General features: G+C 61.1%; 224 protein-coding genes and 5 pseudogenes (2 of these 229 only partly in view). 89 read left to right on the top strand and 140 right to left on the bottom strand.

What is annotated here, in order from left to right:
• Window positions 1-192: the 3' end of a pyridoxal phosphate-dependent aminotransferase gene (locus BLW69_RS10305; RefSeq protein ID WP_092661794.1), read on the top strand. 918 nt of this gene lie to the left of the window's left edge; only the last 192 of its 1,110 coding nucleotides appear in the window; its start codon lies beyond the left edge, outside the window; it ends in the stop codon at window positions 190-192.
• Between the two features lie 191 nt (window positions 193-383).
• Here BLW69_RS10305 and BLW69_RS10300 read toward each other — a convergent pair whose 3' ends face one another.
• Window positions 384-650: an SEL1-like repeat protein gene (locus BLW69_RS10300; RefSeq protein WP_062453404.1), complete on the bottom strand. Its 267-nt coding sequence runs from the start codon at window positions 648-650 to the stop codon at window positions 384-386.
• 521 nt (window positions 651-1,171) lie between these two features.
• Here BLW69_RS10300 and BLW69_RS10290 point away from each other — a divergent pair.
• The 4 genes from BLW69_RS10290 (at window position 1,172) to BLW69_RS10275 (ending at window position 3,951) form a co-directional block, all read left to right on the top strand.
• A complete protein-coding gene (locus BLW69_RS10290; RefSeq protein ID WP_062453406.1) occupies window positions 1,172-1,522 on the top strand; it encodes a DUF2147 domain-containing protein in 351 nt (116 codons plus the stop codon).
• A gap of 176 nt (window positions 1,523-1,698) precedes the next feature.
• Entirely contained in the window at window positions 1,699-3,201 is a 1,503-nt protein-coding gene (amn, locus tag BLW69_RS10285; RefSeq protein ID WP_062579764.1) for an AMP nucleosidase, read from the top strand.
• Window positions 3,202-3,247: 46 nt separating this feature from the next.
• Window positions 3,248-3,526, top strand: coding sequence for a hypothetical protein (locus tag BLW69_RS10280; protein WP_092661792.1), 279 nt, complete (start codon window positions 3,248-3,250; stop codon window positions 3,524-3,526).
• The gene (locus BLW69_RS10275) at window positions 3,523-3,951 is read left to right on the top strand and encodes a type II toxin-antitoxin system VapC family toxin (RefSeq protein WP_092661790.1); all 429 of its coding nucleotides are present in this window, start codon (window positions 3,523-3,525) and stop codon (window positions 3,949-3,951) included. The genes BLW69_RS10280 and BLW69_RS10275 overlap by 4 nt, the downstream gene beginning before the upstream one ends.
• Here BLW69_RS10275 and BLW69_RS10270 read toward each other — a convergent pair whose 3' ends face one another.
• A complete protein-coding gene (locus tag BLW69_RS10270) occupies window positions 3,952-4,926 on the bottom strand; it encodes a lysylphosphatidylglycerol synthase transmembrane domain-containing protein (RefSeq protein WP_092661788.1) in 975 nt (324 codons plus the stop codon). It abuts the gene before it with no gap.
• A gap of 155 nt (window positions 4,927-5,081) precedes the next feature.
• On the opposite strand from BLW69_RS10270, the gene BLW69_RS10265 reads away from it, so the two are divergent.
• The gene (locus tag BLW69_RS10265; RefSeq protein WP_092662507.1) at window positions 5,082-6,107 is read left to right on the top strand and encodes a glycosyltransferase family 2 protein; all 1,026 of its coding nucleotides are present in this window, start codon (window positions 5,082-5,084) and stop codon (window positions 6,105-6,107) included.
• A gap of 150 nt (window positions 6,108-6,257) precedes the next feature.
• A complete protein-coding gene (locus tag BLW69_RS10260; RefSeq protein ID WP_162759519.1) occupies window positions 6,258-7,811 on the top strand; it encodes an ArnT family glycosyltransferase in 1,554 nt (517 codons plus the stop codon).
• A gap of 2 nt (window positions 7,812-7,813) precedes the next feature.
• Here the strand turns inward: BLW69_RS10260 and BLW69_RS10255 are convergent, their stop codons facing one another.
• Complete coding sequence (locus BLW69_RS10255) at window positions 7,814-9,181, bottom strand: aspartate aminotransferase family protein (protein WP_092661784.1); 1,368 nt, start codon at window positions 9,179-9,181, stop codon at window positions 7,814-7,816.
• A gap of 93 nt (window positions 9,182-9,274) precedes the next feature.
• Between BLW69_RS10255 and BLW69_RS10250 the strand changes: the two genes are divergently transcribed.
• Together BLW69_RS10250 and BLW69_RS10245 are read left to right on the top strand one after the other, a co-directional pair.
• Window positions 9,275-10,609 carry a glutamine synthetase family protein gene (locus tag BLW69_RS10250; RefSeq protein ID WP_092661782.1) on the top strand — a complete coding sequence of 445 codons (1,335 nt, stop codon included), beginning with the start codon at window positions 9,275-9,277 and terminating at the stop codon, window positions 10,607-10,609.
• Between the two features lie 150 nt (window positions 10,610-10,759).
• A complete protein-coding gene (locus tag BLW69_RS10245) occupies window positions 10,760-13,000 on the top strand; it encodes a mechanosensitive ion channel family protein (protein ID WP_162759518.1) in 2,241 nt (746 codons plus the stop codon).
• A gap of 29 nt (window positions 13,001-13,029) precedes the next feature.
• Here BLW69_RS10245 and BLW69_RS10240 read toward each other — a convergent pair whose 3' ends face one another.
• Entirely contained in the window at window positions 13,030-13,989 is a 960-nt protein-coding gene (locus BLW69_RS10240) for a diacylglycerol/lipid kinase family protein (RefSeq protein ID WP_092661778.1), read from the bottom strand.
• Window positions 13,990-14,240: 251 nt separating this feature from the next.
• On the opposite strand from BLW69_RS10240, the gene BLW69_RS10235 reads away from it, so the two are divergent.
• From BLW69_RS10235 to BLW69_RS10225, 3 genes are all read left to right on the top strand, one after another.
• Window positions 14,241-15,488 carry an MFS transporter gene (locus BLW69_RS10235; RefSeq protein WP_092661776.1) on the top strand — a complete coding sequence of 416 codons (1,248 nt, stop codon included), beginning with the start codon at window positions 14,241-14,243 and terminating at the stop codon, window positions 15,486-15,488.
• Window positions 15,489-15,604: 116 nt separating this feature from the next.
• Window positions 15,605-16,621, top strand: coding sequence for a zinc-binding alcohol dehydrogenase family protein (locus BLW69_RS10230; protein ID WP_092661774.1), 1,017 nt, complete (start codon window positions 15,605-15,607; stop codon window positions 16,619-16,621).
• Window positions 16,622-16,726: 105 nt separating this feature from the next.
• Window positions 16,727-17,143: a DoxX family protein gene (locus BLW69_RS10225; RefSeq protein WP_062453419.1), complete on the top strand. Its 417-nt coding sequence runs from the start codon at window positions 16,727-16,729 to the stop codon at window positions 17,141-17,143.
• 93 nt (window positions 17,144-17,236) lie between these two features.
• On the opposite strand, the gene BLW69_RS10220 is transcribed toward BLW69_RS10225, so the two are convergent.
• Window positions 17,237-17,854, bottom strand: coding sequence for a L,D-transpeptidase (locus tag BLW69_RS10220; protein ID WP_062579746.1), 618 nt, complete (start codon window positions 17,852-17,854; stop codon window positions 17,237-17,239).
• 194 nt (window positions 17,855-18,048) lie between these two features.
• Between BLW69_RS10220 and BLW69_RS10215 the strand changes: the two genes are divergently transcribed.
• Window positions 18,049-18,246, top strand: a complete 198-nt coding sequence (locus tag BLW69_RS10215; RefSeq protein WP_092661772.1) for a type II toxin-antitoxin system VapB family antitoxin — start codon at window positions 18,049-18,051, stop codon at window positions 18,244-18,246.
• On the top strand, window positions 18,243-18,380 hold the full coding sequence (locus BLW69_RS23190; RefSeq protein ID WP_249407523.1) for a PIN domain-containing protein: 138 nt from the start codon (window positions 18,243-18,245) through the stop codon (window positions 18,378-18,380). Before BLW69_RS10215 ends, BLW69_RS23190 begins: the two co-directional genes overlap by 4 nt.
• 354 nt (window positions 18,381-18,734) lie before the next feature.
• Here BLW69_RS23190 and BLW69_RS10205 read toward each other — a convergent pair whose 3' ends face one another.
• Window positions 18,735-20,411, bottom strand: a complete 1,677-nt coding sequence (locus BLW69_RS10205; protein WP_092662505.1) for an electron transfer flavoprotein-ubiquinone oxidoreductase — start codon at window positions 20,409-20,411, stop codon at window positions 18,735-18,737.
• Window positions 20,412-20,717: 306 nt separating this feature from the next.
• Between BLW69_RS10205 and BLW69_RS10200 the strand changes: the two genes are divergently transcribed.
• Window positions 20,718-21,506, top strand: coding sequence for an SDR family oxidoreductase (locus BLW69_RS10200; protein WP_092661770.1), 789 nt, complete (start codon window positions 20,718-20,720; stop codon window positions 21,504-21,506).
• Between the two features lie 182 nt (window positions 21,507-21,688).
• Window positions 21,689-22,402: a DNA helicase gene (locus tag BLW69_RS10195; RefSeq protein ID WP_092661768.1), complete on the top strand. Its 714-nt coding sequence runs from the start codon at window positions 21,689-21,691 to the stop codon at window positions 22,400-22,402.
• Window positions 22,403-22,409: 7 nt separating this feature from the next.
• On the opposite strand, the gene blaOXA is transcribed toward BLW69_RS10195, so the two are convergent.
• Complete coding sequence (gene blaOXA, locus BLW69_RS10190) at window positions 22,410-23,213, bottom strand: class D beta-lactamase (protein ID WP_092661766.1); 804 nt, start codon at window positions 23,211-23,213, stop codon at window positions 22,410-22,412.
• A 153-nt stretch (window positions 23,214-23,366) separates the two neighbouring features.
• Between blaOXA and BLW69_RS10185 the strand changes: the two genes are divergently transcribed.
• The 5 genes from BLW69_RS10185 (at window position 23,367) to BLW69_RS23140 (ending at window position 27,177) form a co-directional block, all read left to right on the top strand.
• Entirely contained in the window at window positions 23,367-24,236 is an 870-nt protein-coding gene (locus tag BLW69_RS10185; RefSeq protein ID WP_139283840.1) for a hypothetical protein, read from the top strand.
• A 164-nt stretch (window positions 24,237-24,400) separates the two neighbouring features.
• Entirely contained in the window at window positions 24,401-25,693 is a 1,293-nt protein-coding gene (locus BLW69_RS10180; RefSeq protein ID WP_092661762.1) for an Hsp70 family protein, read from the top strand.
• A 76-nt stretch (window positions 25,694-25,769) separates the two neighbouring features.
• The gene (locus tag BLW69_RS10175) at window positions 25,770-26,666 is read left to right on the top strand and encodes a uracil-DNA glycosylase (RefSeq protein WP_092661760.1); all 897 of its coding nucleotides are present in this window, start codon (window positions 25,770-25,772) and stop codon (window positions 26,664-26,666) included.
• Window positions 26,667-26,837: 171 nt separating this feature from the next.
• A complete protein-coding gene (locus BLW69_RS10170) occupies window positions 26,838-27,029 on the top strand; it encodes a hypothetical protein (protein ID WP_062453430.1) in 192 nt (63 codons plus the stop codon).
• Window positions 27,030-27,042: 13 nt separating this feature from the next.
• Entirely contained in the window at window positions 27,043-27,177 is a 135-nt protein-coding gene (locus tag BLW69_RS23140) for a hypothetical protein (RefSeq protein WP_256413693.1), read from the top strand.
• Window positions 27,178-27,260: 83 nt separating this feature from the next.
• Here the strand turns inward: BLW69_RS23140 and BLW69_RS10165 are convergent, their stop codons facing one another.
• A complete protein-coding gene (locus BLW69_RS10165) occupies window positions 27,261-28,199 on the bottom strand; it encodes a DMT family transporter (protein WP_092662503.1) in 939 nt (312 codons plus the stop codon).
• Window positions 28,200-28,525: 326 nt separating this feature from the next.
• On the opposite strand from BLW69_RS10165, the gene pepN reads away from it, so the two are divergent.
• The 3 genes from pepN (at window position 28,526) to BLW69_RS10150 (ending at window position 34,164) form a co-directional block, all read left to right on the top strand.
• Window positions 28,526-31,174: an aminopeptidase N gene (pepN, locus tag BLW69_RS10160; protein ID WP_092661758.1), complete on the top strand. Its 2,649-nt coding sequence runs from the start codon at window positions 28,526-28,528 to the stop codon at window positions 31,172-31,174.
• A 283-nt stretch (window positions 31,175-31,457) separates the two neighbouring features.
• Window positions 31,458-33,812 (top strand): PAS domain-containing sensor histidine kinase, encoded by a 2,355-nt coding sequence (locus BLW69_RS10155; protein WP_244508801.1) that lies wholly within the window; start codon window positions 31,458-31,460, stop codon window positions 33,810-33,812.
• Between the two features lie 85 nt (window positions 33,813-33,897).
• Complete coding sequence (locus tag BLW69_RS10150) at window positions 33,898-34,164, top strand: hypothetical protein (RefSeq protein ID WP_139283838.1); 267 nt, start codon at window positions 33,898-33,900, stop codon at window positions 34,162-34,164.
• 29 nt (window positions 34,165-34,193) lie between these two features.
• On the opposite strand, the gene BLW69_RS10145 is transcribed toward BLW69_RS10150, so the two are convergent.
• The 18 genes and pseudogenes from BLW69_RS10145 to BLW69_RS10055 all read right to left on the bottom strand — a co-directional run bounded on the left by BLW69_RS10145 (window position 34,194) and on the right by BLW69_RS10055 (window position 55,824).
• Complete coding sequence (locus BLW69_RS10145; RefSeq protein WP_092661754.1) at window positions 34,194-37,154, bottom strand: bifunctional [glutamine synthetase] adenylyltransferase/[glutamine synthetase]-adenylyl-L-tyrosine phosphorylase; 2,961 nt, start codon at window positions 37,152-37,154, stop codon at window positions 34,194-34,196.
• Window positions 37,155-37,179: 25 nt separating this feature from the next.
• Window positions 37,180-38,571, bottom strand: coding sequence for a sensor histidine kinase (locus BLW69_RS10140; RefSeq protein ID WP_092662499.1), 1,392 nt, complete (start codon window positions 38,569-38,571; stop codon window positions 37,180-37,182).
• A 39-nt stretch (window positions 38,572-38,610) separates the two neighbouring features.
• Complete coding sequence (locus tag BLW69_RS10135; protein WP_348271845.1) at window positions 38,611-39,369, bottom strand: response regulator transcription factor; 759 nt, start codon at window positions 39,367-39,369, stop codon at window positions 38,611-38,613.
• Window positions 39,370-39,469: 100 nt separating this feature from the next.
• Window positions 39,470-41,065: a Do family serine endopeptidase gene (locus tag BLW69_RS10130; protein WP_092662498.1), complete on the bottom strand. Its 1,596-nt coding sequence runs from the start codon at window positions 41,063-41,065 to the stop codon at window positions 39,470-39,472.
• A 158-nt stretch (window positions 41,066-41,223) separates the two neighbouring features.
• Complete coding sequence (locus BLW69_RS10125; RefSeq protein WP_162759525.1) at window positions 41,224-41,676, bottom strand: cytochrome c-type biogenesis protein; 453 nt, start codon at window positions 41,674-41,676, stop codon at window positions 41,224-41,226.
• Between the two features lie 170 nt (window positions 41,677-41,846).
• On the bottom strand, window positions 41,847-43,844 hold the full coding sequence (locus BLW69_RS10120) for a heme lyase CcmF/NrfE family subunit (protein ID WP_092661750.1): 1,998 nt from the start codon (window positions 43,842-43,844) through the stop codon (window positions 41,847-41,849).
• The gene (ccmE, locus tag BLW69_RS10115; RefSeq protein WP_092661748.1) at window positions 43,841-44,392 is read right to left on the bottom strand and encodes a cytochrome c maturation protein CcmE; all 552 of its coding nucleotides are present in this window, start codon (window positions 44,390-44,392) and stop codon (window positions 43,841-43,843) included. The genes BLW69_RS10120 and ccmE overlap by 4 nt, the downstream gene beginning before the upstream one ends.
• Complete coding sequence (gene ccmI, locus BLW69_RS10110) at window positions 44,389-45,585, bottom strand: c-type cytochrome biogenesis protein CcmI (protein ID WP_062580220.1); 1,197 nt, start codon at window positions 45,583-45,585, stop codon at window positions 44,389-44,391. Before ccmI ends, ccmE begins: the two co-directional genes overlap by 4 nt.
• A gap of 179 nt (window positions 45,586-45,764) precedes the next feature.
• Window positions 45,765-46,196 (bottom strand): hypothetical protein, encoded by a 432-nt coding sequence (locus tag BLW69_RS10105; RefSeq protein ID WP_062454768.1) that lies wholly within the window; start codon window positions 46,194-46,196, stop codon window positions 45,765-45,767.
• Window positions 46,197-46,478: 282 nt separating this feature from the next.
• Complete coding sequence (locus tag BLW69_RS10100) at window positions 46,479-47,903, bottom strand: sensor histidine kinase (RefSeq protein WP_062453437.1); 1,425 nt, start codon at window positions 47,901-47,903, stop codon at window positions 46,479-46,481.
• Complete coding sequence (locus BLW69_RS10095) at window positions 47,893-48,564, bottom strand: response regulator transcription factor (RefSeq protein ID WP_062453438.1); 672 nt, start codon at window positions 48,562-48,564, stop codon at window positions 47,893-47,895. The genes BLW69_RS10100 and BLW69_RS10095 overlap by 11 nt, the downstream gene beginning before the upstream one ends.
• A 72-nt stretch (window positions 48,565-48,636) precedes the next feature.
• The gene (locus tag BLW69_RS10090; RefSeq protein ID WP_062579714.1) at window positions 48,637-48,900 is read right to left on the bottom strand and encodes a hypothetical protein; all 264 of its coding nucleotides are present in this window, start codon (window positions 48,898-48,900) and stop codon (window positions 48,637-48,639) included.
• Window positions 48,901-49,060: 160 nt separating this feature from the next.
• Window positions 49,061-49,282, bottom strand: a complete 222-nt coding sequence (locus BLW69_RS10085; protein ID WP_062453440.1) for a hypothetical protein — start codon at window positions 49,280-49,282, stop codon at window positions 49,061-49,063.
• A 64-nt stretch (window positions 49,283-49,346) separates the two neighbouring features.
• Window positions 49,347-53,144 (bottom strand): baseplate multidomain protein megatron, encoded by a 3,798-nt coding sequence (locus BLW69_RS10080; protein ID WP_092661746.1) that lies wholly within the window; start codon window positions 53,142-53,144, stop codon window positions 49,347-49,349.
• A gap of 480 nt (window positions 53,145-53,624) precedes the next feature.
• Window positions 53,625-54,068, bottom strand: a complete 444-nt coding sequence (locus BLW69_RS10075; RefSeq protein ID WP_092661745.1) for an NlpC/P60 family protein — start codon at window positions 54,066-54,068, stop codon at window positions 53,625-53,627.
• Entirely contained in the window at window positions 54,065-54,940 is an 876-nt protein-coding gene (locus BLW69_RS10070) for a DUF2163 domain-containing protein (protein WP_092662496.1), read from the bottom strand. The genes BLW69_RS10075 and BLW69_RS10070 overlap by 4 nt, the downstream gene beginning before the upstream one ends.
• Window positions 54,937-55,185, bottom strand: a pseudogene (locus BLW69_RS10065) (DUF2460 domain-containing protein); the annotation flags it as partial. The gene BLW69_RS10070 and the pseudogene BLW69_RS10065, both read right to left, overlap by 4 nt.
• Before the next feature lie 231 nt (window positions 55,186-55,416).
• Window positions 55,417-55,824 (bottom strand): phage major tail protein, TP901-1 family, encoded by a 408-nt coding sequence (locus BLW69_RS10055; protein WP_092661743.1) that lies wholly within the window; start codon window positions 55,822-55,824, stop codon window positions 55,417-55,419.
• Window positions 55,825-55,934: 110 nt separating this feature from the next.
• Here BLW69_RS10055 and BLW69_RS10050 point away from each other — a divergent pair, with 110 nt between their 5' ends.
• On the top strand, window positions 55,935-57,161 hold the full coding sequence (locus BLW69_RS10050) for an MFS transporter (protein ID WP_092662493.1): 1,227 nt from the start codon (window positions 55,935-55,937) through the stop codon (window positions 57,159-57,161).
• On the opposite strand, the gene BLW69_RS10045 is transcribed toward BLW69_RS10050, so the two are convergent.
• From BLW69_RS10045 to BLW69_RS10005, 9 genes and pseudogenes are all read right to left on the bottom strand, one after another.
• Window positions 57,140-57,541, bottom strand: a complete 402-nt coding sequence (locus BLW69_RS10045) for a DUF3168 domain-containing protein (RefSeq protein ID WP_092661741.1) — start codon at window positions 57,539-57,541, stop codon at window positions 57,140-57,142. The genes BLW69_RS10050 and BLW69_RS10045 overlap by 22 nt on opposite strands.
• Window positions 57,538-57,873, bottom strand: a complete 336-nt coding sequence (locus tag BLW69_RS10040) for a phage head closure protein (RefSeq protein ID WP_092661739.1) — start codon at window positions 57,871-57,873, stop codon at window positions 57,538-57,540. The genes BLW69_RS10045 and BLW69_RS10040 overlap by 4 nt, the downstream gene beginning before the upstream one ends.
• Window positions 57,870-58,439, bottom strand: a complete 570-nt coding sequence (locus BLW69_RS10035) for a head-tail connector protein (protein ID WP_092661738.1) — start codon at window positions 58,437-58,439, stop codon at window positions 57,870-57,872. The genes BLW69_RS10040 and BLW69_RS10035 overlap by 4 nt, the downstream gene beginning before the upstream one ends.
• Before the next feature lie 119 nt (window positions 58,440-58,558).
• Window positions 58,559-59,845: a phage major capsid protein gene (locus BLW69_RS10030; RefSeq protein WP_092662491.1), complete on the bottom strand. Its 1,287-nt coding sequence runs from the start codon at window positions 59,843-59,845 to the stop codon at window positions 58,559-58,561.
• Window positions 59,846-59,864: 19 nt separating this feature from the next.
• Complete coding sequence (locus BLW69_RS10025) at window positions 59,865-60,458, bottom strand: HK97 family phage prohead protease (protein ID WP_092662489.1); 594 nt, start codon at window positions 60,456-60,458, stop codon at window positions 59,865-59,867.
• A gap of 94 nt (window positions 60,459-60,552) precedes the next feature.
• Window positions 60,553-60,879 carry a DUF6107 family protein gene (locus BLW69_RS10020; RefSeq protein ID WP_062453454.1) on the bottom strand — a complete coding sequence of 109 codons (327 nt, stop codon included), beginning with the start codon at window positions 60,877-60,879 and terminating at the stop codon, window positions 60,553-60,555.
• A gap of 179 nt (window positions 60,880-61,058) precedes the next feature.
• Window positions 61,059-61,367, bottom strand: a complete 309-nt coding sequence (locus tag BLW69_RS10015) for a type II toxin-antitoxin system RelE/ParE family toxin (protein ID WP_162759517.1) — start codon at window positions 61,365-61,367, stop codon at window positions 61,059-61,061.
• Entirely contained in the window at window positions 61,328-61,654 is a 327-nt protein-coding gene (locus BLW69_RS10010) for a CopG family ribbon-helix-helix protein (RefSeq protein WP_092662487.1), read from the bottom strand. Before BLW69_RS10010 ends, BLW69_RS10015 begins: the two co-directional genes overlap by 40 nt.
• A gap of 60 nt (window positions 61,655-61,714) precedes the next feature.
• A pseudogene (locus BLW69_RS10005) lies at window positions 61,715-62,107 on the bottom strand (phage portal protein); the annotation flags it as partial.
• Window positions 62,108-62,431: 324 nt separating this feature from the next.
• On the opposite strand from BLW69_RS10005, the gene BLW69_RS22550 reads away from it, so the two are divergent.
• Window positions 62,432-62,818: a hypothetical protein gene (locus tag BLW69_RS22550; RefSeq protein WP_139283836.1), complete on the top strand. Its 387-nt coding sequence runs from the start codon at window positions 62,432-62,434 to the stop codon at window positions 62,816-62,818.
• Here BLW69_RS22550 and BLW69_RS22920 read toward each other — a convergent pair.
• Window positions 62,787-63,116, bottom strand: coding sequence for a hypothetical protein (locus BLW69_RS22920; protein ID WP_092661734.1), 330 nt, complete (start codon window positions 63,114-63,116; stop codon window positions 62,787-62,789). The genes BLW69_RS22550 and BLW69_RS22920 overlap by 32 nt on opposite strands.
• A 159-nt stretch (window positions 63,117-63,275) precedes the next feature.
• Between BLW69_RS22920 and BLW69_RS09995 the strand changes: the two genes are divergently transcribed.
• Window positions 63,276-63,875: a restriction endonuclease gene (locus BLW69_RS09995; protein WP_175487264.1), complete on the top strand. Its 600-nt coding sequence runs from the start codon at window positions 63,276-63,278 to the stop codon at window positions 63,873-63,875.
• A 632-nt stretch (window positions 63,876-64,507) separates the two neighbouring features.
• On the opposite strand, the gene BLW69_RS22750 is transcribed toward BLW69_RS09995, so the two are convergent.
• From BLW69_RS22750 to BLW69_RS09980, 4 genes are all read right to left on the bottom strand, one after another.
• Window positions 64,508-64,666: a hypothetical protein gene (locus tag BLW69_RS22750; protein WP_175487263.1), complete on the bottom strand. Its 159-nt coding sequence runs from the start codon at window positions 64,664-64,666 to the stop codon at window positions 64,508-64,510.
• A gap of 156 nt (window positions 64,667-64,822) precedes the next feature.
• A complete protein-coding gene (locus BLW69_RS09990; protein ID WP_244508800.1) occupies window positions 64,823-65,611 on the bottom strand; it encodes a thermonuclease family protein in 789 nt (262 codons plus the stop codon).
• A gap of 397 nt (window positions 65,612-66,008) precedes the next feature.
• Window positions 66,009-68,342 (bottom strand): hypothetical protein, encoded by a 2,334-nt coding sequence (locus BLW69_RS09985; protein ID WP_244508799.1) that lies wholly within the window; start codon window positions 68,340-68,342, stop codon window positions 66,009-66,011.
• Between the two features lie 147 nt (window positions 68,343-68,489).
• Window positions 68,490-69,284 carry an NYN domain-containing protein gene (locus BLW69_RS09980; RefSeq protein WP_092661728.1) on the bottom strand — a complete coding sequence of 265 codons (795 nt, stop codon included), beginning with the start codon at window positions 69,282-69,284 and terminating at the stop codon, window positions 68,490-68,492.
• A gap of 127 nt (window positions 69,285-69,411) precedes the next feature.
• On the opposite strand from BLW69_RS09980, the gene BLW69_RS09975 reads away from it, so the two are divergent.
• The 3 genes from BLW69_RS09975 to BLW69_RS09965 all read left to right on the top strand — a co-directional run bounded on the left by BLW69_RS09975 (window position 69,412) and on the right by BLW69_RS09965 (window position 72,241).
• Complete coding sequence (locus BLW69_RS09975; RefSeq protein WP_092661726.1) at window positions 69,412-70,317, top strand: COG3904 family protein; 906 nt, start codon at window positions 69,412-69,414, stop codon at window positions 70,315-70,317.
• 20 nt (window positions 70,318-70,337) lie between these two features.
• Window positions 70,338-71,147: a GIY-YIG nuclease family protein gene (locus tag BLW69_RS09970; protein WP_092661724.1), complete on the top strand. Its 810-nt coding sequence runs from the start codon at window positions 70,338-70,340 to the stop codon at window positions 71,145-71,147.
• A gap of 467 nt (window positions 71,148-71,614) precedes the next feature.
• Window positions 71,615-72,241 (top strand): sce7726 family protein, encoded by a 627-nt coding sequence (locus BLW69_RS09965; RefSeq protein ID WP_092661722.1) that lies wholly within the window; start codon window positions 71,615-71,617, stop codon window positions 72,239-72,241.
• On the opposite strand, the gene BLW69_RS09960 is transcribed toward BLW69_RS09965, so the two are convergent.
• The 3 genes from BLW69_RS09960 to BLW69_RS09950 form a co-directional block, all read right to left on the bottom strand.
• On the bottom strand, window positions 72,213-73,379 hold the full coding sequence (locus tag BLW69_RS09960) for a beta family protein (RefSeq protein ID WP_092661720.1): 1,167 nt from the start codon (window positions 73,377-73,379) through the stop codon (window positions 72,213-72,215). The genes BLW69_RS09965 and BLW69_RS09960 overlap by 29 nt on opposite strands.
• A 421-nt stretch (window positions 73,380-73,800) precedes the next feature.
• Entirely contained in the window at window positions 73,801-75,711 is a 1,911-nt protein-coding gene (locus BLW69_RS09955; RefSeq protein WP_139283834.1) for an AAA family ATPase, read from the bottom strand.
• 39 nt (window positions 75,712-75,750) lie between these two features.
• The gene (locus BLW69_RS09950; protein WP_244508798.1) at window positions 75,751-76,173 is read right to left on the bottom strand and encodes a hypothetical protein; all 423 of its coding nucleotides are present in this window, start codon (window positions 76,171-76,173) and stop codon (window positions 75,751-75,753) included.
• 513 nt (window positions 76,174-76,686) lie between these two features.
• Between BLW69_RS09950 and BLW69_RS09945 the strand changes: the two genes are divergently transcribed.
• Window positions 76,687-78,141, top strand: coding sequence for an AlbA family DNA-binding domain-containing protein (locus BLW69_RS09945; RefSeq protein ID WP_175487262.1), 1,455 nt, complete (start codon window positions 76,687-76,689; stop codon window positions 78,139-78,141).
• A 91-nt stretch (window positions 78,142-78,232) separates the two neighbouring features.
• Here BLW69_RS09945 and BLW69_RS09940 read toward each other — a convergent pair whose 3' ends face one another.
• The 3 genes from BLW69_RS09940 to BLW69_RS09930 all read right to left on the bottom strand — a co-directional run bounded on the left by BLW69_RS09940 (window position 78,233) and on the right by BLW69_RS09930 (window position 79,073).
• Window positions 78,233-78,568, bottom strand: coding sequence for a VOC family protein (locus BLW69_RS09940; RefSeq protein ID WP_092661716.1), 336 nt, complete (start codon window positions 78,566-78,568; stop codon window positions 78,233-78,235).
• Window positions 78,569-78,657: 89 nt separating this feature from the next.
• Window positions 78,658-78,903 (bottom strand): hypothetical protein, encoded by a 246-nt coding sequence (locus tag BLW69_RS09935; protein WP_092661714.1) that lies wholly within the window; start codon window positions 78,901-78,903, stop codon window positions 78,658-78,660.
• Window positions 78,900-79,073 (bottom strand): DUF3606 domain-containing protein, encoded by a 174-nt coding sequence (locus tag BLW69_RS09930; protein WP_092661712.1) that lies wholly within the window; start codon window positions 79,071-79,073, stop codon window positions 78,900-78,902. The genes BLW69_RS09935 and BLW69_RS09930 overlap by 4 nt, the downstream gene beginning before the upstream one ends.
• A 112-nt stretch (window positions 79,074-79,185) precedes the next feature.
• Here BLW69_RS09930 and BLW69_RS09925 point away from each other — a divergent pair, with 112 nt between their 5' ends.
• Window positions 79,186-79,827, top strand: a complete 642-nt coding sequence (locus tag BLW69_RS09925; protein ID WP_092661710.1) for an ATP dependent DNA ligase — start codon at window positions 79,186-79,188, stop codon at window positions 79,825-79,827.
• A gap of 201 nt (window positions 79,828-80,028) precedes the next feature.
• On the opposite strand, the gene BLW69_RS09920 is transcribed toward BLW69_RS09925, so the two are convergent.
• Both BLW69_RS09920 and BLW69_RS23185 read right to left on the bottom strand, forming a co-directional pair.
• Window positions 80,029-80,586: a GNAT family N-acetyltransferase gene (locus tag BLW69_RS09920; protein ID WP_244508797.1), complete on the bottom strand. Its 558-nt coding sequence runs from the start codon at window positions 80,584-80,586 to the stop codon at window positions 80,029-80,031.
• A 134-nt stretch (window positions 80,587-80,720) separates the two neighbouring features.
• On the bottom strand, window positions 80,721-81,221 hold the full coding sequence (locus BLW69_RS23185) for a DUF1330 domain-containing protein (RefSeq protein ID WP_348271844.1): 501 nt from the start codon (window positions 81,219-81,221) through the stop codon (window positions 80,721-80,723).
• Window positions 81,222-81,238: 17 nt separating this feature from the next.
• Here BLW69_RS23185 and BLW69_RS09910 point away from each other — a divergent pair, with 17 nt between their 5' ends.
• Complete coding sequence (locus BLW69_RS09910; protein ID WP_092661706.1) at window positions 81,239-82,033, top strand: helix-turn-helix domain-containing protein; 795 nt, start codon at window positions 81,239-81,241, stop codon at window positions 82,031-82,033.
• Window positions 82,034-82,115: 82 nt separating this feature from the next.
• On the opposite strand, the gene BLW69_RS09905 is transcribed toward BLW69_RS09910, so the two are convergent.
• Window positions 82,116-82,577, bottom strand: a complete 462-nt coding sequence (locus tag BLW69_RS09905) for a GNAT family N-acetyltransferase (RefSeq protein WP_092661704.1) — start codon at window positions 82,575-82,577, stop codon at window positions 82,116-82,118.
• Window positions 82,578-82,865: 288 nt separating this feature from the next.
• Between BLW69_RS09905 and BLW69_RS09900 the strand changes: the two genes are divergently transcribed.
• The 6 genes from BLW69_RS09900 (at window position 82,866) to BLW69_RS09875 (ending at window position 88,178) form a co-directional block, all read left to right on the top strand.
• The gene (locus BLW69_RS09900; protein WP_062455366.1) at window positions 82,866-83,750 is read left to right on the top strand and encodes a LysR family transcriptional regulator; all 885 of its coding nucleotides are present in this window, start codon (window positions 82,866-82,868) and stop codon (window positions 83,748-83,750) included.
• Window positions 83,750-84,376 (top strand): uracil-DNA glycosylase, encoded by a 627-nt coding sequence (locus tag BLW69_RS09895; protein ID WP_062455364.1) that lies wholly within the window; start codon window positions 83,750-83,752, stop codon window positions 84,374-84,376. Before BLW69_RS09900 ends, BLW69_RS09895 begins: the two co-directional genes overlap by 1 nt.
• 63 nt (window positions 84,377-84,439) lie before the next feature.
• Entirely contained in the window at window positions 84,440-85,582 is a 1,143-nt protein-coding gene (locus BLW69_RS09890; RefSeq protein ID WP_062455362.1) for a TDT family transporter, read from the top strand.
• Between the two features lie 63 nt (window positions 85,583-85,645).
• Window positions 85,646-86,263, top strand: a complete 618-nt coding sequence (locus tag BLW69_RS09885) for a DsbA family protein (RefSeq protein ID WP_062455360.1) — start codon at window positions 85,646-85,648, stop codon at window positions 86,261-86,263.
• A gap of 125 nt (window positions 86,264-86,388) precedes the next feature.
• Window positions 86,389-86,805 (top strand): DUF305 domain-containing protein, encoded by a 417-nt coding sequence (locus BLW69_RS09880; RefSeq protein ID WP_082476265.1) that lies wholly within the window; start codon window positions 86,389-86,391, stop codon window positions 86,803-86,805.
• The gene (locus BLW69_RS09875) at window positions 86,802-88,178 is read left to right on the top strand and encodes a YncE family protein (protein WP_062455357.1); all 1,377 of its coding nucleotides are present in this window, start codon (window positions 86,802-86,804) and stop codon (window positions 88,176-88,178) included. Before BLW69_RS09880 ends, BLW69_RS09875 begins: the two co-directional genes overlap by 4 nt.
• Window positions 88,179-88,341: 163 nt before the next feature.
• Here BLW69_RS09875 and BLW69_RS09870 read toward each other — a convergent pair whose 3' ends face one another.
• Window positions 88,342-89,208: a transglutaminase-like domain-containing protein gene (locus BLW69_RS09870; RefSeq protein ID WP_092661702.1), complete on the bottom strand. Its 867-nt coding sequence runs from the start codon at window positions 89,206-89,208 to the stop codon at window positions 88,342-88,344.
• On the opposite strand from BLW69_RS09870, the gene BLW69_RS09865 reads away from it, so the two are divergent.
• Complete coding sequence (locus tag BLW69_RS09865) at window positions 89,201-89,905, top strand: tyrosine-type recombinase/integrase (RefSeq protein WP_348271843.1); 705 nt, start codon at window positions 89,201-89,203, stop codon at window positions 89,903-89,905. The two genes, BLW69_RS09870 and BLW69_RS09865, sit on opposite strands and share 8 nt — an antisense overlap.
• Window positions 89,906-90,023: 118 nt before the next feature.
• On the opposite strand, the gene BLW69_RS09860 is transcribed toward BLW69_RS09865, so the two are convergent.
• Window positions 90,024-90,392 (bottom strand): winged helix-turn-helix transcriptional regulator, encoded by a 369-nt coding sequence (locus tag BLW69_RS09860; protein WP_174061172.1) that lies wholly within the window; start codon window positions 90,390-90,392, stop codon window positions 90,024-90,026.
• A gap of 140 nt (window positions 90,393-90,532) precedes the next feature.
• Between BLW69_RS09860 and BLW69_RS09855 the strand changes: the two genes are divergently transcribed.
• From BLW69_RS09855 to BLW69_RS09845, 3 genes are all read left to right on the top strand, one after another.
• A complete protein-coding gene (locus BLW69_RS09855; protein ID WP_092661700.1) occupies window positions 90,533-91,522 on the top strand; it encodes a zinc-dependent alcohol dehydrogenase family protein in 990 nt (329 codons plus the stop codon).
• A gap of 65 nt (window positions 91,523-91,587) precedes the next feature.
• The gene (locus BLW69_RS09850; protein WP_244508796.1) at window positions 91,588-92,388 is read left to right on the top strand and encodes an NADPH-dependent F420 reductase; all 801 of its coding nucleotides are present in this window, start codon (window positions 91,588-91,590) and stop codon (window positions 92,386-92,388) included.
• Between the two features lie 213 nt (window positions 92,389-92,601).
• Window positions 92,602-93,027, top strand: coding sequence for a VOC family protein (locus BLW69_RS09845; RefSeq protein ID WP_092662475.1), 426 nt, complete (start codon window positions 92,602-92,604; stop codon window positions 93,025-93,027).
• A 282-nt stretch (window positions 93,028-93,309) separates the two neighbouring features.
• Here the strand turns inward: BLW69_RS09845 and BLW69_RS09840 are convergent, their stop codons facing one another.
• The 3 genes from BLW69_RS09840 to BLW69_RS09830 form a co-directional block, all read right to left on the bottom strand.
• Window positions 93,310-93,705, bottom strand: coding sequence for a response regulator (locus BLW69_RS09840; RefSeq protein WP_092661698.1), 396 nt, complete (start codon window positions 93,703-93,705; stop codon window positions 93,310-93,312).
• A 166-nt stretch (window positions 93,706-93,871) separates the two neighbouring features.
• Window positions 93,872-94,978, bottom strand: a complete 1,107-nt coding sequence (locus tag BLW69_RS09835; RefSeq protein ID WP_092661696.1) for a PAS domain-containing sensor histidine kinase — start codon at window positions 94,976-94,978, stop codon at window positions 93,872-93,874.
• 9 nt (window positions 94,979-94,987) lie between these two features.
• Complete coding sequence (locus tag BLW69_RS09830) at window positions 94,988-95,776, bottom strand: alpha/beta fold hydrolase (protein ID WP_092661694.1); 789 nt, start codon at window positions 95,774-95,776, stop codon at window positions 94,988-94,990.
• Between the two features lie 254 nt (window positions 95,777-96,030).
• Between BLW69_RS09830 and BLW69_RS23135 the strand changes: the two genes are divergently transcribed.
• Window positions 96,031-96,156 carry a response regulator gene (locus BLW69_RS23135; protein ID WP_280141285.1) on the top strand — a complete coding sequence of 42 codons (126 nt, stop codon included), beginning with the start codon at window positions 96,031-96,033 and terminating at the stop codon, window positions 96,154-96,156.
• Window positions 96,157-96,215: 59 nt separating this feature from the next.
• Here BLW69_RS23135 and BLW69_RS09820 read toward each other — a convergent pair whose 3' ends face one another.
• Window positions 96,216-96,959, bottom strand: coding sequence for an alpha/beta hydrolase (locus BLW69_RS09820; RefSeq protein WP_244508794.1), 744 nt, complete (start codon window positions 96,957-96,959; stop codon window positions 96,216-96,218).
• A gap of 128 nt (window positions 96,960-97,087) precedes the next feature.
• On the opposite strand from BLW69_RS09820, the gene BLW69_RS09815 reads away from it, so the two are divergent.
• The gene (locus BLW69_RS09815) at window positions 97,088-97,642 is read left to right on the top strand and encodes a periplasmic substrate-binding domain-containing protein (RefSeq protein ID WP_092661690.1); all 555 of its coding nucleotides are present in this window, start codon (window positions 97,088-97,090) and stop codon (window positions 97,640-97,642) included.
• 112 nt (window positions 97,643-97,754) lie between these two features.
• On the top strand, window positions 97,755-98,333 hold the full coding sequence (locus BLW69_RS09810; protein ID WP_092661688.1) for a carboxymuconolactone decarboxylase family protein: 579 nt from the start codon (window positions 97,755-97,757) through the stop codon (window positions 98,331-98,333).
• A gap of 79 nt (window positions 98,334-98,412) precedes the next feature.
• Here BLW69_RS09810 and BLW69_RS09805 read toward each other — a convergent pair whose 3' ends face one another.
• The 10 genes and pseudogenes from BLW69_RS09805 to BLW69_RS09760 all read right to left on the bottom strand — a co-directional run bounded on the left by BLW69_RS09805 (window position 98,413) and on the right by BLW69_RS09760 (window position 112,949).
• Entirely contained in the window at window positions 98,413-100,206 is a 1,794-nt protein-coding gene (locus BLW69_RS09805) for a UvrD-helicase domain-containing protein (protein ID WP_092661686.1), read from the bottom strand.
• Window positions 100,193-102,004, bottom strand: a complete 1,812-nt coding sequence (locus BLW69_RS09800; RefSeq protein WP_092661685.1) for an ATP-dependent nuclease — start codon at window positions 102,002-102,004, stop codon at window positions 100,193-100,195. Before BLW69_RS09800 ends, BLW69_RS09805 begins: the two co-directional genes overlap by 14 nt.
• A 325-nt stretch (window positions 102,005-102,329) precedes the next feature.
• On the bottom strand, window positions 102,330-103,181 hold the full coding sequence (locus BLW69_RS09790) for an AbiU2 domain-containing protein (RefSeq protein WP_139283832.1): 852 nt from the start codon (window positions 103,179-103,181) through the stop codon (window positions 102,330-102,332).
• Window positions 103,178-105,361 (bottom strand): TniQ family protein, encoded by a 2,184-nt coding sequence (locus BLW69_RS09785; protein WP_092661680.1) that lies wholly within the window; start codon window positions 105,359-105,361, stop codon window positions 103,178-103,180. The genes BLW69_RS09790 and BLW69_RS09785 overlap by 4 nt, the downstream gene beginning before the upstream one ends.
• Window positions 105,361-106,314, bottom strand: coding sequence for an ATP-binding protein (locus BLW69_RS09780; protein WP_092661678.1), 954 nt, complete (start codon window positions 106,312-106,314; stop codon window positions 105,361-105,363). The genes BLW69_RS09785 and BLW69_RS09780 overlap by 1 nt, the downstream gene beginning before the upstream one ends.
• A complete protein-coding gene (locus BLW69_RS09775; protein ID WP_092661676.1) occupies window positions 106,311-108,707 on the bottom strand; it encodes a Mu transposase C-terminal domain-containing protein in 2,397 nt (798 codons plus the stop codon). The genes BLW69_RS09780 and BLW69_RS09775 overlap by 4 nt, the downstream gene beginning before the upstream one ends.
• Window positions 108,707-109,486: a hypothetical protein gene (locus BLW69_RS09770; RefSeq protein WP_092661674.1), complete on the bottom strand. Its 780-nt coding sequence runs from the start codon at window positions 109,484-109,486 to the stop codon at window positions 108,707-108,709. Before BLW69_RS09770 ends, BLW69_RS09775 begins: the two co-directional genes overlap by 1 nt.
• A gap of 82 nt (window positions 109,487-109,568) precedes the next feature.
• Window positions 109,569-109,697 (bottom strand): hypothetical protein, encoded by a 129-nt coding sequence (locus BLW69_RS23130; RefSeq protein WP_280141284.1) that lies wholly within the window; start codon window positions 109,695-109,697, stop codon window positions 109,569-109,571.
• 1,771 nt (window positions 109,698-111,468) lie between these two features.
• Window positions 111,469-112,254 (bottom strand): annotated as a pseudogene (locus BLW69_RS09765) (phage portal protein); the annotation flags it as partial.
• 59 nt (window positions 112,255-112,313) lie between these two features.
• A complete protein-coding gene (locus BLW69_RS09760; RefSeq protein ID WP_092661673.1) occupies window positions 112,314-112,949 on the bottom strand; it encodes a hypothetical protein in 636 nt (211 codons plus the stop codon).
• 91 nt (window positions 112,950-113,040) lie between these two features.
• On the opposite strand from BLW69_RS09760, the gene BLW69_RS09755 reads away from it, so the two are divergent.
• Complete coding sequence (locus BLW69_RS09755; RefSeq protein WP_062453459.1) at window positions 113,041-113,241, top strand: hypothetical protein; 201 nt, start codon at window positions 113,041-113,043, stop codon at window positions 113,239-113,241.
• A 109-nt stretch (window positions 113,242-113,350) separates the two neighbouring features.
• Here the strand turns inward: BLW69_RS09755 and BLW69_RS09750 are convergent, their stop codons facing one another.
• The 4 genes from BLW69_RS09750 to BLW69_RS09735 all read right to left on the bottom strand — a co-directional run bounded on the left by BLW69_RS09750 (window position 113,351) and on the right by BLW69_RS09735 (window position 118,629).
• The gene (locus BLW69_RS09750; RefSeq protein ID WP_175487261.1) at window positions 113,351-114,688 is read right to left on the bottom strand and encodes a DNA-packaging protein; all 1,338 of its coding nucleotides are present in this window, start codon (window positions 114,686-114,688) and stop codon (window positions 113,351-113,353) included.
• Between the two features lie 88 nt (window positions 114,689-114,776).
• The gene (locus tag BLW69_RS09745; RefSeq protein WP_175487260.1) at window positions 114,777-115,415 is read right to left on the bottom strand and encodes a hypothetical protein; all 639 of its coding nucleotides are present in this window, start codon (window positions 115,413-115,415) and stop codon (window positions 114,777-114,779) included.
• Between the two features lie 248 nt (window positions 115,416-115,663).
• On the bottom strand, window positions 115,664-117,124 hold the full coding sequence (locus BLW69_RS09740; RefSeq protein WP_062579679.1) for a protein adenylyltransferase SelO: 1,461 nt from the start codon (window positions 117,122-117,124) through the stop codon (window positions 115,664-115,666).
• A gap of 107 nt (window positions 117,125-117,231) precedes the next feature.
• The gene (locus tag BLW69_RS09735) at window positions 117,232-118,629 is read right to left on the bottom strand and encodes an MFS transporter (RefSeq protein ID WP_139283830.1); all 1,398 of its coding nucleotides are present in this window, start codon (window positions 118,627-118,629) and stop codon (window positions 117,232-117,234) included.
• Between the two features lie 181 nt (window positions 118,630-118,810).
• Here BLW69_RS09735 and BLW69_RS09730 point away from each other — a divergent pair, with 181 nt between their 5' ends.
• Together BLW69_RS09730 and BLW69_RS09725 are read left to right on the top strand one after the other, a co-directional pair.
• Window positions 118,811-119,440, top strand: a complete 630-nt coding sequence (locus BLW69_RS09730) for an outer membrane protein (RefSeq protein ID WP_062453463.1) — start codon at window positions 118,811-118,813, stop codon at window positions 119,438-119,440.
• 268 nt (window positions 119,441-119,708) lie between these two features.
• Window positions 119,709-121,628, top strand: coding sequence for a diguanylate cyclase (locus BLW69_RS09725; protein ID WP_092661669.1), 1,920 nt, complete (start codon window positions 119,709-119,711; stop codon window positions 121,626-121,628).
• 24 nt (window positions 121,629-121,652) lie between these two features.
• Here the strand turns inward: BLW69_RS09725 and BLW69_RS09720 are convergent, their stop codons facing one another.
• The 10 genes from BLW69_RS09720 to BLW69_RS09675 form a co-directional block, all read right to left on the bottom strand.
• Complete coding sequence (locus BLW69_RS09720) at window positions 121,653-122,879, bottom strand: nickel/cobalt efflux transporter (RefSeq protein WP_092661667.1); 1,227 nt, start codon at window positions 122,877-122,879, stop codon at window positions 121,653-121,655.
• Window positions 122,880-122,905: 26 nt separating this feature from the next.
• Complete coding sequence (locus BLW69_RS09715; protein ID WP_062453466.1) at window positions 122,906-123,187, bottom strand: metal-sensing transcriptional repressor; 282 nt, start codon at window positions 123,185-123,187, stop codon at window positions 122,906-122,908.
• 113 nt (window positions 123,188-123,300) lie between these two features.
• Window positions 123,301-123,501 carry a hypothetical protein gene (locus tag BLW69_RS09710; protein WP_062453467.1) on the bottom strand — a complete coding sequence of 67 codons (201 nt, stop codon included), beginning with the start codon at window positions 123,499-123,501 and terminating at the stop codon, window positions 123,301-123,303.
• Window positions 123,502-123,903: 402 nt separating this feature from the next.
• Window positions 123,904-124,239 (bottom strand): hypothetical protein, encoded by a 336-nt coding sequence (locus BLW69_RS09705; RefSeq protein ID WP_062453468.1) that lies wholly within the window; start codon window positions 124,237-124,239, stop codon window positions 123,904-123,906.
• 88 nt (window positions 124,240-124,327) lie between these two features.
• A complete protein-coding gene (locus BLW69_RS09700) occupies window positions 124,328-124,525 on the bottom strand; it encodes a hypothetical protein (RefSeq protein ID WP_062453469.1) in 198 nt (65 codons plus the stop codon).
• A gap of 84 nt (window positions 124,526-124,609) precedes the next feature.
• A complete protein-coding gene (locus tag BLW69_RS09695) occupies window positions 124,610-125,575 on the bottom strand; it encodes a magnesium and cobalt transport protein CorA (protein ID WP_062453470.1) in 966 nt (321 codons plus the stop codon).
• A gap of 44 nt (window positions 125,576-125,619) precedes the next feature.
• Window positions 125,620-125,820: a heavy-metal-associated domain-containing protein gene (locus tag BLW69_RS09690; RefSeq protein WP_062453471.1), complete on the bottom strand. Its 201-nt coding sequence runs from the start codon at window positions 125,818-125,820 to the stop codon at window positions 125,620-125,622.
• 15 nt (window positions 125,821-125,835) lie between these two features.
• Window positions 125,836-126,246: a Cu(I)-responsive transcriptional regulator gene (gene cueR, locus BLW69_RS09685; protein ID WP_062453472.1), complete on the bottom strand. Its 411-nt coding sequence runs from the start codon at window positions 126,244-126,246 to the stop codon at window positions 125,836-125,838.
• On the bottom strand, window positions 126,243-128,717 hold the full coding sequence (locus tag BLW69_RS09680; RefSeq protein WP_092661665.1) for a heavy metal translocating P-type ATPase: 2,475 nt from the start codon (window positions 128,715-128,717) through the stop codon (window positions 126,243-126,245). Before BLW69_RS09680 ends, cueR begins: the two co-directional genes overlap by 4 nt.
• A 100-nt stretch (window positions 128,718-128,817) precedes the next feature.
• The gene (locus tag BLW69_RS09675; protein WP_092662467.1) at window positions 128,818-129,285 is read right to left on the bottom strand and encodes a YcgN family cysteine cluster protein; all 468 of its coding nucleotides are present in this window, start codon (window positions 129,283-129,285) and stop codon (window positions 128,818-128,820) included.
• A 171-nt stretch (window positions 129,286-129,456) separates the two neighbouring features.
• Between BLW69_RS09675 and BLW69_RS09670 the strand changes: the two are divergent.
• Window positions 129,457-131,628, top strand: a pseudogene (locus BLW69_RS09670) (transglycosylase domain-containing protein); the annotation flags it as partial.
• A 224-nt stretch (window positions 131,629-131,852) separates the two neighbouring features.
• On the opposite strand, the gene BLW69_RS09665 reads toward BLW69_RS09670, so the two are convergent.
• Complete coding sequence (locus BLW69_RS09665; protein WP_092661661.1) at window positions 131,853-132,173, bottom strand: HigA family addiction module antitoxin; 321 nt, start codon at window positions 132,171-132,173, stop codon at window positions 131,853-131,855.
• 196 nt (window positions 132,174-132,369) lie between these two features.
• On the opposite strand from BLW69_RS09665, the gene BLW69_RS09660 reads away from it, so the two are divergent.
• Both BLW69_RS09660 and BLW69_RS09655 read left to right on the top strand, forming a co-directional pair.
• Window positions 132,370-132,954 carry a DUF1214 domain-containing protein gene (locus BLW69_RS09660; RefSeq protein WP_062453476.1) on the top strand — a complete coding sequence of 195 codons (585 nt, stop codon included), beginning with the start codon at window positions 132,370-132,372 and terminating at the stop codon, window positions 132,952-132,954.
• Complete coding sequence (locus BLW69_RS09655; RefSeq protein WP_092662465.1) at window positions 132,951-133,532, top strand: DUF1254 domain-containing protein; 582 nt, start codon at window positions 132,951-132,953, stop codon at window positions 133,530-133,532. Before BLW69_RS09660 ends, BLW69_RS09655 begins: the two co-directional genes overlap by 4 nt.
• A 17-nt stretch (window positions 133,533-133,549) precedes the next feature.
• Here BLW69_RS09655 and BLW69_RS22745 read toward each other — a convergent pair whose 3' ends face one another.
• A complete protein-coding gene (locus tag BLW69_RS22745) occupies window positions 133,550-133,723 on the bottom strand; it encodes a hypothetical protein (RefSeq protein WP_156461810.1) in 174 nt (57 codons plus the stop codon).
• 655 nt (window positions 133,724-134,378) lie between these two features.
• Between BLW69_RS22745 and BLW69_RS09650 the strand changes: the two genes are divergently transcribed.
• On the top strand, window positions 134,379-135,470 hold the full coding sequence (locus tag BLW69_RS09650) for a DUF2336 domain-containing protein (RefSeq protein WP_174195849.1): 1,092 nt from the start codon (window positions 134,379-134,381) through the stop codon (window positions 135,468-135,470).
• Window positions 135,471-135,473: 3 nt separating this feature from the next.
• Here BLW69_RS09650 and BLW69_RS09645 read toward each other — a convergent pair whose 3' ends face one another.
• Window positions 135,474-135,824, bottom strand: a complete 351-nt coding sequence (locus BLW69_RS09645; RefSeq protein ID WP_092661659.1) for a DUF1491 family protein — start codon at window positions 135,822-135,824, stop codon at window positions 135,474-135,476.
• 146 nt (window positions 135,825-135,970) lie between these two features.
• On the opposite strand from BLW69_RS09645, the gene BLW69_RS09640 reads away from it, so the two are divergent.
• Window positions 135,971-136,132, top strand: a complete 162-nt coding sequence (locus BLW69_RS09640) for a Thivi_2564 family membrane protein (protein WP_092662461.1) — start codon at window positions 135,971-135,973, stop codon at window positions 136,130-136,132.
• A gap of 31 nt (window positions 136,133-136,163) precedes the next feature.
• Here BLW69_RS09640 and BLW69_RS09635 read toward each other — a convergent pair whose 3' ends face one another.
• Together BLW69_RS09635 and BLW69_RS09630 are read right to left on the bottom strand one after the other, a co-directional pair.
• Window positions 136,164-137,345, bottom strand: coding sequence for a peptidoglycan-binding domain-containing protein (locus tag BLW69_RS09635; protein WP_092661657.1), 1,182 nt, complete (start codon window positions 137,343-137,345; stop codon window positions 136,164-136,166).
• A complete protein-coding gene (locus tag BLW69_RS09630; protein ID WP_244508792.1) occupies window positions 137,317-138,903 on the bottom strand; it encodes a sensor histidine kinase in 1,587 nt (528 codons plus the stop codon). Before BLW69_RS09630 ends, BLW69_RS09635 begins: the two co-directional genes overlap by 29 nt.
• Window positions 138,904-139,380: 477 nt before the next feature.
• Between BLW69_RS09630 and BLW69_RS09625 the strand changes: the two genes are divergently transcribed.
• The 3 genes from BLW69_RS09625 to BLW69_RS09615 all read left to right on the top strand — a co-directional run bounded on the left by BLW69_RS09625 (window position 139,381) and on the right by BLW69_RS09615 (window position 141,574).
• Window positions 139,381-139,818, top strand: a complete 438-nt coding sequence (locus tag BLW69_RS09625) for a DUF5330 domain-containing protein (RefSeq protein ID WP_092661655.1) — start codon at window positions 139,381-139,383, stop codon at window positions 139,816-139,818.
• A 182-nt stretch (window positions 139,819-140,000) separates the two neighbouring features.
• Entirely contained in the window at window positions 140,001-140,423 is a 423-nt protein-coding gene (locus BLW69_RS09620; protein WP_092662457.1) for a SufE family protein, read from the top strand.
• A gap of 134 nt (window positions 140,424-140,557) precedes the next feature.
• On the top strand, window positions 140,558-141,574 hold the full coding sequence (locus BLW69_RS09615) for an acyltransferase family protein (protein WP_092661653.1): 1,017 nt from the start codon (window positions 140,558-140,560) through the stop codon (window positions 141,572-141,574).
• Window positions 141,575-141,579: 5 nt separating this feature from the next.
• Here BLW69_RS09615 and BLW69_RS09610 read toward each other — a convergent pair whose 3' ends face one another.
• The 10 genes and pseudogenes from BLW69_RS09610 to BLW69_RS09560 form a co-directional block, all read right to left on the bottom strand.
• Window positions 141,580-142,347, bottom strand: a complete 768-nt coding sequence (locus tag BLW69_RS09610; RefSeq protein ID WP_092661651.1) for a DUF6456 domain-containing protein — start codon at window positions 142,345-142,347, stop codon at window positions 141,580-141,582.
• A 22-nt stretch (window positions 142,348-142,369) separates the two neighbouring features.
• Window positions 142,370-142,810: a helix-turn-helix domain-containing protein gene (locus tag BLW69_RS22975; protein ID WP_082471862.1), complete on the bottom strand. Its 441-nt coding sequence runs from the start codon at window positions 142,808-142,810 to the stop codon at window positions 142,370-142,372.
• A 210-nt stretch (window positions 142,811-143,020) separates the two neighbouring features.
• On the bottom strand, window positions 143,021-143,452 hold the full coding sequence (locus BLW69_RS09600; protein WP_062453483.1) for a Ros/MucR family transcriptional regulator: 432 nt from the start codon (window positions 143,450-143,452) through the stop codon (window positions 143,021-143,023).
• 414 nt (window positions 143,453-143,866) lie between these two features.
• On the bottom strand, window positions 143,867-144,211 hold the full coding sequence (gene mnhG, locus BLW69_RS09595; protein WP_175487268.1) for a monovalent cation/H(+) antiporter subunit G: 345 nt from the start codon (window positions 144,209-144,211) through the stop codon (window positions 143,867-143,869).
• A complete protein-coding gene (locus BLW69_RS09590; protein ID WP_062579644.1) occupies window positions 144,208-144,561 on the bottom strand; it encodes a cation:proton antiporter in 354 nt (117 codons plus the stop codon). The genes mnhG and BLW69_RS09590 overlap by 4 nt, the downstream gene beginning before the upstream one ends.
• Complete coding sequence (locus BLW69_RS09585; RefSeq protein WP_062453485.1) at window positions 144,558-145,031, bottom strand: Na+/H+ antiporter subunit E; 474 nt, start codon at window positions 145,029-145,031, stop codon at window positions 144,558-144,560. Before BLW69_RS09585 ends, BLW69_RS09590 begins: the two co-directional genes overlap by 4 nt.
• Window positions 145,028-146,650, bottom strand: a complete 1,623-nt coding sequence (locus BLW69_RS09580; RefSeq protein ID WP_092661649.1) for a Na+/H+ antiporter subunit D — start codon at window positions 146,648-146,650, stop codon at window positions 145,028-145,030. Before BLW69_RS09580 ends, BLW69_RS09585 begins: the two co-directional genes overlap by 4 nt.
• Before the next feature lie 9 nt (window positions 146,651-146,659).
• The gene (locus BLW69_RS09575) at window positions 146,660-147,037 is read right to left on the bottom strand and encodes a Na+/H+ antiporter subunit C (RefSeq protein WP_062453487.1); all 378 of its coding nucleotides are present in this window, start codon (window positions 147,035-147,037) and stop codon (window positions 146,660-146,662) included.
• 134 nt (window positions 147,038-147,171) lie between these two features.
• A pseudogene (locus tag BLW69_RS09570) lies at window positions 147,172-147,579 on the bottom strand (Na+/H+ antiporter subunit B); the annotation flags it as partial.
• Window positions 147,580-147,874: 295 nt separating this feature from the next.
• Window positions 147,875-150,322, bottom strand: a complete 2,448-nt coding sequence (locus BLW69_RS09560) for a putative monovalent cation/H+ antiporter subunit A (RefSeq protein WP_092661646.1) — start codon at window positions 150,320-150,322, stop codon at window positions 147,875-147,877.
• A 173-nt stretch (window positions 150,323-150,495) separates the two neighbouring features.
• On the opposite strand from BLW69_RS09560, the gene msrB reads away from it, so the two are divergent.
• Window positions 150,496-150,906 carry a peptide-methionine (R)-S-oxide reductase MsrB gene (gene msrB / locus BLW69_RS09555; RefSeq protein ID WP_092662455.1) on the top strand — a complete coding sequence of 137 codons (411 nt, stop codon included), beginning with the start codon at window positions 150,496-150,498 and terminating at the stop codon, window positions 150,904-150,906.
• Window positions 150,907-150,982: 76 nt separating this feature from the next.
• Here msrB and BLW69_RS09550 read toward each other — a convergent pair whose 3' ends face one another.
• The 4 genes from BLW69_RS09550 to BLW69_RS09535 all read right to left on the bottom strand — a co-directional run bounded on the left by BLW69_RS09550 (window position 150,983) and on the right by BLW69_RS09535 (window position 153,699).
• Window positions 150,983-151,867 (bottom strand): aldose 1-epimerase family protein, encoded by an 885-nt coding sequence (locus BLW69_RS09550; protein WP_092661644.1) that lies wholly within the window; start codon window positions 151,865-151,867, stop codon window positions 150,983-150,985.
• A gap of 69 nt (window positions 151,868-151,936) precedes the next feature.
• Window positions 151,937-152,347: a (R)-mandelonitrile lyase gene (locus BLW69_RS09545; protein ID WP_092661642.1), complete on the bottom strand. Its 411-nt coding sequence runs from the start codon at window positions 152,345-152,347 to the stop codon at window positions 151,937-151,939.
• A 96-nt stretch (window positions 152,348-152,443) separates the two neighbouring features.
• The gene (locus tag BLW69_RS09540; protein ID WP_062579636.1) at window positions 152,444-152,944 is read right to left on the bottom strand and encodes a GNAT family N-acetyltransferase; all 501 of its coding nucleotides are present in this window, start codon (window positions 152,942-152,944) and stop codon (window positions 152,444-152,446) included.
• An 89-nt stretch (window positions 152,945-153,033) separates the two neighbouring features.
• Complete coding sequence (locus BLW69_RS09535; RefSeq protein WP_092661641.1) at window positions 153,034-153,699, bottom strand: PAQR family membrane homeostasis protein TrhA; 666 nt, start codon at window positions 153,697-153,699, stop codon at window positions 153,034-153,036.
• 321 nt (window positions 153,700-154,020) lie between these two features.
• Here BLW69_RS09535 and BLW69_RS09530 point away from each other — a divergent pair, with 321 nt between their 5' ends.
• Complete coding sequence (locus tag BLW69_RS09530; RefSeq protein WP_062579634.1) at window positions 154,021-154,884, top strand: VOC family protein; 864 nt, start codon at window positions 154,021-154,023, stop codon at window positions 154,882-154,884.
• Between the two features lie 104 nt (window positions 154,885-154,988).
• Window positions 154,989-156,161 carry an AI-2E family transporter gene (locus tag BLW69_RS09525; RefSeq protein ID WP_062453493.1) on the top strand — a complete coding sequence of 391 codons (1,173 nt, stop codon included), beginning with the start codon at window positions 154,989-154,991 and terminating at the stop codon, window positions 156,159-156,161.
• A gap of 23 nt (window positions 156,162-156,184) precedes the next feature.
• On the opposite strand, the gene BLW69_RS09520 is transcribed toward BLW69_RS09525, so the two are convergent.
• The gene (locus BLW69_RS09520) at window positions 156,185-156,562 is read right to left on the bottom strand and encodes a DUF930 domain-containing protein (protein WP_062454786.1); all 378 of its coding nucleotides are present in this window, start codon (window positions 156,560-156,562) and stop codon (window positions 156,185-156,187) included.
• 175 nt (window positions 156,563-156,737) lie between these two features.
• On the opposite strand from BLW69_RS09520, the gene BLW69_RS23125 reads away from it, so the two are divergent.
• The 4 genes from BLW69_RS23125 to BLW69_RS09505 all read left to right on the top strand — a co-directional run bounded on the left by BLW69_RS23125 (window position 156,738) and on the right by BLW69_RS09505 (window position 160,205).
• Entirely contained in the window at window positions 156,738-156,869 is a 132-nt protein-coding gene (locus BLW69_RS23125; protein WP_139283828.1) for a dual specificity protein phosphatase family protein, read from the top strand.
• 98 nt (window positions 156,870-156,967) lie between these two features.
• The gene (locus BLW69_RS09515) at window positions 156,968-159,058 is read left to right on the top strand and encodes a S9 family peptidase (protein ID WP_092661639.1); all 2,091 of its coding nucleotides are present in this window, start codon (window positions 156,968-156,970) and stop codon (window positions 159,056-159,058) included.
• A gap of 298 nt (window positions 159,059-159,356) precedes the next feature.
• The gene (locus tag BLW69_RS09510) at window positions 159,357-159,632 is read left to right on the top strand and encodes a hypothetical protein (RefSeq protein ID WP_092661637.1); all 276 of its coding nucleotides are present in this window, start codon (window positions 159,357-159,359) and stop codon (window positions 159,630-159,632) included.
• Window positions 159,633-159,788: 156 nt separating this feature from the next.
• On the top strand, window positions 159,789-160,205 hold the full coding sequence (locus BLW69_RS09505) for a MerR family transcriptional regulator (RefSeq protein ID WP_062453496.1): 417 nt from the start codon (window positions 159,789-159,791) through the stop codon (window positions 160,203-160,205).
• A gap of 22 nt (window positions 160,206-160,227) precedes the next feature.
• Here BLW69_RS09505 and BLW69_RS09500 read toward each other — a convergent pair whose 3' ends face one another.
• Both BLW69_RS09500 and BLW69_RS09495 read right to left on the bottom strand, forming a co-directional pair.
• Window positions 160,228-160,587, bottom strand: a complete 360-nt coding sequence (locus BLW69_RS09500) for an HVO_A0114 family putative DNA-binding protein (protein ID WP_092661635.1) — start codon at window positions 160,585-160,587, stop codon at window positions 160,228-160,230.
• Window positions 160,574-160,867, bottom strand: a complete 294-nt coding sequence (locus BLW69_RS09495) for a toxin-antitoxin system TumE family protein (RefSeq protein WP_092661633.1) — start codon at window positions 160,865-160,867, stop codon at window positions 160,574-160,576. Before BLW69_RS09495 ends, BLW69_RS09500 begins: the two co-directional genes overlap by 14 nt.
• 178 nt (window positions 160,868-161,045) lie before the next feature.
• Between BLW69_RS09495 and BLW69_RS09490 the strand changes: the two genes are divergently transcribed.
• Window positions 161,046-161,627 (top strand): GNAT family N-acetyltransferase, encoded by a 582-nt coding sequence (locus tag BLW69_RS09490; RefSeq protein WP_082476155.1) that lies wholly within the window; start codon window positions 161,046-161,048, stop codon window positions 161,625-161,627.
• Window positions 161,628-161,694: 67 nt separating this feature from the next.
• Here BLW69_RS09490 and BLW69_RS09485 read toward each other — a convergent pair whose 3' ends face one another.
• The 5 genes from BLW69_RS09485 to BLW69_RS09465 form a co-directional block, all read right to left on the bottom strand.
• Window positions 161,695-162,063, bottom strand: coding sequence for a type II toxin-antitoxin system toxin MazF (locus BLW69_RS09485; protein WP_092661631.1), 369 nt, complete (start codon window positions 162,061-162,063; stop codon window positions 161,695-161,697).
• The gene (locus BLW69_RS09480; RefSeq protein ID WP_092661629.1) at window positions 162,060-162,326 is read right to left on the bottom strand and encodes a type II toxin-antitoxin system antitoxin MazE; all 267 of its coding nucleotides are present in this window, start codon (window positions 162,324-162,326) and stop codon (window positions 162,060-162,062) included. Before BLW69_RS09480 ends, BLW69_RS09485 begins: the two co-directional genes overlap by 4 nt.
• Before the next feature lie 61 nt (window positions 162,327-162,387).
• On the bottom strand, window positions 162,388-163,302 hold the full coding sequence (locus BLW69_RS09475) for a c-type cytochrome (protein ID WP_092662453.1): 915 nt from the start codon (window positions 163,300-163,302) through the stop codon (window positions 162,388-162,390).
• A 77-nt stretch (window positions 163,303-163,379) separates the two neighbouring features.
• Entirely contained in the window at window positions 163,380-163,817 is a 438-nt protein-coding gene (locus BLW69_RS09470; protein WP_062579617.1) for a c-type cytochrome, read from the bottom strand.
• A 302-nt stretch (window positions 163,818-164,119) separates the two neighbouring features.
• Window positions 164,120-164,722 carry a superoxide dismutase gene (locus BLW69_RS09465; protein WP_092661627.1) on the bottom strand — a complete coding sequence of 201 codons (603 nt, stop codon included), beginning with the start codon at window positions 164,720-164,722 and terminating at the stop codon, window positions 164,120-164,122.
• A 190-nt stretch (window positions 164,723-164,912) separates the two neighbouring features.
• On the opposite strand from BLW69_RS09465, the gene BLW69_RS09460 reads away from it, so the two are divergent.
• The 3 genes from BLW69_RS09460 to BLW69_RS09450 all read left to right on the top strand — a co-directional run bounded on the left by BLW69_RS09460 (window position 164,913) and on the right by BLW69_RS09450 (window position 166,882).
• Complete coding sequence (locus BLW69_RS09460) at window positions 164,913-165,236, top strand: hypothetical protein (protein ID WP_092661625.1); 324 nt, start codon at window positions 164,913-164,915, stop codon at window positions 165,234-165,236.
• A 115-nt stretch (window positions 165,237-165,351) separates the two neighbouring features.
• Entirely contained in the window at window positions 165,352-166,083 is a 732-nt protein-coding gene (locus tag BLW69_RS09455; RefSeq protein ID WP_092662451.1) for a sulfite exporter TauE/SafE family protein, read from the top strand.
• A 169-nt stretch (window positions 166,084-166,252) separates the two neighbouring features.
• Window positions 166,253-166,882, top strand: a complete 630-nt coding sequence (locus BLW69_RS09450; RefSeq protein ID WP_348271842.1) for an alpha/beta hydrolase — start codon at window positions 166,253-166,255, stop codon at window positions 166,880-166,882.
• 55 nt (window positions 166,883-166,937) lie between these two features.
• Here the strand turns inward: BLW69_RS09450 and BLW69_RS09445 are convergent, their stop codons facing one another.
• Window positions 166,938-167,825 carry a branched-chain amino acid aminotransferase gene (locus BLW69_RS09445; protein ID WP_062579607.1) on the bottom strand — a complete coding sequence of 296 codons (888 nt, stop codon included), beginning with the start codon at window positions 167,823-167,825 and terminating at the stop codon, window positions 166,938-166,940.
• Window positions 167,826-167,971: 146 nt separating this feature from the next.
• The gene (locus tag BLW69_RS09440; RefSeq protein ID WP_062453508.1) at window positions 167,972-168,154 is read right to left on the bottom strand and encodes a hypothetical protein; all 183 of its coding nucleotides are present in this window, start codon (window positions 168,152-168,154) and stop codon (window positions 167,972-167,974) included.
• Between the two features lie 211 nt (window positions 168,155-168,365).
• Between BLW69_RS09440 and BLW69_RS09435 the strand changes: the two genes are divergently transcribed.
• Window positions 168,366-169,094 carry a gamma-glutamylcyclotransferase gene (locus BLW69_RS09435; protein WP_244508791.1) on the top strand — a complete coding sequence of 243 codons (729 nt, stop codon included), beginning with the start codon at window positions 168,366-168,368 and terminating at the stop codon, window positions 169,092-169,094.
• A 92-nt stretch (window positions 169,095-169,186) separates the two neighbouring features.
• Here the strand turns inward: BLW69_RS09435 and BLW69_RS22740 are convergent, their stop codons facing one another.
• Entirely contained in the window at window positions 169,187-169,351 is a 165-nt protein-coding gene (locus tag BLW69_RS22740) for a hypothetical protein (RefSeq protein ID WP_162759515.1), read from the bottom strand.
• A 194-nt stretch (window positions 169,352-169,545) separates the two neighbouring features.
• Here BLW69_RS22740 and BLW69_RS09430 point away from each other — a divergent pair, with 194 nt between their 5' ends.
• From BLW69_RS09430 to BLW69_RS09420, 3 genes are all read left to right on the top strand, one after another.
• Window positions 169,546-171,060, top strand: coding sequence for a phospholipase D-like domain-containing protein (locus tag BLW69_RS09430; protein ID WP_092661619.1), 1,515 nt, complete (start codon window positions 169,546-169,548; stop codon window positions 171,058-171,060).
• A 168-nt stretch (window positions 171,061-171,228) separates the two neighbouring features.
• Window positions 171,229-172,053 (top strand): aldo/keto reductase, encoded by an 825-nt coding sequence (locus BLW69_RS09425; RefSeq protein WP_092661617.1) that lies wholly within the window; start codon window positions 171,229-171,231, stop codon window positions 172,051-172,053.
• A 193-nt stretch (window positions 172,054-172,246) separates the two neighbouring features.
• A complete protein-coding gene (locus tag BLW69_RS09420) occupies window positions 172,247-173,560 on the top strand; it encodes an alpha/beta hydrolase family protein (RefSeq protein WP_092661615.1) in 1,314 nt (437 codons plus the stop codon).
• Between the two features lie 68 nt (window positions 173,561-173,628).
• On the opposite strand, the gene BLW69_RS09415 is transcribed toward BLW69_RS09420, so the two are convergent.
• Window positions 173,629-174,645: a magnesium transporter CorA family protein gene (locus tag BLW69_RS09415; RefSeq protein WP_092661613.1), complete on the bottom strand. Its 1,017-nt coding sequence runs from the start codon at window positions 174,643-174,645 to the stop codon at window positions 173,629-173,631.
• A gap of 272 nt (window positions 174,646-174,917) precedes the next feature.
• On the opposite strand from BLW69_RS09415, the gene BLW69_RS09410 reads away from it, so the two are divergent.
• Complete coding sequence (locus BLW69_RS09410; RefSeq protein ID WP_092661611.1) at window positions 174,918-175,601, top strand: spermidine synthase; 684 nt, start codon at window positions 174,918-174,920, stop codon at window positions 175,599-175,601.
• Window positions 175,602-175,623: 22 nt separating this feature from the next.
• Here the strand turns inward: BLW69_RS09410 and BLW69_RS09405 are convergent, their stop codons facing one another.
• The 3 genes from BLW69_RS09405 to BLW69_RS09395 all read right to left on the bottom strand — a co-directional run bounded on the left by BLW69_RS09405 (window position 175,624) and on the right by BLW69_RS09395 (window position 177,398).
• Entirely contained in the window at window positions 175,624-175,803 is a 180-nt protein-coding gene (locus BLW69_RS09405) for a hypothetical protein (protein WP_062453514.1), read from the bottom strand.
• Window positions 175,804-175,881: 78 nt separating this feature from the next.
• Window positions 175,882-176,274, bottom strand: a complete 393-nt coding sequence (locus BLW69_RS09400; RefSeq protein ID WP_062454796.1) for a hypothetical protein — start codon at window positions 176,272-176,274, stop codon at window positions 175,882-175,884.
• Between the two features lie 116 nt (window positions 176,275-176,390).
• Window positions 176,391-177,398 (bottom strand): YihY/virulence factor BrkB family protein, encoded by a 1,008-nt coding sequence (locus BLW69_RS09395; RefSeq protein ID WP_092661609.1) that lies wholly within the window; start codon window positions 177,396-177,398, stop codon window positions 176,391-176,393.
• A 132-nt stretch (window positions 177,399-177,530) separates the two neighbouring features.
• On the opposite strand from BLW69_RS09395, the gene BLW69_RS09390 reads away from it, so the two are divergent.
• Window positions 177,531-179,117 (top strand): helicase HerA-like C-terminal domain-containing protein, encoded by a 1,587-nt coding sequence (locus BLW69_RS09390; protein ID WP_092661607.1) that lies wholly within the window; start codon window positions 177,531-177,533, stop codon window positions 179,115-179,117.
• Between the two features lie 8 nt (window positions 179,118-179,125).
• Window positions 179,126-179,515, top strand: coding sequence for a c-type cytochrome (locus tag BLW69_RS09385; protein ID WP_092661605.1), 390 nt, complete (start codon window positions 179,126-179,128; stop codon window positions 179,513-179,515).
• 16 nt (window positions 179,516-179,531) lie between these two features.
• On the opposite strand, the gene BLW69_RS09380 is transcribed toward BLW69_RS09385, so the two are convergent.
• From BLW69_RS09380 to BLW69_RS09370, 3 genes are all read right to left on the bottom strand, one after another.
• A complete protein-coding gene (locus BLW69_RS09380) occupies window positions 179,532-180,332 on the bottom strand; it encodes a hypothetical protein (protein ID WP_092661604.1) in 801 nt (266 codons plus the stop codon).
• 71 nt (window positions 180,333-180,403) lie between these two features.
• On the bottom strand, window positions 180,404-181,228 hold the full coding sequence (locus BLW69_RS09375; protein WP_092662449.1) for a VOC family protein: 825 nt from the start codon (window positions 181,226-181,228) through the stop codon (window positions 180,404-180,406).
• Window positions 181,229-181,273: 45 nt separating this feature from the next.
• Complete coding sequence (locus tag BLW69_RS09370; RefSeq protein ID WP_092661602.1) at window positions 181,274-182,026, bottom strand: DUF899 domain-containing protein; 753 nt, start codon at window positions 182,024-182,026, stop codon at window positions 181,274-181,276.
• A gap of 54 nt (window positions 182,027-182,080) precedes the next feature.
• Here BLW69_RS09370 and BLW69_RS09365 point away from each other — a divergent pair, with 54 nt between their 5' ends.
• Window positions 182,081-182,527, top strand: coding sequence for a MarR family winged helix-turn-helix transcriptional regulator (locus BLW69_RS09365; RefSeq protein ID WP_092662447.1), 447 nt, complete (start codon window positions 182,081-182,083; stop codon window positions 182,525-182,527).
• An 83-nt stretch (window positions 182,528-182,610) separates the two neighbouring features.
• On the opposite strand, the gene BLW69_RS09360 is transcribed toward BLW69_RS09365, so the two are convergent.
• From BLW69_RS09360 to BLW69_RS09330, 7 genes are all read right to left on the bottom strand, one after another.
• On the bottom strand, window positions 182,611-183,033 hold the full coding sequence (locus BLW69_RS09360; protein WP_062453520.1) for an organic hydroperoxide resistance protein: 423 nt from the start codon (window positions 183,031-183,033) through the stop codon (window positions 182,611-182,613).
• 267 nt (window positions 183,034-183,300) lie between these two features.
• The gene (locus BLW69_RS09355; protein WP_092661600.1) at window positions 183,301-184,026 is read right to left on the bottom strand and encodes a L,D-transpeptidase; all 726 of its coding nucleotides are present in this window, start codon (window positions 184,024-184,026) and stop codon (window positions 183,301-183,303) included.
• Window positions 184,027-184,311: 285 nt separating this feature from the next.
• Window positions 184,312-185,136 carry a L,D-transpeptidase gene (locus BLW69_RS09350; protein ID WP_092661599.1) on the bottom strand — a complete coding sequence of 275 codons (825 nt, stop codon included), beginning with the start codon at window positions 185,134-185,136 and terminating at the stop codon, window positions 184,312-184,314.
• 91 nt (window positions 185,137-185,227) lie between these two features.
• Window positions 185,228-186,136: an alpha/beta hydrolase family protein gene (locus BLW69_RS09345; protein WP_092661597.1), complete on the bottom strand. Its 909-nt coding sequence runs from the start codon at window positions 186,134-186,136 to the stop codon at window positions 185,228-185,230.
• 87 nt (window positions 186,137-186,223) lie between these two features.
• A complete protein-coding gene (locus tag BLW69_RS09340; RefSeq protein ID WP_092661596.1) occupies window positions 186,224-187,861 on the bottom strand; it encodes a cisplatin damage response ATP-dependent DNA ligase in 1,638 nt (545 codons plus the stop codon).
• 500 nt (window positions 187,862-188,361) lie between these two features.
• Window positions 188,362-189,372 (bottom strand): ligase-associated DNA damage response exonuclease, encoded by a 1,011-nt coding sequence (locus tag BLW69_RS09335; protein WP_062579571.1) that lies wholly within the window; start codon window positions 189,370-189,372, stop codon window positions 188,362-188,364.
• A gap of 40 nt (window positions 189,373-189,412) precedes the next feature.
• Window positions 189,413-190,951 (bottom strand): MDR family MFS transporter, encoded by a 1,539-nt coding sequence (locus BLW69_RS09330; RefSeq protein WP_092661595.1) that lies wholly within the window; start codon window positions 190,949-190,951, stop codon window positions 189,413-189,415.
• Between the two features lie 123 nt (window positions 190,952-191,074).
• Between BLW69_RS09330 and BLW69_RS09325 the strand changes: the two genes are divergently transcribed.
• On the top strand, window positions 191,075-191,605 hold the full coding sequence (locus tag BLW69_RS09325; protein WP_092661593.1) for a MarR family winged helix-turn-helix transcriptional regulator: 531 nt from the start codon (window positions 191,075-191,077) through the stop codon (window positions 191,603-191,605).
• An 82-nt stretch (window positions 191,606-191,687) separates the two neighbouring features.
• Entirely contained in the window at window positions 191,688-193,067 is a 1,380-nt protein-coding gene (locus tag BLW69_RS09320; RefSeq protein ID WP_092661591.1) for a TIGR03808 family TAT-translocated repetitive protein, read from the top strand.
• Here BLW69_RS09320 and BLW69_RS09315 read toward each other — a convergent pair.
• The gene (locus tag BLW69_RS09315; RefSeq protein WP_092661589.1) at window positions 193,064-193,387 is read right to left on the bottom strand and encodes a type II toxin-antitoxin system RelE/ParE family toxin; all 324 of its coding nucleotides are present in this window, start codon (window positions 193,385-193,387) and stop codon (window positions 193,064-193,066) included. The two genes, BLW69_RS09320 and BLW69_RS09315, sit on opposite strands and share 4 nt — an antisense overlap.
• A complete protein-coding gene (locus tag BLW69_RS09310; RefSeq protein WP_092661587.1) occupies window positions 193,384-193,671 on the bottom strand; it encodes a ribbon-helix-helix domain-containing protein in 288 nt (95 codons plus the stop codon). Before BLW69_RS09310 ends, BLW69_RS09315 begins: the two co-directional genes overlap by 4 nt.
• A 146-nt stretch (window positions 193,672-193,817) precedes the next feature.
• On the opposite strand from BLW69_RS09310, the gene BLW69_RS09305 reads away from it, so the two are divergent.
• Window positions 193,818-194,465 carry a glutathione S-transferase family protein gene (locus BLW69_RS09305; protein ID WP_092661585.1) on the top strand — a complete coding sequence of 216 codons (648 nt, stop codon included), beginning with the start codon at window positions 193,818-193,820 and terminating at the stop codon, window positions 194,463-194,465.
• A 283-nt stretch (window positions 194,466-194,748) separates the two neighbouring features.
• On the opposite strand, the gene BLW69_RS09300 is transcribed toward BLW69_RS09305, so the two are convergent.
• On the bottom strand, window positions 194,749-195,384 hold the full coding sequence (locus BLW69_RS09300) for a glutathione S-transferase family protein (RefSeq protein WP_092662445.1): 636 nt from the start codon (window positions 195,382-195,384) through the stop codon (window positions 194,749-194,751).
• Between the two features lie 24 nt (window positions 195,385-195,408).
• The gene (locus tag BLW69_RS09295) at window positions 195,409-196,416 is read right to left on the bottom strand and encodes an asparaginase (RefSeq protein WP_092661583.1); all 1,008 of its coding nucleotides are present in this window, start codon (window positions 196,414-196,416) and stop codon (window positions 195,409-195,411) included.
• Window positions 196,417-196,517: 101 nt separating this feature from the next.
• Here BLW69_RS09295 and BLW69_RS09290 point away from each other — a divergent pair, with 101 nt between their 5' ends.
• Window positions 196,518-197,255 (top strand): DUF3750 domain-containing protein, encoded by a 738-nt coding sequence (locus tag BLW69_RS09290; RefSeq protein WP_092661581.1) that lies wholly within the window; start codon window positions 196,518-196,520, stop codon window positions 197,253-197,255.
• A gap of 92 nt (window positions 197,256-197,347) precedes the next feature.
• On the opposite strand, the gene BLW69_RS09285 is transcribed toward BLW69_RS09290, so the two are convergent.
• The 3 genes from BLW69_RS09285 to BLW69_RS09270 all read right to left on the bottom strand — a co-directional run bounded on the left by BLW69_RS09285 (window position 197,348) and on the right by BLW69_RS09270 (window position 200,987).
• Window positions 197,348-197,494 carry a DUF1127 domain-containing protein gene (locus BLW69_RS09285; RefSeq protein WP_092661579.1) on the bottom strand — a complete coding sequence of 49 codons (147 nt, stop codon included), beginning with the start codon at window positions 197,492-197,494 and terminating at the stop codon, window positions 197,348-197,350.
• A gap of 582 nt (window positions 197,495-198,076) precedes the next feature.
• The gene (locus BLW69_RS09275) at window positions 198,077-199,078 is read right to left on the bottom strand and encodes an NAD(P)H-quinone oxidoreductase (RefSeq protein WP_092661575.1); all 1,002 of its coding nucleotides are present in this window, start codon (window positions 199,076-199,078) and stop codon (window positions 198,077-198,079) included.
• Between the two features lie 100 nt (window positions 199,079-199,178).
• Window positions 199,179-200,987 carry a GGDEF domain-containing protein gene (locus BLW69_RS09270; RefSeq protein ID WP_092661573.1) on the bottom strand — a complete coding sequence of 603 codons (1,809 nt, stop codon included), beginning with the start codon at window positions 200,985-200,987 and terminating at the stop codon, window positions 199,179-199,181.
• 359 nt (window positions 200,988-201,346) lie between these two features.
• Between BLW69_RS09270 and betC the strand changes: the two genes are divergently transcribed.
• The 3 genes from betC to betA all read left to right on the top strand — a co-directional run bounded on the left by betC (window position 201,347) and on the right by betA (window position 206,166).
• Entirely contained in the window at window positions 201,347-202,864 is a 1,518-nt protein-coding gene (gene betC / locus BLW69_RS09265; RefSeq protein ID WP_092661571.1) for a choline-sulfatase, read from the top strand.
• A gap of 23 nt (window positions 202,865-202,887) precedes the next feature.
• Entirely contained in the window at window positions 202,888-204,351 is a 1,464-nt protein-coding gene (betB, locus tag BLW69_RS09260) for a betaine-aldehyde dehydrogenase (RefSeq protein WP_092661569.1), read from the top strand.
• 162 nt (window positions 204,352-204,513) lie between these two features.
• Window positions 204,514-206,166: a choline dehydrogenase gene (gene betA / locus BLW69_RS09255; protein WP_092661567.1), complete on the top strand. Its 1,653-nt coding sequence runs from the start codon at window positions 204,514-204,516 to the stop codon at window positions 206,164-206,166.
• A 12-nt stretch (window positions 206,167-206,178) separates the two neighbouring features.
• On the opposite strand, the gene BLW69_RS09250 is transcribed toward betA, so the two are convergent.
• The 8 genes from BLW69_RS09250 to BLW69_RS09215 form a co-directional block, all read right to left on the bottom strand.
• Window positions 206,179-206,478 carry a type II toxin-antitoxin system RelE/ParE family toxin gene (locus BLW69_RS09250; RefSeq protein WP_092661565.1) on the bottom strand — a complete coding sequence of 100 codons (300 nt, stop codon included), beginning with the start codon at window positions 206,476-206,478 and terminating at the stop codon, window positions 206,179-206,181.
• Window positions 206,475-206,750: a YlcI/YnfO family protein gene (locus tag BLW69_RS09245; protein ID WP_092661564.1), complete on the bottom strand. Its 276-nt coding sequence runs from the start codon at window positions 206,748-206,750 to the stop codon at window positions 206,475-206,477. Before BLW69_RS09245 ends, BLW69_RS09250 begins: the two co-directional genes overlap by 4 nt.
• Window positions 206,751-206,822: 72 nt before the next feature.
• On the bottom strand, window positions 206,823-208,193 hold the full coding sequence (locus BLW69_RS09240) for a virulence factor family protein (RefSeq protein ID WP_092661562.1): 1,371 nt from the start codon (window positions 208,191-208,193) through the stop codon (window positions 206,823-206,825).
• Window positions 208,190-209,509 (bottom strand): phosphatidylglycerol lysyltransferase domain-containing protein, encoded by a 1,320-nt coding sequence (locus BLW69_RS09235; protein ID WP_092661560.1) that lies wholly within the window; start codon window positions 209,507-209,509, stop codon window positions 208,190-208,192. Before BLW69_RS09235 ends, BLW69_RS09240 begins: the two co-directional genes overlap by 4 nt.
• Before the next feature lie 193 nt (window positions 209,510-209,702).
• Window positions 209,703-210,752: a sulfate/molybdate ABC transporter ATP-binding protein gene (locus tag BLW69_RS09230; RefSeq protein ID WP_092661558.1), complete on the bottom strand. Its 1,050-nt coding sequence runs from the start codon at window positions 210,750-210,752 to the stop codon at window positions 209,703-209,705.
• Between the two features lie 13 nt (window positions 210,753-210,765).
• Window positions 210,766-211,623 carry a sulfate ABC transporter permease subunit CysW gene (gene cysW, locus BLW69_RS09225; RefSeq protein ID WP_092661556.1) on the bottom strand — a complete coding sequence of 286 codons (858 nt, stop codon included), beginning with the start codon at window positions 211,621-211,623 and terminating at the stop codon, window positions 210,766-210,768.
• A 221-nt stretch (window positions 211,624-211,844) separates the two neighbouring features.
• Complete coding sequence (gene cysT, locus BLW69_RS09220) at window positions 211,845-212,702, bottom strand: sulfate ABC transporter permease subunit CysT (RefSeq protein ID WP_092661554.1); 858 nt, start codon at window positions 212,700-212,702, stop codon at window positions 211,845-211,847.
• 12 nt (window positions 212,703-212,714) lie between these two features.
• Window positions 212,715-213,749: a sulfate ABC transporter substrate-binding protein gene (locus tag BLW69_RS09215; RefSeq protein WP_092661552.1), complete on the bottom strand. Its 1,035-nt coding sequence runs from the start codon at window positions 213,747-213,749 to the stop codon at window positions 212,715-212,717.
• Window positions 213,750-214,066: 317 nt separating this feature from the next.
• Between BLW69_RS09215 and BLW69_RS09210 the strand changes: the two genes are divergently transcribed.
• Window positions 214,067-214,276 (top strand): hypothetical protein, encoded by a 210-nt coding sequence (locus tag BLW69_RS09210; protein ID WP_092661550.1) that lies wholly within the window; start codon window positions 214,067-214,069, stop codon window positions 214,274-214,276.
• A 2-nt stretch (window positions 214,277-214,278) separates the two neighbouring features.
• On the opposite strand, the gene BLW69_RS09205 is transcribed toward BLW69_RS09210, so the two are convergent.
• The gene (locus BLW69_RS09205; RefSeq protein ID WP_062579533.1) at window positions 214,279-214,764 is read right to left on the bottom strand and encodes an RrF2 family transcriptional regulator; all 486 of its coding nucleotides are present in this window, start codon (window positions 214,762-214,764) and stop codon (window positions 214,279-214,281) included.
• Window positions 214,765-215,123: 359 nt separating this feature from the next.
• Here BLW69_RS09205 and BLW69_RS09200 point away from each other — a divergent pair, with 359 nt between their 5' ends.
• The 5 genes from BLW69_RS09200 to BLW69_RS09180 all read left to right on the top strand — a co-directional run bounded on the left by BLW69_RS09200 (window position 215,124) and on the right by BLW69_RS09180 (window position 221,908).
• Window positions 215,124-215,930, top strand: a complete 807-nt coding sequence (locus BLW69_RS09200; RefSeq protein WP_092661548.1) for a phosphoadenylyl-sulfate reductase — start codon at window positions 215,124-215,126, stop codon at window positions 215,928-215,930.
• Window positions 215,931-215,999: 69 nt separating this feature from the next.
• Window positions 216,000-216,953 carry a sulfate adenylyltransferase subunit CysD gene (gene cysD / locus BLW69_RS09195; protein ID WP_062453550.1) on the top strand — a complete coding sequence of 318 codons (954 nt, stop codon included), beginning with the start codon at window positions 216,000-216,002 and terminating at the stop codon, window positions 216,951-216,953.
• Between the two features lies 1 nt (window position 216,954).
• Window positions 216,955-218,463, top strand: coding sequence for a sulfate adenylyltransferase subunit CysN (gene cysN / locus BLW69_RS09190; RefSeq protein ID WP_092661546.1), 1,509 nt, complete (start codon window positions 216,955-216,957; stop codon window positions 218,461-218,463).
• A gap of 223 nt (window positions 218,464-218,686) precedes the next feature.
• Complete coding sequence (locus tag BLW69_RS09185; protein WP_092661544.1) at window positions 218,687-221,416, top strand: ABC transporter transmembrane domain-containing protein; 2,730 nt, start codon at window positions 218,687-218,689, stop codon at window positions 221,414-221,416.
• 39 nt (window positions 221,417-221,455) lie between these two features.
• Window positions 221,456-221,908 carry a cyclic nucleotide-binding domain-containing protein gene (locus BLW69_RS09180; RefSeq protein WP_062454806.1) on the top strand — a complete coding sequence of 151 codons (453 nt, stop codon included), beginning with the start codon at window positions 221,456-221,458 and terminating at the stop codon, window positions 221,906-221,908.
• Window positions 221,909-222,106: 198 nt separating this feature from the next.
• Here the strand turns inward: BLW69_RS09180 and BLW69_RS09175 are convergent, their stop codons facing one another.
• Window positions 222,107-222,419, bottom strand: partial view of a class I SAM-dependent methyltransferase gene (locus BLW69_RS09175; protein ID WP_092661542.1) — the 3' portion only. It continues 170 nt past the right edge of the window; 313 of the gene's 483 nt are visible here — the last part of the coding sequence; the start codon falls outside the window, past its right edge — the gene reads right to left on this strand; the stop codon is at window positions 222,107-222,109.

Below are 222,419 nucleotides of genomic sequence, written 5' to 3'. Positions count from 1 at the left end.
TTCGTGGCGATCGACTGCGGCCGCGATGGTACCCATGCGCGGGCGATCGTCGACGGTCTGATGGAGCACGGCGTCTTCATTCGTATGCCGGGCGTGGCACCTCTCAACCGCTGCATCCGCATCAGCGCAGGACCGGAGCAGGATCTGGCATTGCTGGAAGAGGCACTGCCGAAAGTTCTGAAGGGTCTCTAGAACAGAAAAAGACCGCGCCGGCCTTGTTTCTGCCGGTCGCGGTCTTTGATCTTCAGCGGCTGCGATTTTTTGCCGGGAACAGCTCCGGTTCGCGCCGCGTCTTCATCCCGTTTTCTCTCTGGTAGGCCCGTGTTCTTGATCGCCGGCCTTCTTGTGGGCCGGTCGCATGATTGCGTGGGCGCTTCACGTCGTTAGTGGATGGTCATCCATTCGCGGGCTGCGCGCAGGGCTTCTGCCAGCTGCATCTTGCTCATCGTTGCGGCGAGATCAGCGCGCAATTCGGCGGCGCGGTCGCAGCCCTTGATCGCGGCAATGTTCAGCCACTTGTGGGCAGAGACCAGATCGACCGGGCAACCCCGACCGGTCGCATACATCAGACCCATGTCGCAGAGAACGTCTGCGCGAGCCTCGCCACCCATGGTGGCCATTTCGGAAGCATTCATTTCAAAGCGTGCCATCGGTTCGTATCCCTGTTTCGAGAACGTTGTTCTTGTCGTCTGCCCTGTTTTCCGTCGGGACCGTCGCTGTCTTGTGCAGCTTGTTATCGGCCCTTCCGGGTGGCGGTTTTTGCCGCTCTTTGATGATTTGAGTATCGGCCAAAGCTTGCAAAAAGCGCCTAAAAAGCATGATTAATTTGCTGAAAACAAAGTGCAAACGCTTGGTAAACTTGGTTTTTTGTTAAACATCGCGGCCCTTGGCTATTAAGGGTTTTGCGGACATTTTTACGAAAAATTCAGATCTGGATTTCAACCCTTTCTTCACCACGAATTCGGGTCGCGTTTTCATCGCGTCGAAATAAACGCGCGTCGCTCGGCAAAAACGGCGGCAGATATCGGCTGATATTCCGCCCCATGCGCAGGCTCAGGATATTTACCTTTACGTGTGCGTAAGCTAGATTTTCCGCTGTTCGCGCGAGGAGGTGCGAACGCTCAGACATATGACCGGTGCGGAAGCGCCGGCTCCGGGAGGGAAAACCATCATGAAACGCATATCGATACTTGCAGCCGCCGTTTCGCTTGCCGTATTCGGCATTGCTGGCACCAGCCATGCGGCAGAAGCGATCGAGGGGAACTGGAAGACCGCGAGCGGCGAGACGGCCGAGATCGGCAAATGCGGCGGCGCCTTCTGCGTGACGCTGAAGACCGGCAAGCATGCGGGACGGCAGATCGGCAAGCTTTCGCCCAAGGGCAGCGACTATACCGGCGAGATCACCGATCCCGAGGCGGACAAGACCTATAGCGGCTCCGGCTCGGTCAGCGGCAATTCGCTCAAGATGAAGGGCTGCGTGATGAAGATCCTGTGCAAGTCGCAGACCTGGACTCGTCTCTGACGCTATCGTCGCGAAAGCAGCAGCAGCGTCTGCCCCAGCGATCCCGTCATTCACCTCGATATCGGTGGGCCGGGATCGCAGTCTTAACTTCGCAGTCGCATCGCGCCGGCGCGTTTCAGGCTGTTATCCTCGGCAGGTGTCGTTTGATTGTCGAAAACTTCCCATTATAATAGCGCATGAACACACGAATCTCTTCACTCCCCGCCCTTGCTTTCATCAGCCCGAGCCCTGTCGCGGCGCAGGCTTTCGACAATGCGGAAGCAGCCGTCGACGCGCTGACAGCGCTTTACGAGCGCAACACGTCCTTCCTGATCGATGCCTTCGGCGCACTTGCGAAGGGTGCGGCCGTGACTGGTCGATACCGCGCCTGCTATCCGCAGGTGATGATCGAGACCACGTCGTTCGGCCATGCGGATTCGCGTCTCTCCTATGGCCACGTGACGTCCCCCGGCGTCTACACGACAACGGTGACCCGGCCGAAACTGTTTCGCCATTACCTGATCGAGCAGCTGGATCTGCTCATTCGCAACCACGGCGTTCCCGTGATCGTGTCGGAATCGACGACACCGATCCCGCTGCATTTTGCATTCGGCGAAGGCGCGCATATCGAGTCGTCCGTCAGCAACGCGATGGCCGACATCCCGATGCGCGACCTGTTCGACACGCCGGATCTCAACAATACCGACGACCTCATCGCCAATGGCGAATACGAGGCCCCGTTCGGCGAGCCTGCGCCGCTTGCGCCGTTTACTGCGCAGCGCATCGATTATTCGCTGGCAAGGCTCAGCCATTATACCGCGACCGGGGCGGAGCATTTCCAGAATTACGTGCTGTTCACGAACTACCAGTTCTACATCGACGAGTTCGCCGCTTGGGCGCGTAAGCTGATGGCGGAAGGTGGCGACGGGTATACGGAGTTCGTGGAGCCGGGCAACATCCTCACCACCGCCGGCAAAGACCGGCCGGAGAACCCGGGCACGATCCGGATGCCGCAAATGCCGGCCTATCACCTGAAGAAGGGCGATCATTCCGGCATTACCCTTGTCAATATCGGCGTCGGGCCTTCCAATGCGAAGACGATTACAGACCATGTCGCCGTGCTGCGTCCGCATGCTTGGCTGATGGTGGGCCACTGCGCGGGCCTGCGCAACAGCCAGCGGCTGGGTGATTACGTGCTTGCCCACGCCTATGTCCGCGAAGATCACGTGCTCGATGACGACCTGCCCGTCTGGATCCCGATCCCGGCGCTTGCCGAAGTGCAGCAAGCGCTCGAAAGCGCCGTCGAGGAAGTGACCGGTTACGAGGGTTTCGAGCTGAAGCGGATCATGCGCACCGGCACAGTGGCGACGATCGACAACCGCAACTGGGAACTGCGCGACCAGCGCGGGCCGGTAAAGCGGCTTTCGCAGTCGAGAGCGATCGCGCTCGACATGGAATCGGCAACGATTGCCGCAAACGGCTTCCGGTTCCGTGTGCCCTATGGAACGCTGCTCTGCGTCTCCGACCGGCCGCTGCATGGCGAACTGAAGCTGCCCGGCATGGCGACGGCGTTCTACCGGACCCAGGTCAGCCAGCATCTGCAGATCGGCATCCGCGCAGTGCAGAAACTGGCGGCGATGCCCACTGAGACGCTGCATTCGCGCAAGCTGCGAAGCTTCTACGAGACGGCTTTCCAGTGACAGCGGGTTAAATCGCGTATACACTCCTGCGTGCATGGAGGTTGCAATGCGCGCGACATCGACAGTCAATGACGACCTACTGATTGAGGCGAAGGAGATCAGCGGTCTGCCGGAAACGGCAACCGTCGAGGACGTTCTTCGCCACTTCGTGGAAGGCGAGCGCCGGCTGCGTTCCCTGAACGATGTGGAGGGAACGGGATGGGACGGACCCCGCCACAGCCGTCCAACCTTCGAGACGCTGGCGGAAGAATTTCGCAGGCTGACGGCAGACCGTGACCACACGCCATCGGAAATGCTGCAGCGCGAGGGACGCAACGAGCGATGACCCTTTACGTGGTCGATGCGAGCGTCGCCGTCAAATGGGTCGTCGAAGAACCCGGCACCCAGCAGGCTATGGCCCTTTTGAACCGACACGAGTTGGCGGCGCCTGATCTCATTCTCGCGGAGTGCGCCAACATATTCTGGAAAAAGGTGCGGCGCCGGGAGTTGTCACTGCCGGAGGCACGGTTTGCCGCTCTGATGATCGAGGGATCGGATCTGCAACTTCGGGAAATGCTGCCGATCTGGCTGTCGGCGATCGAGCTTGCCGCGCAGATAGACCATCCCGCCTACGATTGCCTGTATCTGGCCCTTGCCCAACGTGAAGGGCTGCAATTCGTGACGGCCGATGAAAGCCTTGTGCGCAAGCTGGGTCAGAGTACCGATCGGGCGGTAAGGAAGCTGGCTGTTCCTCTTTCGTCTTTCGCCTGATCAATCCCCCCTCTTCGGCCGTGCCGCCAGCAGCGACAGTGCGGTGCCGACCAGTGACGAGACGATGACGAGGATGTGGGTGTTGACGGCGGCTTGGCCGAGTTCCTCCAATGCCATCCCACCCGCATCGGCTCCGAATGCAAGTGCGCCGGCAGTGATGCCGGCCGGATAGGTGCCGACGCCGGCCGGAGCGTGGACGGGCAGCACCGATGACAGCTCGCCGCCCAGCGCGCCGCCGAAGCCTGCGCCTAACGAGAGCCCGCCAAGCAGGCCGAGAACCCAGGCGAGAACCGCAATCTTGGTGAACCAGTTGACCAGCGTTGCGCCCCAGGCCCGCGCAAAAGCGTTTGCATCGAGCGGCAGTCCGGCCTTGATCTCGTCGAGCAGCGTCTTCCCCTTCGCCGGCAGCAGCTTTTCCGCGAGCTTGAAGGCATGGCCGCGTAAGGCAAAGGCTAGCGCCGGCAGGATGAGAAACGCGGCCCACAACGCCCACGCCCAGATTGCACCCGTCGTACCACCCGTCTGCAGCACGAGCCCGACGCCGGCAGCGGCCAACAGGGCGTGCAGATCGAACAGCCGCATGACGAGAAGCGCTGCCGTTGCGCGGGTGAGAGAAACGCCGAACTCGCGCCGCATCAGAAGCGGGAAGCTTGCTTCGCCCGAGCGGAATGGCAGCATGATGTTGAGAAGGTTGTGGACCTGCACGAGCCGCAGCAACGTGCCGAAGCGGCCGCCGGTTTCGTGCGGGAAATAATCATAGATCCGCCAGGTGCGCAGCACATAGGTCGCAAGCAATAACACGAGCGCTAAAGCAGCCGTTCCCCACCCGGCGGCGCTCCATAATGAAACGACCCTGCCCCAGCCCCAGACATAGTGGATGAAGGCGGCGTAGAGGGCCACGATCGCAACTGTGCCAAGCGTCATGGCGTGGCGAATTATCCACGGTCTGCGGCTGGAAACCGGAGAATTCTTCATATATCAGGGGGCCCAATACGAGGTTTCGGGTCAAGCATTAAGACCAAGGCGCAGAGACTGCGGCCGCCATGCCGGCGGACCGTCACGCCCGAGGTTTCCCGAGTTTCTAGGAGAAACACAAGGTGCGTACAACAGCAAGTTCGGCGGCCGGTACGATCGATGGCACGCTTGATGGTACGATCGGCACCGTTTCACCGGTCGAACTCTCCCTCGTCGTGCCGCTCTTCAACGAAGAGGAAAGCGTCGGTCCGCTGATCGAGCGGATCTGCGCCGCCATGGCCACCTATCCCTCGGCATGGGAACTGATCCTGGTCGACGACGGAAGCACCGACGCGACGATCGCCAATGCGAAGCTTTCGCTGTCGCGTTCGGGTCTCATCCTGCGGATCATCGAGCTGCAGCGCAATTTCGGCCAGACGGCCGCCATGCAGGCCGGCATTACGGAAGCACGCGGCCGGCTGATCGCGACGCTCGACGGCGACCTGCAGAACGACCCCAAAGACATTCCTTCGATGGTCGCCGAACTCGAGCGACGCGAACTCGACCTGCTGGTCGGCTGGCGCAAGAACCGCCAGGACGGGCTGTTCCTGCGCAAGGTGCCTTCCTTTATCGCCAACCGGCTGATCGGGCGCATTACCGGCGTCCGCCTGCATGACTACGGCTGCTCGCTGAAGATCTATCGCTCGGCTGTCATCAAGCAGGTCCAGTTGATGGGCGAGATGCACCGCTTTATCCCGGCCTGGGTTGCGGGCGTCGTGCCGAGCTCGCGGATCGGCGAAATGCCCGTCACCCACCACGCCCGCCAGCACGGCGTTTCGAAATACGGGATATCGCGCACCTTCCGCGTCATCCTCGATCTTCTGTCGGTGATGTTCTTCATGCGCTTCAAGGCGCGGCCGGGGCATTTCTTTGGATCGCTCGGCCTTGGCCTCGGTGCGCTTTCGGCGCTGATCCTGTTTTACCTGTTCATCGACAAATTCATTCTGGGCAACGATATCGGGACACGTCCGCTCTTCATGATCGGGGTGATGCTGTTCCTGTCCTCGGTGCAGATGATCACCACCGGCATCCTCGCCGAAATGATCGCCCGCATCTACTACCGTGACGGCGCGTCGCTTTCCTATATCGTCAGGGCTGTCCATGAGGGTGTCGATTCGAGTGACGCTACGCCGCAGCCGTGACACACCAAGCGATATTCTGAAAAATCGTGTCAAAAGGGCCGCCGGCACGCTGGCTTGCCGCTTGATCTGCAGGCACGGCATGATACGCCAGACAGACAATCGCGCCTGAATTATTCAGTCTTCGTCACCGGCGGACCTGGAGAAAACCTTTTGCATAGCCTTGAGGGTTCACATTTCTCCACTGTCAGGGTCTCCGCGGACCGGCTTTCCCGCGCCCGCACGTTTTTCACGGTCCTGGCGGTCTATTTTCTGGTGAATATCGGGGTCCGTCTAATTCTGCCGCATGCGCTGGAACTAGACGAAGGCGAACAGGCCTATCTGTCGCAATGGCTGCTGGCCGGATACGGCACCCAGCCGCCGATCTACAACTGGCTGCAATACCTCGCGGTTCATCTCTTTGGCATGTCGATGCCGACCTTGTCGGGACTGAAGAACCTGCTTCTGTTCGGTGCTTACGGCTTCTATTTCCTCGCTGCCCGACAGGTCTTGAAGGACAAGCGCCTCGCGGTGGTGGCGGTGCTCGGTCTTTTGACCATCCCGCAGGTCTCGTTCGAGGCGCAACGGGACCTCAGCCACACCGTGGCGGCGATCTTCGGCAGTTCGCTCTTCCTGTTTGCGCTGTTCAGGCTTTTATCCGTTCCGACGCTTGCCTCGTTCCTTCTGTTCGGGCTCGCCACGGGAATCGGGGGAATGACCAAGTACAACTTTGTCCTTCTTCCGCTCTGCGCGATGCTTGCGGTGCTGATGGAAAGCAGGTTTCGAGACCGGGTGCTGGACTGGCGCATCCTTCTGAGCGGCCTGGTGGCGCTGCTTGTCGTTGCCCCGCACGCCGTCTGGCTGCTCGACAATTTCGAGGCGGCCAGCAGCCGGTCGGTGGACAAACTCATCAGCGCTGACGCCGGTACGCTCGCAGCGATCTCCCGCGGACTGCGATCTCTGCTCCTGTCATCGACCGGGTTCATGGCCCTCACCGCAGCGGTGTTCGCCATCTCGCTGCGTGAAAAGCTTTCGACGGTCATGAGGGCCGACGACGACTGGAGCCGGCTTGCCGGTCGCATCCTGGCATTCGTGATGGCCGTCCTTTTGGGCATGGTCCTGTTCGGCGGCGTGGATGACGTGCGCGACCGCTGGCTCACGCCGTTGCTATTGATTCTGCCGCTTTACCTGACGCTGAAGATCGACGCAGCCGGGATCGACATATCGATGCCGCTCAAGCGCCTCTGGGTGACTGCTGCGGCGATCATGGTGATTGTTCCCCTGATCCTGTTTGGAAGAGTGGCGATCGACCCCTTCACGCGCAACTACGGTTACGTCAACATTCCCTTCGACAAGTTGGCGAAGCAGATCGAGCCGGAACTCGCAAGCGACGGTTCCGAGCCGCGCCCGGTGCTGATCATTGCCGCCGATGGGCATCTGGCCGGAAATATGCGTTTCAACCTGCCAGATACGACCGTTGTCGTCTCGCACCAGCCGGCCGGCATGGTGACCACGGCAGTCTCCGCCTACCGCAAGGCAGTCTTTGTCTGGCGCCGCTCGGATGGCACAATGCCGGACGGGTTTCAAACCGTCTTTGGCCGCTATTTGAAGACGCAGGGGCTCGAAGGGCTTTCGGCTAACCCGGTCATCCTGCGCTTTCCCTACTCCTGGGGACACGAAGGCGACCAGTACCCATTCGCCATGGCAGTTGTCGATCTGCCGGACTGACCCTATTCCGTCACGGTTTCTGCGAGGTGATCCAGAGCCTTTGACAGCGTTCCGACCATTTCGTCGACTTCCCCGCGGGTGATGGTGAAGGCCGGCGATGCCAGCATGCGGTCTGCCGTAGCGCGCATGATCAGCCCGTTTTCGAGGCAGTGGTTGCGCACAAGCGACCCGATATCGTCGGGTTTGGCATAGCGCCGCCGGGTCGCCTTGTCGGCTGCAAGCTGAAGGCCGCCGATCAACCCGACGCTATCGGCCTGTCCGACGACCGGATGCGCCTCAAGGCTTTTCCAGCCTTTCGCAAAATAGGGTCCGATATCGTCGCGGATCCGTTCGACCAGACCTTCGTCTTCGATGATCCGCAGGTTTTCGAGCGCGGCTGCTGCGGCCACCGGGTGGCCCGAATAGGTGTAGCCGTGGAAGAAGTCGCCGACCTCGTTGACCATCACATCCGCGACCCGGTCGGAGACCAGCACGCCGCCGATCGGCAGATAGCCGGAGGACAGGCCTTTCGCGATCGGCGCGAGATCGGGCTCAAAGCCGTAATGCTGGTAGCCGAACCAGGAGCCGAGCCGGCCGAAGCCGCAGATGACTTCATCGGACACGAGCAGAATGTTGCGCGCCTTGCAGATGCGCGAGATCTCCGGCCAGTAGGTATCCGGCGGAATGATCACGCCGCCGGCGCCCTGGATCGGCTCAGCGACGAAGGCGGCAACCTTGTCTTCGCCCAGTTCATCAATCTTGGCTTCAAGCTCGCGCGCTGCTTGCAGGCCGAATTCCTCCGGCGAAAGATCGCCACCCTCGGCATACCAGTAGGGCTGGCCGATATGGTGGATGCCGTCGATCGGCAGGTTGCCCTGTTCATGCATCAGCTTCATGCCACCCAGCGAGGCGCCGGCGACCGTCGAGCCGTGGTAGCCGTTTCGCCGCGCGATCACGAGCGTCTTTTCCGGCATGCCGAGCGCTTTCCAGTAGACGCGAGCCATGCGGAACCAGGTGTCGGTGGCCTCTGATCCGGAATTGGTGAAGAACACGCGGTTCATGTGCGGCCCCGCATGCGACGCGATCTTCTGGGCAAGCAGAATGGCGGGCGGCGTCGTGGTGCCGAAGAAGCTGTTGTAATAGGGCAATTCCTGCATCTGCCTGTAGGCAGCGTCCGCGATGGACTTTCGGCCATAGCCGACATTGACGCACCAGAGGCCCGCAAAACCGTCGAGATATTTCTTGCCCGTCGAATCCCAGATATGGCGCCCCTCGGCCCGTTCGATGATTCGCGTGCCCTTGGCGTTCAGCTCTTTCATGTCCGAAAACGGATGAATGTGGTGGGCGGCATCGATCGCGGCGAGATTGGAGATCGTCGGCTTCTCGTTCATGCGGTTTCCCTCAGGGCTTAGACGCGGCTCAGATTGTGCGACCAATTCTTATCGGCTACCAACGAGGCAGCGCAACCATCGAGATGATGCTTCATGACCGAGACCGCAGCCGAGCCCCATATCGAAATCATGCTGGTCGGCATGAACGGCGACCTGCGCGGTAAACGCATTCCGATGACGGCCGAAAAGAAGATCTGGGACGGAACGGTACGGCTGCCCTCCTCCACCCAGTCGCTCGATATCTGGGGCTGCGACAATGACGAGCTGACCGGGCTTTCGATCTCGATCGGCGATCCCGATGGGCTCTGCATTCCCGACCGCCGCACCCTTGCGCCGATGCCCTGGGGGCCGCCGGGCTCGAAGCAGGTGCTTGCGACCATGCACGAGATGGATGGGCAGCCGAGCTTCATGGATCCGCGTGCGACTCTGGCCAACCTGCTGCAGCGCTTTGCCAAGCTCGGCCTGACACCGGTCGTGGCGACGGAGCTCGAATTCTATGTGGTCGAAGATGACTGGCGCGAGACCGGACGTCCGCGGCCGCCGGCAAAACTTGCCTATCGCGGCGAGCCGAACGGGTTCCAGCTCTACGACATGGGCGCAGTCGATGCTCTCGACGGTTACCTGCAGACAGTGCGCACATGGGCGCATGCTCAGGACCTGCCGGCGGATGCGACGACGGCCGAATTCGGGCCCGGCCAGTTCGAGATCAATCTCCTGCACCGGGCGGACGCATTGGCGGCGGCCGACGACTGCATCTGCCTCAAACGCATTGTCGAGCAGGCGGCCAGAAAGCACGGGTTGAAATCCACCTGCATGGCGAAACCCTATTCGGATCATGCCGGGTCCGGCCTGCATGTGCATGCCAGCATCATCGATGCCGACGGCAACAACATTCTCGACGCCAAGGGCGGCGATCCTGCAAAACTGCGATCCGTCACCGCCGGCCTGCTCAACACAATGCGTGATGCGCAGCTCGTGTTTGCGCCCTTTGCGAACTCCTACAGGCGTTTTCAGCCCGATTCGTTTGCGCCCGTCGATATCGACTGGGGCTTCGGCCATCGCGGAACGGCAGTCCGCATTCCGGACGCGAACGGTCCCGCCGCGCGCATCGAGCACCGCGTTGCCGGTGCCGATGCCAATCCATACCTGCTGCTGACCGCCATTCTTGGCGGCATGTTCCTAGGGCTCGAAGCGGATCTCGATCCCGGTCCGGCAACGGAGCCCGGCCAAAAACCCCCAGCTGACGCGAAACGCCTCACCCATGATTTCCTAACCGCGGTCGAGGATTTTGCTGCCTCGCCTTTCATCCGGGACGTGTTCGGAAAGCGATACCAGACGCTCTTCGGCGACACGAAGCGCAAGGAGGCGATCACCTTCCTGCGGACCGTCAGCGACTTCGACTACCAGACCTATCTGCCTCGGATCTAGGATCAAGCATCCATCGGCGGGCGACTGGCGGAACGACGATCTTCGCCATATGATGGGAACCTGCCTGCGAGCCTGCAGGGGTTGCAAAAGGACGTCAGGCGCCACGCGCGGCGCGGACGGGCAAGGGCCGCTTGGCCGATGGAGACGCTGATGCCGTTCTGCCGAGCTGCCGCAGCAGCCTTTCTCGGCCTTCTCCTGACCGCATCTCCGATGTGGTCGCAGGACGCGCCGCTGACCGTCGTCCTGAAGCCCGGTCAGACCGCTGCCGACGTGCAGCAGGTGCTGGATCTTGCGGCCCGCACGGGCCGACCGCTGACGGTGCAGGTGGAGACCGCGACCACCGGCGCCGCTGCACACCCCGCGACCTCCGCATCGGACACGACCTCTGGCACTGCCACCGCAACCAGCGCCGACACGATGCAGATGACGCCGGAAATGGAAGCGGCCAACATGGGCATGGCCAGCTGGGAACGGTTCTCGGATGCCTCGTCCCACGGTTTCACGACGGCGATTGCGGGGCTGCAGGCCCTGTCCACCATGGTGGGCATGACGACCACGCATCTGGATGCCGAGGGCATTGCGAACGGCCGGATCGCGATGGTGGCGCTGCTTTCGCTTTTGGCGGGCGGCGCCGCGGCGCTCAGCGTGCGGCTCCTGTTTGCGCAGTTGCTGCGACACAGCCATTTGCGGGCCCGTCACATCGCCGGCAAGTTCCGCCGCTTCTTCAAGCGCCTGGTCGGCGATCTGCTGTCGATCGCGATTTTTCTCGGTGTCGCCCGGTGGGTCCTGCTGACGATGCTCGCGGATACCACGGCTGCCTTCCAGGTCTGCCAGGCCGCCATTGCCTTCACCCTGATCCTGCTTGTCTACATGGCGGTGGGACGGTTCCTGTTTCGGCCCGATGAGAGCGGCGAAACACTGTTCGCGATCAGCAATTCGCAATGGCATTTCCATATGCTCACCGCCTATGGGGTGATCACCGCCCTGTTTGGTGAGACCATGCGGCTGTGGAACTGGCTAGGCCTGGACCGGGCCTCGCTCGACGGGTGGTTCCTGATCGGCGGCACCCTGCTGACGCTGCTCAAGCTAACCTGGTTCTGGGGCGGCCGCGCCGGCATCCGCGCTGCGTTCAAGGGCTCAAGCCCGGGCCCCGTCCGGCGCGTCATCGGCAACCTGCTTCCGGATTTCTATGTCGTTTCGGCCATCTTCATCTGGTTCTTCGGGTCGGTCATCATCGGCTCGCCGGACAGTGCGCGCTGGAGCTTCGCAGCCGGCTCGACTCAGGTCATCCTGCTGCTCCTGCCGGTGTTCGCACTCGGTGCCCACCACGTGGTGGACGAGTTCGCGCGGCACTGGGAAACCACCCACGGGGCGGGCCTGTGGTCTTCTGTACTCGCCAGCCTTCGTGTGGTTTGCTCGGGCGCTGTGTGGATCGGCGGCCTGCACCTGATCACCGCGCTCTGGTGGCCGCTGATGACCAGCGGCGGCGACATTGCGACCGGCTGGATCCTCTGGCTGGAGCGGCTGAGCTTTGCCGTGGTCGCAAGCTGGGCCGTCTACACGCTGGTGTGGAAATACGCCGAGACGATCGCCCCACCGCAGACCGTGATGCTGCCCGGCCAGGAAGACGAGCAAGCGGACAAGAAGCAGACAAGCCGCCTGACGACGGCGTTGCCGGTGATCCGCAACCTCGTTCTCGGTGCGGTTCTCGCGGTCGGCTCGCTGATCGTCCTCAGTTCGCTTGGCATCAACGTGGCGCCGCTGCTGGCCGGGTTCGGAGTGCTCGGGCTTGCGCTTTCGTTCGGGTCTCAGGCGTTGGTGAAGGACGTCGTTTCCGGCATCTTCTTTATTGTCGACGATGCCTTCCGGATTGGCGAGTACATCGATACGGGCAAGCTGCAGGGGACCGTGGAGCAGATCACCGTGCGCTCCGTGCGGCTGCGCCATCACAACGGACCCATCCACACCATTCCCTTCGGGCAGATCAGCTCCGTCACCAATTTCAGCCGCGACTGGGGAACGATCAAGTTCCAGCTCCGCTTCGAGCGCGACAGCGATGCCGAGATCATCCGCCGTGCCGCCAAGAAGGTGGGGCTGGGCATGCTGGAGGATCCGGAATTCGGGCCGCAGTTCCTCATTCCGCTGAAGATGCAGGGTATCCAGGACATCACCGAGACGGCGATGATCGTGCGCTTCAAGTTTACCTGCCTACCCGGCAATCCGGGCATCCTGAAGCGCGAAGCGATGACGCGGCTGCTGGCCGCCTGCAAGGCCGCCGGCGTGCAGCTCGCATCCAATGCGGTGACGGTGCGCTCGAACGGAGCCAATTCCGTCGATATCGAAGCCGCCGCCGCCGGCACGCCGCCACCGCTGACGTCGATCGCTGTCTGAGCGTTCGACATTGCCGCGTTCAGCGCCGATCAGACCGTAGACGGTTCCGGCGACATATTCGCAGCGGCATTTTCGCGTCCTGCGGCCGTATTCTGTCCGGGAACCAGAACCTTCAGTTCGCCGGCATGGATCTTCAGTGTCACGTCCCGCTTCATCGGCAGGAGTTCGCCATCGATGACACAGCTGACGTCGCGGCGGTGGCGAGGAAAGTGCAGTTCGAGTTCTGTTGCCGTCATCGCCGTGACCGCGGCGTTTTCCTTGAGCTTGCCGCGCAGGATGTCGAAGGTGAGTTTTGCGACCCCGGACGGTTTCATCGGTTCGGCGAGGTAGAACCCCAGATGGCCGCTGGTCAGGTCATCGGCAAACATCAGAGGATCGGTGCCGAACTCGTTGTTTGAGACCGAGATGGCCGACACCTTGCGCGAAGTGCGCTTACCATCGACGACATATTCCATCTCGAATTCCGGCGGGTTGAACATGACGCCGATCGCAGCCCTTGCGCTTGCCCGCATCTTGCCGAGCCTCGAGGCAAAATTCATCGAGTTGCGGTAGCGCACCATCCGGGCATGCAGGCCTGCGGAAAACTGGTGCACGAAGCTTTTTCCGTTGGCGCTGGCGATATCGATCGCTTCGGGCGTCCCCTCTGCCAACGTGTCGAGGACTTCCCAGATGTCAAGCGGCAGTTTCAGCGAACGGGCAAACAGGTTCATCGTGCCGGCCGGCACCACGCCGAGAACGATACCGCTTTTCCAGGCAATGCCCGCCGCCGCGGAAATCGTGCCGTCGCCACCGCCGGCGATCAGTCCTTCGACGCCGGGCATCGAGGCTGCCTTTTCCATCGTCTCGACGACCTTGTCGCCGGCAACAACTTCGCACTCGATCTCGTGGCCGGCAGCCCGGAAGGTCTTCAGGGCGTGGTCGCAGTAAGCGTCCATATCCGTGGTTCGGAAAGTCCCGCCATCGCGGTTGAAAACGGCATGTAGTTTCATCGACAAGGGACCAGGTGCTCGAGGGCGGCGGATAACGACAGGGTGGAAAATGGTGAGGCCGCGGCAGATATCAACGGCACCGCATGGCGATTGCACGATTGTGGTACAGTTGGTTTTTGTCAAAAGCCTACCGCGCTGCACAATCACGTGCTAATCTGCTGTCAATTCAACTGCCTCAAAGCCCCATCATTTGCTCCCGGACGCGCTCGCTTCGAGCCGTACCCGTCCGCTTTTTCAACAGATGCGATACCATGACAGACACCGCAGTCCGACACGTGCCCGATGCCAAGGCCAACACCAGACCTGACGACAGCATCCCGAAAACCAGCCTTTCCCCCCTCGCCGTCCTTCTGATCGAATTCGCGCTTGCCGTCGGCGGCTTCGGGATCGGTACCGGCGAGTTCGTCATCATGGGCCTGCTGCCGAATGTGGCGGAGACGTATCAGGTCAGCATCCCAACGGCGGGCTATGTGATCAGCGCCTATGCGCTGGGTGTGGTGATCGGCGCGCCGATCATCGCAATTCTATCGGCCCGGCTGCCGCGCCGCACGCTGCTTCTGGCTCTGATGGGTGTCTTTGCGGTCGGCAACATCCTGTCGGCGATGGCGCCAAGTTTCTGGAGCTTTACCGCGCTGCGCTTCGTCACCGGCCTGCCGCACGGGGCCTATTTCGGGGTAGCCTCGCTGGTGGCCGCCTCCATGGTGCCGCCCAACAAGCGCGCCCGCGCCGTCGGCCGCGTCATGCTGGGTCTGACGATCGCGACGCTGCTCGGCACGCCGCTTGCCACCTTCATGGGCCAGATGCTGTCCTGGCGCTCCGCCTTCTACCTTGTCGGCTTCATCGGTCTCCTGACCGTGGCACTCGTCTGGTTTTTCCAGCCGAGGGACAAGGTGCAGGAAGGCGCCAGCATTCGCCGCGAACTCAGCGCATTCGGCAAGACCCAGGTCTGGCTGACGCTCGGCATTGCCTCGGTCGGTTTCGGCGGCATGTTTTCGGTGTTCAGCTACATCGCCTCCACCACGACGCAAACGGCCGGGCTTCCGGTCACCATGGTGTCGATCGTCATCGCCCTGTTCGGCATCGGCATGAATGTCGGCAATATTGTCGGCTCGAGGCTTGCCGACATTTCGCTGAAGGGCACGATCGGCGGAACGATGGTGTTCTACGTGGCCGTGATGCTGGCCTTTGCGACCTTCGCGCACATCCCTGTCATGCTCTATATCACCGTCTTCCTGGTCGGCTGCGGATTTGCCTGCGGCCCGGCGCTGCAGACGCGGCTGATGGATGTGGCGGCCGACGCCCAGACGCTGGCGGCCGCTTCCAACCATTCGGCCTTCAACATCGCCAACGCACTCGGTGCCTGGCTCGGCGGGCTCGTCATCGCCTGGGGCTGGGGTTTTCAGGCAACCGGTTATGTCGGTGCGGTACTTTCGCTGATCGGGCTCTGCGTCTTCAGCGTGTCGGTCGCTCTGGAACGTAAGGCAAAGCCCTCGGCCTGAGCCAGGAAAGTGCTGGCTCGGTAAAGCGTACCGGCGCTCGTCTGCGCCGACTTGCCGTTGCCGTCGTTACGCGCGATGTATCGTCCTCGATGCCCTGAGCTTGACGAGGAGATTCCATGCGCGCTGTCGGTTTTAGCGAAAACTTGCCGATCACATCCGAAAACGCCCTTCTCGACATCGAGCGGCCGGAGCCCGAGGCCAAGGGGCGCGACCTGCTGGTCGAGATCAAGGCCGTGTCGGTCAATCCTGTCGATACCAAGCAGCGCCGGTTGCAGCCTGTCGAAGCTGGCCAGTACCGGATCCTCGGCTTCGATGCGGCGGGCGTGGTCAGAGCGGTCGGGCCGGATGTGAAACTCTTCAAGCCGGGTGACGAGGTGTTTTACGCGGGCGCGGTCAACCGTCCCGGCACCAATGCGGAACTGCATCTGGTCGACGAGCGGATCGTCGGCAAGAAGCCGGCAAGCCTGTCCTTCGAGGAGGCGGCCGCGCTGCCCCTGACGGCAATCACCGCCTACGAGACGCTGTTTCACCGGATGAAGGTGCAGGACAAGGTGGCGAGCGCCTGGAATGCGGTTCTGGTCATTGGCGGCGCCGGTGGCGTCGGCTCCATCGCCATCCAGTTGCTGCGAGAACTGACCGACGCGACGGTGATCGGCACCGGCTCGCGGCCGGAAACACAGGACTGGATCCGCACGCTCGGCGCTCACCATGTTCTCGACCATTCCAAGCCGCTGGCAAAACAGATCGCCGGGATGGCGATCGGCAACCCCGCCTTCGTGTTCTCGACGACGGAAACCTCCGATCACATCAACGACATCCTCGAGATGATCGCGCCGCAGGGACGACTAGGGCTGATCGACGACCCGAAGGAGCCGATCGATATCCGCCAGTTCAAGCGCAAGGCTTTGTCGATCCATTGGGAGACGATGTTCGTTCGGCCGGTGTTCCAGACCGCCGACATGATTGAACAGTACAAGCTGCTCAATCATGTGTCCGAACTGGTTGATGCCGGCAAGATCCGCACGACGCTGTCCGACGTGATCGGCCCGATCAATGCGGCAAACCTCAAGAAGGCCCACGCTAGGATCGAAAGCGGCACGACGCGAGGCAAGCTGGTTCTGTCCGGCTTCTGACCACGCAGCAACACACCCCATAAGGTGTATCGATAAAAACTTACACCTTATCACGTTTGCCGTTTGGAGCTATGTTCCAGACGGGTACGCGCAAAGGGGGTTCTTATGGCGACATCGCAATCCAATACATTCGGAAATCCGCTGGATATCGTGACCGGGTCCACATGGTTCGGGTATCTGGCCCGAGCCGTCCTGACGTTCATGTTCTGGGGAAGCGGGCTTTCCAAGCTCATCGATTTTCCGGCCGGCGTCGCGGAGATGACGCAGTTCGGGCTGGAACCGGCATTCGCCTTCAACGTGGCCGTCATCATCACCCAGCTGGTGGGTTCGGCGCTTATCATCCTCAACCGCTGGACCTGGCTCGGTGCCGGCGCGCTCGGCGTGTTCACGGCGCTGACGATTCCGATCGTACACCATTTCTGGACGATGGAAGAGCCGTTCAAGACGCTCGAGTTCTACGTGGTGATGGAGCATATCACCGTGATCGGCGGCCTGATGGTCGTCGCCTGGAAATCACGCTGAAGGGTGTTCAAGTCCACCCATAACATCCACATGCGAAAAGGCCCGCCGCCACGACAGTGACGGCAGGCTTCTTACGGATGGCTGCGGCTTGGATCAGGCACTCGCCTGGATGACGACGACCTTTGCGCCGACCTGGACGCGCTGGAAAAGATCGATGACGTCGTGGTTCATCATGCGGATGCAACCGCTCGACATCGCGTGACCGATCGAATCCGGCTGGTTGGTGCCGTGGATGCGGAAATGCGTATCGTTGCCGCCGCGGTAAAGATACATCGCACGGGCGCCGAGCGGGTTGTTGGGTCCACCAGGCATGCCGCCTGCGAGCGCCCGGTAGCGCGGTTCGCGGCGCTGCATGTTGGCCGTCGGCGTCCAGGTCGGCCATTCGGCCTTGCGGCCCACATAGGCGTTTCCGGAGAGTGCAAGACCGGCGCGGCCGACACCGACGCCGTAACGGATCGCCCGGCCATTGCCGAGGATGTAATAGGCCCGGCGCGCAGGCGTATCAACGACGACGGTACCTGCCTCGTAGGAGCTGACATAGTCGACTTCGGTCCGGCGCAGTTCAGGCCTGATCCGATCGATTGGCACCGGCGACAAGGGGAAAGCCTCGCCTGGGAGCGCTGCATAATTGCGCTGTTCTGGATACGTGGATGCGCAGCCGGCCAGCAGAAGCGGCAAACCGACCAGCAGGCCGCGACGGGAAATCGACATGAATGTGTCCTTGGCGAGTCGAGAAGATGACCAAGAATTACGGATATTATGGTTAATGAAGTGATAAGGCGGGTGCGGATCGAGCGAGTTCCATGGCGTATTTGCACCGACAACACCGTGCACGCCCACAGGCGCACGCGACGTTGTTAAGCGCATCATCTGGATGTTATTTTTCATGCGAAGGGAGACTGACCATGCGAACGACGATCACCATCGATGATGAACTGCTTATCGATGCAAAGGAAATGACCGGTCTTCAGGAGACATCGGCGATCGTCAAGAAGGCGCTTACGCTTCTCGTTCAAAATGAAGCTGCACGGCGCCTTGCTCTTCTGGGCGGAACGGAACCAGACTTCAGATCAGCGCCCCGCTGGCGGCCGGACGAGCAGTGATTCTGGTCGATACAGTCATCTGGGCCGACCATCTCGGCAAACCAGACCCGAGGCTGATTGCTCTGCTGGAGAATGGACAGGTCTGCACTCATCCGCATGTGATCGGGGAACTGGCGCTGGGGAACATGCGCTAATACGATGTGATCATCGGCTATCTGCATCGGCTGCCGAAATCCGTAACAGCGTCAGATGCGGAGGTTCTGGCAATGATACGGACACAGAAACTGTCCGGCTCAGGCATCGGCTATTGTGACTCGCATCTCGTGGCGTCTCTGTTGTTGACGCCGGATCTGTTGCTTTGGACACGGGACAAGCGGCTGAACGCTGTCGCCCACCGGTTCGGCCGTGGCTGGACCTCAGTCTGAAGCGCTCCCAGCAAACCAGTGCAGCGATTTGCATCCGGGACTGTGCGGAGGCGCCTCTCTAGATCGCTGTGCGTCCAATCGAACGCACAGCGGTTGCTCTGGTCTCCCTCGGCACCTCAAGGATCACATATTCTGATACACCGGCCCCTCGCCGCCCTGTGGCGGGACCCACACGATGTTCTGGTTGGGGTCCTTGATGTCGCAGGTCTTGCAGTGGACGCAGTTCTGGGCGTTGATGACGAAGACTTCTTCGCCGTCCTTCTCCACCCATTCATAGACCCCGGCGGGACAGTAGCGGGTCGAGGGGCCCGCATAGACTTTGAGCTCGGAGCGCTTCTGCAGGTCCATGTCCTTGACCTTGAGATGGACCGGCTGGTCTTCCTCGTGGTTGGTGTTGGAGAGAAACACCGAGGACAAACGGTCGAAGGTCAGCACGCCATCGGGCTTGGGATAGTCGATCTTTTTGTGCTGTGCCGCCGGCTCCAGGCTTTGCGCATCGGTCTTGCCGTGCTTCAGCGTGCCGAAGAACGAGAAGCCGAACAGCTGGTTGGTCCACATGTCGAGACCGCCGAGCGCGACGCCGAGACCGGTTCCGAGCTTCGACCAGAGCGGCTTGACGTTGCGCACGCGCCTGAGATCGGTGCCGATCGCCGTCTGGCGCCATTCGTTCTCGATCTCGACCGGCTCGTCATTGGCGCGGCCGGCAGCGATCGCGGCGGCCAGCTTGTCGGCGGCGAGCATGCCGGAGATGACCGCGTTGTGCGATCCCTTGATGCGGGGCACGTTGACGAAGCCGGCGGAACAGCCGATCAGCGCGCCACCCGGGAAGGACAGTTTCGGCACCGACTGGTAGCCACCCTCGGTGATCGCGCGCGCGCCGTAGGACAGGCGTTTGCCGCCTTCGAACGTGCCCCGGATGGCCGGATGCGTCTTGAACCGCTGGAATTCCTCGAACGGGTAGAGATAGGGGTTCTTGTAGTTGAGGTGGACGACGAAGCCGACCGCGACCGTGTTATCCTCCAGGTGGTAGAGGAAGGAGCCGCCGCCGGTCTTCATGCCGAGCGGCCAGCCGAACGAGTGCTGGACGAGGCCTTGTCTGTGGTTCTCCGGCTTGACCTGCCAAAGTTCCTTGATGCCGATGCCGTATTTCTGCGGTTCGCGATCCTTGGCGAGATCGAATTTCGCGATCAGCTGCTTGGCTAGCGAGCCACGCACGCCTTCGCCGATCAGCGTGTACTTGCCGAGCAGTTCCATGCCGCGGGTATAGGCAGGACCCGGCTCGCCGTTCTTCTCGATCCCCATGTCGCCGGTTGCGACACCGATTACGGCACCCTGGTCATTGTAGAGCACTTCGGCGGCAGCAAAGCCGGGATAGATCTCGACGCCCAGCGCTTCGGCCTTTTCGGCAAGCCAGCGACAGACGTTGCCGAGCGAGACGATGTAATTGCCGTGATTGTTCATGAGCGGCGGCATGGCGAAGTTCGGCAGGCGGATCGAGCCGGCGGGACCGAGCAGCAGGAACTGGTCGTCGGTTACTTCGGTCTTGAAGGGATGGCCCTCTTCCTCCCGCCAGCCGGGCAGGAGCGCATCAATGCCCGACGGATCGACCACGGCGCCTGAAAGAATATGCGCACCGACTTCGCCGCCTTTTTCCAGAACGACCACCGTCAGATCCGGATTGACCTGCTTCAAGCGGATCGCAGCCGACAGGCCTGCCGGGCCAGCGCCAACGATCACGACGTCGAACTCCATGCTTTCACGTTCGGGAAGCGGGTTGGCGGAAAGGTCTTGGGCGTCCATTGCAAACTCCGATGCCGGCCCCTCGCCGGCGCAGTAGGTCTGTTTCTGTCTTGTCAAAAGCGATCCCGCTTGTCGAGGCGCGAAAACGTCTTCCGGCTTGTCATTCGCGCAAACCACGCTTCCGTTTTCTCAACTTACGTTGACGTACACGTAAATAACGGTTCTGGCGCCAAAGGCAAGTTCCGGCTTTCACCATTGTTATACCAAAGCTATAAAGCCCCGGCATTCAAATGACCGGTCCAGCGTCGCAACCTGTCGTCGCGCCGTAAGGCCCGTCATGAACCTCGTGCAGAGAAGGAAAGCTTCATGGATCTCGGTATTGCCGGCAAACGCGCGCTCGTACTCGCCTCCTCCCGCGGCCTTGGGCTGGGGATAGCCAAGGCTCTGGCGGCGGAAGGTGCAAACGTCCTTCTGGTCGGTCGGTCGGGCGATCAGCTCGCCGAAAACTGCAAGGCGATCAATGCGCTCGGCAAAGGCAAGGCAGACTGGGTCCGGGGCGACCTCGGCGAAGAGAATTTCGTCGCTTCGATGGTGACGGCCGTTGAGGAAAAGCTCGGCGGCATCGACATTCTCGTCAACAATACCGGCGGTCCAACGCCCGGAACGACTGAGGACATGAGCGCCGACAAGCTCGACACGTTCTTCCAGTCGATGGTGTTGCGCGTCATCACGCTCACCAACACGTTGCTGCCGCAGATGAAGGCGCAAGGCTGGGGTCGCGTTCTGACGGTCGCCTCCTCCGGCGTGGTCGAGCCGATCGCGAACCTCGCGCTGTCGAATACGCTGCGCGGCGCTCTGGTCGGCTGGAACAAGACGCTTGCGACAGAAGTCGCCGGTTCCGGCATTACCGCCAACATGCTGCTGCCTGGCCGCATCCTCACCGACCGGATCGAGGAGCTTGATACGGCCAATGCGAAGAAGCAGGGCAAGACGATTGACGAAGTCCGCGCCGCATCGGTCAAGACGATCCCCGCCGGCCGGCTCGGCACGGTCGAGGAATTCGGCGCTGCCGGTGCCTTCCTCTGCTCGGAAGCCGCAAGCTACATCACCGGATCGATGCTGCGCGTCGATGGCGGAGCGGCCCGCTCGTTCTAACCTGACAAGACCACTTTGAAGACGACACGGATCGCGCTAGGCTCTGATTCTGGCGCGGTCCACGCCTCCCCCCTCCGAACGGGAAAGTAAACCTCATACCGGACGTCTGATCATCGAACCGACTGTTCGAGCATCCGCACAAGGAGGGATTGCGAAACACGCTCGCGATAGGAGGTTTGACCATGAAAACGACAGTTCCGATCTACCAGCTGAAACGCAAGGCGAAGCTTCTCGCCCGGCAGACATCCACTCCCCTTCACGCCGCGCTCGACCGCATCGCCGTCGAGCAAGGGTACCGGAGCTGGAGCCTGCTATCGGCCAAACATACCGAAACATCGCCCGCCGAAATCTTGTACCGAAGCCTGAAACAGGGCGACATGCTGCTGGTCGGTGCAAGGCCGCGACAGGGCAAGACGCTGATGGCGCTCAGCCTTGCCATCGAGGCCATGAAAGCCGGCAATAGCGCCTTTTTCTTCAGCCTCGATTATACGCCTGCCGACATTCTCGGGCGCTTTCGCGCGCTTGAGGTCGAGCCTCAGCGCTTCGGAGACCAGTTTTCGTTCGACTGCTCCGATGCGATCAATGCCGGTTACATGATCGAGGCGCTGGAAACCGCTGCAGCCGGTACGCTGGTCGTGGTGGACTGTCTTCAACTGCTCGACCAGCGCCGCGAAAACCCGCCGCTGGCCGACCAAGTTTCCACACTCGAGTCTTTCGCCCGTAAGCGCGGTCTGATCATCGTCTTCGTGTCGCAGATCGACCGCGCTTACGACGCGGCCGCGAAGCCCCTCCCCGACATCGCGGATGTCAGGCTTCCCAACCCGCTCGACCTGTCCAAGTTCAGCCGGACCTGCTTCCTGCAGAGCGGCAGCGTGGCGTTCCAGCCGAACGGGTAAGCGACGGTCAGAGATCGGCGGCAAGCTTCGGCAGGTCGGCGATCAGGCTGTCACGCACAACATAGCTGATCGGCGTGTCGGGATAGCGCTTCACGTCGACCAGCAACCTCGCGAAGATCACGCGGCGGTCGTTCTGCTCGGCCCAGCCGACGAACCAGCCGATCGGGCGGGCATAGTCCGGCTTGCCGTCCTTTCCGCGCAGCCAACCGGCACCGGTCTTACCCTGCACGTCCCAGCCGTCGCCGGCTGCAAAATGCGGCAGGATGGCCTGCGTCATGTCGGAAGCCTTTTCCGAGATCGGCAGCTTGCCGGTGAGGAAGCGGCGAGTGAACGCCACCTGCTGGTCCGGCGAAATCTTCAGCGACGACATCAGCCATGCTTCCGTCAAGCCATCGGTGCCAGCGGGTCCGCCGGAGACATTGCCATTGCCGTAACCGAAGGCCTTCACATAGGCCGCGAACCGTTCCTTGCCGAGCTCGCGCGTGATCTCCTGCGAATACCAGACGATCGAATCGCGTTCCCAGATGGTCGGGTCGACATCCTTTTGCTCACGCTGCGAGCGGTTGAATTTTGCCTGGTATTTCCAGAGCGGCGTCGTCTCGTCGCTGAGGATGCCGGCGTCGTAGCCCATCATCGCGAGCGGCAGCTTGAAGGTGGATTGCGGATAGAAAGCCTGATCGCAGGCGCCTTCCCGGTGCACTTGTTCACCTGTCTTTTCCTCGATCACGACCGTGCAGGCGATGGGCTCGGCAGCATGGGAGGCCACGCCGGAAAACAAGCACGCAACCGTGATCAACGACAGAAACTTCATTTTCTTCAACACTCTAGCAGTCCTCCTTGTGCGACGCCGGGAAGATCCTCCATGAATGTGTAAACATTGAGTTAACTTGTCATGCCGGTTTTGACCCCTCGTCAAGGCGACGCTGTTACAGGCCGAGCTTGATTAGAACCCAAGGGGCATACCGTGTTAATTGACAGCCTTTTCAGAGGCGGATCGAGTTCATCCTCGCCGAGCCAGACGTCCAGCCCAAGCACCCAACCGGCAAGCACCACATCCGGCAATTCGTCCACAGCCAAGCCTGCCAGCAACGAGCCGGTTTCCGCCGAACCGGTGAAAAGCGACGAGCCCGACACGCAGGTCGACAACAGCGATGACGGGATCTACGCCCCGACGCCGGTCGCTTCGAACGACGAGCCCGCGACGTCCGAGCCGACCGCGGTCGACAACGACGAAGCGGACGGTCGCTTAGAAAAGGAAGACGCGGCCGGGACACCGGTATGGACTGCGCCGGAGACAGCGGAAACCGATCATGCCGAACCGACCGGCGCTGAGGCTGGAGAAGCAGGAAGCACCGACAGCACCCCCAGAGTGACGGACGACGATGCGGTGGCTGAGACGGGTTCGACCGACATGGCTGGCGCTTCGCCATCGAACAGCGCAAGTTCCGGCACCGCGTCTGGCCCCTCGTCGGCGGGCCCCGTCCAGGCTGGCACGGCATCCACGACACCGGCGACTGGCGCAAGTGCGGGAACGACCGCGTCGGCTTCCAACGCTCCTACAACGGCGTCGACCTCTGTCTCGAAAACAGCCTCTGCCGATCACGTCGCCAACTTCCTCGACCAGATCGCAAGGATTCAGACGCGTTTCGGAACGACCGGCTCCGACGAGGAACAGCAGGTCCGCGAACGGGCTTCGGAAGTCCTTCAGAGCCTGATGGTCAGCCAGATGCTGGACAATATCGTTTCCAAGAAAACCCAGACGATCGGCACCCTGTTCGGCTCCGGCGATACGTCCAAGACGCTGGATATGGGAAAGATCTACAGCGAGGCCTGAGGACGACCGGAGGGGGTTCAGTCCCTTTCCGCTCTTGCCTTCGCCTGCACCTTGTGCCATCACGCGCCCTCTTGAAAAACAGGGCGCGTTTTCGCGTTCGGTTGCCCTCGGAAGCGGCGCTTCCGGTTCATCATATTCGACGTAGATCTTTAAGGAGCACGGCCATGGCACGGGCGCTCGGGCTTGATTTCGGCACGACCAATACGGTTCTGGCATTGGCGGACAGTGGCGCCACCACGCATTCGCTGGAGTTCTCCAGCAGCGCCGGCACCACGGATTCGATGCGCACGGCGCTGTCCTTCATGAAGGATGCGAAGCTTGGCGCGCAGGCGCTGAAGATCGAGGCCGGTCAGGCCGCCATCCGCCAGTTCATCGACAATCCCGGTGATGTTCGCTTCCTGCAGTCGATCAAGACCTTTGCTGCAAGCCCCCTGTTTCAGGGTACGCTGGTGTTTGCCCGCCGGCACATGTTCGAAGACCTGATGGAAATCTTCCTGAAGCGGCTGCAGGCCTACGCGGAAGGCAACTGGCCGGGCGAAGTCTCGCGTCTCGTCGCAGGACGTCCGGTGCATTTTGCCGGCGCCAGCCCGGATGAGAAACTCGCCACCGATCGCTACAACGAAGCGCTGACGCGGCTGGGCTTTCCGGAAATCCACTATGTCTACGAGCCTGTCGCAGCCGCCTATTACTTCGCGCAGAGCCTGAAGAGCGATGCCACCGTTCTGGTGGCCGACTTTGGCGGCGGCACGACGGACTACTCGCTCATCCGCTTCGAGCGTGTCGCCGGCAAGCTCGTCGCAACTCCGATCGGCCATTCGGGCGTCGGCATCGCCGGCGATCACTTCGACGCGCGGATGGTGGAGCATCTGGTGGCGCCCGAGATCGGCAAGGGCACGCATTTCAAGAGCTTCGACAAGCTTCTCGAAGTGCCCTCCATCTATTATGCGAATTTCTCTCGCTGGAACCAGTTGTCTATCTTCAAGACGACCCGCGAGTTCACGGATCTGAAATCGCTGGTGCGCTCGGCAACCGATCCCGACAAGCTGGAACTGTTTATCGATCTCGTCGATCACGACGAAGGCTATCCGCTCTATCAGTCGATCTCGGCCACCAAGATGGCGCTTTCTGCGTCCGACGAGGCGGAGTTCAATTTCTCGCCGCTCGGCCGGGGTGGCAAGAAGATGGTGAAGCGGACCGATTTCGAAACCTGGATCGCCGACGACCTCGCCCGGATCGAAGGTGCGCTGGACGACGTGCTGACCAAGACAAACACGGCACCTGATGAGGTCGACAAGGTGTTCTTGACCGGCGGCACGTCCTTCGTGCCGGCGGTGCGGCAGATCTTCAACCGGCGCTTCGATGCCGGCAAGATCGAGAGCGGCGGCGAACTGTTGTCGATCGCCCACGGTCTGGCCCTGATCGGCGAAAGCGGCGATGTGGAGCAGTGGGCGGCGTAAGCACTCCACGAGGTTCTCCACAGCCGCGGACGGAATCCCATTCCAACCCGAGCCCGACATGCTATAGGGTGCGCATATGAGCCCCACCGCCTCCGAACTCGATCCTGCCGAACTTGCAGCGCTGCTGCATTTCTATGCGGATTCGGGTGTCGACTGGCTGGTCGAGGACGAACCGGTCGATCGCTTCGCGCAGTTTGCCGAGCAGAAGGCGGCAAAGGCGCAAGGCCGAGCAGCACCGAACGCGTCGTCACCGCCGCAGGGCGAGCGTGAGGCCTATGCTGGCGGTGGCGATACACCACAGCCGCAGCGTCCCGCACCCCCGGCTCCGCGTCTTACCCCGTCCTCCATGCAGCAGGTCGCCATTCCCGACGGCGGCGCGGTCAATGCCGCGCGTCTTGCGGCAGACGGTGCCGGCACGCTTTCCGAACTGAAGACGGCGCTGGAAACCTTCGGCGGCTGCAACCTGAAACACGGCGCCCGCTCAACGGTGTTCATGACCGGCGATCCGCAATCGCGCATCATGGTGATCGGCCCGATGCCGAATGCCGAAGATGATCGCGACGGCACACCGTTTTCCGGGCGGCAGGGCCAATTGCTCGATCGGATGCTGTCGGCGATCGGCCTGTCGCGCGAGACGGTGCTGCTCACCAACATCATCCCCTGGCGTCCGCCGGGAAGCCGGATGCCGTCCGACGCCGAACTTGAAATCTGCAGACCGTTCCTCGACCGTCAGATCGCGCTTGCCGAGCCACGCCATCTGCTGCTGCTCGGCAACTTTCCCGCGCGTCTGTTCCTCGGCGACACCGGCACGATCCATTCCATGCGCGGTGAATGGCGCGAGGTCACGGCAGCGGGACTTGCGGTTTCCGCGCTCGCGACGCTTCACCCGCAGGATCTGCTTGCGGCACCGGCCAACAAGGCTCTCGCCTGGCAGGATATGCTGCTGTTCAAAAGCCGCATTTCCGGCACTTGAATGCCCAGAATCTAGGCAGCGGACCGGCGATTCGCGTTAATATTACCAATTTGTGAATATCGTTATGCGTGCGCTGCATGTCAGCGCCGCGTTTGCCGCCATTGTTGAATCAATGCTGCGCTGCAATATATCATCCTGTCTTGGGAGGACACGGTTTAAGGAACCAAGGCAATGACCACACGCTTTCGTCCGATCCATTCGGGCTTTGAAACCCTCCGCGTTGCCGGCCTCGCGCCGCGCTCCTCGAACGGGTACCACCATTTCGGATCTGCCACGCACGAGCAGATCACGTCGCGCTCGATGAGCCGTCCGGTCGGGATAACCCGTCCGTCCGCCGTCTTCGCAGACTTCCGTGAACGCTGAGGGTATGACGACAATGAAAACCGTTCTGCACCCGATCCGTACGATCCGCGACAGCATTCTCCAGATCAGCTGCGCGGTATCTGCATCCGTCGAGTTTTCCCGTTCAGCGGTAAAGCGCTCCGACGCGGAAACTGCAATTCCGCTGTAAAGCGTCATCCACGTTGGATTGAACTGTCGAGGGCTGCGTCACGCGGCCCTTTTGCGTTTAGGGCATGTTCCTGCAGCACGGGTTCAGTTGGCGGTGCTTGACGCCCGGCGTGCCGCCTTGCGCTCGAGACCCAACCGATGCTCGCGGTAGATAATGAAGATACCGGCGGAAACCGTAATCGCGGTACCGATCAGCGTCGTTGCCGTCGGCACGTCCGCAAACAGCAGATATGACACGGCAATGCCCAGAATGATCGACGTATAGTCGAAGGGTGCGACTGTCGAGACATCGGCAAATCGATAGCTTTCGGTCAGGAAGATCTGCGCTACGCCACCGCATAGCCCGGCCGCGATCAGAAGCAGAAAACTGCTCCAGGGCAGCGACACCCAGCCGAACGGCAGGCTGGCCAGCGACAGAAGCGCGCCGGTCAGCGAAAAATACAGCACGATCGTCGCCGTCTTTTCGGTCTGCACCAGCTGGCGCACCTGCACCATGGCAAGACCGGCCAGCACGGCGGCACAGAGAACCGCGATCGCCCCGAGCGCCTGTTCGGAGGCAAACCCGCCGTCGCGGAGCAGTGTCAGCTTTGGCCAGGAGACGACGAGAACGCCAACGATTCCGATCAACACCGCCGTCCAGCGATAGACGCGCACTGTTTCCTTGAGGATGAGCGCTGCAAACACGACGGCCATCAGCGGTCCCGCGTAGCCGATGGCGATCGCTTCTGGCAGCGGCAGGTGGATCAGGCCGTAAAAGCCGAAGGCCATCGACATGATGCCCAGCACACCGCGCTTGAAATGTCCAAAAATGCTCGACGTGTGGAATGCCGGCCATAACTGTCCGAGAACCGACAGGTAGAGCACGATCGGCACGATCCCGAAGGCCGAGCGGTAAAAGGTGATCTGCCCTGCAGGGATCCCCGTTCCGGCGGACTTGATGCAGACCTGCATGGCCACGAAGATGACGACGGAGATGACCTTGAAAAGAATGCCCCGCAAGGGGTTCTGCGCGTCGGCCACCATCATGCACTCTGCAAAAATCACGGTGACGGGACCGTAATCGCAGCACCGTCAAAGAAAAGGATTCGAATACAAATCACAATAACCACATTTCCCGGGGCCGCGACAGGAAATTGACAAAGCACAATCACGAAGCATGATGGCAAGTCAGCTTCCGCGAGGCTGCTCAAGACTGGAACAAAATCGCGTTATCTTAAAGGTGGCTTCAACAATCGTTTAGTATTGCGTGCAATGATCCGCGGCGGCGATGGGGATTGTCGAAAGCTCAATGCGCGCAACCGCGCAGATCCTCGACGCGTTCAATTTGAAGAGCCGGTTCAGGAAAAGTCATGCGAACAGATACGGGCCAGATCGTACATCTGGCAGATTACCGCCCCACTGATTTCGTTCTGGAACGTGTCGACCTCACCTTCGAGCTCGACCCGACGAACACGAAAGTGGATGCCCGGCTGATCTTCCATCGCCGCGAAGGCGTGGATCCGTCCGCTCCTCTGGTGCTCGATGGCGACGAGCTTGCTCTTTCCGGCCTGCTGTTTGACCAAAAGGACGTGCCGGCCAGTCAGTACGATGCCACGCCGGAAAGCCTCATCATCCGTGATCTGCCGGCCGAGGCGCCGTTTGAGATCACCATCACGACCCATATCAATCCGGAAGCCAATACGCAGCTGATGGGGCTTTACCGCACCAACGGCATCTATTGCACGCAGTGCGAGGCCGAAGGCTTCCGCCGGATCACATACTTCCCTGACCGTCCCGACGTTCTGGCGCCCTACACGATCACCATCATCGGTGACAAGGCCGCCAACCCGGTCATGCTGTCGAACGGCAATTTCCTGGGCGGTGCCGGATATGACGAAGGCCGCGCCTTTGCCGCCTGGTTCGATCCGCATCCGAAGCCATCCTACCTGTTTGCTCTCGTCGCCGGCGATCTTGCGGTCGTCGAAGACACGTTCGTGACGATGTCCGAGCGTGAAGTCACGCTGAAGATCTATGTCGAGCACGGCAACGAGTCGCGCACCGCCTATGCCATGGACGCTCTGAAGCGTTCGATGAAGTGGGACGAGGAGCGGTTCGGCCGCGAATACGATCTCGACATCTTCATGATCGTCGCCGTCTCAGACTTCAACATGGGCGCCATGGAGAACAAGGGGCTCAACGTCTTCAACGACAAGTACGTGCTGGCCGATCCAGAGACTGCAACGGATCAGGACTACGCCAATATCGAGGCGATCATCGCCCACGAATACTTCCACAACTGGACCGGCAACCGCATCACCTGCCGCGACTGGTTCCAGCTGTGCCTGAAGGAAGGCCTCACGGTCTATCGCGACCACGAATTCTCGGCCGACCAGCGCTCGCGCCCGGTCAAGCGCATCGCCGAGGTGCGCCATCTGCGCTCGGACCAGTTCCCGGAGGATGGCGGCCCGCTCGCCCACCCGGTCCGCCCGACGACCTATCGCGAGATCAACAATTTCTACACGACGACGGTCTACCAGAAGGGGTCCGAAGTCACCGGCATGATCGCCACGCTGCTCGGCAAGGACGATTTCAAGGCCGGCATGGATCTCTATTTCGAACGGCATGACGGCCAGGCCGTCACCGTCGAGGACTATGTGAAATGCTTCGAGGACGTGAGCGGCCGCGATCTCGCCCAGTTCTCGCTCTGGTATTCGCAGGCCGGCACGCCGCTCGTCAACGTCTCGACCGAATACGACCAGGCATCCGCCACGTTCAAGCTGTCGCTCGAACAGATGGTGCCGGCAACGCCGGGCCAGCCGGACAAGCAGCCGATGCACATTCCGTTGTCCTTCGCGCTGATCCTCGACAATGGCACCATTGCCGACGCGACATCCGTCAAGGGCGGTGAAGTGACCGGTGACGTGCTGCATCTGACCGATCGCCGCCAGACCTTCACCTTCACCGGAATCGCGTCGCGGCCGGTCCTGTCGCTCAACCGTTCGTTCTCGGCGCCGGTCAACATCGCCTTTACCCAGACGCCGGCCGATCTCGCCCATATCGCGCGTCACGATACGGATCTGTTTTCGCGCTGGCAGGCCCTGACGGATCTCGCCATCCCCAACCTCACCAAGGCGGCCCGCGACGCGCGGGAAGGTCATGAGGTCACCTGCGACCCGGCGCTGATTGCGGCACTTCTGGAAGCGGCCGGTGACGACACGCTGGAGCCGGCCTTCCGCGCGCAGGTTCTGGCACTTCCGAGCGAAGCCGACATCGGTCGCGAGCTTGGTGGCAACAACGATCCGGAAGCCATTCACACGGGCCGCAATGCGGTCTTGAAGCTCATCGCAGATGCTGGTGAAGACCTGTTCAAGCGTCTGTTCAGTGACATGAAGGCAGATAGTGCCTATTCGCCGGATGCCGAAAGCGCCGGCAAGCGGGCTCTCAAGGCTGCGGCATTGACCTACCTCGCCTATGGCGAGAACAGCCCGCAGCGCGCGGCCGAAGCCTTCGGTGCAGCCGACAACATGACGGAACTGTCGCAGGCGCTCACCCTGCTTGCCCATCGCTTCCCGGAAGCGTCGGAAACAACAGGTGCGCTCGCAAGCTTCCTGACACGGTTCGGCGAAAACCCGCTCGTCATCGACAAGTGGTTCTCGCTGCAGGCGACCATGCCCGGCGAAGATGCACTGGCGCGGGTCAAAGCGTTGATCGACCATCCGCGCTACAATGCCGGCAATCCGAACCGTGTTCGCGCACTGGTCGGCATGTATGCCTTCTCGAACCCGACCGGCTTCAACCGTCGCGACGGCGAAGGCTACCGGTTCCTGGCCGGACAGATCCTCGAGATCGATCCGAAGAACCCGCAACTTGCCGCCCGCATCCTCACCTCGATGCGCTCATGGCGCTCGCTGGAGCCGACCCGCGCCGACCAGGCCCGCGACGCTTTGATGACGATTGAACGTAGCCCGTCCCTTTCGACTGACGTGCGCGACATCGTTGAGCGTATGCTGAAGGGCTGAGACAATCTTCGTGCAAAATGACATCCGCGTCGGCTGCCTGCCGGCGCGGATATTTTTTGCGCCGATTTGGCACATTTTGGTACATCTTGCTTGACGGGGCTTGATAACTCGCATCCTGAAAAGCGTTACCCAGACACCTGATTTGCGGATCCTCTCAGGCGTAAATGCGTCGACTATCATATGGTTAACGAAATGTTACCAACCCTCTGGACACAGAGAATCACTCTGTGATTCATTAGGTCAGATTCGAGCGGCGGCGCAGCGAATCACGACGAGGGATCGGATGACGATGATATCGGGCGTGCAGCGGGAAACCGAGGCCGGGGGATGGTTGCGCTTCAAGTTTCCAGGCTTCAGCAGCCTTGGACGGACGGCTCCGGAGGAAGCTCAGCTTTCCGTCCGGCCGATCGCACAGCAGACGCCGCGCGTCGAGCTGGTGCTGAAGCGTTCCATTCCAATTCTGATCCTTATCTTTCTTGCCGTCGTTGCCGCATCGCGCATTATGGGGATCGTGGGCGAGCATGGCCGGATGGAAGATGCCGCGCGCCAGTCCGCGTCGCTGATGTCCGCGACCGCATCCGCCGCTTTCTCCGGTCAGGAATCGCTGTTTGCTGCAGCCGACCGCCAGACTGCCCAAGCGCGTCTCTCGACATTCCTCGGCCAGGACAAGCTGGAGCGCGGCGCTGTCGTGCTCTTTACCGATACCACCGGCCGGATCTTCGGCGGCATCGGCGATGCCGGCAGCTATCTCGGCAAGCGTCTTTCCTCGGTTCTTCCCGAAACCGCAGCCATGCGCCGCGTCGGCGGGTCGGGCACGGTCATCGAGACCTTTTTCGGTGATGTCCCCTACTATGCGTCGATCAAGCCAATCGGCAACGACGGTGCGCTGATCGTAGCGGCCCATTCGCTGGAGACGACGAACGAATTCGTACGTGGCGAAGTCTCGCTCAGCGTCACGATCTTTGCCGGCATTTCGGCCATCCTGCTCGTCATCCTCTATGCCTATTACGCTCAGGTGAAGCGCGCCCGCGACGCCGACGAGACGTTCGTGCAATCGAACCTGCGCATCGAGACGGCGCTGTCGCGCGGTCGCTGCGGCCTGTGGGATTTCGACGTTACTAACCGGCGCCTGTTCTGGTCGGGCTCGATGTACGAGATGCTCGGCTTCCCCCCGGTTGGCAACGTCGTGTCCTTTACCGATGCGGCGCGGATGATGCACCCGACCGATGGCAATCTTTACGCTCTCGCCCGCGCCATCAGCCGCGGCAATGCCAAGCAGGTGGACCAAGTCTTCCGCATGCGCCACGCCGCCGGCCACTATGTGTGGATGCGCGCCCGCGCCCAGGTCGTGCGGATGGCAAACGGTCGCACCCATGTGATCGGCATCGCCATGGATGTGACCGAGCAGCACCGGCTTGCCGAACGCTATGCAGAAGCCGACCAGCGCCTTGCAGACGCCATCGAGTGCACGTCGGAAGCCTTCGTTCTCTGGGACAAGAACGACCGCCTGGTGATGTGCAACACCCACTTCCAGCAGGCCCATGGTCTCCCGGATTCGGTTCTCGTGCCTGGCACCGAACGCAGCACCGTGCTTGGCGCCTCTGCCCGTCCGGTGATCGAACGCCGCGTCGCCGATCCCGATCGCAGCGGCCTGTCGCGCACCACCGAAGTGCAGCTTGCCGACGAACGCTGGTTGCAGATCAACGAACGCCGCACCCGCGATGGCGGCACGGTATCCGTCGGCACCGACATCACCCTGCTCAAGCGTCACCAGGAACGTCTGCGCGATTCCGAGCGGCGCCTGATGGCAACGATCGGCGATCTCTCCGCCTCGCAGAAGAAGCTCGAGCGCCAGAAGGAAGAGCTTTCGACCGCCAATGCCAATTACCAGGCGGAAAAGGAACGCGCTGAGGCCGCCAACAAGGCGAAGTCGGAATTCCTCGCCAACATGTCCCACGAACTCAGAACGCCGCTCAACGCCATCCTCGGCTTTTCCGAAATCCTCGTGAACGGCATGTTCGGCCCGCTCGGATCCGCCAAATACAGCGAATACTCCCGCGATATCCACGACAGCGGCAAGCATCTCCTCAACGTCATCAACGATATCCTCGACATGTCGAAGATCGGGGCCGGCCACATGCTGATCCAGTCGGAGCCCGTCAACCTGACGCCGCTGATCGAGGAAAGCCTGAGGCTGACGGCCGTGGTAGCACAGGAAAAGCAGATCGCCATCCGCCAGTGCCTGTCGCCTTCCCTCGACATGATCGGCGATCGCCGGGCGCTGAAACAGGTGATGCTGAACCTCCTCTCCAACGCCGTGAAATTCACCGACGAAGGCGGCCGCATCGAACTGCGCGCAAAGCCGATCAGCGGCGGCATCGTGCTCACCATCGCCGACACCGGCATCGGCATCCCCAAGGCATCGCTGTCGAAGATCGGCCAGCCCTTCGAACAGGTGCAGAGCCAGTATGCCAAGAGCAAAGGCGGCTCCGGCCTCGGCCTCGCCATCTCCCGCTCGCTGATCACCCTGCACGGCGGCACGATGCGGATCCGGTCCGTCATGGGCAAGGGAACCGTGGTTTCGATCCACATCCCCCAGAGCGACATGGTCCAGTTTGCGGCAAAGAAGGTAGCTTGAAGCAAGCCGCGCAATCAATTTTCGATTGCAATTGACTTCCGCTTACTCGTTTGCAACCCTGTGCAGGTATTGAGGGAGATCACCTGTGAGCAGCGCTGCAGACGCCTTTCCGCCAAGGAAGCAGAACACATTGAAATCCGGCGACGGCAACGGTATATTCGATGCCATGGAAGCCCGTATCACCAAGCTCGAAGAGATTGCTGACGACACGCGGGCAGCGCTTGCGATGATCAACGTCAAGCTGGATTCGAAGCCGGATCAGGGTTGGATCATCAATATCATCTGTGTGATCTTCGGGCTGGTGCTGGCAGCAATCGCTGCGACAGCCGGGATATTCACTCTGATCAGATGATCATCTCGGTCAGAACCGGCAGACGGAGCTCAGGCTCTCACCACCTTCTCGAAAACCTTCCGCACCGCCTTGGATAGCCGCTTTACCTCGCCCTCGAGCGTTGCCAGGTCCGGACAGTCCCCGGCCCTGCAGATGCGCTCCACGAGGCCGGATGGCGCGTCTGCAGGCTCGAACGGGCCGTCGACACAGAGCCTGATGATCTGCGACAGTTCGCTGAACAGTCTGATTGCCTCTTGGCAGGTATCGAGGTCGCCGGGCGTGATCATTTCCTCGCCAAGGCGTTCCAGCAATTCGCCGGTCGTCGAGCCGTAGGTCGGGACGGTGATGTTCTTCACGGGTGCGACAAGCCGCAGGTACTGGGCCAGAAACTCGATATCGATCAACCCACCCGGGATGAGCTTCAGATCCCAGATATCGCGCGGCGGCTTTTCCTTGCCGATCAGCACCCGCATTTCGGAAACATCCTTGGCGATCTTGCCGATATCGGGCCGAGCCGACAGAACGTCGTCGATCACGTCCCTGACCTCGTCCTGAAGGCTTGCGTCACCGCAGACGAGCCGCGCCCGCGTCAGCGCCATGTGCTCCCAGGTCCAGGCTTCCTCGCGCTGATATTTGCCGAAGGCACCGATGCGGGTGGCGACCGGGCCCTTGTTGCCGGAGGGCCGCAGCCGCAGATCCACCTCGAAGATCACGCCCTCCGCCATCGGCGCCGAAAGCGCTGCGACCAGCCGCTGGGTCAGGCGCGTGAAATAACGTTGCGCATCGAGCGGCCGCGGGCCATCGCTTTCCGCGACCGCGCTGTCATAGTCGTAGAGAAGGATGAGATCGACATCGGAGCCGGCGGTCAGCTCGAACGAACCGAGCTTGCCCATGCCGAGCACGGCCAACCGACCGCCCGGATAGGCGCCGTGCGCCGTCTCGATTTCGGCTGTTACCGCAACCAGGGCCGCCTCAATCAGGAGATCGGCGAGATGGGTGAAGGCGCGACCGGCCTCCTCTCCGGAAATCGACCCGGTCAGGAGCCGGATCCCGATCAGGAAACGATGCTCGGCGGCAAAGATCCGCAGCCGGTCCAGCCGGTCCTCGTAGTGCCGCGAGCTTGCCAGAAACGCCGTCAGCCGCGAGGCGAGAAAGTCGCGGGTGGGGATCTCCGCCATCAGCCCCGGGTCCAGCATGCCGTCGAACACATGCGGTTTGGAGGCGACGATATCGGCCAGCCGCGGCGCAGAGGCCATGATCGTCACGATCAGCGACAGAAGGAGCGGATTGTTGCCGATCAGCGAGAACAGCTGGATGCCGGCCGGCAGGCCTTTGAGAAAACTGTCGAACCGTAGCAGGGCCTCGTCGGCGCGGCGGCTCTCGCCGATTGCCTTCAAGAGCGCCGGCATCATCTCCGTCAGCCGCTCGCGCGCTTCCGATGACTGCGTCGCCCGGTAGCGACCGGAATGCCAGGTCCGGATGACCCGGCTCATGTCGGCCGGACGCTCAAAGCCGAGCCGCCCAAGCGTCTCAAGCGTATCGGGATCGTCCTTCTGGCCGGTAAAGACGAGATTGCCTTCGTGGTTTCCGCCCTGGGAAGAAAGCTTTTCCTCCTGCTCGAACAGCCGCGAGTAGCGCTTCTCGACCGTCCTCAGAATGGCTTCGAGCCGCGTCGAAAATGCCGCGACGCTGTCGAAACCGAGCATGAAGGCAATGCGCTTCAGCTCCGCCTCGGTGGTTGGCAGCCGGTGCGTCTGCTCGTCATGCACCATCTGGATGCGGTGCTCCACATCGCGCAGAAACCAGTAGGCATCGGTCAGCGCCGCCGCGATCTCGGGCCTGATCCATTTCGCCTCGGCCAGCGCCTTCAGCGCTGCTTCCGTCTCGCGCGTGCGCAAGGCCGGCATGCGGCCGCCGGCGATCAGCTGCTGGGTCTGCGCAAAGAACTCGATCTCGCGAATGCCGCCGCGACCAAGCTTGATATCGTGGCCTTTGACGGCAATCGCACCGTGGCCCTTGTGAACATGGATCTGCCGCTTGATCGAATGGATATCGGCAATTGCCGCATAATCGAGATATTTGCGAAACACGAAGGGCGTCAGCAGTTTCAGAAAGCCCTCGCCCGCCGCGATATCGCCAGCCACCGGACGGGCCTTGATGAAGGCTGCCCGTTCCCAGTTCTGCCCCCTGCCCTCGTAATAGATCAGCGCCGCATCCATGGACACGGCAAGCGGCGTCGAGCCGGGATCGGGCCTCAGCCGCAGATCGGTACGGAACACATAGCCGTCTGCGGTGCGCTCCTGCAGAATGCGGATCAGCCGCCGCATCATCCGCCCATAGGTTTCCGAGGCATCCAGCGGGTCGGCCAGAATGCCGGCGTCGGGATCATAGAAGACGACGATGTCGATATCGGAAGAGTAGTTCAGCTCGCGGCCACCGAGCTTGCCCATGCCGAGCACGATCAGGCCCGATCCGCGGCTCGGCTCCGTTCGATCGACGAGCCGGAGCTTGCCGCTCTCATGGGCTGCCAGAAGCAGATGATCGATCGTGGCCGCCGTAGACGCCTGCGCGAACTCGCTCAGCCAGCGCGTCGTATCCCGTGCCGAGAAGATGCGGGCAAGATCTGCGAGCGCCAGCAGAAAGCCGAACGCGCGTTTGGCACTGCGCAGCGCCGTCATCACCTCGTTCTCGGACGGGATCCTTGCATCCACCGGTCGCCAGGCGTCTCGCGCTGCGTCAACCAGCGCGGCCAGCGCATCCTCGACCTGCCCGTCGATCGCACCGGCCAGAAGCTTAGGCCTGATCGAAGCCACATCGCGGAGAAACGGTGACAGCGAGAACGCTGCGACAAAAAAGGCCTTGAGCGGCCCATCGGCCTTGACGAGTTCAGCCACGGAAGGCTCGGTCTTGCCGATCTCCTTCAACAGGGAAAGCGCAAGCTTGGCCTCCGCCTGGTTCAGCGGCCGGATCACACCAGCCGCTACGTCGTCGAGCCGGTTTCCGGTCTCCATTCTTTTCCTTCCGCGCTCCGCCAGCCTAGCCCTTCACCACCGGAAACACCATGGTCACCGTCAAGCCGGGAGCCTCATTGCTCGCCTCGTCGGTCGCGGAGAGCTCCAGCCTTCCGCCATGCAGCCCCATCACTGCCTCGACCAGAGACAGGCCGAGACCCGTTCCGGGCTTGGAACGACTGGCATCCAGCCGGAAGAACCGCTTCGTCACCTCTTCGCGCTTGTCCGCTGGCACGCCCGGACCGTTGTCGCACACGGAAAGCCGGATCAGCCCCGCCGTCGACGAGAGCTTCACCCGGATCTCGGGGACACCGCCGGCTTCGGCGGCATATTTGATCGCATTGTCCAGCAGGTTGAAGATCGCCTGGCCGATCAGTTCGCGGTTGCCGTTCACGGAAAGGCCGGGCTCGATCTCCGTCACCAGCGCCAGTCCGACCTCGTCGGCCACCGGTTCGTAAAGCTCGGCACAGTCGGCAGAGGCGGCAGAGAGATCAACGTCGGACATTTCCGCCGCCATCGAGCCCGCCTCGACACGCGAGATCATCAGGAGCGCGTTGAAGGTTCGGATCAGCTGGTCGCTTTCGCCGATGATCCCCTCCAGCGCATGACGGCGCACATCCTCGCGGTCTTCGGAAAGCGCATCGGCCGCCTTGTTGCGCAGCCGTGTCAGCGGCGTCTTCAGATCGTGGGCGATGTTATCGGAAACCTGCCGCAGTCCCTCGTTGAGTTTCTCGATGCGGCCGAGCATGGCGTTGAGCGATTCCGACAGCCTGTCGAACTCGTCGCCGGAGCGGCCAACCGGCAGCCGCTGCGACAGGTCGCCCGCCATGATCTTCTGGCTTGCGGCCGACATCCGGTCGATCCGTTTCAGCGCATTGCGGCCGATGCCGAACCAGATCACGAGAGCACCGAGCCCCATGATCGCCAGCGCCACCATCAGCGCCTGGCGCACGATATAGCGGAAACGGCTGGGATCTCCGAGATCGCGGCCGATCATGATCCGAAGACCGTTGTCGAAGCGCAGCACGTTGGCGATCGCAAGATGCCGCCGCGCGCCCTGGTTCTCGGAGTATGGGGTGTAGCCGAACGGCATGTCCGTCCAGCCTTCCTTGTCGAGAACGCCCGGCTGCACGGAGGCGACATTGCCGGCCAGAATATCGCCGCTCGGGCCCGCAATCACATAGAGATTGGCGCCCGGCTGGCGGGCGCGACGCTCCATGATGCGCAGCAGAAGGTTGATACCGCCGCGATCATAGGCGCGCTGAATGTCCTGGATTTCCTCCTGAATCGTCTGGCGCGTCTGCTGCACCAGCGTCTTTTCGGAAAGCGCTGTAACGTAGAACACCAGAAACGCGGCGCAGAGTGCAAACAGCAGGATGTAGAGTGCCGAAAGCCTGACCGCCGTGGAGCGGAACATCAGCCTGGCGCGGTTGACGATACGGGCAAACACGAAGGCTTACCCCTCGTCCTTGATCATGTAGCCGGCACCGCGAATAGTCTTCAGCAACGGCTTGTCGAAATCCTTCTCGATCTTCGAGCGCAGCCGCGACACATGCACGTCGATCACATTGGTCTGCGGGTCGAAGTGGTAGTCCCAGACGTTTTCGAGAAGCATCGTGCGGGTCACCACCTGGCCGGCATTCTTCATCAGGTATTCGAGAAGACGGAATTCGCGCGGCTGCAGCAGGATCTCCTTGCCGGCGCGCTTCACCTCGTGGGACAGCCGGTCGAGTTCCAGATCGCCGACCCGGTAGGCCATATCCTGTTCCGGCGTGCCCTTGCGCCGGCCGAGAACCTCGACACGCGCCAGAAGCTCGGAGAATGCATAGGGTTTTGGCAGATAGTCGTCCCCGCCGGCGCGCAACCCGGTCACCCGGTCGTCCACCTGGCCGAGCGCTGAGAGGATCAGCACCGGCGCATTGACGCCGCGCTTGCGCAGTTCCGAGATCACCGACAAACCGTCGCGCCGCGGCAGCATGCGGTCGATCACCATGACGTCGTAGGAATTCTCCGTCCCCATGAACAGGCCGCTTTCGCCGTCGCTTGCATGGTCGGCCACAATGCCGGCCTCGCGAAACGCCTTCGTCATGTAGGCCGCAGCCTCGAGATCGTCTTCAATCACCAGAATCTTCATGTGCGGGACAATAGCGTCGCTTGCGATTTTTGCACCAGCGGAATCATCGGGACTGCCGGATTGTGGGATGATCGTCTGCATCTTGAAACTCCATGAACGGTGAAGGGCGCCGACCGTTGCCGGTGGCGCCCTTCATGAGGTCGTCTGGGAGGACCAACCTATTGGGAACCGGAGGCTTAAATCAGCCTTCGTCGATCGGCAGCGCCACGAAGCGGCTGGTACCGTCGGCCTCGACCTGGAACAGCGCACGGGTGCGGCCGTCCTTGCGGGCCTGTTCAATCACCTTGCCGATGTCATCGGCGGTAGCGACCTTGCGGTTGTTCACCGACAAGATCTTCTCGCCGTTCTTCAGACCACGGGCCGCTGCTTCGCTGTCCGGATCGACTTCGGTCACGGCAAGGCCGGAACCGTCTTCGGCGGGAGCAACGGTGATGCCGAGCGAGGCGAGCGCCTTGCTGGTCGAGGGAACCGGCGCATCCGGCTGCTTCGGTTCGGCCGAAGCCGCCTCGTCGCTTGCCATGTTGCCGAGCGTCACGGTGACGTTCTGCGACTTGCCTTCACGCCACAGATCGATCTTCACCTTGGCATCAGGGCCGAAGCCTGCGATGCGGCGCGACAGTTCGCGGGCATCCTTGATAGCCTGGCCGTTGACGGCGGTGATGATGTCACCTTCCTTGATGCCGGCCTTCTGGCCTGGCGATCCTTCCTGCGGAGCAACGACAAGCGCGCCGGCCGCTTCCTTCAGACCGAGCGAGTCGGCGATATCCTGCGTCACCGGCTGGATCTGCACGCCGAGCCAACCGCGCGCAACCTTGCCGTCCTTCATCAGGTCGTTGATCACGTCCTTGGCGGTGGAGGCCGGGATCGCGAAGGCGATGCCGACATTGCCGCCCGACGGCGAGAAGATCGCGGTGTTGATGCCGACAACCTGGCCGGAAAGGTCAAAGGTCGGGCCGCCGGAATTGCCGCGGTTCACGGCCGCATCCACCTGGATGTAGTCGTCGTAAGGACCGGAGCCGATGTCGCGGCCACGGGCCGAAACGATGCCGGCAGTCACGGTGCCGCCAAGGCCGAACGGGTTGCCGACAGCCACGACCCAGTCGCCGACGCGGGTCTTGGTGTCGTCGGCAAAGGACACGTAGGTGAACTTGCGGCTGGTGGCATCGACCTTCAGCAGCGCCAGATCGGTGCGGCTGTCGCGGCCGACCAGCTTGGCTTCGAGCTCGGTGCCGTCGTTGAGGACGACCGTATAGGCCTGACCGTCCGAAACGACGTGGTTGTTGGTGACAACGTAGCCGTCTTCGGAGATGAAGAAGCCGGAGCCCTGTGCGGTCGGACGCAGGTGATGCGGACGGTTCGCGCCGGGGCCACCACGCTCGGCGCGGTCACGCGGACCGGCACCGGGGCCGCCGTTCGGGCCGCCGGGAGCGCCTGGGCCGCCCTGGCCGCCGAATTCCTTGAAGAAGCGCTTCAAGGGATGGTCATCGGGCAGCTGGTCGAAACCGCGACCGCCGAAGTTGAAGTTGAAGTTGTTGCCACCTTCATCGGCGGTCTCCTGCGGCTCGTCCGACTGGACGCGAACGGAGACGACGGCGGGCGATACGGCGGAGACCACATCGGCAAAGCTCGGAGCCTGGGGCGCGGTCACGCTGACGGGGGCCGCGAAGGATGCGGTCACCTGGGCCGGAATGCCGGTCGACAGCATGACGGCCGCAAGGCCGGCTACGGTGGAAGTCTTGAGAACCGTCTTCAGGGAGGGACGTTTAATGGTGCGCATCTGAGCTACCTTCTTCTTCTCGTCAGTCTTGGTGTTGCCGGAGGTCCGGCGGCGGTGGTTGAGAAGAGATATAGGAGCCTGCACCTTAACTGCACGTGTCGGCGGCATGAATTGTTGGTAATGTTCAAAATTCTTGCAGCCTTGAGAAACGGCAGGCCTTACCGCTTCAACAGCTCGTCGATCCGCTTCTTTTCGGCATCTGTCAGAGCCGCGATGGAGCGTGTGTTTGGCCGGGTGCGGATAAAAACGAACAGCGCGACGATCCCGATCACCAGCGCCCCGATCGGCAGCGCCCAGAGAATGATCGTCCTTGCGCTCACACGCGGATTGAGCAGCACGAACTCGCCGTAGCGGGAAACGACATAATCGATCACCTGCCCGTCCGTATCCCCATCCGTCAACCGCTCGCGCACCAGCACGCGAAGATCGCGAGCCAGCTCGGCATTGCTGTCGTCGATCGACTGGTTCTGGCAGACCATGCAGCGCAACTGCGTGGAAATCTGCCGCGCCCGCTGCTCCAGCGCCGGATCCTTGAGGATCTCATCGGGATTGACGGCAAAGGCGGGAAGCGGAGCCAACAGGAGGAACAGCGCAAGCAGGAATCGACCCACTAGACCAGAAACGCTTTCTTCCCTCATTCCTTTGCTCGTCACAGGAATCCAGCCACGGCGCGTCCGCGCCGTGAAAGAACCTGCTGTTTTCAATAGATCTTCCGCGCCCAAAGACTTGGGCGCACTGGATTCCTGTGACAAGCACAGGAATGAGGGAAGCCGTGAATGTTTCATTCCGCCGGCTCCAGCCCACCCTTGGGCGCCACCACCACCTTCGGCCGCTTGGCCGGCGCGCCGACCCGCAGTCTGCGATCGGACAGCGACACGAACCCGCCCACCATCATGATCAGGCATCCGCCCCAGATGCACAGGATGAACGGCTTCCACCAGATCCGCACGACAATCCCGCCGCTATCCATGGGGTCGCCGAGCGACACATAGAGCTGGCTCAAACCGAAGGTGAGGATCCCTGCTTCCGTCGTCGGCATGCGCCGCGCCGTATAGAGCCGCTTCGAAGACCAGACGTCGGCGACTGCAGCGCCGCCCTTGCGGGCCGTGAAATGCCCGCGGCTTTCGGTGAAGTTCGGGCCGACGGCATCGCGGAACCCGTCGAAGGTCAGCGAATAGCCACCGGCCTCTACCGTCTGCCCCTGCTTCATCTCGACAACAGTCTCGGTGCCGAACGTCGTCGCCGCAAAAATCCCGAGCACGGTTACGCCCAGGCCGAAATGGGCGAATGCCGTTCCGAACGCCGAGCGCGGCAGGCCCCGGACGCGCCGAAGGCCTGTCGCGAAGCCGACCTTGCCGAAATTGCCGCGATACCAGAGATCGGCAATCGCGCCGAACATGCCCCAGAAACCGAGCGCCAGCCCGAAGATCGACAGGACCGGCCCTCCGCCCTGGAAATACGCAAAGGCGAGACCGGCCGCGAGCGACAGTCCGGCAAACACGTAGAGCCGCTGCAGAGCGCCCAGCAGATCTCCGCGCTTCCAGGCCAGCACCGGGCCGAACGGCACGGCGATCAGAAGCGGCAGCATCAGCAGCCCGAAGGTCATGTTGAAGAACGGCGCACCGACAGAGATCTTTTCGCCGGTCAGCGTCTCCAGCACCAGCGGATAGAGCGTGCCGGTCAGAACCGTTGCGGTTGCCACGGTCAGGATCAGGTTGTTCAGCACCAGCGCGCCCTCGCGCGAGATCGGCGCAAACAGTCCGCCCGCCTTCAGGCTCGGCGCCCGCCAGGCAAACAGCGAAAACGCACCACCGATGAAGACGGCGAGGATGCAGAGGATGAAGATGCCGCGGGTCGGGTCGGACGCAAACGAATGCACCGAGGTCAGCACGCCCGACCGCACCAGGAAGGTTCCGAGCAGCGACAGCGAAAAGGTCATGATCGCCAGAAGCACCGTCCAGATCTTCAGGGCCTCACGCTTTTCCATCACCAGTGCCGAATGCAGCATCGCGGTGCCCGCAAGCCAGGGCATGAAGGAAGCGTTCTCGACCGGATCCCAGAACCACCAGCCGCCCCAGCCCAGTTCGTAATAGGCCCAGTAGGAGCCCATCGCGATCCCTGCCGTGAGGAATGTCCAGGCCGCCAGCGTCCACGGCCGCACCCAGCGCGCCCAGGCGGCATCGATGCGCCCTTCGATCAGCGCCGCGACGGCAAACGAGAAGCAGACGGAAAAGCCGACATAGCCGAGGTAGAGCAGCGGCGGATGGATGGCGAGGCCGAGATCCTGCAGAACCGGGTTGAGGTCCTGCCCTTCCGCAGGTGCGGGGTCGAGCCTCAGAAACGGGTTGGACGAGAGCAGGATGAACAATAGGAAGGCCGAAGAGATCCAGGCCTGCACGGCCAGAACATTGGCCTTCAGCGTATCCGGCAGATTGCCGCCGAACCCTGCCACCAGCGCCGAAAACAAGGCGAGGATCAGCAGCCAGAGCAGCATCGATCCTTCGTGATTGCCCCAGACGCCGGAGAATTTGTAGAGCATCGGCATCATCGAATGGGAGTTCTCCCAGACGTTTTTGACCGAGAAGTCCGACACCATATAGGCCCAGGTGAGCGCCGCAAACGAGATGACCACCAGAGCGAACAACGTCAGCGACCCGGTCGTTGCCAGCGCCATCATCGCGGGATCGCGACGCCTGGCACCGATCATCGGCAGGGTGGATACGATCAGCGCGGTGGCAAGCGCCAGAACCAGCGCGTAATGGCCGATCTCGACGATCATTGTCTGGTCACTCCCTCGGCGGACGTCCCTGGCATCTGCAGCATCACCTGCGGCTTGCCGTCGATTTTGACTTCAGGCTGAGCCGCATCCTTTTTCGGCGCCATGCCCTTGCCGGTGCCGTCTTCCCAGACACCGTCCTTCTTCAGACGGTCGGCCACTTCCTTCGGCATGTAATTCTCGTCATGCTTGGCCAGCACGCTGTCGGCGGTAAACCGGGTGCCGCCGTCAAACACGCCTTCGGTCACCACGCCCTGCCCCTCGCGAAACAGGTCGGGCAGAATGCCGGTATAGCTGACATCGACCTTGCCGGTGCCGTCGGTCACGGTAAAGCTCACCGTCGATCCCTGGCCGCGCCTGACCGATCCCTCTTCCACCAGCCCGCCGAGCCGGATGCGCGTTCCCGGCTGGATATCAGTCTTGGCCAGATCGCCCGGCATGAAGAAATACGCGACCGACTGCGAGAAGGCGAACATGACCAGCAGCACCGCGATCGTGACGAAGCTCATGCCGCCGAGGATCACCGCCATGCGTTTCTGCTTGCGTGTCATGGTCTTGCTCCTCCAGGCGCTGGCGATGCATCCGCATCGAGCCCGATATCCTTGCCAAGCGCCAGCAGACGCTTGCCATCATTGCCGTCAGGCGGAAACTGCGCCAGTCCGGTCGAAAGTGCGTCGCGGGCCTTTGCCTCGTCGCCCAGCACCGCATAGGAGCGCACCAGCCGCAGCCAGCCCTCGATATTGTCGGGCTCGTCCTTGAGCTTTGCGGCGAGACTGTCGACCATGCCGGCAATCATCGCCTTGCGATCACCCTGCGACAAGTCCTGCGCTGCCGCAACATCTTCCTGTGTCGGCCCTCCGAGCGAAGGGGCCACCGGCTTTGCCGCAACAGGCACCCCGCCATTCTTGACGATATGTTCGTCGAGCAGACCCTTCCATGGCGCATCCGCGGGCGTTGCGCTTGCAAGCTCCTCGAAGGCTGCGCGTGCCTCGTCCTTCCTGCCGCCCTGCTCAAGCCCGAGCGCCGCATAAAAGCGCGAGCGCGGATCATTCGGATCGAGCTTCACCGCCTGCTCGAACGCCTGACGCGCCGCTTCCGTGACGATCCCGTCATTGGCGACAACAAGCGTCTCGCCGAGGCCCGAATAGCGGGCATTGCTCGGCCCGATGAAACGGATCGCATTGCGATAGGCAAGTTCGGCGTCACCAGCGCGGTCCAGCCGCAGATAGATCGGCGCCAGAATATCCCAGCCCGCGCCATCAGTCGGATTTTCGGCCAGATGCCGCTCCACCTTGGTGACGAGCAGCGCGATATTGTTGCCGGGGTTTTCAAGACGCGCCTGTAGCGGCTGGTCCGGGATGCCGGGATTTCCGAGGCTCAAGTAAAGACAGAGCCCCAATGCCGGCGGAACGATCGTGACGAGTGCCGTCGCGATCCGGTGCTTGTTTGTAGCAGCACCGCCGGTTTTGTCCTGATCGTTTTCGGCCGCAGCGGCAATCAGCCGGCGTCCAACCTCGGCGCGGGCGTTCTCCGCCTCCTCAGTGCTGATCAACCCGCCTTCGCGGTCGCGGTCGATTTCCCGCAGCTGGTCGCGATAGACTTCGACCTCTCCGGCCCTCGTGGAATTGCTCCGACGAGCATTCGATACGCCGGAGGCAGCCGCCGAAGCGCTGCGCGCAAACGGCAGGAGAAGGGCGGCTGCGACGGCAGCCGTCAGCAGCGCGAGAACGATCCACAAATACATCATCGCCCATTACCGCAATCGGTGACGCTTTCCAATGGCCGGCCAGTGGTCTAGCGCGCGTTGACGCGAATTTGACGGGTATTGGCGCAGCCGGCAAGCGTTCCCTTAGCAGCAAAGATCGAGACCGCCCCCGACAGCATCGGCAACGTTTTTTTATTTTCCGCGTCTTATCGGGATTGTCAGGTCAACGGCGTCCATGTGCCGCTGGCGTTGCGGCAGGCTGCCCCCCGCGACATCAGTTCCTTGCCGGCGGCCGTGACGGTGTGGCGATACTGGCGGCAGTTCTGCGAGCCGACCTGGAACGGCGCGTTGGCGATCACTTCGCCGCTCGCATCGTCACCCTTCCACTTGATCGTCTGGCCGACGGCACTGCCTTCAAGCGCGCGGTATTCCGCCTCAAGCGCCCGCGTCCGATCGCTGCTGGAGAGCTCAGCGCCGGTCCGCCCGACGATCCCGCCCTGCAGCGCCGTGATATAGGCAGCCGAACTTGACGGCCGTTGCGACAGCAAGCCTTTCGGGGCACCCGCCGCGGTGGAACTGGTGTTGCACCCTGCCAGCAGGCCGGCAATCGTCATGAATGTTGCTGCAGTGAGGAGATGTGACAACCGCATCGTGTCGGGAACCGCGCTCGTTTCGTTTTCGGGATCGGAACCGGCATCATTCGGTTTCCGGCTTGGCGTCATTATGACGCTATTGGGTCGGAACTGAAATGCTGCGATTGTCGCCTCTCCCTTTTGTGCGCAGTTCTTGTTGTCGCCGTGTCTTCACGGCATGATGTGGCCATTGGCTGTAGACAAGATATAGCAGGCGATCCGTCCGTCCAGAACCGTCGGAAGCAAGTGCGGCGTCGTTGCCCATCGGCCACAGTTTTCTTCCCTCAACCGGCCTTGTGCTCAGCCGGCGACTTCCTTGATCATGCCCGGCAGCAGCAACTGGGTCCGAAGGCCACCGCGCACCCCGCGCGTCATCTCCAGCTCGCCCTGATATTCGCTGACGATCTCGCTTACAATCGACAGTCCCAGCCCGGCGCCCGGCTTGCTCTCGTCCAGCCGCCTGCCGCGCTTGACCGCTTCGGTGATCTGGTCGGGATTGAGACCCGGCCCGTCGTCTTCGACGGCCATCTCGATCCAGGGACGCTTGGCCGCCTCTCCCTCTGCCTTTTCCGGTGGCGCTGTTGCAAGCGCTGCCGTCACCCAGACGCCGGTACGACAGAACCGTGCGGAGTTTTCCAACAGGTTTCCGATCGTCTCCTCGACATCCTGTTGCTCCAGCGCAAGCGCTGCGCCCGGCGGATAGACGGAAAGGTGGAATTCCTTGTCGGGGTTGAGGCGGCGCATGACCCGCACCAGCCGTTCCAGCACCGGCTCGATATCCGTGCGCGCCAGAAGCGAGTTGCGCTGTGCCGCGATCCGGGCGCGATTCAGATAGGATTGCACCTGCGCCTGCATCGTCTCGGCCTGCGAGCGGACGAGATCGGACTGGACCTTGTCGAGCATGCGCGATTCGTTGAGCAGAACCGCGATCGGCGTCTTCAGCGAATGCGCGAGATTGCCGACCTGCATGCGGGCCCGCTCGACGATGCGGCGGTTGCTTTCGATCAAAGCATTGATGTCGTTTGCCAAGGGCATGATTTCGCGGGGAAATTCTCCCTCCAGATGCTCCGCCTCACTGCGCCTCACCCGCTCCAGCGAGCGGCGCGCCGCATCAAGCGGCTGCAATCCGTAGAGGATGGCGAGGCCGTTGACGATCAGGCTGCCGATCCCGAACACGCCGAGCGCGATATAGAGGCTGCGCGAAAAGCTGCGGATATCGTCTTCCACGGCATCGAGATTGCCCGAGACGCGAAACCGCGCCGCGCGTCCCTCGCCGTCCAGAACCACCTCGGTTTCTGCCACCAGAACATGGTTCCCGAAAGCGTCGCGGGTCGGATAGAAACGCTCGTAGCGATTGTTGAACGGCGCCTGCAGGATCGACGGCACTGTGATGTTGGAGGTCCCGAGCGACGAGGACGAGATCGCCGTCGCGGCAAACGTGCCGAGCGGTTCGATGATCCAGTACCATCCGGTCTCCGGCTGCGAGAAACGCAGGTCGCCCAGTTGGGGGTTGCCGATCAGCTTGTTGTCCTCGCCGATCGTCACGGAATTGATGACGTTATAGAGCTGCGCCCGCAAAAGGTCGGTAAACGAGCGTTCGGCGGACTGGCGGTAGAGCTGCGAAATGACGATCGAGATCACCACCAGCGCCACCGCCGACCACGTGGTTGCCAGAAGCAGAACGCGAGCGGTGAGCGAGCGAGGCCCTATCCGCTTAATGCGCATCGTTGGGCGCTTGCATGCGGTAGCCGAGGCCCCGCACGGTTTCGATCAGGTCGACACCGATCTTCTTGCGCAGGCGCCCGACAAACACTTCGATCGTGTTGGAATCGCGGTCGAAATCCTGGTCGTACATGTGCTCCACAAGCTCGGTGCGCGACACGACCTGGCCCATGTGATGCATCAGGTAGGAGAGAAGCCGGAACTCGTGCGAGGTCAGCTTCAACTGTATCCCATCGACGCTTGCCTTCGATGCCTTGGTATCGAGACGAACCGGACCGCAGATGATCTCGGACGACGAATGCCCCGCAGCACGCCGGATAAGCGCACGCACGCGCGCAAGCACTTCTTCCACATGGAAGGGTTTTGCCACATAATCGTCGGCGCCGGCATCGATACCCGACACCTTGTCGCTCCACCGGTCACGCGCCGTCAGCATCAGCACCGGCATGCCCTTGCCCGCCTCACGCCACTTCTCAACAACGGTGATGCCGTCCATCTGCGGCAGTCCGATGTCGAGGATCACGGCGTCGTAGGGCTCGGTCTCGCCGAGATAATGCCCTTCTTCTCCGTCGAAGGCCTGATCGACCACATAGCCGGATTCCTTCAACGCGTCGGAAAGCTGGCGGTTGAGGTTGACGTCGTCTTCGACCACAAGAATACGCATGAAACTGTCCTGAAAATCACTGCGGGCCCCGCCGCGGTATGAAGCTTACAAGCCGGTTTACAGGCAACCGGCCTACATGGGAACCCGGACCGTCACCTTGCGCGGACGTTCGCCATTGCCCTGCACCAGGACGGTGACGATGCAGGTCTGTCCGTCCGAGGATGGCTGGGCGGACAAAAGCTGACCTCCCGTGTCGCGCAAGACCTTGTTTGCCGCCGTGCCGCAGTCGCCTGCAACCAGGATCAGATAGTCGCGCGCCGGCGCGTTTGCCGGCACAAAGGCCGCCAATCCCGCTATTGTCGCGGCGATGATCGCAATGATCGGCAGTCGCGCCATGGCTTTCGGTTTCCACTCATAAGACGACAGGTGTCACGCCCCGGGATCACGGTCTTGAATCACGTCCCCGAAATCATGTCCAAAGCATTCGATGGAGTATGTATCCAATACCAACTGAATGGCAAATGAATGGTCTGTAATGCTGACCCTCGTGGCGCCGTCATCCCTTGCCCGTCGGATGGATCGGCGCGCTCGCGACGATCCGCCCGTAGAGCGCCAGCAATCCGCCGAAAGCACCGGCAAAGGTGACCAGAATGTCGGCAAGCTCCCCTTGCGCATCAGCGTTAATCTCCACTCCCGCCACATGCGCAAGCGGGGCGGCAACGGCAATCAGCGCGCCCCAGATCGTCTTCGATTGATACCAGGCTTTTGTCCCGTCCATAGCTGTCTCCCATCACGATATTGTCAGAAATCGGCACGCAAAAATCGGCACTCAAACTCGGCTGTCAGAACTCGATCGTCGCAAGCGCCGCAATGCCCAGCGGCACGGCTTGCCCGATCTGGCGGATGCGCAGGGTGAGGCTCGGCTGCTGAGAGCCGAAATCGGCAAGCTCGTCGCTCGCCGGATAAAGGAACAGCGGAGCCTCGACATCCACCCGCCGCACCACGACGCCACTGGTCCCGAGGATCTCGACGCGGTAGCCTTCGTCCGGCTCGTCTCGCGGAATATCGCGCCCGTCCCAGCCGTCGGCATCGACGCGCCCGCGCCGGATCCAGTGGAACTGGGCAGCGCCATCGGCCAACCGGACGCCGCGGATATGCACCGGCGAAAGCGGCGTCTGCGCCCTTTCTCCACCGGCAAACACATGCGGTCCGGATCGGCCTCCGACGGCGCCCAGGCTTTCGGCCAGGAAATTCAGCCTCCGTCCCTGCTCGTCACCGGTCAGCCCCAGCGGCTTCACGGCATCGTCCAGCACCACGCAGGCCGCACCGACAGCGCTCCCCGCCGCCATCGCATCCTCGGTTCCCGCCAGTCCCCGCAGCAATCCAGACAGCCGCCATCGCCCCGCCGCGATCTCCTGCGCCTTGGCAAACCCGACGATTTCCCAGATGCCGTTTGACGCGCGGATGGCTAGCCGGTTGTCGCCGCTCAACACCGCCAGCGTCTGCGCCGACGAGAGACCGCCGAAATAAAGCTCGAGATCGAGCACCTTTGAGCGGTCGAACCGTCCCGTTACACCGGGATCGAGCGCCGAAACCAGCAAGCCGAGCCTTGCTGGGCGATCGACCATCACCCGCCTGCGATATCCATCGGTCGTTGCCGAGGACGAAACGGCGATCCGCCGCCAGGGCCTGCAATAGGCCGCGACCACCGCAAACCCTTCATCATCGGACGAGGTCAGCCGCGGCAGGTCGAGAAAATGGAGGACCGGCGCAAAGGCGTCGCTCGCCGAACGACCGCTCTCACGCCGCGTCGTCACTGCGTCATAGCGACCAGGGGGAAGCGGCGCATGGTTCTGTGCCTCGATCCGCCGCACCGTCCCGTCCTCGACCCGCTGGACGACGAAGATACCGTCGGGGCCATCGGTGAGGTGCACCGCATCGCCGGGTTCGAGCGCCAGATCCTGCGGCGGCAGTGTGAAGGAGATCGAGCGCCGTGCCACGCGCTGCGCCCGCAGGACCGATTCTACCGCCCCGAGCGCCGTTTCCTCGCAAAGCGTCGCCGGAAGGTCGTAGCTTGCCACCCGCTCGCTTTCGGCCTTCGCACGGCGCGACCTTGCGCTCGCCTGCTCATAGTCCAGAACCGGATTGTAGAAGCCGAGCACCGCTTCTGCCGGAAAATCGCTGTCGTGCCCCCGGCTTTCCGACCAGAGAGGTTCGCCTTCGACATCCGCCACGATCCCGATCTCGCGCGAGGCAAGGCTCGCACCCTGCCTCGAGCGGAACCGCAAACGTCCCGCATCCTCGCTGACGTCGATCTGGAACACGCTTAGCAAGGGCTCCAGCAGCGAGCGCGCCGAGGTAACATCGGCCTGCACGTAGCCGGTCAGATCGCCGGTCACGCCGGACACGTCGAAATCGTCAAAACCGTGATCGGTGAGGATGGCCGCGATCGCGTCGGCAAGCGTCGTTCCGCCCAGCCTGCCATTCAGCCAATGTCCCGTGCGCCAGTTCTCGCCGTCGCTCCAGATCGTCAGGTCGTCGGGAAACGCCGGAGACGGTCGCGCGTCCCACGTCCAGACGAACACATGATCGGGATCGACCATGCCGGCGGGTGCCGCCTCGCCCTGCCACCAGCCATGATGCGCTTCGAGAAACCGTCGCTGCTGGCTATCGGACCGCCCGCCGGACGAGAAATACGGCAGGCTGCTTTCCACCGATTTCGGATCGACAAACACATTCGGCTGGTTGGCGCCCTTGTCGACAGCCGGGCAACCCAGTTCGGTAAACCAGATCGGCTTCATCCCGGGCAACCAGGCCGTCGCGGTGCCAGCCTCCGCGCCGCCCACCCGGTTATAGTGACGGTTGCCCCACCATCCCTGGAGATCCTTGGCCCGAAACACCCAGGGCTTGCCCGCCAGCCCGTCGGTGATCGGCGAGCGCAACCGGTTCGCCCGGTCGGCCTCGCTTGCGTAATACCAGTCGAACCCCTCGCCCGCCGCAATCTGCGCCGCCATCGCCGCCCGGTCGTCGCAGGACCGGAACCCATCCGGATTTGCCGCTGCCAGATCCTCGTCGCGCCAGTCGGCGAGCGGCATGTAATTGTCGATCCCGACCGCATCGATATGAGGCGAGGCCCAGAGCGGATCGAGATGGAACAACACATCACCGGAACCGTCCTGCGGATGGTAGCCGAAATATTCGCTCCAGTCGGCGCCATAGGTCAACGCCGTCGCCGGTCCGACAAGCGCCCGCACATCCGATGCCAGCGTCACCAGCGCCTCGACGAACGGAAACGCACCGGTCTGATCGCGGATCTGCGTCAGCCCCCGCAGTTCCGATCCGATCACCAGCCCCTCGACGCCACCGGCCGTATTGGAGAGCCCCGCATAGTGCAGCACCATCCGCCGATAGCCTTCCGCCCCGCTGGCAAAAGCCTCGACCTGCGTCCTCGCAAGAGCCGTCCTGTCGGCACTTCCAGCCAATCCCGCTGCCGGATGACAGGTGATCCGCCCGCGCCACGGGTAGCTTGCCTGCTCCGCCTTGCCATAGGGATCGGCCAGACCATTGCCCGGCGCGATGTCCATCATCACGAACGGATAGAGAAACACCTTCAGCCCGCGCGCCTTGAGATCGGCAATCGCCGCGAGCACGCTCGCATCCCCAGGCGTGCCGCCATAGGCCGGCCCGCCTCCCGACGAACTGACGCGATGCGCCGCGCTCCTGACCACGCCTGCAACCGACCATGGCGTGCTTTCGTCGCGCCGCGTCTCGACCTCGACGCCCGGCAGAATGCGGCATTGCCCGGCGCGCAGATCCGTCCCGAACCAGGCAACGACCAGCGCCACACTCTCGATATTGGGGCAAAGCGCCTGCAATTCGTCGAGCGAAGCCTGCCAGTCCGTCTCAGCCACCATCGTGTTTCGGTTGAGAATGCGGGCGCTGCCCTCCGCCGTCTTCTCGGTCACCTGGACCGTGTGATAGCCATGCTCCGTCGCACCGGGAATGATCGTCACCGCCCGGATCTGCCTCTCCAGCGTCCCGACCGGCCGCACCACCTCGAACTGCAGCAGCGGAATGCGGTTGCCAAACGCTTCGAGCGGCAACCGGTCGAACACGACATAGGCAAGCCCGCGATAGGCCGGCGCCTTCCCTTCGCCCTGCTTTGCCTCGATCAGCGGATCCGGCAACTGTGTCTCGTCGCCCACATGCACCCGCATCTCGATCGCCGTCAGGTCCACTTCCTGGCCATCGGCCCAGACGCGCCGCACGCAGGCGATCGGTCCCTCGCATAGCCCGACGGCAAAGTTGGCGAAATACTGAAACGTTTCCGTCTGAGACCTGCCCGTCGCCTTGGCGCCGTTCCGCTCCCGCGTCGCCTCCTCCTCGAACCGCGTCGCCCAGATCAGCGTGCCCCCGATCCTCGCGGTCCCATAAACCCGGCTGACCGGCGCCCCTTCGTCCGCCCCCGGAATGCGCGCCGTCGCAAGTCTTGCTCCCGAGACGGTCGAGGAACCGCCGAGCAACGCCCGATCAACAACGCTCCCCGCCAACGCCCCCGCCGCCCGCCCAAGGATCGCCCCGACAGGACCGAACACCCCACCAAGTGCCGCACCCGCCGCCTGAAACAGGATCGTCGCCATGGAACCCCCTCACGCCGACCCAGTCGTGAACTGGATGCGCGCTCATGTTGTGAAGTTATTGGATTGCGGGAGGGAGGTGGCTGCCTCCTCGGTGGCGGCCCCTCACCCTAACCCGCTCGCGGGGAGAAGGGACCGCAGGACGCAGCCGGATGAGAGGCACGTAAGCCCACACATCCACCACCTAGATACCCGCTACAATTGTGATACCGTATCGGCGTTTGGAAACAGAATGCAGCACGCGCCGCGCCAGCCGGCGCACTGGCGGAGATGGGCTCCGCCAGCTTAGGCAGGGAGCCTTGTTTCCAACCATGGAGGTGATGTCATGAGGCTTTGGCCAATTGGCATGACGCTTATCGTGAGAGTGACCCGGACGGGCTGGTCAGTGTCCGTCCGGATCTCATTCGCAAGCTAAGCAATCCGATGGGTGGGGTTACAGCCCCATCCATCACTCCATCACCATACGCTGAGCCTTCCCAACTTTCAACCATCCCTTGCCGGCGGAAACCGGTGCACGGCAGCGATTTTGCAGCGCCAGGAGGGCACCAGAACCGAGCGTGTCACCGCCATCTGCTCGTAGGCATGAATGAAATGAGACGGCCCGGCAAGAATGCCCGCATGCTTCACCATCGTGTCCGGTCGCCAACGAAACAGCAGCAGATCACCGGGTTGCATCTGCCCGAGGTGATGTGCCGTGCCGAACAGCCGGATGCCAGCCTCCGCCATCCGATCTTCGCCGCCCCGTTCCGCCCAATCTGGCGCATAAGGCGCCACCAGTTCCGGCTCTTCGCCATAAAGCTCCCGCCAGATGCCGCGGATCAGGCCGATGCAATCGCAGCCGATGCCGCGCGTTGCCCCCTGATGCCGATAGGGCGTGCCGATCCAGGTCTCAGCCACCGCGACGATCCGCTCTCCGGCGGCGCTCATTCGAACAGCGCTCCGCCATCATGCAGCCGCTCGCCATCCACATAGGAATAGGCAAAATCGGAGCCCGGCACATGCGGAAAGCCGCGGAAATTGAGAAGGTTCGCGAACCGCCCGCCGCACGTCGAAACCGTCTTGTCGCAACCGGCCGTCAGCGTCACCGCCTGCCCGGGAACGACCGCCTGCTCCAGCGGCAACCAGAATGTCAGCCCCGCCTTGCCGTCGGCGCGTCGTTCATGAACCTCGATATTCACCTGCGATCCGCCCGCAAATTCCGCGATGCCCCGGCCGAAAAATCCCTCGGCAAAACCGGACAGACCCGACACGACGATGCGGCTTTTATCAACGACCGCATCCACCACGCCATTCCCGCGCCAGGCCGAGAGGTCGACCCGGCAGCTGTTATCGCCAAGGCTAGCGTCGCAGCGCCTGCCATAGACACGGCCCTGCGGCTGGCCCAGCCGGTGCGCAAGGCTCCGCAGCTCTGCCTTGAACGCCCCGCCCGATCGCGAAACCTCGCCGATCTCGCGGATATTGAGCAGCATGTGCTGAGCCGGATCCGCCCAGTTGACCACGAACAGCTCGACCCGCGCACCGTCATAGCGCCCGCTTGCAAGATCCGCCTCGTCGATCGCAGCGCTGGAGAGCCCGCCTTCCACCTCTTCCACGCTGGCAGCCATGCCGAGCGCCTGTTCCGCCTCGCTCGCCGCAAAACCGCTCGCCGCCAGAAATGTCGTGCCGTCGAATACCAGATCGCGGTCATGCTCGGTAAACCCAAGCACCACCGCGTCGCGTCGCGTCACGCGCCAGCAATAGCAGATCGTCGTTGCCTCGCCGCTCAGATGGCCCGCCAGACCCGCCGGGATCGCCCTCATGCCAAAACCTCCGTCAATGGAATGGCCGGAATCCGCCCGGCGTCGAAATGCGCCAGATTGATCTCGATCCGGTCGGTATCGAAGCGCACGGCCACGTCGAATTCGAACCCGGCCCGCACGATCTGGCCGGCTGCCGGCACATGCCCGGCCGCAAACGTCACGATGCCGATCGCCGTATCGACAGTGAACGAGCTCGCTGCCTTCGCCACGCCGCCGACCGACAGGACCACCGTTCCCGCCACCGGCTTGGTGACCCGCCCCGATAATGCGGATCATGTCGGCTGCCTTCATCCGCCCGGAGGAAAACCGCCCCGCGAGCTCCGTCAGATCGCTCGCCGCAAAGGCCGTTTCCAGTTCTGCCAGCGCGCCCAGCGTCAGGCACAGGATCCGCCGCTCGCCGTCCATTTCGGCCTCCACCTCGCCGCGTCGGCGGTTGGCCCGTCCATGCATGCCCATGAAATCCCCCTTTCATGCTCCTACAATGCTGTGAAACTCACGACGCCGGCGGATTCGAGCGCAATCTCGAACCGGATTTCGCCATTGTGCTCGCCGGAATATTCGAGCGCCGTCACCTGGAACGCCCCCGCGAGCGTCGCGAAACTGGGGATGATGATCTGCCAGGAGAGGATCGTGCCGCCAAAGAATATGCTGCGCACCAGCGCGTCGCTTGTGCCGTCCTTGAAGATGCCCGAACCGCTCAGCGATGCCCGCTGCACCCCCGCTCCGCCCAGCAGTTCGCGCCAACGCCCAGTGCTTTCGGCATCGGTAATGTCGACCGTTTCCGCGTTGAAGGTGATCCGCCTGGAGCGCAGTCCCGCCACGGTCAGAAACGTCCCGCTATTGTCCACCTTCAGGAGAAGGTCCTTGCCCTTCTGTGCCACCATGTCCCGATCCTTTTCCAACCGCTTTCAAGCATTGATGCTTTCGGCGTCGCAGCCGACCTGCTACAGCCGCGGGACAGATTTCCTTGCCCGCTTCCCATCGCGATATCGCATTGACCAAGTCCCCCCTCCGGTCCGCCCGGACCATTGGCGTTCTCGCCATCACGCAACTCATCGGCTGGGGCACCACGTTCGAAAGTCTCGGCGTTCTCGGTCGCTCGATCGCGCCCGATCTCGGCCTTGCCAACGAAATGGTGTTTGCCGGATTATCGGTGATGATGCTCGCCAGCGCGTTTTGCGGCCCGCTTGTGGGACGGCTGCTCGGCCGCCACGGGGCGGCAAAGGTTCTGGCCGCCGGTTCCGTATTCTTCTGCGTCGGATTGCTCGTGCTATCGCTTGCGAACGGCCTGCCGCTTTATGCGGTCGCCTGGATCCTGCTCGGTGCCGGCGGCGCCTTTTGCCTGTCGGCGCCGGCCTATGCCGCGGTGGTCGAGCGTGAAGGCACGAAGGGCCGTCGCAGCATCACCATCCTGATGCTGTTTACCGGCCTCTCCGCCACCATCTTCTGGCCGCTGCTCAGTCTCGGCAACGATCTCATCGGCTGGCGCACCACGCTGATGATCTGCGCTTTCCTGCATCTGTTCGTCTGCGTGCCGCTCTATCTGTTTGCCCTGCCGAAGCCGATCGCCTGGGACACCGCAGATGCCGGCGTCGATGCGCCGCCGGTTGCCTTCACCGCCCGGCAAGGCAAGCTCGCCTTCCTTCTGGTCGCCACCGCCACCACCATTGCCTCCTTCGCATCCTACGGCGTGTCGCCGTCGCTTTTGGAACTGTTGCGGCAATCCGGTGCGACGCCTGAATTTGCCCTGCAGCTTGCCGCAGCGCGTGGCGTCATCGGCATTTCGGCGCGTGCATTCGATATGCTGCTCGGCAAGCGCGGCAATCCGTTCATTACGGCCGTGACCGGCAATAGCTTCATGATCCTCGGCTTTCTCAGCCTCATCGTCCTGCCGTCGTCGACCGCAACGCTGTGGATCTTCATCGGGCTTTACGGCATCGGCTCGGCCGTCCTGCAGGTCGCAAAGGCGCTGCTGCCGCTCGCCCTGTTTTCACCACGCGACTACGGCCGCCAGGCCGCACGGCTGTCCATGCCGCAGAACCTTGCCAATGCGCTCGCCCCCGTCGTGTTCACAGCACTGCTCGATCGATCGGGCGCGCTGACGGTTCTCGTCGTCACCGTCCTTCTGGCCGGCTCGGCGCTTACCGGCATCCTCTTCCTCATGCATCTCGTGCGGCAGAGTAACCGCATGGCGACCTCTCACTCAGTCACCGCACGGTAACGCAGCTCGACCTGAAGATATCGCGTGTTCGGCTCACGCCTGGTGCGCGACCCAGTCCGCAACAGGCTCACCAGCACAAACCCTTCCAGCGTCAGCGCCGCATCGTGCAGCAGCGTGTCCACCCGGCTTGCGATCTCCTGCGCCTGCCGACGCCCCTCGGCCTGCGACCAGACGGTGATCGTCAGCGTATGCACCTCTCCCGGTTCTGTCCCGGTCGAATAGTCGCGCGTCTCCCACTCTCCGAAGGCGATCGCCGGCAGCTTCGGCTTCGGCATCAGCCGGTCGTGCACACCCCCTTGGCCCAACAGCGCCGTCAGTGCCGCATCGCCGGTCAGCCGCGCATGCACCGCCTTCATCAAGGCGTTGGAGGCTGAGGTCATGGGGCCTGCTCCTCGCATTGGCAGACCAGATAGCGACCGGTCTCGTCAGGGTCGCGCACCAGTTTCAGCAGGAAGATCCGCGCGCCCTTGGTCAGCCTCTGCCCGGCTGCGACATCGCCGCGATACCGGATCCAGATCCGGTGACTGACCGTGCCCACCTCGGCGCTTGCCGCTTCCGTCACAACGAAGGAAACCGGCTCGATCTTCGCCCAAACGGCCGCCACCGGCTGCCAGATTACGGTCGCACCGCCCTGACCATCGGATACGGAAACTGGTGCCTCCAGCTCCAGTCGGGCAGTCATCTGGCCCGGATCGAGAAACACCACCATCACAGCCTCCGCATGCGAAAGGGCGCGATCAGCCGCTCGTAGCCATCGGGAATCCCGGCGGGCTGCTGGTCCGGCGACAGCACGCCGCGAAAGGCGAACATGTGGCCGATATGGATCAGCATCGCCCGCTTCAGCGTATCGGGCACATCGGTCCCGGCCTCGCCATAGCCGGCGGAAAAGTCGATCTCGATCCCGTTCAACGCTTGGCCGGGATCGATCGTCGAGCGCAGCCAAAGCCGCGCCGGTCGCCCCTTGCCGTCGAGCAGATGGTCTTCAAGCGACACATCAACCGCAGTGCCTGCAGCATCGTAAATCGTAACGCTCTGAATCGCTTGCACGGGAGACTTGAGGATGCGGATCACGCCGTCGCAGGGCCAGCGGTCGAGATAGAGCCGCCAGGACTGCGCCATCAGGCATAGGCCCGTCTCACGCTCCAGATGCTCGCGGGCAGTCGCAATCAGCGATCCGATCAGCGCATCCTCATCGGCGCCGTCAAGACGCAGATGCGCCTTTGCCTCGGCAAGCGTCAGCGGTTCCGCCAGGGGCGGATTGGTCTGGGCATAGGTCATGGGGATCCTCGTCGAAGATGATATCCGGCCCTGCCCCACCCTCTCCCCGCCGCTGCGGGAAGAAGGTGGCGATGGCCGGATGACGGGCAGTTCCGGCAAGCGTCGGTACGCTTGGCCGATCAGCTCACGGCGAACCGCACCAGCTTGATCGCCTCGAAGTTCTGCACCCCGCCGCCGACCCGCTTGGTGGTGTAGAACAGCACATAGGGCTTGGCGGAATACGGATCGCGCAGGATGCGCACGCCGGCCCGATCGACCACGAGATAGCCCGAGCGGAAGTCTCCGAAGGCAAGCGACGTCGAGCTTGCGGCAATGTCAGGCATTTCCTCGGCTTCTGCGATCGGAAAGCCCATCAGCGAGGCGGCCTGGCCCGCACTTGCCGGCGGCCGCCACAGGTAGTTGCCGTCGACATCCTTGAACTTGCGGATATCGGCCTGCACCTTGCGGTTCATCATGAACGTGCCGTTCTGACGATGACCGGCCTTGAGCGCGTAGATCACCTCGATCAGCGTGTCGGAGGGATTGGTCGCCTTCCAGCCGCCGGCAACGCCGGTTGCGATATAGCCGAGACTGCCCCAGGCCCAGCTCGAATCGGCAACAGCCGTATAGGCAAGAAAGCCCTTCGGCTTGTTTACCCCGTCACCGCGCACGAAGGCATCGCCCTCCTGCTCGGCAAACACGATATCCACCTCGCCGGCGATCCACGCCTCCATGTCCACAGCCGCGTCGTCCAGCAGCGCCTGGGTTGCGGCCGGCATGGCGTAGAGCTCCATGGTCGGGAAGGCGAGTTCTGCCAGAAGCGGCGTATTGGTCTGCGGCCGCGCCGCCGTTTCCGCAACCCAGCCGGTGGTCAGCCCCGTCGTCGAGAACGGTTTCTTCAGGACAGAAGTCGAGACGGTGCGCACGGTCGAAAGCGCCCGCATCGGCGACACGACGGACACGCGGCGGCCGATTTCCGTGTCGGTCTCCGGCGGCACGAGATAGCCGCCATCGGCGCCGACCCCAACGGAGAACGCCTTCGCCTCCAGCTCGCGCAGTCCATTGTCCTCGCCGCGACGGATATAGGCGTCGAACCCCGCCTTGTGCTCCATCGCCTCAGGCGAAAGATCGGCACTCTGGCCATACCCACCCCGGCCACCGAGCGGCAGCCGCGCCTTCTTCAGCGCCAGCTGGTCCAGCACCCGTTTCTGGTCGTCCATGGCGCGGTTGATGCGGTCCACCTTGTCGCGGGTCACCACGTCGGCGGTCAGCTTCTGCTCGATCTCGCCGAGCCTTCGGTCGTTGACGTCCTTGAAGGCCTCGAACGCCTCCATGAATTCGTCGAGCGCCGCCGTCACCGTTTCCGGCACGGCTTTCACTTCCGGCGCAACAGCGCCCTGACCATGCACATGTCCCTGTCCCGTCATCATGTCCTGTCCTTCTCCATTAAGCCTTGTTCTGCCTGAACGACGATCTCCACATCATCTTCGCCGCCCGCCGCATGTGGCGAACGAGCTCCGTCTCGCGGTCGCGGAAGAAGCGCTGATGCTTGACGTCGGACACCCGTGCCGATGGCAGCATCGGAAAGGTCACGACGGAGATTTCCCAAAGATCCGCCTCGAGAATGCGCCGCACCCCCGTCTTCGCGTCGGTGCGGGCCCGCACGGTTCGAAAGCCGATCGAAAGCCCGTCCAGCGCACCGGATTTCATCAGCGCCAGCACTTCGCGCGATCGTGCGACGCCGGGCGAAAGCACGCCCTCGACGAACAGCCCGCGACCATCCTCGCGGATCGTCTTCCAGGCGCCGATCGGCTCGTTCGGGTCGTGCTGGTAAAGCATGCGCACACCGGTTGCGCCGCGTTCGACAAGCGAGGAGAGAAACGCTCCTCGCTCGATCCGGTCGCGACCGAGATCGACCTCGCCGAACACGCTGGCATAACCGGAAAACGTGCCGTCGCCGGCAATGCCGGCTAGTTCCAGATTGGCGAATTTGCGCACATTCGGGCGCATGGGCGGGCGTTGCCCGCGGTCAGCGTGCATCGGGATCTCCTGCAATGTCATTGGAATTGCTGCACCCCATCCGCTCGCGGCGACTGCCGCTTGCAGCAGAGGAGGTTCGCCGTCGGGGAGCGCCTTACTCCCTGCGGCGCCCGTATCGCTCGGCTAGGCGCGACAGCGCGCCCAGCACCCACCAGGCCGAAAGGCTGGCGGCAGCCGATCCCGCCAGCAAGGTCTCCGGCTCGGGAAGCTCACCGCTGATCCCCAGCCGTGCCATCAGCCAAAGCCCGGCCGGACCGCCGAAGATCAGCCCGCAGGCCACCCCGGTCAGAAATCGGCTCGCCGCCTCGTGCCCGCTTTTCGGCAGGAGATAGACCAGCGAAACGCCCGCACCCGCCACCGCACCTGCGGTCCGCGCAGCCCAAACGCCAAGCGTTCCCGGATCGTGCCCAAGGTCAGCCATCGTTAAACTTTCTGGTCTATGTTGAGAGTGTCAGCCGGCAAGCGGATCCTCATCCGCAACCGCCAAGGCCTCGCGCATCTTCACGCGCCACATGAGGCCGGCCAGTATTCGTCAATCCCCTGAGTCGCTTGAGAGACTGCGTTGACGAGTTGAGTCAGGGGTTTGAGAAGTTGAGTCTCTCAGTTTCCTTCGTCTGCCGGTGCATCCGCTAAGAGATCGGGCGGCAGCTGACGGCCGTGTCGGATGTGGGAAACGGATAAGATCCCCTTCTCCATCCTGTAGTCGATGACATATTCGCCGGACACGAAACGGCGCCTTCCTTCCAGCGCCTCAATCGGGCTCCCGGCCTGCGGATAGTCCAGCAAGAGCCGCATCGATCCCCGCAATTGCCGCAGCACCGCTTCGGCGGCGCGCGGATTGAAACGCTCCAGATAACGTTGCTCGCTTCTCAGAAAGAGCGCCGCATCCTTGGAGAGCCTGATCCGCACCAGGCTGCGTCGCTCTTCTTCTCGTCGAGCACCTCCGCGAAGAACTTTTCCGCATCGACGAATTCGCCGCGCGCAATCTGTTCCTCGCCCTTGCGGATCTGCAGGATGTCATTCCCCTCCGCCATCAGATAATATTTCAACGCCCGGACAATCACCCAGCTTCTGCTGCGATCGGATGTCTCGGCGATCTTCTCGATATCGTCGAGAATGTCCTGCGGCACGCGCAAGGTGATCGGGTCCGAGAGAACGGGCTTTTCGGCCTTCTTGTCAGAGTTGGCGTCTGCCATGACGATCTCCATCTGTAATACACCGTATTACAAATTACACCTTGCGCCGCGATCGGGCAATCACGCCGAATAACCCACCGCCTCGCGCTTCTCGTCCTCCGTCAGGAAGGCTGCAGCACCGATCCGCGCCCACAGCGCCTCACGCTCGGCCGACAGCCCGGCCACCCGGTCGAGATCCGGTTCCAGCCGAAGTCCCTCCCCGAGCGTATCCGAAAGCCAGGCGGAAAAGCTTGCGGCCGTTCGGGCAATCAACGGCAGCACCGTGAGCCGGTAAAGGGCGCGGTTGGCCTCCTGGTAGTTGGCATAGGTATTGTCACCGGGAATGCCGATCAGCATCGGCGGCACGCCGAGCGCCAGCGCGATGTCGCGGGCAGCACCGTTCTTTGCCTCGATGAAATCCATGTCCTTCGGCGAAAGCCCCATCGCCTTCCAGTCCAGCCCGCCTTCCAGAAGCTGAAATCCGACATATACCTTCGAACGGCTACGGACCAAAAATCAATCACTTAGTGGGCGTGTACGACGCATCGAAACTGAAATATCGACAAATACCCCTGAACAACTTCAACGGAAACGACACATCCATCTGAACGCCATTGCAAGATATTGAAAACAAATGGATATCAGGTCGCCTTAACGCGTCCGTGAGCGTGGCGCGCAGTTTAGATTGCGAAGATGGAATGTGGCTTTCGCTGTGTCTGAGGCAATCTCAGTCGATTTTTATGCGCCATTAACATTTGCGAGGCTATCTCCATGCGAAATCGCCTGGAGCCTGTAGCCATGATTGTACTTGATCTTTCCAAGACAAATGTCATCTCGATCCGTCCGAGAAACGAATCTGACGAACTCCGCGATCCATCTGATGTTTCTGTGTATTGGTTGCGGACACCTTATGGCAATATTCTCACCGCATTCGGACCTGAGGGGCTTGGCTCACTGCTGGCCATGAAGGAACACATGGATGACGAACTGCGCACCGAGTTGCGCATGTTGCTGAACTCTCTGTTCGACGAGGGGGTTAAGGGTCTCGAGATCACGATCACATACAAAAAGCGGATCGAATTAATGAGTTTGTCTGCTCCGTCTGAAAAGCCAACAAAATTTTATAAGAAATCAGATTTGCTAGACGAAGTTGCTAGAATTTCGGCACCGCAGCCAAGATACTAGCCCTTTCGGATGCTGGAGCCGCGCGCGCGTTGGCGATTTCGACGGGGTCGTAAAGTTCAGGTCTGGCGCATGCCCTTGCGGCAGTTATTGGGTCGTCAATCGTGATGCAACTCCCAGCTCCGTAACGCTTCTCGAAAGCTTTCATCTTATCGACAGTTGCTAGAAGTGACGTAAATTCTTCCTTTGTGTCCGCATGCATGAGCGAGGCGTTTTGCTCATCGATTAAGCGAAGCACTCGCGCGGTGTGACCAACAGCGATAAATGCTTTCAGCTTGAACAGCGCCACGGCGTGATCCATCGGCTTATCGACCCTTCTGTTTCTCTTTATTTTTCGTTGTTTAGCTGGCCGGCGCAATTGCTGAACAGTGCAAGCTTGCGAATGCTCATCCCCTCCGGCTAGTGTTGCGGAGTAGGGTTAGTTGGGAGCGGGTGGTTGACGGTCAACTCGAATGAAAACGTGGCACAAACCAGGCCGTCAACAACCGCGATCGGCGATGCCTTGCGCGACCAAGTCATCGAGCTTCTCGAAGCTGAAGGTCACAAGGTTACCCGGGAAGTGCGTGTAAGCAGTAAGAAGGTCGATGTCCTGTTGGAGATCGATGAGGAGTTCCGCCCGCAGACGATCGCCGTCGAATGCAAGAACCTCGGCAAGAACATGTCGCAAGCCGAGCTCAATGCCATCTATGCGGACTACTTGTCGCTTCTGGACGAGGGCGAGATCACGAGCATATTCGTGATTACACGCCTCGATTTTTCACCTGAGGCGAAGCTGTACGCCAATAAAAAGCGCGGACAGCTGGAAATCTTCACGATCAAGGAGTTCGAGGATAGCCTTCTGGGCTACCGAAAATACTGCCGCAACGTCCGCGATCTTTTCAGCGAGGCAGGCCTCGAAAACTATTATATCAAGTCATCCATTGAGGGCGGCGGTACGCTTCACGATCAGATCGTCGAGTGGATTGCCTCGCCAACGACCACGCCTGTCGCCATTCTCGGCGGCTATGGAATGGGAAAGACCTCTGATCTCCTCCCTGATGCGTCGAAAGTCTTCCGATAGAGCATCGATCTGGCGGACGTATTCCCGCATCTGGTTCCATTTTCGGAATGTTGCCACCTGCTTCTGGAAATCATCGAGCCTGCCGATAATGTTTAGGCTACGGCTGATGTTATAGCCTTTCATAGCCGCGATGCTTATGAAAGATCGTTCAGCGGCACCCTCGTATATGCCTTCTCCAAGCCAATCCACAAAGCCTTCGGTATATGATGTCGCCTGACTGGCGATGATGTCGTCCCGTGCGTCCCGCAATGGAGCGGCGCGCTCGATGTTATCCTGCAACCAGAGTTGATGTTGATCGATTTCCAGATTATTCGCTGTGATCTGGCAATCAAGTTCCTTCAGCTCCTTCTCAGCTTCGTTCTGAGTGGATGCATCGACAGGCGATACTGCCCCAATGCGCCCGGATTTCTGGGCCAGAGCTGGCGCGCTGAGATTGACAGATAGTATCAATACAACAATCAAACGCAACATCCGCCTACCCCAGTTGGTTCCACGCAATTAGACAAAGCAATACCGTCGCTGTATTTCCAGTCAACGGTGTTTAATCATGGTCACCAGAGGGATTTTTTACTTCGAAGCGGGAGACAATCTGGTCGAACGTCGGCGCAAGACTGGACAACCGCACCATCAAGCTAACTCAAGTCACCTTGGCTCAGCTCGCGCAGCCTCCTTATCTCGCCAGCGAGCATCAGCATCCCCGCCCCCACCAGCACCTCGACAGCAATTTCCTTGCCAGCCATTTCGGCTAGTGTCGGCATATCCGACATGAATCCTGGCTCAAGCGGCAACACGGTTTTCTTCGATAGAAGATGCGCTCGCTCGGATTTCGCGCTCTCGGTTCCATCCAGTATCAGACGGCGGCGTTCCTCGGGGTTGGGATTTCGTGGATTGTATTCGCCGCGGCTTCAAGGGACGGCACAATATCGGACATCTGCCCCTCCCCGTATTCAGTTGCACCAGGGCCGTGGCATTTTAGGGCATTGTGTACGCCCACATTGAAACGACACGGCCAGGCCCTCCGCGATAAGGGTCTGGGCAACGTCGTTCCCGTCTACGCGTAAGATTCCACAGCTTCGGCCGAAGTTACATTTACTGGTCCCCTCGGTTCCTGGCGAGCACGCGCAGGCCACTTTGGTGACGGCACTCTTCCCCGAAGCAACAAGTTGCCTGAGCCTATCGCTTGCGCGGTTTGCCAGTTCAGCCTCACGAGCGCACATCGGTTCGAACTTTTCCGGCGTATTGAAACCCACCAGGCGGACTGGAGTGCCGTCAGCCATTCGGATCGTGTCGCCATCCGTGACAGTAAATCCCTGCGAACGAAACGATGATGGCGAAGGCGCTTTCACTTCGGTATCTACCGCCGACGGGGTGCCGCCACCTGTGAACAGTTGAGCCACGCCCATGAAAACGAAAACCGCCAAAACAACGGCCCACTTCATCTCCCTGTATCGCCAGCGCCTGCTCGGTGCGCGCCAAGTGTTGGATCGTGGCTGCCTGCGAGCGTGCCGATGACGAGGCTGAGGTGGAGAAAACTCGACGACTGACGTGCCTTCGAGTTTGGTCAGCCGCTTCAACATGACCAGTTGTTTTTCGGATAACTTGGTCTTCGTTCCGTACCGATCGATCTTCGCTCGGATGTCGGCGAGAAATTGCCGTTGCCACTCGGTCGGCTGGCCTTCGCGCAGCACATCGTCAATTCGACTCCGATAGTAGGTGATCTCGATATCGCTAAGCATGGCTCCCCCATGCTGGGATGATAGCGCTCCGTAAATAAGATTGCATAAATCACGCTTGCACAATTTTATAGGGTGCCCAAGGCTAAGCTTGCCATCGAATGCCACGCTGCGAAGGCCTGACGATAACTGGATACTACGCAAGGAAAGCTTGCCGGATATCGCATTCGGGCTCAGGGTGCCCAGCGGTCGGTCGTAGGAGTGCGAAATGTCGAAATCGAAGAAAGCCAAGCCAAACCGAGGCAAAGCGCGCCCGGGTTCGCTTGGTGCAGTGCTTGACGAGATCGGTGCCAGGCCTCTCGGTCGTCGAAAGGTGAAGGCGGGTGTCAACCAGTCTCGGCTCCGCCGCTCCTCACCACGAAGCCAAGTTTCGGAGGGAGACCTCGCGTAAAAATCGCGATCACGCTCCGAACGGAATCTTGGTTTTAATCGTCCCCCAGGCCTGGATGGCCTTCTTTCCGGCGGACTTGGCCTTGGATGGCTCGGAACCGAGCGTTTCCAGGAGTCCAGTAAGTTCTGCCTCGACCGCCAACGGGTGGACCTTGGCGGCATCCATTGCCGCGAGGCAGGCCCTTGCCTTCGCAGGCTGCCTAAGTGTCGGAATGGCCGATTCAAGATCGTAGGCAACCTCGCCAAGCGATACGATATCATCGGCGAACCGCGCGCCGATCCAATCATCGATCTCCGGAGTACTCCTCGGGACGCGATCCCGTTTCGCTTCCAACATCGCGATCTTCTTTCGTACCGTGCGAAGGACCGCATCTCTGAAACTCTCAGTCGATGCGTCGAGATCGGCAAACCATTCAGAGGACAGCAATCTGCTGGCCTGCTCACTGGTCCACCCTGCCCCCACGAGAGCGCCAACTCCACCTACGCCGCCGAGAACCAATGCACCCGCAGGACCGAACGCCAGAAGCCCAATGGCTTTCCCCGACAAGGCCCCGAGCGCCGAAAGCCCGCCTTTTACGCTGGCATCCATGACGACAGAGAACGGCAGGTCCGACAGGGGCATACGGCCTCGCCAGACCCGATGCAGGTTACGTGCCGATGAAACTGCCATGGCGAAGTAAGGAACGTTCAATTCCCCGAGAGCTTCGCCTGCCTCCATCGAGGTCGTCATGATCAGATCGGCGATCTCTCTGTCAAAGCCGTTGACGTAGAACACAAGCTTTGCCCATGCGGCTCCGCTATTCACGACTGCCTCGGCCAGTTCCGCGTTCGCATAGACGGGCATGTCGGGGTATTTCGAGAAGTGTTCTCGTAATCCGTCCAGGCTCTGCAGGCATTTCACCTGGAACGGCACGCCATCCACAAGGAGATCGAAGCCCGCATTGTTCGAGGTCTCGGGAAAGCTGACTACGTGTCCCACCTCTGTCAGGCGAGCGGCAACCAGCTGCTCGGAAACATACCCACGAAGATTGTTTCCCGCTCCAGCGGCGGCGGCCGAGGTCATGGAGCTAATACGCTCCGCAAACGCTCCGAACTGGAAGATGTCGCCGATGTCTTCCGAGCGCGAGAAATCAGCCGCGGCGAGGACCATAGGATCAATGGACACGGCGTTGTAGAGAATGTCGTCGGCCGTAAGACCAGCGACGGCTGCCATTTCCGCCGCGTCTCCGCGGTGTTTCGATAAGACACCGTCAAGGAGCACACCCCTACGATCCGACACCCGGGGTCCGCTATTGAGTTCACCCATCGCCGTGGGCAACCGTCTACCCGTCGTTCGGGCAATTTCCGCGGAGCGTGACAATATCTCCATTCTCAGTGCTGCGGACAGTGATCCTAAATCGATCTCTGTGGCATGCCTGAAATCATTCAACACAACTGCGAAACCGTTCCGTTCGGCCGTCAGACCACGCAACGACAGCTGAACCGCGACGATGGCAGCTAGCTTTGCAGCCTGTCCGCCGTTCACATGTCGGTTTGCCAGATAGCCGATGGTGACGACGGCAGGAACGCTCAAAAGCGGATTTGCGAGCATGAACAGCGTGGATACGACGGCAGGTCCGCTCATGAATGGAATTAAGGCAGATGCCTGCGCCGCGAGGATGTATGCGCTGAACCCCGCCAGGTTTACGCCAACCCCAATCGAGAATGCCGTGGTCCCTGTTGCAAGGAGCGCCAACGCCGCTTTGTCTCCCGAAGCCAACGCATTACGCATCGCCTCGTCTCGAAGTTCGGGCGGCAAGCTTTTAATATGTTCGCGGATGCGTTCGTCGAGTTCCCGTTGCTGTTTCTCAGATAGTTCGCCAGACCCGGCAGCGTCAGCTACGGCCTTGGCGACGGTTTCCGCCTGTGTGGCGACGAGGAAGGCGAAATCTTGATGCTGACGACCAGTGATGGACTTCACTGTTCGCCAAGCCTTCTGAAAGGCCGTTGGCGTACCTTCGGTGTCGTCATCAACGGGAGCTGCTAGGATGGCCGCCGCTTTGAACGCGACACCTGCGCCGATCGAGTTGGCTCTCCTCGTAGACAGCGGAAATACCGGGTCCAGATCGAGGGCTTCGGTCATCCTAGCCCAAAGACGAATACGCAGCGCCCGTTCAGAGATGCCGGAATCGAACAATTCGTCAGCCGCTTCTTTCAAGCGCCGAGCGAAAGCATTCATCTCGCCGTCGCGGCCGTCTTTCTGGAAGCGGGCGACGACGTCGCTCACCCTGTCGATCGACATCGACAGCAACGTCGTGGCTTCGAAGTTGGCGACTAGATTGCAGAGTTCACGCCGTTCAAGCACGCCTAATCCAGCGAAGATTGTCCACGGCGGTACGTACGAGTCTGCCCCCATAAAATGCGCCAGTCTCCATGCCGGATTGCCTGATGGTTGTCGAACGTTTTCCGGGTCTTGCCACAACACCCTGAGATCGTGGGTCTTATAAGTCGGTCAGCGCCGTTTCAGCTTCACCGTGACCACCTTGTTCTGCTCGCCAGTGCGTTCCACATCTAGGATTCCGGAGGCCTCCGCTAGATCGCTCAACCTGGCGTACCCATAATTTCGCGCGTCGAAGTCGGACGACTGTTTGGACAGGAGGGAGCCAACCCGAGCGAGGCTGGCTCGACCATCCTCTTCCGCCGAAGCCTCGACGGCCTTCCGGAGTATCTCAAGGGCCGCGTGGTCCAGTTTGCCGCTGGATGCAACGCCCTGCGATGGGCCGCTCTTTTCCCCTCCGGGCTTCAAAGCATCGACGGCTGCCTTGGGCTTGGGAGCCGCCTTCTCTTGTGTATTTGACTGGGCATCGGCCGACGTCCCGTTGAGGACATCTACATAGACAAACTTGTCGCAGGCAGTGATAAAAGGCCGTGGGGTCTTCCGCTCCCCGAAGCCATAGACGGTGATACCCTGCTCTCGGATACGTGCCGCCAGCCTTGCGAAATCGCTATCGCTGGAGACGATGCAGAAGCCAGCGAAGCGACCCGTGTAGAGCAGGTCCATGGCATCGATGATCATCGCACCATCGGTCGCGTTCTTGCCCGTCGTGTAGGCGAATTGCTGGACAGGCTGAATCGAGTGCTCGAGAAGGCATTCCTTCCAGCCATTGAGGTTCGGTTTCGTCCAGTCTCCGTAAATGCGCTTGACGCTGGCGGTCCCGTAGTTGGCAATTTCTGCCAAGAGGCCCGAGATGATTTTGGGGGAAGCATTGTCGCCGTCGATCAGAAGGGCCAGAGTGTCTGTGCTCATATCCGGAAATCTCCCCAATTGCTCAGGCTTCTAGGGGCGGACACTATCACCAAGCCGGAGATTTGCCACCCGCCGGCTTGCGCGTAAATCCTCCTGATGCTCAAACGGAAGCAATCGGGGGTGATCGATGCGATACGATATTCTGATAGCGGCAATTCTCTTCACGCTCCCGGCGCAGGCAGCGGACATTCAGCGCGAAAACGGTTCCGACGGGGTTGATCTGATTTCCATTAGCGGCACCTTCTCCGAAGGGGACGATGTGGCGTTCCGCAAACTTGCCGCCACCAGCGACCGTGCAATCGTCGTCCTGAACAGCGGTGGCGGAAACCTTCAAGCCGGGCTGGAAATCGGGAAAGCTATTCGCCTTAGAGGCTTCGCCACCGCAGTACCGCCCGATGCTTTATGCGCCTCCGCCTGCGCGCTTACATGGCTGGCAGGATCACCAAGGCTACTGGATGCGACATCGAAACTTGGTTTCCATGCAGCATATCGTCTCGTCAACGGGAAGGCTTCCGAGTCCGGGGCGGGCAATGCCCTGGTAGGCGCCTATCTCAATCAACTCGGCCTGAACGACAGGGCTGTAGTCTATATCACGTCTGCGCCCCCTGAAGGCGTTGAATGGCTGACTTCCCAGACGGCAGCAGCCGTCGGGATCGGTTATGAGGCGATCTCGGTCAGCGCGCCGGAGGTGGCGAAACAGGACAAACCCTCAGCGCATGACCCCATGTCAGCAACCACCGCCTTCTACACCGCACTGTCTGCCGCCGACGGAGAGACTGCCGCAGCGTTGGTAGTGCCGGAAAAGCGCGGCAAAGGCCCGTTCAACGAACAGTCGATCAAAGCGTTTTACGGCGCGATGTCGGTGCCTTTGAAGCTTACAGGGACATCGCTGTCAGGGAGGGATTCAGTTCGGGTGTCATACGAATACAAGACCAACCAGGGGCGGCAGTGCCGCGGTCGCGCGGACGTGCAGACGATCTACGCATATGGCCGCACACTGATCTCACGGATCAAGGCGCTGGATGGATGCTGATAAACTAGAGGGACTTCTTCATGCCGCCGATCATGTTGCGTGACATCTGGAAAATTGAAAACCCAACCGCCTTCAAGCTGCACTTCGCTCGAGATAACGGCGAGAACCACCCGCTGGACGTATGGACCCGTAACCCCGACGAGTGGCGGAACTGGCAGGAATATCGCCCTACGAAGAATGAGTTCAATCGCGCCTACGTCTTTTCGCTCATGAGGTTCTACCACGAGCCGGATATCTGGCTGTTTGGCGGCATCTGGAAAATTAGAGAGCGTTTGCCCGACAGGTACGATGTCGAGATGACGGACGACGGCATCTCATTCCTCGGCAGGCTCAAGCTCAAACTACGTTACGGCGATCGGGGAGCAAGGGTACGGTTCGAAAACCATTACGATGCATTCGAAGTGCAAGAGGTTCTCCGAGAGCCCTACTCCGGTAGGGTATTTCCAGGATTTGACAGCATTGATATCAGCTTCGAGGAACTCGAAACACTCGTGCGGCATGCTCGCCCAGACTGGCTTTCGGCGCTGACGAGCGTAAAGGGCATCTATATGATTTCCGATGTCCTGACGGGCAAAAGGTACATCGGCTCCGCTTATGGCACCCACGGCATCTGGTCTCGGTGGAAGAGCTATGTAGCGTCGGGGCATGGCGGCAACGTGGAACTCAGAACCCTCGTTGCCGATCCAACGTTGTCGTATTGCAGGCAGGCTTTCAGGTTCACCCTCTTAGAATACCGTCCAGCGGCCACTCCGGATGACATCGTGTTGAAGCGTGAGGGTTTTTGGAAAAACGTACTCCTCTCAAGAAAACATGGGTTGAACCTTAACTGAAGATCAGCCCGCTTCCGCCAACAAATCATTCCGTGCCAGCCTCGCGCCCTCAACGTGATGAAGGCGCTGATGGCGAGGGCACGACACTCACGGACCTGACTTCTTGCGAAGATGGCATGGTGCTCGTCGCGAATGTCCCGTCGATGGGTTTCGCGACCATATCTCGCAGGTTGCGAACGGCCTGTGTCGCGGCGGCGTATGGATGCGGGCGAGCCCCGGCAATAAAAAGTATATCTCGTTGATCTGGTTATCGGCACGCGCCAGCATTCCTTGTAGTTGACGACAAAATAAGTTCCGACATCCAAGACAAAACACACAATCGGTTAACCGTAAGAAGTGATGATCGTCGCAGTTTCCGGTTGCCACCAGTCGCGTGATTCCGATAAGGGACCGCTCGGATGTTGACCCTGGCATCGCCGAGTGGGACCCTCCGCTAATGATCCGCCCCCTGAAGAAAATGGCAAGTCATGAACACGGATGACAGAATTATCCGCGAGGCCGTTAGATCGCGGCTAACAGCGCTTCACGCTGGCCAAGACGCGGTCATCATCGATGAGCTCAAGGTATCTCGCGGAAGTTCCCGAATGGATGTAGCCGTGGTCAACGGCCGGATTGAAGGCTACGAGATCAAGAGCGACAGGGACACTCTGAATCGACTGTCCCGGCAAGCGGGCATGTTCGGACTGGTGGCGGACAGGATGACACTCGTCGTCGGTCGGCGTCACCTCGAAAAGGCGACAGCGCTGGTACCGGAGTGGTGGTCGATCTTGTCTCCGGAATCGAAATCAGATCAGCCTTTGTCCCTGCATCTGGTTCGTCGCGGTCGGCTCAACCCTGCCCGAAACAAACAAGCGCTGGCGGAAGCCATGGAGCGTGACGAACTGGTCGCGCTCCTTTCTCGGCACGCGATCGACAAGGGGCTGCGGTCCGCAGGCTACGCGACGCTGGTTCAACATGCGGTGGCGGAACTCTCGAGAGCCCAGATCGGCGAACATCTCAAGGCGATGCTGAAACTGCGGGCACGCTTCGCTTCACGCTATGGGTCTTCCGCTTTCGGCCGGAACGCTATCTTTTGCTCGCCGCAAACTGATTGAGGTGCTGGTTCGCCCGTACCGACAGCCACGAAGTAGGTGTTGTGAACCGTTTGCCGTCGACCACAAGAGTGCCATCTGTGGCGACCTGTTCGATTACCCGTGCCCCCCAGCAATCTGCACGCTGCCTCCAGAGAAGGCCACCATGCAGTTCCTTTGCCGCATCGACATACTTCGTTTCGTCGCTGTTGTTTTCGAAGAGGCAGATGTGCCAGTGTTCCCTCGAAACCAGGTCTACATGTGGGAACCATCCGTTGGCGGAAATTCCGCTACCCCGGCGCGGAGGAATGGACATATAGTCACCGTATCGTGTCGGGAAGGTGTTGGCGACCTCACGGTGGAAGGACAGGTCCTCGATCGGAAGCTTCCTGGAAACATCGCGCAGCGGCGGTCCTGGAAAGCTGTTTGAGAGCAAGACGGTCTGGATGACGTCGGCTTCCTCGCCAAACCCTTCGTACATCTGGGCGTAGAATAGCTTTGCCGTTTCTAGAGAGGTGCTAACGCGCCCGCGGATGTCCTCGAAGTCGACGATGATTAAGACCGCGTCCGCGTGGTCTCGGATACGGGCGATATTGTCGAAGAACACTTTCGTCTGTCCGGGATCACGTGCCTTGATACGAAGCGCGCCCCTGGTACCCCTTCGCCGCAGAATATCGAGTTGTTGTTCGACCTGACCATGGACGGTCTGCAGGATCGGCACCAGGTCAGGGAGTTCCGAGATCATTTCGACCCAGTGCACCCCTCCGCCGTTCGGATCGATCAATCCCTCGACGTGCTTGTTGAAGACGTCAGTGCGGCGCCTGTTTTCCGCGTCCAAGGCAAGCTGTTTCTCAGTCCGTGGTCTGCCGGGACTTCCGCCTTTTGCAATCCGCGCTTCCTCTTTTCGCTTTCTCCGCTCCGTCGCCTCCTCTGCCGACGTTGTGGGGCGCGGCTCTGGATCGAAGTCGACGATTGCGTTCCGTCCGTCGAGGTCTGCGAGCAGTACCTCGGCTGTTTCGAGCAAGGTCTCACTTTTCCCATATCGAGTAAGTGTCACGATCGGAACCATCCGATCCTTTACGTCAGCAGAGCATTTAGAATAGGCGAGCTGCTCGTGGACACGGGTACTCATAGCAGGAAAATACAGATCACGATCGAACATGCGGAGGCATTCCTCAAGGACGAATCAGTTCTCTAATTCAACTAACACGAGATGGCCTGGAGGCCGTCAAATCAAGGCGCTGATCGAAGTAATCCCCATGTTTTGTCATCACCGTCCATCCGCGCATCTTACGTCGCGAAATTGCAGACTTTGGCTGGGCTAGCGATGGCCTGCGTTCGCAAGATCAAGCCCATCGATTACTACGTCAATAAGACTTAACTGGCGCGGTGCTCTGAGGTCCCCGAAGAGTTCGTGGCGGAGAGCGTACAGAGGTAGCGATTGTGATGTGTTCGCGTGGACTCGACGATATCAACGAGTAACATAAAACGTAAAGCTGACGTGATTTCGTGAAAAACAATTAGTTAATAAAGCCACCGCCCCGCTCGCGACCGCGGGGCGGCGGCCACTGACCCGCTAGCCGTCATGGGGCGACGGATGCGGTATTCCTAGACTCTACCTTGCAGAGCGCCCTCACCTCTTCGCCGCCGACATGTCCTCTGACGAACAACTGGGCAGCAAGGAGATCGAGTTCGGTCCGCCGCTTCGAGAGCAGCGCAAATGCGCGTTCGAACTGCGCCCTCAGCCGCACGTCCACGAGGCGGCGAAGATCGGGGTCTCTGTCTCTGAGGTATTCGAGCGGGCGATCCCCCTTTCCCAAATCGACGGACAGCGCCTCCCCGAATCCATAGTGCCGCTCGAGCCGGGTGGCGAGATCGCTCGCCAGCATGAGGTCCGAGGACATCGCGCCCCCGGCTCCGTCCGCATGGGCTCCGTAGACGATCCTCTCCGCCGCGATGCCTCCCAGCAACATGGCCAGCCTATCGTTGTAGTAATTGACGGTCTTAACCCTGCCCCTCTGACTTTCGAACGCTGTAGACCCGACGGACTGCACTGCGACCCCGAGCCTCGCCTCTCGTGCGATACAGACATATTCCAGGACATCGGTCGCCAGCACCACGCCTACGATCGCATGGCCTGCCTCGTGGACCGCCGAGTGCCGCAGCTCTTCGTCCGTGAGGACATATTTCGCGGGCATAGCCTCCAGAAGCAGATCGACGGTAACATCGCATCGGCGAAGACGTGACAATCGCCTGGCATCACGCGCGACCTTCTCGATGTCCGCGCCGGACCATCCGACCGTCGCAGACGCAAATCGCGCGAGGTCACCCTGGACATTGCCACGAAGGTGATGCTGGAGGATCGCCAGTCGGGCGGCTGCGTCCGGCAACGGAATTTCGATGATCGTCTCCAGCCGGCCGGCCCTCAGGAGCGCACGGTCAATGCCTGTCGGATTGTTGGTCGCCCCGACGACGACGACACCTTCGCGACCCTCGGCGGGGTCTAGGCATTCAAGCAATCCGTTAATCGCCTGTCGGCGATAATCTCGATTGTCGTCACCGCCCGCGTCCCTGTCTCCAAAGCTATCGAACTCGTCGACGAAGAGGATGGACGGAGCGAGCTTCTTCGCCTCGGCAAAAGACGAGCGCATTGCCTTGAGGAAGTCTCCGAGGTGACCGGCCGCCTGCCACCGCGCCGCTGATGCGACCACGAGACTGACCCCACAGGAGTTCGCCAAAGCTTTGGCGTAAGTCGTCTTGCCTGTTCCGGGCGGGCCATGAAGCAACATTCCGCGATCAACGTCCTCCCATGCGATTTCCGCAGCCTTCCACGCCCTCAGGTCTTGAGCGAGCTGGAGTCCCCAGGTCTTAGCGTCGCCGTATCCCGCCATGACTTCAAGACCCGGCCCACTGGACTTCGTCGGGAGTGGTGCAGCCTTCTGCTCCTCGGTCGCCGCTCGTCTCAGGGTGCGGACGGCGGTGGAAAGCGGTCTGGTGGACATCATGACCGCCGAGAGGACTTCGAACGTAAACGCCGACATCAGCGTTGCGATTTCCGACGTCATCCCCCTCAACCCGATCTCTCGGGCCGCGACCTCGTAATGTTTGGCGGTCGGCGGCGCGACGACCCTTACAACGTCGGCAGCGGCCCTCATGGCGGCAGGGATATGTTCAAGGCGCTCGGTCAAAAGGACGATCTGCCGCCCGTGGCGGTAACGCTTGAACAACGTGCCAGGCTCGACCGCGATGTCGTGCAGTGCAAGCACGACGACCAGTTCATTGCAGTCCTCGTCGACAGGCATGGGGTCTGCGATCAGCGCGTCGGTCGCTCGCTTGTAATACTCACACGTACCCTCGGGGACATGGAGAACGGCGACGAAGGCGATATCGGGACGGCGGTAAAATGACCGCAGTGCATTGCGAACCCCGCATTTCGCCGCGGCAACGACGAAGTTGGTCTGACGCTTGCGCTTGTGGATTGTGTAGGACGACATCTTGAATTTCTCTCGTGATCAGGAACGGCGGGATTCAGATCACCGCGCTATTCGTCTGACCGTCGTCTCAGGCCCCAGCGGCGCGTCATCGAGATCGACTTCGAGATATCTGTTGAGGATCAGCGAGGCTAGGCCAGCGACGGGTTTCACCTCCTGGAAAGCGCTGAGGCATTCGAAGATCGACATCGAACCGTTCGCGTCGAGAGCGCCGAGTAGTCTCAGGCGGTCGCCAAGCGGAACGACATAGTTGCCATACCTGAGGAGGTCCTTGGCGTTCTTGAGGCGGGAGCCGTCGTGGACATCGTCTTGAGACATCTGCCTGTAGGTCGCGTCGCGGCGGCGTGCAGCGTCTTCAAGGCTGACAACATCAGTCGGAAGTTGGCGGTCGTGGGCATCCACGAGCACCGTGGTGCCATCGTCATAGACGACCTCGAAGTCTGGCGAGTGATCTAGGTCATCCATCGCTGGCGGCCTGCATCTCCACAAGACGACCGAGGGATCAAGATCAAGAAGGCAACCGACATCACGGGCTGCCTGTGAGCGGAACACCCTGTTGCCCTCGCAACGCATCGTCGTCGACGGATAGAATGATCGAGTGGACCCGGGATTCCTGGCGGCCGTGTTCGGCAACGCCTGCATGCTCATATCCATGACAACCTCATACGCAAACATGGTTGTTCGCCGCCGCGTTCATCGCGACGGTATCTTCAACGTATTCGTATGAGCCGGCTCGTTTTCATGGAAAGAACAAATATAGAACGCGCATGAATAGTCAACCGGGCCCCCGCGTTTTTCTTTGGGGTGGTGGAGCAGGGTGTTTTCTCTGACCTAGCTCTTTATGTCATAGTAGGGAAAGTCTGAGAGGCCATCAGCTGTTCACGCTTTGGCGCTATGACACCGCACACCGGACTTCGACCTCGATTGGTATTAATATGCGTTGTTGCGGGACGAGTAAGGCGCGAGGACCAATCGCCAATGCTGACAGATATTGAACAGATGATCCAGGACTTGGCTGGCGGGGAGACCCGCGCAGTTGAGTTTAAGGAATGGATGAACATCTCCAAAGGTGCAGAAGCCACTAAGATTGCCAGAAGCATTTCGGCACTGTCGAACACGGGCGGAGGGAGGCTCTACTTCGGTGTCGATGATCAGGGAAGGGCGCTTGCCCACGTTCCCGAGTTTCCACTCGACATGTTTTCGTCCGAGGTGATCCACGTCCTCCTAAGAAGGCATGTCGGCGAACTAGAATGCCGCGTCCGAATAACTGAATACAACGGCATCCTTTACCCCGTTGTACATGTGCCGCGTCATGGCGATGTCCCATGGCTTGCACCCGACGTGAACGGTCAGAAGAGCGTCTTCATTCGCAGCATCAAACCGGAGGTCGTCCCGCCAAGAGAATCCGAGCAGTGGGAGGAACTTCTCTCCCGTGTGATGGAGGTGCGAGAACAACGTAACGTGCGTAGGCTCGAAGATGGTCTGGTAGCGCGAACGCAGGAGCTGGCGCGTCTGATCGCGGCCGAAGTCAAAGAAGGTGTGGCGCTCGCCGCTCCTCGACCAACGCGGCCCGACTGGAAAATCATGAAGGCCTTAGCAGATGATACCAGGGCGGACTTTGTGAAGCAGATGGACGAGATTACGTTTGATGGCGACTTCTCCGACCTAGAAGCCGTCAAAGCTCAGATCGGTCTAATGAGAAGCAATAATGTCGTTGAAGGTTACGGACTACTCGATCAACAAAACGAGCTTGTACCGCTGACCAACCTGCTCGCCATTGCGCAAACTGCAAACAGGCAGATGCATTCCATCAGCTATCGCGGTTGGTCCGATTTTATCACTCTTACCGATCCGAAGGTTTCACCAAAAGCGAAATATTGGGATATCGACGGCAATCAAGTCACGGGAATTGAAGGAATCCGCCATCCAGACCGCACGGTCTTCTTCGACGACCTCGACTATTGGAGGGCCTACGCAGTCGGAGTATTCACAATCTGCCGGAGCTTCGACGAGGACGAACCGAACAACAAGTCTATTCGCCATAACTACCTGACAACGAATATGACCGTAATACGCACTCACGGCATTCTCGCGCACGCCGCCCTTATTTCGAGAATGGTACCAACGGCAAGCCGAATAGCTTATTTCTCCTACCCACTCGGTATCCAGAATAGGCCTCTTCTAAATGGCGTTCACGGTGACTTCCATCGCATTGGCAACGGCGTTGCGAGCAATGAGTATCCTTTTCAAACGATCGTAGAGACTACCGCGCTCGAGGCGGACTACATGGGAACACTCTCAAAAGTCCTTTGCGATCTCGCCGCTCCGTTCTCCGACAGATATCCGGACTACTTTACGAAAGAGCGAGTGATCCGCATATTCGATGAACTTCGGGATCGCGGGGTTATAATCAATCCGCTGCCTATGCAATAGACGTCCTTTGGCCACATCGTTAATCGATGTTCAATCCAGTCGGCCTCCCAACGCTGTGGAACGTTGCGGCCGCCGTCGCAAACAGTCCTGCCTACGCTGGCTCAGCTAACACCAGCCGATTGCCATCCATGTCCTCGAAGATCGCGACCTCGAACTTCCCCGAACTCCGCTCCTTCGGCTGATGTCCCAGTTCCGCAAGGCGGGCTAACTCAGCGTCGAGGTCGTCCGGGACAAGCGTTGCGCTGGAACTCCCTGCCCTATCCTCGTCTTTGAAGACTTGGACTGTCGATCCTCCTGGGAAATCCCATTCCATGTCCGTTGCCATGGGAACGCGGTCGGGCTCACGATCAAAGAAGGCCGAATACCAGACCCTGGCCCGCTGCATGTCGGCAACCGCAATCCCTGCCAGAATACTCTCGAACGCCATGACCTTTCCTCCCTGTTGCCGGCCGAGTCCGGGCTGACCGTGGACGGTGCTTGATGTCGGCAGCGGACTCGGTTCCCCGTCGTCTTTAGCTACCGCTGACGAAGCTTGGGGCTCACAGCGACATGGACGAGGACAGCCGTCGACAGCAAGATGGAAGAAACGAGCACCGCGACCGACAGAAGTCCGCCGTTGGTGATTTGCGCTTCCGCTCGCAGACCGCTGTTCTTGGTTACCATCAGCGACACTTCGGCCCGCTGTACGTCCCCCAAAGGCGATAGAATCGCGTTCTGTGGCTTTTCGCGTCGGGCAAGGCTGTCTGGATCGCCGTCTCTCATTTCTTCAACTTGTCCTCGACCTTATCACGGCTGTTGCCAGCTGACTTGACGGCATCTTTGACCTCGGTCTTGGACACGCCCTCTTTCTTCGCCTCATATGCGACTTCGTGGTCCTGCCCTGCGGCGACCCGTGCCCTGTCTTGATTGCGCCCGCGTGTTGTCGTTGCCATCTGAGCCTCCATGGTCTGAATTCCCTGATAACTCTGCCGGATTCGGGAAGTTCCTTGACGGGCGAAGCGCGAGCCGGCCGTTCTTTAACGTTTCCATGTTTTCCTTGCGGTCATGGCAAAGAAAACCTCGGATCGCCCTAGACCTCAGAGCCTGAAGATCGAGCCCGACGCGCCTTTACGCGGGGGCCGAAAGAAGCTACGCGATCATGCTCAGCCACAGCTGCCTCTCGATCCCATGCCGTCCCGGATCGAGCCTTGCCTCGCCCTCCTGGCGAGCAAACCGCCGGAGGGCCCGGCGTGGGGCTACGAGGTGAAGTGGGACGGCTACCGCGTCGCTGTACACGCCGAACTTGGCGGCAAGGTCCGCATCCTGACGCGCGGCGGACACGACTGGGCCGACCGTTTTCGGACAATCGCAAAGGCTGTTAGGGAGCTCGGCCCGGGGACGATGATACTGGACGGCGTGGCCGTTATCCTCGACGAACAGGGGCAAAGCGACTTCAACTTGCTCGTGGCATCTCTCGGCGGACGAGGAGGCAAGAAAGTGTCATCGGACACGGTGCAACTCGACGCGATAGGGAAGAAACGACCAACCGTCCGCGTAAAGGCAAAGTCGGCCGTCTATGTCGAGCCTGTCATCGCCGCCGAAATTGAATACCGCGCGTGGACGGGCGACGGAAAACTCCGGCACGCCTCATTCAAAGGCATAAGGGATGTCGCCGACGAAATCGCGGTCTATGAAGTCGAAGGCTGATCGGTCGGCGCCGCGGTCCAGTCATTGGTTGGTTCTCCCACGGCGGCGGCATCCAGTTCGCGTTCCTTTTCCAAGGGGACAGTATATCAGTTCGTTTGTGATCTGAGGCCAGCGACAACGATAGCCCGTTTCGGGCCGACGGCTGACTTTAGGCAGATTTGCACCATTAGCGGCCGTTGTTGTCGCTTGTAGCTTATTTGTTCAAAGCTGCTTGCAGGTATTGCGCCATGCTCTGAAGACGCGGCACGGGTCGCCGTCACCCTCCTGTAAGCCTTCATCCGTCATGCCGATCTTCAGAGCGACCTGGATCGATCCGAGGTTCTCATGATCAATGTTTGCGACGACACCATCGAGATCAAGGGTTTCCATCGCGTAACCCAATATGGCCTTGGCGGCTTCAGTTGCATAACCCTTTCCCCATGCACTTCGATTAAATCTCCAGCCGATTTCAATTTCGGATTTCGTCTTGTCGGTGGGAGTAAGCAAAATCCACCCGAGAAAGAGTTCAGGGTGATTGTGCTGGAAAACAGACCAGTAACCGAGGCCATTTCCGAAGTCGGTGACGATCCGCTCTCTAACGAATGCGTGATGACGCTCCGGGTCTGACCAGGGGCCGGGAATGAACTTCGTCACTTCCGGGTCACGATCCATTGCCAAGCAGGCTGGCAGGTCTGCCAGGTTACGCGGCTTGAGCAAGAGACGAGCGGTTGTGAATGTAGGAAGTTTCGACATATCTTTGACATTAGCTGTTAGAAACACCCAGTCTCTCTAGCAACATGCGCATCATTTTGACAGCTCCCCGACGCCCACTACAGGCCCAATCCAGTAATGCCGCGGAAGCGCCACCTCCCTCTAGATACGAGTTCGTCGTTTTGCGATGCCGGTTCGATCAACTACTTCAGGATGTCGGTTGCCTGGTGGGCTTCGTCGACACCCTGGATCAAGAAGACATCTCCTTCGGCTCCCTGGGTCCTGAAGCCAATCAGCGCCTGATAGGCGGGCGAAGCATACCAGGAACGCGCAGCCTCCATAGTCGGGAAGCCGATGACGATCAGGTCACCGGATGGCGCTCCTTCCAGCACTTCCTTTCTTCCACCGTGGATGATGAAGCGCCCGCCAAACGGTTCCAGTGTTGCGTCTATACCGCACAGGTAAGCCACGATCCCATCGTTCAGGCGCACGTTGCGGAGTAATCCGACGGCATAGGCGGTCATCGAAGGCGCGATCAGCGTGCCGCTTTTTGGTTTGACGTGAGGGGACGGAACCGCTTTTCCAATCGATTCTGTTGTCAGATTCGGTATTGTCATCCCACTATCTCCGTTTTGATGCTGTGCCGAGTATCGGACACGGACACAGCTGGGTCGATTACCTGTGAGGTAATCAAACTGATCCATCGAGAGGTCATTTGGATATGGACGCTCATTCTCCCTCGATTGGTGATTTGCTTCGGATGTGGCGCAAGCGTCGCCGCCTTAGCCAACTGGAACTTTCGCTGGATGCTGGCGTCTCGCAGCGTCACCTCAGCTTCATCGAGTCAGGACGCTCGCGGCCGAGCCGGGAGACCATTCTGCGGCTCGCCGAACCGTTGAAAATACCGCTTCGCGAGCGAAACGCGATGCTGGTAGCGTCGGGCCTCGCGCCGGAATTTTCCGAGAGGCCCCTGTCTTCTCCTGACATGAAGCACATTCGGGAGATGGTCGACCGGATACTGTGCGCACATCAACCGCATCCAGCTCTGGCATTGGACGGCGGCTGGAATATTCTGGCGCGGAACCGCACTGTCGCCGTCCTGACAGAGGGTGTTGACCCATCGCTGCTGGAGGGTGAGGTCAACGCTCTGCGGCTAACGTTTCATCCAGGCGGCCTAGCGTCGCGCATCGTCAACTTCCATAACTGGCGTGACCACGTTCTGTGCAGGATTTCGCACGACATCGATGTAACTGGCGATAACCGACTGATGAGGCTTCTTGAAGAACTGAAGTCTTACCCTGTCCCTTTTCGAAGAACTACGTCGTCGACCCCTGAGGTGCCCGCCATTGCAATCCCTCTCATTCTTGACAGTCGGTATGGACAACTGACCTTCATTAGCGCGACGACCGTTTTCGGTACGGCCGTTGACATCGCCGTGTCCGATCTTGTGATAGAAACTTTTCTGCCAGCCGATGAGCAGACCACATCTGCATTGCAATGCCAGCTCAACAAGTGACGTCCAGATGCGGCGTTAAGAGCTCGTGTTACCGGGATATTGTTCGCGAGCTTTGCGCCAACAGCAGTCATTGTCTATTTCTTTATCTGACCGCCACACGTCGCATCTGGAACCCAGTCTTCGACTGTTCAAACCCTGCGCCGAGATAAAAATTTAGTACATCGCGCTCTTTTGAGCCAGTCATAAGCATGACTTTGTAACAGCCCGCCGCCCAAGCTAATTCAACGGCCTGCAGAAGAACACGTTTGCCGATGCCTCTTTTGCGAAAATCACGGTGAGTGACGACATTCTCGATAAGTCCATATGGCTTTGCGCCACGCGTAAGGTTCGGAACAACCACAATTGCGCAAGATGCCACTAGGATACCAGCCGTTTCGGCCACCACGATTGCGCTGCCCTCGTACGCTTTGAACCGCTCGAAGACGTCCTCAGCCATTTCAAGGCTTGGCTGTTCGTCCCCCTCAACGAGATGCTGGTACAGTTCTATCAGTGCGGGGAGATCGCGGTGAGTGGCTTCACGAATGTCCAAATTTGCGGTGCTCATACCCGGAGATTGCATAATGCCTAAAATTTCGCAATGGCGGCTCTGGGCTGATAGCCGACCTCGGCAGCTTTGCGCCAATAGCGGTCATCTCGGGTCCGACTTATGTGTAATCCGTTAGGTGTTTTTTAGGACGGGCATCTGGCTTGGGAATTGGCAAAATTACAGGAACCGATGCCCCCTCGATTGCCATTCAGCAGCACTGTGCAACATCACTTGCATCGCTTAAATTCATAACGAACATTCGGAAAATTCGATTGTTGGACTGGACGAATTCAAGACTGCGATCCCATGACCCTAGACCAGTTGCGCATTTTCGCCGAAGTGGCCCGCCATCAGCACATCACCAAAGCCGCCAAGGCGATGCACATGACGCAGTCGGCCGTCAGTGCGGCAATTATCGCGCTGGAGGAACGTCATGGAGTAGCGCTGTTCGACAGGATCGGACGCTCGATCGTTCTCAACCAGGCGGGAACGATCTTTCTCGAACACGCGCTTCAGGTGCTCGCGGAGGCGAAGGCGGCCGAAACCGCGCTAAAGGATTTGACGGGTTTGTTACGCGGTGATCTGTCGGTCATGGCCAGCCAGACCGTCGGTGCCTATTGGCTGCCGTCACGGCTTGCGAGGTTTCATGCGTTTTATCCGGGTCTCGGTATTGATGTCTCAATCGGCAATACGGAGGCGGTGGCGGATGCTGTCGAGACCGGGCGGGTCGAGCTCGGTTTGGCCGAGGGCGTGATCGATCGCTCGACCTTGTCTTCACGCGTGATCGCCACGGACGAGATGATCATCGTCGTTTCACCAACCCATCCCTGGGCCAAAGGCAAAAAGCTGGGCAAGGCGGATTTTGCAGATGCGACATGGGTGCTGCGCGAACCCGGGTCGGGCACGCGTCTCGCCTTCGAGGCGATGATGGCCAAAGAGAAGCTGAAGCTCCAGGCCTTAGATGTTGCGATTGTTCTGCCGGGGAATGAGGCTGTGCTCGGCGCAGTCGAAGCGGGCATGGGGGTAACGCTGACCTCGCGAAGTGCCGCCCAGACAGAACTCAACAGCAACATGCTGGTCGAGGCCAACCATCCTCCGCTTCCACGTCCGTTCTTCCTGATCCGGCACAAGGAACGATATCGCTCGAAGGCAGCCGATGCGTTTGAGACGCTGCTATCAGAGCAGGTCTGATGACCTATCGCGGGCCTGAGACACTCTGGCACGAGCACCGTCGCGACGAGCGGTTGGCCGCACTCGACAGACCGCATACGCGAGCACTGAATGACTACCGAGACCGCCTTCAGCTTGCATCCGGCAGGGATGTGCCGAACTTCGATCCATTCGATGGCGGCGTCCATGCGAGACTGCTGATCCTCCTCGAGACACCCGGGCCAAGTGAGGTCGAATGCCACCGCCGCTTCGTCTCAATCGATAACCCGACCGGCACGGCGAAGAACCTGCGACAGGCGCTGGCTGAGACCGGGATATCGAGAGATAACATCGTTCTGTGGAATGCGGTCCCGTGGGTCCGTGCGACGAGAAAGTCGATCACGGCCAGCGAGCGGCGCGACGGCAAGGAGAAATTTTCTGGCCTCTTACCGCTGCTGCCGGACGTCGAGGTTGCCATTCTCGCGGGATCGGTGGCGAGTGCAGCGATGGAACTGCTCGAGAGTTTCGGTATCAAGGCGATCCTGTCGCCTCATCCGAGCCCGACGCTGATCAATACCTCGATAACGCAGCGTCACCGTCTGCATGAGGCCTTCGAAACGTCGTCCACAATCCTCAATCAATCGAAAATGTCGATTGAAACATCCTGAACTATGCGTTGGAACTGATTGACGTGGTCGCGTATTTTCTCCTCAATAATCAGGAGAGAAGCCATGCAACAGGTTGTTGCCACCACTAAGCCCATCACACACGTCGCAGATGTGCCTATGCAGGGCAATATCATCCGCAACTTTACCCCGAACTGGTTCGCCACCACGATGGGCACCGGTATCCTGTCTGTTGCTCTCGCCCAGTTCCCGGGGCATTTGTGGCTGTTCGCCATGGGCGAGGCGCTCTGGCTGTTCAACATCGTGCTGTTCGCCACCTGCACGGCGCTCTACGCTGCAAGGTGGACGCTCTATTTCCATGAGGCAAGCCGGGTCTTTTCCCATTCGGTCGTATCGATGTTCTTCGGCTGCATCCCTATGGGCCTCGCCACGATCATCAATGGCTTTCTGATTTACGGCATCCCGCATATCGGCGACACGGCGGTAGCAATCGCAACGACGCTGTGGTGGATTGACGTCTCGATGTCGCTTGCCTGCGGCCTCGCCATCCCGTTCATGATGTTCACCCGCCAGTCGCATTCGATCGACCAGATGACCGCAGTCTGGCTGCTGCCGATCGTGGCCAGCGAGGTGGCGGCCGTCAGCGGTGGTCTGCTTCTGCCCCATATCGCCGACGCCCAGACACAGTTGACGGTGCTGATGACCAGCCTGGTTCTGTGGGCCTGTTCGGTCCCGCTTGCCATGAGCGTCCTGGTCATCCTGTTCCTGCGCATGGCCGTCCACAAGCTTCCGCATGTCAACATGGCCGCCTCGAGCTGGCTGGCGCTTGGCCCGATCGGAACCGGAGCCCTCGGCCTTCTCGTGATGAGCCAGACCGGCCCCGCTGTGCTCGCGGCCAATGGATTGGCCAGCGTTGCTCCGGCCTTCGGCGGAGCCAGTTTCCTGGGCGCGATACTTCTGTGGGGCTACGGCATCTGGTGGCTGGCCACTGCCGTCTTGATCACCCTGCGCTACCTTCGCGAGGGCCTGCCCTTCAACATCGGCTGGTGGGGCTACACCTTCCCGCTCGGCGTGTTTTCCGTGGCCACGCTTCGTCTGTCGACGATGGTGCCAATGTCGGCCATCGCAGTCTTCGGAGCGGTTCTGGTCACTGCCCTTGCCTGCATGTGGCTGCTGGTTGCGGCCAAGACGATCAAGGGTGCACTCGACCGCTCCCTCTTTATCGCGCCCTGCCTCAAGGCAGACTGATGATCGAAACACTTCGGCGTCTGCCCATGTCGGAGTGTTTTCTCGAACCGAGCAGGAGAAGATATGACGCTTCGTATTATGGCCGTGATTGTCGGCGGCATTGCGTTGGGATGTGTAGGGTCCGCCAAGGCCGACCCCGTGCAGGGCTTGATGAATCCGGCTGTGCTCCAGGACAGTATCGTTGGAGTGAAGACGGCCCCGGTCACGCTGGTCGTCTATTCCTCCCCGACTTGCAGTCACTGCATCGCCTTCCATGAAAAAGACTTGCCGAAGCTGCAGGAGACGTATGTGGCACCGGGCAAGCTGAAGATCGCCTACCGGCCCTTCGTGCGAAATTCGGCGGATGCCGTCATCTTCATGCTGGCGAATACGCGGGGCCAGGACAGATTCGATGAGACGGTATCGACCTTCATGTCGAAGTCCGATGAGATTGCTTCGGCCTCAAACGCCGAGGATGTGCTGCGCGAGATCGCCGCTAGCATGGGCATCGACCGTGCGGGCTTCGATCGCGCTGTTGCCGATCAGGCCTATCTGGACAAGCTCAATGCCGTGACGACCGAGGCCAGTCAGAAGTTCGGTGTGGCCGGCACGCCATCGTTCTTTGTCAACGGCGAGCGGGTCGAAGTGAAGCGCAGTTTCGACGAGGTCTCCGATGCTATCGCCGCCGCACAAGCCGACTGATCAGAAAGGCCCGATGCAGAGCACCCGGAGCCCAGTCACGGGAACGTGAGCACGGATTGTCCGTCACGTGGGAATGAATCCCGCCTCGGGGGGTTCTTACCCACTCTTGTCGAAAGGAAGACCTCATGCGCGCCAAAGTCACAGTTCTTATCGCAACGGCGGTCGGCATAGGCCTCTGTTCCCTCAGCCCCGCCTTGTCAGAACAGCAGCACCAGCATCATCAGCCCGAACCGGCGGGCGAGAATGAAGCAGCAGATGCGTTCTCGGCAAGCATGAAGGCTGCAATGGAAAAGATGCATGCCGGCATGATGTCGGTTCCTGAGACCGGAAATCCGGACAGGGATTTCCTGGCGCAAATGATCCCGCATCATCAGGGCGCTGTCGATATGGCCAAGGCGGTTCTGGTCAGCACGAAAGACCCGCAAATTCGAAACCTCGCTCAATCGATCATCACCGAGCAGACCTATGAGATTCAACTGATGCACACGATGCTCGATCAGTCGGGCAATCAACCTGCCGCAACTCTGGAGACCGTAAAATGAAACGTTCCATCCTGGTTCTGATGTCCGCACTCGCAGCATCTCCCGCCCTGGCTCTTCCGGACGCCAAGGATCGAGTCTATGCCGCCGACCAGAACAGCAACACGGTTTCCGTCATCGATCCCTCGACGAACACGCTTCTGGGTCTGATCAAGCTAGGTGATCCAAGGCCGAACGTCCTGAGCCCTCTCTACAAGGGCGAGGTCAATGTTCACGGTCTCGGCTTCTCGCCGGACCATAAAACAATCGTTGCTGTCTCCACCGTTACCAATTCGGTGACCTTCATCGATACCGCGACCAACAAGGTGAAGGGTGTGACCTATATCGGCCGCAACCCGCACGAAGCCTTCTTCACACCCGATGGCAAGCATGTCTGGGTGACGGTTCGTGGAGAAGACTACCTGTCGGTCATCGACGCCAAGACGTTCAAGGAGACCGATCGGATCAAGACGGAGAGTGGCCCCGGCATGACGATCTTCGCGCCCGACGGCAAGCGCGCCTTCGTCGCAAACAGCTTCAACCCCGTCGTCCAGGTCTTCGACGTGGCGTCGAAAAAGCTGCTAGCTGCCATCCCGGTCGTGTCGCCCTTCTCGCCGTTCATACAGGTCACGCCCGACGGCAAGGAAGCCTGGCTGACCCACAAGGACGTCGGCAAGGTAACGCGGATCGATACCAAAACCCTCGAGGTCAAGGGTGTTATCGATACCGGCCCGATCACAAACCATCTGGCCTTTGCCAAGACACCCGCTGGCACCCTCGCTTACGTGACCATTGGCGGCGAGAATGTCGTGAAAGTCTACACACTCGACGATGACGCCAAACTGGTCTCCACCATACCGGTCGGTGCGCTTCCGCATGGCATCTGGGGCTCCGGAGACGGCAGCCGTATCTATGTCGGACTGGAGAATGGCGATGCGATCGATGTCATCGACACCGAAAAGCAGACGAAGATCGCCCACATCCCCTCCGGCCAAGCTCCGCAGGCCCTGATCTATGTTCCCGACGCAGTTGTGGGCGGTGATGGCCGTCAAAACTTGGAGCCGCGAAAGGATATGCCCGAGAACATCACCCTCAGGCTCAAGCCCGCAGAGAATATGGAGGGCAGCGGCATGATCGTTTCGCGCAATCTCGGTTTGATCGATATCGTCGACGTCAGCGTTTCCAAGCTGAAGCCGGACACCACTTACACGCTGCTCTTCGAAGGCCAGCCGGAACCGATCGTCGCCTTCAAGACCGATGCCAAGGGAGCCGCGATGGCATCCGCAACCAGCCCCACACGTGCGATCGTCAATGCGGGCGAAGCGTCAACATCTCCCAACGTGATCCTGGTCGAAGGTGCCAAACCATCTAAGGATGCCGTTTTGAAGTCTCGATAGGATTGTCGGTTGGATAGCCGCAGGCGTAGTGCTATTTCGTTAGGCGGCGTGCGCCTGCCGCTATTAAAGCAAGCAGATGACCTGTTTGGGCCAACAGCGGTCATTGGTATTTGCGATCGCATAGTACCCGAGCATGCAGAGCTTCCGCCGACGAACTCTGTACCTACTGCACGACCGAAACCTTCTCACGAACCTGCCTGACAGCATTGAAGACCTCTCCAGGCATGCCGAATCCTGGAGCACCATAGAGTAAACGGAGCTCTTCCCTATGACGGTCCGGGTCGAGCAGAACCTCCGCCAAATGATCGAAGCGTCGTAGTTCCTCGGTGCTGATCTCCGCGTCTGGGGCTGGCATCGCCCCCCAGTCGTCCCACGGCAGCATCTCGATCTTGTTCAGGCTGGCGAGGTCACGGATCATATTTGAGGCGATGAACCAGAAGCCGCCTTCATCGAAGATGCCAAAGCGATTGGGGTCGTCCTCGCCACGCCGGCAGAGTTGCCAGGCCTGGGCGGCCAGCAGGAACTCACCCGACGGCAAGTCGAGAGTGTCGAAGACCAGCCCCAATTCTGCGCGCTGAAAGTCATCGATCTGAAAATCGACCATCCGCCAGCGATCACCATTCCAGACCTCCACCACCCAGTGGTCGATCGCCTTGTCGGGAGCGAAATAAGTGCCGAACCCGCACCGCGACCTGGCCGCACGGCCGCTCGCTCGCAAGGCCGACACCGCGAGCAGCGAGAAATGGCTGCAGACACCAACCGCTCGACCCGCAGCAGGACGTGGTGAATTGCCCCCCGCAAGGAGGCCGTCCAGCACGGCGTCCACCGATCTCCTTTGCGAGAGTTCACGGCGCTCCGGGGTCAGCTCTTCGCCATATCTCGATGCCCAGTGTTCGTGAAGCATTCTTCCCTGAATCCAGGCGGCTAGGTCGGCGATGTCCGTTGGAGCGCCTGCCAGCCCGACCTTGTTCTTCTTTGCCGTGGAATGCGGTCCCGGCTCTCGGAAGTAGTCCAGCGTAACCATGTCCATGAGTATCCTCCAAGGCCGGATGATCCGGCGAGGGCTTATTGGTGTCAAGCGCACGGCGAACGCCCGCTTTGGGCCGCTGCAGGCCGAAGGCCGACTTCAGCGGGTTATCCGATCACGCTCAGTTCTTGTTGGTAAGAAGCGCTCACTTCAGCCCAAGAACGTGTGGTCGATCCGTGTTCGACTGGAAATGAGCGGAGCGATCAGAGAGCTGGCGCTCTTCAATCTCGCCATAGACAGCAAGCTTCGCGCTTGCGACCATGTAAGACTGAGGGGCGAAGACCTATGGTCTGGTAGCTCGGTCAGGGATCGAGCCACCATCATACAAAAAAAGACAAAGCGGCCCGTACAGTTCGAAGTGACCGAGCAAACGAAAGCTACACTTGTAGCATGGCTCCCATTCGTCCGACGTAGCGGCGGCAGCTATCTCTTCCCAAGCCGGCGCAAGACGTCGCAGCATTTGTCGACGAGGCAGTACGCCCGGATTGTCCAGCGATGGGTAACGTCCATCGGACTTGAAGCCAGCGCCTATGGGACCCACTCCCTGAGAAGAACTAAGGCGGCACAGATTTACAAGAAGACTGGCAACCTCCGAGCCGTGCAGATTCTGCTCGGTCACACCAAGCTTGAAAGCACCGTCCGATACCTGAGTGTCGAGGTGGACGATGCTCTGCGGATCGCTGAGCAGATTGAACTGTAAGTTCGGGACCATCGGCGGATTGCCGATGGTCCCTCTCGCGCCATCAGCGGACATTGCTTCCCGTACGCCTGGTCGTTTCTCCTTCGCCTTGCTTCAAGCTGCGACTCCGCTTCTTTCGCTACGCAGCATCAAGATGATCGTCGCGGGCTACTAAGTTGCGCCGATTAAGCCACCCGTGACCCCAGTCCCGCAGCCCGAGCAGAATGGGCGCGAGCGTTCTTCCCTCCTCGGTGATGGAATACTCAACCTTGGGAGGGATGACCGCGAACACCTTTCGTGCCACCAACCCGTCTTCCTCAAGTTCTCGAAGCTGCTTGATCAGAAGACGCTGAGAGCAGTCTCCCAGCTCTCGCTTCAGGGCGTTGAACCTGAGAGTTCCCTTCAGGAGATGGTACAGGATCATGCCCTTCCATTTGCCGCTGATTAGATTGAGCGCCGCATACATCGTGCAGCCGGGGACCTCGTCGTAGTTCCGATCTTTGTTCATTCCAGCCTCGTTGACGGTATACTTTTGGACACTATGTGCGTTTGATTACCGTATTTTCAATTTCGCTTCCAGTTGCGAAATGCGTCTGATGATACGCGCTGTATTTACGGCGCGCGGAAGAAGCTAAAAGGAATTTCAGCATGACGAGAGTTGTCCGCTTTCATGAATACGGGGAACCCGATGTTCTCCAGATCGACAACATCGATGTCTCCGCTCCGGCGAGTGACGAGGTGCAGATCGCAGTCAAGGCCATCGGTCTTAATCGCGCCGAGGTGATGTTCCGCCGCCATGCGTATCTGCAGGAGGCTGAGTTCCCCTCGATGCTCGGTTATGAAGCGTCGGGCACGATTACTGCGATGGGGGACGCGTTTACGGGGTTCGCCAAAGGCGATGCGGTTAGCGTTATTCCAACGCTCGACATGGCGCGATGGGGCACCTACGGCGAACTCATCAACGTCCCTGGCCGTCACGTCGTAAAGCATCCGGAGAACCTGTCGTTCGAACAGGCGGCGGCATCGTGGATGCAGTATGTCACGGCCTGGGGCGCGCTGATTGAACAGGCAAAACTTACGAGGAACGAGTTCGTGATCGTATCCGCGGCATCGAGCAGTGTCGGCGTTGCCGCAATCCAGATCGCTCGCAGCGTCGGCGCGAAGGTGATTGCCACGACGCGGACCGGGTCGAAGGTGGAAGCCTTGATCAAGGCAGGCGCGCATCATGTCATCGCGACGGAAGAAAACGATTTTGCAGCCCGCGTTACGGAGATCACAGGGGGCAAGGGTGCGCGGGTTGTGTTCGATCCCATTGGCGGCCCGGCTATCGCGCAGCTTGCGGAATGCATGGCAGTCGGCGGCATCTTGCTTGAATACGGGGCTCTCAGCCCGGACGAAGGCCCGTTCCCCCAGTTCGCCGTCCTCGGCAAGAGCCTGACATTGAAGGGCTATCTCTATACGGAGATTGTCTCCGACGACTCGATCCTTTCCCGCGCGAAGACTTTCATCAATGACGGGCTGCGCTCGGGGTCTCTCGATCCATTGATCGCGCGCACGTTTACCTTCGATAACATTGGCGAGGCGACCCGCTTCCTGGAAAGCAACGAGCAGATCGGCAAGATCGTCGTCACTGTCTAACCCGCCACGCCTATGGCGGAGTTTCTCCCGCCATAGGCGTGAAACAACAGGATGGAAACACGATTATGAAAATAGGAATTCTTGGCGTCGGCCACATCGGAAAAACCTTGGTTAAGACGCTCAGCGCTGCGGGGCATGACGTGAAGGTCGCAAATTCGCGCGGGCCGGAGACAATCCCTTCCGAGGTGCTTGCCTCTGGCGGTCAAGCAGTCACTGCCGAGGAAGCTGTAAAAGACGCAGATGCGATTATCCTCTCGATCCCGTTGAACCGCATACCGGGCATCGCGCCGTTGCTGGCGGCCGTTCCGGAAGACACGGTGGTGATCGATACGTCTAACTACTATCCGATGCGCGACGAGAAGATCGCCGAGATCGAAGAAGGGAAGGTCGAAAGCGTCTGGGTCTCCGAGCAGCTAGGCAGCCCCATCGTCAAGGCTTGGAACGCAATCGGTTCGGACTCCTTCGCGCGGAAGGGCAAACCCGCAGGTAGCGCCGGGCGAATTTCGATACCTGTTGCGGCCGACCGTGACCGCGATCGCGAGGTAGGGCTGAGACTCGTCGAAGACTCAGGTCTCGATGCAGTCTACTCTGGCACGATCGCCGAATCCTGGCGGCAGCAGCCTGGCGCTCCCGGCTACTGCACGGACCTTATCCGTAAAGAGATGCCCGATGCGCTGGCGAAGGCCGAGAAAGCTCGACTGCCAAGGCGGCGTGATCTAGTTGTCGCGGCCATTCAGGAAGGGTCGGCGACGCAACAAATCCGGACGCCGACTTTGGTGTCCGCCTGGCTCGAGCTATCTGCATGTGACGCCATGGCTGGCCGCTTTTCAGCCGCCAGCCATGCAGTCCCCAATATCGCCATGTAGGCTTTGAGCCGACAGAGGTCATTGCAGGAATGCACTACAAGCGGCCTTCCTTGACGGTTTAGTCACGGGGAGGTAGCTTGGTCAGGTCTGAAACAGGTTAGGCTCGGGAAGGTTGGCCCGGCCCCCACTAGGTGGGTCCTTCCGCTCATATCAAGCGGCCCAAGACTACGATGGCATGAGCATAGTGCGCGTGCAGAGAGTAGGAGTATGGGCATGAAAGCTAGAGTATCAGTACTGACGCTGGGCGTTTCTGACCTGCAAAAATCGGTTTCATTCTATCGCGATGGTCTGGGGCTGCCAACTGAAGGTATCATCGGACAGGAGTTTGAGCACGGAGCGGTCGCGTTCTTCGATCTGGCTGGAGGTCTAAAGCTAGCAGTTTGGTCGCAGCGTGACATTGCTCATGACACGGGGCTGCCGTTACAGCCACCTAGCTCCACGTCCTTCACCATTGCCCACAATGTCACCACGATGAAAGAGGTTGATGAGGTGATGGATACCGCAGAGCGGGCCGGAGCCGAGATCGTGAAATCCCCCGTATCTACCTTCTACGGCGGCTACGCTGGCTATTTCCGTGATCCCGATGGGCATTTGTGGGATGTGGTTTGGAACCCTCATTTGCTCCCTCCAGCAGATTGACGTTGTGGACGGAGCGCCAACACAAACGCTGGACGCGTGAACCTGCCTTAGGCCCGTCCGCTTCGGGCCGAGACGAGGTAAGAAATGAGGTCTTCGATCTACCATGGGCACGCATCAACGCACCCATTGCGCCGCCATCGTTCAGAAAGGCTGCATAACGGCTCAAATGACCATGATCGTACTGGAGAAAACGGCTTACCATTAGGCTGAAAGGGGAGCGCTTTCAATGAGCGTTCAGTGTAGCGCTGGAAATGCTTTTAGACGTGACCCCATCTAATACGCTCAGCTCGTACGTGGCATTCCATGTTTGACCAAAACCTCGTGCACGAGCTGGGCAGACACTGGCTTGCTGATGAATGTCGCGTCTCCCGACACATCCCCCTGCCGGGGAACCGCCGCGCCTGAGGCTATGACAATACAAATATGCGGCCAACGATCCGCGACGGCGCGCGCAAGGGCGAACCCGTCCAGCTTGCCTGGCATCTGGACATCCGTGAACAGAAGCTGGAGCGAGGAATGCCTGTCGAGAAACGCGTACGCCTCGTCGGCGGTCCTGGCCTCAACGACGGCGTAGCCTTCGTCGGATATCATGTCCGCCGTGTCCATCAGGACTAGCGGTTCGTCGTCGACGACGAGGGCGATCGGTTCAGAGAGTTTTGCGAATTCAGAGGTTTCCATACGGCCTAAAGCGCCGGAACCGCGTTTGGTTCCTGTAGGTCGTCCTGAGGGCGTTACTGGAATACTCGATCTCTCTGAAAAGAACTTTCAAAGTAGAGCGGGTCTTGTCCAATGGAGACGTGACCGACAGGGTGCCACGGTGGGTCGGCACGATCTGGGAGGGGAGCTAGATCGCTTGCGGACCCTCTCCGCAGGGTATCCTGAGGAGGAAGGTTGTGCGCTCGGGTGACGATGACACGTCAAGCGTTCCACCGTGAGCTTCCGCGATCTCTGACGAGATATGAAGGCCGAGACCGAGACCCTGCGTACCTGCCGAGTCGTTGCCGCGGAAGAAGGGCTGGAAGAGCCTTGGTAGGGTCTCGCTAGGGATCGGGTCTCCGCCGTTCGAAACTTCGACTTCAAGACAACCTTCCCGGATAACCGCCGAGACCTCTATGGGCTGGTCCGCCGCGCCATGGGAAATGGCATTCCCTAGAAGGTTCGAGAGTAGCTGCATTATCCGAGCGCTGTCCACGTACAGGGGACCCGGCAAGTCCAGCCGCGTCGCAATCGATCGTCCCGCTCCGACCTCTACCTCCGATACGACCTGTCCGATCTCGTGGGCCAGATTCGGTTCGGCGCGCCTGACGACAGTAAGACCGCCCCCAAGACGCGCCTTGCTCAGGTCGAGGATGTCGTCGATCAGGCCGGACATGCGTTGCACGCTGCCCTCGACCAGTTCCACCACCTTCCTGCCCTTTGGCGTAAGTTCCTCCTTGTAGAGGACCCGCATCCCGCTTCCGATCGCCGCGACCGGATTTCGCAGGTCGTGTCCGAGGATCGCCACGAACTCGTCGCGAAGTTTGGCCGTCTGAGTGAGCGAAGCGTTGGCGGCCGCCAGTTCCGCACGCGCGTCGGACAGTTCACGCTCGTATTTCCGGCGGCTGGTTGCCTGGAAAATCGCGATCCTCGTGACTGTCTCCTCGCCCTCCGTCCTCTGCGTTGCATTGGCGAGCACTGCCAGTCTCGACTTGTCCCCTTTCACGAGGTCGATCGCGACTTCGTGGAAAAAGCCCTGCATGCGGAGCATTGGCGAGAAGTGGGTCTCGTAGAACATGCGCCCCGATACGGGCATCAGGTCGAGAAACCGTTTTCCCGTCAGTGCCGCCGCTTCGAGATCGAGCCACGTCGCGAGCGTTCGGTTCGCCATCAGTATGCTGCCGCGGCTGTCGGTCACGACATATCCACAGGGAGCGTTGTCGAAAAGGTCTTCGTGGTCAGGAACGTATGACATAGGGTTCGACTAGACGAATTCGCGGATCGCGGCGACAACTTCGCCCGGGGCCGAGAGATTGGGACAATGCCCGGTCGCGTCGAGCAGTACCATTCTGCTTCCGGGGATGTGGTCTCTGACATACTCGCCTACCTCTTCCGAAGCGATGATGTCGTCGCGGCACTGGAGGATAAGGGTCCTCGCCTTCACGTGGGGGAGATCGCTTCGGTTGTCGGAAGTGAAGGTCACCTTGGCGAACCTTCTCGCGATGTCGGGGTCGGTGCGGCAGAAGCTGTCGACGAGTTCCTCGCCGAGCTCCGGTCGGTCGGCATTGCCCATGATCACGGGTGCCATGGCCGATGACCATCCCATGTGATTGTCGCCGAGAGAGGCGAGCAGCTCATCGATGTCGTCCTGCGCGAAACCGCCGTGATAGCCGTCGTCATCGATATAGCGCGCCGACGGGCCGACCAGCACGAGATCGCCAAAGAGGCTCGGAGCCTTCACCGATGCCAGAACGCCGATCATCGCGCTGACGGAGTGTCCCACGAAGACCGCGTTCTGCAGGCCGAGTTCCTCGCCGATTTCCGCGAGGTCGTCGGCATATCCTGCAAGGCTGGAATACTTGTCAGCATCGTACGCGTTCAAGTCCGACTTACCCGCGCCGACATGGTCGAACAGGACGGTCGTGAAGTCATCTTCGAACGACGGCGAAACGAGCCGCCACATGGCCTGATCGCAACCGAAACCGTGGGAAAATACGATCGCGCGTTTCCCGTTACCTTTGACGACGACGTTGTTGCGACGAATGACCGACATGATACTTCCCGTTTCGCGGCACACTAGCAATGTTCCAGAGCGATTGCCATGCGCCACAGGCGTCCTATCGGTCCTTGGCCCTCCTCCACCTGACCAGGTAGCCGAAGCCTGGTCCTATCAGGACCCCAGCGATCACCCACTCGATCAGGGTGAGCGGGCTCTCGTCAGGATCGTGTCCCGTGAGATAGAGGAAGAGGAAAAAGGCCAGGATACCGCCGACTATCATCGCCAGGGCAAAGATCAAGGTGATGTTCGTGACTGGCTACGCCGAAACCGCAGTCCTTAGTAACGGTCATCTCGACCTAGGCATGCAGATCGTCACCAAGCCGTTCGAGATGAACGCATTCGCGAAACGCGTGCAGGAATTCATCAAGTCCTGATCGCGTTGAACGACTGTAGGCCAACTCGAACGGTCTACATCTCCAAGGCTCGGACATGGTCAGTCCAAATGGCTCTGCAGGAAACGAGCGGCCTCCCTCGCCTCTTCGGAAGAGATCGTGTGGCCTACGTCAGGGAACAGTTTGAGCGTAACATCGTACCCCGCTGCCTCGAGTTGTCCTTTGGCCGCGACGGAAGCTGCAGACGGTATCGTTCTGTCCGCGCCGCCGTGCATGAGCAAAATCCGGGTCTCCGTCGAAGACGATGTCGGCGGCAGTGGCAACAGACCTGCGAAGCTGACCAAAGCGCCTACCTTCCAGCGCCCTGTCGCCACAGCGTCGAGAGCCATGATCGCGCCCTGCGACACCCCGACGAAGGCGACTTTGTCCAGCGCATCTGCGAACCCCTCGCCTTCGACGATCTCTGAGACGAGGTCGTCGAAGGCTTTTCTAGCGGCCTGAATGCGGTCGGGGCGCATGACTTGGTCGTCGACGGCAAACCACTGCCTACCTCCTGACCTGTGCGCGTACGGCGCGTCCGGTGCCACGAATTCCGTGTCCGGCAACGTCCCCTTCCAGGAGTCGCCGATGGCGGCCATCACTGACCCGCGACCCCGGATACCGTGGAAAAGGATGACCAGCTGATCTTGGCGCTCAGAACGGACCGCGGCGACCTGACGAGTATCCGGTAAGGATCGGAACGATGTGCCGGAAGCCATGGACAAGTTCGGTAAGGCGACGGCGGACACGGCAAGGAAGGCGAGAGTCGATGCGGAAAACAAGACGGCGACGCTCGATGTAGTCATGACTGTTCCTAGTTGTCCCGGCCAAACTTTTGTGCCGCCGTCTTCGTTCCGCCTTCCGGTCACGCCGTTACTGACAACCTCGTTACTCGCCCTACATATCGCAAACCCATCAACGTTCACGGATGCCAATGCCCGTTTTCCTCGACTTCGAAGCCTCATCCCTCGGCAAGCACAGCTATCCCGTCGAGGTGGCCTGGGTGTTCGAAGACGGGCGCTCGCGGTCGTTCCAGATCAAGCGTATACCGGGATGGACCGACTGGTCGGCGGAAGCTGAGGCCCTTCACGGTATATCCCGTGAACAACTCGACAACGAGGGCATTGACGTGTCCGTCATCGTGGACGAGATGGTCACGACACTCGCAGACCAAGAGCTGTATGCCAGCGCGCCGTCGTGGGACGGGAAATGGCTGAGCGCGTTGCTACGTGCAGCTGGACATCCGCGTCATGAACTGCGTCTTCGGAAGTCCGACGAGGCGTTCATGTCGGTCGCCGGAGCGGTTCTAGGGTCTTCGGTTTCGGAACAGGAACTCGCAGACCTGGTGAACGACGTCATAGCGCGGAGCGAGCCGGCCGCATCACCGCATCGTGCGCTGCCTGATGCCCTGCTGGAACTCGAGCGATGGAATCTGGTGAGAGCGGAAGCGGTGGCTCGTCGAGGCATCAAGGGACACCCTTTTAGCTGAGGACATGTGAGATGCTGTTACGGCATGGCTGACCCACCTCGTTCACTGATGTCCGTGGTATCTCCTTGGTTTTCGGGTATCTTCACGCAAGCTCGACAGATGGAGGCGCCTGATGTTCATCAAGACGGTCGAACCAAGCGAGGCGACAGGCGAAATCGCCGCGGTTTACGAAGCGGAAATCAGCTCCATGGGCCAGGTCATGCAGGCCACCCAATGCTGGTCCGCTCGCCCGGATATCATCGCACCTATCGAGAACCTGCTCCACCGGATACGCGACGGCTTTTCCCTCGGCCTCCTCAATTTTCGCCTGATCACGTTCGTCGTGGCGGGAGACGTGCCATCGAGCTATTGCTCGCACGTCTATTTCCGCAGCCTTTCGGGCGAGCTCGGCCGTGATCAGGTTCTGGCGATCAGGACGGACTACCGCAACGCCGGGCTAAGCGAGCAGCAGGTCGAGATGCTGGCCTATGCACAGCAGATCACACGTGACGCGTCCAAGATCACGGAAGCCGACATACAGCGGTTGCGGGATGAGGGTCTCACTGATGTCAACATCGCCGACATCGCGCTGGCTGCCTCGTTTAGAAATTTCATGAGCCGTTACTTCGACGCGGTCGGCGCGACCGTCGAGCCGGAATTCCTTGATGACGACCCCGATGTCAGGGAGATGATGGCGGTCGGACGGAAATAGGACCATTTCGGCTGGGGCCCTTCTCCGCCGACGAGGGTCGGACGGCTGCACCGTCGGCATCAAAGGGAGATGGCTACGGTCATACGAGAAGGACACAAGGATCAATCCGGGGCGTCATCACGGTTACGCGTCGTTTCCCGCGGGTGACGCTCACCCTCAGGTTCTGTCGAACCTGATCGTCCACCTCGTCCTTCGAATTGAAACGGACGATCCGGTCGCCGTTGTAGATGATCTTTCCCATTTTCTTAATCGGCCAACCCTCGAACACGATCACTTCATCGAATTGCTTTCCCTTGGCCTTGTGCATGTTCATCACGACTATGCCTCGCTCCGGTTTTCCGCCGGTGGAGAAGTGTTCCCGAACGAACGCCTGGCGAGTTATCTTGAGGCTATTGTGGTAAGAACCGTTCTGCCTCCAGTCTTCCGACAGGGCATGGCGAAGTTCCGTGCCGCGTTCAAGGATGCGTAGGTTGCGGACCTCCGTAGCGATTTCCTTCAGTCTGCTACAAGCACAATCGGCCAGCGCGCTTCTCACGAGCTGCCAATCTGTATCTGGGTTGCCCGTGAATACCACTCCGCGCGCACTCTCGTACGCGGCAAGGGTGGCGTTGATAATACTGGTCTTCCTAAGGGGCCTTTGCGCGCGCAGACTATCCTTTAGCTCCTGGTGCGCCTTATGTAGTCTGGCTGCCATCTCAAGCGCGCTTTTTGTGGGGTCATTGCCGCCTTTGCCCTGATAGTAGTTGCACACGAGTTCTACGAAGTCCTCGAACTGGTGGAAACCCGGGCGCTGCATCAGAAAGGCAACAACTTCCGAGCCAAGGATGGCAGCTTCCATGTCGATGACGGGCGTGTGCCGGATGGCCGCCATGCCTCCCGGCGGTTCACGCAGGATGTCAGAGACCAACCGGGTCATCTTTTTCGTCGGCACCAGGATCGCCAGTGACCAGTCCTTCACGCCAGCATGTATAAGTCTCTGGCGCGCGCCATATATTGTCGTTACCAGCTTCGACATCGCCAAATTCGAGAGAGCTTCGAAGACTTCGAATTCAACTCCTGCATAGGTTTGTTGGAAGACGCCCTTCAGGACGTCGTTGCCGAACTTAGCGATTTCCGTGCCCGGACTTCGATGGTTGTCGGTGCTGAGATCGACTTCCGTAGGCGCAAATTCGCCACGGAAATCATCAAGCCGCTTAGGATCAGCTCCGATAAAATCAAAAATGCGCTGCTCTGGATCGGCTAGCGCGATCAGGCGGCAATCACGTCCAAGGGCTTGCACGACTCTCCATTGCCCTTTGTTCGTGTCCTGAAATTCATCGAGGATGACGCAAGGGTACATCGTAGACACCAGTTGCCGCACGCGGCTGCTCTGCTGAAGTAGGTCTCCAACGAGATCAGCATAGAAGTCAAAGCAAACGCGACCTTCCACTTTTGCCAACCGCCACCGTTCCTTCTCCTCGGCTACCTTACGCGCCGCCTTTCCGCCGTCGGAGGAACCCGGATGGCTATGCCTGACTTCCGAGAGGGCGATCGCCTCGGCAGGAGGGGTTAGGATGGTGAGCCGCCGAGGCAAACCGAGCAGATATCCGTGCGCTTTTAATATCCGCCAGAAAAACGAATGGTATGTCTCGACATCGATACGCCGCTTGATCTCCGGGGCGATATCCTTCTCTGCATCGATGGCTTCCATTACCCGCGATACTGTCGCCCGGGCGAAACTCAGAAAAAGCACCTTGTGGCCCGATGGCAGAGCGTCGATGAGCTGACCGGCCTTCAATATCGATATCGTAGTTTTCCCGGAGCCAGGCCCCCCGGTTACGAGGAGGTGGCCTTTCGAGGCCATGATATCCAGCTGCCCTTTACTCAGCTGCATCTTCAGGCACCTCGGGGAGTGGCTGTCCCCAAATTAAGTCGAAGATATCGGGGTCCGTGCAGAAGTCTTTGAGCTTAGAGCAGGCGGTCTTCAGCCATTCGGGCATTTCGGCTTCAGAGCACTGAGCCACGAAATCCGCGATGCTCCCGTTGCCTTTTCCCCAGATGAAGTAATCTTCCAGGGCGGCCTTGGCATCGTCCTCGGGCTTGCTGTATTTCTGCTTTAGATGTTGCGGCCAGTCTAATGACACCGCGAAGCGCTTCATGGCCGCGTGGTTCGCTCCGTTAAGGACCATTGCCTCGAAACCCTTTTCATCGTGCATCAGGAGGAGCTGCACGTCTTTGACGATGAGCGAAAGGTTCGTATCATTCTGCTTGTCACAGATCGCATATGTCGCCTTGCCCAGGCCACGATAAAGCTGCGCCATTCCTGGAATCGCAGTTTCCCCTCCGGCATCGACGACACAGATGCCAAGCGCTTCCACGGACGAATATCGTTTCGGGTTTAACTCCGACAGCCGACGGCATGCCGCAGGAAACGCGGTTGTCTCCGTCGCACCTTCGGCGATGAGTATCCGACGGGCGAGCAGGCCCTCGCAAAACCGCGTCCTGAACTCCTGCCTATAGCGCTTCGGCTTGACGTTGTCGGGTAGAGCGACGGTGTTCCTAATCAGCTCCCCCGTCTTCGATCGACTGAGCACGATTGTGTCCTCGAGTGGAAACTCCTCGAGGACGTAGGGCGAATGCGAGGTGAAAAGCGCCTGCGACGCCAGCGTTCGGACCTCATGCACGATCCTCTTCTGCGCATAGGGTGGGATAGCCGTCTCCGGCTCCTCCATTGCAAAAATGACGTTCAGCTTCCCTTCGGCAATCTGTGACAGCATCGCGAGGACGAGCATATTTATCGTCCCGGTTCCCTGCCGATAGAACGGCGCGGCATGACTTCCGTCGCCCGTGGCTATGAAGGCGGTTATGACCTTTCTGAGGTGCTCGCGTGTCAGTGTCGAAACCTTCAGGTGAGGCTCGACACCCCACTCTTTTGGAACGTATTTCTTCAGGGCATTATTGATGCTCTCCAGGACCGGCGAGATGCCCAATGCCGGATCGCTCGCGACGGGCAGGTCGGCTAGGGTTGAAAGGGTGTCTTCCCACATCCGGGGACGCACTTCTTTCAGCCGTAGGATGATGTCGAGCAGGCTACCTCGCTCCAGGCTAAGTGCCCTTGCGCCCGTGCGGAGGGTCCTCAGATATAGAAAGCCACAGAGCTGCTTGTCTTTCTTTGAGAACGGGACGCCTCGATCGGACTCTGCAAGGCTCCGCGAAAAGAAGGTCTTGCCCTCGAAGTCGTCTTCTTCCGGATCATAGTATCCAAGGAACGTCACGCGGATCGCCTCAATGATCGACGAGGTGTCGACCCCTTGGGGATTGGGGACGTCGTAGAAGGTGTTGCTGGCGTTATCCCAGAATTCGACGTAGTCGCCGAAACGGGCCTTCTGCTCGGGAGAAAGATCGGCGACCGAGACTTCGATCTCGATACGCGGAGGAGTTTCCTCGGGATCGCTAGGCGTATCGGACCCGGGTGTCGCCTGTGGAGCAAGATAGATTCCTCGATAGAAATCGTGTTCGTCGATCGGCGGCTGTCTGTTGAGCCGGTCCGGCCCCAGTACGAGGTCCAGCGCCTCCAATATGGTGGTCTTTCCGGTGTTGTTGTCGCCAATGAAAACACCGTGGCGGGGCAGGAGGAGCATTGCTTCTCGGACCCCGCGAAAGTTGCGAATAGATAGACGAGTGACCCGCATGCTGAACCTCTTCGATACATCCGCTTATCACGCATCGGTTGAGTCTCCGAGCCCCGATGCAGCTTCCGAAGAGAAGAGTTGAGGATTGACAAGCGATATCGACATGGATGGTCGACCTTGCAATTGAACACTTGGTTCATTTCGTTGACCTTAGCGGACCAGCGAAAGTCGGTGGACAGTACATCGACATGCTGAACTCCGACAAATTCGAAAAGTTGGAGTTCTCGGAGGGGTTCGACGCGCGTTCGCGCGTTCTCCCCGCTGTCCTGCAGGACGCCAGCGAAGGCCGACTGTTCGGGTTCAGGTTCGGGTAGGCTGGATTCTCCTAATCTGGAGACCGTTTCAGGCCATCGAGGACGCGTGCGGCGAAGCCCTCTGCATTCTGCCTGTTGCGCGAGGTTTGTTCCTCAAAATTGACGTTCAATCCCTCGACGGCCAGGGACGACAGCGCCGCGGCCTTCTTGGCCAGCTCGAGTAGCATCGTCAGGTCCGAATATCTGGGATACTCGTCTGGTTCCTTGTTGAACAGCGAATGGGCGAGCCTACGGTTTCGAAAAGCCCTGACCCGAGCCAGCGCCAGACCCTCTTCGGAGCCGACATCTGACACGCGGTCGTTGACGACAAGAAAATCGTTTATCGCCGACCGACACGCATCCCCGTCAGCTAGACGATGATCTTCCTCGAGTTCGAGCGCGATATCCTGGAGGTCAGCGGTTCTATCGCCGTCCTCGGCTCCGGCCCACTCGACGCCAGACAGCCATTGCGAGGCGTTCTCGACGAGCGTTTCCTTCACGGACCCGGTCCGAAAGAGCATGGCAAGGACGGGTATCGAAGCCATGTCTTGCCGCTCGATAGGCCGCCCCACGCTGAAATCGAAGACGCGGGCCACGTCCATCGCCAGCTTGAGGACCAGTGCGTTCTGTATAGCGCCATAGGTGTTGACGAAATCCGTGCGATGCCCTTTCAGCCCCGGAGGAATGACGGCGTTTTGCGCCTCCATGACTTCATGGGAGAGGACTGCGGTTTCCACGTCCTGCCGCAGCATCGGGACGATCAACTTGACCCACCTAGTGGCTTGTCCGACGTCCATGTTTTCCCTTCGCTGCGGAGCGACGTATATAATGTCTCGATTGCCGGCCGTTCGGAAGATTCGCCGGCGACCGTTGTAGCGTATCACGGCCTCGCCGCTTTCGCTGGCCCTGCCTTGGTGTTCCGATAGGTCGCCCTTCGAGACGCGTTCAGTTTCTTGATACCTTGGTCCACCGCCACGCTGATCGCATCGACCAGCATAATTGCTGAAATTTCATCTTCCTCCTTCCCGAGATCGACGAAGACCCTGGTTTTTGGCGCCTTGAGCGCCGAAATCACGCATGAGATTTCAGCGCTTCCGGTTTTATGGCGTAACGTAACGCGGATTGAGCGCCGTGCGTCGCGTAGGAACAACTCATGTGGCGGCAGCCGCGGCGGAAGGATCAGGGAGGGGCATCTGTGGGCCGCCACCACGGAAAAGGCCGTCCAGAACCGCACGATGCGGGGATCGTCAAACACCGTCGGGTCTACGTCGAGGTCCAGAAGCCTCAAGATATCCGCGCGTTTGAATAGCGCCCTGCCGGACTTACCGTCTCGACCCAGTGCGACAATCGGCTTGGCGCCAAGATGGACAAGCCTGTCTCCCAGCAGTTTGGGATCAATCATCAGACACGTCGCGTAGTCTGCCGCTGTCGCGTGCGCTGATCCGAAGGCTAGAACCTGATCGCGCTTGAGAAGGGTGATTTTCGAATGCTGTTTGACGGCCACCAGATGTCCGCTTCTAACGAGCCGCCTCACCGCCGCGCCTGTCAGGTTGAGCAGCGCCTCAGCCTCGAAGAGTGATACCGTTCCCGGGTCGCGGATAATGGGGATGGCGGACGGCTTTCGCGGAGGATCGCCCTCCGGCCGACCTTCGAGGACGAGGCGCATGAAGCCCCGCCCTTTCCTCCGAGCGATAACCGTCATTTCTCCACGAAGACATGCGCATGCCAGTTCGCCCGGCTTCATGTTGTAAGCGAGATGGTATCCGTTAAACTTGCATGGCCGATCCCCTTTGCCCGTGATTGGCAAGGCTTCGATCATGCGGAGGAGACCGTCGATCTCGTGCGGAGAGAACCTGCCGCCTGTCCGTTTGCCGACGTTCGCGGCGGCGAACATCGTCAGGAATCCTGCCCGCACGAGATGGTTGATCGTACCCTTTGGGAGGCCCAGACGCTTGTACGCTTCCCACCTCGTAATCAGGCCGTCCCTGAAGTCGCCGATGGCGGCGATCGCGCTCGCTGCAATAGTGCCGAGGTCCCGGGAACCGTGGTACACGCCCAAGGCAGCCGCGATCTTGCGCGCTGTCTGCGGCCCCATACCGAGTCTCTTGCCGACCTCGATGGTGGTGATGAACTCGACATCGAGGTCGCTGTCGACGATCCGGCGCGCCAGGCCTTCCTTTTCGAAGACGTAGGCCTCCCGGAAGGCGCGCCGGACAAGTCCCTGCGACTTCCGTGTCAGCTCGTTCAGCCGTACGTACGGAGCCTGGAAATACGACATGATGTTCTCTCGGTCGGGGATGTCGTCATACGTCTGCAGCCTTCTCCTCAAAGCCTCCGCGAGGTCGCCTCTGTCGCCGGAGAGTGCTTTAAACCCAATCTCGGCGGTGTGTTTGCCCTTCGGTGACGTCTCCCGTCGCAAGGGCGACTCTAGGGTCTGTCCCACGAACTCGCAGGCTTCGATCACGTCGCTGATATCAAGACCGTCGAGCAACGGTGCGCAGAAAGGCTCGGCCCAGCCGAACCTCCCCAGGAGGTAGCGCGCGTAGGGCGAGGCTCCTTCGATGCGATCCATTTGCTTGCCGAAGTCGATACCATAGCTGGTGTGGGTGAAGTCGAGCCACTTCCAGGTGACCGATCCGGCTCCTTCGATGGTCGTTTCAAGTTCTCCGCCGTGGAACGGGCAGAAATGGATCGATTCGATATCCCACCACGAACGATGGTACGCTTCTTCGTGCAGGCAACCGCGGCACCAGCGTCGTGGCTGTAGCCGCACCTGGAGAAAGTTGAGTCTGTGTCCTCGGAGATGATGAAATGTGCCCTGCCTGATCGGGGTATTGGCACGAAGTCTCGACAGCCACTCCTCCGGAATGGGGTGGGCCTCGAGGTCCCTCATCATCCTGTTGGGCTTTGGGTGTTCGGTTTCGATCTGGTTCCAGATGTTGAAATTGCGTAGGCTGGTTTCTCCCTGCGCCTTGACGAGACGCAGGGAGTATCCGTGAGCGGGTTCCGTTTCAGCTGGCGGGAACGGCCAATACGAGTAGAGTCTGCGGGGTGCATTCGACATCAGTTCAACCCCTCGAACGGGATGCTCTTCTGCCTTGGCTTCGCACGCTTGAAGCACGCCTGGTAAAGATGGCGGCCGGACACGTGCGTGGCACGATCGTCGAGGGCGTAGCAACCCGCATCGATCACGATATCCATCGTTGCCCCTCGCAAGCCTCCCGTCTGCTCCAGGAACGCCCCGAAGTAACCCTGTTGCTCGAGTCTGGACTCCATCTCGAAAGGCAGCATTTTCGAAACCACCTTTAGAAAGCCGTTGTAGTCGACTTTTGCCGTGACGCTCTCGTCGAAAGCGTCGATGCGCTGCGCCGGAAAATGTCCGCGCCGATAGAGCTGGACGAATTGCATCAGGCCGCTGTCGATGTCGTCCATTCCGACGAGGAGGATGTTGCACAGACGGCGGTCGAGAAGGTTCTTCAGGATGTCGAGAACGCCTTCCCTCATGTCCCGTCTGCTTTGGAAAATGAAATGGGCGTCGTCGACGACGAGTAATTTGACCCCTGACATCTGGACCCGCCAAGCACCCAGCTTCTTGGCGGCCTCACGGGTGAGCCTCGGGACGGAAGTTGCCTCCGTAGCTTCGAAGATTTCCCCGACGAGGTCCGCTCTGTTCATGTCGGCGCGGCCGGGAATATACGCCATCGGATAATGGATGGTGCCGTCCGCGAGGTGTACGGGCTTGTGTTCCGGCATCTTGCTAAGCGCACTGAGGATGGCCGTCTTGCCGCTGCGGGAGTCGCCCATCAGGCCTCCAGCATAGCCGCACTGTGCGTGACCGCCTTCGACCGGATTGTGGAACTTCGCTAGGTTATGGACGATCTCGTCGAACTTCGGGTAGCGGAAGACCAGATGCTCGATCATGGTCTGCCGCTGGTCCCGCGACTTGTTCTCAACGACGAACCGCCGTTGCTCGGCGGTCTCGAATACCTCGGTGTGGAAGTCAAAAAAATAGCTCATTTGTCGTATCCCATTTCTTTCAGCATCGCGGCGAGCGCGTCCGGGTTTTTGAAGATGTCGTCGTTGGAGGTGGTCACCGCGGGGGCGTTGCGCTTCGGCCCCGACCTCGGTTTGTTGGGCTTGGGCGCGTTCGCGCGCTCCTCCACCGCCGCGGCCTGAGGATCGCTCTCGACGATACCGAGGTCCGGGTCGGCGGTGACGTGGCGCTCGGGGTTGCCTTGGTAGCTTTCGGGGTTTCGAGGTGACTTTGCCCCGGCGCGACCGACCTTCTGCGGGTTGTCGAGATCGAATTGTTCGCCGCTGACAGCCTCGCTGTCCGGGATCGCGACGATCTGGCTCTTGCGCAGCTTCTTGGTCATCTGGCCGTGAAAGGCCAGAATGTTGGCGGTTGCCGTCTTGCCGCGACCGCGGTCCTCTTCGAGTTCTCGCAGCTTCCTGGTCAGGCCGCGCTTGGCGTTCCTGAGGTCATCGGCGCTCTTGACGGGCCGCTTGGAGGTCGTGTTGTAATACTTGACGATTGCCTGGTGCTGGAAAAGCGTCAGGCCATCGGCGTATTTAGCCCAGGTTCCTACCGCAGGGACCTCGATGCTGATTTTACGATATGGGTCGCGAACCCAGATGCGTCCGAGGTCCGAGGGGTCGCGGGTGACCTTGTATCTGGTCGAGGTGAAGCCCCTCTTTCTCCGCTTGTTTCTGGGGTGTGCGTGAAGTGCCAGAAGATCGGCCGAGCAGTATTTGATGTGGTCCCAGGTGATCCCGTCCGACTGGATCGTAAGCTCGTCGGTGTTGCCTGCGAGCGACACGAACAGGTGCGGATCAATCGGAAGCCGTGGCCGCAGGTCGGGCATGCATTCGAGCCAGGCCTGGTTCGGCGTCTTCTTGACCCTGGGGTTGTTGCCGATTCCTAGCCGCGGCGTGTCGTGATACTCGGCGATGAAGAGCGTCACGAACTGGATGAGCGCGGACAGAAGGATCACGGGCTTGCCAAGACCCTTGGAGTCGGGAAACTTCTTCAATTTTTCCACGTTCGACATGGTCGTGCCCGGCAGGCGATGGAAAACCTTCTGGTTTAGCTGATGGAACATCTGCTCGACACCGCCCTTGCCGTAAGGCTCGCCTGGGCGGTTTTCAAGAAGGTCGATGCCCAGGGTGACGCAGGCGTGGCGCATGTCGTCGCCTACGAAGAACTTCGCGTTGTCGACGACAAGGACAAGCATGGGCCCATACTGGTGCCATGTGATGCCCGGGTACTCCGACATGTCCTTCGGGTACATCGCCTGCCTGAGCGTGGCCAAAAAGGTCTGGTAGGACTCGTTCTCGAAATGGATTCCGAATCCGATCACCGACCCTGTCTTCTTGTCCTTCAGGAAGATGACATGTGGACGACCGAACAGGATCGGCAGATAGTCGTCGTACACGCTGATGTCGGCGGAGGTGTAATCCACCTCGACGACGCCGAGCGCGTGATCGGGGAGTGACCTGCCCGTAAAGAAGCCGTTGTTCCTGGCCGCTGTCTCCTCGTCGTAGCGCCAGCAATCCCTTACATACAGGTCCACGCCGTAAAAGCGCCGCTCGAGCGTCCGGCTACTGGGAACGCGTGTCACGCCTTTCTCGATAAGATCGAGAACGGCCGCGTTTTCATCCTGCGCAAGCGCGTCCTCGAGCCTCTGGAGAACGTCGGTGCCTTTGCCGTTGGTGTCTTGCCAAGTCTCCTTGACCATGTCGGCGATGAGCGCTTCCATGAGATGGTGAAACCGAGGCGCGGTATTGCCTCTGGACGTGCCGTTCACGAGCGCGAGGAGCCTGTTCCACGGCTGCTTCTTGTACTTTTTCAGCCAGCCGTCGAGGGTGGTGTTGCAAGGGACCTTCTTATCGCCGACCTTCTGCGCGACTTCTGCGGCGACCTTCCTCTTGAGGCTCGCGACGAGCGGCACTTTGCCGCCGTCGGTCGCTTCGATGAGGGCCAGGCAGTAATCCCGCTTTTTCCGGGCTTCCGCTTCCTCCACGTCGTCAACGCTGAGAATGTCCTCCGGCCTTCTCGCCTCGCTCTTCTCCTTGCCGTTCTCCAACGGACGAATGCGGCGCTGCCCCTCCATGACGGCGATCTGCCAGTGGCTGAGATAGACGCGTCCGCCTCCGAGCGTACTCTGGAAGGTCCATTTCTCGGTCCCGCCATGCTTGTCGAGCGAAATGGCCTGGAAATAGCCCATTTTGCCCTTGGAATTGTTGTAGAGGGCGACGATCTGGTTCGCGACGAAGAGAAACCGCTGGACGGGAACAGGTGACCGTTCCTTGCGGGTAGGCTCGACCGGAAGCTCGAGGTCCGCCTCGTCGAGTGCGTACATAAGGTTTTCGGCGTTGAGAAACGAACCCATTTTTCCATGGATGGACATCAGACGTCTCCTCCCATGCCGTAGAGGTAACGTTCCGTGACTTTTACGCGGGTCGCGTCAGGAAGGTTGGGTCTGGACATGTCCAGTCTCACCTCGCCTGCGGCGGCCAGATTCATCAGTGCCGTGAACGCGTCGTCGATGGCGAGGCGTTCCGTGTGAACGATGACCCCGTCTTCGTCGAAGACCTGGTTCTCCAGGACTGGCAGTCCCGCCCCCGCTGTCACGTGACCGATCGTCGTGACCGGTCCGAGTTGCTGGAGGACCTGGCGTACGCGCACGATGGCATGTTCCTTGGCGTGCCGGGCGTGGTAGCGGACGATCCGAAGGTTGCGAAGGCGTGGCTGAATAAGGATGCTCTCCTCGTCCAGTACGTTGTAGTGGGCGTTGAAATCCGCCAGCGCGTTGCGGATTCGCTCTGTCTGCCTTGGCATCCAAGGACGCTGGTCTTCGAGCCGGATGACGTCGTAGTAGATCGCGCGCTGGTCGCGGGTCCATACGCCGAATTCTGGGATGTGCTCGACAGAGCCGGTCGGTCCGTACCGATCCGCCTCCATGTACGAAACCTTGATCGGGAAGGCATGGATGCAGACCACGTCCGGATGAACGTCAAACGCCACGAGCCCGTCCATCGTCAGCGGCTGCAAAGTCCGGATGGCGCCTTCGTTCGACTTCTGCGTGGAGAAAATCCCGCGCATGTACTGCCCGCGCTTGCCGGGCCCGATGACCCGGAGAGGCTCGTGATCCTCTCCGAATCCCATGAATTCCTTATCGCTTTGCATGTCAGTTCCTTTCGGCATAGCTCCGCCCTCGCCCGTCGCGGGGTCGCGACGGAGCTGGTTCCAGATCGGATTTGCGACGGTCTTAGATGTCGAAGAGGCCTTCCCATTCCTCGCGCAGCTCGCGGAGGGTCTGGAAATCGCCGCCAAGGCTGTCGATGTCGGCGACAGCGAGGAGACGGGCGTTCAGGAATGAGCTATCGTGGATGTACATAATGCATTTCTCCTTTTCCGATGGCGCTCGCGGCGCGTCGGTACGATGAACTGAAAGAAGAGGACACGCGGTGGTGGTCGCGTATCTATCAATCGATATCCGGAGAGGTGCGGGACCGTACCCTTTGGAGGCTTCCGGAATGCAGGCGAACGACAATGAGCGGCGCTAGGCCGTCATATTCGCAGGTCGTTCGCTATGTGCAGTCCGTGGGTCATTCGAGGGTTCCCCCTGAGGTTACGGCAAGGAAAGCCGTCTGTTCCCGTTTTGTTTACCGGGCACATTCTCAAAGTCAACCGGGCCCCACCCACGAAATACACTGTTAACCTTGCCGGTCGCCGGGCATAGGAAATCCGTTGACAGCTTCGCGGCAACCGGCAAAGCTATCTTCGTCAAACAATGTTGGTACATGTTTTGATTTTCGTGTCCGAACACGCCTAATGTTCGTATACGTTTCCTATATCCGGCGGGCCATCCTTAATGGGTGGCCCGTTGTTCTTTATGGGCATGTCGGTTGCTCCCTCGTTTCGCACTCACGAAAGCAATGAACGCGTTCCGGGTCGTTTTTGCAAAAGAAAACGACCTTCCAAGATGGCTGGATGGTGGCCCCAGGCACCTACGGCGAAAAGGTCTCTGAAACAGTTTTTCTCGCCGCGCCGCACTTCGTTAACGGGTTCCGCCGAGACAACCAGTCCGCTCCCGAATGCCCCGCGCTTTCAACATCCCTAACCCGCGCAATGTCGTCGTCGACGAGGGGCGCCTCACTCTCGTCCGTCCTCCCATGGCGGGGTCGGCCGCGATGCGCAGCACCGCCAGTGGCCGACCACGCCGATAAAAGAAGACTTTGATATCGTGACCCCGACGCCGACGGGCGCACCGACGTAGACTCGTTGATCTCGGCATGGTCTGGTCCCTACCCTCGTCGTTTCGCGGAGCGAGGACGCGATCCAAGACGCACGTATCGTGAGACTGTTTTCGTCGGCCGAGAGCGTCATACCGAGTTCTTGAGATACCAGACGGCGTCTTCGTGCGAAGACTTCAGAACCGCTAGCGGGAGACCCCACGAAGAAACTCGAGCATGGCGTTCGAGCGCCGGCGACCGTTCGGGCGACTGGCGGGGTCGTCGATCGCGGCCGCCGCAGCGCTCCTATTCGAAAGTTCTTATGTGAAGTCGACGTGATACTAGGGTCTATAACGACGAAGACCTTGACGAGGTTCTTCACTACGCGGGCGCCAGCGTAAAACTGCCGATTACCCGTGCCTGAACGAGCGGATACATGCTGAATTCAATAAAGGAATGAGAGACTTCGTTGGCAAGTCGCTCCAGCGCCCTTTGGCCGTACGACGCTTGCCGAAAAGGGGCTTGCGGGTGACATGCCTAACGCAAAACCCTTCGATACACAGCAATCGGCTACGCTTTACCTACTGCAATCGGAAATTCATCTTTTAGCCTGCAAGGCAAGCTGGACAGGAGAAAAGGGCGGAAAAATCGACCAGATTGGATGTTAATTCCTGTTAACCATAACTTCGGGAATGGACTCGCTGATTCGGCCCAATGCCTCTTCAGTCACCTTAAAACGCCCGGAAAGCCGTCTGGAGCCGTTTTTTGGGCTGCCTATGGATATCTAAATTGACGCCCTGGTGGCCCGGCGCTACGAATCGAGCTACGGCATCCGATTACCGACGATGAAAGATTGATTTCATTGAGGAATTTGGAACTTCTGAGTAGCGAATGTTCAGAACCAATGTCGAATTTCCAGAGGTATGTGTCGGATTTCAGAAGCAGCGGCCGCCCGGCATTGACCGCGCCCGAATAGCCCGCCTCCAGTTCGTCCTTCAGCCGCTGATACTGATCCGCGGAAAGATTGCCGCCGTCCTTCGGCTGGTAGACCAGCGCGCCCGAGGGCCGTGCGGAATTGTCGAGCAGTGCCTTGTTCCAGCCCGCCGCCGCATTGGAAAGATCGAGCGCCGCCCCTGCTGCCACCAACGGCGACAGACCGCTATGGTCGTCGAGCGGATGAAACAGCTTTAGATGCAGCAGCCCCGGCCCGTCGCGATCGACGGCAAGCCGCCGCGTCACCTGCCCGGCGCGATAATCATAGGCCGCAATCCAGCCGTCGCGTCCCTCGACGACGCTCACCCGGTCCGGCCGCAGCAAATGCAGTTCCCGCAGGTCTCCGCCAAGCGCCAGCGGCTCCACATAGGCATTGCCGGACAAAAGCAGATGCCCGTACAGCGCCTCGAAGAAATCCGGCCCGCTCTGGCGCCCGTTCGGACGTGCCAGAAGCGCCAGCGCCGGATGATCGGCTGCCTCGCTCGTCCCCCGATAGGCAAGCCACGGCACGGCGGCGGCAGCCTCCGCCACCATCCGCATGGCCCGATAGGCGATCGGGTTTTTCATGAACCCGGCCTTTGCCAGAGCCGCATAGGACCGCCCGGACCAGTGCGCCGCGCCATCGCCAGATACGATCGCAAAGCCCGACGACAGCCCCGACGCCGCCTTGGTTTCCTGAGGCGGCGCGCTGCGGGCAAGTCCGGGAAGCCGGAATGGAAATCTCATCATCGCATCCTTCACTCGATCCGGGATCACTTCACCCTCAACCAGCCCTCAACCAGCCCTCAAGCCGCAATCGCCGCATCGTCCCGCAGCGCTGCCGCGAACGCTTTCGCGTACCCCGCCACCTGCGCCGCCCGGTCATTGCCATTGATGATTTTTCGCGCCCCGACCCAGTCCGATTTCCCAGGGCCGAAATAATCGCCGAGCTTGCGGCCGGTAAAACTGCCAGCCCGCATGCCCTCGATCAGAATCTTCACCGCCACATCCATCTCCATGGCGCGATGAGGTGCCGCGATGAGATCGATGCCGGTCAGCTCCGCCATCTTCTGGTAATTGCGCCTGTGCGTCAGCTGCACCAGCCCGCGCCCCAACCAGGTCCGGCCATCGGCATCGTACCGCCAGTACGGCGTCTTCACCGTCCGCAGCCGGCCGGCGCTGTAAGCGCTTTCCAGCCGCATTACCGCAAGCTGATCGGTCTTGGCCAGCGTTTCGCGCACCGGCTGCATCGTCGCTGCCGTCTCGTGAAACGCGGTCGCCAGCGCATAGGCAAGCGCCGCGGGGCCTTCGATGGGGTTGCGCGCCTCCCATGCCTCCAAAACAGCAGCCAACCCGGCCACCTGACCACTTGCCAACCGCCCGCTGAACGGGTTCCTGCGCACGTGATCGAAGAAAAAACTGCGCTCGTATCCCATGTTAATCCTACCCCTTTACCGCGTTCGAAGGTTTCAATCGGTTTAGAAAAAACTAAATCGTTTTAGTCTGTTAGTGACGATTTACTTCGGAGTAAGGATGTGGAACCAATCCAACCATGCGACGTTCATAGGGGCGCACCACCATGATGGTGCAGCGCACAATCCGGAGATCATGATGATGCAGCAGACCGCCCAGACAGCCGCCACGAAATCGGTGCCGCAGCACGTCCTCGAGCGCATGGAATCCGAATGGAAGCAGATGCGCGACAGCGCTCCGGCTGTGCCGGCTAAAAGCTGAATTGCAACTGTTGGCAGTAGCCAACTGTCAGATATAGAACGCTTGAGCGGCCCTGTCCGGGCCGCTTTTCGTTGCGCGGTTCACCAGAAGCGCCACACCGGGCCTAGGCTCAAATCCCCCTCACCCGCGGCTCGCCCTGGCCGTCCAAAACAAGCGCCGTCAGCGCCCAGACCAGCGCATCCAGCCGGTCCGGCGAGCGTCCCGATGACAGGCCGTTGGGTCCGAAATCGCACATCTGGTCTTCCAGCTCCGCAAACCGTCCCGCATGCACGACGCGTCCCTGCTCGTAGAGGGCTGCGACCGGTTCTGCGCGGGCAAACTTTCCGCGGGATGCATGCACCACCGTCACCGGCAGGTTGGCGTCGATGCTTTTGAGCATCGCCGGCACCATGTCGCCGCCCTGGTTTCCCTCGGCCACGACCCTGTCCGCCGAAAACCGCGAATACGCCTTCACCACGGCCTTCGCCCAGCCGCCCGGCGTCTGGCCGGTCACCGAACAATCAGCCAGCACCACCGCCCGGCCCGCAGATCCCTCAGCGGCCTCAACACCCGCCACGACGATGCCGCAGCAGGAGTTTTCGCCGGATCCCGAGGGCGGATCGACCGCCACCACGATGCGCCGCAAGACCCCGGTAAACCGCGTGACGCAGGCTTCGAGATCGGCCCGCTTCCACAGTGCATCGTCGCGATCCTCGATCAGCTCGCCGCCGAGTTCCTGGCGACCCAGCCGCGTGCCGCCATAGCGTCGCTCCAGCGCCGCGATAAAACCCGGCGCCAGATTGCCGGCGTTACCGGCGGTGGAAATCTTGACCAGTCGCGTGCCCGGGTCGGCGATCAGCTGTTTCAGCACCGGCACAGGTCTCGGCGTCGTCGTCACCAGTTGGCGCGGATCGAGTCCCAGCCGCAGGCCGAACTGCAGCATGTCGAACGTTTCCTGCGCATGCTTCCATTTGCCGATCTCGTCGCACCAGGCGTAATGAAACTGCGGCCCTCGCAGGGCTTCCGGATCCTCGGAGGAAAAGATCTGCGCCACCGTGCCGTTCGGCCAGACCAGCCGTTTGCGTGAAATCTCGAATTCGGGCCAGTGCCGTGCCGCAATCCGGCAGATGCCGGACACACCGTCCACCATCACCTCGCGGGCATCGCCCAGCGTTTCCGCCACGAGCGCGATGCGAAGATCGGACCGCTCTCCAGCCGCACACGCCAGCGCATGCACCCATTCGGCGCCCGCCCGCGTCTTGCCGGATCCGCGCCCGCCCATGATCAGCCACGTCCGCCAGTCGCCCTCTGGCGGCCTCTGTCCGGGAAGCGCCGTAAACGCCCAATCCCGGTCGAGACCGGCCACAAACCCGTCAAACGCGCTCTCTCCCGGACCAGGCTCGTCACAGCTCTCCGCCGGCACCGAGTCCGGAGCGCGGGGCACGCCCATCGCACCGGCCAAAACCATTCCGGCCTCCAGATCCCGTGCACTCTTCTCCCTGACATCAGCGATGCCAGACATGCCCGCCCTAAATGACCCGGACGCCTTCACCGCCTCACCCGTGATCTTCTCTGCGGCCCGCCGCATCTTGCGCTGGCTGGGTTCCTCTCGCTGGAAGCCTTTGCGCCACCCATCCCGGTGGGCCATCGCGTTTCCAGGCTTCGAAATACCCAAACGCTGTTTCATTGGCGCGATCCTCGATCATCCGGACGAAGCGGGCCTTCGCCTCTTCGTATCCGCCGGCATCGGCCAGCCTGTCGGCCTCCACCTGCCGGTCGCGGTAAAGCTGACGCTGCAGCGCATCGACCTTTTCCAGCGTGCGCACGATCAGGCTCATCGCATCGGTCGCCGCCTTCACATCGGCCCGCGCCAGTTTCTGCGCCGCGTCACTGCCGTCAGCTGACACCGTGTCTCCGGCCTCGCCGGACAGCAGCCCGGAGGCTGCTTCGCGCATCATCCGAAACGTGCCGAACTGCTGGCGCATCTCAGCCGTCATCTCGTTCAAAAGCTGCCGCAGTTCATCTGCGGGCTTCAGCTCGGTTTCCGCAGACTTGAGCTCCAGCAGAACGTTTCGAACCGTCTCTTCGAGTTCGGCATCCTGAGTCACGTCGTCATCCGCGTCGTAAAGCGGTTCGTCCGTCCACAGGCCGAACAGGTCTGGATCAAAACCGGCGAGAGTATCGGAACGGTTCATGGCAGATCTCCACAGCCGAAAACCCGCCGCGCCGGCTTGCCGTCGCACGTTCGGTTTCGATATCGATGTCCTGGAAAAAAAGAGGGCCCGGAGGTCAATCCGAGCCCTGACTGGAAGCCTTGCGGCGGTCGGGGCGTGAAGCCTCTCCCGACGCAACTCTTCGACTATGCCTAAACACTACCCGACAACCGTCACGCCGTCAAGGATTAAATTCCTATCTCGAAAATTTTACCGGAACCGCTTCTCCCTCACGTCCCGCAGAAGGTGCGCGCAACCTTCTGTTCCGCCGTCGGCGCAATCGCGTAGTCGGCAAATTCCGGCCGCTCTTCGAACGGTTTTTCGAGCGCCTCCACCAGCTTTTCAAAGAAGCTGAAATCACCGTAATTGGCAGCCGCGATTGCTTCCTCGATCCGGTGGTTGCGGGCGATCAGCCACGGATTGACGCCGCGCATCTCTGTTGCCACGTCCGCCGGGCTGCGGCCTTCCTCGGCCAGGCGCTCGTTCCATTTCGGCAACCATTCCCGCAGCTTGGATGGATCCGCGAAACAGGCGAGCAGGTCGTCGTCGTGTCCTTCCGCGGCGTTGCAAAGCGCTCGGAACGTCCGCGTGAAATCCGCTTCGTTTTCCTCCATCGCAGAAAGCAGTCCCTGCACGAGATCGCCATCACCGTCGCGCGCGGTGACCAGACCGAGCTTTGCGCGGAACACCTCGATCCAGTGCGCCTGGAACGTGTCGCCGAATGCCTTCAGGACAGAATTGGCGGCTCCCACCGCCTTTTCTTCGTCGGCATCGATCAGCGGCACCAGCGCCTCGGCAAGCCTTGCGATGTTCCACTGGCCGATGCCCGGCTGGTTGCGATAGGCGTAGCGTCCCTGCCGATCAATCGAGGAAAACACCTTCATCGGGTTGTATTCGTCGAGAAAGGCGCAAGGACCGAAATCGATCGTCTCGCCTGAAATCGTCATGTTGTCGGTGTTCATCACACCATGGATGAAACCGACGCCGAGCCAGCGGGCAATCAGCTCCGCCTGCCGGTCCGCCACGGCCTGCAACAGCGCCAGATACGGGTTCTGCGCCCCCATCAGGTCAGGGTAATGCCGCTCGATCACGTAGTTCGCCAGCGTCCGCACGCCCTCGGTATCGCCGCGGGCGGCAAAGAACTGGAACGTGCCCACTCGCACATGGCTTGCCGCGACCCGCACGAACACTGCGCCCTGCTGCTCCTGCTCGCGCTGAACGAGCTCACCGGTCGAAACCGCCGCCAGGGCCCGCGTCGCCGGTATGCCCAGCGCATGCATGGCCTCGGACACGACATATTCGCGGATGACCGGCCCAAGCGCTGCCCGCCCGTCACCACGGCGCGAAAACGGCGTCGGCCCCGCGCCCTTCCACTGGATGTCGCGGCGCTGTCCGGCACGGTCCATGACCTCGCCGATCAGGATCGCCCGCCCATCGCCGAGCTGCGGTACAAAATTGCCGAACTGGTGCCCAGCATAGGCCATGGCGAGAGGCGATGCCCCCTGCGGCACGACATTGCCGGAAAGCACGGATGCCAGACGATCAGGATCCGAAAGATCCGCCTCGACGCCCAGTTCCGCTGCCAGCTTCTGGTTGAACCTCAGAAGCTTCGGCCCCTCCACCGGCTCCGGGTAGACGGAAGCGAAGAACCGATCCGGCAGGCGGGCATAGGAATTGTCGAACTGGAACACGGGATCTCTCCTTCGGCCCTTTCAGGGGCTTGGTCTCGGGTATGTGCTTGAGTCTGGTCTGTGGCGCATCCCCAATATGGGGTCTCGCGCCTGCGGAACAAGCAAGATCAGCCCTTATTGCCCGCCGTCAAACGCACCCCGAACCCGAGCAGAAACGTCACCAGGGCCGCGGCTGCGGACGTCCCGTAAAGCCAGTAGGCGACCTGCCCGGGATCGCCTTGCGACAACTGCCGTGTCAGCCCGGTCGCTGCCGCGATCATGCCGGCCAGCGCCGATCCGACGGCGTAGCCGGCCGTCGACATGGTCGGCAAAAGCGCGCTCGCCCGGTCGCGCTCCTCGTCGCCAGCGGCTTCCATCGAGGCCTGGTTGATCGTCGCCCAGGACAGGCCGAAACCGGTGCCGATCGCCATCTGGCTCAGGACCACGAGCAGGATCTCCCGGACGTCGATCGATATCGCGATCATCAGGAAGCCCGCGAGCTGGAACAGCGGCCCGGCCCGCATCGCAAAGTGTCGTCCTTTCAGAGACTTGATCCGGCTGGAGGCCATCGCGACCGCGCTCCAGGTCAGTGCCATCGCCACCACGATATAGCCGACCGCCGCCGGTCCGATGCCCCAGACGTCGCGGATGATCAGAGCAAGATAGGTGGCACCAGACGCATGGCCCGCCGACATCAGGAACAGCATCCAGAACCCGTGGCCGAGCACCGATCCCAGCCTGAAAGCGCCAGCCGGAAACAACCGCGGCCCGAGCTTTCCATCCGTCGTCACGGTCAGCGCCAGCGCCAGTGATCCCAGCACCAGACAGGCGACCTGCCAGCCGATCACCCCCGTTGCGGACGACAGTGCGAAAATGAAGGATGCAGTCACGCAGAGCGCTACGGCCAGAGGCGCAAACGCGGCCTTTGCCGCGCTGCCGGTCTCGGGCGTCGTCAACAGCGTGAAAAGACCAAGCAGGATGAGAAACGGCGTCACCGCCAGAAACGCGGCATGCCACGAAAACGCCTCTGCGAGCAGCCCCCCGATCAGCGGCCCGAGCAGAGCCGCGACCGCCCAGACGGTTGCCTCCACCGCAAATACCTTCGCCGTCACCGCGGACGAGAAATTGGCCGGGATGAGGCTGTAGCAGATTGCCACGATCAGACCGTCGGCAATCCCCTGCAACAGTCTGCCCGCAACGATAAAGAAAAAGCTTGGTGCCAGAACCGCCATCAGACCGCCCAGCGAAAACAGCGCCATGGACCAGAACAGGCTGGATTTCACGCCCAACCGATCGTGGAGATAGGCAGCACTGGTGCCGCCGGCGATCGAACCGATGAAATAGAGGCTGTAGACCCAGCTGAACCAGTCGCGCCCGCCAAGTTCGGCGGCGGCCAGCGGCATGGCGGCAACAATCGCGAACTGGTTGAAGGCATGCAACCCGATCCCGGCGGAAATCAGCCCCAGCATCAGGCCGTTCCGGCCGGACAAAAGCGTTTTCCATCCGGTGTCTGTTCTTGTCAGCACGGCATGCTCCTCGGTTCATCCGCAAGGCTTTCCCGACCGCAGCAGTGGCGGCGCAAAGTCCCCCGGTCAACGGTCAAGGATCGATTTTGGCGCGCGTGACATTTTAGCTACAGCTTTCCAAGCCGAACGCACTACATTGATCCTCATAACAAGCAGTCGTTGAAAACACGGAGAAATCATCATGAGGAACACACTCGTTCTCGCCGCAGCTCTTGCAGCCGGCCTCTCGTCCGCAGCTCTCGCCGCCGATGCGGTTGAGACCATTCCGAGCGCGCCAGTCGCCTACGAAACAGCTCCGGCATTTTCCTGGTCCGGTCCTTACCTCGGTATCCACGGCGGATACGGCTGGGGCGATGCTGATATCGAAGGCGCTGGTTCCCAGAACTTCGACGGCGCCCGCATGGGTGGCTTCGTCGGCTACAACTGGCAGTTCTCCAACGGTTTCGTTGCCGGTGTTGAAGGCGACGTCAACTACGACTGGAACAACGACGATGTCGCCGCTGGCGTCGATGCCGAAAGCGGCTTCTCCGGTTCGGCCCGTGCACGTCTCGGTTACGCCATGGACCGCACCCTGATCTACGCAGCAGGCGGCTGGACAGCCACCAATGTTGAAGTCGACACGCCGGTTGGCGACGACGACGACACGCTGCACGGCTGGACCATCGGCGCTGGCGTCGATCACGCCTTCACCGACAACCTGTTCGGCCGCGTTGAGTATCGCTACAACGACTACGGCAACGGCAACCTCGCCGGCGCTGATGTCGACTTCAACCAGCACGTCGTGCAGGTTGGCCTCGGCGTGAAGTTCTGATCGCGTCAAGCATCTGATTGTATAAGGAGAAGGCTGCCGCTCGCGCGGTGGCCTTTTTCTTTGGAACTTGCTCTTCAGGGATTTCGACCACTGTCCCGGCCATCATCACGGCAGGATTAGGCTCCCGTTGCGAGAGGTTCGCTTAACTTTCCTGTATTAGACGGGACTTGTCGGCTCTTTGCCCGTGGTCCTGCCGATGACGTCGCGCGCGACGTAAATCAGCCGGGTTGCAGTTTCGTGTTTTGACTATTTTCGGAAGTTTCTGCGCATGCCGTTTTCCCCATCGTCTCGCGGGGCAGACCCCGAGAACCGCAAAGGGCTAGGCCGCCGCACCAGACACGGCCTTGGCCCAGCTCTGGCGACACCTGCGGCGGTATTGGGCTTCGGTGCGTTTCTGGCACTTTTCGGCTGGGCGGAATATTCCAACTGGAAGACACAGGTCGCACGGGTCGAAGCGGCACTGGAACAGACGGCCGAAGCAATTACCCAGCATGCCGACGACGTGGTGGAAATGTCGCGGCTGCCGCTCGCAAGCCTGATCTCCAAGATCGAGGAGAAAGACGGCGAGGCCGATCTCGCCCAGGCGATCGACGCGCTGATGAAGCGCCAGCTCAGTGCGTCGCCCACACTCGATACGCTCTCCTATCTCAATGCCGATGGCCAGATGGTTGCGACCTCGTCGGCAACACGCCCCGCCGGGGTCTCCTATCAGGACCGCGACTATTTCAAATTCCACAAGGCCAGCCCCTTCCCGCTCCCGGTCCTCGGAAAGCCCATCCTCAGCCGGCTGACCCAGACCTGGGTCCTGCCGATCTCGCAGAAGGTGATTTTACCGGACGGCACGTTCGGCGGGGTTGTGGTCTCCACCATCAAGGTCAACCATTTCGTCAATTTCTTCAGCCGCTACGATATCGGGTCCGATGCCTCTTTCCTGCTCGTTCGCGGAGATGGCGTGGTTCTCGCCCGCGCGCCGATGGCCGACAGCATTCTCGGCCAGGACATGTCCAAGAGCGACCTGTTTGCCCATGTCCGCCAGACCCGCGTCGGCGCCTTTCATTACCAGTCACCGATCGACCAGACGGCGCGGGCGGGTGGCTTTCACCAGAGCCAGTTGACCGGCTTGGTGGCGCTCGCGGCCGCATCGGAATGGCAGGTGCTGATCTCCTGGGCGTCGACCGCGAGGACGCGCTGGATCTATGCGGCGATCCTTCTCATCGCGGCCGGGTTCGCCACGGTCTACTGGCGCCGCCAGATGCAGTTGCGCCAGGAGCGCGAAGCGCTGGTCGCCGCGCGCGAAGCGGAGTTCCGCCTGCTCGCTGAATCCTCCAGCGACCTCATCACCCGGTTCGATGAACACGGCATCCGCGAATATGTCTCGCCCTCCTCGATCGGCATCCTCGGGCTCGAGCCAGAGGACCTGATCGGCCGCAGCATCTTTGCCGGCATGGCCGAAGATACCGAAGTCCTGGTGCGCCAGGCAACGGAGCGGCTCGGCAGTGGGCCTGGTCATGAGAAATTCCTGATCCGCCACGTCAAACCCGACGGCGAGGAAGTATGGCTGGAAACGGCGATGAGCCGTCTGCCGGCCTCGCATCCGGCCCAGGCGCCGCGGGTTGTGGCGATCACTCGCGATGTCAGCCGCCACAAGCGCGCACAGGACGAGCTCGATCTTCTCGCCAATACCGACGACCTGACAAGGCTTGCCAACCGGCGCTTCTTCAACGCGCGGTTCGAAGCGATGGTTACTGCGGCGAACCGTTCGATGATGCCGCTGTCGCTGCTGATGATCGACGCCGACCGTTTCAAGCTTTTCAATGACACCTATGGCCACGCGGCCGGTGACGAATGCCTGCGCGCGATCGCACAGGTGGTACGGTCAACCGTCATCCGTCCCGGCGATGTCTGCGCCCGCTATGGCGGCGAGGAAGTGGCGGTGCTGCTCGCCGCAACCGACGCGAAGGCCGCGCATGCCATCGCCGAAAGCATCCGCGTGGGCGTCGAAGAGATCGGTCTGGAACACGGCAGAAACCCACCCTCCAACCGCGCCACGATCAGCGTCGGCCTCGCCACGCTCACCCCCGGCCAGGACCTCGTGACGACCTCGCAAGCCCTCTTCAAGCGCGCCGACGAAGCCCTCTACAACGCCAAGGCCGCAGGCCGAAACCGGGTGGAGGTGGCGGGGAGCTAAGCCCCGCCCAATCCGCGACGCCCCTTACGCCGGCAGTCCCTGCCAGCCGTGGATGCCGACATAGAGGCCGACGGCGATGATGAGGAGGCTGGAGACATAAGGCGCGCGACGGGCAACCGTCGAAAACCAGCTCCAGCGCGACGTGGCGTGACGCACGCTCAGCGCAGCAACGGCCCCGACGGTCACCAGCGTGATTGCAAGGCCGATGGAAAAGCACATGACCAGAACGAAGCCGAGCGTGAACTCCTTGAGTTGCAGGCAGAGAAGCAGAACCGTGATGGCGGCCGGGCACGGGATGAGACCTCCGGTCAGACCGAACAGAACGATCTGCCATGTGGTCACCTTGCGGTCGGCGAACCGGCGACGAATGTCGTTGGCATGCGCCATTTCATGGGCATCCTGATACCCGTCCGTCGCCACGTCTAGCCCCTGCATCTCGGCGTGGTCATGGTCGTGGCCTTCCGTGAAGGACAGGTCGTAGTCATGGGTATGGTTGCCGTGGCCAAGGCTCAGGCGTGCGACGAACGCATGCGGCTCGGGAATGTCCGTGGTCGACTGCAGATATCCGCCCTGATCGGCAAAGACGAAGGCCTGCCGCGATCCATCCGGGCGCTGTGTCGTGACGACGACATCGGACGCCGTCCAGCCGTGGCCGCGCTCGGTGCGAAAACGCCAGACCGGCGCAACGCCGTCTTCGAAGATTTCGAGCGTGACGATGCCGTGCCCGGTATCGACCCGCCTGATGTCACCGTGGCCTGCGGCATGCCCCTGTGCTGAACCGTGGTCATGGGCGCCGTGATGGGCGCCGTGATGGCCGTCGTGGCCATGGCCACCGTGGTGGCCGTGATGACCGTCATGCCCATGCGAGCCATCATGCCCGTGGGCGGCAGCGGCCTTTCCCATCTGCTGATCCTGCCATGTTCGCCACAGCATCCAGAGTGCGATCGCAATGATGACCGCCGCGGAAACAAGCTGGAAATAGGGTTCGGAAGCTTCGGCATCCATGCCCTGCCAGAGATACATGCCCGCAAAGGCGATGCCCCAGACGACGATCGTGTGCGAGATCGTCGCGGCAAGACCGAGCAGCACCGCCTGCGTGACCGTCCCCCTCACCGCAACGATAAAGGCTGCCATCATCGTCTTCGAATGGCCCGGCTCCAAGCCGTGCAAGGCCCCAAGCAGGATGGCGCTTGGAACAAACAGCCAGGCATGGGCAGATCCCTGCTGCAGGAGGTCGGCAAAATCAGGCATGGAAATATCTCACGGGTATTTAGGTCTCAAAGGTATTTGGTGATCGACTTGAACTCGTCGATGGAGTGGCGCTTCTCCCGATCGAGCGCGCCGATCGTGTCTTCGAGACAGTGGTCCAGATGGTCCTGGATCAGGGTGCGCTTGGCATTGGTGATCGCCTTTTCCACCGCATGCAGCTGCTGGGCGATGTCGAGACACGGCCTGCCGCCCTCGATCATGGCGATCACACTTTTGAGATGTCCCTCAGCCCGTTTCAGCCGCTTGACGATTTCGGGATGACTTTCGTGGACGTGATCGTGTTCTGTCATGCGATAATCCTATCCCCCCGGAGGGGATAAGGCAAGTATCTTCAGAACTGCTTTCATACGAGTTCCTCCAGCTCTCTGGGTGGAGGCTGCGAGCGTTGTGCCGTTAGCCTGGCTTACGACCGCCGGGCTTCCAGACGTCTTTTGTCACGCTGGATATATTCGAAACCCATCTCTGTCAGTCGGAACTGGCGTTTCTGGAACTCGCCGCGGATGGTGATGAAGCCCTGCTCTTCGGCTTCGCTCAGCGTCTTCAAGCTGGTGCCCTTGGGCGGAGACTGCCATTCGAGGCCGTTGGCGCTGTGAAGCAATACCATGATCTTGATGATTGTCGTGTCTCCCGGCCAATGCGTTCAGGCCAGACGAATAGCTTTTCGCACGATCCCCTGCAATGACCGATGTTCATGCAGGAATGTCGGGCCCGTGTTGCCAAATTTGCAATGGACTTGACGGCTGCGGTCTGCCAAAAGCGCGAAAGGACGCGACTGCCGTTATCTTTAGAACGGGGTCGGGTGGCCGATTGACGTCACGTCGCTGCCGCGAGATCACGCTGGCCGTCCTTTTGATTTCCCAGTTTTCCCAGCATTCAATCTACGACCTTGGTTGTGACTGCGAACCTTTTGTCATGAAAAAAGGTCCTGCGGCTTTCACCGAGGACCTCTGATCAGGCTCGATCAGACGGGGGTAAGACCCGTCCAACCGCTACCGTCATTGTTTAATCAGCAACCGGTACCCTGGGCAGTTTCGCCCGTCAGGTTCGGCAGGTTGCCGGAGTTTGCAGCATCGCCTGGCTCACCGCCCGGTGCGCAGCCTGCGCGGCTACCGTAGGCGCCGGTCGAACCGACTGCCGAGCCCGGGGTAACGCTGCCTGTCGAATAGGGGTCTACAGTACCCGATGCGGCTGGCTTCGGCGGGATGTTGCCGCCGGCACCGCTCATGTTCTGCTGGACGTCCGCGCGGTTGGCCGAACCGTTCATATCATAGCTCGTCTGCGCAAATGCTGCAGAGGATAGGCCAAACGAAAGTGCGGCAACAACTGTCAACGTCTTGATCATTTTTGAATTCCTTTTCGTATCCCTACAGGGTGTTAACCGGCCGGGCACAAATTGGTTTCATCTCAAATTCCCGTGAGGAACCGCGCTTTTATGGAACCCGTTTGTCGATGAGCGACTGCGCATTGCGCGCTTCGCGTCGCAGCCAGCGCCGGTTGGCGACCTCGGGCAGATCGTGCGCTTTGGGAATGCGCTTGGTCTTCCAGCGGCGCAGGATCAAAAATCCGAGCGTGCCAATACCGGCAAGCAAGACAACGGCCAGCAGGATCATCGGGGTCTGGTCGACCATGGCGGGGTTCTCCGTAGCAAAGGTTTCATCTTTCTGACCGAACCAACTCGACGCCGGCTCGAGAGTTCCCTTGCTTGGTTGCAACTACAACCAGCCGGACTTCCGGAACCGGTAGAAAAGGATGCTGCAGAGAAGGACGATCGCAACCAGCACGGCGGGATAGCCGTATTCGGTCTTCAATTCCGGCATGTTCTCGAAATTCATGCCGTAGATGCCGGCGATGGCCGTCGGCACCGCAAGAATGGCGGCCCAGGCAGCGAGCTGCCTGGTGATGACGCCCTGGCGCTGCTGTTCCAGAAGGTTCGAGGCTTCAAAGACCGAGGTGATGACTTCGCGAAGTCCGCCCACCATGCCTTCGACCCTTCGGATATGATCGAGCACGTCACGGAAGAACGGCTTGGCGTCCCGGTCGAGGCAGGGAAGGTCGAGATTGACGAGCTTGCCCGCCACTTCCGACATCGGGCCCAGGATACGCCCGAACAGGATCAGCTGACGGCGCAGGCGGAAGAGACGGCGGATCTGCTCGCGTTCGAGAAAGTTCGCGAGCATCTTCTGCTCCATTTCCAGCACCTTGTCCTCGATCGTTTGCACCAGCGGCAGATAGCCGTCGGCGATGAAATCGATGATCCCGTGCAGGACGTAGTCAGGCCCCTTGGAGAGAAGCTGCGGCGAGGCTTCGAGCTGTGCCCGGATGGCGGCATGGTTGCGGGCCGAGCCGTGCCGGACGGTGATGATGTGGCGCCTTCCGACGAAGATCGCCGTCTCGCCATACTTGAATTTCTCGCCTTCCAGATGGGCGGTCTTTGCCACCACGAACAGCTGTTCGCCATAGGCTTCCACCTTGGGCACCTGATGGGCGTTGATGGCGTCTTCGACCGCAAGAGGGTGCAGCTCATAGGTTTCGGCCAGCGCATGCAGCTCGTCCGGTGACGGCTCGTGCAGGCCGATCCAGACGAAATCCTGACCGGACAGTCTCGGCGCCGGCCCATCGACAGGCACCGCCTCGGCACGTTTTCCGTTGCGGTACACATAGGAAGCGACAACTGTCATGGTATCCTCTGCGATGGAGTATGGTCTGCGATGCCGATAACGTACTAGGCCTTGGCCCGTTCCGGCGAATAACCCGCGTCACGGATCGCTTGCGCGGCCTTTGCCTCGTCGCCACCCACCATCACCGTATGCGTGACAAGATCGATCGACACGGGTGCATCCGGCAGCGCTTCGGCGAGAGCGTTTCGCAGGGTCTTTTCGCAGTGGCCGCAGGTCATGTCCGGCACGGTGAAGATCACGGTCATCTCAGGTCTCCTTCTTCAATCTGTATGCGCCGGTGACGCGGAACCGGCAAGGTCGTCAAGGATCGGGCAGTCGGGACGGTCGTTTCCGCCGCAGCAATGAGCAAGGTGCTTCAACGTCTTGACCATGCCCTGCATCTCCGCGATGCGCCGCTCAAGATCGTCGATATGGGTGGTGGCGATGTCCTTGACGGCGGCGCTCTCGCGGCTGCGGTCCTGCCACAGTTTGAGTAGCGCCTGCGTTTCCTCCAGCGAAAAACCTAGCGAGCGGGCGCGCTTGATGAAGCGCAGCACATGCACCTGATCGCCGCCATAGGTCCGGTAATTGTTGCCGGTGCGGGCGGCCGGCGTAATCAGGCCGATCTCCTCGTAATAGCGGATCATCTTGGCCGAAACGCCGGATGCCTGTGCGGCCTCGCCGATATTCACGCTTTCTCTCCCAGTGCGACGGTTTTCAATCGCAGCGCATTGCCAAGCACGAACGTGCTCGACAGCGCCATGGCGGCAGCGCCCAGCATCGGCGAAAGCGTCAATCCGAGCAAGGGATAGAACAGACCGGTGGCGAGCGGGATCAGCGCCACGTTATAGCCGAACGCCCAGAACAGGTTCTGCCTGATATTGCGCATCGTTTCCCGGCTGATGGCAATCGCCGACACCACGCCGGTCAGATCGCCGCCGACCAGCACCACATCGGCGCTCTCGATCGCCACATCCGTACCGGTGCCGATGGCAATGCCGACATCCGCATGCGCCAGCGCCGGCGCATCGTTGATGCCGTCGCCGACAAAGGCGATCCGGCGTGCCCGGGGTGAAGTCGCCTGTGGCGAGGACACGGCGGCGGAACCGCTCCCCTTCCGCAGGTCATCCAGCGCCTTCACCTTGCCCTCGGGCAGAACCTCGGCAACGACCGTATCGATCCCCACCTTTGCGGCAATCGCTTGTGCGGTGCGACGGTTGTCGCCGGTCACCATGGCAACCTCGATGCCCATCGCCCGCAGCGCCTTGATGGCCTGAACGCTCGACGGCTTCAGCGGATCGGCAACGGCAATCACCGCCGCCAGACGACCGTCGATCGCCGTATAGAGCGGCGACTTGCCCTCGCCGGCCAACCGGGCGGCCGTCTGTTCCAGGGGTGCGACCGAAACGCCGAGCTTGTCCATGAACCTGTCGGCGCCGACCGAAACGTCCCGGCCATCGACGCGGGCACTGATGCCGTAGCCGGTGACGGAGCGGAAATCCTCGGTCTCGGCCAAGACCAGACCCTTCGCCTCCGCCGCCTTGACGATCGCATCCGCAATCGGGTGTTCGGAGCGACGCTCGACGGCTGCGGTGAGGCGCAGAACCTCGTCTTCCGAAAACCCGTCCACAACATCCAGATCCGTCAGTTGCGGCCGTCCCATCGTCATAGTGCCCGTCTTGTCGAACACGACGAGATCCACATCCGACAGCGCCTGCAGCGCATCGCCCTTGCGGAAGAGCACGCCGAGCCCTGCGGCCCTGCCCGCGCCGACGACGATCGAGACCGGGACGGCGAGACCCATGGCGCAGGGGCAGGCAATGATCAGCACCGCCACCGCCGCCACCAGCGCATGCGACAGCCGCGGCTCCGGTCCCACCAGGAACCAGACGACGAATGTAACGACCGCCAGAAGCATCACGGCCGGCACGAACCACGCAGTCACCTTGTCCACCAGCGTCTGAATCGGCAGCTTGGCGCCCTGCGCCTGTTCCACCAGCCGGATGATGCCGGCAAGCGCCGTATCGCGGCCGACCTTTTCGGCGCGGAAACGGAAGGAGCCGGTGCGGTTGACCGTTCCGGCGGTGACAAATGCACCCGCCATCTTCTCGACCGGCAGCGGCTCGCCTGTGATCATCGATTCATCAACATTCGATTGCCCGTCGATCACGGTGCCATCAACCGGCAGACGTTCGCCGGGACGGATCACGACGATATCGCCGACCACGACCTCGCCTGCGGGAATATCGACGACCGCCCCGCTCCTTTCGACCCGCGCGGTTTTCGCCTGCAGACCGGCCAGTTTCTCGATTGCCTCGCCGGTTCGGCCTGTGGCACGCGCCTCCAGCAGGCGGCCGAACAGGATCAGCGTCACGATGACGGCGGCCGCTTCATAATAGACAAAACGCGCGCTTTGCGGCAGCAGGCCAGGCGCGAAGGTCGCAAACACCGAATAGCCATAGGCGGCAAGAACGCCCACTGCGACCAGCGAATTCATCTCCGGATGGCCCCGCAACAGGGCCGGCAGACCAAGCTTCAGGAACCGCAGACCCGGCGCGAAAATCACCACCGTTGCCAGCACGAAGTAGAGGTAGTGCAGGTTCTGCGTGTCGACGACTCCCATCAGCCAGTGATGAAACGGCGCGTAGACGTGGCCCGTCATCTCCAGCACGAACAGCGGCAACGTCAGCACTGCCGCAATGGCGAGATCACGCTTCAGGACACCCGCTTCACCGCCATGCATGTGGGCATGGTCGTGGGCGGCGTTTTCATGCGTTGGATGCGGATGCTCGGCTTGGGAATGGGCGGCCCCGGTATGATCAGCATGGGTATGATCACCCTGCGCGCTCGTCTCCGCAGGCTTCAACGCCGGGTGATGATCAGAGCCCGCGTCAAAACCCGCTTCCCGCAGCGCAAGATCCATCGCGCCGTCGGGGATCTCGTAGCCCATCTTGCGGACAGCCGCCTCCAGCGTCTCCGGATCAAACCCCACACCCGTCTCGACCGTGAGCTTCTTCGTTGCAAAGTTGACAGCGCTTTTCTCGACGCCCGCCACTTTTGCAGCCGCGGTTTCCACCCGGCGCACGCAGGAGGCACAGGTCATGCCCTCGACGGGCACGGTGATCGGTTCGGGGCGATGGATGGGGCGAATAATCTGGTTCATGGGTCGCGATCCTCTTCGCATCACCATGTAGGGCTTCCCATCATGGGAAGGTCAAGGGCCGGGCTGTTTTTTCACGAGGGTTGTTCTTCGCGTCTTCTACCTAGCCCCGCTGTGCCTCGCCGACATGCAGGGGCCAGTCGATCAGATAGTCCTCGAAATCCTCGACATCGACCTCTTCTTCGCTGATCGTGCGGCCGCGGGCCGAGATGCCGGCCTGGTGAACCGTTTCCGGATCGCCTGAGATCAGCGGGTGCCACCAGTAAAGATCATGGCCGTCGCGCACCAGCCGGTAGCCGCAGGTCGGCGGCAGCCAGGGGATTTCGTCCACCTGGGCCGGCGTCAGCTGGATGCATTCCGGAACGGTCGCCTGGCGGTTGGGATAGTCCTTGCACTGGCAGCTCGTGCCGTCGAGAAGCCGGCAGGCAACCGAGGTGAAAGCCACCTCGCCCGTGTCGTAATCCTCGAGCTTGTTGAGACAGCAGAGCCCGCAGCCATCGCACAGGCTTTCCCACTCCTGCTGGGACAGATCCTCAAGCGTCTTGGTTTTCCAGAATGCGTCTTCCATCATCATATCTGTCGCGGATGGGGACCAATTTTCCCCTGCCGCCTTTACCCTGTTGCGGATTCTCTATCGCGCATAAACCTTTTGTCAGCTAATGCTGAATAACGGTGAGACGCTCATGCCTTTGATCCCTCCGGGGGGTCGGCGTCAAGCGTTTCTCATCGGGCGATGGGGGAAATGGGGCAGGAACTTCCAGTGCAGGACCATCCGAAATCACCGGTTAAGCAAGAGCGCTCCGGCTCCTCGCGCAAGAAGCGCCACATCCTCCTGCGGATCGACAGCTGGATCGATTCTACTGTCTGGAACCTCGGTTTCCGGGCCGGCGAAGTCTGGGAAGAGATCACCATCTTCTTCCGACGGTTCCGCGTTACAGGCTTGAAAAAGCTTGGTTTCGAGCTTGCCGGCGAGGCTATGACGCTCGGCACGGTCGGTTGCGTTGCGCTTCTGGCGCTTGCCCAGCCAGCCTTTGAAGAAACCAAGGAAGACTGGCGCAACCGGGGCGATTTCGCCGTCACCTTTCTCGACCGCTACGGCAACGTCATCGGCCATCGCGGCATCATCCATGAAGGCTCGGTTCCGATCGAGCAACTGCCCGACCACCTGATCAAGGCTGTTCTGGCGACCGAGGACCGTCGCTTCTTCGATCACTACGGGATCGACTTCATCGGCCTCGGCCGCGCGCTTTCCGAAAACGCCAAGGCCGGCGGTGTCGTCCAGGGCGGATCGACGCTCACCCAGCAGCTGGCGAAGAACCTGTTCCTCACCAACGAACGGTCGATCGAGCGCAAGATCAAGGAAGCGTTTCTGGCCATGTGGCTGGAGGCGAACCTTTCGAAGAAAGAGATCCTGTCGCTCTATCTAGACCGCGCCTATATGGGCGGCGGCACGTTCGGGGCAGCCGCGGCAAGCCAGTTCTATTTCGGCAAGAACATCACCGAAGTCAGCCTTGCGGAAAGCGCGATGCTGGCCGGCCTGTTCAAGGCACCGGCGAAATATGCGCCGCATGTGAACCTGCCGGCTGCGCGCGCCCGCGCCAACGACGTTCTGTCCAACCTTGTACAGTCAGGCCTGATGTCGGAGGGCCAGGTGATCGCGGCCCGCCGCACGCCGGCAACCGCGATCGACCGCGCCGAGGTCAAGTCGCCAGACTATTTCCTCGACTGGGCCTTTGACGAGGTGCAGCGGCTGGCCAAGGCCGGCAAGATCCGCGAGCATTCGATGGTGGTCAGGACCACGATCGACATGGGCCTGCAGCAGGCAGCCGATGCCGCGATGGAAACCAGCCTTCGCGAATACGGCGACAGCTTCAAGGTGAAGCAGGGCGCCATGGTGATGATCGAAAACGGCGGCGGCGTGCGCGCCATGGTCGGCGGCCGCGACTATGGCGAGAGCCAGTTCAACCGTGCCACCAAGGCGCTGAGACAACCGGGCTCGTCATTCAAGCTCTATACCTACTCCGCCGCGATGGAGCACGGCTACAAGCCGGAGTCGGTGATCTCCGACGCTCCGATCACCTGGCGGGGCTGGTCGCCGCAGAATTACGGTCGCTCCTACAAGGGCAAGGTGACCCTGATGAGCGCCATGCAGCAATCGCTCAATACGGTGCCTGTCCGGCTTGCCAAGGATGTACTCGGCACCGACGTCATCGTCAACACCGCAAAGGCTTTTGGTGTCGAGACGCCGCTCAGAAGCGACAAGACGATCCCGCTCGGCACGTCCGAGGTAACGGTACTCGACCAGGCCACCGCCTATGCGGTGATGCCGGCCGGCGGCGTGCAATCGCATCGCCACGGGATCGAGCAGGTTCTCGGTTACGGCGGCAACATTCTCTACGATTTCGGCCGCGACGAGGCGCCGGCAAAGCGGGTTCTGTCCGAACAGGCGACCTCATCGATGAACCGCATCCTGACGACGATCCCCTATCAGGGCACGGCGCGGCGCGCGGCACTCGATGGCGGCATCGTCACCGGCGGCAAGACCGGCACGTCGCAGAGCTATCGCGACGCCTGGTTTATCGGCTTTACCGGCAATTACACGACGGCGGTGTGGTTCGGAAACGACGACTTCACCTCGATGAACAACATGACCGGCGGCTCGCTTCCGGCGATGACCTTCAAGGTGCTGATGGACTACGCCCATCAGGGGATCGAGCTGAAACCCATTCCCGGCATCGAAAACCCACTGCCGAACGGCGACCACAAGAGCGACAAGAAGAGCCAGGAAATTGCGAAAGCGAAGGAAGGCGAGAATGCCCTGCCGCCGCTGCAGAGACCGCGCTCGCTTTCGGCCGAAGCCACCAGAACGCTCAAGCAGATCGGCAAGGCGCTGTCCGAGGCTCCACCGCTTGCAGCGGGCGGCCCCAAGGTCGCCGATGCCGGCAAGCCAGCTGTCGACGGACAGGCAACCTCTGTTCAGGGTGACAAGGTCCAGGGCGCCGCTACCCAAAGCGACAAGGCGTCGGTGCCGGAAGCCGGTCCCGTGACGGGCTCGATATCGACCCGGCATCAGCCGAAACAGTCGACGGCAAAGGTGACGCCGATCAATCTGGAAGTGCGGCGCTAGCTCGGTTGGCCTCAGACAGCGCGCGGGGTGATCCGCTCGAGCTCATCTCCGAGTTCGCGGCGGCGGCGAAGAAGCTCGTAATCAGCCTGCAGGCCGAGAAAGACGCCTTCCGACATGCCGAAATAGCGTGCCAGACGGAGATCCGTATCGGCTGTGATCGCGCGCTTGCCAAGCACGATCTCGTTGATGCGCCGGGGTGGAACGCCGACGGCACAGGCAAGCCCGTTCTGGCTAAGCTGCATCGGCTTCAAGAAATCCTCCAGAAGAATCTCGCCGGGATGCGGGTTCGGCAGCCATTCAGCATCAGCCTTGGTAATTGACGATTTCGACATGCTCGGGCCTCCATCAGTTCAGACGAAATCTATTCACTATTTCCGTTCGATGGGGATCGTTACTTCCATCTCGACACTGCAGGCCGGGCCGGATCGATCGGCATAGATTTCAATATGCCACGCGAGGCCCTTCCCCCTTCCCGCCAAACAATGCTAACCCTTCGCGAACGCTCCAAAAAGACACAAAGCCAATCCCGTGTTCCGTATTCCCTTCCTCATCGCCGTTGCACTTGCCATCGCATTCGGCGGCGGGATCTGGTCGACCCGGCTGGCGCTTGATGCGACGACCGGGTTCGGGGTGCTCCGGATCGGGCCTTGGGAGGCGTTTCCGCAGGCGCAGACGGCCGATGCAGACCCTTATGCCAAATCGCACCGGGCCAATGCCGGCAAGCTTCTCTATGCCAGCGCCGAGGGCCTGACCTTTACCGCGACGACCGACATGAGCGGCGAGCGGCTTGTGGCAAGCTGCTCCTACAGGATCCGGGGTCACACGCCGCAGGCACGGTTCTGGACGCTGTTTGCGCAGGCGCCCGGGGCTGCTGCACCCTCGCTGTCGTCGGATTTGCCGCAGGCGCTCAATTCGCGCATCACGCTGCGCCAGCCGAATGGCGAGTTCGAAATCACCGCATCGCCGACGGCCAAGTCCGGCAACTGGCTGGCTCTCACACAAAGCGGGGACTTCAGGCTCGTCCTCACCCTGTTCGACACGCCGACCGCGGGCAGTTCCGGACTGATCGACCTTGCCATGCCGCTCATTGAAAAGATCGGATGCGGCCCATGATCCGGCGGTTTTTCACAGGTCTGGCATTTGCTGTCGCGGCGGGACTTGTCGGGGCAGCACTGCTGCATTTGATCATCGTGCTCGCACTGCCGCATTTTTCGGAAAACGATGCCTATACGCGGGTGCTGAAGGAAGGCGAAACGCAACGGTTCTACCGACTGACCGAAACGGCGGACCGGGCCGGTCTTTCCAAGGACGATCCCTTCGTGGAGACCGCTGTCTGCGGTTTTGACGTATCGGAAGGCCCGGTCAGGCTGACGGCTGAAAATACCGGCCTGCCGTTCTGGTCGCTCGGGATCTATGACGGGGCGTCCAACGAGGTGTTCAGCATCAACGACCGAACGTCGCCGGGCGGCATGCTGGATGTGGTGATCGCGACGCCGACGCAGATGACGATGCTGCGCAAAAGCCTGCCCACCGGGATCAGCCAGTCGATCCTTGTCGAGAGCCAGTCGGGCGAAGGCTATGCAGTGCTGCGGGCGCTGACGCCGCAGGCGAGTTTTTCTGAGGCAGCCACACAGTTTCTGAAGGACGCGGATTGTGGCGCGTTCCAGTGGCGCGGCAGAAGCCGCTTCTAGGTCCGTTTCGTACCGGCCTACTCGGCGCGGACGGCGTGGTTTTCGGCCTTGCGGTCCATCCGGTCGTCGAAACGCTCGTAGCGCACGCCGGTAAACAGCACCACTTCGCCGGGATCGGCTTCGCCGATGCGGATCTGCGGCTTGCGGCCATGCTGGTCACGCCATTTGTTCAGTATCACGATCTCTGCCATGCTCGTCTCCGTGACTTTACGAATTCGAGACGGATGAAGACGAAGATATCTCACCCTGCCCTTTCGGGGCTGACGCGACCTGCCTGATACGGCAGGAACATCCGCGTCCTTCTCGTCAGAGCGCCCAATCGCGGCGCAGCGACATTACCTTAGAAAAGCGACCTCACGGTCGTTATGCGAGCCTTCGGGCCATCTACCCCGTTTTACGGGCTTTCAGGGTGCCCCGACGCTTATCAAACCGGATGCTACGGCCCGGTTACAGACCAATACAGCCAGACGTGGATTAACAGTGAGTTAATTCTAATATGGCAGTTGATATCGACGTATGCTGGTATCAGGCTGATGAACGCCAAAACGGCATCTTTGTTCACCGCGTCATACAAACTTCACAGTCTTCGAACGGCACGATTTTGTCGTTTTCGAACGGTCATCGGTGCGCCAAAACGAGCCGCTTTCACTGACCGTTAACCCTCAAAGCGTTAGCATCTGGTAAACCAAGGCGAAACCGACGGGCGCGGCGCGAGAGACAGCTGCATCCGGCGGAATATGCTCCGGGGAGTTCCCCAGGCACAGGTAGACGAGATGCACCGGGGCGCGTGTTTACCCCGGCGGCATCACGCGTTTCGGACATGTATTGCGTAGATGAGAGTTGCCCGTGACCAACGAGTTTCGAGACCTTGAGAGGCCACAAGCCATGCGAAAAAAGGATGTGGTGTTGATGGCCACCGTCACGAGCTTCGAAAGCCTGTCGCGTCCTTCCCGCTCCGAACTGAGACAGTTCGCCGAGCTGTTCGCACCGCTGTTTGCCGCCTCTTCGGAAGAAGCCCGCCGCGATGCGGTGGCAGCCCTTTCGCAATCACCCGCCATTCCGCCGGCCGTCGCCTTTTTCATCGGAAGCCAGCCGATCGCGGTCGCCGCACCCTTCCTGATTGCCTCGCCCTGCCTTTCCAACGATGCGCTGATCACCATCGCCCGCAGCCAGGGCGTCAACCACGCCCGCGCGATCGCCAAGCGCGAAAGCCTGTCGCCGATCGTCATCGATGCGCTGGTCGGCATGCGCTATGATACGATCGCAAGGCCGATCACCGAACGGCGCGAGCTTCCCGCTGCCGCGATCGAGGCCATGTCGACCGTGGTCGAATCCCCGGCAGACACGCCGGTCGAGACCGCAAAGGCCGAAGACGACTTTCTGCTGCCCGAGGAAGCCCGGGCTGCGCGCGAAGAGGAGCTGCGCCGCCGCATCAAGCTTCTGGCCGGCCATATGGAACGCCAGAGCGACGACCGGCAGGGTCTGCGGCAGCTCAGCGAAACGCATGCCGCCCTTCTGGTCCGATTTGCCCGTGCCCGCGAGGCGACGCTGTTTGCCGGCGTTCTGGCAGACGCGCTGTCGGCCAGCCGCTGGCTCGCACAACGGATCATGCTCGATATCTCCGGCCAGCAGCTGGCGACGACGCTCAAGGGTCTGTTCATGGACGAAGCGGAAGCCGTCTTCGTCCTGGAAAGGTTCTACGGTCACCTCGCACACGAACAGCTTGACGGTGCAAGCCGGGCGACGGCCATGTGGCTGGTTCTCGATATCGACGAATGCGGACGAAGGCTCGAAGCCTGGCGCCGGGCCGACGGCTATACCTATGCGGAGCGACCGGTTGCGCAACCCGTCGAGGCCCCTGCCCCCCACGCGACCGAAGAGGCCGAGCGGCCATTCCGTACATCGGCCAGCATGAGACGCGCCGGCCGCGGCCGGTAAGGCCTATCGAGCATCGGCGCTGACGACCTCGATCAGGTCGCCGATCTCGTCCACCTCGATCTCGACCACCCAGAGATCCGGGTCGAAGCGCTTTTCGCGATCGATCGTCTCGCGCACCGTATCGGGCTCTGCCCGCACCAGACGCCGTTCGAACTTGCGCCCGCCATCGTCCTCGTCGTCAAAGAAGTTTTGCGGTGCCGGCGCATAAAGCGTTTCGGTGCCATCGCGAAAGCGTTGGCGGATGAAGATGGCACCAGCCTCCTCGGCACCCTTTTTCTCAACCGCTGCGTAGTCGCCCATGGCAAAGACGCGGCGGGTCAGGGCGGAGACAAATATGTGGGTTTTAAGGCGCATTACAGCGTCATAGCGGCTGCGGACGGCATCGTTAAGCGAAAATAATCAAAAGAAAGTGAGGGTAAAGGCTTGGCAACCCTTTCCTTTTGGCACCGCTGTCATATTTCCCACCCCACTACCGCATTTTTGCCAAAAAGGAGTGGGCCTTGAGCGTTCTTATCAGCATTCTGATCACCTTCCTCGTGATCGTCCTCGTACTTTATCTTGTCGCGCGCCTGCCGCTCGAAGCACGGATCAAGCAGATCATCCAGGTTATCGTTCTGATCATCGGCATCATAGCGCTGCTGAAGTATCTGGCCGTATTCTAACAACCGACCCGGCGCGCTTGCGGCTTCAGGCTTAGAGCGCGCCGATCGCCTTCAGTTTCTTCAAAACCGCTTCGCTTGGTTCACCGGTCTCCGGCAAGCGGTAATGCTTTTCGAAACGGCGTATCGCCGCCTTCGTCTGTGCACCGGCAACCCCATCCACTTCGACATCCGAATAGGCAATGTTCTGCAGCCCACGCTGGATCTGCAGCACGAGCTTCGGCGCCGGGATATCCGCCGTCATGACGGCGTTCGACTTCGCAACCGCAGGCGACGGACGCAATCCGCCAGTCGGAATATCCGCGGGCGGGATGCGGATCTGGCCCGACCGCGAACCTCCGGTTTCGGACGAGCGGATCGCCGCCGCCACCGGGTCTTCACTCTTCAGACTGATATTTTCGGCCGGCCGGTTCGCAGGCACCGTCTTCGGCTGCGCCATCGGCTTTGGCTGCACGCGGGCCGTCTCGTCAGCCGCGGGTTTTGCAACGACCGATGGCTGGGGTACGGGGACATGCACGGCAGCGCTCGAGGGCGAGCCGGTCGAGGGCTTGCGTTCCGCCTTCAGCGCCGCCAGCAGATCGCTGCCGGCCTCTCCGGATTGCGGCAGCCCCATGCGCTGCTGATACAGCACGATGGCCGACTGGGTGCGCGGACCGGTAACGCCGTCATCGGCCCCGTCATAGAGACCGCGCTTCGTCAGCTCACGCTGGATTTCGGCAACCAGCTCACGATCCTCATCGGAACCGGGGACCGGCGGTGCTGCGGTGATGAGCGTCGTGATCGGATCGACAGCGGGAGCCTGCATGGGTGCCGGCATTGGAGCCGGTTGGACAGCGGTCTGCTCGGCAGGCTGTTCGACCGGTTCGATGACGGGCTTGGCATCGCCGGACCGTTCGATGCGGAATGTGGTGACGTCTTCTGCCGGCATGCGCTTGTAGGGCCGGTAGCCGGCGATGGCGTTCGGGTCTTTCGGATCGCGTGTGGCAAGGAAGGGCGACGGATGTCCGCCCGGCTGATACCAGAGCGCATTGGCGGCGACGAAACTGAACAGAACGACAAAGCCTGCCGCGCCCAACACAGGACGCGGATGGCGTGTCAGGACGCCGCCCACGACGCCACCAACAAGCCCCCCCGTCGCGGTCACCGCGCGAAGGGCAAGCGCCGGCCGTTTTGCCGGTTTGCGCCTCTCAGGCGATTTTCGCTTTCGCGGGGCCATCGGTAAAATCCTCTTCGTCCATCATGGTCGTAAGTATTTCGGGGGCGATGTGGGCTTGCTGCCTATTCGTGCCTGGCTTGTTGGATATCATGAGGCGCGGCGGAAATTCCACCCTCTCCTCACCGTCATCCACGGCTGCGCCTTCGATGCCGGACCCATCGGCTGGCAGGGCGATCGTGACGACGGTCCCCTCGCCGAGACGGCTTTCGATCGTGAAGCGGCCGCCGTGCAGGGCGATCAGGCCCTTGACCAGCGACAGGCCGAGGCCCGTGCCTTCATACTGGCGGCTCAAATCGTTTTCGATTTGCGTAAACGGCTGGCCAATCGTCGCAAGCTTGTCTGCGGCAATGCCGATACCGGTATCGCTGACCGTGATCACCAGCTTGCCGGCCACAACGGTGGCATCGATCGAGACGACGCCGCCAGCCGGCGTGAACTTGATGGCGTTGCCGGCAAGGTTGATCAGGACCTGCTGCAGCGCGCGACGGTCGGCCACCACTTCGGCAAGGTTGCGGTTGGTGCGCGCCGTCAGCGTGACGCCCTTTTCGCGAGCCGAGTGATCGAGCATCGCACGGCAGGCTTCGACCGCTTCGCTGATATGGAAGGGTTCGGCGAGCAGCTCGTAACGGCCGGCCTCGATCTTCGACATGTCGAGCATGGTGGTGACGACCGACAGGAGGTGGCCGCCCGACTGGCGGATGAGGCCGACATATTCACGCTGGCGGTCATTGGCGAGCTTGCCGAAATATTCGCCGGCCAGAACATCGGAAAAGCCGAGGATCGCATTGAGCGGGGTGCGCAGCTCGTGGCTGACGGCGGCGAGGAAGCGCGACTTCGCCTCATGGGCCGACTGCGCCTCGATCGTGCGATTTTCGGCTTCGACCCGCAGGCGCTCTTCGGCACTGCGATCGAGCGCCTGGACGAAGATCTGGACCAGATCGCCTTCGCCGTCGCGGATGGCCGACATGTCGAACGACATATGCAGGAACTGCCGGCCGCCGACGGCGCTGAAGGGACGTTCGACACGGATGTCGACGATTGCGTTGCGGCCACCCTGGCGCAGCGTATCGACGGCCTGAAGAAGCGCCAGACGATCGGACACATGGACGATTTCGGCCAGCATTTCGCCAAGGCCGGCTTTCAGCTTGTCCGGGAATGCGGCGTGGTCGCGACCGCCAAGCTTGACCACCCGTCCCTGCGGATCGACGATGAGGGCGAGGCCGGGGCAGGCATGAAAGGCGATATCATCGACGGCTGGCGCGTTGGCGACCGGCCGGACGACATTGCGCGGCCATGCAAAGGCAAGCGCTGCGAGAATCAGGAAGAGCGCCGAAACGACGGTTGCGCCAAGCGGCAGAGCCAGTGCCGGCTTCATAAAGACGGAGAGAAGAGCCGGCACGGCAACGAAGGCGACGCCACCGCAAAAGGCAAGCCGGCGCAGCGACGCGACGGCCGCGGCAGAGACGGTTTCGCCCTCGCCGATGCGTCGCAGCCAACGGGATGCAGCCCCGTCAACCAGCAGAACCGCCCTCTCGGCAATGTCACTCAATACGCGCACGCAAAACCTACTCAGTCTCATATTCGAGGCTTCACAATAGGGCTCGTGCGCTTAAGGAAACTATAAAGACAGGCTTCCGCAGCCCCGTCCAGGGCCCCGTTTTCCGGCTTTGGCACACATCCACGGCTTGTTTTCTGATTGTGGTTAACAGGGCGTAAGCGTCGGAATTGGTTTGATTTTTCCTGATACATTAACCATTGGGGCAGATCGGCGGACCGACAACCCTTGGCGCGTGGGCGGGCCGCCCCATTTATGCTTAATCCGGTTTGTTAAAATTGTCCGGAAGCATCCGTCCACCCCGCCGCCCGAGCAAGGAAAGGTCGCATTTTAATCGAATTTGCCGAAAACCCGAGCGAACCCGTCAAAGCGATGTTCGCTCCCCGCGGCTAGATTGACGCCAAGACCGGAACAGGCAAGCCAGACGACTGGAGCTTAGCCGGCACGCCCGAAAACGGGCAAAACAGGTGGACCAAGACGATGTGGTTTCTGATCAAGGGAAGTGTGTTCTTCGCAGCCGTGCTGGTGGTGCTGTCCTATTTCAGTGCCGAACCGGCCTCCGATGACGCCAACATTTCGCCGCTCCAGGTGGCCGATGCGGTGTCTGCCGCAAGCGGCGCCTATCAGTATATCAGTGCGATCTGCAGCGAACGTCCCGAAGTCTGCGAAAAGGGCGCCGACACGCTTGCCGTGCTTGGTGTCCGCGCCAAGGAAGGTGCCCGTGTCGCCTACGAGCTTCTCGACAAGCAGTTCGGCGACGGCCAGCCGAAGCTTGCCATGAAGGCCGACCCAGAAGCCACCCCGATGCCATCAGGTTCGCTTTCCGACATCAGCATCGAGACCCCCCGCGGCGAGCAGGTTGCGACCGGCACGATCCCCCGCAACATTCCGGTGCCGCTCAAGCGCCCGACGCTCTGACCGCTTCTCCAACGAATTTCAAAGCTTGCACCGGGTCTCGTGCCACGGTTCCCGGTGCCGGACTGCCTTAACTCTCATCAGCCTGTTGCTGACGCCGTGAGGACCAACATCCTCACGGCGATTTTTTTGCTTTAATCGAGGCTGTGACCGCCTATATGAAGGCGCAAACGGGACCGCACGCCATGGCCAGCATCGAACAGATCATCGACGATTTCGCCTATCTCGAAGAGTGGGAGGATCGCTATCGCTATGTGATCGAGCTCGGCAAGGCCATGCCCGACCTTCCCGACGACAAGAAGACTGCGGAGAACAAGGTACAGGGCTGTGCCAGCCAGGTCTGGGTCGTCAGCCACGGCAGCGATGACAGCGCCGACCCCGTGATGACGTTCGAGGGCGACAGCGATGCGCATATCGTGCGCGGGCTCGTCGCAATCGTGCTGTCGGTCTATTCCGGCAAGCATGCGTCTGAAATCGCCTCCACGGATGCCATCGAGGTGTTCGACAAGATTGGCCTTGTGGAGCATCTTTCGGCACAGCGCGCGAATGGCCTGCGCTCGATGGTCAAGCGCATCCGTCAGGAAGCGGTGATCATGCAGGCCGCCTGATCAAGACACGGATTTCCGGTATTAACCCTGTCGCGCGATAGTAGTCCCGCTCACCCGGACGTGAAGGACTGCCGATCCTCGTTGTAATACTGATGCTCTACTCGCTTGTTTAAAAGCAACCACAGGGCAGCAGGATGCAGGACCAGGCAAACCGTATCGCATACCTGGACGGATGGCGCGGCATCGCGATCCTGTTCGTGATCGCCGACCATTTCTCAGGCGGGCTTCTGCCCTTCGGTTCACTCGGCGTCGAACTCTTCTTCGTCTTGAGCGGACGGCTGATGGCCGATATTCTGCTCGTCCGCAAAACCGACATTCCGACCTTCTTCCAGCGTCGGTTCTCCCGCATCTATCCAGCGCTCCTGGTGTTTGCCACGGCGATGCTCGCCGTCTCCGTCGTTGGCGGGCTTGCTGGCGCGCCGTCGCATCTCCTGCTGGAGCCTTCCGCCTATCTCGCGGCGATCACCTTCACCACGAACTATTACGAGGCCTGGACCCACACGTCGTCGGTGCTGGGGCATGTCTGGTCGCTGTCGGTCGAGGAACACAGTTATGTTCTGCTCGCCCTTCTCGTCGTCATCGTCATCCGCAATGCGAGGGCTGCGGCTTTCGTCAGCCTGGCAATTGCCATCGCCGCAATGGCAAACGGTGCGATCCGAACCAGTCATGCCGAACCGGGCGCCATGAGCGTGTACTGGCTGAGCGATGTGCGGATGGCCTCGATCTTTGCGTCGGTGGCGCTGTTCGTGCTCATCGACAAGGTTCGCGTCCCGGCTGCGGCTCCCATTGTCGCCGCCATCCTCGGCCTGTCGCTGTGGATCCTGCCGGCGCCGGATATGGCCCGCTATACGGTCGGGACGCTGCTTCTCGCCTTTGCCATCAACACGATCGATTTGGCGCCGAAGGCAGCCCTCGGCGCCCTGTCGTTCCAGCCGCTCGCCATGATCGGCATCTGGTCCTATTCGCTCTATCTGTGGAAGCAGCCCTTTTACAAGGTGGCAGAGATCGCTCCCTGGTGGGCGACGCCTATCCTTGTCGCCGCGATGTTTGTGGCAACGCTTGTGAGCTTCTACGGGGTGGAGCAGCCGGCCCGGAAATACATCAACGGCCTCAACCTGTTTCGCAGGCGCCAGGCCATAGCTGCGGTCTGACGTCGTCAGAGGATCGGCCGGTAATCGTCTGCTCCCCAACTGTGGCTGCGGCGGCGCGGATCGGGCCGCGGCGGATCGTAGTGCCGGCCGAGAGCAAGAAGTGCGGTGCGCAGCATCAGCTTGGCGGAGCGTGCCGGCCATTGCCGCTCCCGTTCGACCAGTTCCAGCCCTTTCGAAAAGCAGCAGACATCGACGGCGACGCCCGACAGTTCCGGTCCCATCGCCTCCACAGCCGCACCAAACCGGCGTCGTGCGTCGATGGCGCTGCCGGCCACATCCGCCTGTCCGCCGCGGCCGCCATCGGCACGGCTGGACAGGCGCGGCTCCCACGAGGCGGTGATCTTCGGCTGCAACTGACTGCGCGTGAAATCGGCAAGCAGCCGCTCGCCCGCCTCGACGGCGGCTGATGGCAGGAAGGCCGACCCGTCCCTGTCCTTCAGCCTTGCGACAGTGCCGAGCGGCGATTCGGCGAGATTGCGGCGGACCGTCTGGCGTGTGCCCTCCACCACCAGCCCGACCTGTTCGATCTCGCCATGCTGAGCGGCAAACCCCTCCTCCTCCCGCTCCACCATCACCCGGCGCAGATAGGACATGGCCTCAGCCGACGCCGAAAGCCGGCCATCCTGCTGGACAGCAAGGCCGAGCGACACGGCCTGGTGCACGAGGTCGCGACCATGCGCCGTCTCGACATCCGAGATCGCGCCGTCGTTTTTCAAAAGCTGGCGCAGCAAGCGCACAAGACGCAGACGCTCTTTGCTCTTTTCATCCTTCATCGACCCGTCTCCTCTTTCAGCCTCAGCCCTCATCCGCTTCACCGAAGACGGAGGTGACCATCCGTTCGACGGCGGAAACGAAATCGTCAAAGGCCGGGTTGTCGCGACGGTCCTCGACCAGATGGCAGGCATGGGCGACGGTCGAGCGCTCCCGGCCGAAGCTTGCGGCGATGTCATCGACCGAGATCGACAGCGCCACGTGGCAGACATACATGGCGATCTGGCGGGAATGGGCGGCAAGCCTTCGGCGGTCGCGCCGGACCATGACCCGGTCTCCGAAGAGGAACACCATTTCCGAGACGAGCTGAAACACGATCAGGCATGTGGGTTTCGGCTTTCGACCGATTCGAAGCGTTACCCCGGAAGGCGCGGATGCGCCGGCGGCCATCCGTGCGGTGGAACGGCCGGAAACGCTGAGGCTGGGCGAAACGGGTATTGCCCCGGCGGACGGTTCGGCAGGCATGACAGCTCCTCCACTTCTAGGAATTAATTCACATACGGTAGCGGAGGAAGAGACGGATGGAAATACGAAATGCACCCTAGCGGCCGCCATCCGAGCTAAGCATCAGGAATCTAATTATGATTTTTTTCCTATCTCTAGACAACAAAAAACCGGGCATGCGCCCGGTTCTCTTGATTGGCAGTGTTACAACTGCCGTCTGTCAGAGGCTGATCAAGCCTTGGCGCGCTTGCGGCGCTGGCCGAGGCCCATTTCCTTTGCAAGACGCGAGCGGGCTTCCGCATAGGCGGGAGCGACCATCGGATAGTCGGACGGCAGGCCCCACTTTTCGCGGTATTCTTCCGGCGTCATGTTGTAATGGGTCATGAGGTGTCGCTTCAGCGACTTGAACTTCATGCCGTCTTCCAGGCAGATCAGGTAATCGTCCTCGATGGACTTCTTGATCGGGACCGGCGGCTTCGGCTTTTCAACCACGGCCACGACGGGCGTCGGCGATGCCGTGCCACTCAGTGCCGTATGAACGTCGGCAATCAGTCCTGAAAGGTCGCCGACCGGAACGACGTGGTTGCTCACATAGGCAGCCACGATATCTGCTGTCAGTTCCACCAGCAGGTCCGGGCCTTTGCCCAATGCGATTTCTGTCATTTTCGTCTCCTGTTCGTAATTCGCGGACGGTTGCGAGAGCCGACCAACACCCGCATCCTGCAGAACCACGATGGCATTCCACTGCCCGCACACTGTCCGAAGACTGAAACCTACCCCTAAGTTTCGCGCGCAAAGCCGATCATGAATACCACCGGACATTGTTTACTTCGGACAATTCCCGCATAGGCACACAATTCTGAGACGTATTGTGCGTTTTACACGAGAAATAATCCGCAAGAGAACAATTTCAGGGTTCTACTGCACCTGAATTAGCATCCGGACCCCCAAAATCCAACTGCGAAATCTAGTAATGCCGATCGAATTCTGATGGTAAAGCCGGGGGAAGACCTGATAACTGATAGTGTATCGAAAAAAGACGCCTTTATGACGGGCTTATAGCTCGAATTGCGGCCTCTATATTGATTCTTCGTGCGCTTTCATCTCATCGTGGAGCGAATGTTCGCTCATCGGATAGCCGGCGCGGCGGGCAGCGACGGCCAGAAGATGCGCCGAAACCGGGGCCGTCAGGACGAAGAACAGAAAGCCTGCAATTGCGCGGGCAAGGACCGGCAGATCCCCGGCATAGACCCCGACAGCGAGCAGCAGCAGACCCGAACCGACCGTGCCAGCCTTCGAGGCTGCATGCATGCGGGTATAGAGATCCGGCAGCCGGTTGATGCCGATTGCGGCAATCAGCGAAAAGCAGGCGCCGGCAAGGACGAGGACGGAGACGACAAGCGCGACGACGAGATCCATCAGCGTTTCCTCCTTTGCACGCGTGTCTTGCCGGATGTCGCTGGATCTTTCGCGGCATCGGTGACGCGCGGCATGATGAAGCGGGCAAAGGCGACGGTCGACAGGAAGCCGACGAGGCCGAGCGCGATGGCAATATCGATATAGAGGTTGAAGCCGGTTCGGATGGCAATCAGCGCGATAAAGCCGATGACGATGCCGACCAGCATGTCGAGCGCAAGCACACGGTCCGGCAGCGTCGGTCCCGCCACCACCCGCCGGATGGTCAACAGGAACGCGACCGACAGGACCGCCATGGCAATCCAGGTGGAGACAGACAGGATCGTCGCGGCCAGCGACGGATCGGACACGGTCATTCGAATGCCTCCAGGATCTTGCGCTCGAAGCCATCCGCGATTTCCCGCTTGGTCGCGTCGATATCGGAGGCGTCAAGCGCGTGCACGAAGAGGAACTTGCGGTCGGCCGAGACATCCACCGACAGCGTGCCCGGCGTGAGCGTGATGAGGTTGGCAAGCAGCGTGATCTCGAAATCGCGGCTGACCGTCAACGGAAAGGCGAAAATTCCGGGTTTGACGTCGAGCCTCGGTCTCGTGACAAGGACCGCAACCTTCCAGGCCGACATCGCCAGTTCCCTGATAAACAGGACGAGGAGCGAGAGCATCCGGCCTATCCGCATCTTACGGCTGGCGCGGTCGATCTCGCCACGCACGACCCAGAGCGCGAGCGCTGCGACGGCAAAGCCGAACACAAGGTTGAGGATGGTGGCGCTGCCCGTGATCGCCACCCAGATGACGGCAAAGACGCAAGCGCGGATGAATGACGTCATCTTATGCCTCCCGACGGCAGGGCGTCCGGAAAGACCGAACGGATATAGGCGGACGGGCCGGCAAGTCCCTCGGCGGCCGATTGCGTCAGCGACAGAAGATGTTCCGGAAACAGGCCGAACCCGGCGGCCAGCAGAACGAGGGCGCACAGCGGCAGCGGCAGCGACAGCCGCCAGTCACCGCGAACTGCGGTCTGTCGCTCAAGGCCGGCCGCGGATTCAGGCCCCTGCCGCCAGTAGGCGAGAAGCACGATCCGGCCAAGCGTGAGGGTGACGAGAAAGGAAGAGACGAGAATGGCGGCGGCAAGCCACCATGCGTTGATGTCCATCGCGGCTTTCAGAAGCATGATCTTCGGCCACAGACCCGACAGCGGCGGCAGGCCGGCGACGGCGAGGAACACAAGAAGCGACACCGCCGTGAAACCCGGCGACGACCGGTAGAGCCCGCCGAGCGTATGCAGCGACCAGCGGTTTGCTTGGTTTTCGTCCCCGGAAAGCAGGCTTGCGCGGCGGGCCGCCTCGCCGACCACGAGATAGAGCGCCGTCATCGCCACCATCGAATGCAGCGCATAAAAGATAGCGCCGGAAATGGCGGCCGGAGACCCGATCGCCACGCCCGCCAGCATGTTGCCGATGCCGGCGATGACAAGGAAGCCGGCAAGTTTGCGGATATCGCTCTGCGCCAGCGCACCCAGGGCACCCGTTATCAGTGTCAGAATGGCGAGTGTGGCGATGGCGGGGCTCAGCACCTCTCGCTCCACCGGCAGAAGCATGACCGTGACGCGGATCAGCGCGTAGATGCCAACCTTGGTGAGGAGCGCGCCGAACAGCGCCGACACGACGATGCGCGGCGTGTGATAGGAGGCGGGCAGCCAGAAGTTGAGCGGAAAGGCCGCCGCCTTCATGGCAAAGGCAAAGGTAAACAGCGCCGTCAGCGTGACGAGCGGTGCCGTGCCCGAGAGGTCGCCGGCCTTGAGTGCGATATCGGCCATATTGAGCGTGCCGAACAGCGAATAGAGATACCCGACTGAGATCAGGAACAGCGTCGTGGCGATAAGGTTCAGGACCGCGTATTTGAGAGCGCCATCGATCTGTTCGGGTCGTGATCCCAGGATCAGAAGGCCGAACGAGGAAATCAGCAGGACCTCGAACCAGACATAGAGGTTGAAGATGTCGCCGGTGAGGAAGGCACCCGAGACGCCCGCCATCAGCAGCATCAGGAAGGGATAAAAACCGTAGCGCCGTCCGGAGCCATCGATATCCTTGAGCGCGAAGATGCCGGCGGCGAGTGCCACAAGCGAGGCCGTCAGTGCCATCGTGGCACCGAACAGATCGGCCGTGAAGGCGATGCCGAACGGTGGCAGCCAGCGGCCCATGACCATCGTCACCGGGCCGTTTTCGATCACCCGCAAAAGCAGGCTTCCATTGACGAGGACGAGCAGAAGCAGCGCTGCAATGGCGATCCCGCCGTGGAGGCGGACGGACTTGCGCACCATCAGGAGGACTGCGCCGGCGCCGATCATCAGCACGACGGGCAGGATCACCAGCCAGTCGCCGAGCGGCGGCGGTGTGAGGACCAGGGCGGCTGCGAGATCAACGGGGGATGTTGCGGGGGATGCCATCAAACGTCCTCAATATCCCATCGGCGGCGATGGTTCGTCGCGGGGTTCCGCCAGTCGCATCTCGTCGGAATTGTCGCTGCCGAGATCCTGAAAAGCGCGGTAGGTGAGCACGAGGAGAAAAGCGAAGAACGAAAACGAAATCACGATAGCCGTCAGGATCAGCGCCTGCGGCAGCGGGTTGGCGGCGGTATGGGACAGCGTGTCTGCGCCCGCCGGAATGATCGCCGGGACCGAACGCGTCAGGCCGCCGGCGGTAAACAGCAGCAGGTTGACGCCATTGCCGAGCAGCACGACGCCAAGGAGAATACGGACGGTGAATTTCGACAGCATGAGATAGATCGCGGCCGAAAAGAAGAGGCCGATCAGGATCGCGAGCGGCGTTTCCATCAGCGTTTTCCTCCCGATTTGCGGCGCTTCTTCTTCGTTACCGGATCTGGCGCGCCCTCTCTTGCGGACGCAGCCGTTTCGGCGCGCCGCGACGTCGTGCCGCGCAATGCCGGAGCGGGAAACTCAGGACCGGGTTCCTGTTCCAGCGCCAGCACGATCGAGGTGATGGCGCCGAGCACGACGAGGTAAACGCCGAGATCGAAGGATATGACCGTCGACAGCGGAATGTCCGTGCCGAACAGGCTCGGCGTGATCCACAGCCCGGTCATGAAGGGCACGCCGGCAAAGATCGACACGAGGCCCGACAGCATGGCGATCAGAAGGCCCGCCCCGGCGATTGCCATCGGATGAAAGCGCAAGGCCCGGCGCACCGCACCGGTGCCGAATGCAATCCCGTAGATCGCCAGACCCGACACAGCGATCAGACCGCCGATAAATCCGCCGCCCGGCTCGTTATGGCCGCGCAACAGAACAAAGACCGAAAAGAGCAGCGTCAGTGCAGTGACGACCGGGGCGACGGTGCGAAGAATGATGGTGTTCATGGCAGGGCCACCTGTTCGAAGCTTTCTGTCACCCGCCGGTCGTTCCTGTGGTTCAGCCTTGCCGTATTCCCGTGGCCCAGCCGTCCAGCACGACTGCGCTCCACCCTGCCAGCGCGACGTTGCTCCACACTCCCCTCATTCCTGTGCCTGTCACAGAAATCGAGCGCTCCCAAGTCCTTGGGTGCGGGAGAGGTGGTCGCGCGAGACGCGTCATTCACGACGCGGACGCGCCGGGGCTGAATTCCTGTGACAAGCACAGGAATGAGGGACGTTGGGGGAAGTGTCCGGGCTTTGATCATCGGTCTGGTCTCCCGGTCGATGGTTTGGCCTGCGGGGCTTTGGTGGTTGGGGCTTTGGCCGCTGTCTTTCCAATGGGGATAGCTGTCGCCGTCCGTTTCGCGGTCCCTGCTCCAAGTTCCGTCTTCGTCCCCGCCCGGACCCGGACGAGCGCCAGAACCGCGAGCCCGGTGATCATGACGACGGCGATTTCGCCCAGCGTGTCGACGCCGCGGAAGTCGACGATGATGACGTTCACGACGTTGGCACCGTGGGCGATGACCTTGGAATAGGCGTTGAAGAAGTCCGTCAGCGCGTTGTCGAACGGCGTCTCCACGGATTTTAGCAGCAGCAGCGTAAAGCCGGTGCCGCAGGCGAGCGCTATCGTGCCGTCGAACAGGCGCTGGAGGAGCGGCCGGTGATCGGACGGCGTCAGACGGAGGCGCGTCATGACCAGCGCCAGGATGACGACCGAGAGCGTTTCGACCATGAACTGGGTGAACGACAGATCCGGCGCGCCAAACAGGAGGAAGAGAACGGCGATGGCAAAGCCCTGGATGCCGAGCGCGACGATTGCCGTCAGCCGGTCGGCCGCGCGCAGGACCGCCGCAACACCGATCACGGCAATGCCGAGAAACACCCATTCGTGCAGGGCAACGGTCTGCGGGAACGCCGGCATGGCCGGGAATTCATTGAACAGGAAGGGCGGCACCAGCAGGGTAAGCGCCAAAAGGATGAAGGTGGCGGTGACATAGATTTCCAGCCGGCCGGGCTGGAGAATGCGGGTCAAGACGACTGACAGGCGGATCAGGCCTTGAACCGCATGGTCGAAACCGCGATCGGGCCCGGGACCGAGCGCATCGAACAGTCTTCGCATCAGCCCGCGTGCCGTCTCCAATTGCCACAGGACCAGACCCGCAAGAATCAGGGTGAGGACCGAGAGGAGAAGCGGCAGACCGAGATGCGGCACGGTGGAGATGTCGATGACCGTGTTTTCATGCAGCACGGCGCTTGCCATGGGTGTTGAAAAATACTGGTGCGCGGTGCCCGAGAAAACGCCCGCTAAAAGTCCGAGCAGCGCGAGAACGACGGGGCCGAGCCACAGGCCCCATGGCCCTTCATGGACGGGCCCAAGATCCGGGCGGTTTGGACCGAGAAAAGGTTTGAAACCGATCGCCAGCGCCAGCGCTCCCATCAGCGCGTTGCCGATGACGGCGAGGCAGAGAAAGAAGATCGCTCGCGGATTGCCGTCGACGAGCGCCAGATAGATCTCTTCCTTGGCGAGGAATCCGAAGAACAGCGGCAGGCCGGCCATGGAGAGGGCCGCAAGCGCTGCCGCTGCAAAGGTGACGGGCATCGCCTTGCGCAGGCCGCCGAGTTTCGAGATCTCGCGCGTGCCCGTCTCGTGGTCGATGGCGCCGGCCACCATGAACAGCGCGCCTTTGAACAGCGAATGGGCGATGAGATAAAGCACCGCGGCCTCGATCGCATGGTCGGAGCCGAACCCGGTCAGCATCACCATGAGGCCGAGCGAGGCCATCGTCGTGTAGGCGAGCATCATCTTGAGGTCGGTCTGCCTCAACCCGAGAAGCGCGCCGGAGATCAGCGTGATGCCGCCGAAGAAGGGAAGCAGGATTTCCCAGGCGGGCGTATCGCCGAGAACCGGCTGCAGCCGCATCAGGAGATAGACGCCGGCCTTTACCATGGTTGCGGAATGCAGGTAGGCCGAGACGGGCGTCGGCGCCTGCATGGCGTTGGGCAGCCAGAAATGGAACGGAAACTGAGCCGACTTGGTAAAGCAGCCGGCGAGAACCAGAAGAAGAATGGCGAAATACTGGGGGCTGGCGCTGAGCGGTAGGCCCGAATGCAGAAGCAGCGACAGCTGGGTGATGCCGGTGACGTTCCAGAGGAGAACAAGGCCGGCAAGAAGCGCCAACCCGCCGCCGCCGGTGACGACCAGCGCCTGCAGCGCAGCCCTTCGTGCCTCTGCCCGGTCGTGATCGAAGCCGATCAGCAGGAAGGAGGCGATCGAGGTCAGTTCCCAATAGACGAACAGCATGAGAAAACTGTCGGAGACGACCAATCCCAGCATGGCACCCATAAAGAACAGGATGAAGGCGAGGAAGCGGCCCTGCTGTGGGTGGCCCTTCATGTAGGCGCCAGAATACAGCACGATCAGCGTGCCGATGCCGGTGATCAGCAGCGCGAAGGTGAGCGACAGGCCGTCGAGAAACCAGGAGAAGGACAGGTTGAAACTCGGCACCCAGACATAGCCGCCCGTGGCAGATTCTCCGGCGGCAATTTCCGGAAGGAAGCTCAGGAAATGCAGGCATGCCAAGGCGGGTGCAAGTGCGAGAACAAGCGCTGCGCGATGGCCCATCAGGCGCGAGAGCATGGGGGCAAGAAGTGCTGCAAGAAACGGCAGCATGAGTGCCGCGAAGGTCAATGCCGGCGTGGTGGCGGCCATGGTCCCCTCCCGTTGAGTATCCTCGCAAATCCCTGCCGAGCGGCAGCGCCCCACGGTTTCTAAGGGAAACCCGTCTGTCCCTCAAGCATTGACGGGCAAGAAACACGGCACCGTGACCTTTATCGACAGGCTGAACGCACCTATCTATGGCTTACAACGAAAGGATGGTTCAGATGTCCGACGTCATCACCAAGAAAGTCCAGAAGACAGATGCAGAATGGCGCGAAGAGCTGACGCCCGAGCAGTATCAGATCTTGCGCCAGGCGGGCACGGAGCGTCCCTTTACCGGGCCGTACTGGAACGCCAGGGATAAAGGCATCTACAGCTGCGCCGGTTGCGGCACGGATCTGTTCGTGTCGGATACCAAGTTCGACGCCGGCTGCGGCTGGCCGAGCTACTTTGAGGCTGTCAGCCCCGATGCGGTGACCGAACTGCGTGATACCACGCACGGCATGGTGCGCACCGAAGTCCGCTGCGCCACCTGCAACGGCCATCTCGGCCACGTCTTCCCAGACGGCCCGCCACCGACCGGCCTGCGCTACTGCATCAACGGCCACTCGATGAATTTCCGCCCGGCAGATTAGTCAGCGGGACGGATGTCACCAAAGTACCGACTTGAAATTGACAGCGGCCCCATCCGGGCCGCTGTTTTCGTTTGGCTTACCCCGGCAACTCGACCGTAAACGCAAATTGCGCGGTTTGCCCGGCGGGCAGCGTGACGGTGTAGGGACGCGATTCGAGATCGGCACTGGTCCCGTTCTGGGCAGCCGTTCCGTGCCAGGGCTCGATGCAGAGGAAAGGGCCGTTGAGCTTTTGCCAGAGCGCGAGGTTTGGCAGGTTGTCGAACGAAAATTTCAGCTCCGGGCCGCCTTCCGCCGCATAGGTCAGGCCCGTTCCGGCGCCCTCTGCAAAGATCATCGCGTCTTCATCGAACATGTCGTGCGACAGCGTCAGCTTGCCGGACGTGAACGGCGAGGCAAGTGGGCTCGGGTCGATCAGCCCGCCGGACAGGCGCGTCATCGCCGGTTCGCCACCGTTGTCGAGCACGATCGTATGGGCCTGGCCTTCTCCACCCGGCAGCGGCCAGAGGAAGGCGGTGTGGAAACCGAGGCCGAAGGGCATGGGCCGGTCGCTGCGGTTTTCCACCTCCGCCGAAATCGTGAGTTTCGAACCGTCGACCGAATGGGTGACGGCGAGGCGGAAATCGAACGGGTAGACGCTGCGGGTGGTATCGGATGATGCAAGCTCGAAGCGGCAGCTGGTCTCCTCGGACGCGGCGAGCGTGAAGGTCGAGCGGCGGGCAAAACCGTGCTGCGCCATCGGATAGGGTTTGCCTTCGATCATCACGGTATCGGAGGGCGCCTTGCCGACGATCGGGAAGAGGATCGGCGAGCGGCCGGCCCAGAAGGCGGCGTCGCCGTTCCAGAGAAAGTTGCGCCCATCCGCCGTCTTCAGCGACTGCATTTCCGCACCGAGGGGGGAGATTTCAACGGAGATACGATCGTTGGCGATGCGGGTCACGGTATCATCTGATGCAGCGGACATGCGGCTCTCCTGGCAGATTTTAGGCTTGAGGCGCAGGATTGCCTGCCCTGCGCGTCGGTTAGATGACGATCAGACCGTTTCCGGGGGAATCGCATATTGATCGTCGCTGACAGCCTCCATCCAGTCGGCGGTCTTGCCGTCGAGCGCTTCCCCGATGGCAATATGGGTCATGGCCGTCTGCGACGATGCGCCGTGCCAGTGCTTTTCGCCCGGCGAAAACCAGACGACATCACCGGCGCGGATTACCCGGACCGGACCGCCCCAGGTCTGGGTGAGGCCGGAACCCGAGGTAACAACCAGCGTCTGGCCGAGCGGATGGGTGTGCCAGTTGGTGCGGGCGCCGGGTTCGAACGTGACCGATGCTGCAACAACGCGGGCCGGTGCCGGTGCGGAATTCAGCGGATCGAGGCGGACTGTGCCGGTGAAATACTCTGCCGGCTGCTTCTTGGAGGCCTGCGAGCCAACACGCTTGATATCCATGGAAAAGATCCTTCGTCGTCATGCGATTGATGCGAATGCGATGTCAGCCAGCATATAGGCCGTTCGGACGGAAGTGCCACGAGAAAGCGAAGAACGTCAGCCCGCGACCCTGAGCTCCATGCAGGCAAGATCGAGCCAGCGGCCGAATTTGATGCCGACTTCGGAAAACGTGCCGGTCAGGCGGAAACCGAGCCTTTCATGCAGACGGATGGAGGCGGCGTTGCCCGCTTCGACGCAGGCGATCATCACATGAATGCCGTTCGACGCGGCGCGGGTGATCAGCTCGCGCATCAGCAGACGGCCGATGCCCTCGCCGCGGGCCTCGCGGTGCACATAGACGGAATGTTCCACCGTGTGCCGGAAGCCCTCGAAGGCGCGCCAGTCGCCGTAGGATGCGTAGCCTTTGACGACCCCGTCCTCGTCGGCGACCAGAACCGGAAATCCTCTCGCCTGGCGTGCCGCAAACCAGTCGCGACGGTTGGCGAGATCGACCAGCGTCTCGTTCCAGATCGCCGTCGTATTGGCTACGGCGTCGTTATAGATCTCGAGGATCGCAGGCAGGTCGGCTTCGGTGGCATCGCGGATCAAAGGGGGCACTGGCTATCGTCCATTATAGTGATTGCCCGTCCACTTTATCAGACGGCCGCAGTGTGTAAAGCGGGCTGGCGTCTTGCGCACACGATCGGTCAGGCGCTGGCCGACAGGCTAAAGCAGGTCATGACTGCACTATAGTGGACGGCAGCCGCCGCGACGACGAAGGAATGCCAGATGGCATTCTGGAAGCGCAGTCTTTCCCACACGTGGAAGATGACGCCGAGCGAATAGATCAGGCCGCCGATAACGATCAGCAATGCGGAAATCGGCGGCAGATAGGCCGAGACAGGTTCCGCAACCATCAACCCGCTCCAGCCCATGGCCAGATAGAGAAGGATGGTGAGCCGGTCGAACCGGCCGGGGAAAAAGCATTTGATCAGAATGCCGAAAATCGCTGTCGCCCAGATCGCGATCAGCATCCCGAAGATCCAAGGGTCGGAGGCGCCGCGCTGGAGGAATGGCGTATAGGTGGCGGCGATCAGGATGAAGATCGCCGAATGGTCGAACCGCCGCAGCAGCCATTTGGTGGGCGAGTGCGGCCATATGTTGTATGTAAACGAGATCGACAGGCAGAGGATCAGCCCGATCCCGTAAATCCAGGCGGCAACGATTTCGCCATGGCTCGACCACATGGTGGCGTAAAAGATCAGGGACGTGGCACCGATCAGGGCGAAGACCAGTCCGATGCCATGGACAATCCCATCCGCGACGATCTCGTGAAAATCGTAGTTTCTGCCAAATTTGAAGAGATCGCTCATTACCCACCTTCCATACCGGTCCCAAGAATGGGGCCGAGCGGAAAGCTTGGCAAGACTGCGCGATTCACAATAAATTTCCGATGGTTTCAACTCTTGGTCATGAGCTGAAAACTGTGGCCGCACGAGCCGGTTCCGGATGGTGTGGGAACGGCGGCAATCAAGCCTGCACGGCTAGAGGCGGCCGCCCGAGCGTCAATAAATCGAGAACAATCTATCGCCGAACTGCTCACTATCGTGAACGATCGAGGGCGCGCATAACTGTGGAAAGATTGCGCATGGCGCGTCGTCATTTCGATCCCGTTGAAAGCTAGAGGACAGATCATGACAGAACAGCAGCAGCCGTTTGCACTCAGCCGCCCGCTGCATGTCGGGCGGGCGCATCTGGTGGTCAACGATCTTGCTCGCGTCTCCGGTTTCTACCAGACAATCATCGGGCTTTCGGTGCTTGAAAAGACGCCGAGCGGCGAGGTTCTGGGCGTCGCCGGCGTGCCGCTCCTGACGCTGACGACGGGCGGCAACGTGGCCCGCGCGCCGCGCAATGCGGCCGGCCTCTTTCACACGGCCTTTCTGGTGCCGGGCCGCCTTGAGCTTGCCCAATGGCTGGCCCATGCAGCGCATAACAATATCCAGCTTGAAGGCGCATCGGATCATCTGGTGAGCGAGGCGCTCTATCTTTCCGATCCCGAAGGCAACGGCATCGAGATCTACCGCGACCGCACGCCCACGGAATGGACCTACCATCAGGACGGCACCGTGGCGATGGCGACCGACCGGCTGAACCTTCAGGAGCTTTATAACAGCGCGCCCCAGGCGGCATTTGCCGGAATGGCTGAGGGAACAGCGCTCGGTCATATCCATCTTCAGGTCGGCGACATTCCGCAGGCGGACGCCTTTTACCGCGACGTGCTGGGCCTGAAGATCATGGCGCGGTATCCCGGTGCGAGCTTTTTCGCGACCGGCGACTACCATCACCATATCGCTGCCAACGTTTGGAACAGCCGCGGCGCGACGACCCGGCTTGAAAACATGACCGGGCTTTCCGATTACACCGTGAAGTTCAACGATCAGTCGGCCCTGGCGAATGCTCTTTCCGCACTGGAAAAGCACGAAATCGCGACAACCAAAACCGCCGAGGGCTGGGCTCTCAGAGACCCGTGGGGCATCGGCCTGACGCTTGCTGCGTAACGCCCGCTGAATTCCCGATCGTGGCGATCGTAAACCTGAGCAGTATTCCGGAACCGGAACACTGTTTTTGCGTTGATCGCGACAACGAGGACATCAGACAATTCATGGCCATGACGAGCACGCGCGCAGCCAATCCTAAAAAACGGCTGATCGACTTTGCCGCCAACCGGTCTGCGCATCGCAAGGATGCCGTCATTTCCGGCCTGGAGAGCGAAGACGCCGATGAGAGCCTCGTGCTGGGGCGCGAGGCGCTGGAAGTCGCCAAGGCCTGGGCCGTGATCGGCATCTTTGCGATCGTTTTCTTCGCCATCGTCCACATGATGTCGCTGGTGCTTATCCCTGTCACGCTTGCCGTCGTCGTCGGACTGATTCTCGGTCTGGTCGCGGATAAGCTTGGCCGCCTGGGCGTACCCAAATTCGGCATTGCGATCATCCTCTCCAGCGCTGTGTTCGCCGCGGTCTTTCTGGTCGTCAACGCGCTGGCCGAACCGTTTGCGATGATGATCCAGGAAGGTCCGAGCTTTCTGCAACGCATGATCGACCGGATGATGCCATTTCTGCAGCGCCAGGAATGGCTGAACATCTCGCCGGCCACGTTCGAAACCGGGCCGATGTCGATGCAGGCGCTGTTGGAGAATTCCGGCAACATCCTCAGCGTCGTTACCGCCAATCTGACGCCGGCCGTCGTGCAGGGTATGATCTTCTTTGCGGCGCTGCTTCTGTTTCTCTACGGCAGGCTTAGACTTCGCCGTACCCTCATCCTCGCCTTCCCGCGGCGTCACCAGAGGCTTATTGCGATCCGTGTGCTGAACGCAATCGATCAGGTTCTCGGTTATTATTTTGCGACTGCGAGCGTGCTCTATCTCGGTCTCGGCATCGTGATGATCGCAATCGCCTATTTCGGCGGCCTCAGCATGCCGCTTCTCTGGGGTCTGTTCGCATTCCTATCGAGCTTCATCCCGTTTCTCGGGATCACGATCATGACCCTCGCAGTTGCAGCAGGTGGCATCATCACGCACGATACCCTTCTCCTTGGACTGCTGCCCGCGATCGTGTTCTTCTCGGTGCACTTGCTGATGGAAAACCTGATCTTCCCCGCGATCATGGGCCGGCAATGGGAGATCAATCCCTTTGTCGTGTTCGTCGCCATCCTTTTCTGGACATGGATGTGGGGCGCCGTTGGCGCCATGCTGGCGCTGCCCCTGTCGCTGATCATGATGACCGTGCTGTCGGAACTGTTTCCAGAAAAGAAGACCGTTCCGCATCTGCCGGGCTAAAGCCCGGCGATGTCTGCGACCCGTCAATCGTAAAGGTAGTACTTGTCCCATTCCTCGCGCGGGATCTTGGACCCGACCTTGTAGTCGAAGGCGGTGACGCTGAGCCCTTCAGCGTTGGTCTCGCACTTGAATTTTAGCTTGAACCAGTCACCGCCGCTGCGGAACGCTGCGCCGGTTGCCTTGAGGCCGTTGTCGTTTCCGACCGGATCTGAAAACGTGTAGGCGATCACCTTGTCGGGGCGGAAGTCGCCTTCCTTGCGCAGGCGATCCATCGCCTCGAGATCGCAGCGCTGTTCGACTCTTTCTTCCGGTGCAAGGGCGTTCAGCTGGCGAACAATGCGGCCGTCGAGCGCGTGGGCAGGCAGGGTGGAGGCGGCGCAAATCAGGAGAGCGCCTGTCATGGATGCCCGGGCGGGCAGCAGTATCGTCATGGAATCCTATCCAAAGTGACTCGGACGGGGCGGAAACTAAAAGACGGATTCGTCGTTGACCACCTACCAGAGCGGGAATTATCCTGGCGCATATTCTTTAGGTGGTCGGGACCGGAATCGGCATCATGCAAAGCGGACTGAACAGATGACAGCCGAACTGGCGATGGTATTCCTGATGAGTGGCAATGGGCTATCATTGGTCGTCGCCTTCATATTCTGGCAGCAGCACCGTGACCTCGCACCTCTCGCCAAGTCCCGCGAGCGCGAGAAGAAGTAGGCTCACGCGGCTCGCCCGCTTGCCTCACGGTCCGGCCGCCCCTATCTCTGGCACTCCTTTCATGACTTCGGAGTGCTTCCTTGGCCCCCTCCCCGAAAATGCCGTTCGAAAATCTGCCGACGCCTCCGGTCGCGGCGAAGAAGCCGGTGACGGATACCCGTCACGGCATTACCCGCACCGACGACTATGCCTGGTTCCGGGCCGACAACTGGCAGCAGATGTTCAAGGATCCGTCGATCCTCGATCCAGAGATCCGCACCCATCTGGAGGGTGAGAACGCCTATATGGAAGCGGCGATGGGCGACACGGCCGCGTTGCAGAAGACGCTGTTTGCCGAAATGCGCGGTCGCATCAAGGAAGACGATTCCTCCGTGCCGATGAAGGACGGACCGTTTGCCTACGGATCGCTGTTCGTCACCGGCGGCGAGCAGCCAAAGTATTTCCGCACCCCGCGCGACGGCGGCGATCAGACGATCCTGCTTGACGGCGACAAGGAAGCGACGGGTAAGGACTATTTCCGTCTGGCCGGTATCGACCATGCGACGGATCATTCCAAGGGCATCTGGGGTTACGACGACAAGGGTTCGGAATATTTCACCCTGCGGGTGCGCGATCTTTCGACCGGCGAGGACATGTCAGACCTCCTGGAAAACACCGCCGGTGGCGGCGTCTGGGCGCCTGATGGCAAGAGCTTCTTCTATACGCTGCAGGACGAGAACCATCGTCCCTCCAAGGTCTTCCACCACATTCTCGGCACGCCGCAGACGGACGACCGGCTGGTGTTTGAGGAAAAGGATCCGGGCTTTTTCATGGGCGTCGGCGGATCGCTGCTGGACGACGTGATCTATCTCGATATCCATGATCACGAGACCTCGGAATACCGCCTCATCCCGACCTCGGACCTGACCGCCGAGCCGAAGCTGGTGGCGGCGCGCGAAGAGGGCATCGAGTATTCGATGACCGAAGGCGGCGATGTCTTCTACATCCTGACCAATGACGGCGATGCCAAGGACTTCAAGATCGTCGAGGCGCCGTTTGCGGCACCGGGGAAGGAAAACTGGAAAGAGATCGTACCGCACGAGCCCGGCCGGCTGATCATTTCGCACATGGCCTATGAGCAGCACCTGATCTGGCTGCAGCGCAACCAGGGTCTGCCGGAGATCATCATCCGCGACCGCCGGACCGGCGAGGAACATTCGATCGCGTTTGCCGAGGAAGCCTATTCGCTGGGGCTTTCCGGCGCTGCGGAATATGACAGCACCGTCATCCGCTTTTCCTATTCGTCGATGACGACGCCGACCCAGCTCTACGACTACGATATGGTGAGCCGGACGCGCACGCTTTTGAAGACGCAGGAGATCCCCTCCGGCCACAATGCCGCAGATTACGTGACCCGCCGCGTGATGGCTCCGTCCCATGACGGCGAGCTGGTGCCGGTGTCGCTGCTTTACCGCAAGGACACGCCGCTTGATGGCACGGCGCCTTGCCTGCTCTACGGCTACGGCGCCTATGGGATGACCATCCCCGCATCGTTCTCCACCAACAACCTTTCACTGGCAGATCGCGGCTTCATCTATGCCATCGCCCATATCCGTGGCGGCAAGGACAAGGGTTTTGCCTGGTACGAAGACGGCAAGATGGAAGCCAAGGAAAACACGTTCAAGGATTTCATCGCCGCTGCCGACCACCTCGTGGCCGAGGGCTTCACGTCCTATGAGAACATCATTGCCGAAGGAGGTTCGGCCGGCGGTATGCTGATGGGCGCGATCGCCAACATGGCGCCGGAAAAGTTCGCGGGCATTATCGCGGCCGTTCCGTTCGTCGATGTGCTCAACACCATGCTCGACGATACGCTGCCGCTGACGCCGCCGGAATGGCCGGAATGGGGCAACCCGATCGAGAGCCTGGAAGAGTACCAGTGGATCGCCGCCTACTCGCCTTATGACAACGTGGGTGCAAAACCCTATCCGCCGATCCTTGCCATTTCCGGCCTCACCGATCCACGCGTGACCTACTGGGAACCGACCAAGTGGGTGGCGAAGCTTCGCGAATTCTCGACCGGCTCGGCACCGATCCTGCTCAAGACCAACATGGCTGCCGGCCATGGCGGAAAGTCGGGGCGTTTCCAGCGTCTGGAAGAGATCGCCTTCGAATATGCATTCGCGATCAAGGTGGCCGGGAAAGCCTGACCGGGCGGATCGCCGCAGAATCGGTCACCTCGAATGACAATCGCCGCAGTGCCTCTATCGGGTGCTGCGGCTTTTTTTGTGGGAAAAATCGTTTTGGATATGCGGAAACGCGCATATGCCCTGGCGGCGTTCGGTTTTCCCGTCAGATCGCTGATTTTTCGACAGAAATGGCGGCGGCGCGAATAAGTCCCAGGCGCGCTGTCAAGCCCCAAAACCGGCCGGATATCTCCCGGCGCAAGCTTCGCGCAAGCTTCAGGCGTTAACTCTTACTTAACCCAAGCGAGATCGAGGCGGTGCCATGAAGATCGATAGTGGCCTCAGCGGCTACAACTACCCCCAGCGGGCGGTCGACATCGATCGCAAGCAGGACGAAACCCAGCAGCGCGACACACCTGCGTCTACCCGTTCCAGCGCTTCGCTGACCGGCAGCAGCACACTGTTTGCAAGCTCGCTAGTGAGCGCCCTGTGGGCCCTCGATGCCGGCGACGACAGCGCTTCGACCTTTGCCACAAGCGGCGCGACCGCTCCCGTGCAGCAGGCCTGGGTTCAGGACATCTACCAGGAATTCTCCTGATCAACGTCTGATCGATCATGGCCCGTCACCGCGGTGACAATCCCCGTTCAGGGTTAACATTCCCTGAAGCCGCCCTTCAAGCCAACACGCTGATCCTTGTCCCTGCGGTTAATGCGTCCTATCTCAACCTCCAGACATTAGAGGTTTGAGCCTGCCATGCTATCGATCGGCGATCTTTCCAAACGAACCGGCGTCAAAGTGCCAACCATCCGCTATTACGAGCAGATGGGATTGCTGGCGGCTGCCACGCGATCTGAAGGGAACCAGCGGCGCTACGAGCGCAGCGATCTCGATCGGCTGGCCTTCATCCGCCACGCCCGCGATCTCGGCCTCGACATTTCCGCCATCCGTGAGCTGATCGCGCTCGGTTCGCATCCGCAACAGCCCTGCGGCGATATCGACCGGATCGCAGCGGAGCATCTTTCCGGCGTGCGCGAAAAGATCGCCAAGCTGAAGAAGCTCGAGGAGGAACTCGAGCGCATCGTGTCCCACTGCGACGGCAACCACGCGATCAAGGACTGCTACGTGATCCGCTCACTCTCGGATCACGGGCTCTGCGAGGGGGAGCATTGAGGGGTTAGAGGCGTCAGTCGCGTCAGGCTGCGGCTGCGATATCGAACTCCAGATGGATGCGGTCGTAAGGAAACACGACGCCGCCGGGCGCCTTTTCGATGACGCCTGCGTTCAGAAGCGTGGTGACATCTCCATGCACGCCCTTGAAGTCGCGACCCACCCGCCGGGCAACCTCGCGGATCGTCATCGGCGCCTGCGCCGTCAGGACCTGCACGATCTCCAGTCTTTTGGGCGCCAGCACGCGGTGAAGCATGTCCCAGGTGGGGAACGACAGAATATGCTCTGCCTGAAAAGCTGGATCTGATTCAGCCGCCTTGGCCGCATCGAGAACCGCGCTGAGCGAACTGTCAAAATTCTGGATCTTCACTTTAAGGGTTGTCATTGAGCCATCCTTCTACATCCGACCGAAAATCCACAAGCAAGGTTTCGACGCTTTCGAACAGATACGCCTCCTCCTGCGAATGGACGTGTCTATGGTCACCCTTCCCCGCTTCATTGTCGTAGCGCAGGACGCATTCCCCGGACGCCACGAGAGCCATGCGATATTTGAAATGGTGCACACTTCCCCGCAAAGGTGAAGGGACGCTCCAGATCACGATCTCTGCGAAGACGTCCTCGCGCAGATAACTCCGCGTCCTGCTGATCAGCGTCGCCTTGGCCATGGAGTTCGCCTTCCGGGTTGATGGAATATACACCATCACCTGCAGTGAACAAGAACCTGTCGACCCGCTTGACAAGCAATTTATTCCGGCGCAAAAAGTTGTCATGATGATTACGTGCACCACCACCGCCGCAACGTATTTTTGGGCCTACCTGTAAAGGGCGGCTCGACAGTTCATCATGTCAACAAGCCGCCGTCAGGCGGCTTGGTTGTTTCTAAGGGCACCTGACGGCACGACGAGACCGAAAAGGAATGCCGGAATGCCCCCGATTTCGATCGAAGACAGCGAGATCTCACTACCGCGCCCGGCCGTGGTGACGATCCGCGCCGCCAAACGCCATGATCTGCCGCAGTTGAAAGAGATGATCGCAGCCCTTGCCGCGCATCACAACGATCTGGCCGACATTACCCCGGAAATGCTGGAACGCGACCTGTTCGGCGACCTGCCCTGGATCACCGCACTGGTTGCGGATGCGGGCGACGCCCTGATCGGCTACGCCATTCTGGTGCCGCTCTACCGCGCGCAGGAGGGGAGCCGCGGCATGGACCTGCACCACCTGTTCGTGCGCGACGGTCACCGTGGCCACGGCATCGGCCAGCATCTCGTCTCGCGCGCCCGCGACATGGCCCGCAATGCAGGCTGCGGCTATCTCTCGGTCAGCGCCGCCACCGGCAACTTTGCCGCCCACAAGTTCTACGAACAGATGGATTTCAAGCCACGCCCGGTGACGGGCATGCGGTATATGCAGACGTTGGTGTGAGGCTGGGACACGGCAATACCGTCCGAATGAGCGGGACAGACCATACTGCCAGTGCAGCGCAACCACGTTATTCCGACGCGGGATCGATCGCGCTGACCACACGAGCGACGATGTCATCCATCGTCGCCTCGTCCAATGTCTCGATGTATTTCGCGGTCTTGGCCAGTATTCTGGCCGGTATATCGAAGCTGCGAACCTGATTACAGACGGCGATCCCCGTCGTATCGTGGCCGGTGACAGCGACGGCCAGACCGACGTCCCGGGTCAAGGCGCCACCGGTGGTGATCGGCACCGTCATGCTGACTCCCAATGCGTTGATCGCCCGCGGGGTGATCACGACGAACCGATGCCTGTTCTTCATCTCCCGGCCCGCGACAGGGTTGGGATCGATCCAGAAAACATCGCCGCGATTGGGGACGTTGCTGCGGACCATCATGAAATTTCGTGCCCGACGGGGTCTCCCTCCATCACCCAGGCCATGTCCGCATTCAGGCTGGAGACGACCTCGCCGCCTTCGAGCAACTCGCTAAGCTTATAGCGCCGCTGGGTCTTTCTGATCGGCTTTACGACGAGTTCACCGTCGTGCATTTCCAGCGACAGCTGATCGCCGACCTGCAGTTCCATCGTCTTGAGAATGGCAGGCGGAATTGTCACGACGGCTGCCCCGCCCTGCCGCCTGATCTTGGTAATGATGGTCATGTCTCACCTCGTATGTGCTATAAATATAGCACAACAACGTCGTGCGGCAAGCACGCCAGCCTTACCTTGCCGGCACCGCCTTCAGATAGGCGGCGATGGCCTGCAGGTCGCTTTTCGGCAGGTGCGCGATGTTCTTTTGCACCTCCACCATTGATCCGCCGACGCTGTCGAAATCGGGGGTGAAGCCGGTCGAGAGGTACTCGGTTATTTCCTCCTCGCTCCAGGCGCCGATGTCCTTGGAGCCGGGGGTGATGTTGGGAATGCTGCCCTGCCCTTCCGGGTTGGGACCGCCGGCCAGCCACTGGCCTTTTTCGAAGCCGCCGAGCGCGTTGCGGGGCGTGTGGCACTCGCCGCAATGGCCGGGACCTTCGACCAGGAACTGGCCGCGTTTGACCTTGTCGTCGGCGGAAGCGAGTTCGACGCGCGGGCCGTCGTCGAAATAGAGGAGCTTCCAGCCGCCGACCGCGAGCCGCTGGTTGAACGGAAAGCCCAATTCGTGCGGCGGCGCGACATTGCTGCTGTGCGGCAGGGTCTTCGTGTAGCCGTAGAGGTCATTGACGTCGGCTGCCGACAGGCGGGCGTAGGAGCCGTAGGGAAAGGACGGATAGAGATGCTCGCCGCCCGGGCCGACGCCCCGTGTCATCGCATCGCCGAATTGGGCAAGTGTCCAGGAACCGATGCCGGCCTTGGGATCCGGCGAGATGTTGGGGACGTGGAAGGTGCCGAACGGGCTTTTCAGCGCCAGTCCGCCGGACAGGATTTTTGCCGCGTCGCCTTCTGCACCTTCTGCGGCGTGACAACCGGCACAGCCGCCCGCCCAGAACAGTTGCTCGCCCTTGGCAAGATCGGGCTGACCGACGCCCGCCCAGTAGCTCGCGTCATGCGGCTGGGGCTTTGTCAGCGCCCAGGCGGCAACGGCACCGGCGGCGACAACGACGACGCCGATGCCCAACACTTTTGCCCATCTTACGGCCATCGCCCGATCCTTCTCCGACATTGATGCGGAACGGAACGGCTGCCTTTGCGACAGCCGTTCAAGCATGCAGGCGTGCGCTACTTCTTCAGGCGGTAGGTCTCGTGGCAGGAGCCGCAATTGGCGCCGAGCGTCCCAACAGCCTTCTGGACGCCTGCGGCATCGGTCGGCATCGAAGCAAGGATCATATCGGCATCGGAGGCAAGCTTGTTCGCTTTGGCGCGGAAATCGGCTTCGTTCTTCCAGATCGCCGGCGATGCTTCCGAATTGGCTTCGGATCCGACAGGGAACTGGTCCGGGAAGGCCTTCATGTTGGTGCTGATCGTGGTCAGCGCTGTCTTGATGGCATCGGCGTCGTAGGGTTTGTCGCCTTTGGCGATGTTGCGCATGGCTGCCGTGGAGGCGGCCACCTGCTTCATCATCTGTTCGCGCTTCTCGACCACCGCATCCTGCGCAAGGACAGCGGTGAAGCCGAGACAGAGTGCCGCGGTCGTCATGGCGATAGTTCTGAATTTCATTTCCGGCTCCGATCCCTAAAACGATGTGATGTCTGCGTCTCACATCATCAACGCATTCGCGTGATGATGATGGCAAGCTTACATGACCGAAAGAAGTCACGATTTCGTAATTTAGCGCTCGATTCTAGAAGCCGTCAAACCCAATGCAAAGTCATGTTTTTCAAGCGCTTCAGATCGACCGCGCGTGGGCGGACAGCGGCGCCTGACGATCGCCAGGCTGGATCAGACATCGGGTGATCAGAAACGCAAACACCCGGCGCCTTGCGGCACCGGGTGTCTGGTAAATCAGCAATTGATTGCGCTTACTTGGACGCGGCTTCGTAGCGTTCCAGCACGTAATCCCAGTTGATCAGGCTATCGACGAACGCCTCGAGATACTTCGGGCGGGCGTTGCGATAGTCGATGTAATAGGAATGTTCCCAGACGTCGACGCCGAGGATCGGCTCTGCGCCGTGGACCAGCGGGTTTTCGCCGTTCGGGGTCTTGGAGATGACGAGCTTGCCATCCTTCACCGAAAGCCAGGCCCAGCCGGAGCCGAACTGCGTGGTGCCGGCTGCAATGAAATCAGCCTTGAACTTGTCGTAGCCGCCGAGATCGGATGCGATCGCGGTTTCGAGCTTGCCCGGCAGCTTGTTTCCGCCGCCGTCCCTCTTCATCCACTTCCAGAAATGGACGTGGTTGTAATGCTGGGCAGCATTGTTGAAGAGGCCCTGGTTGGTGCCAAAGGACTTCTTGACGACGTCCTCGACCGACAGGTCAGCCATGCCGGCTTCGGCCGCAAGCTTGTTGCCGTTGTCGACATAGGCCTTGTGGTGCTTGTCGTGGTGGTATTCCAGTGTTTCCTTCGACATGAAGGGTGCAAGGGCTTCGTAATCGTATGGAAGTTCGGGAAGTTCGAAAGCCATTGGTATACTCCTTTTGGCAAACACCGTGGGTGAAGGTCGTGCTGGAACATAGGAGCGCGATGGGGAAGAGGCAACGGTGAACCTTCCAAAAACAACCGCTCAATCGACAAGAAATTGCTGAATTTTCCAAGCATTAGCGAGAGGAATCAATCGCTTTCGCACCGAATGCAGAAACCGGAGAAAATTGACGATGAAAAACTTTGTGGCACTGATCCTCCTCGTTTGCGCAACCAGCGCCGTGACGGCCCAGGCCGCTTCCGACGATGCGTGGACGACGTTTCAGGCTGACGTCGGCAAGGCTTGCGTGGCGGCTTCGAAAGACCTGATCGAGAACGGAAGGGCCGTGGTCGATCCGTTCGGAAGCCAGTCCTATGGGCTTGCGGTCGTCACCGGCAAAGCCAAAGGCGCCAAGGTCAGGATCAGCACGATCTGCGCCTACGACAAGAAGACCAAAAAGGCCGAAGTGGGTGGCGAGATCTCCGCCGACATGCTGAGGGCAAAACCTGGCAAGTAACATCCGCGACCGCGCGGGCGGCAGCGTTTGGGAACTTTTCCACCACGGCAGACTTTTCCGGGCATGAAACACTGCCGGGAGGGCTGCCGTGTTTGATTTCTTGACCTTCGACTTTCTGACGTCCGATTTCGTGATCTTCGTGGCAATCGGCTTTTTCGCGCAGATCATCGATGGCGCGCTCGGCATGGCTTTCGGCGTTCTCACCACCACTAGTCTGCTTGCTTTCGGCGTGCCGCCGGCAGTCGCCAGCGCCATGACGCATGTGACCGAGTGTTTCACGACGGCTGCATCCGGCGCCTCGCATCTCTACCATCGCAACGTCGACTGGCGGCTGGTCAAACGGCTGGCGCCGGCCGGCATGGCTGGCGGCGCGATCGGCGCCTATCTTCTGTCCAGTATCGATGGCAAGGCGATCGAGCCGTTCGTCTCGGTCTATCTGATGCTGGTCGGATGTTACATTCTCTACAAGGCCTTCCGCCCGGCCTTCAGGCGCGACATGCATGACCGGATCGTGCCCTATGTGGGCGGTGCGGGCGGCGTGCTCGATGCCATGGGCGGCGGCGGATGGGGGCCGATCGTCACCAGCTCGCTTCTCGGCCGCGGCCATGAACCAAAGAAGGTGATCGGCTCCACGAACCTCACCGAATTTGCGGTAACGACGGTGATCTCGGCGACCTTCATCGCCACGCTCGGCTGGTCCGAACTGTCGTCGGCGCTCGGCCTCATCCTCGGTGGCGTGCTGGCGGCCCCGTTCGGAGCGCTGATCGTCAAGCGACTGCCGACCAAACCGCTGATGGTCGCCGTCTCCCTGATCATCATCGGTACGGCTGCGGTGCGGATCATCTGAGGGCGATGCTCCTCTAACCTTCCAGCCCATCGCAACATCCCACATCCGCTGCCCTGCACCTGTCCCTTTGGCGGCTGGCGCGCTAGATAACGGGTATCGCGGTTTCCTCCGGGGGCCGTAGCGGAGTGTTCTCCGACGTCTGATCCTCATCTGCAAAGGTATGTCTTCCATGGCCGAAACGAACAGCCCGAACCTTCTCGTCATCCTCTTGCACGGTGTCGGCTCCAGTGGCGACAATCTGGCGCCGCTTGGGGAGGAATGGGCGGGGACGCTTGGCGATGCCGTCTTCGTTTCGCCCGATGCGCCGGAGCCTTCAAGCTTTGGTGCCGGGTACCAGTGGTTCAGTGTTGCGGGCGTCACGCCGGAAAATCGCGGCGCGCGGATTGCGGCGGCACGGCCGGGGTTCGATGCCTTGATCAACGGTATCATCGCGGACAACGGCTTTGCCGGCAGGCTTGATCGGGTCGCGCTGGTGGGGTTCTCGCAAGGAACGATCATGGCGCTCGACGCGATCGCAAACGGACGGTTTGGCGTGGGTGCGGTGGTCGGTTTTTCCGGCCGGCTGTCTTCGCCCGAGCCGCTGTCGCCCTCCACGAAGATGCCAGTGTTTCTGGTGCATGGCACCGCCGACGACGTCATCCCGTCATGGGAAAGCGAACAGGCGGCCGACACGTTGGCGAAGCATGGTTTCGACGTGGAGACATCGATCGAGCCCGGGCTCGGACACACGATTTCCGGCGCCGGTGCCGGCCGCGCCGTGGAATTTCTGGCGAAAGTGTTCGGATACGAAGCGCTTTAACGCTGCAAAGAATGGTTGAGGGACGGCGCCTGGATCGGGTGCCGTCCCTCGTCAATCAGACGTCTTCGCCCTTGGTCGAGCGTGCCCAGTCCATATAAAGTTCGAGCGCCTTGCGGGCGACAGGACCTTCCTGCAGGGAGCGGTCCTCGAAACGGTTCACCGGGGCGATCTTGGAATAGTTGCCGGACGTGAAGATCTCGTCGGCATTGGCGAAATCGGCAGCAGTCAGAGTGACTTCGCGCACGTCGAAGCCGGCACCGCGCAACAGGGTCAGCACGCGCGACCGGGTGATGCCGGCCAGAAACGTGCCGTTGGCGATCGGCGTCATGACCACGCCGTCCTTGACCATGAAGATGTTCGAGGATGCGGTTTCGGCGACATTGCCGTTCATGTCGAGCGCGAGCGCATTGTCGAAGCCGCGGCTTTGCGCCTCGACGATCATGCGGCCGCTGTTGGGATAAAGGCTACCGGTCTTGGCGGCCGTCATGGCGACTTCGGCGCTCGGGCGGCGGAAGGGCGACACGGTGAGCGACGAAGCCTTTGCCGTGTGCATCGGAGCTTCGAACAGGCAGAGCGCAAAGCGGGTCGATTCCGGATCGGCGGCAACCACGCTGGTGGGAAGACCGTGTTCGGCCCAGTACATCGGCTTGATGTAGATCGCCGTCTTGCCGTCGAACTTCTTGACGCCTTCCAGCGCCAGCCGCTCGATCTCTTCTGCGGCCATGACCGGCTTCATGCCCATATTGATGGCCGAGCGGTTGACGCGCTGGCAGTGCATGTTGAGATCCGGCGAGATGCCGTCGAACCAGCGGGCGCCGTCGAACACGGTCGTGCCCAGCCACATGGCGTGCGAGGTGGGTCCGATCAGCTTCGGATTGCCTTCCACCCACTCACCATCCACGTAAGTCCAGGTGGTGGAGCGAGGGGATGTGTCGACGGCCATGATATTCTCCTTCGGGTCTTCAAAGCTTGGCGGGGGTCGCTAAAATTTGGCGTGAATGAAATCCCCGAAGCCCTCAAGGTCAAGCGACAATCCGAGATGATTCATCACAAATATTGATGGCACGCCGAATTGCCGCCGTCCGATGGTCAGGGCGCTCGCTGCGGTGCGGGTGCCGGAAGAAGCGGCGAGTCCGATGGCTGGCGCGGACTGCCCGGCGCTCCCTGCAACAGGTTATCGCTACCCAGCTGACGACTGTCGTTCTGCATCAGGGTGATTGACAAAATGACGGCCACCAGCAGGCCAAGGACAATGAGAAACAACCAGCGCATGTATCGAAAACTCCCTCTCACGCAGAATAACGCGAACATTTCCGTCTGAAACGTTGCGTGATCCCTTCGACCAGAACAGTGGGGCCACTCTGCGGCAACGCAGCAAATCCTTCACAAACGCGGCCCAAAAACGTTGACAGCAGCCGTTCAGGCTTGCAGTCTTGCGCCTCACCTCCCGTTTACGCACTCATTTTTTTACAACGCAGAGGCCATGTCCAGCTCAGGCGCCCTCACCTCAACGGCTCTCAAGTCATCGTCCATGTCGCTGACGCAGGACCTGGTCGACCTGTGTTTTCGCGACGAGATGGATCCCGGCGCACCGCCGACCTGGGAGCCGCTGACGGATGCCGACTACGCCGAGATTACCGAGCGGCTGGTGGAGGATATCGGCGATGAGCCTTTGTGGATCTTTGCCTATGGCTCGCTGATCTGGAAGCCGGGCTTCGATTCGATCGCCTGCCAGCGGGCGACGGCCTATGGCTGGCATCGGTCGTTTTCGCTCCATATCGAACGGGGCCGCGGTTCGCCCGACCAGCCGGGGCTGATGATGATGCTGTCGCGCGGCGGTCGTTGCGACGGCGTGATTTACCGGGTGGCCGATACGGAAAAGCGCGAGCAGATCGACAAGGCGCTGCGCCGCGAGGTGAGCCACAAGGACAGTCTCTCGACCTTCCGTTTTCTCCCCGTGCGGACGCAAGGCGGCGAGACGATCCGGGCACTGACTTTCTGGGCTGGAGGCAAAAGCCCGCGGATCATCCGGCCGCTTCCGCCGCTGCAGGATGTAGCGCCGGTTCTGGCGCGTGCCTGCGGCCATCGCGGTTCCTGCGCCGAATATCTCTATAATACGGTCGTGCATCTGGCCGAATTCGGCATCCGCGACCGCAATCTCTGGCGGCTGCAGGAGATGGTAGCACGCGAAATCGAAGCGATTCACGCTTAAAAGCGTGATGCCGCCCGTCGGGGCCGGCAGTGCGAAATCTGGCACTCTCTCATAAAAGTTGAGGACGGCGGGCTCGATCCGTGTTTGAACGCTCATGGGGCGCGTGCGACCCCCATCGTGATGACCGGCACCGTGCCAGCGAGACCCATGACGACTGTAGCCACCATAGTGTACCTGACCGTAGCGACCGCGTTCTTCGGGATGACGTTGGCCGAGGGTGTGATACGACGGCTTCCCTGGAGCTTCGACAGGATCATGGGACTTTTGCTGTCGTGCCTGTGGCCGCTGATCCTGATTGCGATCGCGGTCAGCAGTCATCGCGATCGCAGAAATGCAGGATGACGCGGCTGCGCATTGCTCGACCGATCCTTGTATATTTCCCGTAGAAGCAGCGCGGTGCTGCCCTATATCCTCGATAACCGAAAAGACGAAGACTGGGGCGACTGGATCGATGCAAAGCATCCTCAACGAAGGCGACACGTGCTGGCGGATTGCCAAGGCGGACAGACTTTCCATCATCATCGATGCAGCCGATTTCTTTCGCTTCGCCAAGCGCACGATGACGAAGGCGAAAAAGTCGATCTACCTGATCGGCTGGGATTTCGACACACGCATCCAGCTGGAGCCGGGCAAGAAGGATGGCAAGGCTGACAAGAGCGCGAAGGAGGAATGGCCCGACGAGCTTGGCAAGTTTCTGAACGCGCTCGCCGAGCGAAACAACGGGCTCGATATTCGCATTCTCAAATGGGATATCGGGCTGATCAATTCGATCACTCGCGGTGAAACGCCGTTTTATATTCTCAAATGGATGTTCGACAAGCGCATCCATCTGAAGCTCGACGGCGCGCATCCGGCGCTGTCGGCGCATCACATGAAGCTTCTCGTCATCGACGACGAAGTGGCGTTCTGCGGCGGGATCGACATGACCGTAGGGCGCTGGGACAGTCGCGACCATTCGGAAGACGAGCCGTTGCGCAAGTCGCCGATGGGGTTTGCGCAAGGTCCCTGGCACGATGCCACCACCTGCCTTTCCGGCGAGGCCGCACGGGCGCTCGGCGAGGTCGCACGGCGGCGCTGGAAACTGGCAACCGACGAGACGCTCGATCCGCCCGACGAGAATACCGCCACGGAGAACGATCCCTGGCCGGACGAGCTGGAGGTCGGGTTTCGCGACATCTCGATCGGCATCGCCCGCACCGCGCCTGAATACGGGGGGCGCAGCCAGATCGTCGAGATCGAGACGGCCAAGCTTGCGATCATCGGTTCGGTGAAAAAGACGCTTTATGTCGAGAGCCAGTATTTCGCCTCGCGCCGTATTGCAGAGGCCATGGCGGAACGGCTGAAGGAGCCCGACGGACCGGAAATCGTGCTGATCAATCCGGAGGGCTGCGAAGGCTGGCTGGAAGCCAAGGCGATGGACAGCGCCCGCATTCGGCTGATGAAGATGGTGAAGGACGCCGATGTTCATGATCGCTTCCGGATCTACTACCCTGTCAACGAAGCCCGCACGTCGATCTATGTGCATGCCAAGATGATGTTTGCCGACGACCGGATCGTGAAAATCGGCTCGGCCAATCTTAACAACCGCTCGATGGGCTACGATACGGAATGCGACCTCATCCTCGAGGCGCAGCCGGGTGAGGACACGCTGAGCGAAAAGATCGTCAGCACCCGCGACGATCTCATCGCCGAACATCTTGGGCGCGAACCGCAGGAAGTGCGTGACGCGGTTGCAGCGCATGACGGGTCGATTATCGCGGCCATCGAGGCGTTGAACCGACAGAGCGGCCGAGGTCTGCTGCCGGTCAGGATGCGGGAGCTGAGTGCCGACGAGGAATTGCTGGCGGAATCCGATATTGCCGATCCCGAGCGGCCAAGCGGCGTGCGCTACCGGACATCAAACTTTCTGAAACAGCGGTTCGGTCGAGTCGCGAGACGGGCGAAACGGGCGCGCAAACAGGCCTGACGAGGCGGATTGCGCGGCCTCCAGGGCCTTCTTTCAAGCCGATTTGTCGCATCCGGTGGAGTGATCATGGGCCGGTCTCTGCTTGATCGCCGGATTTCACGGCCCATCTAGAGTGTGCCTCTTCTTTGCCCGGCTCCCCGTCGGGCCCCCTTTTCCAAGGAGCACATGATGCAAACCGTCAACGCCAACGGCGCCCATATCCCAGCTCTCGGTTTCGGCACGTTCCGCATGCCCGATGCGGATGTTCATCGCATTCTGCCGCAAGCCCTCAAACTCGGCTTCCGCCATGTGGACACTGCGCAGATCTACAAGAACGAGCAGGCCGTCGGCGACGTTCTTCGCCAGTCGGGCATTCCGCGCGACGATATCTTTCTGACCACAAAGGTCTGGGTCGACCGCGTCGGTCACGATGCCTTTATCGCCTCGGTGGACGAAAGCCTTGCCAAGCTGAAGACGGATCACGTCGACCTTCTGCTGCTACACTGGCCGCAGAGCGAAATGCCGCTGGCCGACCGGATCGGCGCGCTGAACGAGCTGAGAACCGCAGGCAAGGTCAAGAATATCGGCGTTTCCAACTTTTCGACCGCGCTGATGGCTGAAGCGATCAAGCTGTCCGATGCGCCTATCGTCAACAACCAGGTGGAATATCACCCCTATCTCGACCAGACCAAGGTGCTGATGGAAGCGCGCAAGACCGGCATGTCGGTGACCGCCTATTACCTGATGGCCGATGGCGCGGTGCCGAAGGACGAGGTGTTGAAGGAGATCGGCGCGAAGTACAAAAAGACCGCCGCTCAGGTCGTGCTGCGCTGGGCCGTGCAGCAGGAGGACGTGATCGCGCTGTCGAAGACCGCGACCGAAAGCCGGCTGCCGGAGAATTACGACATCTTCGACTTCTCGCTGTCGCCGCAGGAAATGGAAGCGGTGTTTGCGCTGTCGCGGACAGACGGACGCATCGTATCGCCGGTGCATCTCGCGCCAGAGTGGGACTGATCCGGTCCGAGGCTTCGGTCTCGGACAATGGTCCGTTTGGGTCGCTTCCCACACACTCCCGCCGTGGTTTGTGTGGGATCCCGCCCAATTGCCCGGCGAGCCTCCCCCACGCGGCAGCCGAGGCCACGTCTTCTCTTGCCTCTCCCAGCCAGAACCATAGGTCTTGTCACGGGCTGGAAGAGGAGGAGTTTTCATGCATTTTAGAACGATATTGATGTCCGCGGCGGCTGTGGTTGTTACCGCCCTGACCGCCAGCGCGCAGCAAAAGCCTGCGGACCCGGCGCCCAAGGACTGCCCGAGTTCAATGCCTGTAGGGACCGAGTGCTTTGCGGGTCAGGATCTGCACGGCGCCTATTACTGGATCGCCAAACCGAAGGACTGGAACGGCACGCTCGTCGTTCATGCCCATGGAGGGCCACGCACCGCAAAGCCTACGCCGGACGATCCGGTCGAGGATCTCGAGCGTTTCGCGGTCACCGTTCAGGAGGGCTATGCCTGGGCCGGTTCCAACTATCGCCGCGAAGGCTATGGCGTGCGGATGGCGGCGGCCGATACCGACGCTCTGCGACAGATCGCGATCGCGCTTCTCGGTGAGCCGAAGCATGTCCTGCTGCACGGCCAGTCCTGGGGCGGCAATGTGGCGGCGAAGACGGCCGAACTCTACGCGCTCGACTGGCGCGGCCGCAAAAATTACGACGGCGTGGTGCTGACCAGCGGCTTGCTGGCCGGTGGCGGCCATGGCTATGACTTCCGCGCCGATCTGCGGGCCGTCTACCAATATTACTGCAAGAACCATCCGCGCGCCGACGAAGTGCAGTATCCGGTCTGGCAGGGCCTGCCCAAGGGCGCGAAGATGTCGCGCGACGAGCTGCAGCAGCGGGTCGACGAATGCACCGGCATCTCGCTTGCGAAGGACAAGCGGTCGCCAGAGCAAGCGAAGAACCTCGCCAATATCCTCGCCGTCACCAAGGTGCCGGAAAAGACGCTGGTGGCGCATTTGAGCTGGGCGACCGGATTGTTTTCCGACATCGTCTGGCGGCGCATGGACGGAAAGAATCCGTTCGACAATTCCAACGTTCAGTACAAGGGATCGGATGACGACGCGGCGCTGAACAAGGGTGTCGAGCGGTTCAAGGCGGACCCGCGAGCGGCTCGGCTGATGGCCTATGATGCCGATCTCACCGGCCAGATCGTCGCGCCGACCATCACCCTGCACGCCAAGAACGATCCGACCGTGTTTGTCGATCACGAGGCGATCTATCGCCAAACGGTGGACAAGGCCGGCAATGGCGAGCTGCTGGTGCAGAACTTTTCGGACGAGGCGGAGCATTCCAAGCTCTCGACGCCGCAATATGCAGCGCTGTTTTCCGCCATGCTGAGCTGGATCGACAAGGGCGAGAAACCGACGCCGCCGACTGTGGCAGCCTTGTGTGCGGAGAAAGCCGAGATCTACAAGGAGCCCTGCAAGCTTCTGCCGGATTTCATGCCGCAGATCCAGGAACGCTAGAGCGCGTCTTGCCGCCTAGATCAGTCAAGGACGGGCGGAGCGCATGCTTCGCCCGTCTTCGTTTGCGATTACAGCCAGCCCTTGCGGCGGAAGTAGAGATACGGCAGCGCCATCGAGACGATCATCAGGCAGAGCGCCAGCTGATAGCCGTAATGCCACTGCAGTTCCGGCTGGTTGGCGAAGTTCATGCCGTAGACCGATGCGACGAGCGTCGGCGGCAGAAACACGACGGACGCAACCGAGAAGATCTTGATGATCTGGTTCTGCTCCAGATTGATCAGCCCCAGCGTCGCGTCGAGCAGGAAGTTGATCTTGCCGGACATGAAGGCCGAGTGATCGCCAAGCGAGGTGGCATCGCGCTGCAGCAGTTTCAGGCGCTGGCGCATTTCCTTGGGCAGCTTGCGATCGACACCATCGAGGGCTGCATAATAGGCGACGACGCGCGAGACGCTGACGAGGCTTTCGCGCACGACGGTGATGAACTCGCCCTTCTGGCCGATCGCCCGGATCAGTTCCTGCAGGTCGCGCGTCTTCTTGTTGGCCTTGGAGGCCTTCGCCTCGAAGATGTCGCGCGAGATCTGGTCGATATCGTTGCCGAGACGCTCCAGCGTGTCTGCCATGCGGTCGATGATCGCCTCGACCAGACCGGTCAGGATCAGTTCGCCGGTTGCCGAATGGAGGCCGAGCCCGTTGCCCTTGCGGGCACGCGCCATGAACGCATCGAAGGGACGCGGCTCGGAATAGCGCACGGTGACGAGAACCTGGCCCTTGACGATGAAGGTGACGGGAACCTTGTGCGGCGTGCCGGCATCCGGGCGTGTCAGCACGGTCATGGTCATGAACTCGGCGCCGTCTTCCTGGTAGAGACGGGAGGAGAGTTCGATATCCTCCATCTCGTCCTGGGTGGGAATGGTAACCCCGAGGCGGGAGCCGACATCGCGCTCTTCCTTGGCCGTCGGGTTGATCAGGTCGTACCAGATCACAGGCGGCTGCGGAGCAACAGACGTCGCATCGGCGGCTGCACTGGCAATTACGGCGTCGGCCGCGACAAGGCGGTCGTGATCATAGGCATGGATACGCAGCATGACGGCTCCTATTCCGGACCATTGAGGTCCCCGGAGCGCATCACCGATATGAACGGTTCAGAGCCCCGAAGCGGCAGGTCTATCTGTTGACGTCGAACTTCGACTGTCGGGGTTCATCTCGGTTTGTCCTTTGAAAGAGCGGCACCCGAACGGGTAGCGCTTTGCGCGTGAAATGGAGCGAATACGGTGGAAAGTCAACTCCCCGGAGCGCAGCATTGACCCGTCCTTTGCGCTTCTGTAGCAAAGCCGCTCCGACCAAGAGGTATCCCCCCATGCTGCCCTGGATCCAGCTCGACCGCGCAACCATTCCCGGCGCCCTGCCCGGCGAGGAAGGCGAGCTGCGTCTGAAGCAGCGCGGCCAGGAATTCTCGATCATGCTCGGCACCAACGAGCTGATGAACAGCCGCCTCAGCGGTTCGGAAGAAGCGCTTGCGACACTCGCACACGAGAAGATCGGCAAGAGGGCCAAGCCGTCGATGCTGATCGGCGGGCTCGGCATGGGGTTCACGCTGAGGGCAGCGCTTGCAGTTCTGCCCGAGGATGCGCAGGTGACCGTGGCCGAGCTGGTGCCGGCCGTGGTCGGCTGGGCGCGCGGGCCGATGGCGCCGGTCTTCAAGGGCTGCCTCGACGATCCGCGCGTGACGATTTTCGAGGGCGATGTCAGCGAGTTGATCCGCTCCTCCACCACTGCCTTCGATGCGATCCTGCTCGATGTCGACAATGGGCCGGACGGGTTGACGCGGGCCTCGAACGACCGGCTCTACAACATGAGTGGCCTCTACGCTGCGCGTTCGGCGCTGCGGCCCGGCGGCGTTCTCGCCGTCTGGTCGTCAGGGCCCGACGCGGGCTTCACCCGGCGGCTGAAGGAAGTGGGATTTCAGGCTGACGTGGTGAACACGCGCGCCAATGGCAAGCGCGGGGCAAAACACGTGATCTGGCTGGCAGCCAAGGGCTGACGTTCGGCCGGCTTTGTTTTGTTCAGACGCCCGGTGGTGGGCTGCCGGCGAACTGGAAATAGAGGAATGCCAGGACCAGGCCCGCGATAATGGCGACCCAGAACAGCATGCGCTTCACACCGGGCGCCATGTTTTTGAACGGCGACTTGCGCGGTGGCTTGACCGGTTTCGGACGCTGGAACTTGATGATGTTGTCGCTCATCGCCGACCTATAGCATAGCTGATCATTTAGAAAAGCCGCCGGCAGTTGTGCCAGCGGCTTTCGGATTGCGTTTCGAAATCAGACGAACTGGCTGAGGCCAGGCACCGATGCGATGACCGTATCGACGGTTTCGTCGCCGGCGTGTTCGCGTGCGACAGCCATGGTTTCCTTGGCGAGTGCTGTGATCTCGCCCATGCCGAGGCCCTGCGACATCAGCTGCTGGCCGAGCGTCATGATGCCGCCGCCGCCGAAGCTCGACATCAGGCCGCCGAGCAGACCGCCGCCACCGGCACCTTCGCCGTTGAATTTGCCGACCAGTTCCGGTGCGCCGGGAATGGCTTCGATCATCCGCGCCACGGCAGCGTCATCCGCCTCGCGCTGCAGGAATCCCAGCATCATGCCGATCGCCTTTTCGGCCGCATCAGGTGCAAGACCGACGCGGTCGGCAACGCGGGTAACCATCTCGTTCATCAATATCTCCTCAGTTTTGACGTTCACGTCAAGGTCATACATAGACTCGTGCCGGATGCCAACAGGCGTGTTCCAACTGGTGCCACGCAGCCCGGGTTGGCGCAACCGGCGGCTTATCAATCCTCGGCCGCAGCACCCACCGTATCGGCCATTTCAGCGCCGCGTGCCCCCATCGGCTTCGGATGGCCGGTGGTGGAATCGACCGCGGTCTGGTGCTCAAGCTCGGCGTTGATCTCGGCTCCGACAACCACGATGATGACGGATACCCATGTCCAGACCATGAAGCCGATCAGCGCGCCGAGCGTGCCATAGGTGGCATTGTAATCGGCGACGTTGGCCAGATAGTAGGACACGCCGAGCGAGGCGAGAAGCCAGAAAATGGTGGAAAAGGCAGCACCCCAGGTCAGCCACTGGATCTTCGCCGGCTCGCGGCTGGGGCCGAACCGGTACAGCGCCATGATGCCGAGCGTGACGAACACCATCATCAACGGCCAGCGAGCGATGCGGATGATCATTTCCGACCACTGGTCGAGCCAGAAATATTTGAGCAATGCCGGCACCACGCCCATGGCAAACAGGATGACGATGGCAATCAGCATCGCGCCGAGCGTGAAGAGCAGCGACATCAGGTTGAGCTTGACGATGCCGCGCTTTTCCTGCTCGCCGTAAGCGACATTCATGGCCTCGAACAGCGCCTTCATGCCGTTGTTGGCGCTCCAGAGCGCCAGCGCCAGACCCGCGATCAGGCCGATCGACAGCGTTGCGCCGCGTTCGCTTGAGAGGGCCCGGACCTGATCGAGGAAGATGTTCAGCCCTTCGGCGGGCATGATCGTGCTCAGAAACGCGATCCGATCGGCAATCGTCACTGGATCGGCGACGAAACCGTAGATCGACACGAGCGCGCTTGCGGCGGGAAACAGCGCCAGCAGCAGGTAATAGGTGACGCCGGCGGCGATCAGCGTGATGCGATCTTCGGTTACGCCGGCATAGACGCGCCAGAACACGTCTTTGAGGCCGCGGGCTGGAATGCCCATCGGGCCATCCGCATGGCGACCCCTCTGCGCATCGCGCACGCCTTGCGCATCGAGTGTCCGAGTTCCCGCCGGTCCGGCTGTGTCCGTCATCGTCACGTATTCACCCCTCTTCTGCCGCCTCTCGCGCCAGTTTTCACTTGGCCGATTTTCAGCCGTTGCCCGGCTCTTCAGCGCATCCTATAAAAGCCACAGATTGAACGCGTTTAGGGAGCGCATAGTTGCATGGCGAATATTGATGCGGACGATCAGGCGAAACTCTTTATCGGCGGCAGTCGCAACCCTGACGACACGTTGAACAAGGCCGAATTCCTCGACATGAAGTTCGGCAACCGCCACGGGCTGGTGACCGGAGCGACCGGCACCGGCAAGACCGTGACGCTGCAGGTTCTGGCCGAGGGCTTTTCGCGGGCCGGCGTTCCCGTGTTTGCATCCGACATCAAGGGCGATCTCTCCGGGGTCGCCGCCAAGGGCGAGCCCAAGGATTTCCTCGCCAAGCGCGCCGAGCAGATCGGCTTTGCCGATTACGAGTTCGAGCAGTTCCCGGTGATCTTCTGGGATCTCTACGGCACCAAGGGACATAGGGTCCGCACCACGATCGCCGAGATGGGGCCGCTTTTGCTGGCTCGTCTGATGGATGCCTCCGAACCGCAGGAAGGCGTTCTCAACATCGCCTTCAAGCTGGCCGACAAGGCCGGGCTGCCGCTGCTCGATCTCAAGGACCTGACCTCGCTTCTCAACTACATGGCCGAGAACGCGTCGGAACTATCCAAGGAATTCGGCCTCATTTCCAAGGCTTCGGTCGGCTCGATCCAGCGGGCGCTGCTGGTGCTGGAACAGCAGGGTGCCGAGCATTTCTTCGGTGAGCCGGCACTGAAGATTACCGACATCATGCGGGTAAACCCGAATTCCGGTTACGGCCAGATCTCGATCCTTGCCGCCGACAAGCTGATGATGAACCCGCGGCTCTACGCGACATTCCTTCTATGGCTGCTGTCGGAACTGTTCGAGGAACTGCCCGAAGTGGGCGATCCGGACAAGCCGAAGCTGGTGTTCTTCTTCGACGAGGCGCATCTTTTGTTCGACGAAGCGCCGAAGGTTCTGCTCGACCGCGTGGAGCAGGTGGTGCGGCTGATCCGCTCCAAGGGCGTCGGCGTCTATTTCGTCACCCAGAACCCGCTCGACGTGCCGGAAAGCGTTCTCGCCCAGCTCGGCAACCGGGTGCAACATGCGCTGCGCGCCTATACGCCGCGCGAGCAGAAGGCAGTGAAGACCGCGGCCGACACGTTCCGGCCGAACCCGGCCTTCGATTGCGCCACCGCGATCACCCAGCTCGGTACCGGCGAGGCGCTGGTCTCGACGCTTGAGGGCAAGGGTGCACCATCGATGGTGGAACGGACGCTGGTCCGCCCACCCTCGGGACGGATCGGTCCTCTGACCGATGCGGAGCGGCAGTCGGTGATGGATCGCAGCCCGGTTCTCGGGATCTATGATGAGGATCTCGACCGCGAAAGCGCCTTTGAAATGCTGGGCGCCAGGGCAAAGCAGGCCGCCGATGCCGCCGCTGCCCGCAAGGCAGAGGATGAACTCGATCCCGCGCCGCCCGCAGGCTCCGGCGAAACCACCGGCTGGACCCTGCCCGGCTTCGGCAACAAGGACGAAGACGAACCCAAGGGCCGCAGGACCGTCGGCCGCTCCGGCTACCAGCGCGAGACGATCATCGAAGCGGCGATGAAAAGCGTGACCCGCACCGTCGCCACCCAGGTGGGCCGGGCGATCGTGCGCGGCATTCTGGGCAGTCTGAAACGGTGACCGGGCGGATGCACGAAGCGGCAAGGACTGGGCTCTGCGCCCTCGCCCTTGTCGCGCTCGCCTCTTCGGCGCAGGCGGCGGATGCCGGCAACGGCAAGCGGGTGTACCAGAAATGCGTCGCCTGTCATGTGGCCGACCGGGAGACCAACCGGTTCGGCCCGCATCTCAAAGGCGTCGTCGGGCGACCCGCAGCGCAAGTTCCCGACTACAAGTATTCGCAGGCGATGAAGGATGCGGCCGCTGCCGGTCTTGTCTGGGACGACGCGGCACTGTCGGCCTTTCTCTCGAGCCCCAAGAAGAAAGTGCCGGGAACCAGCATGCGTTTCTTCGGACTGTGGACCCAGGCCGAGATCGACGACGTGATCGCTTACCTGAAGACGACCGCGCAAACAGAGTGACGGCCGGGAACGGTCGTCAGCCGTTCGGGTAAGCAGCCGAGACGGGCACGAATTCGTCGTCGCGGACGGATGCGACAGGGGCTGCTTGCGAGCCTGCAAGCGCCGTTTCGCGCCAGGTTTCCAGGAGCCAGGCGAGCTGGGCGAAATCGAGCCCATAGGCATCATGCAGACCGGAATTGCGGCCGGTCGCATCGCGGCTCATGCGGATCAGGGCGGTTTCCGGAAGCGTGACATCGTCGAACACGACCATCTTCATCTCCAGCTTGGGCAGAAAGCGCACCGAAATCGGCGTCATCGCGCCGGCCTTGAAGCCCTCGACATCCTGCCAGCGCCAGACTTTGCGACGCCCGAGCGTGACCATGGTCAAGCTCTCGCCATCCAGTTCCAGCCGCTGGCCGACGAGGACGCCGGCCATCATGACAAAGGCGCAGAGCGACAGGAAGCCGACGCCCAGCCAGAGAATGGCCTGCCGCAGTGCCGGCATTGGCGGTTCGGCCGGGTCGATATCCAGCAGCAGAACCAGAAGCAGGACGGCGAAGGCTGCGCAGCCGACGGCCAGCGAAAAATAGCGGACGCGGCTGGAATAGAGGGTGACTGGTCCCGGAAAGCGGGCGATCAGCGTTGCCGCATCCTGCCGCCTACGGTGGAAGAAATGCGGCCAGAGCATATGCGCAAAAACGAAGGCGCCTGCCCCGAACAGGGCCAGCACCGGCCAGCCGCCCCTGAAAGCCGTCAGGATCATGACGATGCCGGACAGGGCCAGGAACGTGCTGATACTAAAGAAAACAAGGCTCAGCGGACGGGGCAATGGATGCATGAGTGGGTCCTCCGGCCTTATGCGTGAAGGTGCAATTAGGCCTGACGAGGACAGGTTCAAGGTTTCGGGGATCAAGAGCGCTTCGGAGCGACGAGGCAGAAGAAGGCGCCCTGAGGATCGGTGGCCTGGACGATCCAGCTTCCGCCGGGCACTTGCATCGGCCCGAACACGACACTACCGCCGCCGGCCGTGATGCGCTCGATGGCCGCGTCAATCGCCTCGACGTTGAAGTAATAGGACCAGCACGGCGCAGGCACCGTGTCCGGTTTCGTCATCATGCCACCGATCGCCTGGCCGGGATGGCCGTCATAGGCAAAGATGCGGTAGACGCCCATCTCGCCCATGTCCATGTCATGGTCCTTCGCCCAACCGAACACGCTTCCATAGAATTCGAAAGCCTCCTCGCCGTTGCCCGCCATCAGCTCGCACCAGCCGAGATTGCCGGGATCGGCGGGGCCGAGCTGGCGGCGCGGGTTTGCCGGCCGGATCGGCGTCATGATGCAGAGAACCGCCCCATGCGGATCGGCCACAACAGCAAACCGGCCGACGCCCGGGATATCCTCCGGGTCGCGCTGGATGCGTCCGCCAAGCGAAACGAAGTCCCTCGCCGTTTCATCGACATCGTCGACGGCGACATAGCCGGTCCAGTTCGGCGGCATCTTGCCTTCAAGCTCCGGCGGAAAGTGCATCATGCCGCCGATGCCGGGGCAATTGTCGCCCTCGCCCATTTCGAAGAGGAAATAGGACGGCATGTCGGCCATGCCGAGTTCGCGGACATTCCAGCCGATGACAGAGGCGTAGAACTTGCCCGCAGCTGACGTGTCTGACGTGATCAGCTCGCACCAGATGAATTTTCCATGCGTGTCCGAACGGGATTTCGAAACGGTCTGCAGCATGCCCATCTCCTCCTGTGTATGTTGAACGGACCCGGCGACATGCGCTCAATGGCAGCAGGATGACGCCGGTTGCTCGGGCTTTTCCGCATACTCGTCGTGGCGCTTGAGGAAGCTCATCGTCTTGTCCTCGTTGCGGCCGAGCGGCGCGCGGTCGAGCAGCATCAGCGTGCCGATCACCTCTTCCGGGCCGCGGGCATAGGTCGAATAGGTATGGAAGATCTCGCCGGCCTCATTCCTGTAGAAGGCGGACAGGCCCGGAAGCTCCTCGAAGCCTTCGCTCACGGGCATGTCGCGGAAATTGTAGTTGATCGTCTCGCCCTGCATCTCTTCTTGCGTGAAGGAAACGCGATAGTCGTGGTTGAAATCCGTGGCGTAGGACGAGACCCAGGGAAACTGCCAGTTCATGCGGGCCTTGTACGCCTCGATTTGCCCCAACGTGCCGCGCGAGACGGCGACGAGCGTGACGTCGTGATGGTTGAGATGGACGAGCGTTCCGTCGAAATGGTCGGCCATGAAGGAGCAGCCGACACAGCCTTCGCTCCAGTCGGGTCCGAACATGAAGTGATAGATCAGCAGCTGGCTGCGTCCGGCAAAGAGATCGGACAAGGTCTTGCCGCCCTGCGGCGTGTCGAAGACGTAGTCCTTGTCCACCCGCACCCAGGGCAAGGCGCGGCGGGCGGCGCGGACCTTGTCACGCAACCGCGTTTCCTCCTTCTCGAGCGCCAGAAGCTCGAGCCGCGCCTTTAGCCACTCGTCTTTCGACAGGACGGCATTTGTCGGGAATGCGCTGACATCCATAAGAACCTCCCCTTTCTTGACAGAATAGGTTGATATCAACATAATATTTCCATGCTGTCAAATCCCGATTCGGTTCCGTTTTCCACCACGCTTCATGTCCGCGACACCTGTCTTTGCCTGCATGTGCAACGGGCAGCGCGGGCCTTAGCGCGGACCTTCGATACGGCGCTGAAGCCGGTTGGATTGAACAATGGCCAGTTCTCACTGATGATGTCGCTCAACCGACCACAGCCGGCGACGATGAAATCCGTCTGCGACCTGCTTGCCATGGACCGCACGACGCTGACTGCGGCCCTCAAGGTGCTGCAGGCACGCGGCTGGATCGGCAGCGCCGTTGACCCGAAGGACAAACGCGGACGGCTTTTGACGCTGACGGAGGATGGCCGCGCGGTTCTGGCGAAAGCCCTGCCGATCTGGGAAGCGACGCATGCGGCGCTGGATGCCGCGCTGCCCGGCGGCAATGCCGATGAATTGCGGAGCGCGCTGCAGGCTGTGAGCTGAACCAAATCGGCTGAATTTCGCGCAAACAAAAAGCGGCCGAAGCCGCTTTTTGCCGTCCCTTGGCGGGACAAAGTCGCGTCGTGTTACTCGACGGTAACCTGGACTTCGGTCGAGGTGCGCATCGCGTGGCTGTAAGGGCAGACGATATGGGCCTTGGCGACCAGGTCTTCGAGCTGGGCGCGTTCGATGCCGGGGGCGTTGACCGACAGCGAGACTTCGATGCCGAAGCCGCCGCCATCTTCGCGCGGGCCGATGCCCACCGTTGCGGTGACCTTGGCCTCGTCAGGGATCTTCACCTTTTCCTTGGCAGCGACGGCTTTCAGCGCGCCGAGGAAGCAGGCGGAATAGCCGACCGCAAACAGCTGTTCCGGATTGGTGCCGGTGGCGCCATCGCCGCCGAGTTCCTTCGGAACCGTCAGCGTGACGTCGAGCACGCCGTTGTCGGAAGCACCGTGGCCGGAGCGGCCACCGGTTGCGGAACCCTTGGTCGTGTAGAGAATGGGCATGGAGTAACTCCCTTGGTGATAGGTATTGCCGGCTCATCGCGCGCACATTCGATGGCACGAAACTTGAACCGGCATCAGTCCAGCGACATGGTCGCTAGGCAGGAGATAGGGCACGATGGCCCGAAGTCAGGGTCGGGGCGGGAGATAGTGAACGGGGAACGGGGAGAGAAGTCAGCCGATGGCGCCATTGCCGAGGGATGGATGGTTACCGGATGCAAAAAAGGCTGCGGTCTCCCGCAGCCTTTTCGTCGTAGATCAAGAAGATGCTTACTGCCAGACGACGACGCGGGCCTTGTTGGGGACGCGCTCATAGAGGTCGATGATGTCCTGGTTCATCAGGCGGACGCAGCCTGAGGAGACGGCTTTGCCGATCGAGTTCCATTCCGGCGAACCGTGCAGGCGGTAGAGCGTGTCCTGCCCGTTCTGGAAGATGTAGAGCGCGCGGGCGCCGAGCGGGTTTGTGAGGCCCGGAGGCATGCCGCCGTTTGCGATTGAATACTTGACCAGTTGCGGCTGGCGCGCGACCATTTCGTCCGGCGGGGTCCATTTCGGCCACTTCTGACGCCACTGGATGACGCCCTCGCCGCTCCAGGCAAAGCCATCGCGACCGATGCCGACGCCGTAGCGCATGGCCGAACCGCCGGGCTCGACCAGATAGAGGAAGCGCGACGGGGTGTCGACGACGATCGTGCCCGGGCGTTCGCCTGTCGGATCGACAACGCGCTGGCGATAGTAGCGCGGATTGATCCGCTCATAGGGAATTGCGGGGATGAGATAGCCACCATCTTCGACGGCGCCGTACATCATTGCGGCTTCGGGATCGCCGCCAACCGGCGGAAGGCCGTCGTTGCGGAGGGCGACGCCGTCACGGTAGGTGACGATGTTGCCGGAAGGGCCCGGCGCAGTGGAAGCGCAGCTCGCGAGCGTCGAGGCAGCGCCGACACCCAGCATGGACAGGAAGCCCCGTCGGGAGAAAGAAGAGTTGGAAATCATGTTCGGAAAGTCACCCTAGAGGAACGCGTCACTGCAAAAGCAAATTTTAACGGCAATCGAACCGATTGGTTCCCTGCCTGATGTTTTGCTCCACTATCACATAACGCGGCCAGCTTCATCGACCATTCACGAGGTTGACACACACCATCACAGGGATGCGACACAGCCTGTGTCCCCTGCGCAACAGCGTAATCACTTCACTGTGTGTGAGGGCAGATACGAGACATGAGGGATTGACGCGCGACATGCAAGCTTGCCGTGGGCAGTTTTGCCACGCGTCAACGGTCAGAGTACGACGATCGGAGTGCCGTTCGGGACGCGGTCGAACAGGTCGATGACATCCTGGTTGAGCATGCGGACGCAGCCGGATGAGGTTGCCCTGCCGACGGACTGCCAGTCCGGCGTGCCGTGAACGCGATAGAGCGTGTCCTTGCCGTCCTTGTAGATATAGAGCGCGCGGGCGCCGAGCGGGTTGTTCAGGCCGGGATCGGCGCCGCCGGATGCTGCTGCGAACTGGCGCAGTTCCGGCTGGCGCGAGACCATTTCGCCTGATGGCGTCCAGCGCGGCCATTTCGCCTTGCGCTGAATGACGCCGCGGCCGGACCAGGCAAAGCCCGCCTTGCCGAGACCGACGCCGTAGCGGATCGCCTTGCCGCCGGGCTGCACGAGATAGAGGAAGTTGGCACGGGTATCGACCACCAGCGTGCCGGGTGCTTCATTGGTCTGGTAGGACACATCCTGGCGTAGAAAACGGTTGTCGATGCGCGAATAGGGAATGGCCGGCAGCGTGTGGCCGTCGTCGCGGATCACCTCGTACATCACCCGGTGCACGGGGTTGGAGACCGGCATGCCGTAGGTCTGGTGGAACTGCGTCTGATAAAGCTGACGCTTTTGCGGAATAGCCTCCTTCTGGGGAAGAGGCTGCGGCTGGACCGGCTCGTTATAGGCCGGCTGATAGAAGACCGGCGTGGTTTCGCGGGCAAACACGGCCGGGTCCATGCGGGTCGTATCGGTGACGAACGGCACCTGGCAACCGCTGAGCGCCGTCGTCGCCACAAGAACGGCCGCAAGACCGGAGGTCCGGCTGAGCGATAAGGCTTTGTTTTGCATGGCAGACCCGCTTCGGCATTGATGACGTCGGCGGCAATCTGTCAGGCAGCGCTTTCGCGAGGCTGGAGCGGTGGCGACTGGATAAGGCGGATCAGGTGAACTGATTGAAGAAGCGGATGCTTTCGACCACGGCTCCCGGCACCACGCCGCTGTGATTGCCCGGCAGAAGCTTCTTGTCGATCGCAACGCCGGCAGAGCGGGCACGATCGATCAGCAGCTGGTGGTCGGCATCGAAAGGGCGTTCTTCCGAGCCGCGCAAAAGCAGTGTCGGGCATTTGAGGCTCGGCCCGAAACAGGCGGATGACCGCATCACGAACTCTTTCGGATCGGCCGCATCGAAGGGGACTTCGTTCGAGTATCGGGTAAAGAAGCGCCAGGAATTGACGCCGGCGGAAATCGGCACTGCGGCTCTGAACCGGCGCGTCATGCCTGAAAGAAGCGACAGCGTGCCGCCATTGCTGTGGCCGGCGATAAAAAGCCGGCTGCGATCGATGCCGGGCAGGTTTTCCAGATAGGTGGCGGCTGCCAGCGCATCGGAGGTTTCGTCGTAGAAACCGGAGAAATTGCCGGCCTGGCCGTTTTCGCCGCGAAAGGATGGATGCAGGACCACGAAGCCCGCTTCCCAGTAAGCTTTCATCAGTTCCCAGTGGCCGTCGCCTGTGGCATTGCCGCCGTGCAGGAAAAGCACCGCCGGCTTCGACTTGCCCGAGGCTTCGTAATGGGAAAGCCAGGCGATCAGTTCGAGCGAGCCATCCGGACCGCCGTGATAGAGGACCTTTTGCGCACCCGGCGGGGTCCCAAGCGGTGGCGAGGCTTCGGGCGCCGGACCGTGCTTCAGAAGATGCGTGCGGAAGCGACGCCTGGCTTCGGCATAATCTTCCTTTTCCAGCGGCAGGGTTTCGGGGACGGGAAAGGGCGCGGCCAGGGCCTGGGGTGCAGCAAGGGAACCAAGTGCACCGAGTGCCAGACCGGTCATCAGCATGCGGCGGGTGATTGACATGGAACGACCGTCTATAAGGATATGAGTAGTCTCAGATATCGGGGTTGAGCGTAAACCCGACGGTTCAGAACGCAAGCGGGCCGGCGGTCACATCTTCGCGTCCGCCGTTTTGGCATCGATCATCGCGGTCAGTGTTTCCAGCCGGTCGGCATCGCGCGGCAGCTTGTCCATCCGCAGCCTTGCGATGCGGGGAAAGCGCATGGCGACGCCGGACTTGTGGCGCGTCGAGCGGTTGATGCCCTCGAAGGCCACTTCCAGCACGAAGCCGAAATCCTTGTCGGCGCGCACCGCCCTTACCGGGCCGAAACGCTCGACCGTGTTGTCGCGCACGAACTTGTCCAGCACTTCCAGTTCCGCATCGGTAAAGCCGAAATAGGCTTTGCCGACGGGCACGAGATGATCGCCATCCGGGCCATCCGTCCACACGCCGAAGGTGAAATCGGAGTAGTAGCTGGAGCGCTTGCCATGGCCGCGCTGGGCATAGAGCATGACCGCATCGACATTATAGGGATCGCGTTTCCACTTGAACCATGGGCCTTTTAGCCGGCCGGCCTGATAGACGCTGTCGCGGCGCTTGATCATGACGCCTTCGATGACCGGATCCGGCGGATCACGGCGCAGGGCTTCGAGCTCATCCCAGGTGGTGAAAGGCACGAGATCGGACAGGTCGAACCGGTCATGCGGGGCGTGGCCGATTACCTCGGACAGGCGCTCGCGGCGCTCGAGGAATCCTTTTGCACGCACATCCGCCTCGCCGTCGAACAGGATATCGTAGGCGCGTACGAAGGCGGGGTAATCCTCCAGCATCTTCGCGTTCACAGTCTTGCGGTTGAGGCGCTGCTGCAGGTCGGAAAAGGTGCGGGTGGGATTGTTGGATCGCATCGTGCCGCCGACGAGAAGCTCGCCGTCGATGACGCCATCGAAATTGATCTGCTCGACGATATCGGGAAAGGCACCGGTGATATCATCGCCGGAGCGGGAATAGAGTTTCTTCGTGCCGCCATGGGCCGACATCTGGACGCGGATGCCATCCCATTTCCACTCGGCGGCATAATCGGCGGGATCTAGCTTTTCGAGATCGCCGCTTTCGACCGGATTGGCGAGCATGACCGAATGGAAGATCGCCGGCGTCGCCAGAACCGGCTTGTCGGCATGGCCTTCCAGCCAGGCAAACAGCGACACATAGGGCGGCTCCAGCCCGTGCCAGAGCGTTTCGATCTCGGTCACATCCTTGCCCGACATTTCCGACAGCGCCTGCTTTGCAAGCCGCGCCGAAACGCCGATCCGCAGCGACCCGGTGACGAGTTTGAGGAAGGCGAAACGGCCGGAGGGATCGAGATGATCGAGCAGATCGCGGACGGCTGCTCGCACTTCGGTGCGGCCGAGCGAATTCATCCGGGCGACGACTTCGGACAGAAGCGGCTGCTCGGCGTCGGTCGTGTCGTCCTTTTCGAGGCCATCCCAGACGAGCGCAATGGTTTCGGCGAGATCGCCGACATAGTCGTAGGAATACTGAAACAGAACCGCATCCATGCGCTCCAGCACCAGCTCGCGCAGCATGGCGGGCTTGACGCTTTTGAGATCGAGCGCGCTCGCCAGCGCTGCCAGCCCATAGCCGCGATCGGGATCGGGCGTGGTGCGGAAGTAATCGACCAGCAGGGTGATTTTGCCGTTGCGCGAGGGGGTGAGAACGAGGCGATCGAGGAGTGTGGCGAAGGGTTTCATGGGCGCAGCACTCTTCGAAAAACCCCCTCTGGCCTGCCGGCCATCTCCCCCACAAGGGGGGAGAAAACCAGCGGCACGGAACTGGTCCTGTTGTGCGACAGCGGCGCGACGAGCTCTAGCCCTCCCCCTTGTGGGGAGGGTGGGGAGGGTTGGGAGGGGCCTTTTTTCAGCAGCAAATGCATCATCGATCCCCCTCTGGCCTGCCGGCCATCTCCCCCGCAAGGGGGGAGAAAACCAGCGGCACGGAACTGGTCCTGTTGTGCGACAGCGGCGCGACGGGCTCTAGCCCTCCCCCTTGTGGGGAGGGTTGGGAGGGGTCTTTCTTCAACAATCCACGCATCATTCATTCCCCTCTGGCCTGCCGGCCATCTCCCCCGCAAGGGGGGAGAAAACCAGCGGCACGGAACTGGCCCTTGGTGGGGACCACGGCGCGGACGGCTCTAGCCCTCCCCCTTGTGGGGAGGGTTGGGAGGGGTCTTTTTGCAGCAATCCACGCATCATCAATCCCCCTCGTCCTCATAGCCGACCAGGTGCAGCGGCCGCGCTGGAATGCCCTTCAGTTCGCACCAGCGTACCAGCGCTTCTTCGCGGCCGTGGGTGACCCAGACTTCTGAGGGAGCGACCTCGTTGATGGTTTCCAGGAGTTCGGGCCAGTCGCAGTGGTCGGAAATCACCAGCGGCAGCTCAACGCCGCTTTGTTTGGCGCGTTGGCGCACCATCATCCAGCCGGAGGCAAAGGCGATCAGGGGTTCGTTGAAGCGTCGGGCCCAGCGATCCTGGAAGGCCGAGGGCGGGCCGACGACGACGGCGCCCTTGAACAGGTCGGGGCTGCTCTTGTCGATCGTGGCGGGGCGGATTTCGCCGAGCGCGATGCCCTGGCTTTCGTAATAGTCGCAGAGTTTTGCGAGCGCGCCGTGGATATAGATCGGTTCGTCATAGCCGCTGTCGCGGATCAGGCGGATGACCCGCTGCGCCTTTCCAAGCGCGTAGGCGCCGACCATGTGGCTGCGGTCGGGAAATTGCTTGAGCGAGGTCAAGAGCTTGCCGATTTCCTCGCGCGGGTGGGGATGGTGGAAGACCGGCAGGCCGAAGGTTGCCTCGGTGATGAAGACATCGCAGGAGACGGGCACGAAGGGTGCGCAGGTCGGGTCGACGCCACGCTTGTAATCGCCTGAGACGACGATGCGCAGATCCTTATGCTCGAGCGCGATCTGGGCGGAGCCGAGCACGTGGCCGGCCGGATGGAAGCTGACATTGACGCCGCCGACATCGATCACCTCGCCCCATGCAGCCTCCTGTTCGGAGGTGCAGAAGTCGTCGCCGTAGCGGATCTTCATGATGTCGAGCGTCTGGCGGGTGGCGAGCACATGGGTGTGGCCGGCGCGGGCATGATCGGAATGGCCATGGGTGATCAGCGCCCGCTCGACGGGGCGCACCGGATCGACATGGAAGCCGCCGACGGGGCAGAACAGGCCGGCCGGTGTGGGATGAAGCAGTGCCTCGGGTTTCATAGGACGAGAGATAGGCGGGGAAAGCCCGCTTGGAAGAGCCTTACGGGGCGGGCAGCTTGTTTTGTTGTGCGGCGGCCTGGACTTGCGCAGTCGGCAGGCGTTTGGGCATGAGGAAAAGGGCGGCGACAAGGCCGATGGCGGCGATCACGGCGGCGGCGAAGAAGAGCGGCGTGAAGGCAGAGAAGTAGACGGATGCCACCGCCTCGCGCGAGGCTTGCGGCAGCTGGTCGAGCACTTTCGGGGTGAGTGCGCCGATATCGGCAACGCCTGGAATAACCACGCCGCTGCCCTTGACCGACGAGCCGATGATGGCGCCGTAGAGCGAAATGGCGATCGACGCGCCGCCCATCCGCATCAGCGTCACGGCACCGGTGGCAGCTCCCATATCTTCCCGCGGTGCGGAATTCTGGACGCCGATGATCGGGGCCTGCTGGCCGAAGCCGACGGCAAGTCCCTGCAACATGAGAAGTATGGCGACGAGCCAGAGCGGCGTAGCCGACGTCACCTGCGACAGAAGCAGAAGAGCGCCGATGCTCATGACCAGTCCCAGGACCGCGAACGGCTTGTAGCGGCCGGTGATGGAAATCAGCCTTCCCGCCGACATGGAACCGACGACGATGCCGCCGGTGAGGCCAATGAAGAACAGGCCGGCCTGCGATGGTGACAGGCCCGTCGTCGTCTGCAGGAAGAGCGCGTAGTAGTTGACCATGCCGATGCCGACCGCACCCGAGCAGAGCGTGATGATGAGAAACAGCGAGAAGGTGCTGTCCCTGAACAGTTTGAGCGGCACGATCGGTTCGGGAACCCGGCTTTCGACGAAGACCCAAAGACCGGCGCAGGCCATGCCGAAACCGAGAAGGACAAGCGACTCGAATGCCATCAGCGAGCCGAACAGCTGGTGGCTATCGGCAAAGGTGACGAGGCTTGCGATCGTCAGCGCCAGGACGACGGCACCGGCATAATCGATCTTCGGCTTGCGCTGCGGCCGGCGATAGGGAAGCAGCAAGGCGAGGCCTGTCACGACGATGACGCCGAGCGGCAGGTTGATCAGGAAGATCGAGCGCCAGCCGAACAGATCGCTGAGCGTGCCGCCGAGAACCGGGCCGATGCTGCCGGCCGCCATGATCATCAGGCTGGAATAGCTCTGGTATTTCGCCCGCTCGCGCGGCTCGAACAGATCGGCATTGATCGAGAAGATCGACACCATGATGCCGCCGCCGCCAAGCCCCTGGAAGACGCGCGCCGCAATCAGCGAATTCATCGACCAGGCAAAGCCGCACAGAACCGAGCCGAGCGTGAAGAGCACGATGGCAAACAGCATCACATATTTGCGGCCGAACAGATCCCCCAGCTTGCCGTAGATCGGCATGACCGAGCTCATGGCCAGAAGAAAGGCCGAGGACACCCAGCCGAAACTCTCCATCTGGCCGAACTCGCCGACGATGGTGGGAAGTGCCGTGGAGACGATGTGATTGTCGAGCGCCGCCATGAACAGCGCCGCCATCAGGAACCAGAAAACGAACAGACGTTGTCGTTTGTCGGCAACAAGCGGGGTCTGGGCCGGGCGTGACATATCCATGGCATACTTCCTGAGGGGGTCGGCGAATTTATGTGACTTCAGCATATAATTGTCAACAGCAGGCAGATGCACCCAGCAACAATTTCGTTGAAACAACCCGGCACCTGCTGATAAGTTGCAGCGATGACGACCAAGATTTCTGCATCAGTCCCACAGCCCTCGACCGAAACCGCCGCTTTTGCGGAGGGGCTTTTGCGTGTCAGCGACAACCTGACCCGAATGCGGCATCTGATGGGCCGCCGGATGATCGCGCGCACCGCGATCGCCAACACGGTTCCGGGGCTGGAAACTGCGCATCTCGACGTGCTCGATGTGATGGGCCGGATCGAGGGCGAAATCACCGTGGGCGCGATTGCCGAGACGATGCGGATAGACCCCTCGCGCGGCAGCCGTCTGGTGACCGATCTCGTGTCGAGCGGCGTTCTCAGGCGTGATGCTTCGCAGGAAGACGGGCGGCGCTCGCTGCTGGTGCGCACCGAGATTGGCGATGCGCTGCTGACCGAGCTACAGGCGGTCAAGCGTTCGGTGCTGGTGAATGTGCTTGGCGACTGGCCGGAGGAAGAGCTTTCGGCGTTTTCGCATCTGTTTGAGAAGTTCATTTCCGGCTTCGAAGCGGTCTATCCGGGCGGCGCGGGCCGCAGCCCGCATTCCTGACCGGGCCTTCACCCGTCCCGAAACCACACACTTCCGCTGGCACGATAAATGCTTGGTTTAGGAGATGATGGAGACGGGCTGAATGATTTCGAGACGCAAAATGCTGGGCTGGGGCATGACAGGCGCTGCGGTTGCCGCATTGCCGCTGCCAGCGCTTGCAGCACCCGCCAGCGTTTCGACCGTTGATCTGCGCGGCTCGATCGATGCACGCGACCATGGCGTGGCGCCTGATGGCGGCGATGTTTCCAGCCGCAAGTTGCTGGCGCTGATCGAACAGGCGGCACGGCAGAACAAGCCGGTCTACCTGCCGCCCGGCGACTACCGGGTTTCCGGCCTCGACCTTCCCGACAACACCCGGCTGGTCGGCGTATCAGGCGCTTCCAGGCTCGTCTATTCCGGCGACGGATCGCTTATCCGTGCAACCGCGGCAAGGCGGATCGAGCTGTCCAATCTGGTGATCGACGGTGGAAATCGCTGGCTGGATGATCAGACCCCTGCCCTTATCCATTTCTCCGGCATTCCCGACGTTTCCATCGACAATTGCGAAATCCTCGGCGCGCGCAAATCCGCGATCCAGCTGGAGCGATGCGGCGGGCGCATCGAGCGCTCGAAAATATCCGGCGCTACCGATTACGCGCTCTATGCGGTCGAAAGCACCGGTCTTTCGGTGACCGGCAACAGCGTGTTCGATTGCGGCAATGGCGGCATCCTCATCCATCGCTGGGAAAAGGGCGTCGATGGCAGCATCGTCACGGCTAACCGCATCTTCCGGATCGGTGCCAAAAACGGCGGTACCGGGCAATATGGCAACGCGATCAACCTGTTTCGCGCCGCCAACGTGATGGTGAGCGGAAACCACATTACCGACTCTGCCTTTTCCGCCATTCGCGCCAACAGCTCCTCCAACGCGCAGATTACCGGCAACCAGTGTTTCGGCTCCGGCGAGACGGCGATTTATGCGGAATTCTCGTTCGAGGGCGCGGTCATCTCGGGCAATACGGTGGACGGCGCGGCAAACGGCATTTCCGTCGTCAATTTCAACGAAGGTGGCAGGCTTTCGACCATTTCCAGCAATATTGTCCGCAACCTTTCGGCAACCGGCCCCTACAAACTCGACGGCGCCATCTTCGGCGTCGGCATCAGCGCCGAGGCCGACACGGCGATCACTGGCAACGTGGTGGAAAATGCCGCCTTCTGGGGCCTGGCGCTGGGCTTCGGCCCCTATCTCCGCAACGTCGTCGCGGCCAACAATATCGTGCGCGGCGCCAAGGTCGGTTGCGCCGTGAGCGTTGCCGAAGGTGCCGGATCGACTGTCATCAGCGGCAATGTGTTTCAGGACGTGAAGGATGGCGGCGTGATTGGCTTTCGGTGGACGGAGGCGGCGACGGAAGAGCTGGGCGGGACGGGTGATGCGGCGGCGGCGTTTCCGCATCTGACGGTTATGGGGAACCGGGTGGGTTAGGTTTCGGGGTCGGCAGCTTCGGGGCTGGGGCCGAAATCGATGTTGCGGCCGTTGTGGAAGACGCGGGCAATCTGCACGACGTCGTCCCTGACGCGGAAGGCGATCGTTGCCTTGTACCGATAACCGACGAGCCGCAGCCCAGAGTAAACGTCATCGCGCCGCATGCCGCGGTGTGGAAATGTCGAAAAATCAAGGCAGTAGTTTTCGATGCGGCGAACATAGGCCAATGCGGGGTCTACACCCATGCGGGGTGCCAGATATGTCAGGATATCGGCAAGATCATCTCTCGCCGCAGGATCGAAGACGACCCTGTACTTCATTCCTTCGTCATCTGCTCGGTAAGTTTTGCCGCCAGCTCGTCCAGATATCGATCCACCTCGTCGCCGGTTAATCCTCGTTCCGGGTGCGCATCCATTTCCTGAAGCGTCGGCACGACCTCGTCCCTCAGCCATCTCTCGATCGCGGCGTCATGCGCTGCCATCGGGCGCAGGCCCTCGGCGATCACGTCGCTTTCCGAGGCGTATTCGCCGGAGGCGACCTTGGCTTCGACCATGTCGGCGATCTCGACCGGCAGGGTGATGCTGAGCGAACGGGTGGCGCGCATGGGGTTGGCCCTTGGAAAGATCAGAATGCTGATGACTATACCGAAAACTGAAGCGGACGTCCAACCGGTCGATTTGAGGGGGCTGCATCTTCCGTTCGGGGCCGAAGCACTCTAGCGTCGCCCGCGACACACAATGGGAGATACGCATGCTGAAAATCTATGGCGTCTATCGTTCGCGCGCGACGCGGCCGCTTTGGTTGATCGAGGAACTGGGATTGCCGTTCGAGCATATTCCGGTCATCCAGGCCTATCGGCTGGACGATGCTTCGGTTGACGGCGCGCCTGTCAACACGCGGTCCCCGGAGTTTTTGAGCGTCAATCCGATGGGCTCGATCCCCTCGATGGACGACGACGGGTTTGTGCTGCACGAGTCGCTTGCGATCACGCTGTACCTTGCCCGCAAGCATGGCGGCGAGATTGCTCCGAAGACGATCGAGGAAGAAGCGCAGATGGTGCAGTGGTCGCTGTTTGCGGCAACCAGCATCGAGACCGCGGCCCTGACGATCCAGTCGTCCAGTGCGTCGACCGATGAAGGCAAGGCCGCGATCGAGGCTGCTGCACGGACGCTTTCGCGGCCGTTCGACGTGCTTGAAAAGCATCTTGCCGAAGATGGGTTCATGGTAGGCAAGCGGTTTACGGTTGCCGATATCAACGTGACGGAAATCGTGCGTTACTCCCGCAGCCATGCCGCCCTGTTCGACGGTCGCCCGGCGCTGAAAGCTTGGTATGACGGCTGCGTCGCCCGGCCCGCCTATCAGGCGATGTGGGCAAAGCGCAACGCCGAGCCGGCCTGAGGATCAGGTAGCGGGTTTCGCTGCGGCTTCAGGCTGCGGACAAAGGCATTCCTAAACAACCCGTGGGGTCACTTGGGAAACTAAGCCGGTTTCCAAACTCCCCTCATCCTCGCCCTTGTGGCGGGGATCCAGTCAGCTCAAGTCCTTGAGCTGAAGGAGTCTTTGACCCGACGGACGTCGGGTCGCTGGATCCCCGCCACAGGGGCGAGGATGACGGAGACTGGGGTATCGCTCTCGCCAAATAGGCTTCTTCAGGGTTTGTCATCAGTCTGCAGCCTGACGATCACGCAGCAGGTTTTGCTGCCGCCTCTTCCGCCAGCACCCTTTGCACAGCCGGCCGCATTTCGATGCGGCGGTAGTGGGCGGCGACCTTGGGGAATTCCGCCATGTCGACATGGTCGCTTTCCAGCCAGCCGGTCATGACGAAGAGATAGGCGTCGGCCACCGAAAACGTTTCGCCGAGTACGTAGGCGCCTTCGACAAGATCGTTCTCGATCAGAGCAAAGCTGTCGCGCATGGTCTGCGGCACTTTGGCGATCATGTCCGCGTGCGAGGCGGCACTATCGGCCCAGCGCGCGCCACGGCGGCCATGGGCGTGGTTGATGTGGACGGTGGAGGACAGATAGGCGTTGAAGGCCTGCATCCTGGCAAATAGGAAGGGATCATCCAGCGGTGCGAGGTTCTTTTCCGGCACGAGCTGGGCAATGTAGGGGAGCAGTGCGACGGTTTCCGTCAGCACGCCCTGGTCCGTTACCAGCGCCGGCACCCGGCCCTTCGGGTTGACCTTCAGATAGGCTGGCGATCGCTGCTCGCCCTCGGCAAAGCGGATCAGCGAGACCTGATAATCGAGCCCCGACTCGGCCAGCGCGATATGGCTGGCGCGTGAGCAGGTGCCGGGCGTTATGTAGAGCGTCAGCATCGATCCCATGTCCTTATCTTGGTGTCAGGCAAACAGCGCGTCGGTAACCCGAACTTCGCCGACGGTGAGGCCGTTCCAGTTCTTCATCGTGCGGTTGGCCATGGCCATCAGCTTTTCCTGCGTTTCGCCGCCCTTTTCGAAATAGCGGGCAATGAGCGCAAAGATCATCGCTTCGGCGGCGCGGGTCGTACCGTCTTCGCATTTCACCGCCATGGCAATGCCCTGTTCGGGAAGTGCCGCCACGAAGACGCCTTCGGCACCGGTCTTGGCAAAGATCTTGCCCGGCGCCAGTTCCATCAGCTTCGTGCAGGCGCGGCCGGTGCCGGCGACATAGAAGGGTTCGGCCATGCAGGCGTCCATCAGCCGGCGCGAGGCTTTCGCCCGCTCGTTGGACAGGCCGGAGCCGGTCAGCATTTTCGCAAAGCCGTGGGCGAGACCCTTGAGCGGCACGGCATAGGTCGGGATCGAGCAACCGTCGATGCCGCAATTGTCTTCGGCGAGAACCGCGCCGGTGAGGCTGCCCATCACGTCGCGGATTTCCTTCTGCAGCGGATGATCGTAGTCGACATAGCCCTTCAGCTGGGTGCCGGAATGGACGCAGGTGCAGACGAAGCCGGAGTGCTTGCCCGAGCAGTTGTTATGCAGGGCCGTCGGATATTCGATGGTGCGGGCCTGGTGGATGAGCGAGGCCTGTTCGGATGCCCAGTGGGCGCCGCATTCCATGTCTTCGACACTCTTGCCGGCCTTGGCGAGCATCGAGGCGGCCATTGCCACATGCGCATCCTCACCGGAATGGGAGGCGCAGGAAAACGCCAGTTCCTTGTTGCCGAAGCCATAGGCATCGGCTGCACCGCTTTCGATCAACGGCAGCGCCTGCATGGCCTTGCAGGAGGACCGCGGAAAGACGCCGGCTTCCGCATCACCGAAGGAAAACAGCGTCTTGCCTTCGCCATCCACGACGACACCGAGGCCGCGATGGCGGCTTTCGACGAGAGAGCCGCGGGTCACTTCAACGGTCACGGGATTTTGCATCGGTCAGTCCTGAATTTGCCGGCTTCTATTGCTCAATCGGCTTAAGCGCTATTTTGGCGGCGTTGATAGCCGTTTTGGCGATTTGTTGCACGGGAATGTTTATGAAATCGGTAAAGCGATTGCTGCTCCTTATCTTCGTCGTCTACCTGCTGCCAACCTTTGCTTCGGCGGGGCTGTGGGCCATGCGCGAGCACCCGTCCGGCTGGAGCGCCGCGCGCTGGTCGTCCGCCGGCATCCTGCCCAAGGCGAACGAGAGCAACGATGCGGCGATCTATATATTCTCAGCAATGACGGGCGGTCTCAAGGGTTCGGTTGCAAGCCATGCCTGGATCGTCACCAAGGCAAAGGGTGCGGCCACCTATACCCGCTATGACAAGGTGGGCTGGGGCAACCCGATCCGCCGCAACCACCGCGATCCGGATGCCTTCTGGTATTCCAACCCGCCGCAGCTGGTGGCATCGGTGACGGGATCAAAGGCGGAACTGCTGATCCCCAAGATCGAAGGCGCGATTGCCGCCTACCCTTACGCCGAGCCCGGCGGCTACACGATCTGGCCGGGACCGAATTCCAATACTTTTGTCGCCTATGTGCTGCGCACCGTACCTGAGATCGGCGCGGTGCTTCCGCCGCATGCGGTGGGACGCGACTATCTGCCCGACGGGGAATTCGTGCATCTGGACGACGACAGCCGCGATCTGCATGTGACGCTGCGCGGTCTGTTAGGCTTTTCGGTGGGGGTGCGGAGCGGCATCGAGGTTCATTTCCTCGGTCTCGTGGCGGGTCTGGATCTCGCCCGGCCGGGCGTCAAGGTGCCGGCGCTTGGACGGATCGGCATCTAAAGCCGAGATGCATGGGAGCCATGCATGAAACGCAAAACGCCCGCAGACTTGCGAGCGTTTCCAAACATTCGGATGATGTGATCAGAAACCGATCAGAAGCCGACGGCGGTGCGTGCGACGCGCTGGATATCGTTACGGTCGATACCGAGGTCGTTGAGTTCGCGCGAGGTCATACGGCCCAGTTCGGTGACCGTCTGACGATACTTGCGCCAGTTGTTGATGGTGCGTGCTACGTTCATGATGATCCCCTTTCCTGAGGCTTTCGAAGCTTCAGCTGCCAGATGCTGGCGCTTTCTCTTGCTTCGATGACCACTTTATACGCTGCCCAAGGATGAAGCAGAAGCACTGAAGCATCAGGCCACCCATGCGCCGCATGCATGTCTTTCAAGGGTCGATGTCAAGGAATTGGTCATCATTGCCAGTCAGGATGGAAGACCATCGAAATTTGCGACTGGCAGACATGGAAAAGGGCCGCTTGAGCGGCCCTTCCATGAGTTTGGTCCGGTTGAACGAACCCGGGCTGCAATCATGCAGTCCGAAGGAAGATGTCATTCAGGCCGAGGGCTGCCCCGTCAAGACCAACAACTTTCCATTGCCCGCTACACAGACCGAAATCTCATTAGACATTGGACCACCTTCCTTTCATTACGTTGATGATGATCAGAAGGTAGGTGCGATCGGCTGACGTTGCAAGGCAAGTTATGTAAACAATAGAAGATATTATTGAGTTGCGATGAGGCGGCGGTTCGGCCACTATTCGCGCAGCCGGCGGCGGGGCGCTTCCCGGGCATGTCCCAGGCCACCCCTGCCCCCCGCATTTCTCAGCTCAGCTTCAGCACGATCTTGCCGATATGGCTGCTGGTTTCCATCAGCCGGTGCGCCTCGACCACGTCGTCGAACGGCACCACGGAATGGATGACGGGACCCACCTTGCCCTCTTCCAGAAGCGGCCAGACCTCGCTCAACAGTTCGTCGCGGATTGCCCGCTTCTCGTCGGCGGTGCGGGGCCGCATCGTCGATCCTGTCACCGTCAGGCGCTTGACCATGATCGGCGACAGATTGACCTTTTCCGCCATGTTGCCACCGAGAAACGCGATGATCGACAGGCAGCCGTCCTTGGCAAGGACCGACAGGTTCTTTTCGAAATAGGATGCGCCGATCATGTCGAGCACCACATCGACGCCCTTGCCATCGGTCTCGGCCTTGATCACTTCGGCAAAGTCTTCGGTCTTGTAATTGATCGCCTTGGCTGCACCGAGCTTCTCGCAGGCATCGCTTTTCTCCTTGGAGCCGACAGTCGCATAGGCCGTCGCGCCGAATGCCTTGGCGAGCTGGATCGCGGTCGTGCCGATGCCGCTTGAGCCGCCATGGATCAGCACGCTCTCGCCTTCGGTCAGGCCCGCCATCTGGAACAGGTTGGCCCAGACGGTGAAAAAGGTTTCCGGAACGGCTGCGGCCTTCACCGCATCATAGCCTTTGGGCCATGGCAGCGCCTGGCCAGCCGGCACGACGCAATACTCCGCATAGCCGCCGCCATTCGACAGGCCGCAGACCTTGTCGCCGATTGCAAATTCGGTCACGCCCTCGCCGAGCGCCACCACTTCACCGGCGACTTCGAGGCCAAGGATCGGGCTTGCATCCTTCGGCGCCGGGTAGTTCCCCTGGCGCTGGGCGACGTCGGGCCGGTTGACGCCGGCGGCTTCCACCTTGATCAGAATTTCGCCTGATCGGGCCGACGGGCACGGGCCGGTGGCATGGGTCATCACATCGGGCGCGCCGAAGGACGGCAGGTCGACGAAACGCATCTGGGACGGCATGAACATGGGTCTACTCCTGTCAGTATCTGACGACTGACTTAGGACAGTGCCCCTTGCTTGGAAAGGCGGAGGTTGGATGCATGCGTCCGGTTGAGCCGGTGTGGCGCTACTCTGCCGCATCACCATAGCTTGCGAAAACAAGGCCGCGGTCGCTTTCCTTGGCGGCCACCTTGACCGTTGCGATCTCCGTTCCGATCCGGGCGATATCGTCGAGGATCAGGCCCTGCGGCAGATGGACAACGCCGATCGAGCAGCGCAGCAACGGGAAATCGCGCTCCACGCCGGTGCGGTCATGGCCACGGATCCGGCCTGCCGCCCTCTCCTCTTCCGAATAGAGCGCGACGGCGTCATCGTGGAAATCCGATAGAAGGCGCTCGAGGATTTCCTCCAACTCGTCGCGGGACCAGTCGCGAATGCCGATAAAGAAATCGTCGCCGCCGACATGGCCCAGAAAATGTTCGTCGGAGAAGAAGTAGCGCTTCATCAGCGCCGCAAACAGCGAGATTGCGTGGTCGCCCATCTGGAAGCCGTAATGATCGTTGAACGGCTTGAAATGGTCGAAGTCGCAATAGCAGAAGAAGCGCTGCTCGTCGTCATCGCGGCCGGCCTGGTACATGAAGTCGCGGATGGCCCGGTTGCCGGGAAGCCCCGTCAGCGGGTTCTGGTCCTGGGCGATCTTCAGCTGCTTTTCGTTGACCACCTTGATCAGCGATGCGGCCGAGACGACGCCCGCATAGCGCATGTTTTCGGTAAGGATAACGCAGGCGCTGTTTTCCATGTTGGCAAACAGGCTCATCAGTTCTTCCGCCTCGGCATCCAGCCCGATGATCGGCGCGCGCTCGACGAAATGGGCGATGGTGCGCTCGTAGACCTTGTTCTTCAGGAGATCGCGGCCGAAGGGCTGATAGATGAATTCCTTGAGGTGATATTCGTTGATGACGCCACGCGGTTCGCCATTGGCGTTCAGCACCGGAAAGAATGCCTGGCGCGGATTGCGGCGAAACAGTTCAAAGACGCTGTCGATGCTTTCGTTCTCATACACCGTCGGCAGTTTTTCGATCTGCTTTCGGATGAGGATTTCGTCGAGCGACTGGCTGGATCGGCGCGACAGACCGATTGCGGCCAGATGCGGATAGGCCGGCTGCAACTCCGTGACGAAGCTGGTGGGTCTTGCGATGAAATAGCCCTGTACCAGATCGACGCCGTATTCACGGCAGGCCAGAAATTCGGCCTCGGTCTCGATGCCTTCGGCAATCACGCGGATGCCGAGCACATGGGCAATATTGACGATGTTCTTGACGAGATGCCGTTTGCGTGGATTGACATCGATATCCGAAATGAAGTGCCGGTCGATCTTCAGGTAGTCGACCGGGTAGTCGCAGAGCAGCTTCATCTCGCCATGGCCGACGCCGAAATCGTCAATCGCCAGCTTGAAGCCTGCCTTGCGCATCTCGCTCATCAACTCGGCAAATTCCGGCACCGAGGTGTTGTCGAACCGCTCGGACAGCTCGAAGCAGACCGAGGACGGTGCGACGCCTGCCTGGCGCAGGTGCTGGACGATCTTTTCAAGGAAAAGCTGGCCGTCGCGGATCATCCGGACATCGAGATTGAGAAACAGCGTCTGGCTGGAGAAATCCGGAAGGCCAGCGAATTTGGCAAGTGCCCGGTGGGCGACCATCTGTTCGAGCGCCAGAAGCTGGCCGCCGTCATGGGCCTGGTCGATCAGTTCGAGCGGCGAGGCAAAGCCGAGACGGTCATGGCCGCGCAGCAGCGATTCATAGCCGAACACGGACCCGGTGGCGACCTCCACGATCGGCTGGAAGGCGTTCTCAATGACAAGCTTTGCCAGCGGCAAAAGCTGATCGCTGGCATAGCGACGGAAAACGCCCGGTTCCAGAACGGCCGCAGACGACATGCAATTCACCCCATTTACTGCGTGGGCGAGATCCGCCCGGCGCCTTATTCACGGGCGCCACCTTTGCCTCCATTGGTCAAAAATACCTTTCCGGCAAATGACAGTTCGATGAAACTTCCATGACAGTAATTTATGTTTCTAATACAATGAGTTGTAAATATTACATCGTCTGGCTCGGGCAGGTGCGGTCCCGCCTCAACGCCACGAGCCAAGCTTAAGCTTCCACAGGGATTTCCCCCACAGTCCCCGGCCGTGCGTTTTTGAGACAGCGCTGTTCGCAATCCCTGCTTGATTGCGCGGCCAATCGAAAATAACTCATTCTGGCGGTCTTCCTCATCTCCAAGAAAAGCAGCCCGGTTATGTCCCGTCCGAACATTCTCATCATCATGGTCGACCAGATGAACGGCACGCTGTTTCCGGATGGGCCGGCGGACTGGCTGCATGTGCCGCACCTGAAGGCGCTGGCTGCACGTTCGGCCCGCTTCCAGAACAACTACACCTCGTCGCCGCTTTGCGCGCCGGCCCGCGCCTCGTTCATGGCGGGGCAGCTGCCGAGCAGGACCGGGGTCTATGACAATGCCGCCGAATATGTCTCGTCGATCCCGACCTATGCGCATCACCTGCGCCGCGCCGGCTATTACACGGCGCTGTCGGGAAAGATGCATTTCGTCGGGCCGGACCAGATGCACGGGTTCGAGGAACGGCTGACCACCGACATCTACCCGGCCGATTTCGGCTGGACGCCGGATTACCGCAAGCCGGGCGAGCGGATCGACTGGTGGTATCACAACATGGGTTCCGTCACCGGTGCCGGCGTTGCCGAGATTTCCAACCAGATGGAATATGACGACGAGGTGGCCTTCCTCGCCAACCAGAAGCTCTATCATCTCAGCCGCGACAACGACGACGAAGACCGCAGGCCCTGGGCATTAACGGTGTCGTTCACGCATCCGCACGACCCCTATGTGGCACGCCGGAAGTTCTGGGACCTGTATAACGACTGCGAACACCTGATGCCCGAGGTCGGCATGCTCGCAGAGCAGGATCCGCATTCGGCGCGTATTCTGAAGTCGTGCGACTATCCGGCCTTCGAGATCACCGACGAGCATGTGCGGCGGGCGCGTCAGGGCTATTTCGCCAACATCTCCTATATCGACGAGAAAGTCGGCGAGCTGATCGACACGCTGACCCGGACGCGGATGCTGGATAACACGTTCATCCTGTTCTGTTCCGATCACGGCGACATGCTGGGCGAGCGGGGATTGTGGTTCAAGATGAACTTCTTCGAGGGGTCATCCAGGGTGCCGCTGATGATCGCCGGTCCTCAGATCACGCCGTCGCTAAACTCCGCGCCGGTTTCCAATCTCGACATCACGCCGACGCTTTGCGATCTTGCCGGCATCTCGATGGACGAGATCATGCCCTGGACCGATGGCGAGAGCCTGAAGCCGGTGATCGATGGCGGCACCCGCACCGCGCCGGTGCTGATGGAATATGCCGCCGAAGCCTCGCATGCGCCGCTGGTGGGCATTCGCGAGGGCAAGTGGAAATACGTTCACTGCGAGCTCGATCCCGAACAGCTCTACGATCTCGACGCCGATCCGAACGAGCTCACAAATCTGGCGCATGACCCGGCGCATGCCGCTGTCATGGACGGGTTTCGCGCCAAGCGGGCACAAAAGTGGGACATGGCGAAATTCGACGCGGCCGTGCGCGAAAGCCAGGCGCGGCGCTGGGTGGTCTATGAAGCGCTGCGCAACGGTGCCTATTACCCCTGGGACCACCAGCCCTTGCAGAAAGCCTCGGAGCGCTACATGCGCAACCATATGAACCTCGACAATCTGGAAGAGTCCAAGCGCTACCCCCGCGGGCAATAGGCGCCAAGGAACGGAGAAGACCCATGAAAGCACAACCAGTCGCCAGCCATTTCATCGACGGCGAATATGTCGAGGATACCGACGGCAGCGTCATCGAAAGCCTTTACCCGGCGACGGGCGAAGTGATCGCAAGGCTGCATGCGGCAACGCCTGCGATTGTCGAGAAGGCGATTGCGGCGGCCAAGCGCGCCCAGCCGGAATGGGCGGCAATGAGCCCGACCGCACGCGGCCGGATCCTGAAGCGGGCAGCCGAGATCATGCGGACCCGCAACCGCGAACTTTCCGAGCTGGAGACGCTCGATACCGGCAAGCCGATCCAGGAGACGATCGTTGCCGACCCGACATCGGGCGCCGACAGTTTCGAGTTCTTCGGCGGCGTGATCGCGGCCGGCATGAATGGCCAGTATATTCCGCTCGGCGGCGATTTTGCCTATACGAAGCGGGTGCCGCTTGGCGTCTGCGTCGGCATCGGCGCCTGGAACTATCCGCAGCAGATCGCCTGCTGGAAGGGCGCACCGGCGCTTGCCGCCGGCAATGCGATGGTGTTCAAGCCGTCGGAAAACACGCCGCTCGGCGCGCTCAAGATCGCCGAGATCCTGATCGAGGCCGGCCTGCCGAAGGGGCTCTTCAACGTCATCCAGGGCGACCGCACGACCGGGCCGCTTCTGGTCGAACATCCTGATGTCGCCAAGGTGTCGCTGACCGGCTCGGTGCCGACTGGCCGCAAGGTGGCGGCTAGCGCTGCCGGCAATCTCAAGCATGTGACGATGGAACTCGGCGGCAAGTCGCCGCTGATCGTGTTCGACGATGCGGATATCGACAGTGCCATCGGCGGGGCGATGCTCGGCAATTTCTATTCGACCGGACAGGTCTGCTCCAACGGCACCCGCGTGTTCGTGCAGAAGGCGATCCGGGACGAATTCCTGTCGCGGCTGAAGGCCCGCACCGAAAAGATGGTGATCGGCGATCCGATGGACGAGGCAACCCAGGTGGGCCCGATGGTCTCCTACGATCAGCGCCAGAAGGTGATGTCCTATATCGAAAAAGGCATCTCGGAAGGCGCGACGCTCGTCACCGGCGGCGGCATTCCCAACAATGTCTCGGGCGAAGGCTACTACATCCAGCCGACGGTGTTTGCCGACGTCACCGACGACATGACCATCGCGCGTGAAGAGATCTTCGGACCTGTGATGTGCGTGCTCGACTTCGATAACGAGGAAGAGGTGATCGCGCGTGCAAACGCCACCGAATTCGGCTTGTCCGCCGGAGTCTTTACCGCCGATCTGACACGCGGCCATCGCGTCGTGGATCTTCTGGAAGCAGGCACGCTGTGGATCAACACCTACAATCTCTGCCCGGTGGAAATCCCTTTCGGCGGGTCAAAGCAGTCCGGTTTCGGCCGTGAAAACTCGCTTGCGGCACTGGAGCATTATTCGGAGCTGAAGACGGTGTATGTGGGAATGGCACCAGTCGAGGCGCCGTATTGAACTTCACCTCCCCCCTGAGGGGGAGGTCGCAGCAAAGCTGCGGGTGGGGGTGACCTTTCTACCCCACCCAATTCACCCCACCCCGGCGCAATGCGCCGACCCTCCCCCTCAAGGGGAGGGTAAGTATCGCCATGGGCTTCTGCTCAAGATGAGAGCTCGGATATGAAAAGTGCAGATTTCGTCATCATCGGCTCGGGTTCGGCGGGTTCGGCCATGGCCTATCGGCTGTCCGAGGACGGGAAGCATTCGGTGATCGTCATCGAGGCGGGCGGTACCGATTATGGGCCGTTTATCCAGATGCCGGCAGCACTTGCCTGGCCGATGAGCATGAAGCGCTACAACTGGGGTTACCATTCCGAGCCGGAACCGAACCTTGGCAACCGCAGGATTACCGCGCCGCGGGGCAAGGTGCTGGGCGGGTCTTCCTCGATCAATGGTCTCGTCTATGTGCGCGGGCACGCGGAAGACTACAACCGCTGGGAGAATCTCGGCGCGAGCGGCTGGTCCTATGCGGATGTGCTGCCCTATTTCAAGCGGATGGAAACGGCGCATGGCGGCGAAGAGGGATGGCGCGGCACCGACGGGCCGATGCATGTGCAGCGCGGGCCGATGACCAATCCGCTGTTCCATGCCTTTATCCGCGCGGGTGCAGAGGCCGGTTTCGAGACGACCGACGATTACAACGGTTCGAAGCAGGAAGGCTTCGGGCTGATGGAGCAGACGATCCATGACGGTCGCCGCTGGTCCGCCGCCAACGCCTATCTGCGGCCGGCGATGAAGCGGAAGAATGTCGAAGTTGTCTATGGGCTGGCGCAGAAGGTCGTGATCGAAAACGGCCGTGCGATCGGCGTCGAAGTTCTCCGGCGGGGCGTGCCGGAGGTGGTGAAGGCAAACCGCGAGGTGATCATTGCCGCGTCCTCCTTCAATTCGCCGAAACTCTTGATGTTGTCGGGGATCGGGCCGGCGGCGCATCTGAAGGAGATGGGGATCGAGGTCGTGGCCGACCGGCCGGGCGTCGGTGCCAACCTGCAGGATCACATGGAGTTCTATTTCCAGCAGATCTCGACCAAGCCGGTGTCGCTCTATTCTTGGCTGCCCTGGTTCTGGCAGGGGGTGGCGGGTGCCCAGTGGCTGATGACCAAGGGTGGCCTCGGCGCCTCCAATCAGTTCGAGGCCTGCGCCTTCTTGCGCTCGGAACCGGGACTGAAGCAGCCGGATATCCAGTATCACTTTCTGCCTGTCGCGATTTCATACGACGGCAAGGCGGCGGCGAAGAGCCACGGGTTCCAGGTGCATGTGGGCTACAACCTGTCGAAGTCACGCGGCGCGGTGACGCTGCGATCCTCCGATCCGAAAGACGATCCTGTCATCCGCTTCAACTACATGAGCCACGAGGAAGACTGGATCAAGTTCCGCTACTGCGTGCGCTTGACGCGCGAGATCTTCAGCCAGAAGGCGTTCGACGACTATCGCGGACCGGAGATCCAGCCGGGCGAACAGGTTGAGAGCGACGAGGAAATCGATGCCTTTCTGCGCGAGCATCTGGAAAGCGCCTATCACCCCTGCGGTACCTGCCGGATGGGCAGGGCCGACGATCTGATGGCGGTGGTCGATCCGGAATGCCGGGTGATCGGCGTCGAAGGGCTGCGGGTGGCCGACAGTTCGATCTTCCCGCATGTCACCTATGGCAATCTCAACGGCCCGTCGATCATGACCGGCGAGAAGGCAGCGGATCACATTCTTGGCAGACAGCCCCTGCCCCGCAGCAATCAGGAGCCCTGGGTCAATCCGAGAGCGGCGATGAGCGACCGCTAAGGTCGTGCGGTGTCAGTGGTAGTCGTCCTCGCGCTGGTGGCGGATGGCGAGGATGGTGACGGACGTCTCGCTGTCTATTCTGAACAGCACGACATAGCCAGACGAACCGAATGGAACGAGCATTTCTCGAAGGAGTGCATTGCCGCCTAAGGCCTTGCGGCAACTGAATGGGAAGTCTTCGAGCAATACCACCGACTGTGCAATGAGTTCCAGCACACGGGCCGCGGCGTCCTCGTCGCGATCCAGCAGATATGCATAGAGCCGTTTGAGATCAACTCGCGCGCGCTCCGTCCACTTCACGAGATAGCTCATTTGGAGCGCTTTTCGGCCCGCTTGGCTTCAAGCATGCCTTTCAGTTCTCCAAAAATCTCTTCAGATGAGTAGTAAACCCCGGTGCGCTCAGCTTCGGCCAGACCTGCCAGCCCCCTGGCGATAAACTCCGCCTGGGTCTTTCGGTAATCGATCTGCTTTTTCAGCGAGTCCTCGACGAAGGCGGAGAGCGTTTCGCCTTCCTTCAGCACGCTTTCGGCAGCCGCGCGGAGTTCCGGGTCGACGCGCAGCGACGGGATGGTTGCGGTTTTCATTAGCATCACCTCATGCGTTGCAAGTGCGATGCATGATGCGCCTGGAAGCTTATTCTGGCAAGTGGATCCGGATCACATCGCGGGTGGAGACAAAGCCCTGATGCGGTCCACGATCAGCCGGTTGAGGGCGCGGTAGTCGCCATCGAAATGGTGGCCGCCGGGGCGTGAATGGATGAGTGTGCCGGGGATGTCCTCAACAGCAGGACAGGCGGTGTCTTCCTCCTCCGTGCCGTAGATGCACTGGATCTTGTGCGGCTCGATCTTAGCGATGTCGTCGACGGGATCGCCCTGCTTGGCGGCCCCTGCCCAGCCGAGCCAGCCGGTGACGGCGATCTCGAAATCGGCCTGATGCGAGAGGGCCAGGAGCGAGAGGAAAGAGACGGCCTTCCTGTCTGCCTCGGGAAGCAGTCGATAGGTGGCGGGCAGGATGTTGGCGCCGAAGGAATAGCCGATCAGGACGACGTTTTTGACGTTCCAGCGCTGGCGGTAGGTGGTGATGATGCGGGAGAGATCGTCGGCCGTCTCCTGCGGCGATTTCTCGGTCCAGAAATAGCGCAGCGCATCGACGCCGACGACCGGAATGCCGTCTTCCACGAGGTAGGCCGCGAGCTTCTGGTCGATATCGCGCCAGCCGCCATCGCCGGAATAGATGATGGCCAGCGTATCATGCAGCGGCACGGCCGAGGTCGGCACGATCGGCAGGCCGAGCGGCGACGATGACTGGCGAAGGCGGGAAGGCGTGGTCGAAACGGTTTGCAGCAGCAGGGTTTCCGCGGTTTCGTCCCAGGCGGTGATCTCGATTGCCGGATGGGTCTGCTTCAGTGCATCCGCGTGGGCCTCCCCTGCGGGATCTGCCTGCGGCGTCAGCAGAATGCGCACCGGTTCCGGCAGCGGACCGGGTGTGAGCCCGTAAGTGATGCCGCCCTCGAGCACCGTCTTGGGGGCCGGCGTGCAGAGGATCTTTTCGACGGGAATGGAGGCCTGAGGATCGATGGCGATGGTTTCTGCGATGGTCGAGGCCGGGGTCTGGGCGGCAATCGCGAGCGCCAGGGCGCCACCGCCGCCGATGCCGGCGATGACCGGCGGGAGGTAGGCGGCGATTTCCTGTTCGCGGTGGATCTGGCGGCTCAGTTCCTCGATATCGGAGACGAGATAAAGGCAGGTGCGCTCTTCTTCGCGCTCCAGCGCCTCGTAGTAGTCGGGAAGATCGACGCCGACGACCACGGCGCCGTCCGCAGTCAACGCATCGGAGACCGTCTGTTCGCGGTCCGACCAGCCTTCGGTGCCGGACAAGAGGAGAACGATGCCGGATGCCTTTGCGTCGGGATAGGCGATGCGGTCGGTCGGCAGGCTTCTGATGCCGGGGCCGGCCCACCACTCGAACGCATTCACCGCGGCGGCGACCACGGTGATGCCGGCAACGATTGCGGGCAGAAGCTTCATCGGCGAAGGATGCCTCTCAGGCCGCCGGCAATCAGCTTGGTCACGTCGAACAGGGCAACGAGCGGCATGCCGCGGCCGGAGACGGCGAGATAGCGCGGCTGCCATTCCGGATCGAATTTCGACTTGAAAGCATGAACGCCGCGGAAATTGTAAAAGCGTTCGCCGTTTTCGAAAATGCGGTTGCCGATATGGTTCCAGAGCGGGGCGCGGCGGTGGGTGGCAAGGCCTGAAAGCGGCGCCATGCCGAGGTTGAGCGTGCGATACCCTTCCGCCTTGAAATGCTCCATGATGCGCACGAAGAGCAGATCCATCATGCCGCGATGGGTGTTGGGTACGTGTCGCATGAGATCGATAAAGGCATCGCCGTTGGAACTCGTCGCATGGATATTGGCGAAGGCAACGATGCGGCCTTCGAGGCGGATGACGGCGACAGGTCCGGCGGCCACATAGGCCGGCTGAAAGGTGCCGAGCGAAAATCCCTTTTCGGCCGCGTTATGGGCGGCAAGCCAGGCGCGGGAAACGCCAATAAGCTCGTCCATCACGCCGGGCACAGCTTCCGCCGGCAGCAGCGAGAATTCCAACCCGTCACGTTCGGCACGGTTGATCGAGCGGCGCAGTTTCAGCCAGGCGCCGCCTTTCAGGTCGAAATCGGTCAGGTGAACCACTGCCTGTTCGCCCAGCTTGTAGGGTTTCAGACCCGCCTCGACTGCGCAGGGCAGAAACTCGGGCGAGACCTGGTAGAACACGGCGCGGCAGCCATCGCGGCGCGCGGCGTTCATGAACTTGACGATCAGGCCCGGCCAGGCCTTGCGGCAGCCGACCGGATCAAACAGCGCAGCCCAGGACCGGCCGGAGCGGGCATACATGACGAAGGCATTGCCGCAATCGGAAAACAGCACCTTCTTGTCGCCGAGCCGCACGAGGCCGGCGCTGGCATTGGGCTGGAGCGCCAGGATATCGAGCGCTCTCTGCAGGTCTTCGCCGGATGGAATACGGGAGACAGGCCGCGGAATGCGCAAGTGCCGGCTGGCGGCGAGCGAGCCGACGAAGGCGACGGTGACGAAGCCGGCCGAGACGCGTGTCGCGACATCACCGACAATCAGACGCCACGCCACGGCAAGCAGGTTCTCCTCCAGAAACACGTAGAGTGACAGCGCCACGGTGAAGGCGATCAGCGCGAAATAGAAGGCAAGGCCGCGATTGCCGAGGACGTCCAGCAGTCGCTCGGCAAGAAATTTGCCGAACTGACCCACAGCGGAGACCGCTTCGCCCTCCGCAACGGCGGGGGCCATCGTTTCATGCGCAATATCTGCCATAGGAGACCTGTCGGACTATCGAACTGCGAGCTTCATAGAGCACTTTGATTTACCGAAGCTTACGCGCGCAGGCTGCATATCAGCTTCCGATGCCGCCGGAATTGATAGGGATCAATTTAAGGTCGAAACTCGTGCCTTACGCTTCGTCGCGGGCGACTGGAAGGCTGGTACGCGGTCGGTACCAGCCACAATGTCATCGGCCGAATATCTTCCAGCGGGTCGGACGAAACCTTGCTTCGGAGCCGAGTTCGATCGGGGCGTGCAGAGGCACCTCGATCTCCACATGGAAGGGCTGATGGTCGTTACTTCCCCCGGGGTTGGAGATATCGATCTCGGCAATGCGGGTGCCGGCGAGACGGCGTGAGGCGGTGACCTTGCCGAACAGCGCGTCGCGTTCCTGCGTCAGCTCCACATCTTCGGGACGGAAGTATAGGTCGCCGGAACTGTTCGCCTCTCCGGAAACACCGATCGGCTCACCCTGGAACAGCACGGTGCCGTCCTTTACCTCGACCGGAAGATGCGAGGATTCGCCGATGAAGGAGAACACGAAGGGCGATCCCGGCCGGTCATAGACGTCGTCGGCCGAGCCGACCTGTTCGATCTTGCCCTGGCTCATGACGACGACGCGGTCGGCGAGCTCCAGCGCTTCTTCCTGGTCGTGGGTGACGAAGACGGTGGTGTGGCCGGTGCGGTCGTGAAACTCGCGCAGCCAGCGGCGCAGTTCCTTGCGGACCTTGGCATCGAGCGCGCCGAAGGGTTCGTCGAGCAGCAGGATGCGCGGCTCGATCGCCATGGCGCGGGCAAGTGCCACACGCTGGCGCTGGCCGCCGGAAAGCTGGTTCGGATAGCGGCTCTCGAGGCCCGAAAGCTGGACCATATCGAGCAGGTCGGAGACGCGCTTTCTGATCTCGGTCTTGGACGGGCGGCTGGCGGAGGGGCGAACCTTCAGGCCGAATCCGATGTTTTCCGCCACCGTCATATGCCGGAACAGCGCGTAATGCTGGAATACGAAGCCGACATTGCGATCCTGCACGGAATGATGCGAGGCATCTTCGGCACCGAAGAAGATCTGGCCGTCGGTTGGAAAATCCAGCCCGGCGATCAGCCGCAGCAGCGTCGTCTTGCCGGAACCGGACGGACCAAGCAGCGCGATCAGTTCGCCGGACGCGATTTTCAGCGACACGTCGTTCAGCGCGGCGAAGCGGTCGAATTCCTTGCGGATATTGTTGATGCTAACTTCCATAGAGCGGGAGCCTTTAATGTCTGCCGCCGGCTGAGCCGGCACCGAACCGAAGTTCGAGAAGGGTTTTGAGGGCAAGCGTGACGAGCGCCAGAAGGGCAAGCAGCGAGGCCACCGCGAAGGCTGCAACCATGTTGTACTCATTATAGAGTATCTCGACATGCAGCGGCATCGTGTTGGTGAGCCCGCGGATGCGGCCGGATACGACCGAGACGGCACCGAATTCGCCCATGGCGCGGGCATTGCAGAGAAGCACGCCGTAAAGCAGGCCCCACTTGATATTGGGCAGCGTCACATACCAGAAGGTCTGCCAGCCGGTTGCGCCGAGAGACAGGGCCGCCTCCTCGTCGCCGGTGCCCTGGTCCTGCATCAGCGGGATGAGTTCGCGGGCGATAAAGGGAAAGGTGACGAACACGGTGGCAAGCACGATGCCGGGCACGGCAAACAGGATCTCGATGCCATAGCTTTTCAGCCAGGGCCCAAGAACGCTGGCACTGCCGAACAGCAGCACATAGACGAGACCCGAGATGACCGGCGAAATCGAGAACGGCAGGTCGATCAGGGTGATCAGGAAGGCCTTGCCCTTGAATTCGAACTTGGCGATGGCCCATGCCGCCGCAAGCCCGAAGACGAGGTTGAGCGGCACGGCGATGGCGGCGACCGTGAGCGTCAACCCGATAGCGGCCCAGGCATCGGGTTCGACCAGCGCTTCCTCATAAGCACCCCAGCCCTCGCGAAACGCCTCGACGAAGACCGAGACAAGCGGAAGGAACAGGAAGAAGCCAAGGAAGATGAGCGACACCCCGACCAGGACAAGCTTGGTGGTGATGCTTTCGTCGGCGGGGCTGCGGAAGGATGAGCGGTTATCGGACATCTGCACCTCCGTGCTGGTTTTGGTGGAGGTGTGCTTGGTGCGGCTTTTTGGCCGCTTTTGGGTGGAAATGCCCCTCATCCGCCTGCCGGCACCTTCTCCCCGCGCGCGGGGAGAAGGGCGCAAGCTGCTTGCTCCCAGCCCCGATCAGGGCACGTCCCCTCTCCCCGCCTGCGGGGAGAGGGTTAGGGTGAGGGGCAGCCGCCGAGTAGAGATTAACCATATCAAACATAGCCATACCTCCTGCGGCTCCAGGCCTGGATGAGGTTGATCACCAGCAGCATGGCAAACGAGATCAGCAGCATGATCGTGGCGATTGCGGTGGCGCCGGCGTAGTTGAACTCTTCCAGCCGGATGACGATCAGAAGCGGCGCGATTTCCGAGACGTAGGGAATGTTGCCGGCGATGAAGATGACCGAGCCGTATTCGCCAACACCGCGGGCAAAGGCGAGTGCGAAGCCGGTGAGGATGGCGGGCGCCAAGCCCGGCAGCAGAACCTGGAATATGGTCTGGAACCGGTTGGCGCCGAGCGTTGCTGCCGCCTCCTCCACCTCGCGATCGATCTCTTCCATGATCGGCTGCACGGTGCGCACGACGAAGGGAAGACCGATGAAGATGAGCGCGATGACGATGCCATAGGGCGTAAAAGCGATGCGGAACGGCATGAACAGCGAACCGATCCAGCCATTCGGCGCATAGAGCGAGGCGAATGCGATACCGGCGACGGCCGTCGGCAGGGCAAACGGCAGGTCCACCATGGCATCGATCAACCGGCGACCGGGAAACCGGTAGCGGGTCAGCACCCAGGCAAGCAGCGTGCCGAAGACGACATTGACGAGAGCGGCCGCAAAGGCCGTGCCGAAGGAAACGGTGAGAGCCCGGATCGTTCTTTGATCCGAGAGGATGGCGAAGAAGCCTGACCAGCCGAGCTCGGCCGTGCGCCAGAGCAGGCCTGCGATCGGAATGAGGATGATGAGCGACAGGTAGGCGAGCGAAAAGCCGAGCGTCAACCCGAAACCCGGGATGATGCTCGGCTGTTTTACCCGCCACCGTGCCGACGTGGCAGCGGTGGATGAGGTCATGTCGGTTCCGACTTATTTGCCCGGCTTGTAGATCTGGTCGAAGATGCCGCCATCGCCGAAATGTTCCGGCTGCGCCTTTTTCCAACCGCCGAAGATCGGGTCGTCGATGGTGACGAGCTTGATATCCGGCAGCTGTTTCAGCAATTCAGGCTTTACCACATCGCGCCTGGACGGACGATAGAAGTGCTTGGCCGCGATGTTCTGGCCTTCGTCGGAATAGAGATACTGAAGATAGGCTTCGGCGACCTTGCGGGTGCCCTTTTCATCGACCGTCGCGTCTACCACCGCAACCGGCGGCTCTGCGAGGATCGAGATCGGCGGCACAACGATGTCGAAAGCGTCCTTGCCGAATTCCTCGCCGGCGAGATAGGCCTCGTTTTCCCAGGCAAGCAGCACGTCGCCGATCTGGCGCTGTGCGAACGTCACCGTCGAGCCGCGGGCGCCGGTATCGAGGACAGGCGCGCGCTTGTAGAGATCGGCGATATAAGCCTTGATCTTGTCCTGGTCGCCCTTGAATTCTTCATTGGCCCAGGCCCAGGCTGCCAGATAGTTCCAGCGGGCGCCGCCCGACGTCTTCGGGTTCGGGGTGACGATCGAGACGTCGCCCTTGACCAGATCGCCCCAGTTCTTGATGCCCTTCGGATTGCCCTTGCGCACCAGGAAGACGATCGTCGACGTGTAGGGCGAGGAATTGTTCGGCAGGCGGGAACGCCAGTTTTCCTTGATCTTGCCGGCCTTCTGGATGGCGTTGATATCGCTTTCCAGCGCCAGCGTCACGACATCGGCACCCAGACCATCGATGACGGAGCGGGCCTGCGCGCCGGAGCCGCCATGCGACTGGCGGATGGCGACATCATCGCCACCTTCTGCCTTCCAGTGCTTGGCAAAGGCGGCGTTGAAATCCTTGTAGAGCTCGCGCGTCGGGTCATAGGACACGTTGAGGAGCTGGGTGGCTGAAAAAGCCGGCGCCACGCTGCCGGCGGCCAGCGTCACGCCGAGCGCCAGTGCCAGAAGCCGCTTCGATATCCCATCGGTAAAATTCAGCATGAATGCCTCCCCTGTGATCTTCACAAACTCTACCGAGCCGGTCGTCTTAGTCAATCGACGGCGAAACCAAGGCAAAACTGTTTCCCTTTGGTGGGCTGCGGCGACAAAGGCGCGCTCCTTCAGGGCCAAGCGGCGAAACGGCAGCGTTGGGAAAAGCGGAGGACGGGGTAAGGCAATCCGGGAAGTTGGTCGGGTTTGGCGCGTGAGAGGTAAGGCAATATTCGTTTGATTACGTCCTGAGAGCAGGAGATGATGGCTTGTCAGATGTTCGCAAAGGCCGATGCCCGGTTTGACGCGTGGCTGCAGGGAGGAATCCGATGAGCGTTGACTGGCGAGACCTGCGCGGTGAGCTTCCGGATGACGTCCGCGCAAGGCTCGATGACAGACGTGACGAACGCCGGCTGGGTCGGGCTTCTTGCGGCGATGGGGAACTGGTTCTCAAATCGCCGGACGGAAAGACGCAAGGCGTGGATTTCGATCCCCTTGTCGACGTGAAGACCCGAGGCGAGCAGCAGGGCGAAAACTAGGCTCAGGCCGACAGCAGTTCGCGCACCTGTCCGGCGTCGGCAGCGTCAGTGTCCGCTGCGGCCACTTCGACCCCTGCCCCTTCCACCGCATCGGCGATGGTGGTGCTGAACAGCACGTCGCGGGTGGCGTCAGCAACGCGGGCGAAGACGTGGCGGATTTCGCAGAGGTGTTCGCCGTCGCAATCATCGCATTTGCGGTAGGCGGTCTGGGAGAGGCAAGGCAGAGGGGCAATCGGGCCATCGACCAGACGCAGCACTTCCCCGAAGGTGATGGCGTCGGCGGGCCGCAGGAGAAGATAGCCGCCCTGCTTGCCGCGCCGCGACACGACGATCCCCGAACGTTTGAGGTCGAGCAGGATCTGCTCCAGAAACTTCTTCGGAATGCTCTGCTGAACCGCGATCTCGGAGATCAGCATCGGTTCTTCAGGATCCGCCTGCGCCAAGGCCGTCAGGGCTCTCAACGCATATTTCGCCTTCTGGGATATCATACCGCGACCACTAACAGCAGCGCCGCCGCAAGGCCGAAATCGGTCTCACGTCGCCGCTTATTTTTCCTCTGGGCATCCACGATGAAGCCGTTACCGGCATTCAGGGAGAGCGGATCGGCATGCGGCTGTACCGCGATGCAAAACCTGGTCCTGGGATAGCGCAAATGGCAAGAAATTACAAACCAATGGCCGCATTGGCGGGCAAAAAAGGCTCACATTTAGTTAAGGCGTCGGGTTTTCTGTGTAGGCGGAGCTTTGGAGAGATATTTGCTCCCGCAGTCCGAAGGTTGAAACGGCTTTTCCTGTCTTTCCGCAACGGGTCCGACAATAATCTTGCCATTGCTTACGGAAGATGACCGATGACCTTTCAGGACGTGGCAAGGCTTGACCATCAGGCACTTGCAGCAAATCTCGATACTCGCCTTGCAGGCCTCGACCTTGCCGGCCGTCTGTCGCTTGTGGCAGGGCTCGGCCGCGCCGTGTTCACCACGTCGCTCGGGATCGAGGATCAGGTGATAACAGCTGCGATCGGCACGCATCGTCTGCCGATCGAGGTATCGACGCTGGAGACCGGCCGGCTGTTTCGCGAAACCGTCGACCTGATCGCCGAGACTGAAGCGCGCTACGATCTCGAGATCATCAGGTTCTACCCTGATAAGGACGATGTCGATGCGTTTGTCGAGACCTACGGCATCAATGGTTTCTATGACAGCGTCGAAGCCCGCCACGCCTGCTGTCGTGTGAGGAAGCTGGTGCCGCTCGCGCAAGCGCTGTCCGGCGCCGAGATCTGGATCACCGGGCTTCGCCGCGGACAGTCCGGCAACCGGGCGACGACGCCGTTTGCCGAATTCGACGCCGAGCGCAACCTGATCAAGATCAATCCGCTGGCGGACTGGGACATCGACCGCATCAACGCGCATGTCGCGGCCGAACATATCCCGATCAATCCGCTGCACGCCCGCGGCTATCCGTCGATCGGCTGCGAGCCCTGTACCCGCGCCATCAAGCCGGGCGAGCCCGAACGGGCCGGCCGCTGGTGGTGGGAAAACGACGAGAAGCGAGAATGCGGTCTGCATGTTTCGGAAAGTCACGCGTCTGACGCGCAGGCCTCCGAAGACCCCGCGGCCCGCTCCTCCACCATTCAAGGGGCAAGCGCCATCGGATGATCCGTCCGGATCGCAGCGCCTGCCACCCTTGCCATCTATGTTGTGTCTTTAAGAATACCGGAGACTGAAATGCCCCTGTCAGTACAGGAAACGGAAATCAAGAACCCGCCCGTTTCCCGCCCGCCGCTTGATCCTCATCTCAAGGCACTCGAAAACGAAGCGATCCACATCTTCCGGGAGGTGGCGGCCGAATTCGAAAACCCGGTCATGCTCTATTCGATCGGCAAGGATTCCTCCGTCCTGCTGCATCTCGCCCGCAAGGCCTTCTTCCCGGGTCGCGTGCCCTTCCCGCTTCTGCACGTGGACACGACGTGGAAGTTCAAGGAAATGATCGCGTTCCGCGACAAGGTCGCAGAGGACTACGATCTCGACCTCGTGGTCCACAGCAATGTCCGCGGCAGGCAAGAAAACATCACGCCGTTCACCCATGGTTCGTCCTTCTATACCGACGTGATGAAGACCGAGGCGCTGAGGCAGGCGCTGGATGCCGGCGGTTACGACGCGGCCTTCGGCGGCGCGCGACGCGACGAGGAAGCAAGCCGCGCCAAGGAACGGATCTATTCGTTCCGCACGCCGGACCATAAATGGGATCCGCGCAACCAGCGGCCGGAACTTTGGAACGTCTATAACGGCATGATCCGCAAGGGAGAAAGCGTGCGCGCCTTCCCGCTGTCGAACTGGACCGAAGTGGATATCTGGCGCTACATCCAGGCGGAAAACATTCCGCTGGTGCCGCTCTACTATGCTGCCGAGCGCCCTTACGTGGAGCGCGACGGAATGATGATCCTTGCCGAAGACGAGCGGCTGGAACTGCTTCCCGGCGAAGAGATAAAGCATGGCTCGATCCGGTTTCGCACACTCGGCTGCTTCCCGCTGACCGGCGCGATCCGCTCAACGGCCTCCAACCTCGAAGAAGTCATCGCCGAACTGGAAATCGCCACGGTTTCCGAACGCCAGGGCCGCGCCATCGACCGCGACCAGTCCGGCTCGATGGAAAAGAAGAAGCGTGAAGGATATTTCTGAGATGAGCGTGACCGCAACATCCACCGCCGCTTCGGCCACCATTCTGCCCTTCGCGGAATCCGCTGCCAAGATCACCCGTGACGTACGGCCGCTGCGGCTGATCACCTGCGGCTCCGTCGATGACGGCAAGTCGACCCTGATCGGCCGGCTGCTGTGGGATACGAAGGCCGTCAAGGAAGACCAGGCGGCGACGCTTGCCCGCGATAGCGGCGGCCAGAACGATCTCGGCCTGCCGGACTTCGCGCTGCTTCTCGACGGTCTCCAGGCCGAGCGCGAACAGGGCATCACGATCGACGTCGCCTATCGCTATTTCTCGACCGAGAAGCGTTCGTTCATCGTGGCCGACACGCCCGGCCACGAGCAGTATACCCGCAACATGGCAACCGGCGCCTCGACGGCCGATCTCGCCATTCTGCTTGCGGACGCCCGCGTCGGGCTTCTGGAACAGACCCGTAGGCATGCGACGATCGCATCCTTGATGGGCATCCGGCAGTTCGTTCTCGCGGTCAACAAGTTCGACCTCGTGAACTACGACCGCGAGATCTTCGACCGCATCAGCCATGAATTCCGCGAATTCGCGCTGTCGCTCGGCGTTCGCCAGATCACGGCGATCCCGATGTCGGCGCTGAAGGGCGAAAACGTCGTCTATCCCGCAACGTCCACGATGCCGTGGTATGAAGGCCCGACGCTGGTCGACGCTTTGGAACTGGCAACGACACGCTCCACGCAGACCGGTGGCTTTCGCCTTCCCGTCCAGCGTGTCTCGCGTCCCGGCGAAAGCTTTCGCGGCTATCAGGGCACGGTTGCGGGCGGCTCGATCAAGCCGGGCGACAGCGTCGTCATCCTGCCGTCTGGCACGATCGCCAACGTCAAACAGATCGTCACCTTCGACCTCGTGCGGAACGCTGCCGTCGCTGGCGACGCGATCACGCTGGTGCTCGACCGACAGGTGGATGTCGCGCGCGGCGACGTGATCGCCTCGCTCGACGGCCAGCCCATGACCGGCCTCAACTTCGAGGCGCAGATGGTGGCGTTGCAGCCTGGCGGCATCGAGCCCGGCAAGCGCTACTGGCTGAAAAGCGGTTCGCGCCGCCAGCGCGTGGCGGTGGAGCCGATCTCGCAGCTCGACCTGCAGTCGGGCAGTTGGGCTCCGCATGCGTCCGGCCTAGACATGAACGCGATCGGCAAGGTGCGCCTGTCTTTCGAAGAGCAGGCGGTGTTCGACACCTATGAGCAGAACCGCTCGACCGGTGCCTTCATCCTGATCGACCCGGATACGCTGAATACGGTCGCCGGCGGCATGATCACGGCCAAGCGCGGCGAACTCGGCGGCATTCGCCGTGGCGAGCCAGTGCAGGGCGACCGCGTGATTCTCTCCCTGCCTGCCGATCTTGCCGAACTGCTGATGGCAACCGACGCGTTTGCCGCCCGCCGCGACGACGTGGAGATCCGCAGGGTGAGCGGCGCGGAAGCTGCCGAAATCCTGACATCGGGCGACAAAGACCGTTGATTTAAAACAGGAATTTTCAAACACCGAAGGGCCGGGGTGCAGAACCCGGCCCTTCGCTATCCCGGCAGGTTTGCCACACTTGGCGGCGAACCAATCGCCTAATCAAGCAGCATCGTGCACGAGACGTTTGCACAAGCGGCGGATCCACCTATATCATGCCTCCCTTCACCCTTCCGGGAGGCGCGCTGTGCAATCCAGCCTCGGGAACTGAGATCCGTTGCCGATGGAAAAACATCTACTTCGTTATATCTGGAATCATACGCGACCGCAGCAGTTATGGGTTCTCGCGATCGTTCTGATTTCGATGATTCCGTACTTCCTTGCGTTCGACCTTCCCAAGCAGATCATCAACGGGCCGATCCAGGGCGAAGGGTTCGAAATGGCGGCCGCAACCCGGCCCTTTCTCGCGTTCCAGTTCACCATTCCTTTGACGCAGTGGTCCTTCGGTTTCGAAGGCTTCGAGCTCAACCGGCTGGCGACGCTGATGGCGCTTTCGGGCGTGTTCCTGCTGCTCGTCATCGTCAACGGGTTGTTCAAGTTCTACATCAACACCTACAAGGGACGGCTGGGCGAACGGCTGCTGCGCCGTATCCGCTACGAGCTGGTGGACCGTCTTCTGCGCTTTCCGCCAAGCACGATGCGGCAGATCCGCGGTGCGGAAGTCTCCAGCATGGTCAAGGACGAGGTGGAGCCTTTCGGCGGCTTTACCGGTGACGCTTTCGTGCAGCCGGCCATGCTGGGTGGACAGGCGATCGCCGCCCTCACCTTCATTCTCTTGCAGAACCTGTGGCTCGGGCTGATCGCGGCCTTCATGGTGGCGATCCAGGTTGGCATTATTCCGAAGATGCGCCGCCGTCTGATCGATCTCGGCCGTCAGCGGCAAATCACCGCCCGGCATCTGGCGGGCAAGGTGGGCGAGATCGTCGAGGGCATGGACACGATCCACAGCTACGACACCAGCAATTACGAGCGTGCCGATATTTCCGACCGGCTGGGGCAGATCTTCCAGATCCGCTACGACCTCTATCGGTGGAAATTCATCGTCAAGTTCGTCAACAATTTCCTGTCGCAGCTGACGCCGTTTCTCTTCTATTCGATCGGCGGTTATTTTGCCTTGCGCGGCACGCTCGACGTCGGCCAGCTGGTGGCCGTCATCAACGCCTACAAGGACCTGCCGGGCCCGCTCAAGGAACTGATCGACTGGGACCAGGCGCGCCAGGACGTGCAGGTAAAATACGAACAGGTGCGCGAACAGTTCGAGCCGGGCGTGCTGATCGCGCCGACGCTGCATGCGCTCGCCCACGATGTGCCGGACCATACGCCGTCTCCGCTTGCCGCTCTGAACCTCACCATCGTCGATGGCAGCGGCGCTCATATCGCCGAAAACGTGACGCTCAAGATCGAGCCCGGCGAGCTGGTGGCGATGATCGACAATGCCGGCATCGGCGCCGAAGCGACGGCGGAAGCGTTCGGCCGCATCACCTGGCCGGCATCGGGCCGCGTGATGCTGGGCGAGGTCGACCTTCTGGAACTGCCGGAAGCGGTGACCGGGCGTCAGGTCTCCTATGCGTCGGCCGACAGCTACTTTTTCCACGGGACGCTCAAGGACAATCTTCTCTACGGTCTCAAGCACGCGCCGGCCGTGCAGGAGAATTCCGCAGACGAGCCCAAACACAAGAAGCTTCGGCGGCGCTGGAAGATGAGCGAAGCCGAACGCGCCGGAAACACGACGCACGATCCGTCCGTCGACTGGATCGACCGTCGATCCACCTCCGTATCGGAAGGCGGCGAAGACGATGTCAAGCAGTCGGTCTTGAGGGCTCTCGACGCGGTGCAGCTGACAGCCGACGTGATGGAACTGGCCTTGCATTCCTATCTCGACCCGGCCGAACACGAGGAACTGACCGGTCGTGTCGTCGAGATGCGGTTTGCCCTGCGCGAGGAACTCGCCAGTCAGGGGCTTGGCAATCTCGTCTCCTATTTCGATTTCAGCGCCTACAACACCGAAGCGACGGTGCGGGAAAACCTGCTGTTTGCGGCGACGCGCCAGTCGGCGGAACTGGATATGGAACTGGCCGAGGGAGAGTATGTCTTCGAAGTGTTGAAGACGGCCAATCTGTTCGACCTGTTCTACGACATGGGACTTTCGATCGCAGAAAACCTGTCGGAAATCTTCCAGGGCCTGCCGCCGGAACATCCGCTGTTCCAGCAGCTCGAGCATATCACCACCGACGATATCGCGTTCTACGAGCAGCTTTTGAAGCGCAAGCGCAGCCGCCGGGACTTCAAGCCCAGCGAGGACGACCGGCGCGCGGTGGTCAAGCTCAGCCTCTACTATATCGAGCCACGCTACCGCTTCGGCGTCCTGACCGCCGAGATCATGAACCAGATCGTTGCCACGCGCGACATCTTCTATGCCAACCTGCCGGCATCGCTGCGCAGCCGGATCGAGCGCTACGATCCGCACAAATACATGGGCTCGGCGACGCTTCGCGAAAACATCCTGTTCGGCAAGCTGTCGCAACGCAACGCCGACGCGCCGACCAAGATCCGCAACGTGGCAGGCAAGCTGCTGCGCGAAATGGGTCTCTATGAAAGCTTTATCGGCATCGGGCTGGACTACGACATGGGCGCCAGCGGCCGGCGACTGACACTGGTCCAGCGCCACAAGCTGAGCCTTGCCCGAGCGCTGGTGCGGCGCTCCAATTATTACATCTTCAACAAGCCCCTTCCGGGCCTCGATCGGAGGGCTCAGGAAGAAATTGTTAAGAATGTGCTTCACTTCCTCGCTCAGCAGGACAATAATCCTTCTGTGGCGTGGGTTTTGTCGAATACTGCCCTGTCACGATTGTTTCATCGTGTTATCGTATTCGACAAGGGATCCGTGGCCGAAGACGACTCTTTTGAGGCTCTGGATACAAAGAGTGGTATTTTTAAATCGTTGGTGGCATAATATCGCAGCCGCCAACAAGATGACCAAATGGTGGAAACCATGTTGCTCAACGATGAAGTGCAGTTGCTGAAGAAAGTTCCTTATTTTTGCCGGGTCGATCCGTGCAAACTTAAGCTGCTTGCCTTTACCTCCGACCGCGTTCTCTACGAACCGGGGCAGGATATTTTCTCACAGGGCGACAGCAGCGATGCTGCCTACGTAATCCTGTGCGGAAAGGTCGACATGATCAGCGGTTCGGCGAATTCCGAGACAAAGATCGGCGAGGCCGGGTGCAATTCCATTATCGGCGAGATGTGCCTTCTCTCCAATTGCTCGCAGGCCGTAACAGCACGGGCCGTGACTGAGGTCGATGTTCTGCGCATTACCAAGGATGCCTTCTTCAAGGTGATCTCCGACAATCCGCGCATGAGCATGGAAATCAGCCGGACGCTCGCCGAAACGATCCGTGGTGCCCGCATGGACGACATGCGCCGGGACCGTCAGCACGCCTGATTGCCCGTCATCGGCCGTTATCCACAGGTTATCCACAGCCTTTCCCCCGGCTCATCCGCTGGTCTTTGAGCGCGCAAACGATGCCATTTGCGCGCCTTGGACACTCGGTCAGCGATGCTGACGACAGGTTTTCTCTGACCTGATTTTGTGGCGGAACACGGGCGTGGCGCTGGTCCTCACGCCCGTTTCACGGCCTGTTTATCGCTTGCGATAATAGAAATAGCGGCCCTCCTCCACACTGGGCAGGCACGGCAGTTCTTCAAGATCGGGGTGGTCGAGCGGCAGGCCGCTGACGGCATAGGCGCCCGACGCGAGCATGCCAGCCGCCATTTGCGGCAACCACTGCAAGGTTCTCGCATCCGCATCCGGATAGCCGGTGCCGATGTCCGCATGCACGAGGGCAGCGTTCTTGCCGACATATTCCTGGCCGGTATCCTTGATCTCTCCCAGCACGACGTCGTTTTCGGACGGTGCTTCAGTGCGGTGGGCGCCGTTGGAGCGGTCGAAGGCG

Origin of the sequence: Rhizobium sp. NFR12, from assembly GCF_900108545.1 — a bacterium.
Lineage (GTDB): Bacteria > Pseudomonadota > Alphaproteobacteria > Rhizobiales > Rhizobiaceae > Neorhizobium > Neorhizobium soli.
Note: the sequence above shows the minus strand (reverse complement) of the source record. Positions and strands in the feature narration are given on the sequence as shown.

Excerpts from the sequence above, each read along its gene's own strand:
- BLW69_RS10300 (WP_062453404.1), bottom strand. The coding sequence starts at position 650 with ATGGCACGCTTTGAAATGAATGCTTCCGAAATGGCCACCATGGGTGGC.
- BLW69_RS10290 (WP_062453406.1), top strand. The coding sequence starts at position 1,172 with ATGAAACGCATATCGATACTTGCAGCCGCCGTTTCGCTTGCCGTATTC.
- amn (WP_062579764.1), top strand. The coding sequence starts at position 1,699 with ATGAACACACGAATCTCTTCACTCCCCGCCCTTGCTTTCATCAGCCCG.
- BLW69_RS10280 (WP_092661792.1), top strand. The coding sequence starts at position 3,248 with ATGCGCGCGACATCGACAGTCAATGACGACCTACTGATTGAGGCGAAG.
- BLW69_RS10275 (WP_092661790.1), top strand. The coding sequence starts at position 3,523 with ATGACCCTTTACGTGGTCGATGCGAGCGTCGCCGTCAAATGGGTCGTC.
- BLW69_RS10270 (WP_092661788.1), bottom strand. The coding sequence starts at position 4,926 with ATGAAGAATTCTCCGGTTTCCAGCCGCAGACCGTGGATAATTCGCCAC.
- BLW69_RS10255 (WP_092661784.1), bottom strand. The coding sequence starts at position 9,181 with ATGAACGAGAAGCCGACGATCTCCAATCTCGCCGCGATCGATGCCGCC.
- BLW69_RS10250 (WP_092661782.1), top strand. The coding sequence starts at position 9,275 with ATGACCGAGACCGCAGCCGAGCCCCATATCGAAATCATGCTGGTCGGC.
- BLW69_RS10245 (WP_162759518.1), top strand. The coding sequence starts at position 10,760 with ATGCCGTTCTGCCGAGCTGCCGCAGCAGCCTTTCTCGGCCTTCTCCTG.
- BLW69_RS10240 (WP_092661778.1), bottom strand. The coding sequence starts at position 13,989 with ATGAAACTACATGCCGTTTTCAACCGCGATGGCGGGACTTTCCGAACC.
- BLW69_RS10235 (WP_092661776.1), top strand. The coding sequence starts at position 14,241 with ATGACAGACACCGCAGTCCGACACGTGCCCGATGCCAAGGCCAACACC.
- BLW69_RS10230 (WP_092661774.1), top strand. The coding sequence starts at position 15,605 with ATGCGCGCTGTCGGTTTTAGCGAAAACTTGCCGATCACATCCGAAAAC.
- BLW69_RS10225 (WP_062453419.1), top strand. The coding sequence starts at position 16,727 with ATGGCGACATCGCAATCCAATACATTCGGAAATCCGCTGGATATCGTG.
- BLW69_RS10220 (WP_062579746.1), bottom strand. The coding sequence starts at position 17,854 with ATGTCGATTTCCCGTCGCGGCCTGCTGGTCGGTTTGCCGCTTCTGCTG.
- BLW69_RS10215 (WP_092661772.1), top strand. The coding sequence starts at position 18,049 with ATGCGAACGACGATCACCATCGATGATGAACTGCTTATCGATGCAAAG.
- BLW69_RS10205 (WP_092662505.1), bottom strand. The coding sequence starts at position 20,411 with ATGGACGCCCAAGACCTTTCCGCCAACCCGCTTCCCGAACGTGAAAGC.
- BLW69_RS10200 (WP_092661770.1), top strand. The coding sequence starts at position 20,718 with ATGGATCTCGGTATTGCCGGCAAACGCGCGCTCGTACTCGCCTCCTCC.
- BLW69_RS10195 (WP_092661768.1), top strand. The coding sequence starts at position 21,689 with ATGAAAACGACAGTTCCGATCTACCAGCTGAAACGCAAGGCGAAGCTT.
- blaOXA (WP_092661766.1), bottom strand. The coding sequence starts at position 23,213 with ATGAAGTTTCTGTCGTTGATCACGGTTGCGTGCTTGTTTTCCGGCGTG.
- BLW69_RS10180 (WP_092661762.1), top strand. The coding sequence starts at position 24,401 with ATGGCACGGGCGCTCGGGCTTGATTTCGGCACGACCAATACGGTTCTG.
- BLW69_RS10175 (WP_092661760.1), top strand. The coding sequence starts at position 25,770 with ATGAGCCCCACCGCCTCCGAACTCGATCCTGCCGAACTTGCAGCGCTG.
- BLW69_RS10170 (WP_062453430.1), top strand. The coding sequence starts at position 26,838 with ATGACCACACGCTTTCGTCCGATCCATTCGGGCTTTGAAACCCTCCGC.
- BLW69_RS23140 (WP_256413693.1), top strand. The coding sequence starts at position 27,043 with ATGAAAACCGTTCTGCACCCGATCCGTACGATCCGCGACAGCATTCTC.
- BLW69_RS10165 (WP_092662503.1), bottom strand. The coding sequence starts at position 28,199 with ATGGTGGCCGACGCGCAGAACCCCTTGCGGGGCATTCTTTTCAAGGTC.
- pepN (WP_092661758.1), top strand. The coding sequence starts at position 28,526 with ATGCGAACAGATACGGGCCAGATCGTACATCTGGCAGATTACCGCCCC.
- BLW69_RS10155 (WP_244508801.1), top strand. The coding sequence starts at position 31,458 with ATGACGATGATATCGGGCGTGCAGCGGGAAACCGAGGCCGGGGGATGG.
- BLW69_RS10145 (WP_092661754.1), bottom strand. The coding sequence starts at position 37,154 with ATGGAGACCGGAAACCGGCTCGACGACGTAGCGGCTGGTGTGATCCGG.
- BLW69_RS10140 (WP_092662499.1), bottom strand. The coding sequence starts at position 38,571 with ATGTTCCGCTCCACGGCGGTCAGGCTTTCGGCACTCTACATCCTGCTG.
- BLW69_RS10135 (WP_348271845.1), bottom strand. The coding sequence starts at position 39,369 with ATGCAGACGATCATCCCACAATCCGGCAGTCCCGATGATTCCGCTGGT.
- BLW69_RS10130 (WP_092662498.1), bottom strand. The coding sequence starts at position 41,065 with ATGCGCACCATTAAACGTCCCTCCCTGAAGACGGTTCTCAAGACTTCC.
- BLW69_RS10120 (WP_092661750.1), bottom strand. The coding sequence starts at position 43,844 with ATGATCGTCGAGATCGGCCATTACGCGCTGGTTCTGGCGCTTGCCACC.
- ccmE (WP_092661748.1), bottom strand. The coding sequence starts at position 44,392 with ATGACACGCAAGCAGAAACGCATGGCGGTGATCCTCGGCGGCATGAGC.
- ccmI (WP_062580220.1), bottom strand. The coding sequence starts at position 45,585 with ATGTATTTGTGGATCGTTCTCGCGCTGCTGACGGCTGCCGTCGCAGCC.
- BLW69_RS10105 (WP_062454768.1), bottom strand. The coding sequence starts at position 46,196 with ATGCGGTTGTCACATCTCCTCACTGCAGCAACATTCATGACGATTGCC.
- BLW69_RS10100 (WP_062453437.1), bottom strand. The coding sequence starts at position 47,903 with ATGCGCATTAAGCGGATAGGGCCTCGCTCGCTCACCGCTCGCGTTCTG.
- BLW69_RS10095 (WP_062453438.1), bottom strand. The coding sequence starts at position 48,564 with ATGCGTATTCTTGTGGTCGAAGACGACGTCAACCTCAACCGCCAGCTT.
- BLW69_RS10090 (WP_062579714.1), bottom strand. The coding sequence starts at position 48,900 with ATGGCGCGACTGCCGATCATTGCGATCATCGCCGCGACAATAGCGGGA.
- BLW69_RS10085 (WP_062453440.1), bottom strand. The coding sequence starts at position 49,282 with ATGGACGGGACAAAAGCCTGGTATCAATCGAAGACGATCTGGGGCGCG.
- BLW69_RS10080 (WP_092661746.1), bottom strand. The coding sequence starts at position 53,144 with ATGGCGACGATCCTGTTTCAGGCGGCGGGTGCGGCACTTGGTGGGGTG.
- BLW69_RS10075 (WP_092661745.1), bottom strand. The coding sequence starts at position 54,068 with ATGAGCGCCGCCGGAGAGCGGATCGTCGCGGTGGCTGAGACCTGGATC.
- BLW69_RS10070 (WP_092662496.1), bottom strand. The coding sequence starts at position 54,940 with ATGAGGGCGATCCCGGCGGGTCTGGCGGGCCATCTGAGCGGCGAGGCA.
- BLW69_RS10055 (WP_092661743.1), bottom strand. The coding sequence starts at position 55,824 with ATGGTGGCACAGAAGGGCAAGGACCTTCTCCTGAAGGTGGACAATAGC.
- BLW69_RS10045 (WP_092661741.1), bottom strand. The coding sequence starts at position 57,541 with ATGACCTCAGCCTCCAACGCCTTGATGAAGGCGGTGCATGCGCGGCTG.
- BLW69_RS10035 (WP_092661738.1), bottom strand. The coding sequence starts at position 58,439 with ATGACCTATGCCCAGACCAATCCGCCCCTGGCGGAACCGCTGACGCTT.
- BLW69_RS10030 (WP_092662491.1), bottom strand. The coding sequence starts at position 59,845 with ATGACGGGACAGGGACATGTGCATGGTCAGGGCGCTGTTGCGCCGGAA.
- BLW69_RS10025 (WP_092662489.1), bottom strand. The coding sequence starts at position 60,458 with ATGCACGCTGACCGCGGGCAACGCCCGCCCATGCGCCCGAATGTGCGC.
- BLW69_RS10020 (WP_062453454.1), bottom strand. The coding sequence starts at position 60,879 with ATGGCTGACCTTGGGCACGATCCGGGAACGCTTGGCGTTTGGGCTGCG.
- BLW69_RS10010 (WP_092662487.1), bottom strand. The coding sequence starts at position 61,654 with ATGGCAGACGCCAACTCTGACAAGAAGGCCGAAAAGCCCGTTCTCTCG.
- BLW69_RS22550 (WP_139283836.1), top strand. The coding sequence starts at position 62,432 with ATGATTGTACTTGATCTTTCCAAGACAAATGTCATCTCGATCCGTCCG.
- BLW69_RS22920 (WP_092661734.1), bottom strand. The coding sequence starts at position 63,116 with ATGGATCACGCCGTGGCGCTGTTCAAGCTGAAAGCATTTATCGCTGTT.
- BLW69_RS09990 (WP_244508800.1), bottom strand. The coding sequence starts at position 65,611 with ATGCTTAGCGATATCGAGATCACCTACTATCGGAGTCGAATTGACGAT.
- BLW69_RS09980 (WP_092661728.1), bottom strand. The coding sequence starts at position 69,284 with ATGAGCACAGACACTCTGGCCCTTCTGATCGACGGCGACAATGCTTCC.
- BLW69_RS09975 (WP_092661726.1), top strand. The coding sequence starts at position 69,412 with ATGCGATACGATATTCTGATAGCGGCAATTCTCTTCACGCTCCCGGCG.
- BLW69_RS09970 (WP_092661724.1), top strand. The coding sequence starts at position 70,338 with ATGCCGCCGATCATGTTGCGTGACATCTGGAAAATTGAAAACCCAACC.
- BLW69_RS09965 (WP_092661722.1), top strand. The coding sequence starts at position 71,615 with ATGAACACGGATGACAGAATTATCCGCGAGGCCGTTAGATCGCGGCTA.
- BLW69_RS09960 (WP_092661720.1), bottom strand. The coding sequence starts at position 73,379 with ATGTTCGATCGTGATCTGTATTTTCCTGCTATGAGTACCCGTGTCCAC.
- BLW69_RS09955 (WP_139283834.1), bottom strand. The coding sequence starts at position 75,711 with ATGTCGTCCTACACAATCCACAAGCGCAAGCGTCAGACCAACTTCGTC.
- BLW69_RS09950 (WP_244508798.1), bottom strand. The coding sequence starts at position 76,173 with ATGGATGACCTAGATCACTCGCCAGACTTCGAGGTCGTCTATGACGAT.
- BLW69_RS09945 (WP_175487262.1), top strand. The coding sequence starts at position 76,687 with ATGCTGACAGATATTGAACAGATGATCCAGGACTTGGCTGGCGGGGAG.
- BLW69_RS09940 (WP_092661716.1), bottom strand. The coding sequence starts at position 78,568 with ATGGCGTTCGAGAGTATTCTGGCAGGGATTGCGGTTGCCGACATGCAG.
- BLW69_RS09935 (WP_092661714.1), bottom strand. The coding sequence starts at position 78,903 with ATGAGAGACGGCGATCCAGACAGCCTTGCCCGACGCGAAAAGCCACAG.
- BLW69_RS09930 (WP_092661712.1), bottom strand. The coding sequence starts at position 79,073 with ATGGCAACGACAACACGCGGGCGCAATCAAGACAGGGCACGGGTCGCC.
- BLW69_RS09925 (WP_092661710.1), top strand. The coding sequence starts at position 79,186 with ATGGCAAAGAAAACCTCGGATCGCCCTAGACCTCAGAGCCTGAAGATC.
- BLW69_RS23185 (WP_348271844.1), bottom strand. The coding sequence starts at position 81,221 with ATGGATCAGTTTGATTACCTCACAGGTAATCGACCCAGCTGTGTCCGT.
- BLW69_RS09910 (WP_092661706.1), top strand. The coding sequence starts at position 81,239 with ATGGACGCTCATTCTCCCTCGATTGGTGATTTGCTTCGGATGTGGCGC.
- BLW69_RS09905 (WP_092661704.1), bottom strand. The coding sequence starts at position 82,577 with ATGAGCACCGCAAATTTGGACATTCGTGAAGCCACTCACCGCGATCTC.
- BLW69_RS09900 (WP_062455366.1), top strand. The coding sequence starts at position 82,866 with ATGACCCTAGACCAGTTGCGCATTTTCGCCGAAGTGGCCCGCCATCAG.
- BLW69_RS09895 (WP_062455364.1), top strand. The coding sequence starts at position 83,750 with ATGACCTATCGCGGGCCTGAGACACTCTGGCACGAGCACCGTCGCGAC.
- BLW69_RS09890 (WP_062455362.1), top strand. The coding sequence starts at position 84,440 with ATGCAACAGGTTGTTGCCACCACTAAGCCCATCACACACGTCGCAGAT.
- BLW69_RS09885 (WP_062455360.1), top strand. The coding sequence starts at position 85,646 with ATGACGCTTCGTATTATGGCCGTGATTGTCGGCGGCATTGCGTTGGGA.
- BLW69_RS09880 (WP_082476265.1), top strand. The coding sequence starts at position 86,389 with ATGCGCGCCAAAGTCACAGTTCTTATCGCAACGGCGGTCGGCATAGGC.
- BLW69_RS09875 (WP_062455357.1), top strand. The coding sequence starts at position 86,802 with ATGAAACGTTCCATCCTGGTTCTGATGTCCGCACTCGCAGCATCTCCC.
- BLW69_RS09865 (WP_348271843.1), top strand. The coding sequence starts at position 89,201 with ATGTCCATGAGTATCCTCCAAGGCCGGATGATCCGGCGAGGGCTTATT.
- BLW69_RS09870 (WP_092661702.1), bottom strand. The coding sequence starts at position 89,208 with ATGGACATGGTTACGCTGGACTACTTCCGAGAGCCGGGACCGCATTCC.
- BLW69_RS09860 (WP_174061172.1), bottom strand. The coding sequence starts at position 90,392 with ATGAACAAAGATCGGAACTACGACGAGGTCCCCGGCTGCACGATGTAT.
- BLW69_RS09855 (WP_092661700.1), top strand. The coding sequence starts at position 90,533 with ATGACGAGAGTTGTCCGCTTTCATGAATACGGGGAACCCGATGTTCTC.
- BLW69_RS09850 (WP_244508796.1), top strand. The coding sequence starts at position 91,588 with ATGAAAATAGGAATTCTTGGCGTCGGCCACATCGGAAAAACCTTGGTT.
- BLW69_RS09845 (WP_092662475.1), top strand. The coding sequence starts at position 92,602 with ATGAAAGCTAGAGTATCAGTACTGACGCTGGGCGTTTCTGACCTGCAA.
- BLW69_RS09840 (WP_092661698.1), bottom strand. The coding sequence starts at position 93,705 with ATGGAAACCTCTGAATTCGCAAAACTCTCTGAACCGATCGCCCTCGTC.
- BLW69_RS09835 (WP_092661696.1), bottom strand. The coding sequence starts at position 94,978 with ATGTCATACGTTCCTGACCACGAAGACCTTTTCGACAACGCTCCCTGT.
- BLW69_RS09830 (WP_092661694.1), bottom strand. The coding sequence starts at position 95,776 with ATGTCGGTCATTCGTCGCAACAACGTCGTCGTCAAAGGTAACGGGAAA.
- BLW69_RS09820 (WP_244508794.1), bottom strand. The coding sequence starts at position 96,959 with ATGACTACATCGAGCGTCGCCGTCTTGTTTTCCGCATCGACTCTCGCC.
- BLW69_RS09815 (WP_092661690.1), top strand. The coding sequence starts at position 97,088 with ATGCCCGTTTTCCTCGACTTCGAAGCCTCATCCCTCGGCAAGCACAGC.
- BLW69_RS09810 (WP_092661688.1), top strand. The coding sequence starts at position 97,755 with ATGTTCATCAAGACGGTCGAACCAAGCGAGGCGACAGGCGAAATCGCC.
- BLW69_RS09805 (WP_092661686.1), bottom strand. The coding sequence starts at position 100,206 with ATGCAGCTGAGTAAAGGGCAGCTGGATATCATGGCCTCGAAAGGCCAC.
- BLW69_RS09800 (WP_092661685.1), bottom strand. The coding sequence starts at position 102,004 with ATGCGGGTCACTCGTCTATCTATTCGCAACTTTCGCGGGGTCCGAGAA.
- BLW69_RS09785 (WP_092661680.1), bottom strand. The coding sequence starts at position 105,361 with ATGTCGAATGCACCCCGCAGACTCTACTCGTATTGGCCGTTCCCGCCA.
- BLW69_RS09780 (WP_092661678.1), bottom strand. The coding sequence starts at position 106,314 with ATGAGCTATTTTTTTGACTTCCACACCGAGGTATTCGAGACCGCCGAG.
- BLW69_RS09775 (WP_092661676.1), bottom strand. The coding sequence starts at position 108,707 with ATGTCCATCCATGGAAAAATGGGTTCGTTTCTCAACGCCGAAAACCTT.
- BLW69_RS09770 (WP_092661674.1), bottom strand. The coding sequence starts at position 109,486 with ATGCAAAGCGATAAGGAATTCATGGGATTCGGAGAGGATCACGAGCCT.
- BLW69_RS23130 (WP_280141284.1), bottom strand. The coding sequence starts at position 109,697 with ATGTACATCCACGATAGCTCATTCCTGAACGCCCGTCTCCTCGCTGTC.
- BLW69_RS09755 (WP_062453459.1), top strand. The coding sequence starts at position 113,041 with ATGTGGAACCAATCCAACCATGCGACGTTCATAGGGGCGCACCACCAT.
- BLW69_RS09750 (WP_175487261.1), bottom strand. The coding sequence starts at position 114,688 with ATGGTTTTGGCCGGTGCGATGGGCGTGCCCCGCGCTCCGGACTCGGTG.
- BLW69_RS09745 (WP_175487260.1), bottom strand. The coding sequence starts at position 115,415 with ATGAACCGTTCCGATACTCTCGCCGGTTTTGATCCAGACCTGTTCGGC.
- BLW69_RS09730 (WP_062453463.1), top strand. The coding sequence starts at position 118,811 with ATGAGGAACACACTCGTTCTCGCCGCAGCTCTTGCAGCCGGCCTCTCG.
- BLW69_RS09725 (WP_092661669.1), top strand. The coding sequence starts at position 119,709 with ATGCCGTTTTCCCCATCGTCTCGCGGGGCAGACCCCGAGAACCGCAAA.
- BLW69_RS09720 (WP_092661667.1), bottom strand. The coding sequence starts at position 122,879 with ATGCCTGATTTTGCCGACCTCCTGCAGCAGGGATCTGCCCATGCCTGG.
- BLW69_RS09715 (WP_062453466.1), bottom strand. The coding sequence starts at position 123,187 with ATGACAGAACACGATCACGTCCACGAAAGTCATCCCGAAATCGTCAAG.
- BLW69_RS09710 (WP_062453467.1), bottom strand. The coding sequence starts at position 123,501 with ATGGTATTGCTTCACAGCGCCAACGGCCTCGAATGGCAGTCTCCGCCC.
- BLW69_RS09705 (WP_062453468.1), bottom strand. The coding sequence starts at position 124,239 with ATGATCAAGACGTTGACAGTTGTTGCCGCACTTTCGTTTGGCCTATCC.
- BLW69_RS09700 (WP_062453469.1), bottom strand. The coding sequence starts at position 124,525 with ATGGTCGACCAGACCCCGATGATCCTGCTGGCCGTTGTCTTGCTTGCC.
- BLW69_RS09695 (WP_062453470.1), bottom strand. The coding sequence starts at position 125,575 with ATGACAGTTGTCGCTTCCTATGTGTACCGCAACGGAAAACGTGCCGAG.
- BLW69_RS09690 (WP_062453471.1), bottom strand. The coding sequence starts at position 125,820 with ATGACCGTGATCTTCACCGTGCCGGACATGACCTGCGGCCACTGCGAA.
- BLW69_RS09680 (WP_092661665.1), bottom strand. The coding sequence starts at position 128,717 with ATGAACCAGATTATTCGCCCCATCCATCGCCCCGAACCGATCACCGTG.
- BLW69_RS09675 (WP_092662467.1), bottom strand. The coding sequence starts at position 129,285 with ATGATGGAAGACGCATTCTGGAAAACCAAGACGCTTGAGGATCTGTCC.
- BLW69_RS09665 (WP_092661661.1), bottom strand. The coding sequence starts at position 132,173 with ATGTCGAAATCGTCAATTACCAAGGCTGATGCTGAATGGCTGCCGAAC.
- BLW69_RS09655 (WP_092662465.1), top strand. The coding sequence starts at position 132,951 with ATGATCCGGCGGTTTTTCACAGGTCTGGCATTTGCTGTCGCGGCGGGA.
- BLW69_RS22745 (WP_156461810.1), bottom strand. The coding sequence starts at position 133,723 with ATGGCAGAGATCGTGATACTGAACAAATGGCGTGACCAGCATGGCCGC.
- BLW69_RS09645 (WP_092661659.1), bottom strand. The coding sequence starts at position 135,824 with ATGCGCCTTAAAACCCACATATTTGTCTCCGCCCTGACCCGCCGCGTC.
- BLW69_RS09635 (WP_092661657.1), bottom strand. The coding sequence starts at position 137,345 with ATGGCCCCGCGAAAGCGAAAATCGCCTGAGAGGCGCAAACCGGCAAAA.
- BLW69_RS09625 (WP_092661655.1), top strand. The coding sequence starts at position 139,381 with ATGTGGTTTCTGATCAAGGGAAGTGTGTTCTTCGCAGCCGTGCTGGTG.
- BLW69_RS09620 (WP_092662457.1), top strand. The coding sequence starts at position 140,001 with ATGGCCAGCATCGAACAGATCATCGACGATTTCGCCTATCTCGAAGAG.
- BLW69_RS09615 (WP_092661653.1), top strand. The coding sequence starts at position 140,558 with ATGCAGGACCAGGCAAACCGTATCGCATACCTGGACGGATGGCGCGGC.
- BLW69_RS09610 (WP_092661651.1), bottom strand. The coding sequence starts at position 142,347 with ATGAAGGATGAAAAGAGCAAAGAGCGTCTGCGTCTTGTGCGCTTGCTG.
- BLW69_RS22975 (WP_082471862.1), bottom strand. The coding sequence starts at position 142,810 with ATGCCTGCCGAACCGTCCGCCGGGGCAATACCCGTTTCGCCCAGCCTC.
- BLW69_RS09600 (WP_062453483.1), bottom strand. The coding sequence starts at position 143,452 with ATGACAGAAATCGCATTGGGCAAAGGCCCGGACCTGCTGGTGGAACTG.
- BLW69_RS09590 (WP_062579644.1), bottom strand. The coding sequence starts at position 144,561 with ATGACCGTGTCCGATCCGTCGCTGGCCGCGACGATCCTGTCTGTCTCC.
- BLW69_RS09585 (WP_062453485.1), bottom strand. The coding sequence starts at position 145,031 with ATGACGTCATTCATCCGCGCTTGCGTCTTTGCCGTCATCTGGGTGGCG.
- BLW69_RS09580 (WP_092661649.1), bottom strand. The coding sequence starts at position 146,650 with ATGGCATCCCCCGCAACATCCCCCGTTGATCTCGCAGCCGCCCTGGTC.
- BLW69_RS09575 (WP_062453487.1), bottom strand. The coding sequence starts at position 147,037 with ATGGAAACGCCGCTCGCGATCCTGATCGGCCTCTTCTTTTCGGCCGCG.
- BLW69_RS09560 (WP_092661646.1), bottom strand. The coding sequence starts at position 150,322 with ATGGCCGCCACCACGCCGGCATTGACCTTCGCGGCACTCATGCTGCCG.
- msrB (WP_092662455.1), top strand. The coding sequence starts at position 150,496 with ATGTCCGACGTCATCACCAAGAAAGTCCAGAAGACAGATGCAGAATGG.
- BLW69_RS09550 (WP_092661644.1), bottom strand. The coding sequence starts at position 151,867 with ATGTCCGCTGCATCAGATGATACCGTGACCCGCATCGCCAACGATCGT.
- BLW69_RS09545 (WP_092661642.1), bottom strand. The coding sequence starts at position 152,347 with ATGGATATCAAGCGTGTTGGCTCGCAGGCCTCCAAGAAGCAGCCGGCA.
- BLW69_RS09535 (WP_092661641.1), bottom strand. The coding sequence starts at position 153,699 with ATGAGCGATCTCTTCAAATTTGGCAGAAACTACGATTTTCACGAGATC.
- BLW69_RS09530 (WP_062579634.1), top strand. The coding sequence starts at position 154,021 with ATGACAGAACAGCAGCAGCCGTTTGCACTCAGCCGCCCGCTGCATGTC.
- BLW69_RS09525 (WP_062453493.1), top strand. The coding sequence starts at position 154,989 with ATGGCCATGACGAGCACGCGCGCAGCCAATCCTAAAAAACGGCTGATC.
- BLW69_RS09520 (WP_062454786.1), bottom strand. The coding sequence starts at position 156,562 with ATGACAGGCGCTCTCCTGATTTGCGCCGCCTCCACCCTGCCTGCCCAC.
- BLW69_RS23125 (WP_139283828.1), top strand. The coding sequence starts at position 156,738 with ATGACAGCCGAACTGGCGATGGTATTCCTGATGAGTGGCAATGGGCTA.
- BLW69_RS09515 (WP_092661639.1), top strand. The coding sequence starts at position 156,968 with ATGCCGTTCGAAAATCTGCCGACGCCTCCGGTCGCGGCGAAGAAGCCG.
- BLW69_RS09510 (WP_092661637.1), top strand. The coding sequence starts at position 159,357 with ATGAAGATCGATAGTGGCCTCAGCGGCTACAACTACCCCCAGCGGGCG.
- BLW69_RS09505 (WP_062453496.1), top strand. The coding sequence starts at position 159,789 with ATGCTATCGATCGGCGATCTTTCCAAACGAACCGGCGTCAAAGTGCCA.
- BLW69_RS09500 (WP_092661635.1), bottom strand. The coding sequence starts at position 160,587 with ATGACAACCCTTAAAGTGAAGATCCAGAATTTTGACAGTTCGCTCAGC.
- BLW69_RS09495 (WP_092661633.1), bottom strand. The coding sequence starts at position 160,867 with ATGGCCAAGGCGACGCTGATCAGCAGGACGCGGAGTTATCTGCGCGAG.
- BLW69_RS09490 (WP_082476155.1), top strand. The coding sequence starts at position 161,046 with ATGTCAACAAGCCGCCGTCAGGCGGCTTGGTTGTTTCTAAGGGCACCT.
- BLW69_RS09485 (WP_092661631.1), bottom strand. The coding sequence starts at position 162,063 with ATGATGGTCCGCAGCAACGTCCCCAATCGCGGCGATGTTTTCTGGATC.
- BLW69_RS09480 (WP_092661629.1), bottom strand. The coding sequence starts at position 162,326 with ATGACCATCATTACCAAGATCAGGCGGCAGGGCGGGGCAGCCGTCGTG.
- BLW69_RS09475 (WP_092662453.1), bottom strand. The coding sequence starts at position 163,302 with ATGGCCGTAAGATGGGCAAAAGTGTTGGGCATCGGCGTCGTCGTTGTC.
- BLW69_RS09470 (WP_062579617.1), bottom strand. The coding sequence starts at position 163,817 with ATGAAATTCAGAACTATCGCCATGACGACCGCGGCACTCTGTCTCGGC.
- BLW69_RS09465 (WP_092661627.1), bottom strand. The coding sequence starts at position 164,722 with ATGGCTTTCGAACTTCCCGAACTTCCATACGATTACGAAGCCCTTGCA.
- BLW69_RS09460 (WP_092661625.1), top strand. The coding sequence starts at position 164,913 with ATGAAAAACTTTGTGGCACTGATCCTCCTCGTTTGCGCAACCAGCGCC.
- BLW69_RS09450 (WP_348271842.1), top strand. The coding sequence starts at position 166,253 with ATGGCCGAAACGAACAGCCCGAACCTTCTCGTCATCCTCTTGCACGGT.
- BLW69_RS09445 (WP_062579607.1), bottom strand. The coding sequence starts at position 167,825 with ATGGCCGTCGACACATCCCCTCGCTCCACCACCTGGACTTACGTGGAT.
- BLW69_RS09440 (WP_062453508.1), bottom strand. The coding sequence starts at position 168,154 with ATGCGCTGGTTGTTTCTCATTGTCCTTGGCCTGCTGGTGGCCGTCATT.
- BLW69_RS09435 (WP_244508791.1), top strand. The coding sequence starts at position 168,366 with ATGTCCAGCTCAGGCGCCCTCACCTCAACGGCTCTCAAGTCATCGTCC.
- BLW69_RS22740 (WP_162759515.1), bottom strand. The coding sequence starts at position 169,351 with ATGATCCTGTCGAAGCTCCAGGGAAGCCGTCGTATCACACCCTCGGCC.
- BLW69_RS09430 (WP_092661619.1), top strand. The coding sequence starts at position 169,546 with ATGCAAAGCATCCTCAACGAAGGCGACACGTGCTGGCGGATTGCCAAG.
- BLW69_RS09425 (WP_092661617.1), top strand. The coding sequence starts at position 171,229 with ATGCAAACCGTCAACGCCAACGGCGCCCATATCCCAGCTCTCGGTTTC.
- BLW69_RS09420 (WP_092661615.1), top strand. The coding sequence starts at position 172,247 with ATGCATTTTAGAACGATATTGATGTCCGCGGCGGCTGTGGTTGTTACC.
- BLW69_RS09415 (WP_092661613.1), bottom strand. The coding sequence starts at position 174,645 with ATGCTGCGTATCCATGCCTATGATCACGACCGCCTTGTCGCGGCCGAC.
- BLW69_RS09410 (WP_092661611.1), top strand. The coding sequence starts at position 174,918 with ATGCTGCCCTGGATCCAGCTCGACCGCGCAACCATTCCCGGCGCCCTG.
- BLW69_RS09405 (WP_062453514.1), bottom strand. The coding sequence starts at position 175,803 with ATGAGCGACAACATCATCAAGTTCCAGCGTCCGAAACCGGTCAAGCCA.
- BLW69_RS09400 (WP_062454796.1), bottom strand. The coding sequence starts at position 176,274 with ATGAACGAGATGGTTACCCGCGTTGCCGACCGCGTCGGTCTTGCACCT.
- BLW69_RS09395 (WP_092661609.1), bottom strand. The coding sequence starts at position 177,398 with ATGACGGACACAGCCGGACCGGCGGGAACTCGGACACTCGATGCGCAA.
- BLW69_RS09390 (WP_092661607.1), top strand. The coding sequence starts at position 177,531 with ATGGCGAATATTGATGCGGACGATCAGGCGAAACTCTTTATCGGCGGC.
- BLW69_RS09385 (WP_092661605.1), top strand. The coding sequence starts at position 179,126 with ATGCACGAAGCGGCAAGGACTGGGCTCTGCGCCCTCGCCCTTGTCGCG.
- BLW69_RS09380 (WP_092661604.1), bottom strand. The coding sequence starts at position 180,332 with ATGCATCCATTGCCCCGTCCGCTGAGCCTTGTTTTCTTTAGTATCAGC.
- BLW69_RS09375 (WP_092662449.1), bottom strand. The coding sequence starts at position 181,228 with ATGCTGCAGACCGTTTCGAAATCCCGTTCGGACACGCATGGAAAATTC.
- BLW69_RS09370 (WP_092661602.1), bottom strand. The coding sequence starts at position 182,026 with ATGGATGTCAGCGCATTCCCGACAAATGCCGTCCTGTCGAAAGACGAG.
- BLW69_RS09360 (WP_062453520.1), bottom strand. The coding sequence starts at position 183,033 with ATGCCCATTCTCTACACGACCAAGGGTTCCGCAACCGGTGGCCGCTCC.
- BLW69_RS09355 (WP_092661600.1), bottom strand. The coding sequence starts at position 184,026 with ATGATTTCCAACTCTTCTTTCTCCCGACGGGGCTTCCTGTCCATGCTG.
- BLW69_RS09350 (WP_092661599.1), bottom strand. The coding sequence starts at position 185,136 with ATGCAAAACAAAGCCTTATCGCTCAGCCGGACCTCCGGTCTTGCGGCC.
- BLW69_RS09345 (WP_092661597.1), bottom strand. The coding sequence starts at position 186,136 with ATGTCAATCACCCGCCGCATGCTGATGACCGGTCTGGCACTCGGTGCA.
- BLW69_RS09340 (WP_092661596.1), bottom strand. The coding sequence starts at position 187,861 with ATGAAACCCTTCGCCACACTCCTCGATCGCCTCGTTCTCACCCCCTCG.
- BLW69_RS09335 (WP_062579571.1), bottom strand. The coding sequence starts at position 189,372 with ATGAAACCCGAGGCACTGCTTCATCCCACACCGGCCGGCCTGTTCTGC.
- BLW69_RS09330 (WP_092661595.1), bottom strand. The coding sequence starts at position 190,951 with ATGGATATGTCACGCCCGGCCCAGACCCCGCTTGTTGCCGACAAACGA.
- BLW69_RS09325 (WP_092661593.1), top strand. The coding sequence starts at position 191,075 with ATGACGACCAAGATTTCTGCATCAGTCCCACAGCCCTCGACCGAAACC.
- BLW69_RS09320 (WP_092661591.1), top strand. The coding sequence starts at position 191,688 with ATGATTTCGAGACGCAAAATGCTGGGCTGGGGCATGACAGGCGCTGCG.
- BLW69_RS09315 (WP_092661589.1), bottom strand. The coding sequence starts at position 193,387 with ATGAAGTACAGGGTCGTCTTCGATCCTGCGGCGAGAGATGATCTTGCC.
- BLW69_RS09310 (WP_092661587.1), bottom strand. The coding sequence starts at position 193,671 with ATGCGCGCCACCCGTTCGCTCAGCATCACCCTGCCGGTCGAGATCGCC.
- BLW69_RS09305 (WP_092661585.1), top strand. The coding sequence starts at position 193,818 with ATGCTGAAAATCTATGGCGTCTATCGTTCGCGCGCGACGCGGCCGCTT.
- BLW69_RS09300 (WP_092662445.1), bottom strand. The coding sequence starts at position 195,384 with ATGCTGACGCTCTACATAACGCCCGGCACCTGCTCACGCGCCAGCCAT.
- BLW69_RS09295 (WP_092661583.1), bottom strand. The coding sequence starts at position 196,416 with ATGCAAAATCCCGTGACCGTTGAAGTGACCCGCGGCTCTCTCGTCGAA.
- BLW69_RS09290 (WP_092661581.1), top strand. The coding sequence starts at position 196,518 with ATGAAATCGGTAAAGCGATTGCTGCTCCTTATCTTCGTCGTCTACCTG.
- BLW69_RS09285 (WP_092661579.1), bottom strand. The coding sequence starts at position 197,494 with ATGAACGTAGCACGCACCATCAACAACTGGCGCAAGTATCGTCAGACG.
- BLW69_RS09275 (WP_092661575.1), bottom strand. The coding sequence starts at position 199,078 with ATGTTCATGCCGTCCCAGATGCGTTTCGTCGACCTGCCGTCCTTCGGC.
- BLW69_RS09270 (WP_092661573.1), bottom strand. The coding sequence starts at position 200,987 with ATGTCGTCTGCGGCCGTTCTGGAACCGGGCGTTTTCCGTCGCTATGCC.
- betC (WP_092661571.1), top strand. The coding sequence starts at position 201,347 with ATGTCCCGTCCGAACATTCTCATCATCATGGTCGACCAGATGAACGGC.
- betB (WP_092661569.1), top strand. The coding sequence starts at position 202,888 with ATGAAAGCACAACCAGTCGCCAGCCATTTCATCGACGGCGAATATGTC.
- betA (WP_092661567.1), top strand. The coding sequence starts at position 204,514 with ATGAAAAGTGCAGATTTCGTCATCATCGGCTCGGGTTCGGCGGGTTCG.
- BLW69_RS09250 (WP_092661565.1), bottom strand. The coding sequence starts at position 206,478 with ATGAGCTATCTCGTGAAGTGGACGGAGCGCGCGCGAGTTGATCTCAAA.
- BLW69_RS09245 (WP_092661564.1), bottom strand. The coding sequence starts at position 206,750 with ATGAAAACCGCAACCATCCCGTCGCTGCGCGTCGACCCGGAACTCCGC.
- BLW69_RS09240 (WP_092661562.1), bottom strand. The coding sequence starts at position 208,193 with ATGAAGCTTCTGCCCGCAATCGTTGCCGGCATCACCGTGGTCGCCGCC.
- BLW69_RS09235 (WP_092661560.1), bottom strand. The coding sequence starts at position 209,509 with ATGGCAGATATTGCGCATGAAACGATGGCCCCCGCCGTTGCGGAGGGC.
- BLW69_RS09230 (WP_092661558.1), bottom strand. The coding sequence starts at position 210,752 with ATGGAAGTTAGCATCAACAATATCCGCAAGGAATTCGACCGCTTCGCC.
- cysW (WP_092661556.1), bottom strand. The coding sequence starts at position 211,623 with ATGTCCGATAACCGCTCATCCTTCCGCAGCCCCGCCGACGAAAGCATC.
- cysT (WP_092661554.1), bottom strand. The coding sequence starts at position 212,702 with ATGACCTCATCCACCGCTGCCACGTCGGCACGGTGGCGGGTAAAACAG.
- BLW69_RS09215 (WP_092661552.1), bottom strand. The coding sequence starts at position 213,749 with ATGCTGAATTTTACCGATGGGATATCGAAGCGGCTTCTGGCACTGGCG.
- BLW69_RS09210 (WP_092661550.1), top strand. The coding sequence starts at position 214,067 with ATGAGCGTTGACTGGCGAGACCTGCGCGGTGAGCTTCCGGATGACGTC.
- BLW69_RS09205 (WP_062579533.1), bottom strand. The coding sequence starts at position 214,764 with ATGATATCCCAGAAGGCGAAATATGCGTTGAGAGCCCTGACGGCCTTG.
- BLW69_RS09200 (WP_092661548.1), top strand. The coding sequence starts at position 215,124 with ATGACCTTTCAGGACGTGGCAAGGCTTGACCATCAGGCACTTGCAGCA.
- cysD (WP_062453550.1), top strand. The coding sequence starts at position 216,000 with ATGCCCCTGTCAGTACAGGAAACGGAAATCAAGAACCCGCCCGTTTCC.
- cysN (WP_092661546.1), top strand. The coding sequence starts at position 216,955 with ATGAGCGTGACCGCAACATCCACCGCCGCTTCGGCCACCATTCTGCCC.
- BLW69_RS09185 (WP_092661544.1), top strand. The coding sequence starts at position 218,687 with ATGGAAAAACATCTACTTCGTTATATCTGGAATCATACGCGACCGCAG.
- BLW69_RS09180 (WP_062454806.1), top strand. The coding sequence starts at position 221,456 with ATGTTGCTCAACGATGAAGTGCAGTTGCTGAAGAAAGTTCCTTATTTT.